General features: G+C 52.4%; 248 protein-coding genes, 2 tRNA genes, 1 other RNA gene, 11 pseudogenes and 1 riboswitch (2 of these 263 only partly in view). Of the genes and pseudogenes, 215 read left to right on the forward strand and 47 right to left on the reverse strand.

Going from position 1 to position 226981, the window contains the following annotated elements:
* Positions 1–95, forward strand: a pseudogene (locus MGLY_RS09595) (SbcC/MukB-like Walker B domain-containing protein); its annotated part reaches 322 nt to the left of the window's first position; the annotation flags it as partial.
* Positions 96–103: 8 nt separating this feature from the next.
* Here the strand turns inward: MGLY_RS09595 and MGLY_RS09600 are convergent.
* Positions 104–451, reverse strand: a complete 348-nt coding sequence (locus tag MGLY_RS09600; RefSeq protein WP_170291006.1) for an NADPH-dependent FMN reductase family protein — start codon at positions 449–451, stop codon at positions 104–106.
* A gap of 171 nt (positions 452–622) precedes the next feature.
* Between MGLY_RS09600 and MGLY_RS09605 the strand changes: the two genes are divergently transcribed.
* The 4 genes from MGLY_RS09605 to garR all read left to right on the forward strand — a co-directional run bounded on the left by MGLY_RS09605 (position 623) and on the right by garR (position 5298).
* Positions 623–1570, forward strand: coding sequence for an RpnC/YadD family protein (locus MGLY_RS09605; protein WP_156273353.1), 948 nt, complete (start codon positions 623–625; stop codon positions 1568–1570).
* A 256-nt stretch (positions 1571–1826) separates the two neighbouring features.
* A complete protein-coding gene (gene ilvB / locus MGLY_RS09610; protein WP_156273355.1) occupies positions 1827–3497 on the forward strand; it encodes a biosynthetic-type acetolactate synthase large subunit in 1671 nt (556 codons plus the stop codon).
* Positions 3498–3587: 90 nt separating this feature from the next.
* Positions 3588–4376, forward strand: a complete 789-nt coding sequence (gene hyi, locus MGLY_RS09615; protein WP_156273357.1) for a hydroxypyruvate isomerase — start codon at positions 3588–3590, stop codon at positions 4374–4376.
* 22 nt (positions 4377–4398) lie between these two features.
* Entirely contained in the window at positions 4399–5298 is a 900-nt protein-coding gene (gene garR / locus MGLY_RS09620) for a 2-hydroxy-3-oxopropionate reductase (RefSeq protein WP_170291214.1), read from the forward strand.
* A gap of 39 nt (positions 5299–5337) precedes the next feature.
* On the opposite strand, the gene MGLY_RS09625 is transcribed toward garR, so the two are convergent.
* Entirely contained in the window at positions 5338–5718 is a 381-nt protein-coding gene (locus MGLY_RS09625; RefSeq protein WP_156273361.1) for a carbonic anhydrase, read from the reverse strand.
* 202 nt (positions 5719–5920) lie between these two features.
* On the opposite strand from MGLY_RS09625, the gene MGLY_RS09630 reads away from it, so the two are divergent.
* Both MGLY_RS09630 and MGLY_RS09635 read left to right on the forward strand, forming a co-directional pair.
* Positions 5921–6628 (forward strand): Hsp20/alpha crystallin family protein, encoded by a 708-nt coding sequence (locus MGLY_RS09630; protein ID WP_156273363.1) that lies wholly within the window; start codon positions 5921–5923, stop codon positions 6626–6628.
* A 61-nt stretch (positions 6629–6689) separates the two neighbouring features.
* The gene (locus MGLY_RS09635) at positions 6690–7154 is read left to right on the forward strand and encodes an Hsp20/alpha crystallin family protein (RefSeq protein ID WP_156273365.1); all 465 of its coding nucleotides are present in this window, start codon (positions 6690–6692) and stop codon (positions 7152–7154) included.
* A gap of 57 nt (positions 7155–7211) precedes the next feature.
* On the opposite strand, the gene MGLY_RS09640 is transcribed toward MGLY_RS09635, so the two are convergent.
* Positions 7212–7406 carry a hypothetical protein gene (locus tag MGLY_RS09640; RefSeq protein ID WP_156273367.1) on the reverse strand — a complete coding sequence of 65 codons (195 nt, stop codon included), beginning with the start codon at positions 7404–7406 and terminating at the stop codon, positions 7212–7214.
* Between the two features lie 56 nt (positions 7407–7462).
* Positions 7463–8467 (reverse strand): SDH family Clp fold serine proteinase, encoded by a 1005-nt coding sequence (locus tag MGLY_RS09645; RefSeq protein ID WP_211662146.1) that lies wholly within the window; start codon positions 8465–8467, stop codon positions 7463–7465.
* A 148-nt stretch (positions 8468–8615) separates the two neighbouring features.
* Between MGLY_RS09645 and MGLY_RS09650 the strand changes: the two genes are divergently transcribed.
* Together MGLY_RS09650 and MGLY_RS09655 are read left to right on the forward strand one after the other, a co-directional pair.
* Positions 8616–8861, forward strand: coding sequence for a hypothetical protein (locus MGLY_RS09650; RefSeq protein WP_246187300.1), 246 nt, complete (start codon positions 8616–8618; stop codon positions 8859–8861).
* Positions 8862–9152: a PIN domain-containing protein gene (locus tag MGLY_RS09655; RefSeq protein WP_156273373.1), complete on the forward strand. Its 291-nt coding sequence runs from the start codon at positions 8862–8864 to the stop codon at positions 9150–9152.
* Positions 9153–9194: 42 nt separating this feature from the next.
* Here the strand turns inward: MGLY_RS09655 and MGLY_RS09660 are convergent, their stop codons facing one another.
* Positions 9195–9686 (reverse strand): 2-thiouracil desulfurase family protein, encoded by a 492-nt coding sequence (locus tag MGLY_RS09660; RefSeq protein ID WP_156273375.1) that lies wholly within the window; start codon positions 9684–9686, stop codon positions 9195–9197.
* Between the two features lie 95 nt (positions 9687–9781).
* Between MGLY_RS09660 and rnhA the strand changes: the two genes are divergently transcribed.
* The 16 genes from rnhA (at position 9782) to MGLY_RS09740 (ending at position 24237) form a co-directional block, all read left to right on the forward strand.
* Complete coding sequence (rnhA, locus tag MGLY_RS09665) at positions 9782–10237, forward strand: ribonuclease HI (RefSeq protein WP_156273377.1); 456 nt, start codon at positions 9782–9784, stop codon at positions 10235–10237.
* Positions 10238–10361: 124 nt separating this feature from the next.
* On the forward strand, positions 10362–10520 hold the full coding sequence (gene rd / locus MGLY_RS09670) for a rubredoxin (protein ID WP_156273379.1): 159 nt from the start codon (positions 10362–10364) through the stop codon (positions 10518–10520).
* A gap of 139 nt (positions 10521–10659) precedes the next feature.
* Positions 10660–11265 (forward strand): flavodoxin family protein, encoded by a 606-nt coding sequence (locus MGLY_RS09675; protein ID WP_156273381.1) that lies wholly within the window; start codon positions 10660–10662, stop codon positions 11263–11265.
* 12 nt (positions 11266–11277) lie between these two features.
* A complete protein-coding gene (locus MGLY_RS09680; RefSeq protein WP_156273383.1) occupies positions 11278–12267 on the forward strand; it encodes a deoxyguanosinetriphosphate triphosphohydrolase in 990 nt (329 codons plus the stop codon).
* A gap of 647 nt (positions 12268–12914) precedes the next feature.
* The gene (gene dnaG / locus MGLY_RS09685; RefSeq protein WP_156273385.1) at positions 12915–14735 is read left to right on the forward strand and encodes a DNA primase; all 1821 of its coding nucleotides are present in this window, start codon (positions 12915–12917) and stop codon (positions 14733–14735) included.
* 2 nt (positions 14736–14737) lie between these two features.
* Entirely contained in the window at positions 14738–15823 is a 1086-nt protein-coding gene (gene rpoD / locus MGLY_RS09690) for an RNA polymerase sigma factor RpoD (protein WP_156273387.1), read from the forward strand.
* Positions 15824–15916: 93 nt separating this feature from the next.
* A tRNA-Asn gene (locus tag MGLY_RS09695) sits at positions 15917–15991 on the forward strand.
* A gap of 4 nt (positions 15992–15995) precedes the next feature.
* A tRNA-Ile gene (locus tag MGLY_RS09700) sits at positions 15996–16070 on the forward strand.
* A 267-nt stretch (positions 16071–16337) separates the two neighbouring features.
* Positions 16338–17039, forward strand: coding sequence for a tRNA (adenine(22)-N(1))-methyltransferase (locus MGLY_RS09705; protein ID WP_170291008.1), 702 nt, complete (start codon positions 16338–16340; stop codon positions 17037–17039).
* Complete coding sequence (locus tag MGLY_RS09710) at positions 17012–18124, forward strand: Nif3-like dinuclear metal center hexameric protein (RefSeq protein WP_156273391.1); 1113 nt, start codon at positions 17012–17014, stop codon at positions 18122–18124. Before MGLY_RS09705 ends, MGLY_RS09710 begins: the two co-directional genes overlap by 28 nt.
* Positions 18125–18143: 19 nt before the next feature.
* Complete coding sequence (locus tag MGLY_RS09715) at positions 18144–18845, forward strand: zinc ribbon domain-containing protein (RefSeq protein WP_211661852.1); 702 nt, start codon at positions 18144–18146, stop codon at positions 18843–18845.
* 321 nt (positions 18846–19166) lie between these two features.
* Positions 19167–19550, forward strand: a complete 384-nt coding sequence (locus tag MGLY_RS09720; protein WP_156273395.1) for a type II toxin-antitoxin system HicB family antitoxin — start codon at positions 19167–19169, stop codon at positions 19548–19550.
* A gap of 85 nt (positions 19551–19635) precedes the next feature.
* Positions 19636–20073, forward strand: an RNA gene (gene rnpB, locus MGLY_RS09725) — RNase P RNA component class A.
* 537 nt (positions 20074–20610) lie between these two features.
* Complete coding sequence (locus MGLY_RS09730) at positions 20611–21165, forward strand: helix-turn-helix domain-containing protein (RefSeq protein WP_156273397.1); 555 nt, start codon at positions 20611–20613, stop codon at positions 21163–21165.
* Positions 21166–21495: 330 nt separating this feature from the next.
* Positions 21496–22848, forward strand: coding sequence for a nucleobase:cation symporter-2 family protein (locus MGLY_RS09735; RefSeq protein ID WP_156273399.1), 1353 nt, complete (start codon positions 21496–21498; stop codon positions 22846–22848).
* A gap of 21 nt (positions 22849–22869) precedes the next feature.
* Positions 22870–24237: an amidohydrolase gene (locus MGLY_RS09740; RefSeq protein ID WP_156273401.1), complete on the forward strand. Its 1368-nt coding sequence runs from the start codon at positions 22870–22872 to the stop codon at positions 24235–24237.
* Between the two features lie 181 nt (positions 24238–24418).
* Here the strand turns inward: MGLY_RS09740 and MGLY_RS18810 are convergent.
* Positions 24419–26112: pseudogene (locus tag MGLY_RS18810) on the reverse strand (IS1634 family transposase).
* A 256-nt stretch (positions 26113–26368) separates the two neighbouring features.
* Positions 26369–27292, reverse strand: coding sequence for a DUF362 domain-containing protein (locus tag MGLY_RS09750; protein ID WP_156273403.1), 924 nt, complete (start codon positions 27290–27292; stop codon positions 26369–26371).
* A 199-nt stretch (positions 27293–27491) separates the two neighbouring features.
* Between MGLY_RS09750 and MGLY_RS09755 the strand changes: the two genes are divergently transcribed.
* The 7 genes from MGLY_RS09755 to MGLY_RS09785 all read left to right on the forward strand — a co-directional run bounded on the left by MGLY_RS09755 (position 27492) and on the right by MGLY_RS09785 (position 34776).
* On the forward strand, positions 27492–28349 hold the full coding sequence (locus tag MGLY_RS09755; protein WP_156273405.1) for a MurR/RpiR family transcriptional regulator: 858 nt from the start codon (positions 27492–27494) through the stop codon (positions 28347–28349).
* Positions 28350–28352: 3 nt separating this feature from the next.
* On the forward strand, positions 28353–29693 hold the full coding sequence (locus MGLY_RS09760) for an amidohydrolase family protein (protein ID WP_156273407.1): 1341 nt from the start codon (positions 28353–28355) through the stop codon (positions 29691–29693).
* 105 nt (positions 29694–29798) lie between these two features.
* Positions 29799–30842, forward strand: a complete 1044-nt coding sequence (locus tag MGLY_RS09765; RefSeq protein ID WP_156273409.1) for a BMP family lipoprotein — start codon at positions 29799–29801, stop codon at positions 30840–30842.
* 58 nt (positions 30843–30900) lie between these two features.
* The gene (locus MGLY_RS09770; protein WP_156273411.1) at positions 30901–32448 is read left to right on the forward strand and encodes an ABC transporter ATP-binding protein; all 1548 of its coding nucleotides are present in this window, start codon (positions 30901–30903) and stop codon (positions 32446–32448) included.
* A complete protein-coding gene (locus MGLY_RS09775) occupies positions 32438–33535 on the forward strand; it encodes an ABC transporter permease (protein ID WP_156273413.1) in 1098 nt (365 codons plus the stop codon). The genes MGLY_RS09770 and MGLY_RS09775 overlap by 11 nt, the downstream gene beginning before the upstream one ends.
* Positions 33528–34463 carry an ABC transporter permease gene (locus tag MGLY_RS09780; RefSeq protein WP_156273415.1) on the forward strand — a complete coding sequence of 312 codons (936 nt, stop codon included), beginning with the start codon at positions 33528–33530 and terminating at the stop codon, positions 34461–34463. Before MGLY_RS09775 ends, MGLY_RS09780 begins: the two co-directional genes overlap by 8 nt.
* 16 nt (positions 34464–34479) lie before the next feature.
* Entirely contained in the window at positions 34480–34776 is a 297-nt protein-coding gene (locus MGLY_RS09785) for a TIGR04076 family protein (RefSeq protein WP_156273417.1), read from the forward strand.
* A 288-nt stretch (positions 34777–35064) separates the two neighbouring features.
* On the opposite strand, the gene MGLY_RS09790 is transcribed toward MGLY_RS09785, so the two are convergent.
* On the reverse strand, positions 35065–35382 hold the full coding sequence (locus MGLY_RS09790; RefSeq protein ID WP_156273419.1) for a hypothetical protein: 318 nt from the start codon (positions 35380–35382) through the stop codon (positions 35065–35067).
* Positions 35383–35768: 386 nt separating this feature from the next.
* On the opposite strand from MGLY_RS09790, the pseudogene MGLY_RS18950 reads away from it, so the two are divergent.
* From MGLY_RS18950 to MGLY_RS09805, 4 genes and pseudogenes are all read left to right on the forward strand, one after another.
* Positions 35769–36164, forward strand: a pseudogene (locus MGLY_RS18950) (transposase); the annotation flags it as partial.
* Positions 36144–37247, forward strand: a complete 1104-nt coding sequence (locus MGLY_RS09795; protein ID WP_428846620.1) for a transposase — start codon at positions 36144–36146, stop codon at positions 37245–37247. The pseudogene MGLY_RS18950 and the gene MGLY_RS09795, both read left to right, overlap by 21 nt.
* Positions 37248–37290: 43 nt before the next feature.
* The gene (locus MGLY_RS09800; protein ID WP_211661853.1) at positions 37291–37809 is read left to right on the forward strand and encodes a ribonuclease J; all 519 of its coding nucleotides are present in this window, start codon (positions 37291–37293) and stop codon (positions 37807–37809) included.
* A 32-nt stretch (positions 37810–37841) separates the two neighbouring features.
* Positions 37842–38276, forward strand: a complete 435-nt coding sequence (locus MGLY_RS09805; protein WP_156273423.1) for a hypothetical protein — start codon at positions 37842–37844, stop codon at positions 38274–38276.
* Positions 38277–38416: 140 nt separating this feature from the next.
* On the opposite strand, the gene MGLY_RS09810 is transcribed toward MGLY_RS09805, so the two are convergent.
* The 4 genes from MGLY_RS09810 to MGLY_RS18815 form a co-directional block, all read right to left on the reverse strand.
* Positions 38417–38719, reverse strand: a complete 303-nt coding sequence (locus MGLY_RS09810) for a hypothetical protein (protein WP_156271580.1) — start codon at positions 38717–38719, stop codon at positions 38417–38419.
* Between the two features lie 11 nt (positions 38720–38730).
* A complete protein-coding gene (locus tag MGLY_RS09815) occupies positions 38731–39531 on the reverse strand; it encodes an ExeA family protein (protein ID WP_156271579.1) in 801 nt (266 codons plus the stop codon).
* Position 39532: 1 nt separating this feature from the next.
* Positions 39533–40789, reverse strand: a complete 1257-nt coding sequence (locus tag MGLY_RS09820; protein WP_156271578.1) for a helix-turn-helix domain-containing protein — start codon at positions 40787–40789, stop codon at positions 39533–39535.
* A 142-nt stretch (positions 40790–40931) separates the two neighbouring features.
* Complete coding sequence (locus MGLY_RS18815; RefSeq protein ID WP_422880092.1) at positions 40932–41462, reverse strand: DUF6431 domain-containing protein; 531 nt, start codon at positions 41460–41462, stop codon at positions 40932–40934.
* Between the two features lie 118 nt (positions 41463–41580).
* Between MGLY_RS18815 and MGLY_RS09830 the strand changes: the two genes are divergently transcribed.
* From MGLY_RS09830 to MGLY_RS09840, 3 genes are all read left to right on the forward strand, one after another.
* Positions 41581–41916, forward strand: coding sequence for a hypothetical protein (locus MGLY_RS09830; protein ID WP_156273425.1), 336 nt, complete (start codon positions 41581–41583; stop codon positions 41914–41916).
* Positions 41917–41996: 80 nt separating this feature from the next.
* Positions 41997–42269: an AbrB/MazE/SpoVT family DNA-binding domain-containing protein gene (locus MGLY_RS09835; protein WP_211661854.1), complete on the forward strand. Its 273-nt coding sequence runs from the start codon at positions 41997–41999 to the stop codon at positions 42267–42269.
* A 5-nt stretch (positions 42270–42274) separates the two neighbouring features.
* Positions 42275–42676, forward strand: coding sequence for a putative toxin-antitoxin system toxin component, PIN family (locus tag MGLY_RS09840; protein ID WP_277997931.1), 402 nt, complete (start codon positions 42275–42277; stop codon positions 42674–42676).
* Between the two features lie 198 nt (positions 42677–42874).
* Here the strand turns inward: MGLY_RS09840 and MGLY_RS09845 are convergent, their stop codons facing one another.
* On the reverse strand, positions 42875–43531 hold the full coding sequence (locus MGLY_RS09845; protein ID WP_170291011.1) for a tyrosine-type recombinase/integrase: 657 nt from the start codon (positions 43529–43531) through the stop codon (positions 42875–42877).
* A 647-nt stretch (positions 43532–44178) separates the two neighbouring features.
* Here MGLY_RS09845 and MGLY_RS18020 point away from each other — a divergent pair.
* The 3 genes from MGLY_RS18020 to MGLY_RS09865 all read left to right on the forward strand — a co-directional run bounded on the left by MGLY_RS18020 (position 44179) and on the right by MGLY_RS09865 (position 45988).
* Positions 44179–45567 carry a DUF6884 domain-containing protein gene (locus MGLY_RS18020; protein ID WP_211661855.1) on the forward strand — a complete coding sequence of 463 codons (1389 nt, stop codon included), beginning with the start codon at positions 44179–44181 and terminating at the stop codon, positions 45565–45567.
* A 67-nt stretch (positions 45568–45634) separates the two neighbouring features.
* Positions 45635–45799 (forward strand): hypothetical protein, encoded by a 165-nt coding sequence (locus MGLY_RS09860; RefSeq protein ID WP_156273431.1) that lies wholly within the window; start codon positions 45635–45637, stop codon positions 45797–45799.
* 3 nt (positions 45800–45802) lie between these two features.
* Positions 45803–45988, forward strand: a complete 186-nt coding sequence (locus MGLY_RS09865; protein WP_170291012.1) for a Fic family protein — start codon at positions 45803–45805, stop codon at positions 45986–45988.
* A gap of 415 nt (positions 45989–46403) precedes the next feature.
* On the opposite strand, the gene MGLY_RS09870 is transcribed toward MGLY_RS09865, so the two are convergent.
* A complete protein-coding gene (locus MGLY_RS09870) occupies positions 46404–46571 on the reverse strand; it encodes a site-specific integrase (RefSeq protein WP_156273435.1) in 168 nt (55 codons plus the stop codon).
* Between the two features lie 353 nt (positions 46572–46924).
* On the reverse strand, positions 46925–47116 hold the full coding sequence (locus MGLY_RS09875; RefSeq protein WP_211661856.1) for a hypothetical protein: 192 nt from the start codon (positions 47114–47116) through the stop codon (positions 46925–46927).
* A 214-nt stretch (positions 47117–47330) separates the two neighbouring features.
* Here MGLY_RS09875 and MGLY_RS09880 point away from each other — a divergent pair, with 214 nt between their 5' ends.
* The 3 genes from MGLY_RS09880 to MGLY_RS09890 are packed head-to-tail and all read left to right on the forward strand — an operon-like array spanning position 47331 to position 50832.
* A complete protein-coding gene (locus MGLY_RS09880) occupies positions 47331–48869 on the forward strand; it encodes an HlyD family secretion protein (RefSeq protein WP_156273440.1) in 1539 nt (512 codons plus the stop codon).
* Positions 48870–48871: 2 nt separating this feature from the next.
* On the forward strand, positions 48872–49621 hold the full coding sequence (locus tag MGLY_RS09885; protein WP_156273442.1) for an ABC transporter ATP-binding protein: 750 nt from the start codon (positions 48872–48874) through the stop codon (positions 49619–49621).
* Positions 49618–50832 carry an ABC transporter permease gene (locus MGLY_RS09890; protein WP_156273444.1) on the forward strand — a complete coding sequence of 405 codons (1215 nt, stop codon included), beginning with the start codon at positions 49618–49620 and terminating at the stop codon, positions 50830–50832. Before MGLY_RS09885 ends, MGLY_RS09890 begins: the two co-directional genes overlap by 4 nt.
* A 232-nt stretch (positions 50833–51064) precedes the next feature.
* Here MGLY_RS09890 and MGLY_RS09895 read toward each other — a convergent pair whose 3' ends face one another.
* Entirely contained in the window at positions 51065–51412 is a 348-nt protein-coding gene (locus tag MGLY_RS09895) for a ribonuclease toxin HepT-like protein (protein WP_156273446.1), read from the reverse strand.
* The gene (locus MGLY_RS09900) at positions 51409–51765 is read right to left on the reverse strand and encodes a nucleotidyltransferase family protein (RefSeq protein ID WP_156273448.1); all 357 of its coding nucleotides are present in this window, start codon (positions 51763–51765) and stop codon (positions 51409–51411) included. The genes MGLY_RS09895 and MGLY_RS09900 overlap by 4 nt, the downstream gene beginning before the upstream one ends.
* A gap of 205 nt (positions 51766–51970) precedes the next feature.
* Between MGLY_RS09900 and MGLY_RS09905 the strand changes: the two genes are divergently transcribed.
* Both MGLY_RS09905 and MGLY_RS18025 read left to right on the forward strand, forming a co-directional pair.
* Positions 51971–52783: a 5'-methylthioadenosine/S-adenosylhomocysteine nucleosidase gene (locus MGLY_RS09905; RefSeq protein ID WP_211661857.1), complete on the forward strand. Its 813-nt coding sequence runs from the start codon at positions 51971–51973 to the stop codon at positions 52781–52783.
* The gene (locus MGLY_RS18025; RefSeq protein WP_211661858.1) at positions 52762–53112 is read left to right on the forward strand and encodes a stalk domain-containing protein; all 351 of its coding nucleotides are present in this window, start codon (positions 52762–52764) and stop codon (positions 53110–53112) included. Before MGLY_RS09905 ends, MGLY_RS18025 begins: the two co-directional genes overlap by 22 nt.
* Before the next feature lie 95 nt (positions 53113–53207).
* On the opposite strand, the gene MGLY_RS09910 is transcribed toward MGLY_RS18025, so the two are convergent.
* On the reverse strand, positions 53208–53402 hold the full coding sequence (locus MGLY_RS09910) for a hypothetical protein (RefSeq protein ID WP_156273450.1): 195 nt from the start codon (positions 53400–53402) through the stop codon (positions 53208–53210).
* A gap of 98 nt (positions 53403–53500) precedes the next feature.
* Here MGLY_RS09910 and MGLY_RS09915 point away from each other — a divergent pair, with 98 nt between their 5' ends.
* The 17 genes from MGLY_RS09915 (at position 53501) to MGLY_RS09995 (ending at position 74921) form a co-directional block, all read left to right on the forward strand.
* The gene (locus MGLY_RS09915; protein ID WP_156273452.1) at positions 53501–53665 is read left to right on the forward strand and encodes a YbaK/EbsC family protein; all 165 of its coding nucleotides are present in this window, start codon (positions 53501–53503) and stop codon (positions 53663–53665) included.
* A gap of 541 nt (positions 53666–54206) precedes the next feature.
* Positions 54207–55487 carry an ROK family transcriptional regulator gene (locus MGLY_RS09920; protein ID WP_170291015.1) on the forward strand — a complete coding sequence of 427 codons (1281 nt, stop codon included), beginning with the start codon at positions 54207–54209 and terminating at the stop codon, positions 55485–55487.
* A 100-nt stretch (positions 55488–55587) separates the two neighbouring features.
* Positions 55588–57705, forward strand: a complete 2118-nt coding sequence (locus tag MGLY_RS09925; protein ID WP_156273456.1) for an oxidoreductase — start codon at positions 55588–55590, stop codon at positions 57703–57705.
* Positions 57706–57785: 80 nt separating this feature from the next.
* Positions 57786–58949, forward strand: a complete 1164-nt coding sequence (locus tag MGLY_RS09930) for a substrate-binding domain-containing protein (protein ID WP_156273458.1) — start codon at positions 57786–57788, stop codon at positions 58947–58949.
* Positions 58950–58960: 11 nt separating this feature from the next.
* Entirely contained in the window at positions 58961–60475 is a 1515-nt protein-coding gene (locus MGLY_RS09935) for a sugar ABC transporter ATP-binding protein (RefSeq protein WP_156273460.1), read from the forward strand.
* Complete coding sequence (locus tag MGLY_RS09940; RefSeq protein ID WP_156273462.1) at positions 60476–61504, forward strand: ABC transporter permease; 1029 nt, start codon at positions 60476–60478, stop codon at positions 61502–61504. It begins immediately after the preceding gene.
* Entirely contained in the window at positions 61497–62456 is a 960-nt protein-coding gene (locus MGLY_RS09945; protein ID WP_156273464.1) for an ABC transporter permease, read from the forward strand. Before MGLY_RS09940 ends, MGLY_RS09945 begins: the two co-directional genes overlap by 8 nt.
* A 23-nt stretch (positions 62457–62479) precedes the next feature.
* The gene (locus MGLY_RS09950) at positions 62480–63514 is read left to right on the forward strand and encodes a Gfo/Idh/MocA family protein (RefSeq protein WP_156273466.1); all 1035 of its coding nucleotides are present in this window, start codon (positions 62480–62482) and stop codon (positions 63512–63514) included.
* A gap of 31 nt (positions 63515–63545) precedes the next feature.
* Positions 63546–64526: a Gfo/Idh/MocA family protein gene (locus MGLY_RS09955; RefSeq protein ID WP_170291016.1), complete on the forward strand. Its 981-nt coding sequence runs from the start codon at positions 63546–63548 to the stop codon at positions 64524–64526.
* Positions 64527–64542: 16 nt separating this feature from the next.
* A complete protein-coding gene (locus MGLY_RS09960; RefSeq protein ID WP_156273470.1) occupies positions 64543–65523 on the forward strand; it encodes a Gfo/Idh/MocA family protein in 981 nt (326 codons plus the stop codon).
* Between the two features lies 1 nt (position 65524).
* On the forward strand, positions 65525–66529 hold the full coding sequence (locus MGLY_RS09965; RefSeq protein ID WP_156273472.1) for an ROK family protein: 1005 nt from the start codon (positions 65525–65527) through the stop codon (positions 66527–66529).
* Positions 66514–67548, forward strand: coding sequence for an SIS domain-containing protein (locus MGLY_RS09970; RefSeq protein WP_156273474.1), 1035 nt, complete (start codon positions 66514–66516; stop codon positions 67546–67548). The genes MGLY_RS09965 and MGLY_RS09970 overlap by 16 nt, the downstream gene beginning before the upstream one ends.
* A gap of 47 nt (positions 67549–67595) precedes the next feature.
* Complete coding sequence (nagA, locus tag MGLY_RS09975) at positions 67596–68993, forward strand: N-acetylglucosamine-6-phosphate deacetylase (protein ID WP_156273476.1); 1398 nt, start codon at positions 67596–67598, stop codon at positions 68991–68993.
* Positions 68994–69213: 220 nt separating this feature from the next.
* The gene (locus tag MGLY_RS09980) at positions 69214–69768 is read left to right on the forward strand and encodes a helix-turn-helix domain-containing protein (protein WP_156273478.1); all 555 of its coding nucleotides are present in this window, start codon (positions 69214–69216) and stop codon (positions 69766–69768) included.
* Between the two features lie 406 nt (positions 69769–70174).
* Positions 70175–71542 (forward strand): amidohydrolase, encoded by a 1368-nt coding sequence (locus tag MGLY_RS09985; RefSeq protein ID WP_156273480.1) that lies wholly within the window; start codon positions 70175–70177, stop codon positions 71540–71542.
* Between the two features lie 144 nt (positions 71543–71686).
* A complete protein-coding gene (locus MGLY_RS09990; protein ID WP_156273482.1) occupies positions 71687–73447 on the forward strand; it encodes an adenine deaminase in 1761 nt (586 codons plus the stop codon).
* A 289-nt stretch (positions 73448–73736) separates the two neighbouring features.
* A complete protein-coding gene (locus MGLY_RS09995; RefSeq protein ID WP_156273484.1) occupies positions 73737–74921 on the forward strand; it encodes a Fic family protein in 1185 nt (394 codons plus the stop codon).
* Positions 74922–74962: 41 nt separating this feature from the next.
* Here MGLY_RS09995 and MGLY_RS10000 read toward each other — a convergent pair whose 3' ends face one another.
* From MGLY_RS10000 to MGLY_RS10020, 6 genes are all read right to left on the reverse strand, one after another.
* Positions 74963–75346: a hypothetical protein gene (locus tag MGLY_RS10000; protein ID WP_156273486.1), complete on the reverse strand. Its 384-nt coding sequence runs from the start codon at positions 75344–75346 to the stop codon at positions 74963–74965.
* Positions 75265–75477, reverse strand: a complete 213-nt coding sequence (locus tag MGLY_RS17800; protein ID WP_170291017.1) for a hypothetical protein — start codon at positions 75475–75477, stop codon at positions 75265–75267. The genes MGLY_RS10000 and MGLY_RS17800 overlap by 82 nt, the downstream gene beginning before the upstream one ends.
* A 35-nt stretch (positions 75478–75512) precedes the next feature.
* On the reverse strand, positions 75513–75656 hold the full coding sequence (locus MGLY_RS10005; RefSeq protein ID WP_064774466.1) for a YvrJ family protein: 144 nt from the start codon (positions 75654–75656) through the stop codon (positions 75513–75515).
* Positions 75657–75687: 31 nt separating this feature from the next.
* A complete protein-coding gene (locus MGLY_RS10010) occupies positions 75688–75888 on the reverse strand; it encodes a hypothetical protein (protein WP_156273488.1) in 201 nt (66 codons plus the stop codon).
* 145 nt (positions 75889–76033) lie between these two features.
* Positions 76034–76255 carry a DUF2922 domain-containing protein gene (locus tag MGLY_RS10015; RefSeq protein ID WP_156273490.1) on the reverse strand — a complete coding sequence of 74 codons (222 nt, stop codon included), beginning with the start codon at positions 76253–76255 and terminating at the stop codon, positions 76034–76036.
* A gap of 25 nt (positions 76256–76280) precedes the next feature.
* Positions 76281–76508: a DUF1659 domain-containing protein gene (locus tag MGLY_RS10020; protein ID WP_156273492.1), complete on the reverse strand. Its 228-nt coding sequence runs from the start codon at positions 76506–76508 to the stop codon at positions 76281–76283.
* A gap of 585 nt (positions 76509–77093) precedes the next feature.
* Here MGLY_RS10020 and MGLY_RS10030 point away from each other — a divergent pair.
* Both MGLY_RS10030 and MGLY_RS18030 read left to right on the forward strand, forming a co-directional pair.
* Complete coding sequence (locus MGLY_RS10030; protein WP_211661859.1) at positions 77094–77306, forward strand: DUF433 domain-containing protein; 213 nt, start codon at positions 77094–77096, stop codon at positions 77304–77306.
* Between the two features lie 235 nt (positions 77307–77541).
* On the forward strand, positions 77542–78303 hold the full coding sequence (locus MGLY_RS18030; protein ID WP_211661860.1) for a hypothetical protein: 762 nt from the start codon (positions 77542–77544) through the stop codon (positions 78301–78303).
* A gap of 346 nt (positions 78304–78649) precedes the next feature.
* Here the strand turns inward: MGLY_RS18030 and MGLY_RS10040 are convergent, their stop codons facing one another.
* Positions 78650–78955, reverse strand: coding sequence for a hypothetical protein (locus MGLY_RS10040; protein WP_156273494.1), 306 nt, complete (start codon positions 78953–78955; stop codon positions 78650–78652).
* A 57-nt stretch (positions 78956–79012) separates the two neighbouring features.
* Here MGLY_RS10040 and MGLY_RS10045 point away from each other — a divergent pair, with 57 nt between their 5' ends.
* The 40 genes and pseudogenes from MGLY_RS10045 to MGLY_RS10240 all read left to right on the forward strand — a co-directional run bounded on the left by MGLY_RS10045 (position 79013) and on the right by MGLY_RS10240 (position 112458).
* Positions 79013–79453, forward strand: a complete 441-nt coding sequence (locus MGLY_RS10045; RefSeq protein WP_156273496.1) for a hypothetical protein — start codon at positions 79013–79015, stop codon at positions 79451–79453.
* A 23-nt stretch (positions 79454–79476) separates the two neighbouring features.
* Positions 79477–80166: a Uma2 family endonuclease gene (locus tag MGLY_RS10050; RefSeq protein WP_211661861.1), complete on the forward strand. Its 690-nt coding sequence runs from the start codon at positions 79477–79479 to the stop codon at positions 80164–80166.
* Between the two features lie 131 nt (positions 80167–80297).
* The gene (locus tag MGLY_RS10055) at positions 80298–80552 is read left to right on the forward strand and encodes an AbrB/MazE/SpoVT family DNA-binding domain-containing protein (RefSeq protein ID WP_156273498.1); all 255 of its coding nucleotides are present in this window, start codon (positions 80298–80300) and stop codon (positions 80550–80552) included.
* Positions 80536–80973 carry a type II toxin-antitoxin system VapC family toxin gene (locus MGLY_RS10060; protein ID WP_156273500.1) on the forward strand — a complete coding sequence of 146 codons (438 nt, stop codon included), beginning with the start codon at positions 80536–80538 and terminating at the stop codon, positions 80971–80973. Before MGLY_RS10055 ends, MGLY_RS10060 begins: the two co-directional genes overlap by 17 nt.
* A 198-nt stretch (positions 80974–81171) precedes the next feature.
* Positions 81172–81540: a hypothetical protein gene (locus MGLY_RS10065; RefSeq protein WP_106007001.1), complete on the forward strand. Its 369-nt coding sequence runs from the start codon at positions 81172–81174 to the stop codon at positions 81538–81540.
* Positions 81518–81886, forward strand: coding sequence for a hypothetical protein (locus MGLY_RS10070; RefSeq protein ID WP_156273502.1), 369 nt, complete (start codon positions 81518–81520; stop codon positions 81884–81886). The genes MGLY_RS10065 and MGLY_RS10070 overlap by 23 nt, the downstream gene beginning before the upstream one ends.
* A 30-nt stretch (positions 81887–81916) precedes the next feature.
* Positions 81917–82141 (forward strand): type II toxin-antitoxin system HicB family antitoxin, encoded by a 225-nt coding sequence (locus MGLY_RS10075; RefSeq protein WP_156273504.1) that lies wholly within the window; start codon positions 81917–81919, stop codon positions 82139–82141.
* Entirely contained in the window at positions 82138–82332 is a 195-nt protein-coding gene (locus tag MGLY_RS10080) for a type II toxin-antitoxin system HicA family toxin (protein ID WP_156273506.1), read from the forward strand. Before MGLY_RS10075 ends, MGLY_RS10080 begins: the two co-directional genes overlap by 4 nt.
* 74 nt (positions 82333–82406) lie before the next feature.
* Positions 82407–82580: pseudogene (locus MGLY_RS18500) on the forward strand (DUF433 domain-containing protein); the annotation flags it as partial.
* Between the two features lie 222 nt (positions 82581–82802).
* Complete coding sequence (locus MGLY_RS18035; RefSeq protein WP_211661862.1) at positions 82803–83564, forward strand: hypothetical protein; 762 nt, start codon at positions 82803–82805, stop codon at positions 83562–83564.
* 43 nt (positions 83565–83607) lie between these two features.
* Positions 83608–83823, forward strand: a complete 216-nt coding sequence (locus MGLY_RS18040; RefSeq protein ID WP_156273510.1) for a hypothetical protein — start codon at positions 83608–83610, stop codon at positions 83821–83823.
* A gap of 366 nt (positions 83824–84189) precedes the next feature.
* Positions 84190–86004, forward strand: a complete 1815-nt coding sequence (locus MGLY_RS10100; RefSeq protein WP_156272643.1) for an IS1634 family transposase — start codon at positions 84190–84192, stop codon at positions 86002–86004.
* 170 nt (positions 86005–86174) lie between these two features.
* On the forward strand, positions 86175–87854 hold the full coding sequence (locus tag MGLY_RS10105; protein ID WP_156273512.1) for an S-layer homology domain-containing protein: 1680 nt from the start codon (positions 86175–86177) through the stop codon (positions 87852–87854).
* A 129-nt stretch (positions 87855–87983) separates the two neighbouring features.
* Positions 87984–90467, forward strand: coding sequence for an O-antigen ligase family protein (locus tag MGLY_RS10110; protein ID WP_156273514.1), 2484 nt, complete (start codon positions 87984–87986; stop codon positions 90465–90467).
* A 93-nt stretch (positions 90468–90560) separates the two neighbouring features.
* Positions 90561–91820, forward strand: a complete 1260-nt coding sequence (locus MGLY_RS10115; RefSeq protein WP_170291020.1) for a GumC family protein — start codon at positions 90561–90563, stop codon at positions 91818–91820.
* Between the two features lie 15 nt (positions 91821–91835).
* On the forward strand, positions 91836–92546 hold the full coding sequence (locus MGLY_RS10120) for a CpsD/CapB family tyrosine-protein kinase (protein WP_156273518.1): 711 nt from the start codon (positions 91836–91838) through the stop codon (positions 92544–92546).
* Entirely contained in the window at positions 92530–93330 is an 801-nt protein-coding gene (locus tag MGLY_RS10125; protein ID WP_156273520.1) for a tyrosine-protein phosphatase, read from the forward strand. The genes MGLY_RS10120 and MGLY_RS10125 overlap by 17 nt, the downstream gene beginning before the upstream one ends.
* Positions 93331–93382: 52 nt before the next feature.
* Positions 93383–93466, forward strand: a riboswitch (cyclic di-GMP riboswitch).
* A 34-nt stretch (positions 93467–93500) separates the two neighbouring features.
* Positions 93501–93701 carry a hypothetical protein gene (locus MGLY_RS10130; RefSeq protein ID WP_156273522.1) on the forward strand — a complete coding sequence of 67 codons (201 nt, stop codon included), beginning with the start codon at positions 93501–93503 and terminating at the stop codon, positions 93699–93701.
* A gap of 368 nt (positions 93702–94069) precedes the next feature.
* Positions 94070–94378 carry a hypothetical protein gene (locus tag MGLY_RS10135; RefSeq protein ID WP_156273524.1) on the forward strand — a complete coding sequence of 103 codons (309 nt, stop codon included), beginning with the start codon at positions 94070–94072 and terminating at the stop codon, positions 94376–94378.
* Positions 94368–94757 carry a toxin-antitoxin system TumE family protein gene (locus MGLY_RS10140; RefSeq protein ID WP_156273526.1) on the forward strand — a complete coding sequence of 130 codons (390 nt, stop codon included), beginning with the start codon at positions 94368–94370 and terminating at the stop codon, positions 94755–94757. The genes MGLY_RS10135 and MGLY_RS10140 overlap by 11 nt, the downstream gene beginning before the upstream one ends.
* A 20-nt stretch (positions 94758–94777) precedes the next feature.
* Positions 94778–94921, forward strand: coding sequence for a DUF433 domain-containing protein (locus MGLY_RS18820; RefSeq protein WP_422880112.1), 144 nt, complete (start codon positions 94778–94780; stop codon positions 94919–94921).
* Positions 94922–95016: 95 nt separating this feature from the next.
* The gene (locus MGLY_RS10150; protein WP_156273528.1) at positions 95017–95229 is read left to right on the forward strand and encodes a winged helix-turn-helix domain-containing protein; all 213 of its coding nucleotides are present in this window, start codon (positions 95017–95019) and stop codon (positions 95227–95229) included.
* A 139-nt stretch (positions 95230–95368) separates the two neighbouring features.
* Entirely contained in the window at positions 95369–95719 is a 351-nt protein-coding gene (locus MGLY_RS10155) for a hypothetical protein (protein WP_156273530.1), read from the forward strand.
* A 172-nt stretch (positions 95720–95891) separates the two neighbouring features.
* Positions 95892–96242: a DUF1515 family protein gene (locus tag MGLY_RS10160; protein WP_156273532.1), complete on the forward strand. Its 351-nt coding sequence runs from the start codon at positions 95892–95894 to the stop codon at positions 96240–96242.
* An 85-nt stretch (positions 96243–96327) separates the two neighbouring features.
* Positions 96328–97213, forward strand: a pseudogene (locus tag MGLY_RS10165) (glucose-1-phosphate thymidylyltransferase); the annotation flags it as partial.
* Positions 97214–97298: 85 nt separating this feature from the next.
* Positions 97299–98180, forward strand: a complete 882-nt coding sequence (locus MGLY_RS10170; protein ID WP_156273534.1) for a hypothetical protein — start codon at positions 97299–97301, stop codon at positions 98178–98180.
* Positions 98181–98184: 4 nt separating this feature from the next.
* Complete coding sequence (locus MGLY_RS10175; RefSeq protein WP_156273536.1) at positions 98185–98664, forward strand: hypothetical protein; 480 nt, start codon at positions 98185–98187, stop codon at positions 98662–98664.
* Between the two features lie 62 nt (positions 98665–98726).
* Entirely contained in the window at positions 98727–100640 is a 1914-nt protein-coding gene (locus tag MGLY_RS10180; RefSeq protein WP_156273538.1) for an SIR2 family NAD-dependent protein deacylase, read from the forward strand.
* 17 nt (positions 100641–100657) lie between these two features.
* Positions 100658–101308, forward strand: a complete 651-nt coding sequence (locus MGLY_RS10185; RefSeq protein WP_156273540.1) for a hypothetical protein — start codon at positions 100658–100660, stop codon at positions 101306–101308.
* Positions 101309–101313: 5 nt separating this feature from the next.
* A complete protein-coding gene (locus MGLY_RS10190; protein WP_156273542.1) occupies positions 101314–103665 on the forward strand; it encodes an ATP-binding protein in 2352 nt (783 codons plus the stop codon).
* A gap of 411 nt (positions 103666–104076) precedes the next feature.
* The gene (locus MGLY_RS10195) at positions 104077–104589 is read left to right on the forward strand and encodes a winged helix-turn-helix transcriptional regulator (RefSeq protein WP_156273544.1); all 513 of its coding nucleotides are present in this window, start codon (positions 104077–104079) and stop codon (positions 104587–104589) included.
* Between the two features lie 148 nt (positions 104590–104737).
* Positions 104738–104995, forward strand: a complete 258-nt coding sequence (locus MGLY_RS10200; protein ID WP_246187304.1) for a hypothetical protein — start codon at positions 104738–104740, stop codon at positions 104993–104995.
* The gene (locus MGLY_RS10205) at positions 104988–105335 is read left to right on the forward strand and encodes a pepsin/retropepsin-like aspartic protease family protein (protein ID WP_156273548.1); all 348 of its coding nucleotides are present in this window, start codon (positions 104988–104990) and stop codon (positions 105333–105335) included. The genes MGLY_RS10200 and MGLY_RS10205 overlap by 8 nt, the downstream gene beginning before the upstream one ends.
* A gap of 20 nt (positions 105336–105355) precedes the next feature.
* Entirely contained in the window at positions 105356–106423 is a 1068-nt protein-coding gene (locus MGLY_RS10210) for a glucose-1-phosphate thymidylyltransferase (protein WP_156273550.1), read from the forward strand.
* A gap of 25 nt (positions 106424–106448) precedes the next feature.
* The gene (locus MGLY_RS10215) at positions 106449–106910 is read left to right on the forward strand and encodes a dTDP-4-dehydrorhamnose 3,5-epimerase family protein (RefSeq protein ID WP_062283315.1); all 462 of its coding nucleotides are present in this window, start codon (positions 106449–106451) and stop codon (positions 106908–106910) included.
* A 17-nt stretch (positions 106911–106927) separates the two neighbouring features.
* Positions 106928–107782 (forward strand): dTDP-4-dehydrorhamnose reductase, encoded by an 855-nt coding sequence (gene rfbD, locus MGLY_RS10220; protein WP_156273552.1) that lies wholly within the window; start codon positions 106928–106930, stop codon positions 107780–107782.
* Positions 107776–108798, forward strand: a complete 1023-nt coding sequence (gene rfbB / locus MGLY_RS10225) for a dTDP-glucose 4,6-dehydratase (RefSeq protein ID WP_156273554.1) — start codon at positions 107776–107778, stop codon at positions 108796–108798. The genes rfbD and rfbB overlap by 7 nt, the downstream gene beginning before the upstream one ends.
* A gap of 213 nt (positions 108799–109011) precedes the next feature.
* On the forward strand, positions 109012–110517 hold the full coding sequence (locus tag MGLY_RS10230) for an oligosaccharide flippase family protein (protein ID WP_156273556.1): 1506 nt from the start codon (positions 109012–109014) through the stop codon (positions 110515–110517).
* Between the two features lie 41 nt (positions 110518–110558).
* Positions 110559–111638, forward strand: a complete 1080-nt coding sequence (locus tag MGLY_RS10235) for a glycosyltransferase family 4 protein (protein WP_156273558.1) — start codon at positions 110559–110561, stop codon at positions 111636–111638.
* 118 nt (positions 111639–111756) lie between these two features.
* Positions 111757–112458 carry a TIGR02391 family protein gene (locus MGLY_RS10240; RefSeq protein WP_156273560.1) on the forward strand — a complete coding sequence of 234 codons (702 nt, stop codon included), beginning with the start codon at positions 111757–111759 and terminating at the stop codon, positions 112456–112458.
* Between the two features lie 136 nt (positions 112459–112594).
* Here MGLY_RS10240 and MGLY_RS10245 read toward each other — a convergent pair.
* A pseudogene (locus MGLY_RS10245) lies at positions 112595–113841 on the reverse strand (IS110 family RNA-guided transposase).
* A gap of 405 nt (positions 113842–114246) precedes the next feature.
* Between MGLY_RS10245 and MGLY_RS10250 the strand changes: the two are divergent.
* The 24 genes from MGLY_RS10250 to MGLY_RS10360 all read left to right on the forward strand — a co-directional run bounded on the left by MGLY_RS10250 (position 114247) and on the right by MGLY_RS10360 (position 139200).
* On the forward strand, positions 114247–114885 hold the full coding sequence (locus MGLY_RS10250; RefSeq protein ID WP_156273562.1) for a hypothetical protein: 639 nt from the start codon (positions 114247–114249) through the stop codon (positions 114883–114885).
* A 29-nt stretch (positions 114886–114914) separates the two neighbouring features.
* On the forward strand, positions 114915–115157 hold the full coding sequence (locus MGLY_RS10255; protein WP_156273564.1) for a hypothetical protein: 243 nt from the start codon (positions 114915–114917) through the stop codon (positions 115155–115157).
* A gap of 172 nt (positions 115158–115329) precedes the next feature.
* On the forward strand, positions 115330–116334 hold the full coding sequence (locus tag MGLY_RS10260; RefSeq protein ID WP_156273566.1) for an MvdC/MvdD family ATP grasp protein: 1005 nt from the start codon (positions 115330–115332) through the stop codon (positions 116332–116334).
* A 135-nt stretch (positions 116335–116469) separates the two neighbouring features.
* Positions 116470–116601 carry a hypothetical protein gene (locus MGLY_RS18505; protein ID WP_277997842.1) on the forward strand — a complete coding sequence of 44 codons (132 nt, stop codon included), beginning with the start codon at positions 116470–116472 and terminating at the stop codon, positions 116599–116601.
* Positions 116602–116640: 39 nt separating this feature from the next.
* Positions 116641–117339, forward strand: coding sequence for a nucleotidyltransferase family protein (locus MGLY_RS10265; protein ID WP_156273568.1), 699 nt, complete (start codon positions 116641–116643; stop codon positions 117337–117339).
* A complete protein-coding gene (locus tag MGLY_RS10270) occupies positions 117339–118385 on the forward strand; it encodes a GHMP family kinase ATP-binding protein (protein ID WP_156273570.1) in 1047 nt (348 codons plus the stop codon). The genes MGLY_RS10265 and MGLY_RS10270 overlap by 1 nt, the downstream gene beginning before the upstream one ends.
* A gap of 81 nt (positions 118386–118466) precedes the next feature.
* Positions 118467–119057: a D-sedoheptulose 7-phosphate isomerase gene (locus MGLY_RS10275; protein WP_211661863.1), complete on the forward strand. Its 591-nt coding sequence runs from the start codon at positions 118467–118469 to the stop codon at positions 119055–119057.
* Between the two features lie 8 nt (positions 119058–119065).
* On the forward strand, positions 119066–119605 hold the full coding sequence (locus tag MGLY_RS10280; RefSeq protein WP_170291022.1) for a D-glycero-alpha-D-manno-heptose-1,7-bisphosphate 7-phosphatase: 540 nt from the start codon (positions 119066–119068) through the stop codon (positions 119603–119605).
* A gap of 338 nt (positions 119606–119943) precedes the next feature.
* Positions 119944–121134 carry an O-antigen ligase family protein gene (locus MGLY_RS10285; RefSeq protein WP_156273574.1) on the forward strand — a complete coding sequence of 397 codons (1191 nt, stop codon included), beginning with the start codon at positions 119944–119946 and terminating at the stop codon, positions 121132–121134.
* Between the two features lie 161 nt (positions 121135–121295).
* Complete coding sequence (locus MGLY_RS10290) at positions 121296–122258, forward strand: glycosyltransferase family 2 protein (protein ID WP_156273576.1); 963 nt, start codon at positions 121296–121298, stop codon at positions 122256–122258.
* A 17-nt stretch (positions 122259–122275) separates the two neighbouring features.
* Positions 122276–123484 (forward strand): glycosyltransferase family 4 protein, encoded by a 1209-nt coding sequence (locus MGLY_RS10295; RefSeq protein ID WP_156273578.1) that lies wholly within the window; start codon positions 122276–122278, stop codon positions 123482–123484.
* Positions 123481–125745 (forward strand): Gfo/Idh/MocA family oxidoreductase, encoded by a 2265-nt coding sequence (locus tag MGLY_RS10300; protein ID WP_156273580.1) that lies wholly within the window; start codon positions 123481–123483, stop codon positions 125743–125745. The genes MGLY_RS10295 and MGLY_RS10300 overlap by 4 nt, the downstream gene beginning before the upstream one ends.
* Positions 125726–127963 carry an alginate lyase family protein gene (locus MGLY_RS10305; RefSeq protein WP_170291023.1) on the forward strand — a complete coding sequence of 746 codons (2238 nt, stop codon included), beginning with the start codon at positions 125726–125728 and terminating at the stop codon, positions 127961–127963. The genes MGLY_RS10300 and MGLY_RS10305 overlap by 20 nt, the downstream gene beginning before the upstream one ends.
* A gap of 23 nt (positions 127964–127986) precedes the next feature.
* Positions 127987–129255 (forward strand): glycosyltransferase family 4 protein, encoded by a 1269-nt coding sequence (locus MGLY_RS10310; protein ID WP_156273584.1) that lies wholly within the window; start codon positions 127987–127989, stop codon positions 129253–129255.
* Between the two features lie 81 nt (positions 129256–129336).
* Positions 129337–130764, forward strand: a complete 1428-nt coding sequence (locus MGLY_RS17810; protein ID WP_170291024.1) for a nucleotide sugar dehydrogenase — start codon at positions 129337–129339, stop codon at positions 130762–130764.
* Entirely contained in the window at positions 130748–131032 is a 285-nt protein-coding gene (locus MGLY_RS18510; protein WP_156273586.1) for a Rossmann-fold NAD(P)-binding domain-containing protein, read from the forward strand. The genes MGLY_RS17810 and MGLY_RS18510 overlap by 17 nt, the downstream gene beginning before the upstream one ends.
* Positions 131033–131114: 82 nt before the next feature.
* Complete coding sequence (locus MGLY_RS10325; RefSeq protein WP_156273588.1) at positions 131115–131675, forward strand: hypothetical protein; 561 nt, start codon at positions 131115–131117, stop codon at positions 131673–131675.
* A 98-nt stretch (positions 131676–131773) separates the two neighbouring features.
* Positions 131774–132400, forward strand: a complete 627-nt coding sequence (locus MGLY_RS10330) for a sugar transferase (RefSeq protein WP_156273590.1) — start codon at positions 131774–131776, stop codon at positions 132398–132400.
* Between the two features lie 48 nt (positions 132401–132448).
* Positions 132449–133447: an ATP-grasp domain-containing protein gene (locus MGLY_RS10335; protein ID WP_156273592.1), complete on the forward strand. Its 999-nt coding sequence runs from the start codon at positions 132449–132451 to the stop codon at positions 133445–133447.
* A 13-nt stretch (positions 133448–133460) separates the two neighbouring features.
* Positions 133461–134189: an HAD family hydrolase gene (locus tag MGLY_RS10340; RefSeq protein WP_156273594.1), complete on the forward strand. Its 729-nt coding sequence runs from the start codon at positions 133461–133463 to the stop codon at positions 134187–134189.
* Between the two features lie 23 nt (positions 134190–134212).
* Complete coding sequence (locus MGLY_RS10345; RefSeq protein WP_156273596.1) at positions 134213–135352, forward strand: DegT/DnrJ/EryC1/StrS family aminotransferase; 1140 nt, start codon at positions 134213–134215, stop codon at positions 135350–135352.
* 20 nt (positions 135353–135372) lie between these two features.
* Positions 135373–137286, forward strand: coding sequence for a polysaccharide biosynthesis protein (locus MGLY_RS10350; RefSeq protein ID WP_156273598.1), 1914 nt, complete (start codon positions 135373–135375; stop codon positions 137284–137286).
* Complete coding sequence (locus MGLY_RS10355; RefSeq protein ID WP_156273600.1) at positions 137252–138340, forward strand: tetratricopeptide repeat protein; 1089 nt, start codon at positions 137252–137254, stop codon at positions 138338–138340. The genes MGLY_RS10350 and MGLY_RS10355 overlap by 35 nt, the downstream gene beginning before the upstream one ends.
* Positions 138340–139200: a protein phosphatase 2C domain-containing protein gene (locus MGLY_RS10360; RefSeq protein ID WP_156273602.1), complete on the forward strand. Its 861-nt coding sequence runs from the start codon at positions 138340–138342 to the stop codon at positions 139198–139200. The genes MGLY_RS10355 and MGLY_RS10360 overlap by 1 nt, the downstream gene beginning before the upstream one ends.
* Before the next feature lie 50 nt (positions 139201–139250).
* Here MGLY_RS10360 and MGLY_RS18275 read toward each other — a convergent pair.
* A pseudogene (locus MGLY_RS18275) lies at positions 139251–139390 on the reverse strand (IS110 family transposase); the annotation flags it as partial.
* A 120-nt stretch (positions 139391–139510) separates the two neighbouring features.
* On the opposite strand from MGLY_RS18275, the gene MGLY_RS10365 reads away from it, so the two are divergent.
* Both MGLY_RS10365 and MGLY_RS10370 read left to right on the forward strand, forming a co-directional pair.
* On the forward strand, positions 139511–140239 hold the full coding sequence (locus MGLY_RS10365; RefSeq protein ID WP_156273604.1) for a thymidylate synthase family protein: 729 nt from the start codon (positions 139511–139513) through the stop codon (positions 140237–140239).
* The gene (locus tag MGLY_RS10370) at positions 140236–141168 is read left to right on the forward strand and encodes a radical SAM protein (protein WP_156273606.1); all 933 of its coding nucleotides are present in this window, start codon (positions 140236–140238) and stop codon (positions 141166–141168) included. The genes MGLY_RS10365 and MGLY_RS10370 overlap by 4 nt, the downstream gene beginning before the upstream one ends.
* Before the next feature lie 140 nt (positions 141169–141308).
* Here MGLY_RS10370 and MGLY_RS10375 read toward each other — a convergent pair whose 3' ends face one another.
* The 9 genes and pseudogenes from MGLY_RS10375 to MGLY_RS18825 form a co-directional block, all read right to left on the reverse strand.
* Positions 141309–141611: a hypothetical protein gene (locus MGLY_RS10375; protein ID WP_156271580.1), complete on the reverse strand. Its 303-nt coding sequence runs from the start codon at positions 141609–141611 to the stop codon at positions 141309–141311.
* Between the two features lie 11 nt (positions 141612–141622).
* Positions 141623–142423 carry an ExeA family protein gene (locus MGLY_RS10380; RefSeq protein WP_156271579.1) on the reverse strand — a complete coding sequence of 267 codons (801 nt, stop codon included), beginning with the start codon at positions 142421–142423 and terminating at the stop codon, positions 141623–141625.
* A gap of 1 nt (position 142424) precedes the next feature.
* Positions 142425–143573, reverse strand: a pseudogene (locus tag MGLY_RS10385) (transposase); the annotation flags it as partial.
* 76 nt (positions 143574–143649) lie between these two features.
* The gene (locus MGLY_RS10390) at positions 143650–145296 is read right to left on the reverse strand and encodes an IS1634 family transposase (protein WP_156271558.1); all 1647 of its coding nucleotides are present in this window, start codon (positions 145294–145296) and stop codon (positions 143650–143652) included.
* A 159-nt stretch (positions 145297–145455) separates the two neighbouring features.
* Positions 145456–145605 carry a hypothetical protein gene (locus tag MGLY_RS10395; RefSeq protein WP_156273610.1) on the reverse strand — a complete coding sequence of 50 codons (150 nt, stop codon included), beginning with the start codon at positions 145603–145605 and terminating at the stop codon, positions 145456–145458.
* Positions 145606–145635: 30 nt separating this feature from the next.
* On the reverse strand, positions 145636–147231 hold the full coding sequence (tnpC, locus tag MGLY_RS10400; protein ID WP_422880093.1) for an IS66 family transposase: 1596 nt from the start codon (positions 147229–147231) through the stop codon (positions 145636–145638).
* An 80-nt stretch (positions 147232–147311) separates the two neighbouring features.
* Positions 147312–147668 carry an IS66 family insertion sequence element accessory protein TnpB gene (gene tnpB, locus MGLY_RS10405; RefSeq protein ID WP_156273611.1) on the reverse strand — a complete coding sequence of 119 codons (357 nt, stop codon included), beginning with the start codon at positions 147666–147668 and terminating at the stop codon, positions 147312–147314.
* Complete coding sequence (gene tnpA / locus MGLY_RS10410) at positions 147662–147988, reverse strand: IS66 family insertion sequence element accessory protein TnpA (RefSeq protein ID WP_156273613.1); 327 nt, start codon at positions 147986–147988, stop codon at positions 147662–147664. The genes tnpB and tnpA overlap by 7 nt, the downstream gene beginning before the upstream one ends.
* Positions 147989–148142: 154 nt before the next feature.
* Positions 148143–148229 (reverse strand): hypothetical protein, encoded by an 87-nt coding sequence (locus MGLY_RS18825; protein ID WP_246187486.1) that lies wholly within the window; start codon positions 148227–148229, stop codon positions 148143–148145.
* 42 nt (positions 148230–148271) lie between these two features.
* On the opposite strand from MGLY_RS18825, the pseudogene MGLY_RS18520 reads away from it, so the two are divergent.
* The 16 genes and pseudogenes from MGLY_RS18520 to MGLY_RS10490 all read left to right on the forward strand — a co-directional run.
* Positions 148272–148697 (forward strand): annotated as a pseudogene (locus tag MGLY_RS18520) (polysaccharide biosynthesis protein); the annotation flags it as partial.
* A gap of 262 nt (positions 148698–148959) precedes the next feature.
* Positions 148960–149403, forward strand: coding sequence for a hypothetical protein (locus tag MGLY_RS10425; protein ID WP_156273617.1), 444 nt, complete (start codon positions 148960–148962; stop codon positions 149401–149403).
* Entirely contained in the window at positions 149378–150001 is a 624-nt protein-coding gene (locus MGLY_RS10430) for an HD domain-containing protein (RefSeq protein WP_156273619.1), read from the forward strand. Before MGLY_RS10425 ends, MGLY_RS10430 begins: the two co-directional genes overlap by 26 nt.
* Positions 150002–150147: 146 nt before the next feature.
* On the forward strand, positions 150148–151830 hold the full coding sequence (locus MGLY_RS10435; RefSeq protein WP_422880108.1) for an IS1634 family transposase: 1683 nt from the start codon (positions 150148–150150) through the stop codon (positions 151828–151830).
* A 104-nt stretch (positions 151831–151934) separates the two neighbouring features.
* Positions 151935–152681 carry an HD domain-containing protein gene (locus MGLY_RS10440; protein ID WP_156273621.1) on the forward strand — a complete coding sequence of 249 codons (747 nt, stop codon included), beginning with the start codon at positions 151935–151937 and terminating at the stop codon, positions 152679–152681.
* Between the two features lie 3 nt (positions 152682–152684).
* On the forward strand, positions 152685–152810 hold the full coding sequence (locus MGLY_RS18525; RefSeq protein WP_277997844.1) for a nucleoside-diphosphate sugar epimerase/dehydratase: 126 nt from the start codon (positions 152685–152687) through the stop codon (positions 152808–152810).
* Positions 152811–152822: 12 nt separating this feature from the next.
* On the forward strand, positions 152823–152999 hold the full coding sequence (locus MGLY_RS10445; RefSeq protein WP_156273623.1) for a nucleoside-diphosphate sugar epimerase/dehydratase: 177 nt from the start codon (positions 152823–152825) through the stop codon (positions 152997–152999).
* A gap of 133 nt (positions 153000–153132) precedes the next feature.
* The gene (locus tag MGLY_RS10450; protein ID WP_156273625.1) at positions 153133–153678 is read left to right on the forward strand and encodes a hypothetical protein; all 546 of its coding nucleotides are present in this window, start codon (positions 153133–153135) and stop codon (positions 153676–153678) included.
* A 99-nt stretch (positions 153679–153777) separates the two neighbouring features.
* Positions 153778–153993 carry a hypothetical protein gene (locus MGLY_RS18830; RefSeq protein ID WP_422880113.1) on the forward strand — a complete coding sequence of 72 codons (216 nt, stop codon included), beginning with the start codon at positions 153778–153780 and terminating at the stop codon, positions 153991–153993.
* Positions 153994–154038: 45 nt separating this feature from the next.
* Positions 154039–154314 carry a hypothetical protein gene (locus MGLY_RS10460; RefSeq protein ID WP_156273627.1) on the forward strand — a complete coding sequence of 92 codons (276 nt, stop codon included), beginning with the start codon at positions 154039–154041 and terminating at the stop codon, positions 154312–154314.
* Positions 154315–154332: 18 nt separating this feature from the next.
* Entirely contained in the window at positions 154333–154782 is a 450-nt protein-coding gene (locus MGLY_RS10465; protein ID WP_156273629.1) for a hypothetical protein, read from the forward strand.
* 3 nt (positions 154783–154785) lie between these two features.
* On the forward strand, positions 154786–155049 hold the full coding sequence (locus MGLY_RS10470; RefSeq protein ID WP_156273630.1) for a type II toxin-antitoxin system RelE family toxin: 264 nt from the start codon (positions 154786–154788) through the stop codon (positions 155047–155049).
* Positions 155033–155551, forward strand: a complete 519-nt coding sequence (locus MGLY_RS10475) for a hypothetical protein (protein WP_211661865.1) — start codon at positions 155033–155035, stop codon at positions 155549–155551. Before MGLY_RS10470 ends, MGLY_RS10475 begins: the two co-directional genes overlap by 17 nt.
* A 62-nt stretch (positions 155552–155613) precedes the next feature.
* Positions 155614–156492, forward strand: coding sequence for a hypothetical protein (locus tag MGLY_RS10480; protein WP_170291025.1), 879 nt, complete (start codon positions 155614–155616; stop codon positions 156490–156492).
* Positions 156493–156643: 151 nt separating this feature from the next.
* Entirely contained in the window at positions 156644–157558 is a 915-nt protein-coding gene (locus MGLY_RS10485) for a Druantia anti-phage system protein DruA (RefSeq protein WP_156273634.1), read from the forward strand.
* Between the two features lie 2 nt (positions 157559–157560).
* The gene (locus MGLY_RS10490) at positions 157561–158979 is read left to right on the forward strand and encodes a transposase family protein (protein ID WP_156273636.1); all 1419 of its coding nucleotides are present in this window, start codon (positions 157561–157563) and stop codon (positions 158977–158979) included.
* Positions 158980–159326: 347 nt separating this feature from the next.
* On the opposite strand, the gene MGLY_RS10495 is transcribed toward MGLY_RS10490, so the two are convergent.
* Positions 159327–159554 (reverse strand): DUF4351 domain-containing protein, encoded by a 228-nt coding sequence (locus MGLY_RS10495; RefSeq protein ID WP_246187305.1) that lies wholly within the window; start codon positions 159552–159554, stop codon positions 159327–159329.
* 21 nt (positions 159555–159575) lie between these two features.
* Between MGLY_RS10495 and MGLY_RS10500 the strand changes: the two genes are divergently transcribed.
* The 6 genes and pseudogenes from MGLY_RS10500 to MGLY_RS10525 all read left to right on the forward strand — a co-directional run.
* On the forward strand, positions 159576–160475 hold the full coding sequence (locus tag MGLY_RS10500; protein ID WP_170291026.1) for an AAA domain-containing protein: 900 nt from the start codon (positions 159576–159578) through the stop codon (positions 160473–160475).
* 16 nt (positions 160476–160491) lie between these two features.
* Complete coding sequence (locus MGLY_RS10505; RefSeq protein WP_156273638.1) at positions 160492–161373, forward strand: HD domain-containing protein; 882 nt, start codon at positions 160492–160494, stop codon at positions 161371–161373.
* 14 nt (positions 161374–161387) lie between these two features.
* A complete protein-coding gene (locus MGLY_RS10510) occupies positions 161388–161930 on the forward strand; it encodes a YwgA family protein (RefSeq protein ID WP_156273640.1) in 543 nt (180 codons plus the stop codon).
* 64 nt (positions 161931–161994) lie between these two features.
* The gene (locus MGLY_RS18835; RefSeq protein WP_422880114.1) at positions 161995–162102 is read left to right on the forward strand and encodes a hypothetical protein; all 108 of its coding nucleotides are present in this window, start codon (positions 161995–161997) and stop codon (positions 162100–162102) included.
* A gap of 983 nt (positions 162103–163085) precedes the next feature.
* The gene (locus tag MGLY_RS10520; RefSeq protein WP_156273642.1) at positions 163086–163430 is read left to right on the forward strand and encodes a hypothetical protein; all 345 of its coding nucleotides are present in this window, start codon (positions 163086–163088) and stop codon (positions 163428–163430) included.
* Between the two features lie 531 nt (positions 163431–163961).
* Positions 163962–164198: pseudogene (locus MGLY_RS10525) on the forward strand (group II intron reverse transcriptase/maturase); the annotation flags it as partial.
* Between the two features lie 93 nt (positions 164199–164291).
* Here the strand turns inward: MGLY_RS10525 and MGLY_RS10530 are convergent.
* On the reverse strand, positions 164292–165302 hold the full coding sequence (locus tag MGLY_RS10530; protein WP_156273644.1) for an Rpn family recombination-promoting nuclease/putative transposase: 1011 nt from the start codon (positions 165300–165302) through the stop codon (positions 164292–164294).
* Between the two features lie 516 nt (positions 165303–165818).
* Between MGLY_RS10530 and MGLY_RS18840 the strand changes: the two are divergent.
* Positions 165819–165968: pseudogene (locus MGLY_RS18840) on the forward strand (polysaccharide biosynthesis protein); the annotation flags it as partial.
* 198 nt (positions 165969–166166) lie between these two features.
* Here the strand turns inward: MGLY_RS18840 and MGLY_RS10540 are convergent.
* Positions 166167–166628, reverse strand: coding sequence for a type II toxin-antitoxin system VapC family toxin (locus MGLY_RS10540; RefSeq protein WP_156273646.1), 462 nt, complete (start codon positions 166626–166628; stop codon positions 166167–166169).
* On the reverse strand, positions 166616–166864 hold the full coding sequence (locus MGLY_RS10545) for an AbrB/MazE/SpoVT family DNA-binding domain-containing protein (RefSeq protein WP_011392209.1): 249 nt from the start codon (positions 166862–166864) through the stop codon (positions 166616–166618). The genes MGLY_RS10540 and MGLY_RS10545 overlap by 13 nt, the downstream gene beginning before the upstream one ends.
* A 492-nt stretch (positions 166865–167356) precedes the next feature.
* On the opposite strand from MGLY_RS10545, the gene MGLY_RS18535 reads away from it, so the two are divergent.
* Positions 167357–167488, forward strand: a complete 132-nt coding sequence (locus MGLY_RS18535) for a hypothetical protein (RefSeq protein ID WP_277997846.1) — start codon at positions 167357–167359, stop codon at positions 167486–167488.
* Positions 167489–167685: 197 nt separating this feature from the next.
* On the forward strand, positions 167686–168255 hold the full coding sequence (locus MGLY_RS10550) for a plasmid pRiA4b ORF-3 family protein (protein WP_156273648.1): 570 nt from the start codon (positions 167686–167688) through the stop codon (positions 168253–168255).
* 234 nt (positions 168256–168489) lie between these two features.
* On the opposite strand, the gene MGLY_RS10555 is transcribed toward MGLY_RS10550, so the two are convergent.
* A complete protein-coding gene (locus tag MGLY_RS10555; protein WP_156271486.1) occupies positions 168490–169836 on the reverse strand; it encodes an IS1380 family transposase in 1347 nt (448 codons plus the stop codon).
* Between the two features lie 348 nt (positions 169837–170184).
* On the opposite strand from MGLY_RS10555, the gene MGLY_RS18540 reads away from it, so the two are divergent.
* The 18 genes from MGLY_RS18540 to MGLY_RS10640 all read left to right on the forward strand — a co-directional run bounded on the left by MGLY_RS18540 (position 170185) and on the right by MGLY_RS10640 (position 185149).
* A complete protein-coding gene (locus MGLY_RS18540) occupies positions 170185–170307 on the forward strand; it encodes a hypothetical protein (RefSeq protein ID WP_277995699.1) in 123 nt (40 codons plus the stop codon).
* A gap of 31 nt (positions 170308–170338) precedes the next feature.
* Positions 170339–170596, forward strand: a complete 258-nt coding sequence (locus MGLY_RS10560; protein ID WP_156273650.1) for an AbrB/MazE/SpoVT family DNA-binding domain-containing protein — start codon at positions 170339–170341, stop codon at positions 170594–170596.
* Positions 170571–170984, forward strand: coding sequence for a type II toxin-antitoxin system VapC family toxin (locus MGLY_RS10565; protein ID WP_156273652.1), 414 nt, complete (start codon positions 170571–170573; stop codon positions 170982–170984). Before MGLY_RS10560 ends, MGLY_RS10565 begins: the two co-directional genes overlap by 26 nt.
* A gap of 383 nt (positions 170985–171367) precedes the next feature.
* Entirely contained in the window at positions 171368–171655 is a 288-nt protein-coding gene (locus MGLY_RS10570) for a hypothetical protein (RefSeq protein WP_156273654.1), read from the forward strand.
* Positions 171656–171829: 174 nt separating this feature from the next.
* Entirely contained in the window at positions 171830–172375 is a 546-nt protein-coding gene (locus MGLY_RS10575; RefSeq protein WP_156273656.1) for a plasmid pRiA4b ORF-3 family protein, read from the forward strand.
* A 49-nt stretch (positions 172376–172424) separates the two neighbouring features.
* A complete protein-coding gene (locus MGLY_RS10580) occupies positions 172425–173363 on the forward strand; it encodes a stalk domain-containing protein (protein ID WP_170291029.1) in 939 nt (312 codons plus the stop codon).
* A 196-nt stretch (positions 173364–173559) separates the two neighbouring features.
* On the forward strand, positions 173560–174345 hold the full coding sequence (locus tag MGLY_RS10585; RefSeq protein WP_246187306.1) for a glucosaminidase domain-containing protein: 786 nt from the start codon (positions 173560–173562) through the stop codon (positions 174343–174345).
* A gap of 431 nt (positions 174346–174776) precedes the next feature.
* Positions 174777–175298: a hypothetical protein gene (locus MGLY_RS10590; protein ID WP_156273662.1), complete on the forward strand. Its 522-nt coding sequence runs from the start codon at positions 174777–174779 to the stop codon at positions 175296–175298.
* A gap of 363 nt (positions 175299–175661) precedes the next feature.
* Positions 175662–176180 (forward strand): hypothetical protein, encoded by a 519-nt coding sequence (locus MGLY_RS10595; protein WP_156273664.1) that lies wholly within the window; start codon positions 175662–175664, stop codon positions 176178–176180.
* 310 nt (positions 176181–176490) lie between these two features.
* On the forward strand, positions 176491–177321 hold the full coding sequence (locus tag MGLY_RS10600) for a Wzz/FepE/Etk N-terminal domain-containing protein (protein ID WP_156273666.1): 831 nt from the start codon (positions 176491–176493) through the stop codon (positions 177319–177321).
* Between the two features lie 53 nt (positions 177322–177374).
* Entirely contained in the window at positions 177375–178322 is a 948-nt protein-coding gene (locus MGLY_RS10605) for a stalk domain-containing protein (protein WP_156273668.1), read from the forward strand.
* A gap of 308 nt (positions 178323–178630) precedes the next feature.
* On the forward strand, positions 178631–179671 hold the full coding sequence (locus MGLY_RS10610; protein ID WP_156273670.1) for a 2-hydroxyacyl-CoA dehydratase subunit D: 1041 nt from the start codon (positions 178631–178633) through the stop codon (positions 179669–179671).
* A 10-nt stretch (positions 179672–179681) separates the two neighbouring features.
* On the forward strand, positions 179682–180953 hold the full coding sequence (locus tag MGLY_RS10615) for a 2-hydroxyacyl-CoA dehydratase subunit D (protein ID WP_156273672.1): 1272 nt from the start codon (positions 179682–179684) through the stop codon (positions 180951–180953).
* 14 nt (positions 180954–180967) lie between these two features.
* The gene (locus MGLY_RS10620) at positions 180968–181744 is read left to right on the forward strand and encodes an acyl-CoA dehydratase activase (RefSeq protein WP_156273674.1); all 777 of its coding nucleotides are present in this window, start codon (positions 180968–180970) and stop codon (positions 181742–181744) included.
* Between the two features lie 22 nt (positions 181745–181766).
* Positions 181767–182810: an S-methyl-5-thioribose-1-phosphate isomerase gene (gene mtnA, locus MGLY_RS10625; protein WP_156273676.1), complete on the forward strand. Its 1044-nt coding sequence runs from the start codon at positions 181767–181769 to the stop codon at positions 182808–182810.
* Between the two features lie 31 nt (positions 182811–182841).
* Complete coding sequence (locus MGLY_RS10630) at positions 182842–183018, forward strand: hypothetical protein (RefSeq protein WP_156273678.1); 177 nt, start codon at positions 182842–182844, stop codon at positions 183016–183018.
* Between the two features lie 53 nt (positions 183019–183071).
* Entirely contained in the window at positions 183072–183854 is a 783-nt protein-coding gene (mtnP, locus tag MGLY_RS10635) for an S-methyl-5'-thioadenosine phosphorylase (protein ID WP_156273682.1), read from the forward strand.
* A gap of 17 nt (positions 183855–183871) precedes the next feature.
* Entirely contained in the window at positions 183872–185149 is a 1278-nt protein-coding gene (locus MGLY_RS10640; RefSeq protein ID WP_156273684.1) for an adenosylhomocysteinase, read from the forward strand.
* Here the strand turns inward: MGLY_RS10640 and MGLY_RS10645 are convergent.
* Both MGLY_RS10645 and MGLY_RS10650 read right to left on the reverse strand, forming a co-directional pair.
* On the reverse strand, positions 185098–186075 hold the full coding sequence (locus MGLY_RS10645) for a S66 peptidase family protein (protein WP_156273686.1): 978 nt from the start codon (positions 186073–186075) through the stop codon (positions 185098–185100). The two genes, MGLY_RS10640 and MGLY_RS10645, sit on opposite strands and share 52 nt — an antisense overlap.
* Before the next feature lie 183 nt (positions 186076–186258).
* Positions 186259–186501, reverse strand: a complete 243-nt coding sequence (locus MGLY_RS10650; RefSeq protein WP_054936558.1) for a DUF1540 domain-containing protein — start codon at positions 186499–186501, stop codon at positions 186259–186261.
* Positions 186502–186744: 243 nt separating this feature from the next.
* Here MGLY_RS10650 and MGLY_RS10655 point away from each other — a divergent pair, with 243 nt between their 5' ends.
* The 6 genes from MGLY_RS10655 (at position 186745) to MGLY_RS10680 (ending at position 191248) form a co-directional block, all read left to right on the forward strand.
* Positions 186745–186981: an SHOCT domain-containing protein gene (locus MGLY_RS10655; RefSeq protein WP_156273688.1), complete on the forward strand. Its 237-nt coding sequence runs from the start codon at positions 186745–186747 to the stop codon at positions 186979–186981.
* 127 nt (positions 186982–187108) lie between these two features.
* Positions 187109–188005 (forward strand): zinc metalloprotease HtpX, encoded by an 897-nt coding sequence (gene htpX / locus MGLY_RS10660; RefSeq protein ID WP_156273690.1) that lies wholly within the window; start codon positions 187109–187111, stop codon positions 188003–188005.
* Positions 188002–188574, forward strand: a complete 573-nt coding sequence (gene pspAB / locus MGLY_RS10665) for a PspA-associated protein PspAB (RefSeq protein ID WP_156273692.1) — start codon at positions 188002–188004, stop codon at positions 188572–188574. The genes htpX and pspAB overlap by 4 nt, the downstream gene beginning before the upstream one ends.
* A gap of 23 nt (positions 188575–188597) precedes the next feature.
* On the forward strand, positions 188598–189299 hold the full coding sequence (locus MGLY_RS10670) for a PspA/IM30 family protein (protein WP_156273694.1): 702 nt from the start codon (positions 188598–188600) through the stop codon (positions 189297–189299).
* Positions 189296–189574 carry a PspA-associated protein PspAA gene (gene pspAA, locus MGLY_RS10675; RefSeq protein WP_156273696.1) on the forward strand — a complete coding sequence of 93 codons (279 nt, stop codon included), beginning with the start codon at positions 189296–189298 and terminating at the stop codon, positions 189572–189574. The genes MGLY_RS10670 and pspAA overlap by 4 nt, the downstream gene beginning before the upstream one ends.
* Positions 189575–189949: 375 nt before the next feature.
* Positions 189950–191248, forward strand: a complete 1299-nt coding sequence (locus MGLY_RS10680) for an S-layer homology domain-containing protein (protein WP_170291030.1) — start codon at positions 189950–189952, stop codon at positions 191246–191248.
* On the opposite strand, the gene MGLY_RS10685 is transcribed toward MGLY_RS10680, so the two are convergent.
* Positions 191210–191812, reverse strand: a complete 603-nt coding sequence (locus MGLY_RS10685; RefSeq protein WP_156276370.1) for a DedA family protein — start codon at positions 191810–191812, stop codon at positions 191210–191212. The genes MGLY_RS10680 and MGLY_RS10685 overlap by 39 nt on opposite strands.
* A gap of 284 nt (positions 191813–192096) precedes the next feature.
* Here MGLY_RS10685 and MGLY_RS10690 point away from each other — a divergent pair, with 284 nt between their 5' ends.
* On the forward strand, positions 192097–193146 hold the full coding sequence (locus MGLY_RS10690) for a BMP family protein (protein WP_156273700.1): 1050 nt from the start codon (positions 192097–192099) through the stop codon (positions 193144–193146).
* Positions 193147–193263: 117 nt separating this feature from the next.
* On the opposite strand, the gene MGLY_RS18545 is transcribed toward MGLY_RS10690, so the two are convergent.
* Positions 193264–193386, reverse strand: a complete 123-nt coding sequence (locus tag MGLY_RS18545) for a hypothetical protein (RefSeq protein WP_277997847.1) — start codon at positions 193384–193386, stop codon at positions 193264–193266.
* 243 nt (positions 193387–193629) lie between these two features.
* Between MGLY_RS18545 and MGLY_RS10700 the strand changes: the two genes are divergently transcribed.
* From MGLY_RS10700 to MGLY_RS10830, 26 genes are all read left to right on the forward strand, one after another.
* Positions 193630–194211: a xanthine phosphoribosyltransferase gene (locus MGLY_RS10700; RefSeq protein ID WP_156273703.1), complete on the forward strand. Its 582-nt coding sequence runs from the start codon at positions 193630–193632 to the stop codon at positions 194209–194211.
* Between the two features lie 357 nt (positions 194212–194568).
* Complete coding sequence (locus MGLY_RS10705) at positions 194569–195048, forward strand: 4Fe-4S dicluster domain-containing protein (RefSeq protein ID WP_156273705.1); 480 nt, start codon at positions 194569–194571, stop codon at positions 195046–195048.
* Between the two features lies 1 nt (position 195049).
* Complete coding sequence (locus MGLY_RS10710; protein WP_156273707.1) at positions 195050–196852, forward strand: aldehyde ferredoxin oxidoreductase family protein; 1803 nt, start codon at positions 195050–195052, stop codon at positions 196850–196852.
* Between the two features lie 78 nt (positions 196853–196930).
* Complete coding sequence (locus tag MGLY_RS10715) at positions 196931–197200, forward strand: MoaD/ThiS family protein (protein WP_156273709.1); 270 nt, start codon at positions 196931–196933, stop codon at positions 197198–197200.
* A gap of 39 nt (positions 197201–197239) precedes the next feature.
* The gene (locus tag MGLY_RS10720) at positions 197240–198535 is read left to right on the forward strand and encodes an NAD(P)/FAD-dependent oxidoreductase (protein ID WP_156273711.1); all 1296 of its coding nucleotides are present in this window, start codon (positions 197240–197242) and stop codon (positions 198533–198535) included.
* Positions 198536–198778: 243 nt separating this feature from the next.
* A complete protein-coding gene (gene mntA, locus MGLY_RS10725) occupies positions 198779–199174 on the forward strand; it encodes a type VII toxin-antitoxin system MntA family adenylyltransferase antitoxin (RefSeq protein WP_156273713.1) in 396 nt (131 codons plus the stop codon).
* 2 nt (positions 199175–199176) lie between these two features.
* Complete coding sequence (gene hepT, locus MGLY_RS10730; protein WP_156273715.1) at positions 199177–199620, forward strand: type VII toxin-antitoxin system HepT family RNase toxin; 444 nt, start codon at positions 199177–199179, stop codon at positions 199618–199620.
* Positions 199621–199640: 20 nt separating this feature from the next.
* On the forward strand, positions 199641–201551 hold the full coding sequence (locus MGLY_RS10735) for a sigma 54-interacting transcriptional regulator (RefSeq protein ID WP_156273717.1): 1911 nt from the start codon (positions 199641–199643) through the stop codon (positions 201549–201551).
* A 228-nt stretch (positions 201552–201779) separates the two neighbouring features.
* Positions 201780–203099 carry a four-carbon acid sugar kinase family protein gene (locus tag MGLY_RS10740; RefSeq protein ID WP_156273719.1) on the forward strand — a complete coding sequence of 440 codons (1320 nt, stop codon included), beginning with the start codon at positions 201780–201782 and terminating at the stop codon, positions 203097–203099.
* Positions 203100–203210: 111 nt separating this feature from the next.
* Positions 203211–204233 (forward strand): 4-hydroxythreonine-4-phosphate dehydrogenase PdxA, encoded by a 1023-nt coding sequence (pdxA, locus tag MGLY_RS10745; protein WP_156273721.1) that lies wholly within the window; start codon positions 203211–203213, stop codon positions 204231–204233.
* 39 nt (positions 204234–204272) lie between these two features.
* Entirely contained in the window at positions 204273–205346 is a 1074-nt protein-coding gene (locus tag MGLY_RS10750; RefSeq protein ID WP_156273723.1) for a uroporphyrinogen decarboxylase family protein, read from the forward strand.
* A gap of 100 nt (positions 205347–205446) precedes the next feature.
* Positions 205447–206490, forward strand: a complete 1044-nt coding sequence (locus MGLY_RS10755; protein WP_170291033.1) for a TRAP transporter substrate-binding protein — start codon at positions 205447–205449, stop codon at positions 206488–206490.
* Between the two features lie 69 nt (positions 206491–206559).
* Positions 206560–207045: a TRAP transporter small permease gene (locus MGLY_RS10760; protein ID WP_156273727.1), complete on the forward strand. Its 486-nt coding sequence runs from the start codon at positions 206560–206562 to the stop codon at positions 207043–207045.
* 3 nt (positions 207046–207048) lie between these two features.
* Positions 207049–208326: a TRAP transporter large permease gene (locus tag MGLY_RS10765; protein ID WP_156273729.1), complete on the forward strand. Its 1278-nt coding sequence runs from the start codon at positions 207049–207051 to the stop codon at positions 208324–208326.
* Positions 208327–208340: 14 nt separating this feature from the next.
* Complete coding sequence (locus MGLY_RS10770; protein WP_156273731.1) at positions 208341–209471, forward strand: uroporphyrinogen decarboxylase family protein; 1131 nt, start codon at positions 208341–208343, stop codon at positions 209469–209471.
* 53 nt (positions 209472–209524) lie between these two features.
* Entirely contained in the window at positions 209525–210718 is a 1194-nt protein-coding gene (locus MGLY_RS10775) for a hydroxyacid-oxoacid transhydrogenase (RefSeq protein WP_156273733.1), read from the forward strand.
* Positions 210719–210742: 24 nt separating this feature from the next.
* The gene (locus MGLY_RS10780; protein ID WP_246187308.1) at positions 210743–211720 is read left to right on the forward strand and encodes a thiamine pyrophosphate-dependent dehydrogenase E1 component subunit alpha; all 978 of its coding nucleotides are present in this window, start codon (positions 210743–210745) and stop codon (positions 211718–211720) included.
* A 25-nt stretch (positions 211721–211745) separates the two neighbouring features.
* The gene (locus MGLY_RS10785; RefSeq protein WP_156273735.1) at positions 211746–212726 is read left to right on the forward strand and encodes an alpha-ketoacid dehydrogenase subunit beta; all 981 of its coding nucleotides are present in this window, start codon (positions 211746–211748) and stop codon (positions 212724–212726) included.
* 23 nt (positions 212727–212749) lie between these two features.
* Complete coding sequence (locus MGLY_RS10790; protein WP_156273737.1) at positions 212750–213904, forward strand: dihydrolipoamide acetyltransferase family protein; 1155 nt, start codon at positions 212750–212752, stop codon at positions 213902–213904.
* Between the two features lie 44 nt (positions 213905–213948).
* Positions 213949–215127: a uroporphyrinogen decarboxylase family protein gene (locus tag MGLY_RS10795; protein WP_156273739.1), complete on the forward strand. Its 1179-nt coding sequence runs from the start codon at positions 213949–213951 to the stop codon at positions 215125–215127.
* A gap of 20 nt (positions 215128–215147) precedes the next feature.
* Positions 215148–215915 (forward strand): SDR family NAD(P)-dependent oxidoreductase, encoded by a 768-nt coding sequence (locus MGLY_RS10800; protein ID WP_156273741.1) that lies wholly within the window; start codon positions 215148–215150, stop codon positions 215913–215915.
* A gap of 68 nt (positions 215916–215983) precedes the next feature.
* Positions 215984–216718 carry a 3-oxoacyl-ACP reductase family protein gene (locus MGLY_RS10805; RefSeq protein WP_156273743.1) on the forward strand — a complete coding sequence of 245 codons (735 nt, stop codon included), beginning with the start codon at positions 215984–215986 and terminating at the stop codon, positions 216716–216718.
* 50 nt (positions 216719–216768) lie between these two features.
* Positions 216769–218046, forward strand: a complete 1278-nt coding sequence (locus MGLY_RS10810) for a nickel-dependent lactate racemase family protein (RefSeq protein ID WP_156273745.1) — start codon at positions 216769–216771, stop codon at positions 218044–218046.
* Positions 218047–218243: 197 nt separating this feature from the next.
* The gene (locus MGLY_RS10820) at positions 218244–218534 is read left to right on the forward strand and encodes a hypothetical protein (RefSeq protein ID WP_156273749.1); all 291 of its coding nucleotides are present in this window, start codon (positions 218244–218246) and stop codon (positions 218532–218534) included.
* A 1-nt stretch (position 218535) separates the two neighbouring features.
* The gene (locus tag MGLY_RS10825) at positions 218536–218979 is read left to right on the forward strand and encodes a type II toxin-antitoxin system VapC family toxin (protein ID WP_170291034.1); all 444 of its coding nucleotides are present in this window, start codon (positions 218536–218538) and stop codon (positions 218977–218979) included.
* Between the two features lie 299 nt (positions 218980–219278).
* Positions 219279–220961: an IS1634 family transposase gene (locus MGLY_RS10830; RefSeq protein ID WP_422880104.1), complete on the forward strand. Its 1683-nt coding sequence runs from the start codon at positions 219279–219281 to the stop codon at positions 220959–220961.
* Between the two features lie 160 nt (positions 220962–221121).
* On the opposite strand, the gene MGLY_RS10835 is transcribed toward MGLY_RS10830, so the two are convergent.
* Positions 221122–222285, reverse strand: a complete 1164-nt coding sequence (locus tag MGLY_RS10835; RefSeq protein WP_211661869.1) for a CapA family protein — start codon at positions 222283–222285, stop codon at positions 221122–221124.
* A gap of 326 nt (positions 222286–222611) precedes the next feature.
* Here MGLY_RS10835 and MGLY_RS10840 point away from each other — a divergent pair, with 326 nt between their 5' ends.
* From MGLY_RS10840 to MGLY_RS10870, 7 genes are all read left to right on the forward strand, one after another.
* On the forward strand, positions 222612–223283 hold the full coding sequence (locus MGLY_RS10840; protein ID WP_156273755.1) for an MBL fold metallo-hydrolase: 672 nt from the start codon (positions 222612–222614) through the stop codon (positions 223281–223283).
* 113 nt (positions 223284–223396) lie between these two features.
* Positions 223397–223657: a ribbon-helix-helix domain-containing protein gene (locus MGLY_RS18295; RefSeq protein ID WP_246187309.1), complete on the forward strand. Its 261-nt coding sequence runs from the start codon at positions 223397–223399 to the stop codon at positions 223655–223657.
* A complete protein-coding gene (locus tag MGLY_RS10850; protein WP_156273757.1) occupies positions 223657–223986 on the forward strand; it encodes a type II toxin-antitoxin system PemK/MazF family toxin in 330 nt (109 codons plus the stop codon). Before MGLY_RS18295 ends, MGLY_RS10850 begins: the two co-directional genes overlap by 1 nt.
* Positions 223983–224627 carry an IMPACT family protein gene (locus tag MGLY_RS10855; protein ID WP_156273759.1) on the forward strand — a complete coding sequence of 215 codons (645 nt, stop codon included), beginning with the start codon at positions 223983–223985 and terminating at the stop codon, positions 224625–224627. Before MGLY_RS10850 ends, MGLY_RS10855 begins: the two co-directional genes overlap by 4 nt.
* Positions 224628–224689: 62 nt before the next feature.
* A complete protein-coding gene (locus MGLY_RS10860; RefSeq protein WP_156273761.1) occupies positions 224690–224896 on the forward strand; it encodes an AbrB/MazE/SpoVT family DNA-binding domain-containing protein in 207 nt (68 codons plus the stop codon).
* Positions 224893–225273 (forward strand): type II toxin-antitoxin system VapC family toxin, encoded by a 381-nt coding sequence (locus MGLY_RS10865; RefSeq protein ID WP_156273763.1) that lies wholly within the window; start codon positions 224893–224895, stop codon positions 225271–225273. The genes MGLY_RS10860 and MGLY_RS10865 overlap by 4 nt, the downstream gene beginning before the upstream one ends.
* A gap of 69 nt (positions 225274–225342) precedes the next feature.
* Entirely contained in the window at positions 225343–226059 is a 717-nt protein-coding gene (locus MGLY_RS10870; protein WP_156273765.1) for a cell wall hydrolase, read from the forward strand.
* Between the two features lie 125 nt (positions 226060–226184).
* Here MGLY_RS10870 and MGLY_RS10875 read toward each other — a convergent pair whose 3' ends face one another.
* A protein-coding gene (locus tag MGLY_RS10875) for a competence/damage-inducible protein A (RefSeq protein WP_156273767.1) crosses the window boundary here: on the reverse strand, positions 226185–226981 show its 3' portion. 451 nt of this gene lie beyond the right edge of the window; 797 of the gene's 1248 nt are visible here — the last part of the coding sequence; the start codon falls outside the window, past its right edge; its stop codon occupies positions 226185–226187.

The raw sequence follows: 226981 nt of genomic DNA on the forward strand, positions 1-226981 counted from the left end.
ACCTGGTCGAAAAGGGGAGCGGCGACGCCACCGGCGCTGACCTTCAGGAAGCCCTCGCCGAGGTGGCCGCCGGGAAAGACAGCGATCCTGGTTGATAACGGCGCTACTCGTGGCGGCTTGCTGCAATTATTTCTTTACTTTTTGCGCCACGGTGGCGATGCGCTTGCCCAGGGCCCGGGCGACGGCCAGGTCTTGCTCCGTGGGTGGCTGGTCGTGGTTGGGTCCCGAGGTGACCGTCCACGTCCAGCAGGTCGTCCAGGGTGGCCAGGGGGATGTCACGCATTTCCGCTTGAGCTTTCTGGTAAGCTGCCGACATGGTCGCGGGTACCCGTTTAAGAATGGCTGCGCAACCGGGGACTTCCTCGACCCCGGCCGCCACGGCCCGGGCCAGTTTAGCCGTATTACCGTAGAGGCTGTAGAAAACGACCAGGATTTTTGCTTCGTCCGCCAAAGGGATCACCTCACACAGCATTGCTTTCCCCCTTAGTGTTAACTGAAACCATAGCGTTTAAACGGTATTTATACGTCCACCGCAGAATTGCGGTAACAGCATTTTTTAGTGAGTTCCAGCCGCCGGTATGTTATAATTCTATTTCAGAGAACACTTTCGAGGAGAAACCCTATGCAGGTAATAGATCGCAGCATCAAGGTCCTGGCCCGGCAATATCCAGAAACTTTTATCAAACTGGTTTTAGGTAAAGACACCGGCTGGGAATATCAGACCCTGGAAAACCCGGAAATCAATATCCCGGAGAAAAGACTCGATTTTGTCTACGAAATAGAGCATAACGATAACAAGTACCTTTTGCACCTGGAATTCCAGTTACGCCACGAAAAAGAAGTACCTGTACGCGTTTTTAAATACAGCGCCTATTTGACTGAGAGTTACCGCCTGCCGGTGATCCCGGTAGTCATTTACCTCGAGAAAAGGAATTATCGCCGGCTACCTGATGCTTACATAGTCGAGGTTAACAATAAAGCAGTCAGCAGCTTTACCTATCAGGTAATCAAACTGTGGGATTATGAGCAGGATATAGCCGGTGGTAAACTTAAAGAACTGGCGCCCTTGCTGGTCTTACTAAAAGATAATAGAGATCTGGCTCTTTTGGAATATACCAGGAAACTGATCCTTGAGGAAAAAGACATCAAACGGCGAGCCGACAGCCTGTCGGTAGCCATATCAGTCGCGGAACGTTATTTTGACAGGGAAATTTTGCTCAATATCTTCCGGGAGGAATTTAAAATGCTGCTTAAAGAATCCAGCTTTGTCCAGGAATGGTATAATGAAGGCTTACAAAAAGGCCTCAGGGATGGGATGGAAAAAGGTTTAGAAGAAGGACTGGAAAAAGGGCTGGAAAAAGGACTGGAAAAAGGACTGGCAAAGGGCAGGATTGAGGCATTAAGGGACAGTATCCTTGAGGTCCTGGAAGAACGTTTTGGCGTCCTGCGATCTGGTATTGGCAAGAAGCTGGAGGAAATAGATGATGCGGCCGCGCTGAAGTCATTATTCAAGATGAGCCTCAAGGTGAATTCCCTGGAGGAATTTGAAAAAATTCTTGGCCAGGTTTAGTACTTTTGTGAAATACGTCAACCCATAATGTGCAAACTTTAACAACTAACCGGTCTGACCGGGGCGATGAAAAGAAGGATTTTGAGGATAAATTGTTGGCCATGCTTCCTCCCGCTCCCTTCCTGCCGCTTAAAGCAAAGCAGGCATGCTTTCAAACGGCCAGGATGACCTTTGGCGGCCAAAGCCTTTATTTTTTATGGTATACCATTTAAAATAAAGGCTCAAGAGGGGAGTATACGGATGGGGGGTAAGTATAATGCTTGTGGCTGAAGTTCTCGTAAAAATATTGGAAAGCGAAGGCGTTGAGGCTGCTTTTGGGATACCGGGTGCCAGCATTACGCCGGTGTATAAGTATTTGGCCCGGTCTGAAAAAATAAGGCATTACACGGCAAGACATGAAGAGGGCGCAGCCCATGCCGCCGACGGCTACACCAGGGCCAGCGGGAAGATCGCCTGCTGTATTGTTACCTCGGGACCCGGGGCGACCAACCTGGTTACCGGGCTGTACAACGCCCAAATAGATTCCATACCTATGGTGGCGATCACCGGCCAGAATACCCGTTCCCAGCTTGGTAAAGAGGCTTTCCAGTGCGTCGATATAGTAAATACGGTACGGCCTTATGTTAAAGGCGCCTGGTGCGTTACCGAACCGGCCAGGGCGCCGGGTATCATCAGGGAGGCCTTCCGCCTGGCCAGGTCGGGCAGGCCGGGTCCTGTTCTTATCGACTTACCCCTGGATGTCCAGACAACTGATATACCTTATGATCCGGAGCTGGACGCTCCTCTGCCATGGGATAAGCCCAAACCGCACCAGAAACAGATAGAGAAAGCTATAGAGATGATTTTAGCCAGCAAATCCCCCATTATCCTTGCCGGCGGCGGGGTGATCATAGCAGGAGCTACCAGAGAGCTTTTAGAGTTAGCCGAGTACCTTTCCCTGCCGGTTGCAACTACCTATATGGGCAAGGGCGGCATGCCTCCCGACCATCCTCTTTACTGCGGCCAGGTAGGGATCCAGTGCAATACACCGTTTGGCAATAAGGCCTTCCTGCAATCGGACCTCGTCATTGGCATCGGCTGCCGGTTTAATGACCGGCATACAGGCAACCTTGACATCTATACCCGGGGGCGGAAGTTTATCCATATCGATATAGAACCAACCCAGATAGGCCGCATCATTAACACCGATCTGGGCATAGTCGCCGATGCCAAACTGGCACTGGCGGCGCTGCTGGAAGTGGCGCGAGCGAAATCCGGGAAAAGGCTGCCCCAGGGCTGGGTAGCCAGGATACCGGAGCTCAGGGCACAAACCGGGCGCCGGCTGGAATACGACAATATTCCCATTAAGCCCCAGAGGGTTTTTCACGAAATAAACGAAATGTTGGGGCAAGACACGATTTTTACGGTCGGTTGCGGCGTTGTCCAGATCTGGTCGGGGCAATTCCAGAAAATATGGCGGCCCAGGTACTACCTCCCTGCGGGAGGAGCGGGGACGCTGGGTTATGAAATCCCGGCGGCCGTAGGTGCCAAAATAGCGAATCCTGCTGCCCGGGTTTGTGCCATCGTAGGTGACGGCGGCTTTACCTTTCAGGGCGAAGCCCTGGCCATGGCCTGCCAGTATGGTGTGCCAATTATCGTCGTAATAGTGAACAACGGCTACCTGGGCCTTATCCGCCAAAACCAGGCCCAGAATTATGGCTATGAATATGCCGTAGAACTGTGGTACGGTGACGGGAAAATAGATTTTATCCAGGTTGCGGAAGGATACGGTGCCAGGGGCGAGAGGGTAACGCGACCGGAGGGAATAAAACCGGCGCTGGAGAGGGCAATGCACTCCGACGTGCCATATGTGCTTGATATAATTGTTGCGAGAACGACATTGTGCTCTATGGGTACCAGTATTGACGCCATCAAGGAATACGAATGAGCAAACAACCGGGAGGTGATCGTCCGGGAAATAATCAGGTACACCGGTCATTACATTTTAATAGCTACTTTGCACAGGAGGAATGTAGTCATGCCGAAGTTCGCCGCCAATTTAACGATGCTGTTTACCGAATTGCCCTTCCTGGAACGCTTTAATGCCGCCCGTAAAGCCGGGTTTAGAGCGGTAGAGTTCCTTTTCCCTTACGAATATGCCATAAACGATATCAAAAGTTTACTTGCAGAAAACAGCCTCCAGGTAGTGCTGTTCAACCTTCCCGCCGGTAACTGGGCAGCCGGTGAGCGCGGCATTGCGGCCGACCCCGGGCGGAAAGAAGAGTTCCGCGACGGCGTCAGGCAGGCAATTAACTGGGCCGGGCAACTCAATGTCTCGCGCTTGAACTGCCTGGCGGGCAAAGTGAATCCAGCGTTCTCTCAGGAAGAGCACTGGCAGGCACTGGTAGATAATGTCCACTATGCAGCGCAAGTCCTGGCTGAATACGATTTAAAACTGATGGTAGAACCCATTAATCATTATGACGTTCCGGGCTTTTTCCTTAACACCACGCGCCAGGCCCTGCAACTGATCAACGATGTAAACATGCCCAATGTCTACCTGCAATATGACCTTTACCATGCCCAGAAAGAAGAAGGCAATTTAACGGTTACCTTGCGTGAAAACATTCAAAAGATAGGACACATCCAGATTGCCGACAACCCCGGCCGGCATCAGCCGGGCACGGGCGAGATAAATTATCCTTTCTTGCTGCGGGAGATCGATAGCCTGGGGTATGAAGGCTACGTATCCCTGGAATATATTCCCGAGCCGGATACGCTAAGTTCTTTAGGCTGGCTTACAGCTTATGGTTACACCTTGAGGTAAATTTTTGAAAAAGGGGTAGAGAATAATGAGTAAAATCGGGTTTATCGGTCTCGGCATCATGGGCAAGCCCATGAGCAAAAACCTCATCAGGGCAGGCTACCAGCTGGTTGTTTATGACATCGTTGAAGAGGCTGTCACGGAAGTAGTTGCAGCCGGGGCGGAACCCGCCGGTTCTCCCCGGGAGGTGGCCGAGCGGTGCGACAAATTTATTACCATGCTCCCCAATTCGCCCCAGGTAAAGGAAGTAGTCCTGGGAGACAACGGGATAATCGAAAGTGCGCGGCCGGGTTCCATCCTTATCGATATGAGCTCGATAGACCCCATGGTTACCAGGGAAATTGCCGCCAGGTTAAAAGAAAAAGGCATAAGGATGCTGGATGCACCGGTCAGCGGGGGCGAGCCGAAAGCCATAGACGGCACTTTGTCGATTATGGTGGGAGGACGGCAGGAAGACTTTGATGAATGCTATGATATTTTAAAGGCCATGGGGGCCTCGGTGGTAAGGGTCGGCGACATCGGCGCCGGTAATGTCACCAAACTGGCCAACCAGATCATTGTCGCCCTGAACATTGCCGCCATATCCGAGGCCCTGGTCCTGGCCACCAAAGCAGGGGTGGACCCGGACCTCGTCTACCAGGCTATCCGCGGCGGGCTGGCGGGGAGTACAGTCCTTGATGCCAAAGCCCCCCTGGTAATGGCAAGAAAATTTAATCCCGGTTTCCGGATCAACCTGCACATCAAAGACCTGGCCAACGCGCTGTCTGCCGGGCATGAGGTGGGAGTACCCCTGCCCCTGACCGCGACAGTCATGGAAATTCTCCAGGCCCTCAAGGTTGACGGCCTGGGCGATGCCGACCATGGTGCCATCATCCGCTTCTATGAGAAGCTGGCCCAGGTAGAAGTGAAAAAGCCGGCAAACTAAATTTTCTGAATAATGCTCGGGCAAGTTATGTCGTCCAGGTTATGCTAATTCTACCATGCGGCCATCTAGGTAGAGAAAAGCAAGGCATACTTTCAGTTCCGGATGGCGTTCTTTTAATATCCTGGCAGCTGTTTCCATATCCTGGCGCTGGCGGGCCAGCTGCTCTTCCACGGGCAGGTGGCCCAAGTTGTAAGCGCCGCAGTCTTCGTGGTGAATTAAATATACTTCCATTATGTGATGGAGCCGGTAAGAATCCTCGACCAGGTTTATTTTACCCTCACTGAGGAAATTGCGGCTGGCGCCGGGAAGGGAGAGATAATCGTACTTCCCGGCCAACCCCTTCTGTTGCAACCAATTTGCAACTCCTGCCTGGATGCGGAAATCCATGCAGGTTAAGACACAAGCCCGGCAGCTAGGCATCTATTAATCACCTCAAACTTAATTTATAAATCATGATTGCGTGAGTGCAAAGCCTAAAACGAATTTATACCTCCTCCTCCTCAAATTATAAATCATCACAGCGCAGCAGAAAATCTCTTTATGACCGCCTCCTTACATATTTCCCGGCCGGGAGGGTCATAATATTCCCGGATGGAAGCAGGACCAAACGGGAGGTAATCAGATGTACATCAACAACATGAATCCCGGCCTGGGAATGGGGATGCAGAGCGGAATCGCCGGTTTCTCCGGCTTCCCCGGCAGTGCGGTGATCAATTATAGCTTCGTGCCGACGGCAACTGGCTGGCGGGCCGGCGCCGGGACCGGTTTTCCGGCCATGAGCCTAAGCTACAACCCGGCCCTCGGCTGGCATACGGATATCCAGGCGGGGCCATATTCCGCGATGGGGTACTGGGGCGGCCTCGGGCAATCTATGATTAGCGCCTTCAACCCGGCTATGATTTCCGGGCAGTTCCCCGGTATGATGGGCGGTTTTGCTCCTGTCTCCCTGGGCATGGCCCAGCCTTTGGCCAGCGGGTTTCCGGGCATGGCGGGAGGTCTGGGTATGACCAGCGCCATTGCCCCTTCCAGCGGGATGATGCAGCCCCGCATCGAACTGGCTGAAACAAACAGCGACGTCGTGGTTACTGCCGAATTACCCAATATCAATCCCAACAACCTGCAGTTGACCGTCACCGATGACTCTTTAAGCATTTCCGCCCTGGCCATTTCCGGCGGCATGACCACCAGCCTGCACCGGACCGTGGCCCTGCCGTGCTCGGTGCGGGCGGAGCATGTCGACGCCACCTACAGCAACGGTATCCTGGAAGCCCGACTGCCAAAATCCGACCTCACCGCCCGGCGGCGGGTCAAGGTCAACGTGACCGGGTAGGATACCTTAAGTAAAATCCAGGCCTGCTTCCATCCCAATTTTACCTTCGAGGTGAATTAAAATGCTCCAGCCGCAGAACTGGTCTGTACCGGCAATGACGCCGCGCGGGTGGACGGCCGCCCCGGCTGATGTGCTGGTACCGCCAGTTGATGTCCTGGAAAGCAATAATGACCTGATCTACATATTTGCCATCCCCGGAGCCCGGCCGGAAGATGTCCGGGTAGAGGTCCGCCAGCAGGCCCTGGAGATTGAAGGCCACGCTTCCCTGCCTGATGGCGGCCAGTACGTCTACCGTTACCAGGAGTGGCCGGCAGGCAGGTTCTACCGCTTCCTGCCCCTGCCACCGGAAATAGACGCTGAGCAGGCGGCAGCCAGTTTCAACCAGGGCCTTCTGACGGTGCGTTTTCCCAAAACAGCCCGCGGCCGGCAGATAGTCATTAACGTGCAGGCGCCGGTAGAGCAGCAGGGGCAGGAGAAAACAGCAGTCAGTCAACCCGGTTCGCCGGGGCGTACCCCTTTAATTTAAGGTGCGCGGGGATGCGACTGTAAGAAGAACGGAGGCGGCAATGCGGCAGCAGCTGGTCTAAAAAGGCCAGCTGCTGCTGTTTTCCTGGTCGTCCCGGATGACCAGGTAGCTCCCGGAGACAGGAGCACCGAAAGCGGCCGGGTAACCCGAGGATGTCGTCAGGGCGCGGTAGGGGTTGCGGGCCGGGATGACCCGGATATTGGGGCGGCTCCGGCCGGGCTCCGGTTTTTGAAAAATATCCTGCCTGTTCATAAGCTTCCTGCTACCTCCTTTATAGTTTTTTGCGGCCCTGAAGGCAGCGTCCCGCCTCAAATCAACTGGCGCCAGCCCTGGCGGGTAAAGGTGACGTTAACCGGCGGGGCGCCTTCCCGGGGCTGGCTTTCCCTGGTTATAGTGCCGTTAAAGACGAAGGCGTCCAGGCAGGGGATACTTTCAATGATGCCGCCGGTAGCCTCAAATTCCACCGAGTATTCCTGGGGTTTTAAGAGGGCGGCCGGGTTAAAGGGTTCCAGGAGCTTTAAATCAGCTTCATAGTCGAGGTAGAGCTGCCACATGAGGTCTTCCAGCCTGGCTGAGGGTGCGGTAACATGGAGCTTGATGTCCTGCACGGCCTCCCGCCGGGAAATCATGTGGTTGTGGGCATAGAGCCTTTGCGTCAGGTTCTTGATGATATCTTCAACGCGATCCCGCTCCTCACCCGGCATGTGCAGCTCCAGCAACTTCCTGGCCAGGGAACGGATCAGGGCGTAGTTGCGGTGCACATTGCCCAGGGCCAGGGGGTGAACTTTGTCCACCAGGCGGTTAAACACCCCGGCCAGGCTCCCTTCACTTTCCAGGCCGGCAATCTCCCGGGCCAGGGAAAGGTAGGCCATGACATCTTCCACGCTGACCGGCAGGCGGGCCACCGGGTTATGGGGATCCTCCGGGTTAAAGGCATTGGCCACACTGGGATCGATGGGCCCCAGCTCACCCAGGGAACCCATGACGATCTCATTGGCCCCCAGGCAAAGGAGAGTACCGGCGCTGGCAGCGCGAAAGGGCACCAGGACACTCAGGTATTGGGTAAATTCCCGCAGCAGGTTCACCAGGCGCCAGGGGGTCAGGACATCGCCGCCGCGGGTATAAAGGAAGAGATCGAGCCTGGGCCGCGGCCCTAAAGCCAGGAGGTGGCGGTAAAAAACCCGGATAACGTCGGGAGCTATGCGGGTACCCAGGTTTTCCCGGTCGCCGGTAAAATAGCAGATAACGGCCGCCTGGCGTTCAGCTTCGATCTGTTCTAAAAGCGGCAGGCGCTCGGCCCTTCCGATGGGTATCGCCCTCCTATAGCGGGGTTAAAGATAGTATTTCCCGCCTGGAGATGAAAAACACCTCGTTGCTCCTTAACCCTTTAGTTGTTATACTATAAGTAATACAAGAAGGGATTGATATGTCATGGATAGTATTTCCGGCAGGGTTTCCAGAATGACAGCAGTAAGATTGCCTTTAAAGGTTATTCGTGAAATTGATACCATGGTTGGTAAGGGGAACCGGTCAAAGTTTATTGCCATGGCTATTGAAAAAGAACTCAAGCGGCAAAAACGCCTGGCCTATGTACAAAAGTCCGAAGGCCTCTTCAAAGAGGACCTGGTACCGGATAAAAAGCCTGGGGAAGATGACACTCTGGCTTTTGTCAATCGCTTGAGGGAGTTAGATGAGAGGGAAGAGTAAATGGTCCTGGAGGTAGAAGCTGGCGGGGCTTTGGTCGACACGGACTTCTTGATTGATTTAAACCGTGGCAAGCGCAACAAATGGCGCCAGAAGGCAGAAGAATTGCTGTTTGAGATTAATTCCGAGAATCTTTTTGTATCCAATATTACCGTGACAGAATTTATAACTGGCATCCCGCGAGATAAGCAGGAAGAAGTTCAACTTATGCTGCGCCAGTTATATTATTATATTGCCCCAACCTGTGAAGAGGCCTTTCTAGCTGGCACCTTGCGGCAAGAATGCTCCCTTTGAACAACTCCTGATTAAGAGCTGGTAAATGAAATAGGGTAGCTGTCATGGAGCGATGTCCTCGCTACCGAATTTGCTGTCTTTAAAAGCAAACTCCCCCTCACTTATTACCTTGAAACCGTGCTGCTGCAAAAGGGCCGCTGTTACGCCGGTGCCGGGGCGGGCAGTGCCGCTAAAGGTACCGTCATAGATTAATTTACTGCCGCAGGAGGGGCTTTTTTCTTTCAAAACTACCAGCTCGGCAGCGATCTCCCGGGCCTTAGCCAGGGTGGCCGCCGCACCGCGGAGGAAGGCAGCCGTTACATCCTGGCCTTCTTTATCCAGCACCCGGGCTCTGCCGGCCAGGACATCATACCCGTCGCCGCCCCGGATTTCCGCCGGCGGGCGGGGGATGGTTAAGCCCCCCAGGGCTTCCGGGCAGACAGGCACGGCCTTACCCCGGCGCACCAGTTCGGCAATGGGCGGCACCAGGTTGTGACCGCCGCTGTATTTACACTTTTCGCCCGCCAGGCAGGCGCTGACCAGGATTTTAGCCATCAATATCACCCCGTTTTTAAATAAAGTATAGCGCTAACCGGTCATGCCTGGAAGGCACAGCTAAACATGAAAATCTTGAAAGGTACAGCTGTGAGATGAAAGAAGTAACCATCTACACCGACGGCGCCTGTTCCGGTAACCCCGGTCCCGGGGGCTGGGGCGTCGTGCTGATCTACGGTGGTAAACGTAAAGAGATTTCCGGGGCTGAGGCCCGGACCACCAACCAGCGCATGGAGATCACCGCGGCCATCGCCGCCCTGAAGGCCCTGAAGGAGCCCTGCCGCGTCCGCCTCTACAGCGACAGCGCCTATCTCGTCAACGCCTTTCGCCAGGGGTGGCTGGACCGCTGGCAGAGGAACGGCTGGCAGACGGTCAAAAAAGAACCGGTGGAAAACCAGGACCTGTGGCGGGAACTGCTGCGGCTTACCGCCCGCCACCGGGTGGAATGGTTGAAGGTCAAGGGCCACAGCGATAATGCCGAAAATAACCGCTGCGACGAGCTGGCTCGGGCTGCAATTGCCCGGCTGCTAAAGCAGGAATTTCCATCTTGATGGCGAATACTAATAGCTATACTTAGCCGGAAGACCATCAGAGGGTCCCACGCTTCTCGCCGGCGCACCTGGCCGCGCCAGTTCCTGGCGGGCGTGATGATTTCTTATGAAAGGAGGGCTCTAAATGGGCAAATGGTCCTGTACAGCCTGCGGCTATGTCTATGACCCGGCAGAAGGCGACACAGCCGGCGGTATTGCCCCGGGGACGCCCTTTGAAGACCTGCCCGAGGACTGGGTCTGCCCTAACTGCGGCCTGGGCAAAGAAAACTTTGAACCCCTGTAGCCAGTTACGGGCGGCGCTGCCAGCGCCGCCTTTAATATATCCTGGCCAGGCTTCTCCAAAATATAAACTGCCCGGGGCAGTGGGGCAGGGCGAGCAGTTCGTTGGAGCGAGGAATATCACGCAAAGGGGAAATTGGTTTATGTTAATAGTTGGCATCAACGGCAGCCCCAAAAAAGAAGGCAACACCGCCTTCCTGGTGCGGGAAGGGCTGGCGGCGGCCGCTGCCGCCGGGGCGGCGACGGCCCTGATCCATATAGCCGAGGCCCTGGCGGACCAGAAGATCCCTTACTGCACCCAATGCAGCAGTCCCTGCCAGGGGGCCTGTTCCCGCAACAACCGCCTGGGGGAAGCCTATGACCTCCTGCGGCGGGCCGACGGGATCCTCATAGGCAGCCCGGTTTATTTCGGCAGCGTCTCGGCCCAGCTCAAGGCCTTCTGGGATAAAAGCCGTATCTTACGCAAAGAAAAGGCCCTGTATAACGTCGTCGGTGCCGGGGTTACCGTGGGCGGCAGCCGTTTTGGCGGCCAGGAAACGACCCTGAAGGCCCTTTTTGACATGATGCTCATCCAGGGCATGATGATTGTCGGCGACGGCTTTAGTGAGGCCGACTGTGGCCACCAGGGCAGCTGCGGCCAGGCCCCGGCCCACAGCGACGATTTTGCCGTTGCCAGGGTACGCCTTACGGGTAAGCGCCTGGCCGAGGTAGCGGCGGCCACCACAACCTTACGCCAGCACCGCGGCTAGGGGGGTGAGGGTATGCTCCTGCGGGTAGAAGCTGAAAAGCGGGAAGAAGCCATCTTGAGCCCCCTAGCGAGTTTAAGCAGCCGTACCAGGGGCCGTCAAGTACCGGAGGAGCCCTGCCCCATTCGTACCGAATACCAGCGTGACCGCGACCGGATTATCCACTGCAAAGCCTTCCGGCGCCTGAAGCATAAAACCCAGGTTTTTATCGCCCCGGAGGGGGACCATTACCGCACCCGCCTGACCCACACCCTGGAGGTAGCCCAGATCAGCCGCACCATTGCCCGCGCCCTGCGCCTCAATGAAGACCTGGCCGAGGCCATTGCCCTGGGCCACGACCTGGGCCATACCCCCTTCGGCCACTCCGGCGAAGAAGCCTTAAACGAAGTGGTGCCGGGGGGGTTTAAGCACAACCTGCAGAGCCTGCGGGTGGTAGAAGTCCTGGAAGGCGGCCGCGGCCTTAACCTCACCTGGGAAGTCCGGGACGGCATTGCCCACCATACCGGCCCGGTCAAACCCCAGACCCTGGAAGGCCAGATTATCTGCTATGCCGACCGCATTGCCTACATCAACCATGATATTGACGACGCCCTGCGGGCCGGCATCATCACCCAGGAGCAGCTCCCGGCTGATTGTTTAAAAATCCTGGGCCGTACCCACCGCCAGCGCATCGATACCATGGTGACGGATATAATCCGTTACAGCTGGGAGCAGGGCCGCATTGCCATGAGCCCGGCGGTCCAACAAGCTACGGATAACTTACGCGACTTTCTTTTTAAAAATGTCTATATCGGCTCCCCGGCCAAAGTGGAGGAAGGCAAGGCCAAGAATCTCTTAAAACAACTCTACTTTTACTACCTGGAGCACCCGGAAGCACTGCCCGCACCCGTCCATCCAGGTGATGACCTGGCCCGGCGGGCCTGCGACTATATTGCCGGCATGACTGACCGTTATGCCATCCTGCAGTATATCCGGCTCTTTGTCCCTGCGGGTTTTCCTTCCTGAATATGGATAACCATAATAAAAATGGGAAGGTGCCGGGAATCTCTTCGCTCGTCAGGCTATCCGCGCGGTGACGAAGCGGCGGCAGGATTCCCTTCACCTTCCGGGATGTATTTTAACCCTTACCCTATGGGTTTTATACACGGCAGGGAACCGGACATCCGGCCCCGGCCGGCGACACTTTCGAGACACCCGGCCCGCGCCCGGCGTAATAAAGCCGGTATGCCGGCCGGCAGTTGGCTGCCATGAACCGCCCCAGCACGCGCCGCTGCCGGCTGCTTACTGCCGGGTTTTAAAAAAAGGTTGGAAGACAGCCAGGATCACCCCCCGGTAAAAGGCATAGAGGGCGCTGCCGCCAATGAGGGCGATTAAAATTAAGGCCACGGTCTTACCCATTTTCCCACCTCCCGCCAATCGCATATTGCCGCCGGCCCTTAAATTTATGCCGGCTGGCGTGGCGTTCCCGCCGCCGGTGCTGCTGCAAGTCTCAGTTTACCGCCTGCCGCCCGGCACTATGCAGCGCGGCGGAGGTATAATCTGGTAAAGCAGGACAAATAATAGGATAAAGCGAAAATAAGGCCCAAAAAAGAGGATATTTCATTCTGATAGCGAATTGTTATTAGCACACCGGGTCCCGGGGGGTGGTGTCCATGACAACCGCCTTCAGCCAGGAAGTGATCGATGAGGTAAAGGACAGGGTAGATATCGTCGAAATCATCGGCAGCTATGTCCGGCTAAAAAAGAGCGGCCGCAATTACGTCGGTCTTTGCCCTTTTCATAAAGAAAAGACGCCCTCCTTCACCGTCAGTCCCGATAAGCAGATGTTTTACTGTTTTGGCTGCGGTGCGGGCGGCGATGTCTTTGCTTTCTTGATGAAGCAAGATGGCCTCAGCTTTCCCGAAGCAGTAAGAACCCTGGCCGCCAGGGTGGGGATCGACCTGGCCGGTACCGGCGAATCGCCGGCTGCCAGGCGCGAGCGGGAATGGAAAGAACGCCTGTACCAGCTGGGGGCAATAGCTGCCAGCTTTTATTATCGCCTTCTCATGCGCCACCCGGTGGCAGCCCCGGCCCGCTTATATCTCCAGCGGCGGGGGGTGAAGGGAGAAACGGCGCGGCTCTTTGAACTGGGTTATGCCCCGGATACGGGAACGGCTCTGGTAGATTACCTGCGGCGCCAGGGTTTCACACCCCAGGAGATTGACCAGGCGGGCCTGAGCGCCTCCCGGCCGCCCGGTGGGACGGCCGACCGTTTCCGGGGGCGGCTCATGTTTCCCATCAAAGACAGCCGCGGCCGGGTCATAGGCTTTGGCGGCCGAATCTTAAGTGAGGGGCAGCCCAAGTATTTAAATTCCCCCGAGACAGCTTTATTTCACAAGGGCCGGCACCTCTACGGCCTGCACCTGGCCCTGCCGGGTATTCGCCGGAAAGGCCAGGCCATCCTCGTCGAAGGCTATATGGATATGATCGCCGCCTGGCAGCATGGTATTGATAATGTGGTCGCCTCCCTGGGGACGGCCTTAACCGCGGAGCAGGCGCGGGAGTTGAAAAAATACGCCCGGGAAGTAATCATCGCCTACGACGCTGATACTGCGGGGGAAGCCGCCACCTTGAGGGGCCTGGACATCCTGGCCGCGGCCGGCCTCCAGGTGCGCGTCCTGCAGCTCCCGGCAGGCAAGGACCCCGATGAATTTTTAGCCGCCCGGGGAACAGCAGCCTTCCAGGAGCTGGTAAAAGAAAGCCAGGGCCTGATGGAATTTCGCATCAATAAAGCCGTAGCCGAACACGACCCCACCCGGCCCCTGGGCCGGAAAGCCATTATGGCCGCCGTTCTCCCTTACCTCCAGCAGGTAAAGGACGCCGTCGAGCAGGAAGCCTATGTCCGGCTTTTGAGCCGCCGTACGGGGATATCCGAGGCAGCCATCCTGAGAGCGCTGCACCAGGCGCCGGCCGGGCCGGGGAGGACAGGGAGAGCCATAGAAAAGGCGGGAAAGAAGGAAGGCCCGTCGCCGGGAGAACGGGCCAGGAACCAGGGGGAGCTGTTTTTACTCCAGGCTTACTTAACCAGCCCCCGGCTGGCCGCCAGCATTGACGGCGAACTGGGAGAAGACTGGGGTGAGAGCCCGGCGACGCGGAGCCTGGCTGCCTTTATCCGGGAAAAGCGCCGGGAAGCCCCGGAACTGGCCGGCCCGGACTTGGCCCGGGTTTTAACTGGCCGGGGGGTGCCGGAATGGGACGCCCTTATTGCCCGGCTCACCCTGGCCGGCGGCCTGGGGCCCGTCCAGGAGCGGGCCGTCAAGAAAGCAATCATCCTTTACAGGCTCCTGCAGCTGCAAAAACAGGAAAGGGAAATAAGACTCGCCCTGGCCCGGGCGGAAAGCAGCGGCGCCACCGGCCGGGTCCAGGAACTCCAGGAGCAAATCTTTCACCTGCAGCAGACGATCAAAGCGATAAAATCCGGAAGGGGGGAGTAGCGGTGAAAGAAGAACAGCAAAAGCAAATAGTCAAGGAGCTGATTGAAAAGGGCAAGAGCCAGGGCTCCTTAACTTATCGCGAGATTATGGATGCCCTTCAGGGAATCGAACTCTCCCCCGAACAGATTGACGATATCTACGAGCGGCTCAACCACATGGGGATTGAGGTAGTGCCCGAACCGGTGGAACTGGAAGCCCTGGAAAAGGAAGAGGGCGAAGCCGTCGACAGCGACCTCGATCTTTCGATTCCTGACAACGTGGCCATCGACGACCCGGTGCGCATGTACCTGAAAGAAATCGGCCGGGTGCCCTTGCTGACCCCGGAAGAAGAAATCGAGCTGGCCAAGAGGATGGAACAGGGCGATGAAGAGGCCAAACGCCGCCTGGCCGAAGCAAATTTACGCCTCGTGGTCAGCATCGCCAAGCGCTATGTCGGCCGGGGCATGTTGTTTCTGGACTTGATCCAGGAAGGCAACCTGGGCTTAATCAAGGCGGTAGAGAAATTCGATTACCGTAAAGGCTACAAGTTCAGCACCTATGCCACCTGGTGGATCCGCCAGGCCATTACCAGGGCCATTGCCGACCAGGCGCGGACCATCAGGATCCCGGTGCACATGGTGGAGACCATTAATAAATTAATCCGGGTGCAGCGCCAGCTGCTCCAGGAACTGGGCCGGGATCCGACGCCCGAAGAGATCGCCAGGGAAATGGATGTCCCCGTGGAGCGGGTAAGGGAGATCATGAAGATCGCCCAGGAACCGGTATCCCTGGAGACGCCCATCGGGGAAGAAGAAGACAGCCACCTGGGGGATTTCATCGAAGACGAAGACGCCCAGGCGCCGGCCGATGCTGCTTCCTTTATGCTCCTCCGGGAGCAGCTGGAAGAAGTCCTGGATTCCCTGACACCCAGGGAAAAGCGGGTTTTGCGCCTGCGCTTCGGCCTGGACGACGGGCGGGCGCGCACCCTGGAAGAAGTGGGCCAGGAGTTTGGCGTCACCAGGGAACGCATCCGCCAGATTGAGGCCAAGGCCCTGCGCAAGCTCCGCCACCCCAGCCGCAGCAAGAAGCTGAAGGACTACCTGGAGTAATAGAAGCAGGAGGCCGGCGGGTAATATCACGGGCGTGCAGCAACTGGTTGTTGACCGGGGCGGCATTCCGGGGTATAATATAAAAGGTGGCTTTCCTCGGTAGCTCAATGGTAGAGCGCCCGGCTGTTAACCGGGTGGTTGCAGGTTCGAGCCCTGCCCGGGGAGCCAGAAAGGGCCCATAGCTCAACGGTAGAGCTGCCGGCTCATAACCGGTTGGTTCCTGGTTCGAATCCGGGTGGGCCCACCAAAAAAGGAAATAAGGCCAGCAGCGGAGGTCAGGAGGTGGCCGTAGGCTGCTGGCTTTTTAATTACAGCGGCGACCAACCGCTTGCTCCGCAGCAGCAAGTCCAAACCAGCGATAACCCCAAACCGGAGCCTTACCGGCCAGGGCTATATCCAGCCCTACAAACGTACCCGGGCGCAAAGCACCCCTGGCTGGCCGTAGCCACCCGGCCGCGGTGCAGCGGCCCCGCCTGAAGCAGCGATGAACATTCATAACCGTGGATTTTTTCCTTTGCCGGCCCGCCTGCGGGCCGTAGCCGGCATGGTGCCGCCGGGCAGCCGTGTTGCCGATATCGGCACCGACCACGCCTATCTCCCCCTGTACCTGGCCGGCAGCGACCGCTGCCCGCTGGTGATTGCTGTGGAAGCGGCGCCGGGTCCTTACCAGCGCGCCCTGGCCGCGGTAGCGGCTGCCGGTCTTAAGGGGCGGGTGGAAGTGCGCCTGGGGGACGGCCTCGCGCCCCTGCAGCCGGGGGAAGTAGACACGGTAACCATGGCCGGCCTGGGCGCCCTGACCCAGCAGAGGATCCTTGCCGCCCGGCCGGGAGTGCGGCAGGGGTTAAAGCGCCTGGTCCTCCAGCCCCAGGGGGAGGCCGGGCCGTTGCGCCGGTATCTCGCCGCCACTGGCTGGTACTTATATAACGAAGAACTTGTTTACGAGTCCGGCCGCTATTATATCATCCTGGCCGCCTGCCAGGGCGCAAGCCCATCCTACAGCGACCTGGAGTGGAGGATAGGGCCCCTCCTGCTGCAGCGCCGCCATCCCCTGCTGCGGGATTATCTCTTGCATAAGATGGAAACACTAACAGCAGCCGTCCAGCAGCTGGCTGCCGGCCGGGGGATGCGGGCCCGGGAGCGGCGGGAGGATTTAAGCCGGCAGCTGGCAGAGATAAGGGAGGTACTGGCATGGCTGCCAAATGCAGCGAAATTATAGCCGTTATGGAAGCCCTGGCCCCGCCGGAACTGGCGGCGGAATGGGATAACGCCGGCCTGATGCTGGGCTCGCCGGAGGTGGAAGTCCGCCGGGTCCTGGTCTGCCTGGACGTCACCATGGCGGTAGCCGCCGAAGCTGCCGCCCGGGGGGCCAATCTCATTATCAGCCATCACCCCCTCTTTTTCCGCCCCATCAAATCCTTACGCTTTGACGAAGCCCGGGGCGAGCTGGTCCGGCGTCTCATCCAGGACAACATCATGGTCTACTCGGCCCACACCAATTTAGACAGCGCCGCCCTCGGCGTCAGCTACCACCTGGCGGTAAAGCTGGAACTGGAAGATATCCAGGTTCTCCTGCCCACCCGCCGGGAGAAGTATTGTAAGCTGGTAACCTTTGTGCCGGAGGACCATGAAAAGTTCGTGCGGGAAGCCCTTACCCGCGCCGGGGCCGGCTGGATCGGCAATTATTCTGACTGTACTTTCCGGGTGGCCGGCACCGGCACCTTTCGGCCCCTGGCCGGCACCCGGCCCTATATAGGCCAGGAAGGAAAGGTCACGGAGGTCAAAGAATACCGGCTGGAAACCATTATCCCCACCGGCAGGCTAAAGGAAGTTCTCCAGGCCCTGCTGCAGGCCCACCCTTACGAAGAGGTAGCCTACGACCTCTACCCCCTGGCCAATGAAGGCCCGGCCCGGGGTATCGGCCGCCTAGGAGTCTTACCCCAGGCCGTGTCCCTGGAGGAATTTGCCCGGCAGGTCAAGGAACGCCTGGGGGCAGCCCGGGTCAACGTGGTGGGGGACAGGGAACGCAAGGTGAAGAAGGTGGCCGCCTGCGGCGGCGCCGGTAGCGACGTCATGACCACCGCCCGGGCTGCCGGGGCCGACGTCCTGGTCACCGGGGATTTAAAATTCCACGAAGCCCAGGCCGCCGCCGGTATAGACCTGGCGGTAATCGACGCCGGCCACTTCGCCACCGAGAGGATCATCGTGCCGGCCCTGGTGACCTACCTGCAGGAACAATTACAGGAGCGCGAAGTCATGGTCCTGGCCTCCCAGAAAGAGCAGGAACCCTGGTACGTACTCTAAATACGGGGTGATGATTTGCATGGGTCTCAGCAAGCTGTGGGAGTTACAGGAAATGCAGCTCCGCCTCCAGGAACTGCAGCGCCAGCTGCAGGCATCCGGCCTGGCCCGGGAGCTGAAAAGGGAAAAGCAGCGCCTGGAAACCTGCCAGGAAACAGTGCGGGCGCGAATGCAGGAACGGGAAGAATTAAGGCGGCAGATAGCTAGCCTGGAAAGGGCCTGCCAGGACCTGGCGGCCAGGAAGAAGCAGCTGGAAGGCAAACTCTACAGCGGCGAGACCAGCAACCCCAAAGAATTAAACAACATTCAACATAAAATAGATACCACCGCCGGCGAGCTGGCCCGGGAAGAAGAAAGGGCCATGGAGCTGGCCCTGCAGCAGGAGCAGCTTGAAGAATGGCTAAAGGAAAATGTTAGTAAGCTCCAGGCCGGGAAGGCCGCCTACAGGGAGAAATTGGACCAGTACCGCACCTGGCGCGAAGGCCTGCAGCAGGAGATGGACGTCCTGGCGGTCAACGCCGCCCGGCTGGAAGGGGAGATCGACTCCAAACTGCTTGCCCTCTACAGCGACCTGCAGCGCCGCCTGGGGACAAAGGTCCTGGCCCGGGTAGTCAAGGGGACCTGCAGCGGCTGCCACCTGGTCGTCCCGCCCGTCCTCCTGCGGGAAGCCCGTGCCGGTAAATTTATTTACTGCGAAAGCTGCGGCCGGTTATTGCTGCCGTGAACACGCCACCGGATTAGACTTCATTGACATCATATGCAATATCGTATATAATGCAAATAGAGGCGATAACTGGTGACGAAAAGAGAAAAAATCTTAGAGAAAATTAAACAGAATCCTCGGAATGTTAGTTTCAATGATCTTGATAGAATACTGCGGCAGCACGGTTTCAAATGCAGACAACTCGGTAGCGGAAGTAGTCATTATACGTATTTAAAAGATGATATAAGAATAACCCTTCCCAAACAAAATCCTATGAGGCCAGTCTATGTGAAGATAACACTAAAAGCGATAGAAGAAATAGAAGAGTAAAGGGTGTTCATAATGAAAGATTTATCTTATTATCTTAACCTTGATTATCCCTTTATAGTCAAGCCCCTTCCTCAAGAAGAAGGGGGCGGTTATGTTGTAGAATATCCTGATCTACCGAATTGTATAGGAACTGGGGATACTATACAAGAAGCTATTAGTATGGCTATGGATGCAAGAAAGTGCTGGATCGAGGCCAGTTTAGAAGAAGGGTTACCCGTTCCAGAACCTAGCATCCAAAGGGATCCCCTGGCTGAATATAGTGGGCGCTTTCCCCTGCGTATGCCTAAAAGCCTTCACAAGATGATATTAGAAAACGCAAAAAAGGAAGGCGTAAGCGCCAACCAGTATTTAATTCATTTGATAAGTTTAAGTATCGGCAAGACGGCAAAAGGCTAAACTTCTAACTCTTGGCAATGCCTTGACAGATCACTATAAAGGGTGTTATATTTAAATCCGCTAAAGAAAAGTGGATAATTGCTTTTGAGTAAACCGGATGGTCGCGGGCGATAAGCGCGCCGGGCGAGCTTATCGCCTGAGGAAAGTCCGAGCTCCACAGGGCAGGGTGCTGGATAACGTCCAGTGGGGGCGACCCCAAGGATAGTGCCACAGAAACAGACCGCCCGGCACTCAACCAGGCTGCAACGGTTCCCCATGGAGCCATCCTGTTTCATGGCCAGTCGTGGCGAAACGGAAACTGTCAAGTTGAGTGCCGGGTAAGGGTGGAAAGGTGAGGTAAGAGCTCACCAGCGGTTAGGCGACTAACCGGCTCGGTAAACCCCACCTGGAGCAAGACCGAATAGGGGGACAAGAGGGGTGGCCCGCCCCGTCCCCGGGTAAGGTCGCTGGAGGCGCCAGGCAACTGGCATCCCAGATAGATGACCATCCAAGACAGAACTCGGCTTACAGGTTTACTCAAAAGACCTTTTGCTGGACTTATGGGTTATCACCTCTTCTTATGGGTCAATTTTTAGGACCTGGAAGAGGTGATAATTTTTTATTTAACGGCACCTCTGAAAAACCCCCTTAGATGTCTATAATAGCAAAAGCGTACCTGACTGCCAAATTTACTCAGAGAGTTAAGCCCTTTATTCGCCTGTAACCACCACCAGTGGGACATATTTAAGCATTTTTTCGGCTAAAATTATAATGACTCTATGAAGGGTTTATGCTCGAGGTGGCTGTTTGTACTCTTATCGGTGTCAATAATAAAAACATAAAACAGATAGTGTTTAAGTTGTTCTGCTTTGAAGCGGAGGGATGATAATTACTCTATCCCCTTTGGGTAGCTATTCTATGAGAATGCACAAAAATGTTGTTAAAATATAATACTAAGATAGGTGATAAAATCCTATCGCGGCTTGGCAATATCGGGTGGAAGAAATCTTTACAAGGCCTGGTGTTGGTACTATACTAATCAATGTAAATTACTTTTAACTATATGGAGTGCAAGTGACCATTGGAAATCGGAGCAACTATAAGAGCGCAACGCCTGGCAAAGGGGCTGTCGGTTCGGGAGCTGGCACGGTTGACGGGATTATCGCCCAGCGCCATCAGCCAGATTGAGACTGGAAAATCCGTTCCCAACGTATTGACCCTGAAGGCTATTGCCGAAGCCCTTGATATATCCGTTATTTCTTTTTTATTTGATGAACTGGACAGCAGGATCAGTTTGGTAAAACCTGATGAACGCCGGCGGTTGATACGCAACTCAACGCCGACAGGAGATCTAATCGAAGAATTTCTCACCCAGGGACGTAACTTTCAGATGGAGCCAGCTATTATTATTGTTCCTCCCGGGGCCAATTCCGGTAAACCCATTTCCCATCCAGGTGAAGAGTTTATCTATGTTTTAGAAGGACAATTGAAATACACCCTGGAGGGGATAAAAGAATATGAGTTGGAGGAAGGGGACAGTCTCTATTACCCATGTACCATCCCACATAGCTGGTTTAATCCTGCAGAAGAAAGAGAGGCCAAGTTTATAATAGTAGCTACCCCTTCCTTGTTTTAGATACATTTTAGAAGGGGGTATGAAGGCAGCCATGAAAGGTAAGAGATGCCTGAAGGAGCATAATTTTGCTACCTACAGGCGTTTTTTTGTTTGGGTACAACTTGATAGGATCTTATAACTCAGGTACGATAGAAAAAATATTTTTACTTAGCAGGAAAAAACAAAAACGTGGCGAAATAACTTTATGTATGCTAAAAAGTACAATGTAAGTTAAAACAAACGGATTAAAGTTTGGGAGGGAGGATTATGAAAGAGTAAGCGGGAATGACCTGGATAGGCAGCACTGGCGGAAAAGATGAGGATAAAACTGCAGGTCCAAGGAGGGAGAAAATGAGTAAAAACAAGGAAGTAGATCTACTAGTTGGTATAGATGACAAGTTGAATATTATCCAGGCATTTGTACTGGGACTGCAACATGTTCTGGCTATGGACCTGTATATTGTACCTATTATCCTGGCAGGCCTTTTATCATTGGACACCGCTCATACTGCCCTTTTTATTGATATGACTTTTATTGCAGCCGGTATTGCTACCTTAATTCAAGCCGGCCTGGGAATGCGCTTGCCGGTTATGCAGGGACCATCTTACGTACCTATTGGTGCCCTGGCGGCTATTGGTAAAAGCCTGGGTTTAAGCGTAATGATAGGTAGTCTAATGCCAGGCGCTTTGATTATCGCCGTTCTCGGTTATCCTTTGCGTTTATTAGGCCGTATAATTAAAACGTTAATTCCGCCAATAGTTGCTGGAACTGTAATTATTGTGGTTGGCATCGCCCTTATGCCTATTGCTCTGGAAAGTATTTATACAGCCCCAGGTAATGTCGGCATAAATGGCCTGGTCGCCTTTATATCAGCAGTTTTGCTAATTTTCTTTGTGATCTTGGGAACCCGGTTACAGGGTGCAGGTCGTTTTATACGCTTAGCATCTGTAATCCTGGCGTTAGCAGGGGGTACTCTCTTTGCCTCCTTATTTGGCAGTGTCGACTTTAGTCCCGTAGCTAAAGCCCCCTGGATAGCTTTACCCAGGTTATTACCTTTCGGAGTGCCGGTATTTGATTTCAATGCTGTTTTAACCCTGATATTTATTTATTTTGTAGTGCTGGTAGAAACAACGGGAACCTGGTTTGCTGTAGGGGCGGTCACCGGTGCTGAAATAAATGATACCCGTCTTAACGGAGGCGCAGTTGGCGAAGGCCTTGGTTGCCTTGTTGGGTCCTTCTTTGGGGGTACCCCGGTAACCGGCTATTCCACCAATGCAGGCATTATTGCTATCACCGGAGTGGGAAGCCGCTGGGCTATTATGGCCGGAGGAGTTATCCTTATAATCTTAGGGATGCTTCCCAAACTCATGAATATAATCGCCTGCATACCCGGCACAGTGATTAACGGCGTTTTCGGGGTAGTATGCGTTGTCATTGCCATGAATGGTTTCCGGGTAGTACGCCAGGTAGAACTTGATGAACGTAATATGCTGGTAGTCGGCCTGCCTATTCTTTTAACCCTTGCGGCCACCCTGATGCCCAAAGACTTGTTATATAGCTTGCCAAGCCTTGTTAACTACCTGGTTTCTTCAGGAATTGCTGTCGGCGCCTTATCGGCAGTCGTGCTTAATTTGATTATTCCACCGGCGCCAAAGACTACCGCTCAAGGAAAAAGCAGCTCAAACAATTTTGATAGCCTTTAAATCATAAGAGGAGGCTCTCCAATGGGGCAGGTTCTCATCAAAAACGGCTATGTGGTTTCCATGAACCAACTGAAGCAGGTTTTTGTCGGCGGTGATCTCCTGGTAGAGGGAGATAAAATCATTGCTGTGGGACAGGTGCCGGCGGAACTAATCCGGCCGGAAGCGGAAATAGTTGACGCTACCGGCAAAATCGTCCTGCCGGGTCTGGTCAATACCCATGTTCATCTGTCCCAGCAGCTGGGACGAGGCCTGGGCGACGACGTCGACTTGCTGACCTGGCTCCACGAGCGCATCTGGCCGTATGAAAGCAGCATGGACGTGGAAGATTCCTATATCTCCTCCCTGGCCTGTTGCCTGGAACTGATCCGCTCCGGGGTGACGGCCTTCGCCGAGGCCGGTGGGCAGGAAGTAGACGGTATGGGTCGGGCCGTGGAGGAAATAGGCCTGCGCGGTATCCTGGCCCGTTCCACCGTGGACTGCGGCGAGGGGCTACCGCAGAAATGGCGGGAGAGTACCGACTACGCCCTCCGGAAACAGGAAGAACTTATTCAACGCTGGCATGGCCAGGCAAACGGCCGCCTCAAGGTATGGTTCGGCTTGCGGACTATTTTTAACAATTCAGATAAACTAATTAAACGCACCAAGGTCCTTGCCGACAAATACGGTGTTGGCATCCATATGCACGTCGCCGAGATTGAGGAAGAGGTACGCTACGCTAAAGAGAAACGCGGCCACACCACCGTGGAACACCTGGCCAATTTAGGAGTCCTGGATGCCAATTTCCTGGCCGTCCATACCGTCTGGTTGACGGAAAAGGAGATCGATCTTTTCCTCCTGTATGACGTCAAAGTGTCCCATAATCCGGCCGCGGCCATGCGCGTCCTGGGCTTTGCCCGGGTGCCGGAAATGATCGCTAAGGGGATTACCGTTTCCATCGGCACCGATGGTGCGCCTTCCAACAACCGCATGGACATGATGGATGAGATGTATTTGGCAACTCTAATCCATAAAGGCCGCAACTTGAATCCCAAGGTCTTACCGGCAGAAAAAGTGCTGGAGATGGCTACCATTGACGGTGCCCGTTGTCTCCTTTGGGAAGAGGAGATCGGTTCCCTGGAGCCTGGCAAAAAAGCCGATTTGATAATTATCAATCCCCGGAGCGCCGGCAGTTTGCCCCTCCACGATCCTATCGCCAGCCTGGTCTACGCTATGCACGCCAGCAATGTTGAATCTTCCATGTGTGATGGCCGCTGGTTAATGCGCGACAAAAAGATCTTGACTGTTAACGAAGAAGAAGTGCTGGAACGGGCCCAGGTCCGGGCAGCGGCCCTGGCAAAGAAAGCGGGTATTGTTTTACCGGACCGCTTCCCCCTCGTGAAGATCCGTTAGGTAAGCTAATGGGTAATTAATTGGATAGAAAAACGCAGCTAATGTTGAAGTACTAAGTATAGTAAGAAGGATGAATGTTATTACCGAAAACCCGAGTTCGACAGTTCGAGGGCACATAAAAGTGCCTCAAATGTAGGCGCCAGAAGGCTTTTCGGTTCGATCTGTGAAACATACCGTGTAACTACATCGCCTGGCGTGGGTCCAGCTTGAAGAAGCGCGGGGGCTCTGCCACGCCCAGGGCGGAAAGGATCTGCCGCTGGAAGGTGGTGGTTTCGGTACGCTGCCAGACGGTGCCGGCAGGGCCGGCGAAGATGCCAAGGTGCATTCTATTCAGCTCATCCCTCAGCCGGGGCCAGGTGTAACGCTGGCCCAGCCTTCCTTCCACCCGCGTCTCGGCTACGCGGATGAGCAGGAGGGCCAGCCAGCATAAGAGGACGTGCGCCTCGATGCGCCGCGAGAGGCGGTGGTAGATAGGCCGCAATTCCAAGGCTTGCTTGAGGGTACGGAAGGCGGCTTCCACTTCCAGGAGTTGCTTGTAGCCCAGGGCGACGTCCGCGGGGCTCAAGGTGTCATCGGAGGTGCGCAGCAGGTACTTGCCATCCAGGCGCTCATCCGCCTTGACCTTGGCCCGGTCAATCTGTGGCCAGCCTCTCTTGTCGAGCTTTAAGTAGCGGCCGTAGGTGGGGTGGGAGACCAGGCGGCAGACGGCCTTGCCGTGTTCCTTTTTATCCAGGCGGGCGAACCCTTGCAGTTCCTGTTCCAGTTCTTTGAGCATCCGTTCCCGCTGTTCCCGGTCCCGGGCTTCTTCGTAAGGGTTGCGGACCAGGATATAACGCTCTCTGGCTTCCCCGTCGCCGACGATAATCTCTTTAACTTCCACGTTATCCTTAACCTTCTGGTAGCGGCCGGGACGGGAAAGAGCTTCTTCCACAGACGGTTTGCCAGATTGCATGCGTTCCCCGGCGATGTAATGGCCACTGCCCGCTGCAGGGTGCGCAGGTTGTCCTCGGAGACGAAGCCCCGGTCCAGGACAGTGATTACCCGTCCCAGTTTCCAGCCCACCAGGTCCTTTTTCACCTGGTCGATGCGGGTGACGTCCGCCGTGTTGTCGGGCCAGACCCAGCAGCGGATGGGGATGCCTTCCTGGGTGACGGCCAGGCCAATCACTATCTGGGCAAGATCCGGCCGGTGGTCCTTGGAGTGCCCCCGCCGGCGGAGGAAGTACGCGGCGTCTCCTTCCTCCGGGTCCTCCCCCTCGACTTCGAAATAGGTACTGGTGGTGTCAAAGAACAACAGGTCAACCTCCAGGTTCAAGAGATGGGCCACGGAGAAGAAGACCTCTTCCTGCAAGGCGTCGCCGGCTTCCATGAGGACGTCCATGGCCCGGTAGAGCTGCTGCACTGCGATGCTTTCCAGACCAGGGATGGCGACGTCTCGTTCCACCCAGGTCTCCACCGCCAGCTTGCTCTGCGGGTCCAGCGCCTAGTTGGCCGCCATGGCGAAGATGGCCCGCTCTACGGGGGTACGGAAGGCGCGGTCCTTGATCACCTTCCCGATGGCCCGGTCAATCCCGAGTTCGCACCAGAGAGCATCTAAAACCAAGGCGCCGCCCAGGGGACGACTCTCCTTGAAAAGGAGTGGAGCATCACCCACCTTGGCCTGCTGCTGCAGCACGTCCTCCGGCCCCAGGAAGCGGTTGATGCTTTCCACCAGCCGGCGCAAGGAATCCTTGTCTACCTCCTCTTCCCGGCCGAAGGACCAGAGGACCTGCGCCTGGGGCTTACGGGTTTCGGAGTCGCGGAAGTTGTGGGCCAACTGCACATAGCGGACGACAGACCCGTCCTTGTTCTTGCGCTGCACGATTCGGATGTACATGCTTACGTTATTCGACGTATATTAGTTAATTCCTGCTATAACATCCAAAATCGTGTACCTACGGATTTTCGCATTTTCTCTACTTTTAAGCCCGGAAAGCCTTGATATTGCTAGATCTGGGTCCTGGCATGTGCCTCAAAACTGTCGAACTCCGGGAAAAGAGAGAGCCATAATATATAAGCTCTCTCTTTCTTAATTTTATATAATCCTAGTGAAGCTAGTCTCAAAGTACGGATAAATGGGTGTTATAATCGAGTTAAATTTTACTTGTGTCAAATAAGAGGGGGGCTTTAGTAAGAATTTGATTATCTATAGTACCTAAGTATTGTTGGCCAAGATTAATTAGAGTACGGGATAAAAGATTTTGTCCCAAAAGGCGACCACAAAAAACATCAGCTAATACTAGGTTGTCTGCAATAATTAACAAACCTAGCTCTTTCAAAACATCAAAAGGACTCCAGGGAGTATGGTATTGACCGCCTTCCCAAAAAACGACTGCTTCTTTTATACCCTCAATGACAGCAACGATATTAAATAAAGCAGAATAAAGTTTATCGATATCAATAATTGCCTGGGGGAGGTTAGTATGATATTTTAATCTAGAAGGATATGGAATTAAACCAAATAAATTTTTCATAGATAAGCTAAAATCCCTGGCTGTAGAACTACACATCTTAATTTTAGCCAGGTCAATTAATGTATGACCGCGTAGAGCATAAAGTTTTTCCGGAATAAATGAATAAAATTCCGGGTAAGTCAAAGGCCCCAATTTTTTTTCCACATGTTGCTGGATGATTTTAGCGGGTACGACCCTTCCTGCCCAGAATTCTTCAGTAATATTTACATACTCAACATTATGCCTGGCCAGAACTTCGTCAATACCGGTCCTGGCCAGGTATAATTTTTCCTGGGTTCGAATCCAATCTCGTTGATCATCCATGTTCTCTGGAGTGATTTTTTGGGAGAGGTCATTCCGGGAGTGGGAGTGACCCTCAATAATTATTTTTTTACCTGATAATGCATTACATACGAGGTCTAATACTGCTGCGCTGGTATAACTGCCGGGGCGAGGATCAAACCAGTTAGGCTTAATAAGATAGAGCTCATCAACGGGTAAGTTGTTTTCTAAAAATGATCGTAGCTCATCGAACTTGGTCGTTTGGACCCACTTTAAGGCCATGAAAAATCCTCCTCAAGTACAATTATTAATTTTATAATAACAAAGGGTTACCATACAAAGCAAAGCCGGTTTATTATTATTAGCAAGAAAAATAGCCAATAAAGCAGAAAGCAACATTTTATGCTTTCATTTTTAGATAATAGCAGGATTTCTTGTAAAAGTGTCGAATATAATTTTAAGAAGATGGAGGTTGGATAATGTGTTAGATGTTAACGCTCGCATTCAGGAGTTATTCCCAAAGTTGAGCCGGGGCAAAAAGAAAATTGCTGAGTATATTCTTAATAACATTGAAGAAGCTGCTTTTGCACCAGCAGCAACCATTGCGCAGAAAGTTGAGATGAGCGAATCGGTAGTAGTGCGTTTAGCCAGAGATCTGGGCTTTTCGGGTTATAAAGATATGCAGGAAAATATTCAGCAATCTATCAGAAAGCGTTTATGGATGGCTGATCAATTCCGACAGTGGATGGCCAGTGACGCTGAAAATGCCGATGGGTACTTGCGGGTAGTAGAAAGGGATATTCAAAACATCAAAGATACCTTTAAAAATATTCCAACGGATACCTTGTCTATGGCGGTAGATATGATTATTAAAGCTAGGCGGATTGGTATTGTCGGCCTCAGGGGTCCGTTGGGTCCTAATATCATTTTCTACGTTTTTTTAAATGAGTTACTCGGCAATGTTACTTTACTAACTCCCGGAATTGGGCTTTCTTATGATATTTTAAGGTCCTGGAATGAACAAGATCTTGTTATCGGGAGCAGCTTTTTAATGAGCAAAAATTTTACGTTAGATATTTTGCGCTTTGCTAAGCAAAGAGGTTGTAAATCGATTGCTATAACCGATAAATTGGTTTCTCCTCTGGCCCAGAAAGCTGACTTGACTTTACCGGTTTGTGTTGATGGCTCTTTTACTTCATACACTGCCGTAGTGACCCTATTTAATGTCCTTTTATACTTAATAGGCAAAAAGTTACAAGATAATGCCCTGCTTTCCTTGGAGGAGATAGATAAATTACTAGATGAGGATTTTAAAACTCAATACCGCGAGGATGATTAATAAATGCTCGAAATTGATCTCTTACTTACAGCAGGTAATATCTATACTTTGGACGCCAATGACACCAGGTATGAAACAGGAAGCATTGCTATTAATAACGGTAGAATCGTAGCTATTGGTTGTAGCAACGAGCTTGAGGAACAATATATTGCCAAAGAAAAAATCAATGCTAACGGCAAATACATCTTTCCGGGCCTGATTAACACACACACCCATCTTTTTCAAACGATACTCAAGGGTTTTGCCCGGGATATGAATTTGAATGACTGGCTGAATACAGTGATTAGGCCTTATGTACCACATATTAATGCTGAAATTTGTTATTTATCAGCCCTGGTTGGATGTATAGAAGCTCTGCATTCAGGTACAACGACAATTCTAGATTATATGTATGCTCATCCCCGACCTTATCTCAGCGACGCTGTCCTGCAAGCCTTTGAGGATGTAGGTATCCGGGGTCTCCTGGCCCGGGGTTTTTCGGAAAGATTATATGGTTCCAACACGACTGGAGGTATGGCAGAAAAAAGCGAGGAATTTTTGGCCGATGCTTTACGCTTGCGATCAAAGTATGGCGATAGGATTTGGTTAGCCCCGACAGCGATCTGGAATATGACCGATGCAGGTTTGCGAATGGTGCGAGACTTTGCCCAGGACTATCAGATACCAATTACTATGCATATAAACGAAACTGAACTTGATGATGTTTTTTGCCTAGAACATTATGGCCAGCCAGCCCTGGTTTACTTAGAAGAAATGGGGTTCTTGAAAGAACATTTACTGGCGGTACACTGTGTTCATATTGACGCTGCCGGGGCTACAATCCTCAAAAAATATGGGGTTAAAATCTCCTATAATCCGGTTAGTAACATGATTTTAGGGTCCGGGGCGCTACCATTGTCTCTTTTAAAAAAATATCAATTGAATGTTAGCCTGGGTACAGATGGTGCTGCTAGCAACGATTCTCTCAATATGCTGGAAACTATGAAAGTGGCTGCATTATTACCAAAGGTTATTTATCACGACCCTGCGGTAATCAGTGCCCAGGATATTGTCCGAATGGCTACTATCGATGGAGCCAAAGCTTTAGGGTTAGGGGAAGAAATTGGCTCTCTGGAACCGGGGAAAAAGGCAGATCTAATTATTTATAATCCGTTACAACCCCAGTCTTTCCCCATGCATGATCCCCTGGCAACTCTGGTGTATACTTCAAACCCCACTAATATCGATACGGTAATTATTAATGGAAAATTAGTAATGGCTAATAATCGTATTGTTACCCTGGATGAGGAAAAGGTTCTCAAAGAAGCCTTGATTGCTGTAGGGCAGCTGATTGAAAGGGTGTGATAGAAGCTAAGGATAGCACAAATACACAAAGGGAGGTGAAACGGCAGAAGATAAAAGAAAAGGAGAGAAACAACTAAAATATAAAAATTTAAGGAGGGATAGTAAATGAAGCGATTTAGGGAAGTGTGGTTAGCGCTCGTTTTATGTACAGCTATAATCATGCTGTCTGTAAGCGGATGTGGGGGGAATTCTTCCAATGCAACTGGTGATAAGGGGAAGACTTCAGCCAGCCAGGTAAATACTACATTTAAAGTAGGTTTGTTGGTACCAAATACAATTAATGACGGCGGATGGAGCACATCTGGATACGAAGGCCTTAAGCAGTTGGAAAAGGATATGGGAGCAGAGATAAGTTACATGGAAGTTAAATCGCCATCAGATGTGGTGGAAGGTTTCACCGATTATGGTAACAAAGGTTATAATATTGTTTTTGGCCATAGCTACGATTATCAGGATGCAGCTAAAAGGGTAGCCCCCCAATTCCCTAAGACTATTTACATTACAAGTGGCGGGACCACTGTAATGGATAACGTCTCACCAATTTACTTTCAAATGGAACAGGCGGTTTATCTGATGGGCGTGGTAGCCGCCACCTGGACCAAAACAGGTAAAGTTGGAGCCATTGGCAGTGTTAATATGCCAGCGATTACAAAAACTTTAAAGGCCTTTGCTCAAGGAGCTAAGGACACCAATCCCAGTGTTGAAGTGGTAACTACCTACTTGGGAACTCAAACCGATGTAGGTAAAGCGCGCGAAGCAGCCCTGGCAATGATTAACTCCGGAGTTGACTTTTTCTGGGTAAGTGCTAACGCTGCTGGCCAGGGAGTATATGAAGCGGTAGAACAAAGTAAAGCCAAAGGTATAAAAACCTTTGGGGCTTACAGCCGCTTTTCACAAAAATACCCGGATACTGTGGTAGCCGATGCCTTGCTTGATATGGGCAATGCCTTTGAACTGGTAGCCAAACAAGTCAAGGATGGTACCTGGAAGCCGGGAACTCTTAATGTAGGTGTCAAAGAAGGGGTTGTTAAGTTTTTCTGGAACGAAAAAATGTATTCCAATATCCCCCAAAATGTAAAAGATGCCTATGAAAAGGCGAAAAAGGATCTTATGGACGGTAAGATCAAAATTGATATTGGCGCTTATTAAGATATAAACAGGGGGCGGTGCGCCGAGGGCGCACCGCTCGTTTGGAAAGGTGAAGGATATGGAAGCGCTGGCGGCAAGGGGAATAACGAAAACTTTTGGGCGCGTAGTTGCTAATAATGATGTTTCTTTTACGGTTAATGAAGGAGAGGTTTTAGCCCTCCTGGGGGAAAATGGTGCCGGCAAGACAACTTTAATGAAAATTATCTATGGTATGGAAAAACCAGACCGGGGTGAAATCAGCATCCAGGGTCGTCTAGTAGATATCAGATCACCGCGCCAGGCCATCGATTTGGGCATAGGCATGGTTCATCAGCATTTTATGTTGGTGGCTAATTTTACAGTAGCAGAAAACTTGGTTTTGGGTATGCGCCAAAAGACCGGCATGTTTATTTCTAAGAATGAAATTAATAAGCTGGTTAAGGATTTCTTTCAACAATATAATTTTGATTTAGATCCCCACGCCAGGGTCGGGGATTTGCCGGTGGGTTTACAGCAGCGCGTAGAGATTCTAAAAGCCCTTTTCCGTGGTGCCCGGATTTTAATTCTCGATGAACCTACGGCGGTTTTAACTCCCCAGGAAACCCGAGAGCTTTTTACGATTATTAGGCAATTGCAAGGAGAAAATAAAGCCATTATTTTTATTAGTCACAAGCTCGATGAAGTCCTGGCCGTTAGCCAGAGGGTAGTTGTATTACGCCAGGGTCGAGTTGTGGGAACAGTCGCAACCAGAGACACCAGTGAAGAACAATTGGCCAAGATGATGATTGGACGGAAATTGGTTCGGCCCCAAAAAAAGAGTGCAAGTGTTTGCGCAAAACAACCCCTATTAGAAATTAAGGACCTGATAGTTAAAGAGAAGGGGCATGAAGTTTGCCAAAAAATTTCTCTGGCTGTTTGGTCTGGGGAAATAGTCGGGATTGCCGGAGTAGATGGCAACGGCCAGAAGGAGTTGGTGGAGGCTGTCACAGGTTTAATAAAACCCTATAGCGGTCGAATATTCCTCGCAGGTGAAGATATAACGGGAAAAAGCCCCCGACAAATACGTGAAAAGGGTCTGGCTCATATTCCTGAAGATCGCCAGGCCAGGGGTTTAATTATGAGTTTTAATCTGGCCGAAAACATGATTCTGGTGGACCATTATAAATCCCCTTTCTCACATCATGGTTTTTTAAAATCAACAATAATTAGTTCTCATGCTGATAAACTTATAAAGCAATATCGAATTAAAGCAGATGGTCGCCAGGCTTTAGCTTCTTCGTTATCAGGTGGGAATCAGCAAAAAGTAGTGGTGGCAAGGGAGATTGGCAGTGATCCTAAGGTATTAATCGCCGTAAAGCCAACCCGCGGTTTAGATGTCGGTGCAGTAGAATATATTCATAACTGCCTTCTAGAAGAAAGAGCAAAGGGCAAGGCAATTTTATTGGTATCTTCGGAACTCGAAGAAATAATGTCTTTAAGCGATAGAATTGCTGTAATGCATGGTGGTCGGCTGACAGGGTTAGTATGGCCCGGCATCAGTGAAGAAGAACTCGGCCAAATGATGGCCGGGGTTAAAGAAATATTTATAGCTTTACAGCCGAAAGAGGGTGCTTGCCTTGAAGTCTAATGTTGGTACAATTATTGATCATATATGGGAAAGAACTAAAGCTAATCTTTATTTACCTTTTTTAGCAGTTATATCTGCCTTGCTGATAGGGTCTATTGTAATGGTAATTGTAGGATATAACCCTCTGGTAGCGTACCAAGCTATGTTTCTTGGTGCCTGCGGTAGTAAAGGTAGCCTGTCAGAAACCTTATTGAAAACTATTCCCCTTTTATTTACTGGTATAGGTGTTGCTATTGCTTTTAAAGGGCGCTCCTTTAATATCGGTGCTGAGGGCCAGTTTTATATGGGAGCCCTGGTAGTTAGCTGGCTGGGCGTTGTTGGTAAGGGCATTCCGGCTTTTCTTTTCATCCCAATGTTGTTGATAGTGGCTTTTATTACTGGTGCTCTTTATGGAGCTTTGCCAGGTTATCTTAAAGCACGTGTGGGTGCTTCAGAAATTGTAACAACTGTAATGTTGAATTCTATTGCCATTCAGCTTGTGTCTTATATGGTTCAAGGGCCGCTCCAGGAACCCAGACATTTTTACCCTGAAACGGCTGAAATCCTAAATACAGCTAAACTGGGAATTATTTTACCTGGTACAAGGTTACATGCTGGCTTATTGCTGGCTTTGTTGGCAGCCGTTTTATGCTATTTGTTGTTATACAAAACTGTATTGGGCTATCAAATCAGGGCTGTAGGGGCCAATGCCGAAGCGGCCGAATATGCCGGAATAAATGTTAAAAGAAATATTGTAACTACCATGGCATTAAGTGGCGGTTTAGCAGGTCTGGCAGGGGCTGTAGAAGTAATGGGAGTAACTTGGAAGCTATACCAGAATATTTCACCGGGATACGGCTATACAGCCATTGCAGTGGCTTTATTAGCACGGGAAAACCCGCTGGCGGTGATCCTATCAGCTTTGCTTTTTGGAGCCCTGAATACCGGCTCGAATATGATGGCGCGGAGTGTTAATGTACCTTCGGTTTTATCCTCGCTGGTGCAGTCCCTAGTAATATTCTTTGTTGTTGGTTATTCGGTTTTTGAATATAAATTTGCACCAAACCATAAGCGCAGTATTGCTCGGGAGGAGGGTTTGAGTGTCTGAGACTTATCTTAATTTCGCTTTCATTATAACTGTCCTTCAGGCGGCGATCCGAATGTCTACCCCTTTAATCTGGGCTACTATGGGAGGCATTTTCTCGGAAAAAGCCGGGGTTCTAAGCATTGGTATGGAGGGCATCCTTTTGGTGGGAGCCTTTGGAGGTTTCATAGGGGCTTTCTATACTGGGAATTTATTGTTGGGTGTCCTTATAGCAATGCTAGCCGGAGGGATAACTGCTGCTATCTATGGTTATCTAACAGTTAAAATAGGTGGTAGCCAGGCAGTAGTGGGAACAGCGCTTGTACTTTTTGCTGCTGGCATTACTGGTTTCTTATATCGGGCGATCTTTGGTGTCAGTAGTAATTTAACAAATGTAGGTATGTTTTCTGACTTAAAAATACCAGTATTAAGTCGCATTCCTTATATTGGGTCTATTTTATTTGAACAAAACGTCCTTGTTTATTTAGGCTTTATGGTTGTTCTAATAACCTGGTTTACCCTTTATCGTACAGCTTGGGGCCTGGAGATCCGTTCCATTGGCGAGCATCCAGAAGCAGCTGATACAGTGGGGCTTAATGTCAATCTCTACCGAAATATTTGCGTTTTAATTAGCGGTTTACTGGGGGGGATTGGTGGAGCCTATTTATCTCTGGCCAATGCTAATACATTTGTTGAGATGATGTCGGCAGAAAAAGGTTACATGGCTTTTGCGATTATTATCCTGGGCAAATATAACCCTTTAGGAGCATTGCTTGGTTGCTTATTATTTGGCTTTGCTGATGCTTTGCAGTTACGTTTACAAGCGTCAGGTATTAATATTCCTTTTCAGTTTCTATTAATGTTACCGTACGTTTTAACTCTAGGAGTAACGGCTAGCGCAGGGAGGGCAGAAAAGCCGGCGGCCCTGGCTAGACCTTATAAAAAGAATTAATACTGGGGGGAATAATATGGCTACTCATCAATGGATTAAACCTAAACCTATCAAAATTGTAGTCGAACGAGTAACAGAGCATCCTGAACGAGGTGTTTGTCACTGTCATCAGGTAGGACAGGAGTATACCTTTGACTTTGAACGTTGCCCGGTAGATTTTTGTGCTGCTGCTTTTCATACTTTATGGCCTCATTTGCGGGTATTGGAATTAGGAGGCCGCCATCCTTGGGATGCTGAAGAGGGGGTTACTTACGTGGCCTGCCCCGATCCTAATAAGCCAGTTATTTTTAAGATTGTTGCCGGGAAAAAATAGAACTTTTAAACGTCAAATGTTGATACTAAAAGCCCTTTTAAAGGGCTTTTATTGTAGTGCGCCCGGTATGGGCGCTGACTTGGTGGTGAAAGTCCACTGCAGGCGAGGCAGCACCAGCCTGTTAGCCAAAGGCAAGGGTGCCCGCCGCGAGGTGGGATCCGAAGGAAGCCGGAGGCAAAACCACGGCCCGATGAATAAAAACCCCATACGAGGCTAAACCGCCCGGATGAGCTGGCAACACACAGCGAAATCCCAGGCTGCCAAGGAGCGGTGGAGTATTGTTACACGTCAAATTATTAGCTTTTTTGATGTACGCTTTACTGGTTGCGGATGGTAGTTTCTGGCCCGCATTTCGGCCACGATTTCTGCCACCAGGTGGGCCTGTTGACTTTCCGTTTCATAATGCCGCCGGCTATAGCCATCAATGCCGGCTGTCCGGCTACCCTTATTTTGCAAGACATGCTTCAGGGCAATAGCTATCCAGTAGGGAGTTTCCAGCAGTTGAAATAAGTTATCAAACACTCGGCCTTCCTGGCTGAACTGGTTGAGCTTCATTTGTTTTCGACTAACAAAATCACCGCTGGGGCGGTTCGTTTGTGTGCTCATACTCCGAGCTTCCTTTCGGTCTACTTCCAAATGGCTCCTTGTAACTGTCCTCCTTCGCCGTGCAGGTGGCTTTCCCACCTTCGGACTACTACGAGGACTCCGCCGGTTTCCTGCCACTTCAGACGCAGCTATCCCAGGCCCGTTAAGGCCCGGCAGGAAACCTTCTCCGGTGTCCATCCCGGTACTCTCGATATGTAACCTTTAGGTTCCCACTCTATGCCGGGGGTGCTGTTCCAAAAGCTTAGACCTCTATAGCTACTGGACTTCCTAAAGAGGCACAAACATAGACTCTTTAGAAGCGTTGTGAAAAACTCAATCTAAATGGCAGGTATTAGACAACCAACAACGAATCCTTAACAGTAATGACATCTAATTTTCAGGAGAGGATTCCGTTGTTGGGAAGCAAGGAAAACCTGCGGCGGCAAATAGCTATCCAGGTTGTCGATATTGAAAGCCTGATCCCAGAGGATTACTACCTCCGCCGTATTGATGCAGCAGTTGATTTTTCATTCATCCGCGCCAGGGTAGCCCATTTGTACTCCCATACCGGGCGGCCATCGATAGACCCGGAAATGGCTTTTCGCCTCATTACCCTGTCATACCTGCTGGATATTTCCGAAAACCGCCTGTTCACGGAATTACCCCTGCATGCCGGCTATCTGTGGTTCTGTGGTCTGGACTTTAACAGTCCTCTACCCGATCGAACCACCCTGGTCAAGGCCAGAAAGCTCTGGCGTAACCACGGTTTATTTGAGGTGATCATGCGCGAGATAGTGCGACAATGCGTTGCAGCCGGCTTGGTGAAAGGCGACGTGTTGGCCGCCGATGGCACCATTGTTAAAGCGCGGGCAGCGATAAAAAGCCTGGAAGCGTTCACCCCCCAACCGCTGGATAAATACCTTGAAGAACTCAAAAAACAAGATGAGAAAGAACTGGAAGCTATCACAAAATCAGAGGACGAAAGCGAACCCCCAAGTGGTGGTGAACCCCCGGTAAGGGGCCAGGGGCAAAGTGATAACAAGCCAGAAGGCCAAGTTTTACAAGACGCCAATCCTTCCCGGGATCTTTCCGCGAGGAAAGCAGGCGACCCGGATTTTCATGGGGAGAAGTTCAGCAACGCCACTCATCGTTCCACTACTGACCCCGAGGCCCGGCTCTTCCGCAAAGGTCCTGGTAAGGAAGCGAAACTCAGCTATTTAGCCCATAACCTGCTCGATGTTCGCTCGTGTGTTGTCGTCGACGCCATGGCCACACTGGCCAATGGAGCATTGGAACGGGCAGCCGCCCTGGAAATGCTGAAAAAAGCCAGTCCCCTTTTATCACCTTTATCCCCGGAAGAAGAAAAACGCTTCTTCCTGGGTGACGGCAATTACACCGCGGGAGATTTCCTGGCGGAAGTGATCGCATTAGGCTATCAGCCCCTGGTACCCATGGGAAACGTCCAGCTGGAGCCTTTGCCGACCTGGAAACGCCGGACCTATCACCTATCAACATATAGCAAGCGCAAAGAACGTATCCGGATAGCCAGGGCCAGGAACCTGGCCCGAACGTTGAAGCAAAGCAGGGAATACCGCCGTACCTATCGTTATCGTGTCCGTATCGAACACACCTTTGCAGAAGCCAAAGAACATCATGGCCTGGACCGGGCCAGGAGCTATGGCTTGGCTGCGGTAGATGAACATGTAAAGATGACTGCAGTGGTACAGAATATAAAACGTCTGGCCACCTGGATTTGGCGTCGGAAAAAACGGGCGGCAAAGGTCATGGAAATGACCCGAACTGCGGTAGCCATGCTGCAAGAAAGAGTGGCTACGCTCCAACACCTTTTTCTATCATGTTTTCGACTGCGGTTAGCTTTGATTTGAAGGGTTTCTCACAGCACTTCTAGGGGCGGCGGGAGAGCCGGAGGTGCCCGAACCCTGTAAAGACGAAAGATTATTGCTTTACGCCCGCCCCAAGGCCGTGCGCCAGAAGTGGGAAGAGGCGTTGCTGGAACGCTTCAAAGCCCGGGCGCCGGAAAGGATGGTTGATGCTAAGAAGGTACGTTCCGACCAGGGAAGCTACATACTCTGCTTCTCTTACTATGACTTCCACGCCCTGCTGGACATAGAACCCCGCGGGGGAACCTACATCTATTCCTCCAGCGAGGCCTTTGACGAGGAGATGCTGATCGACCACCGGCGTGTGCGTAACTGGATAGACTTCTTTAGCTTCCAGCTCTACGGTACGCTGGGCCGTGACAGGGAAAAATCCGGCTTCCACGCAAGCGGTCATATCCACGGTCCCGGCTTGGAAGAACTGGTGGAGACAATCAGACCGGGGTTACTGGTACCCGTGCATACGGAAAACCGTGCCTTTTTCCGCCGCTTCGAGGGAAGATGTCCTGTGGTATTCCCGCAGAAAGGGCAAAGCGTAGCAGTGGGTTAGAGCAGGTTAAGGACTAACAAGGAGGAAGGGATATGGCCAATGGGGACGTGCCTGGCGACTTAATTGCCATGAACATTGAGGTATGCAGGGAACTATGGCGAATGGTGGACTCCCAGGGAGGTATGGTAGGGGCACTTACACCAAAATTAATTTTACCACCTCGTAGTAACGACAATGAGGACGTCCGGATAAGCGAACAGGAAGCGCGATTTATCTATGCCTCCGTGTTAACACGGGCCAGCCGCTACTTCTTTTCTGTCGAAACGCCCACGGGGGAAAAATACTCTTTTACTGATGGTGCCGTTAACCAGCGAAGTGCCCTGTCCGACCTGAGCCTTTACACCTTTGGCAATGGATTTCATAAACAGGCAAATGTAGAATTTAAAGCCGGCAACCCGCCAGTAGATCATATTAAGAAGGACATTGAAAAACTTGTGAGGGAAAGAAAGTGTCATTTAGCACATTAAATTAACCACCGTTTTTCAAATTAAAGTAACTCACGCCGCCGGCACAAACTGCAAGATTATCAAATTACAGCACCCCAAATTCTCAGGAATTGCACATTAGCACAATAAAATCCCCAAAGAAAAAAGCCGCTCAACGCGGCCTAAAAAGAAGGGGCCTTGAACCGTTCCGCCAATTTTTTATCAAGGGCAGCCAGGCGTTTTCTCTGGAAATCAAATCCTTGTTCCAGTTGCAACTGGCAAATAAAGCTGTAATAATGGGGTTCCTCGCGGGCGGTATAGAAAGACTCCAGGTATTTTAGCAATTCAGCGTAAAGGTCGCGGGCGAAATCCAATACCGGGCGTTCCAATTCCTCACCGTAGGAACCAGAAGTATTCGCCCAGAGGACGAAAGCCAGGATCTCCAGGAGACTTTCCACGTCTCTGGGGGAAGCAAGCTTAAGCATAGCCACCACCCTTAGAGGCCAATTTCGGCAGCTGCCTGGCGGACCACATCAGCACTAATCAGCTGGGCTTTAAGCTGGGCGCCCCAGAGGAGGGAAGTCAGGGCCAGGTTGTTCACCAGGCGCGGCCAGCCGCGGGAGCGAGAAGCGATGGCCTCGACGGCAGGCGGCTCAAATAAAGGCCTGGTAGCCCCCACCAGGGATAAATGGTGCTCCAGGTAGGCGCCCACCTCCTCACGGTTTAAAGGTTCCACCTGGAAGCGAACCACCAGGCGTTGGGCCAGAGACTGGGTCTGGTTCAACTCCAAGCGGCTCAACAAAAAAGGCAAGCCGGCCAGGACCAGGATAAAAGGATTAAAGGCGTCCATGGCGAAATTAAAGAGCAGGGCCAGGTCCAGCAGGAATTTGGGGTTAGCCAGGTGCATCTCATCCAGGATGAAGACGGGCGTAATCTTTTTATCCCGGAAGAACACCTGGACCGCCTGCTGGATCTGGTGAAAAAGGTCAATCTTGCGGAAAGACGGTTCTTCCCCCAGGCCCCGGGCCAAACCGCGGTAAAAATCCATGACCGTCCCTGTGGCCAGGGGCAAATAAATAACCTTAAAGAGGGCCGGGTTTAAATTAGCACAAAAGACCCGCAAGGCAAAGGTCTTACCGGCTCCCGGTTCTCCCACCAGGACCCCCATGCCCCGGACGCGGGATAAATACTCCAGCCGGGCCCTCGTTTCTTTTAAACTGCAGGAAAGGAAGGCATCCTGGGGTTTTAGCTCCTTGCCAAAAGGAGCCCCTTTTAAGCCATAAAAAGCCTGGTACATTCTAGTTTTGGCCCCCTCCCTGTAAGCTGGCAAAAGAAAGTTTGCTCTCCCGCTTTGCCCGGGCGTTAACACTGAGCGCCACCGGCTGTGCCACCGCCACCTCTTTACCGGCCACAAAAATCAAGACCCGCTCCAGTTTTTCCGGGTCAAAGCGCACCTCCACCCGGTTGCCGATAAATTGAGGCGGCACCTCAAAAAGGCGCTTGTTAATGGAGATAGTAGCATCATGATGTACCCGCCGTTCCTCCCGCTTGAAAAAAAGCGGCTCCAGAACAGCCGGGTCGCTCACCATCTTAACCTGGCTGAACTGGGACATAAACTTATCCAGGGGGCTCATACCCAAAGCACTGTGGACCTGGCGGTGATAATCTTCCTCCAGCCACTGCCAGAAAGAGCGGTTCAAGTTATCCAGAGATTTAAGGTGTTCATCTTTAACCAGGGGCAAGAAACGCTGCCTGACGGTCAAGAAGAACCTTTCGATCTTACCCTTGCTCTGCGGGTCATAGGGTTTAGTATTGATCAAGGCTATCCCCAGGGCCGCGCAGGCCAGCTGCAGCTGCTCCGAACGATAGATTTTACCATTATCCACGTAGACCATCTGCGGAATGCCCCGGCGTAAGATAGCCTCCTTGAAGACCACCTTCAAAGACTCAAACTTCTCGGAAGTAAAAAACTGGGCAAAAGTCACCAGGCGGGAACAATCATCGATAAAAGCAAAGAGGAAAGTAGCCACCTTTTTGTTGCCAACGCGAAGGTAAGGCCCGGCCGCCACATCCCCCTGCCAGAGGGTATTCACCGTATCATAGGCAAAGCGTTTCCGTTCCGGCTCCCGCCGCATCTCCCGGCCTAAAAGCCCCCTGGATTTCAGGAAACGGTAAATGGTAGCGTAAGAAACGGCGTCCGGTAAAATAACACCTTTAGCCACCAGTTGTTCATAAAAGACAGAAGCCGGACAGGAACGCTCCTCCTGGCGCAGGGCCAGGAGTTGCTCCTGTAACTCCGGGGATAAGGCCCGCGGCCTTCCCCGGTCAGAACGCCTTTTCGGTTTTAACCCCTCAAACCCCTCGCGGCGGTAATCCCTGAGCCAGCTGGCAATGGTCTGGGGGCTATAGTCGCAGAGGCCATAATACGGTACTTCATGGGGTCTGGCCGTAATACTCTCCAGGTAGGCCTTCCTGCTGGCTACCTGACCCTGCAACAACGGCGCAATCAAGCTAAAGCGAAAAAGAGCGATATTTTCCCGGTCCTTCTCGTCCATCACAACCCCTCCCCAGGATTTAAGGTTAACCGGTCCGGTCATTTACCAGTTTAACCTTAACCTGTCCCCCAGGACAGGCAAAAGGTGTGTGGTGGCTAATGTAGCAGGGAGGCTTTACGGAACCGGGGAAAGCATGGTAAAATTAATTAGCCATAAAATTGCGCCGGAAATGATTATGGAACCTTTGGGAAAAGGTTTCGGCGTTGGGGAACGCGGCAATCATTTCCAGCAATTTTATGGCCCTTTGTTTAAATTCCGGCGGGATTATTTCCTGGTAACCCTGCTCCCGGAAGAAGGCCTGGATGCAATTCATGTTCTTCGCCCAACGGCGGCGGTAGAACTGGAGCAGCTGGTAGTAAATAAGGAGGCGGGCCTTGGAGAAGAAATATATGAGACAGTCCAGAATGAACTTAAGGGAATACTGGTAATACGGCAGGAGAAAGGAAGGCAAAAGAGAGAAGGTGTGCCGGCAGGAGCGGCACCAAAAGCGGCAGATGGGCAGCTGTAGCCACTTTTCCGAGTCACTACCGGCATTACGCCAGTAAAAACCATGCCGCTTTAGAGCCTTCCGGGCCATACAGATAGGGCAAGACTCTATGACGGGAAACTCATTTTTCTTACCCCGGGCAGCATAATCCTCCAGGGAAATACCGAAATTGTATACCAGTTGCATAAACAGCCCCCCAGAATAATTTGCTAAAATTATATCACTTTGGGGGAACTGTTACATGTTATCTCGATATTTTAAATTGATAAAGTTAGGACTAGTTTTAAGGATGATAGTGTGCTAAATGACAAGAAAGGTGGGAAACTGGTTTCACCTCCTCAAAAACGTTGATAGCGGGACTTTACCCAGTCTCTTTTATAAGTTCCAACAGGCTTTTCGGGCACCTGAAGTTTACGCTCAAGTTAACAGCATGGAACCGGTAGTGTTTTGCTTCTGCGTTCTTGACAAAAAATGGGCAATACTAAAGACATTTATACCGCCAGAAAACAAACTGGAAGATTACTGCCGGGGCTTCTTTAATATTGATTACGAGGTGAGCGGGGGAAAAGTTCGGGTAGCGGATTCTTGCGGGTGGGTTGAGTTAAAAGAAGAACGGTTTTTAGCTTCTGGTACCCAATGAGCATCATGCTAGATTTGTTTACGCATTATTGCTTACGGTAAGTATTCCTGGTATCATACTATAAAAAGGGAGGTATTACGGTGAAAGAACAATTCGTCAAACCTACTGAACGCGGCCAGGTTACCATACCTAAAGAAATGCGGGAAAAACTCCAGATCAACCAGAATACCAGGCTGCGTATTTATGTGGATGGTAATAAAGTCGTCCTGGAGCCGGTTTCTCCGCTGGACCTTGTTTTTAAGGAGCTTGAGGTTGAGGCCCGGGCAAAAGGGTTTACCAGGCAGGAACTGGATGAAGAAATAACTGCGGTACGCGAGCGCCTCATGAAAGAGCTTTACGGTGAAGGTCAATGAGGATAATGCTCGATACCAACATCCTTATATCCGGGATGGTCTTCCGCGGGCCTGAACGCCGTTTGCTTGAAACTATTCACCAACGCCGCTTAATCCTGGTAATAAACAGCTATATTGTTGAAGAAACTAAAGAAGTTTTGCAGCGTAAGTTTCCCGCCCATATCGCGGCCTTCGATAAACTCTTATCCCTTCTTAATGTAGAATATACACCTATGCCTTCTCCTGCATCTCTAGCTATAGCTCGCCCTATTATAAGGGACCCTAAAGATGCTGCAATTCTTGCGTCTGCCATTGAGGCCCGGCCCGATATTTTTGTCAGCGGTGATCTGGACCTGCATACACCGGAAGTAGGTTTTTTAATAAAAGTCATGACGACCGCTGAGGCTTTAAAACGTCTTAATCAATAAGGAATTTCATTGCAGCTAGGTGATAAAATACCCATAGAAACTCTGGTAGATGAATTAGTCTCCGGGAGAATTAAAGCTGGTACTTTATATGCTCGAAAAACGCCTGCGGGAACAAGGGCAGGTAGAACTGGCGGAAGAGATAATACAAAAATACAGGCCAGCCGTGGAAGGACTGGCCCGCTAAACTTCAAGGACGGATTACAAGGATTTATTACGCCAGAAACTGGCTACAATTTCAGCCAGCGGGCCTTCATCGATCATTTTGCGCTGGTTAGATCTAGGCAATAAATGAACGTAGTTCATTGTAGTATTAATCGAGGCGTGGTTTAGAAGCTCTTTGATCTCAACAAGATTGGCGCCATTTTTCCACAGATTGGTAGCAAAACTATGCCGCATGCAGTGAGCGGTAATATTTTTCTGTATACCTGCCTCAATACATAAAGACTTTAAAAGCTTGTTTATCCACGATTTGCTGAGTTTTTTACCCTTAGGGGTCAGGAACAGGAAAGAAGCTGCATCAGGGTCTGCCGGAATCCTGCTTCTTTCGCCCTTTATATATTCAGTAATGCTATTTACTACCCAGGGTAGCAAGGGTAATAGATACTCTTTCTTCGTCTTAATGGACGGGATCAGCAATGCTTCCAGGTTGTTAGGATTCTCTATATACGGAAGGTTGATAAGTTCGCTTACCCTGATTCCGGTGCCGTACAGAGTGGTCACAATTACCTGTGCGAGCTGTGGAAATCCGCAATCACTTGTAGAAGCTATAATTTTTTTAAATTTTTCCTGGGTTAGAGTATCTCTTTTAGCGGGTCCGGGCGCTGACATTTTTATTTCTTCAAGAGGATTGCTCATACCCTCCATAGGGCCCCCGGTACTGCAAAGAACGCGAAAAAAGTTACGCAGGTGGCTTATTATATGACATTTGTTGCTTGTTTGATTTTCTGGTATAGTGTACAGGAAATCTCTAATAAACTGGGAATCAATCGGGGCCAGCCGTTTCCTGATCGAATACGCGGCTGCATAGCCGCCTTCGGGGCTTCGCCCGGTGAGCCTGAGCGTGTATGACAGGCTCCTGGCTCTTGCGATTCTAATAATTGACTTAGGCTACCTGAGCGACCTCCTCCACTATGGAATCGCTGATTTGAAGCTCTCCTTTCTCCCGTCCGGCCGGCTGGGCGTAAGCCGCGGGAACTGGGGAAAGGCCCGCCAGGCCCACCTCTCCGCGTTTGCCGCCGGCGAGGTCCACCGCGCACCGTCATAGAGAGAATAGCCTGTGGCCGTGTTCTGGCGTAATTTGGTCTGAGTGTAAAGGAAACTCTATCCGTTAATCTCTAAAAGGTCTCTGAACCGTACACCAGGATAGTTAAAAGGAGCGGGGGAGGTGCTGCTACCGCCGTTGGTATGAACTATCACCACCAGCAGGGCAGGGTTGCGCTCCAACCACTCCTGGAGGATACAGATTAGTTGAATTTTATAAATAGGAGTAAGAGGGATGGTTTATGTCAAAAGTTGCTTTGATTTCATGTACCAGTAGGAAAAAAGCATATAAATGTCAAGCAAGAGAATTGTATTGGGAAAGCCCGCGGTTTCGACTGGCATATGCTTTTGCAAAGCTTGTTGCAGACAAGATATTTATTCTCTCAGCAAAGTATGGTTTAGTACCGGAAGATAGGGTTATTGAACCTTATAACGAAACATTAAAGGAGAAAAGTGCCCAAGAGCGTCGTGCATGGGGATACAAAGCGGTAAATGAATTGTGCAAGGTTACTGATGTGGAGCACGATGAGTTTATTGTTTTGGCAGGTGAAGTTTATCATGAAAACTTACTACCCCATCTGAGCCATTTCTGGCTTCCGCTTAAAGGTAGAAGTCAAGGCGAATGGATTCCGGAGTTGGAGAGGCTCGTTAAGCTTGAAAAAGAAACAGATAAAGTATTAGTTCTTCACATGCTCTTTAATGGTCTGCCACGATTGGATTGGACAATGATAGACCAGCTTCCCTATCAAAATGGCATATATATCATGTTTGAAAAGGGCGAAAGCTATCATAGCATGGATAGGATAGTTCGCGTAGGTACCCATCAGGGTCAAGACCGTTTGAAGAAAAGGTTAAGAGACCACTTTGTGAAGGAGGACGCTGATGGCAGTATTTTCCGCAAAAACATCGGCCGTGCTTTTTTGAATATGACTTCGGATCCATATTTACAAGTGTGGGAAATTGATATGCACAAATCTGGGGAAAAAAGAGACTACGGGCACTTAATTGATGAAAGGCTGGAAGCTGGACTTGAGGCAAAGATTAGCCAGTATTTAAGAAGTAGCATCACTTTTGTTTGTTTTCCAGTTGATGAAGAAGAGGAACGGCTGCGATTGGAGGAAGGTATTATTGCAACGCTTAACAGACATCCGTCATTTGGCCCGAGTAACAATTGGCTAGGCCTGAATAGCCCTGTACCGGAAATAGCCGGCAGTGGCCTTTGGAATAAACAGGGCCTGGATGGTCAACCGTTATCAGATAATGAAGTAGAGCGGATTAAATGGCTTGCCAGATTTGGTAATGATAGCTACAGGAACAATGCGGTTCATAGGGCACGAGTACAAAGAGCGGTGAATCTAGTTATAACGACTGGAAAACCTTATGATTCGGAACGGAAAACAGCTGATGATGTAAGAAATTACATAGATAAATTATTGCGGGAAGCAAAGAGGCGAGGCGAAGACTATATTGATTTGGTTTCAGGGGATATTCATAAGCAGTTGGGTATGAAAAACAGGATGCCCCAGGTGTGCAGAATTATGTATGAGAAAATGCAGGCAGGAGATAAGGTTATACATACTACCCCCAGTGGTAAGAGTTCGACGATAAAAATCAGGTATTATCTAAAATAGAGGTTGAGTGTTTAAGGAGTTTAATGGCTAGCCAAATATGCTATAATTTAAATCAGAGGTGGTAAATATGTCCGTAGAAACCCTGGTAAATGAATTAGCCAGCCTGCCGCCGGGAGAATTAAAACTGGTACTTGAGATGCTGGAAAAACGTCTGCTGGCCCAAAGACAGGTAGCACTGGCGGAAGAGATTATAGAAAGATACAGGCCGGCCCTGGAGGAACTGGCTCGATGAAATATGGAGCTGGATACTATAATGGAGATCCACCGCCGGGTTATTGCAGCCACCGGTGGGGAATACAGTATCCGGGATAAAAATTTACTGGAAAGTGCCTTCATGGCGCCGCTGGCCACCTTCGGCGGGAAGGATTTATATCCGGACATTCTCACCAAGGTGGCCGCTTTATTATATTATATGGTATAACCAATAACCATCCCTTCATTGATGGCATTTGCAAATGTAAATTTGGGTTATTCTCATTCATTGCCTGGTCGCGTACGCCATTCCGGGTCCGGCCGGCGCATTCAATAAGCCTTATCGCCATCCGGGGAGTCAGAGCAACGGGGAGAAGTTGTCTTGGAATACTGGTCTTGACTTCATGGGCAACTGAAATGCCGATCAGGCCTTTCAACCGTAAAAAGCGGTGGGTAACCATGGCTGCATAAAATTGCTGCAGGGTGATGCTGTAAGATTCCTTTGTGGTGTCTGGGTGATGACCCCCTAGGGTGTATTTTTCCTGGAACTCGCGCCGGTCTTCCCACCGCTTTTGCGGGGAGAGGTCTGGCAATCATCTTCAGTCTCTCCTTCCTGTTTTTCATGGTTCCCCAATTTACCCCAACTATTCGAGGAAGGTATTAAAATCAACATCTTCCCAGTTCAGCCGGATGATTTCCGAGCGACGCAGGCCGGCCAGGAGAAAATCAGAGCGGTAGGTTTCGATTGTTTGCGCCGATTTGGCGGTACTTTGTAATTCCAGCTCAAACTCGTCGTAGACATCCTGCAGCAATAAAAAACCCCCTCGCAATCTATTTGAGGGAGTTTTTCATTTAGCCCGCTGCCGGGGAATTATGTTGGACTTATGGGTTTATAGGTGATACATATAAGTTTTTACTTACAACCCATAAGAAACCAGAAGGGCCAATTTCTGTAACACCTAAGTCGGCTTACAGGTTTGCTCAAAAGCATTTTTTACTGTCTTATAGCTTGCTGGCTCCAGTTATAGCTCACTGAGTGAATTCATTATTAACGCTTCGCTGGATAATCTCGTACATCTGCTTGAGAAAACCGTCAACCTCGTTCTTCAAACGCTCGTCCACTTCAGGCAACCTGTTGAGCAGCGGTTCCAGCGATGGCGCAATTTCATACCAGTCTTACCCCCCTGGCCGCAACTTTTCGCCGTAAAGATTCCGGCACCTCTTCCTCGCAGAGCAGGTTCAACCAATTAGCCACGGCCCGGGCCCTGGCCTGGGCTTCCGCCTGCCGCTGACCGGCCAATACCTGATCCTCGGCCATAACCTTCCGGCGCATAGCCATAAAATCCATGGACTCCATGTTGCCATCACCACCCTGGATTATATCCCATACTCCTCAGCTCTAACTATACCCGGAATCCGCGATAACAACAAGACATTCCCCTGGACCGATGATGACGGCTAGGGAAAAATAGGGCTGCGTTCATTAAACGGAGATCGCTATCGCTCCCTAACAATTCTTAGAAATTTTTAAGGTTTAACCACCGGCTTCCTGTTATAATTAAAAAATAGATATGCCGGCAGCGCGGCAACAGGAGAGGGAGATTGACATGACAGCAGGTGCAGTGCCTGTAGCGCCCCCCCGGCCCAAAAGGCTTATGTGGCTGCTTGGGGTGGGTTTATTACTGCTTTTAGGCGGCGCCTTCCTGTGGTGGTGGCAGGGGCGCCGGGTGCAGGTGACGTACATAACATTGCCCGCCAGCCAGGGCAGCATCGTCAACACCGTCAACGCCGCCGGCACCATCGAGCCGGTCAAGAGCGTGAACCTGGGCTTCAAGAACAGCGGCATCATCAAAGCCATATACGTCAAGCCCGGGGATGTGGTAAAAGCGGGCCAGGTCCTGGCCAGCCAGGACACCGCCGACCTGGAGGCGCAGCTGGCCCAGGCCCGGGCCAATCTCAACAACGCCCTGGCCAAGCTGCAGCTCCTCGAGGCCGGTCCCCTGGCCACGGACGTCGCCCAGGCGGAAGCCAACGTCGAATCCGCCCGGGCGGCTTACAACAACGCCCAGGCAACGGTAGAACGCGACCAGGCCCTCTACCAGGCCGGGGCGCTGTCCAGGGCCGAGCTGGACAACGCCATCACCAACCGCGATTCGGCCGCCGCCAAGCTGCGCCAGGCCCAGGCGGCCCTGGAAGCCCTAAAAAACGGCAGCCGGCCGGAGGATATAGCCGCTGCTCGGGCGCAGGTGGAGGCCGCCCGGGTGCAGGTTACCCTGGCCCAGAGCAACCTTGACAGCGCCCAGCTCCGCGCTCCCTGGGACGGCATCATCAGTGCCGTCAACGGCGAGGTAGGATACCGCGTGGGCAGCGGCACGAACAACGAGAGCTTCCTCACCTTGATCACCCCGGCCCTGCAGCTGCGGGCCCAGGTGAACGAGGCCGACATCAACAAGGTAAAGATCGGCCAGAAGGCTACCTTCACCGTCAACGCCCTGCCCGGCCGGGAGATGTCGGGACAGGTGGCGTGGATCGCTCCCCAGGCCACCACCGTATCCAATGTCCAGCTCTACGACGTGGTGATTTCTTTAGACCCGAACCTGCCCCTCAAGGCCGGCATGACGGCCAACGTCAACATCATCACCGCCCGGAAGGACAACGTCCTCACCGTGTCCAGGACGGCCATTGCCTTTGCCTCCAGCTACCAAAGCAACAGTAATAAAAGCAGCAGCCAGGCCGCCGGGACGGCGGCGCCGGGCAGCGGCTCCGGCAACTCCGGCAACAGGGAAATGCTGCGCGGCGGGCAGGGGAGTGCCTCCCCCGCCACAGGAACGGGAGCAGGGGAAAGCGAGGCGGGCACTGCCGAACCCGGGACCGGCCGCGCGGTAGTGCTGGTCCTGGAGAATGGCCGCCCGGTAGCCCGGCAGATCATCACCGGCTTGAGCGATGAGCGCAACGTGGAAGTCGTGCGCGGGCTAAAGGCCGGCGAAGCGGTAATCATCGGCACCAGCACCCCCGGCAAGCCGGCCACCGGCACCACGGCAAGGTCGCCCTTAAGCCCCACCCCCATCCAGAACCGGCAGCCCAACAGGCCGGCCCAGGGGAGGCAGTAAGCGTGGGCACGCCCTTAATCCAGCTGCAGGGGGTAACCAGGGTCTACGCGGCCGGCGAAAACCGCGTGCAGGCCCTGCGGGGTATCGACCTGGAAGTCGCCGCCGGGGAAATGGTGGCCATCATGGGCGCCTCCGGGTCGGGCAAATCCACCCTGATGCACATCCTGGGCTGCCTGGACAGCCCCACCGGCGGCCAGTACCTGCTGCAAGGCCAGGACGTTACCAGGCTGGCACCGGACCAGCTGGCCTACATCCGCAACCGGCAGATCGGCTTTGTCTTCCAGAGCTTCAACCTCATCGGTAACATGACGGCCTGGGAAAACGTCGCCCTGCCGCTAATCTACGCCGGCGTGCCCCGGCGGGAAATGCAGGCCAGATCACTTACCGCCCTGCAGCAGGTGGGGCTGGAGGGCCGGGAACACCACCTGCCGACCCAGCTCTCCGGCGGCCAGCAGCAGCGGGTGGCCATCGCCCGCGCCCTGGTAAACGAGCCGGCCATCATCCTGGCCGACGAACCCACCGGCGCCCTCGATACCCGGACGAGCGTCGAGGTGATGGCCATTTTCCAGCGCCTGCACCGCGAGCGGGGCCTGACGGTCGTCATCGTTACCCATGAACCCGATATCGCCGCCTACTGCCAGCGGCTGGTACGCCTGCGCGACGGCCTGGTCGTCGCCGACCAGGTCATAGAACAGCCGCGGCAGGCAGAAAAAGAGCTGGCAGCACTGCCGGCGGGGGAGGGAAAAATATGAGTCTCAGGGCAGCCCTGGCGGTAGCCTGGCGCGGGCTGCTGGCCAACAAGATGCGCTCGTTATTGACCATGCTGGGCATCATCATCGGCGTGGCGGCGGTAATCGTCATGATCAGCGTCGGCCAGGGCGCGACGGCCCAGGTGACGGAACGGATAGCCCGCATGGGGTCCAATCTCCTGCTGGTCCGGCCGGGGACGGGATTCGGCGCCGTCCGGGGCGCTGCCGGCTCGGTCGACAGCCTTACCCTGGACGACGCCACGGCTATCTCCGCTTTGCCCCTGGTGCAGAACGTCGCTCCGGAGATCAACCGGCAGGTGACGGCAGCCGCCGGCAGCCAGACCTGGACCACGACCGTCAAAGGCACCAGCGCCTCTTACCTGGAGATTAGAAACCTGGCTGTGGCGGCGGGTTCCTTTTTCTCCCCGGAAGACGCCGGCCAGGCCGCTATGGTGGCCGTGCTGGGGCCGACGGTAGAAGCCAACCTCTTTCCTTCCGGCACCAGCGCCGTCGGCCAGACCATCACCCTCAACAACCTCCGGTTTACCGTGATCGGCGTCCTGGCGCCCCAGGGCAGCGGCATGGGGGGCGTTGACCAGGATGATATGGTCTATATCCCCATCGCCACCGCCCAGCGGCGCTTTACCGGCAGGCAGAACGTCCAGGTCATCAACGTCCAGGCCCGGGACGCCCGGAGCCTGGACACGGTGCAGGAGGAAGTAGCCACCCTGCTGCGGCAGCGGCATCACCTCAGCCCGCAGCAGGCCGACGACTTCAACATCCAGAACATGACGGCCATCATGGAAACCGTAGCCGACACCACGAAGACCATGACCCTGCTGCTGGCCAGCGTGGCGGCGGTGTCCCTGCTGGTGGGCGGCATCGGTATCATGAACATCATGCTGGTGTCCGTCACCGAGCGCACCCGGGAGATCGGCATCCGCATGGCCGTGGGCGCCACCAGCGGGGCCATCCTGACCCAGTTTCTCATCGAAGCCCTGGTCCTGAGCCTGGCCGGCGGCGTGATCGGGATGCTCGCCGGCCTTACCGGCAGCTACCTGGTTTCCCGCCTGGCCAGCTGGCCGGCAGTCATCGCCCCGGCCTCCATCCTGCTGGCCATCGGTTTTTCGGCCCTGGTGGGGATATTCTTCGGCTACTACCCGGCCCGCAAGGCCGCCACCGCCAACCCCATCGAAGCCCTGCGGTATGAGTAGGCCCGGCCCTCATAATGAAAAGGAGCCCTCTGCAGGCCTACAGGGAGCTCCTCTTTAACTTAATCACCATGTACACCCCCGCCGGATGATCTCGTACATCTCCTTGATAAAACCGTCAACCTCGTTTGCCAGGCACCGATCGACTTCAAGGCAATTTTGTTAAAAGCGGCTCCAGCCTTTCCGGCAGGAGGTTAAAGCCGTAAATATTGTGTACCAGGTGACGGAACTTGCGTCACTCGTCAAGATAAGTAAAAGTTTCGCGCGCAATTACGGCTGGCCGGATACCGTTTATGTCCAGCTTCATCTGCCGGAGCAAATCCTTATGCCATTCCTGACCGGAGGGCAGGCTGCCGTCTACTGCCTTGGCGATTTCCTCAAACATATTGTCAATACCGGTATAGTAGTCAAGTAGAACCGAAGCCAGGGCGCGCAAAGTAAACTCGTCCGCCTGCCGTAGGCTTATCTCCTGCTGTGGTGTGGCCCAGAATCCCCTGGCCTGTAAGGTTTTCTTTAGCCGCTCCAGGTTTTCTTTTTCTTCATTTAACCTTGCCTCCAGGATGAGCAGGTCCCACAATTTCATGCCAATTTCACCCCCTTTTCAGCAACTTTCCGGCGCAGGGATTCTGGTACCTCTTCCTCACAAAGCAGGTTCAAATCAAAGGGTTCGGCTATGTTTTCCGCCTCAACCTGCATTTGCCAGTAGCGATTCTTATCTTTAAAACCCTTTACCAGCAGATCGATGTCGGAATGGCTGTTAAAGCCGCCCCAGGCCAGGGAACCGAATAAATATACCCCATCAACGTCATATTTTTCTTTCAGCCATGCAGCCACCTTCCGGGCCCTGGCCAGGGCCTCCGCCCGCCGCCGCTCGGCCAGGGCCCGGTCTTCAGCCAAAATTTCCCGGCGCACAATCATAAAATCCATGGACTCCATATTGTATCGTCACCGACCTGGCATATCCCATGCTTCTCAACTCTAACTATACCCTGAATCCGCCAAAACAACAAGACATTCCGGCCAGGCCGTCGCTTGGCTCGAACCCTGGCGGCACTGAAGGGCAAAAATCGGAATTTTAACAGAAGGATTTTCCATATGAGAAAAGAATATTTTAAATAAATCTCTTATAGGAGGTTTTTTTATGACCAAAAAGTATTTTTTCCTCGTGTTTGCGTTGTTCTTCTTTATAGCCCTGGGTGGGGCAAATGCGGGAGCGACAGACATCGATGCCCGACCGCTTGTAGTCCAGGGAGCGATGGATTTGGAGATACAAGAACTGGTGAAAGCATTGGATAAACCCAAAGAAATAACCTTTGGTAGCTGGACTTTTTGGCAAGGAACGATTGACAACCTTCCAGTTGTTGTCTCCCGTACAGAAGTAGGTATTACCAACGCCGCCGCTGCTACACTCTTGGCTATTGAGAAGTTTCAGCCCTGGGCGATAATCAACCAGGGAACCTCAGGGGGCCATGACCCTTCTTTACACCGTTTTGATATTGTCTTAGGAGAGAAGGCCATTAATTACGGAAAGTTCAAGTCCAACCACCGGGATTATGGTCAGGGCACTAATCCTCTGGAGTGGATACCAGAAGATGTAAAGTTGAATTTGGATGGCAAGAGAATAAGTTTTCACGGCTTTGAGGGCGACCCGGAATTATTGAAGATAGCCGAAAGTGTAGCCAGTAGCTATCAATATGGTCGGGTTGTCAAGGGAATAATTGGCACGGCAGATGAATGGAACCGGGAATTAGACCGGATAAAATGGGCGCATGAACGACTTGGTACTTCCGTAGAAGAAATGGAAACAGCTTCGGCGGCTCAAGTGGCCCGGGCATACAATATACCTTTTCTTGGTATTCGCATCTTATCCAATAGCGACCCCAAAATGAAAACTGGGATCCTAAGGCAGGGGCCTATTGCCAGGAATATGTCTTGCAAGTCATTAAAGCCATAGCAAAAGCAAAGAAGTTGCAGGATTTAACTCCTTACTTCAAAGTTTTCATTGACGGTTCCGAGGTTGATTTAAAACATACTCCCTTTGCCATCAATGACGTTGTATACCTGCCTGTCAGAGAAGTTTTCACCAGAATGGGCGGAACAGTTGCTTGGGATAATGAACAACGCTTAGCTCGGATTAAATTAGGAGATAAAGATATAGTTATTAAAGCAACGAGTGAGGGCTTGTTGCGAGATAGCATCCTATATATGCCGGTTCCCATGATAGCTCAGTCAACTGATTACCATCTGATACTTAATGACTATGAAGTACGCCTTTACCGATAAAAAAGAAGCACCACGGTAACTCACGTTCTGGGATGTAAAAGCCCGGCAGAGTGGCCTCCGCAAAAAGGGTGCATAAAAAAAGCAGCCCCCTGCAGTCACAGGGGGCTGAATTTATCTTCCCGGCGGAGGATTATGACGTCGCCCTTGCGGTCGATGAGTTGTACGGCGACAGTACTGCCGCCGGGATCTACCAGCATGTAGCAGCTATTTTTTTCCCAGCAGGCGGTACCGCGGGCAGTTAGTTTACAAAAGGTTTCCCGGCGGCGCTGGAGGGCCCTTTCCCCTTTCAACAGGCATAGAGCCACCTGCTACATCTTGACACGTACTGCAGCATATATTCAGGTTGATATAAGCCGGGCTTTATTACTATAATTTCGTAAAGTGGAAAATGATGTATGGAATAGCCAAGTCCATCCTCTTTCTCGTCGGCGAAGAGCCGGTGATGGTAGTCACCTGCGGGGACGTGAAGGTGAGCCAGAGCCGGCTGAAACAGCACCTGGGTGCCGGGTACTTATCGACTCCAGCCTCAGGCGTTTCCCGGTGGTTTATATAGCCGCCGGCAGCCCCCGTTCGGCAGCGCCGGTAAACGCTTTACAAACAGCTATTGAAGACCAGGGGTCTCCAGCCGGTGGGTCGGATGGTATAACCCTTTAATATGTCCAGGGTGGCGCTTGTCTGCATCGGGCGGGTGTGGCGATGGTAATCGATGCCGACAGCTATTCAGGTAGCTTTTTATCTGCAGGGTGGATATCAGGGCGCGGGTGGCTGCCAAAACTTAATAATAGGCATAAGAAAAAGTGGCCTACAGAAGCGGGAAGATACTTAATTATTAAAAAGAAACCTGGCGTATAAAGCCCGATAATAACAGCAGGAAGGGCCTATTTTCGACAACTTATTCCATTAATATAAAAAAGTATTTTCCCCTGATTTTTTCACTATCGAGGCAGGAATCCTAAATTTCATGGAGAATAATATATCTTAATTAAATATATCGTGAAGGAAGCGGGCATCATCCGTCCGGTGGGACATAGCCCTCGAAAAACCTGTTTTGCCCGCTACTTAATAAAGTCGATGCAAAAAGTATGGGGAATGATATGAAGACAAGACGGGGACCGGCAGACCTGAAGTTGTTGCAGGAAATGAACCGGGCGCAGGTGCTGGAAACCATCCGCGCCTATGGCCCCATTGCGCGGGTGGACATCGCCCGCAAAACGCACCTCAGCCCGACCACCGTCGCTTCCCTGGTGGGCGATCTTATCGCCGATGGCTGGGTCAGGAGCGTGGGTGAGGGCCAGTCCCGGGGTGGACGCAAACCGACCCTGCTGGAGTTCAACGCCAGGGCCGGCTATATCGTGGCGATCGATGTCACCGATTCTTTTCTTACCATCGCCCTCACAGATTTGAACGCGCGGGAACTGGAGCAGGAGCAGTACATTCCTCACAGGCTTACCGGCGATGCCCTGGCGGAACTAATCAGCGAAGCGGCAGGCAATCTCCTCAATGCCGGGGCAGCGCGGGAATTGCCGGTGGTTGGCATCGGCGTATCGACCCCCGGCCTGGTGGACGCCGGCGCCGGGGTGGTACGCTACTCCCTGAAGCTCAACTGGATCGACCTGCCCCTTGGGCCGATGCTGGCCGAGCGGTTTCATTTCCCGGTATATGTGGAGAACGATACCAATGCCGCGGCCATGGGCGAGAAGTGGTTCGGGGCCGGGCGCCCCTTTGAGAATATGGTTTATGTGACGGTGGGCAGCGGCGTGGGCGCCGGGCTAATCCTCAATGGCCGGATTTTTCGCGGTTTTACCGGCAGCGCCGGCGAACTTGGTCATATGAGCATCGATAAAGGCGGGGAAAGGTGTGAGTGCGGCAATATCGGCTGCCTGGAGAACCTGGTGGCCTGGCCGGCCATCTGGGCGCGGGTGACCAAGGCGGTGAAGCGGGGCGTCCCGACGGTGATTACCGAGATAGTCGACAATATCGACCAGGTGACGCCAGAAATCCTGAATAAAGCCGCCCGGGCCGGCGATCAGCTGGCGGTCAACGCCCTGGCGGAAGCCGGGGTGAGCCTGGGTATCGGCCTGGCCAACCTGGTCAACCTCTTAAACCCCGAAGCCATTATCCTGGGTGGGGAATTAATCGGAAAGGACAGCTTCATGTTCCAGCACGTCCAGAAAACCATGGCCACCCATGGCCTGCGGGTGCCCGGTGCCGCCGTCCGTCTCATCCCCCACCAGCTGGGCGAGAAAGCCCGCTTGTTCGGCGTCGCCGGCATCGTACTCCATAACCTCCTGGCGACCAGGTTCTGGTCATCGAGCACCGGACCCAGCGCGGATCCCCATTTTTCCGGGCGACAACCGGTTATCCGGAGGAGGTGAGGGCGGTGTAGGCCACAGTCACTGGCAGGGAAAGGGTTAAAGCGATCGTATCATTTTTAATTTATTTGGCGCTAATGCCACTATAGGGAGAGATGTATAAATGGCCAATTTTCCCAACCTGTTCAAACCCATTCGCATCGGTGACCTGGAGCTAGCCAACCGCATTGTCCATGTGCCCACCGACATCAGTTCCTCCCACGCCGACGGTTCGGTGAGCGAGCGGGATATCCTCCATCACGCTGAAATCGCCAAAGGCGGCACCGGCTTTATCATCGTCGGCGCCACCAGCCCGGACGGTAAAACCGGCCGGCCGACGGTGACCTCCCTGGTCGCTGACGGCGACAACTACATCCCCGGCCTGGCCCGCCTGGCGGAATCCATGCACCGCTATGGGGCCAAATGCGCCGTCCAGCTGCAACACCCCGGCCGCCAGGCCGCCATCCCGCGTTACAACACCATGTCCACCAATGATATGGTCATCAAGGTTCCCTGGTCGGCAGGCCACGAGGTAATTTACGCCAATGCCGAGGAAAAGGGCAAAGAGGCGCGGGCCATGACGGTAGAAGAGGTCCTGGATATGATCGAACTCTTCTCCGAGGCCGCCTGGCGGGTGCAGCAAGCCGGCTTTGACGCCGTGGAACTCCATGCCGCCCACGGTTACCTGCTGGCCCAGTTCATGAGCCCTTACACCAACCGCCGCAACGACCGCTTCGGCGGCTCCCTGGAGAACCGGATGCGCTTTCCCCTGGCCATCATCGACCAGATACATAAAAAATGCGGCCGCGACTTCCCTGTCCTCGTCCGTTACTCGGTGGACGAGTGGATCCCCGGTGGCCGCGACCTGGAAGAGAGCAAAGTGGTGGCCCGCATGTTCGAGGAAGCCGGGGTGGCCGCCCTGGACTTGAGCCAGTGCATCACCGAAACCCCGGGCGCCGGCTTCGACCCCATGTACTATCAGCAGGGTTGGACCATTTACGCCTCCGAGGCCATTAAAAAAGTCGTTCGCATCCCGGTTATCAACAGCCACACCCTGCGCGATCCCGAATACTGCGAGCAGATCCTGGCCGAAGGCAAAACCGACCTGGTCGGCCTTTCCCGCCAGCTCCTCGCCGATCCCTACTGGCCGGTTAAAGCCCGCCAGGGCAAGGTGCAGGAGATCCGCAAATGCATCTCCTGCCTGGTAGGTTGCTGGCAGGAATCCATGCTGGCCAAGAAGGAGATCCGCTGCGCCATCAACCCGGCGGTGGGCGACGCCCGCTACGCCCGCATGCAAAAAGCGAAACAGAGCCTGAACATCGCCGTCGTGGGCGGTGGCCCGGCCGGTATGGAAGCCGCGCGGGTAGCCACCATTCGCGGCCACAAGGTGACCATTTTCGAAAAGACCGGCGAGCTAGGTGGGGCTATTCTGGGTTGCTGCCTGGTGCCGGGCAAAGAAAAGATGAAGTGGTACGCCGACTGGATTCGCTACCAGATTAAATCCCTGGGGGTGGAGGTCCGCTACCGCACCCAGCCGGCGGTGGACGACCTGCGCGCTTACGATGTCGTCGTCAACGCCACCGGCGCCAGTTCCTATATCCCCGACCTGCCCGGAGCAGACGGCAACAATGTCGTCCGGTTTGAAGAAGTCATGGCCTGCCCGAAACGGACCTGCGAGAACTACCCGGGTGACCGGCAGATGGCCCGCGTCGGCGAGCAGGTAATCCTGTGGGGCGACCACTTCCAGGCCGTCGACACGGCGCAGTTCCTGGCTTCCATCGGCAAGCAGGTGACGATCGTAACACCGAACCGGGAGCTGGGGGCCACCATTGAGCCGGTACACATGTACGTGGTACGCAAGCGCTTTAACCAGACCGATGCCGAAGCATTAACCTCCAAGCCGTACCGGTACCCGGTCCGGGTGATCACCAATGCCACGCTCCTGGAAATTCGCGCAGATGCAGCCATCATCATGGACCGGGAATTCAACCGCATCACCCTGCCCGCCGATACGGTCGTCCTGTGCCAGGTAAAACCGAACACCGAACTGTTCAACGAACTGCTGGCGGCTGGCCTTAAAGTGGTCAACGTCGGCGACGCTGTCAAGGCGCGTAACCTGAAGGCGGCCGTAAGCGAGGGCGCCAATTTCGGGCTCCTCATCGACGGCGACACCCCCTTCAACACCAACGGCGCTATCATGGACGCTATCCCCCTGGACGTCCAGGTGGAACTCAACCGGTAACTAAAGGAGGTGAAGGAACTGCAGTAGTGGGGAGCTAGAACCATTTACCATAATTTAATTATCAGGAGGGAGGATTATTAATGTTTGGCAAGCGCAGCAATAAAGCCAGGCTAACCAGGGGTTTGTTCCTCATCCTGGCGCTGATCCTGGCAGTATCTTTATCCCTGGCCGGGTGCGGCGGCAGCAAAGGTACGGCCCCGGATGCCAGTAAAACCGGTCAGGCCGGTCAGGCGGAAAAAACAGCCAAGAAATCCGGCTTCAACATCGCCCTGCTCGACGGCACCAACGGCAACGCCTGGCGCATCCAGATGGAGCAGAACATGCAGCAGGTGGCCGACAAACTGAAGTCCCAGGGGATAATCAGCAACTACTCCGTTTATGTAGCCAACAACGACGCTACCACCCAGGCCCAGCAGATGGACCAGCTGATTAATTCCGGCGTGGACGCCATCCTGATCAACCCGGTGTCGGCCACGGCCCTGGCCCCGGTCATCGACAAAGCGGTGAGCAAAGGCATCCTCGTCATGGCCATTGACCAGCACATCAGCCATCCCAAGGTCATCAGCGTAACTACCGACCAGTACGAATGGGCCCGCATCCAGGCCGAATGGCTGGCCAAGCAGTTGAACGGCAAAGGCGACATCCTGCAGTTCGACGCCATTGCCGGCGCGCCGGCCAACGAAGTCCGGCACCAGGCCTTCGCCGATGTCCTGGCCAAATACCCCGGCATCAAGGTCTTGAAGCAGGTCAACATGGACTGGGACGAGGGTAAGGCCAAGCAGCTGATGACCAGCCTGCTTTCTACCTACCCGAATTTCGACGCCATCTTATGCCAGGACGGCGCCGCGGTGGGGATCATTAACGCCCTCCAGGAAGCCAACCACCCGCTGCCCAAAGCTATCACCAGCGACGAATGGATCGCGTACCTGCGCCTGTGGTATGACATCAACCAGAAGAACCCCAACAATCCCCTGAACGCCATAATCGTGGAGAATCCTCCCGGTATCGGCGCCGATGGCCTGATGATCGCCGTCAACCTGCTCCAGGGCAAGAAACTGAAGGATGGCGTCCTGACCTCCGATCCCATGGACAAGGCCAACAAGAACGCCATTATGATCAAACCCACCCTGATCATAACCAACGAGAACCTCAAGGAATGGTACGAGAAGACCAAAGATAAGCCTGACACCTATTATATTGACAGCGTCCTGTCGCCAGAGGAGATCGATAAATTGTTCCAGTAGGGGTTGAGCCCTTGTTACAAGCGCAGCATATCAGCAAGCATTTCGGCGGTGTGACCGCCCTGAAGGATGCGTCCCTGAGCCTGGCGCCCGGAGAAATCCGGGCGCTGCTCGGGGCCAATGGTTCGGGGAAAAGCACCCTGGTCAAGGTCCTGGGCGGCCTGGTGGCACCGGACAGTGGTACTATCTTCCTGGACGGCAAGCCCCTGGCCATCAATTCCCCCAGTGACGCCCGCAGCCACGGCATTGCCGTCGCCTACCAGGACCTGAGTCTGGTGCCCCGCCTTTCCGTGGCGGAAAACATCCTCCTCGGCCGGGAGCCCTGCCGGCGTCCGGGCTTCGTGGACACCAGGAAGGTCCGGTCGCGGGCGGCGGAATTACTGGCCCGCCTGCAGGTTGACGCCAGCCCCGACGACCTGGCCGGCGACCTGGAACCGGCGGCCCAGAGCCTGGTGGAAGTCGCCAAAGCCCTGGCCTGGGAACCCCGCATCCTCATCCTGGATGAAGTGACGGCCTCCCTGCATCATGATCAGGTGCAGCATCTATTTGCCCTCCTCCGGGCGATGAGCCAGAAAGGGCTGGCCATTCTCTTCGTCTCCCACCGCTTTGATGAAGTGTTCTCCCTGTGCCAGACGGCCGTGGTCCTGCGCGGCGGGGAAAGCGTGGCTTCCGTGCAGCTGGACCAGGTGGACGAGGCGGACGTAGTCTACCACATGACCGGTACCAGGCCAGAAAAATACCAGGCCGTAACCGCCGGGGCGCAAAGCGAGGCTGAGCGGGAGGTAGTCCTTGCTGTTACCAACCTCCAGGTCCCGCCGCGGGTGCGGGGCGTCACCTTGACGGCCCGGGCCGGCGAGATCATCGGCCTGGCCGGCCTGCAGGGCCAGGGCCAGGCGGAATTCCTGCGCGCCATTTACGGCCAGATCCCCTTTGGCGGCGGCCGGGTGGAATACGGCGGCGCCGCTGTGGCCTTTGCCTCACCGCGGGAGGCGGTGCGCCGGGGTATCGGCTTTATCTCCGGTGACCGGGAACGGGAAGGTATCCTGCCGGTGCGTTCCGTCACCGAGAACCTGTTCCTGGCGCGGCTGGCTAAGAAACGCCTGGTTACTATCCTCAACCCGCGCTTGTTACAGGATGAAGCCCGCCGGCAGATCAAGCAGCTGCGCATTGTCGCCGGCAGCGCCGGCCACCCGGCCAGCAGCCTCAGCGGCGGCAACCAGCAGAAGCTGATCATTGGCCGCTGGCTGGCCGTACAGCCGCGGCTCCTTTTACTCGACGATCCTACCAAAGGCGTCGATGTCAGCGCCCGCCGGGAGATCCACGACCTGCTGCGCCAGATGGCCGCGGCCGGGACGGCGGTGCTCATCTCCTCCAGCGATAACGAAGAACTCCTGGCCATCGCCGAGCGGATTTACGTCTTTTACGAGGGCGAAATAATTGCCATCCTCCAGGGAAGCGAAAAAACGGAAGAAGCTCTGGTAGCGGCTATGCTCGGCATGAAACAAACCCGGCCAAAGGAGGGGGCATAAATGATGCGGTTGTGGCGCCGGCTGCGCTCATCCCCGGCGGCGTCGGGCTACCTGCTTTTGCTCCTGGGTATCATAGTTAATATCCTGGTACAGGGGCCCGATTTTTTCACCAGTTACAATTTCAATTCTCTCCTGGCGGTGAATGCCCCCCTGGTGCTGGCGGCCATTGCCCAGACAGTGGTGGTATTAACCGGGGGTATTGACCTTTCTATTGGCAGCAATATGACCCTGGTTAATACTGTGGCCATCGCCCTGGCCAACCAGGGACACTGGCCGGTAGGGGCGAGCTGGGCCGTCGCCCTGGTGGCCGCTACCCTGGTAGGGGTGGGTAACGGCCTGATGGTGGCCTATCTCCGCATACCGCCCCTCCTGGCCACCTTTGCCTCCATGTCCGTTGTCGGCGGCATCGCCCTGTGGGTATGGCCCAAACCAGGCGGGATGGTTCCCCCGGAAATTTATACCGCCTACGGCGCCCCCTTCCTGGGGGTCCCTGTGGCCGGCTGGATTATCATCGCCGTAGCGCTGCTGTGGCTGGTGGTCTCCCGCCTGCGGGTGGGTACCTACCTCCGCGCCGTTGGCGGCCGTGAGCGTAGCGCCTATGCCTCGGGTATCAACACGGCCGCAGTAAAGTTCTTCGCCTACACCTTCTGCGGGTTCATTACCGGTGTGGCCGGCCTGTGCCTGACGGCCCTGACCGCCTCCGGCGACCCCAAGATCGGCCTTCTCTTCGGCCTCAACTCCATTGCCGCCGTAATCCTGGGTGGCAGCAGCCTGGCCGGGGGTTGGGGCAGCGTCGGCGGTTCCATAGCCGGGGCGCTGTTCCTGGGACTCATTAACAATATCGTCTTCTTCCTGTTCCGCAACTTTGTCAGCCAGATCCAGAGCCTGACGAGCGTGGCCTCTTTCTACCAGCAACTCCTGGCCAACTTGATTGTGATCTTCGGCCTGGCCAGCGCCGCGCTGACGCAGCGGGGCGAGGCCGGTAGCGGCCCGGGCCGGCGCCGCCGGGGAGGGACGCAGCATGTCTAAAATCAACCTCAATTGGCGGCACAACCAGATTTTCATGGCCGGCCTCATCGCCGTCGCCCTCTTTATCGTCGGCGGCCTGGTCAACGCCAGTTTCTTATCGCCGACCAATATCGGCAGCATCCTCTCCATGGCCGTCCTGCTAGGGTTCGCCGCCGCCGGCCAGACCCTGGTGGTCATCGCCGGCGGGGAAGGGATCGACCTCTCCGTGGGGGCGGTCATGTCCCTGGGAGCAGTGCTGGCCGCCCAGACCATGGCCGGCCAGAACAGCAATATTGTCCCGGCCCTGCTGCTGGTGATCCTTTCCGGGGCGACCATCGGCCTGTTCAACGCCGCCGGTATCCTCTACGCCCGGGTACCACCCCTGGTAATGACCATGGCCATGGCCAACGTCGTGACCACCATCCAGCTCATCTACACCCACGGCTCGCCGGTGGGCATGCCGGCGCCCATCATCGCTTTCATCGGCTCGCGCCGGTTGTTTCCCTTCCTGCCCTGGCTGGTGGTGCTGGGCTTCATCATATTATTCCTGATGCAGTTTATCCTGCGCCGGACCGTCTACGGGCAGCAGCTCTATGCCATCGGCAGCAACTACAACGCCGCTTACCTGGCCGGGGTGCGGGCCGGTACGGTCAAGGGTATTGCCTATATCCTGAGCGGGATTTTGAGCAGCCTGGCCGGCTTCTGGCTCATTGCCTACAACAACTTCGTCTTCGTCAACATGGGCGCCGCCTACGTGTTGCCCTCGGTAGCGGCAGTGGTCATCGGCGGCACCTCCCTGGCCGGGGGTGAAGGCTCCTACACCGGCACTCTGATCGGTTCGGTCATCCTTACCGCCCTGGCCAGCCTCCTGGTGGTACTGCACACCGATGAAGCCGGGCGGCAGATCATCAACGGCCTGGTCCTGATCCTGCTCCTCGCCCTGTATACCCGGCAACCGGCCATCCGGCAGTAGGCCGGCAAAGGAGGCAAGGAAAAGTGAGCAAAGGTGAAGTTATCCGTATCGGCATCGCCGGCGCCGGGTTTATCGGCGCCATCCACGCCGCCGGCTATGCCCATAATCCCCGCGCGCGGTTAACGGCAGTGGCGGATATCCGGCCGGAAAAAGCCGGCGCCCTGGCAGCGCAATACGGTCTCAAATCTTACCCCACCCTGGATGCGATGCTGGCCGCGGAAAAGCTGGACGCCATCGATATCTGCCTGCCGTCCTCCTGCCACCGCGAAGCTGTGGTTAAAGCTGCCGCCGCCGGGTTGCACATCCTGGTGGAAAAACCTTTTGCCATTACCCTGGAAGATATCGACGCCATGATCGCGGCGGTCGAGGCCGGTGGCGTGCGCTTGATGGTAGCCCACGTATGCCGGTTCATGCCCGAATACATGGTGGCCAAGTCCCTCCTGGCGGAAGGAAAACTGGGGCGGCCCCTTTTCTTTGGCGCCTGGCGGGAATCCGCCACCCCCGGCTGGAGCTGGAACAACTGGCTCCTGGACCGCCGGCAGAGCGGGGGCACCATTATGGACCTGCAGATCCACGACATTGACCTCAGCAACTGGCTGCTGGGAGAGCCGGTATCTTTTTACATGCAGGAAGTCATGGCCCCCGGGCGGCCGGGACCGGCCCATGTAGTTTCTAACCTCATTTATACTAATGGCGCTATGGCCAGCCTGGAAGCCGGTCACCTGATGCCGCCCTCCTACCCCTTTACCACCGGCTACCGCCTGGTAGGTGAGGAGGGCGCCGTAGAGTTCATGAGCCCCCGCGCGGGCGAAAAGCAGGTCCTGGTTTACAGGGGTGATGAAGTGACGACCATAGACGGCAACCGCCTGCCGGCTGTCCTGGCCGGCGACCCTTACGCCGAGGAGCTGGCCCATTTCGTCGACTGCCTCCTTACCGGGGCTCCCTTCCGGGTCACCCCGATGGAGGCGCGCCTGGCGGTGGCAACCGTCCTGAAACTGGTCGCGTCATTTACCCGGGGCAACCTGGACGCCCCGGCTACCGTCACCGGCGAACGGTAATCTAACTTCCGCTGCAGGAAGGAGAATAATTGTGACCCTACGTATAGGCCTTATCGGCTGCGGGGCCGCCGGCCAGGCCCACGCCGCCGCCTACCGGGACCTCGAGGGAGTAGAACTCCGGGCCGTGGCCGATGCGGACGCTGCTGCCGCCGCCCGCCTGGCGGCTGCAGCCGGCGGCGCAGCCCTGTCCCTGGAAGAACTCCTTGACACTGATCTAGACATAATCGATATCGCCACCCCGACCCCTACCCATGCTGCCCTGGTGCAGGAGGCTGCCCGCCGGGGCAGGGATATACTTTGCGAAACGCCCCTGGCCCGCACCATGGACCAGGCGCAGGCGGCCGTGACCGCCTGCCGGGAGGCGGGAGTCCGCCTCATCCCCTTACACCTCAACGCCTTTATGCCTCCCCTGCGCCGCGCCGCGGCCATCCTGACCGGCGGTAGCCTCGGCCGGGCCGGGGTAATACGGATCACCAGGCGCCGGCCCGGCGTACCAGCCAGCACCGGCGACTGGCGCCGCAGCTTGAAGGAGAGTGGTGGCGTCATCCTGGACCTCCTCGCCCAGGACATCGCCTTCCTGATCGGCTGCTGCGGCCGGGTGCAGCGGGTTTACGCCGCCTCCACCGCCTACCGGGAGATCCTGGCCGGGGAATACGCCCTGGTTTCACTACGAATGCAAAACGGGGTTATTGCCCACCTGGACGGGAACTGGCTGCCCGGCGACCAGGGCGGTGACGAACTGGAGATCGCCGCCAGTAACGGCCTGATAGCTTATTCCGAAGAAAACACAGCACCCCTGAGGTTCACCACCGCTGGCGGCGACCCGGGGCGCCGCGTCCTGGTAAGCCCGGTGGACGAGGACATGTACGCTGCCGGCTTGAGGGAAGCCCTGCGTTCCCTGGCGGGCGAACCCACCTCCCTGGCCGGCACGGAGGTTGCCCTCCACACCCTGGAAGTCGCCCTGGCAGCCCTGGAGTCGGCAGCCACCGGCCAGGTTTTTACTTTAGCGTAGTCAAGGAGATGAGGGGATGAAGATAGGGATCTTAAGTTTCGCCCATATGCACGCCTACAGCTACGCCGGCGCCCTTACCCGCTTGCCCGGGGTGGAGTTTGCTGGCCTGGCGGACGACGACGCCGGCCGGGGCCGCGCTGCCGCCGGGCAGTTTGGCACCCGTTACTTCCCTACGGTTGACGCCCTCCTGGAAACAGATATCGACGGGGTTATCATCTGCTCCGCCAATGCCGATCACGCCCGCCTGGCCCTGGCCGCAGCAGCCCATGGCAAGCATATCCTATGCGAAAAACCCATTGCCACCACCGTCGAAGATGCCGCCCGCATGATCGCTGCCTGCCGGGAAAACAACGTCCAGCTGGGCATTGCCTTTCCCTGCCGCTTTCACCCGGCGGCGCGCCGGCTGCGCCAGGAAATCCAGGCCGGCAAGCTGGGCCGTGTGGTAGCCATTCGCGCTACCAATCACGGCTCGCTGCCGCCCGGCTGGTTTTTAGACCGGGAAAAGGCCGGCGGCGGCGCTATCATGGACCACACCGTCCACGTCGTCGACCTCATCCGTTGGTTTTTAGGGCAGGAAGTGACCCGCGTCTATGCCGAGGCCGGGACCCTGCTTTACGATATCGCCGTTGATGACTGCGGCCTGCTCTCCCTGGAACTGAGCGGCGGCGCCTTCGCCACCCTGGATACCAGCTGGTCACGGCCACCGGGCTTCCCCACCTGGGGCGACGTGACCATGGAAATCATCGGTACCGGCGGTACCGCTTACCTGGACCTGTTCGCCCAGAACCTGGCGGTCTACGGGCCGGGCGAGTTGACCACCCGTTACGAAAACTGGGGCAGCGACGCCGATTACCTCCTGGTGCGGGAATTTGTGGCTAGCATTGCCGGCAACCGCCAGTTCCCGGTTTCTGGCGAGGACGGTCTGAAAGCCCTGGAGGTGGCCCTGGCTGCCTACCGCGCCGCGGAAACCCATGCGCCGGTAGCGGTGGGAAACTAACATGGGGAAAGAACGTAGCTACGTCCTGGGAGTAGATCTGGGTGGCACCAAAATCGCCTTCGGCCTGGTAGACCAGGTAGGGCAGGTTGTCAGCGACCTGATCGTACCCACCCATCCTGACGATGGCGCCGCGGGCGTCATCGAGCGCATCGTTGCCGGGCTGCGCCAGGTGGCGGCGGCAGCCGGGGACCGGCAGGAAATCAAGGGGGTAGGCATGGCTCTCCCGGGCGTTTTCGACGGTGACAGCGGCAGGGTGCTCCTCTCCGCCAATTTGAACTGGCGCAATGTCCCGGTTAGCGAAATCCTGGCCAAAGAACTGGACCTTCCTCTTTTCCTGGAGAACGACGCCCGCGCCGCGGCCTGGGGCGAAAAGTGCTTCGGCCATGGGCGCCAGGTCGAAAACCTGCTCTATATTGCCATTGGCACCGGCATCGGCGGCGGTCTCATCCTGGGCGGGCGGATCTACCGTGGCCACCACGGCAACGCCGGCGAGATCGGCCATATGGTAGTTGCCCCGGCAGGGCCCCGCTGCGGATGCGGCAATCACGGTTGCTGGGAAGCGCTGGCCTCGGGCAAGGCCATCGCCAGCCGGGCCGCCGCCCTCCTCGCTGCCGGCCGGCCATCGAGCCTGAGGGAGATTATAGACCGTAATGAAGAACTCACCGCTTTTCACGTCGCCACCGCCGCCGCAGCCGGCGATCAGCTGGCGCAGGAGGTTATGGAAGAGGCGGCCGGTTATATCGGTTTGGGCATCGCCTCTCTAGTGACTATCTTCGACCCGGAGCTGGTGGTCCTGGGCGGCGGTGTCAGCCGGACCGGCAGCTTGCTGTTACCCACGGTAATCCAGGTGGTGCGCCAGCGCGCCCTGCCGCCGGCTGCCGGTGACGTGCAGATAGTCCTTTCCAGCTGGCCGGAAATGGCAGGGGTCGTCGGGGCCGCCGCCGTAGCCTTTGCCCGCCTCGGCTTGCTTGACGAAGGGGGCCGGGAATTATGTCGCGCATGTTAACGGAGATCCTGGAGCAGCCGGGCGTGTTGCGCCGGCTGCTCCAGGAAGAAAAAGAAAACATCCGCTCCATAGCCAACCTCATCCAGGAGCGGCAGTGCCGCTATGCGGTTATCGCTGCCCGCGGTACCTCTGACCATGCCGCCACCTTCGCCAAATACGCCCTGGAGGTTTACACCGGCCTGCCGGTAGCCCTGGCCGCTCCCTCGGTAATCACCCTTTACCGGGGCCGCCTGCAGCTGCAGGACGCCCTGATAATCGGCATCTCCCAGTCGGGCGAGGCGGCCGACGTAGGGGAGATCCTGCGCCAGGGCCGGGCGAGCGGCGCGGTGGTAGTCACCATCACCAACGAAGCGGAATCCACCCTGGCCCGGCAGGCCGACCACCTGCTCCTCTGCCGCGCCGGTAAAGAGACAGCACTGGCGGCGACCAAGACGTATACCAGCGAACTGGCCCTGCTGGGCATGCTGGTGGCGGCCCTGGCCGGGCGTGACGACTTGAACGCCGCCCTGGCAGGGGTGCCGGAGGCCATGGAGGCCTGCCTGGCCCTGGCGCCACGCATCAACCAGGTCGTAGAGCGGTACGCTTATATGGACGAATGTGTGGTCCTGGGCCGGGGGCTGAACTACCCCACCGCCCTGGAGGTGGCCCTGAAGCTGCAGGAAACCTGCTACGTTCAGGCCCAGGGCTTCTCCGCCGCCGACTTTTTACACGGCCCCATTGCCATTGTTGATCGGGGCTTCCCGGCTATCATCGTAGCGCCTTCTGGCAAGAGCTATATGCAGATGCAGGAAATGGCCGGCCAGCTCCTGGCCCGCGGGGCGGAACTCATCGTCATCTCCGACCGGCAGGAGATCCTGGGCCAGGCCCGGACCGGCCTGGAACTGCCAACCGTGGACGAATTCGTCTCGCCCCTTACCAGCATCGTGGTCATGCAGCTTTTCGCCTGTTTCCTGGCCGGGGCGAAGGGCCTGGACCCCGATCAACCGCGGGGATTGCGTAAGGTAACCGTGACCCGTTAGAAAAGAATACTTGGGGGGCACATTGTTCGCAGTAACGATCCCGCGGGATGAACCGTATCGATTGCCGGACAGGAAAGAGGGGAGACAGCGCTTTGCCGACCAGCATACTAGCGACCAGAGATATATCCTTGCAGGGCGGTACCATTGTCCTGCCGGACCGGGTAATTGCCGGCGGTACTTTAACGATTAGGGGCGGAAAAATCACCGCCCTTGCCGGGCCCGGCGCTGCCGGGGAAGGTGCAGCCGTTGCCACGGCCGGCGTTGAGGGTGGCTATGGTGGCCTAGGCGTAGCTGGTTGCGGCAACGGTGGCCCGGCTGTAGACGTGGCGGGTTCTGCCAGCCTCACTGCTCCCGGTGCCGGCCAGGTGCACCGGGTCATAACCGTAGACGTTTCCGGCCGCTATGTCTGCCCTGGGTTCATTGACCTGCACGTCCACGGTGGCGGCGGCCACGGCTTTGACTGGCAGCAACCGTGGACTGAATGGGAGCAGGTGGCCCGCGTCCACGCCCGCCACGGAGTAACCGGCCTCCTGGCCACAGTCCCGGCCCCCCACGGTGCATGGCACCTGCTGCATGAGTTCCGCCAGGAGGTGGCCGGGAAAAGATGGGACGGGAGTACCATTCTCGGCCTGCATCTGGAGGGGCCGTACTTAAGCCCGGCGCGCCGCGGCTGCTGGCCTGAGTCTTCCCTGCGGCTGCCCCGGCCTGACGATTGCCGCGCCCTCCTGGAAGCCGCCGGTCCCGTCCTGAAAATCATTACCCTGGCCCCGGAACTGCCCGGTGCTATGGAATGTATCTCTCTCCTGGCCGCCGCCGGGGTGGCGGTCGCCATGGGCCACACGGACGCCACCTATGACCAGGCGGTCCGGGCGGCCCGCGCCGGCGCCCGGAAGGTCACCCACCTCTACAACGCCATGCGGGTGCTGCACCACCGGGAGCCCGGCGCCGCAGGGGCAGCCCTGGATCTGGCCGGGGTGACGGCGGAAATAATCTGCGATGGCGTCCACGTCCACCCGGCCGCCATGCGCCTGGCCCTGCGGGCCAGAGGGGTGGACGGCCTCAACCTGGTCACCGACGCCAGCCCCCTGGCCGGGGCTCCGGATCCGGGAATAGAAGTGCCCTTCGGCCAGTTCCCCGTAAGGATCGTTGACGGCGCCTGCCGCACGCCTGACGGTTCCCTGGCCGGCAGCCTCCTGACCATAGACCAGGCGGTAGCCAATGCCGTCCGGTTGCTGGATATCCCCATCTGGGAAGCGGTGCGCATGGCCAGCCTTGTCCCCGCCCGGTCCATCGGCATAGCACAACGCAAGGGCTCCCTGGAACAGGGAAAAGACGCGGATATCGCCATCCTGGACAGCGACTTTAAAGTGGAAGCCACCTTCATCGGCGGCTGCCTGGTCTATGTCGCCCCAGAAGCCGCCGGGAGATATAAAATTAGGTATTGACAGCCAGTTAAGTGGGGCGCCCATGCAGGACGCCCCTATTCGTTAACTGGGCATCAATCCGGGTTACAACCCGGCTTTATTATTGGTTTAGACTGCTACCGCACGGCCTCAACACTGGGCAAATTGCCATCCTATCCGCCAAATCATAATGAATTGCAAATAGAATAATGTATGCTATACTTAGGTTTAGTACATTCTCAGCTTTACCGGAGGCAGTGCTTTGGATATTGGCGCCACCATCAGGTTACAAAGAATGGCGAAAGGGATCTCTATCCGGGAATTGGCCCGCCTAACCGGTCTCTCTCCCAGTGCCATCAGTCAGATCGAAACAGGTAAATCTGTTCCCAATATACTAACCATGAAAGCAATTGCTGAAGCCCTGGGGATCTCAGTTATATCCTTTTTAATGGAAAACCTGGATACCAAGATTAGCCTGGTGAAACCGGAGGAACGGCCACGCCTTATCCGTAATTCTACACCTACGGGTGACCTTATTGAAGAATTCCTTACCCGGGGACGAAATTTCCAGATGGAGCCGGCGGTAATTACCGTACCGCCAGAAGCCGATTCCGGTAGGGCGATATCTCATCCCGGCGAAGAACTTATTTTTATTTTAGAGGGTGAGCTTAAATACATCCTGGAGGGAGTAAATGATTATAATCTAAAAAAAGGGGATTGTCTTTATTACCCCTGCACTATCCCCCACCGCTGGCGTAACCCCTCCAGACAAATTGAGGCCCAATTTTTAATTGTTGCTACCCCGTCGCTGTTCTAATTTAGCCATTGACATCAATGGAGCCGAAGCATATAATTAATTAAAATAAAATAAGAAACAATGTAGCTTTAAACCGGCATTGAAGCCACCCCAACTATATTACAGCAAGGGGTGGCTTTTCATATATCCTCAAGGATTGATTTATTGCAAATTAAATTTAAAAAATTATTACCCGCACAGAAGGAAAAAACATAAAGAGGTTGAATCTATCCTTAGTGTACGCTTTGGATGACAATGTTCAATATAACAGCCAGAACTTGATTTTGCAATCGCCCTCTCGGAAGTGGTACTCAATTTGATTATCCCTGAAACAACAAAACCCGGAATGTAGCCGGGGGACGGGTTATATCCAGGCAGTAGAGCTGCCGGATGCTGTAGTATCTTTAATTCCGGGGAGGTTTTTGCCATGCCACAGATACTCATTAAAAATGGCTATGTAGTCTCCATGAATCCCCTCCGCCAGGTCTTCGCCGGCGGCGATGTCTTGGTGGAAGGGGATAAGATCGTCGCTGCCGGGACGGTGCCGGCGGAGCTAATCAAACATGATGCCGAAGTCGTCGATGCCAGCGGCAAAATCGTCATGCCGGGGCTGGTCAATACCCACGTCCACCTGTCCCAGCAACTGGGGCGCGGCTTGGGCGACGACGTCGACCTGCTAACCTGGCTCCACGAGCGCATCTGGCCCTACGAGAGCAGTATGGACCTGGAGGATTCCTATATCTCCTCCCTGGCTTGCTGCCTGGAGCTGATCCACTCCGGGGTGACGACCTTTGCCGAGCCCGGCGGCCAGGAGGTCGATGGGATGGGCCGCGCCGTAGAAGAGATTGGCCTGCGCGGTATCCTGGCCCGTTCCACCATGGACTGCGGCGAAGGGCTGCCGGCCAAGTGGCGGGAGAGTACCGACTACGCCCTCCGGAAACAGGAAGAACATATCCGGCGCTGGCACGGCCAGGCCAACGGCCGCATCAAAGTATGGTTCGGCCTGCGGACTATCTTCAACAATTCCGATGAGCTAATCAAACGCACCAAGGACCTGGCCGATAAATACGGGGTAGGCATCCACATGCACGTGGCCGAGATTGATGAAGAGGTACGCTTTGCTAAAGCCACCCGCGGCCATACTACAGTTGAGCACCTGGCTCAACTGGGAGTCTTGGATGCCAATTTCCTGGCCGTCCATACCGTCTGGCTGACGGAAAAGGAGATCGATCTTTTCCTCCTGCATGATGTCAAGGTATCTCACAACCCGGCGGCGGCCATGCGCGTCTTGGGTTTTGCCCGGGTGCCGGAGATGATCGCCAAAGGTATCACCGTCTCCATCGGCACCGACGGCGCGCCCTCCAACAACCGCATGGACATGATGGACGAGATGTACCTGGCCACCCTGATCCATAAAGGCCGCAACCTGAATCCCAAGATTTTGCCGGCGGAAAAAGTCCTGGAGATGGCCACCATCGACGGCGCCCGCTGCCTGTTATGGGATGACGCGATCGGCTCCCTAGAACCCGGAAAAAAAGCCGATCTGATAATCATCAACCCCCGGAGCGCCGGGAGCCTGCCCCTCCATGACCCCATTGCCAACCTAGTCTACGCCATGCACGCCAGCAATGTCGAGGCCTCCATGTGCGACGGCCGGTGGCTAATGAGGGATAAAAAGATCCTCACCGTCAACGAAGAAGAAATCCTCGATCGGGTCCAGGCCAGAGCGGCGGCCCTGGTAAAGAAGGCCGGCATTGTCCTGCCGGACCGTTTCCCGGTAGTAAAGGTAAGGTAGATCAGAAACTACAGCAACCGTGGTCGGCTTGGGCGACGACGACGACCTGTTTACCTGGCTCTACGAGTGCATCATGCCTGTGCCCCTGTATCTATATTAAAAACTGGAGGTGAAAGGCAACACTGTACAGGTGTTGCCGGAGAAATGAACACACGTTTGATGGCGGTAGCCCTGGGTCAGGAAAAGGCCGACCTGGCCCTTATAAACGGGCAAATCGTCAATGTTTATACACGGGAGATTTACCCCGGTGGAGTGGCTGTCTGCGGCGATAAAATCGCTGCCACCGGTGCAATCGACCACTGTATCGGCCCGGAAACACGTGTCATAGATGCCGGCGGCAGGTATTTATTGCCCGGCTTTATTGACGGTCATATCCACCCCGAAAGCACCAACCTCAGTATCCGCCAGTTCGCCGAAGTTGTTTTAACCCACGGGACTACCTGCATCATGGCTGATATGCACGAAGTAGGCGTTGTAGGGGGAATGGAGGCCATCGAGGCCGTCCTGGCCGAGGCGGCCGGTACCCCGCTGAAAATCTACTTTATCGTCCCTTCCCACATCCCCTTTGCCCCGGGTTTGGAAACCAGCGGTGGCCATATGGACAGCGAAGTTATCGCTAGGGCCCTGCAGAGCCCTGACGCTGTGGGGCTTTCGGAAATCGTAGCCCCTTACCTTCTCCAGCAGTTCCCGGACCTGTTGCATTCCATGGATTTGACCCTGGCAGCCGGCAAGTCCTTACAGGGTCACCTGCCAGAAACTAAAGGCCCGGCCCTTCAAGCTTGCCTGGCAGCAGGGGTAATGACCGATCACGAATCTTTGAGCACCGAAGATGCCCTGGAAAGGGTGCGTACCGGTTGCCACCTGATGATGCGTGAAGGTTCCGTGGCCCATAACCTGGCTGATTGCCTCAAGGTAATTACTGAACACCATGTTGACCCCACCATGTGCAGCATTATTACCGACGACCTTCACACCATCGATGCCGTAGAAAAGGGCCACCTGGATGCGAGCCTGCGCGTAGCCCTGGCCAGCGGCATTGATTTCCCCACTGCCGTGCAAATGGTAACGCTAAATGCCGCCCGCGCCTTTAACCTCGACCGGGAAATCGGTTCCCTGGCACCCGGCCGGCGGGCCGATATCAATATCACCACCGGACCGGAAGACTTCGAGGTACAAACCGTTATAGCCGGGGGCAAATTGGTAGTAGAAAAGGGGAAACTGTTAACCAGATTCCCGGTGGCAGAGCATAATCCCATCTTACTTAACACCGTCAAGCTGCCGCGGCCGCTGACGGCTACCGACCTGGCCATCAAAGTTAACGGTACAGCCAGGATCGCCAGGGTGAAGGTCATGCGCACCCTGGACTGGATCCCCATCACCGTAGGGCAGGAGGCCACCCTGCCGGTTGCCGGGGGAATTATCCAGGCCGCGCCGGACCAGGATGTCATTTATATCGCCCAGGTGGAGCGCCACGGTAAAGGCGGCCGGATAGGCAAAGCCTTTATGGCGGGGTTCAACCTGAAGAGCGGCGCCCTTGCCTCGACCATCGCCCATGATAACCATAATATTATCGTGCTGGGAGTTAACCATGCCGATATGGCCCTGGCCGTAAACCGCCTGGCGGAAATCGGTGGCGGCCAGATTGTGGTTAATAATGGCCAAGTGCTTTATGAAGTGCCCTTCCCGGTCCTGGGCCTGTTAAGCGACCTGGATGCCTGGGCCCTGGCGGAAGAAAAAAGGCGCCTCAACGCTTCCGCGCAAAAACTGGGCTGCACTATCAGCATGCCCTTTATGTTCCTTTCTTTTATCAGCCTGGCTGCCATTCCCGAGTACGCCATCACCGACCATGGTTTTATCGATGTCCTGCAGCAAAAGGTCATCGACCCGGTGCTTTCAGTAGAGTAAAAGTAAGGGTTCAAATCACCCCGCCAGGCATAGCCCGGTGCAATGCGGATAATCCCCGTAGTGACCGGGCTTCATTTTTGGCCATGAACATGCAGTTGTGCCATAGATTGCTCTCCTGGGCTCCCTTGGCATTTGGCAAAGAGTTGGAAAAACAGGCCGGCAGCCCCTGGCATGATAAGCCGCATTTTTATTGACATTACAAGGCAAAAAATGGTTATTATACTTTTGAGGTGTTATAGTATAATAACCTAAGCGATATTATACTTTAGTTTAACAAGAGGTGGTCGGGATGAAACCGGAAAATTTTACTAAATTGGCTCCCGGGCGTACCATATGGATGCCGGAAGGTTTTTGGGCCTTCGTTCCCGATCCATTGCCTCCAAACATAGACTGGAATTCAAACCTGGTGACGGCGCTCTCGGCCGCCGATCGTGCTGTAGGCGAACTTGCCGGTTTAGGACGCAACCTACCAAACCCGCATTTACTTATCAATCCCTTTATTCGCCGGGAAGCAGTTCTATCCTCACGGATAGAAGGAACACGGGCCTCGTTATCAGATATATACGCTTATGAAGTAGGACAGCTACGTTTTTGGGAATATATGGATACAGAAGATGTGCGCGAAGTGGTTAATTATATCCGGGCATTAGAATATGGGTTGCAACGGATGAATGATTTACCCTTGAGCCTGCGATTAATACGGGAACTTCACGGTATTCTCATGGAAGGGGTACGTGGTAGCAGCCGGGCACCGGGCGAATTCCGGCGAGTACAGAACTGGATTGGTCCACCTGGATGCAGCGCGGCTGAGGCCCATTTCGTACCGCCACCGGTTTCCGAGATGCATCAAGCCCTTGATAAATTAGAAAGATTTTTGCATGACGAGCAAGGATTGCCACCTCTTATCAAAGCAGCCCTGGCACATTACCAGTTTGAGGCCATCCATCCATTTTTAGACGGAAATGGACGTATGGGCCGCATGCTAATTATATTATTATTGTGCAACTGGGGTATTTTACCCCAACCATTACTGTATTTAAGCGCCTATTTTGCCATGTACAGGGATACTTATTATGAGTGCCTTCAAAGTGTAAGCACCCGGGGAGATTGGAATAAATGGCTGCTCTTTTTTTTACAGGGAGTTGAGTCCCAGGCCCGTGACGCTATTCTACGTGCCAAACGTTTACAGGACCTGCAGAGAAATTATCACCAACGTTTGGCTCGAACCCGTGTTCCGGCTACAACCCTGCGATTGGTTGATTTCTTGTTTGAATACCCGGTGGTTTCTGTCCCGCAACTGGCGCGTTACCTGGATATTACCTTTACCGCCACCAGTAAACACGTCAAAGCACTGGAAGAAGAAGGCATTTTGCGAAGAGCTGGCGAACGCAAACGCAATCAACTATATGTAGCCGTAGAAGTACTAGCGGCGATCGAGAATCCTCTTACCAGCGACTCTTCCTCCACCAGATAGAAGTAACCGGTGTGTAAACTTAAAATGCAGCCCCCTGCAGGTCACAGGGGGCTCAATTTATCTTCCCGGCGGAGGATTATGACGTCGCCCTTGCGGTCGATGAGCTGCGCGGCGACAGTACTGCCGCCGGGATCTACCAGCAGGTAGCAGCTGTTTTTTTCACGGCAGGCGGTACCGCGGGCGGATAGTTTACAAAAGGTTTCCCGGCGGCGCTGGAGGGTCCTTTCCCCTTCCAGCAGGCGCAGGGCCAGGGTATCCATATTTAAAAGGCAGGGCAGGACCTGGTTGCCGGCCAGGATCAGCCGGGTGCGAAAGAAGCCCTCGACATAAGGCTCAAAACTTTTTACCTTGCCGCCGACCACATAGCCTGTGCCGCCTTCATCGCGGCAGCGGGGCCGGCGCAGGCGTAAAGGTACCAGGACCATCTCCGGCCCCAGGACATCAAGACATTCTTCGTCCGGCGCCGGTCAAGGAGTATCTGGCCGTCATCCAGCCAGACCTCGGTATAGTTGCCGGCATCATCGCCGCTGCCGTAGACCGGCACCAGGATGATCAAGAGGGGAATTTATCACGGTTCGGGATAGCGGCGATTCAGCCGGGGGGTTTCAGGGTTCGGGCCAGCTCGTTTATAGCTACCGTCAGGTCATCGAGTTTTTTCTCCACCCTGACTAAGAGGTAAAAGGCAATGACCATAGGGAAGCCATAGTTGCCGATCTGGACCCAGAGGTTTTCCATGTCAGGCTCCCTCCTTTTCCTCGCTAAAGTTCTACTGCTGGATTACCTTTTCCCGGGCCTGGCCCAGGAGTTCCCCCCAGGCGGCGGCGCATTCGGCGCAGAGAATAAGGTCGCCGATGAGGGCAGTATCTTCCAGGAGCAGTATTTTACCTTCCAGGGTCTGCTGGCGGTCGCAGCAGTCACAACGTCCCCGCCGGGGCCGGGCAAAATAACTGAACCTGACTTGAAACATTATAAAGACCTCCATGTAATTTCATCTAATTGCACTTTAGGGAAACCGGCCGCCAGGGAAGTAAGGCCGTTAGAAAGTTTCACCCCAATTTAGGCCGGGAGGAAGGGGCGAGTCCCTTCCCCACCTCCTCCCGGGCCGGTAAAGGTTAAGCAGCGATGATGTCGGTGACGTCCCTGGTGACGATACGGGCCCCGACAATAGCCGTCAAGTCGCCGCCGGGCGAGGTAAAGATGTTCCTGGCCAGGATGAGTTCCATAACGCTCCGGACTTCAGCCTCGGTCAGGTTATCCCGCGGGTCCTGGACGGCCAGGGTGGTCCGGCGGCCGGCAGCATTCTGGAAGATCAATTCCAGGCGTTTGGTAAGCATAACTGTTCACCTCCTATAGATTTACTTAGGTGCCGGCACTGAGGTCGTTCTCGTTAACGCGGCTGACGGCGTTAACGGGATGTACCTGCAGGCTGCCAATGGCCTGGGCGACGTCGTAGACATCCTGGTCACTGGCAGAAGGTTTGACGCGGCTGTAGGAGCGCACCCGGTAAACGGGTTGCCCAGTAGCGTCAGTCCCGGTCTGCACCTGCAGGCGTAAGGTGGTGGCCAGCGGGGTGCTGATAACGGCCATTTTTTTCACCTCCCTTCGGACAGCCATAGCATAGCATGGTTACCTGTAAAAACGAACTAATGTTTGCACGCGATTACGAGCTAAAACCTGTCGTTAACCGCTAATACCGGCTGCTAAGGAAAGCCAATAAAGCATAAAAACGAAAGCAGGAATATCGTACCAGGCGGATTACCTTAATAATTGGCAAAGAGTTGGAAAACCAGGCCGGCAGGCCCCTGGCAGGATACCGGAGCGTTTATCTAGATAACAGGTCGCTGCGGATTATATGGAAGGTTACGGAACTGCAGGTAATAGAGGTCGCCATCATAGCCGGCATAGCCGAACGCGAAGGAATGCTGGCCTATAAACTGGTTTCCAGGCGCAGGAAGAATTGGAGAAGTATATCGAGGAACTGGTTAAGTAATAACAGGTCTTAATAAAAGGCTAAGTAGTATCCAGTATGAACTACTCATCCAGGACGGCGTTACCGGCCTGGTAGAGCTTCCAGGGAGCCCTTAAGCATTATTTGGCTGAAAATAAAATTGAAGATAGTGTACTTATCAAATAATATTGTTGTGGTAGAATAGTTAACGGGAGGTGGCAAAGATGCAGGAAGTAATGCCAGGCATCATTGTTGACCCATTAATTAAAGGGGGTAAGCCGGTAATAAAGGGTACGCGCGTACCGGTTGAACTTATCGTAGGTAAATTAGCCGGGGGCCTTACTTATAAAGAAATTATGGCAGAATACGACCTAAAAAAGAAGATATCCTGGCGGCACTGCGCTACGCAGCTAATATACTGGCGGAAGAACAAATAAGGGCGGTGCCATAAATAGCTTTTTTGCTTGCCAGAGACAAGCGCTATAATTACTGCAGACGTAGGTTTTGCAGGACTTTCATATACAACTTCGATGGGCGGCCGCCGTCAAAGCAGCGCCGGCGGCGCCCATCCCGGGCCTGCGGTTATATGCGCTGCCTAGGAGCCGGCGCTGAGGTCATTCTCGTTGACGCGGCTAACGGCAGTAAAGTAAAAAGCAAACGGGGGTATTTCCTTTGCGGCGAGCAGCAGCAATTTCCCTCATCGCTGTTATCATAATCGCCGGCGCCCTTGCGGCGGCCCGTTCCCGGACGGGGAGCCCGCCACAGCAGCAAAACGTCCAGCAGCAGGAACCCGGAGTGCAACAGCCCAACGTCCAGCAGCAAGAGTTGGGGGTACCGCAGCAACCCGGCCCCGGCACGAATGAGCCGGGAGTCCAGCAGCCCGGGCCGGGTACCGGCGCTCAAGCCCTGCCGGCGGTCGTAAAGCCCGGTGACTTTTTCCCATTATACCCAGGCAGCAGGTGGCAGTACCTGGGCGAGGGGAACGAATACGCCACCTTTAAACGCGAGGTCCTGTACGCCAGGGGCGACAGAGCCCAGATCAGGGAGGACAACGGCGGCACCGTGAGCGCGGCCGTGTTCAAGATCACGGAAGACGCGGTGACGCGCGTCTTTTTTCAGGGAGAAGCCTACGAAGGGACAAACTTCCTGGACCATGAGCCCGGAGAAAACGTGGTAATTTTAAAGGCGCCTCTGGCAGCAGGCACCAGGTGGGAAACCCCCAACGGCCCCAGGGAGATCGTCGACGTCAACGCCACCGTAGACACGCCGGCGGGTAAATTTGAGAACTGCCTCAAGGTGAAGCTGGAAGGCATCGGTTCCACTATATTCGAGTACTACAATGAAGGGGTAGGGATGGTGAAGAGGGAATTTATTTCCGGAAGCACCCGGGTCACCTCCACCCTTGAAAGCTATGAAATAACCCCGGCCGGATAGAGTTGCAGCCAGGTAAACCACAACCGCTACCGCCAGCGATAGGATAGTGTTAGGAAGCACGTCCCCGCCGCCACCCGGGAAAGGCTGCCGGCGATAGCCGCTACCAGCGCAGGCCATTTTATTGCCGGCATGTTTCCATATCGAAGGTCTGACTGGGGGAGAAAGATCCGGACGGCCGGTAGGCAAGGAGAGCCGGCCAGTTATACGTGCTGCGGCTATGGTCGAGCGGTGGCTGGCAGCCCTGGGGGCAGGCAGGTAGTTTCCCGGACAGGAAGTCTTCTAGAGGCTAATGCTGGTAGTATTTGGACCGGGGTGCTTGGTAGCATGATCGGCTGCCGGGCGCTGCCTAACCCGTGCCCTGGCCTTCATTTACTGGGCCGGTGTCGCCGTCGCCGCCGTCAGCCTGGGCGCCGCTACCGGATATATCCATTTTCCCGGAGCCGTCGTCAACAATGCCCTGTATTCTACTTTCCAGTATAAAAATACCGGCGCGGCCTACCTGCTGGCTACCGGTGTTATCGGTCTTATTCTCCAGGGCAAACGCTGGCGATTGGCCGACCTGGCTATTTATGGTCCGGGTTATTACCTGGGCGCGGTGGTCATCCTGGGCAGCCAGTCGCGGGGCGGGTGGGTTCTCTTCCCCCTGATCCACCTGGCACTGCTCCTTCTCCTACCCCGGGCCTGCCGCAACCGCTGCCTTTACGCCTTGATGGTCAACCTGGGGGCGGCCCTGGTCATCAGCCGCCGCTTCTTACCGGCCGTCCTGGCCGGGCAGCAGGCCTACGCCGTAAAGCTGCTCCTGGCCGGTGCCCTGGCCGTAATTGTCGTCCATGCAATTGTTTACAGCATGTCAAATTACCTGGCCGGGCGGGCCGAAGCAAGGGTGCGCCGCTTCCTGGCCCTGGGCGCCATGATCTACCTTGGGCTGGCTGTAGCCGCTTATGCTTATTACGCTGCCCAGGCCTTCCCGCAGGCGGCCCAGGGTTTTGTCCCTGGGCAGGTAGCGGCGCGGGCCGGTACCATCAGCGGTTATGAACCCAGCTTCCAGCGTTGTCTTTGGAAGACCAGGAGAAAATTAAAGCCCGCCTGGTCGAACAGATCAACTTTGCCCGCAAATGCATGCAGGTACGACGTTGAGCATTTTGCCTAAATATGGTTTTAACTTGAAGAGGGGTGGCCCTGGTGAACCAGTTTGACGATGACGATTGCGAACTCAAGGAAACCGCCTCCCGGTATATACCGGAAGGTGGCCTCCCAGTGCCACCAGCCAAGATGAGCTTTACGGAGTTCCTGGCCTGGTGCAATGAGGACACCTGGGCCGAGTGGGTGGACGGGGAGGTAGTATTATTGACGCCGGCGGCCGTCAAACACCAGCGCGTAAGCCTGTTCCTGAGCAGTTTTCTCGCGAATTACGTGTTGTTAGAGCAGCAAGGGCAGGTTTTTACCGCCCCTTTCCTCGTCCACTTGCCAGAACCGGTCCGGCGGGGGAGAGAACCGGATATTATTTTTATCAAACAGGAGAACCTGGGACGGTTGCAAGCCAACTACCTGGACGGGGCGCCGGACCTGGTGGTGGAGATCACATCACCGGAGAGCCTCGCCCGGGACCGCGGTGAGAAGTTCAGGGAATATGAAGCAGCTGGTGTACCGGAGTACTGGCTGGTCGACCCTGACCGCCGGCAGGCCGAATTCTACCATTTGGAGGCGAACGGTCGCTATCATCTAAGCACCGCCGGTGCAGCGGGAGTCTACTATTCGCGCGTCATTCCCGGCCTGGGGCTGAAAATCGAGTGGCTATGGCAGGACCCGCCTCTATCCGCCCTGGAAGCCCTGCAGCAAATGGGTTACAAAGGGCGGCCATAACTGGGCCGGCAGGCCGGGGAAGACTTTATGCTGCCGCACGGCGTGGAAGTAAATGGCTTTGGTGCATAACCGAATTATTGCTTTCTTACTTATAATGTCTTACACTAGGCGTAAGAAAGGAGGCTTTTGTTATGGAAATAGCCAGTTTATCTTCCAAAGGGCAACTGGTACTACCGAAAAATATTAGAGAAGAGCTCGCCTTGAAACGTGGAGGAGAACTAAAGGTGGAGTTGGTAGGGGGTAAGATAATCCTTGAACCTGTTTACCAGAAAACCAGGACGGCTGGCTGGCGTCGCTGGCGTGGTGCCCTGCGCGGGAAGCGGGTATTGGAAGAACATCTGGAGGAACACAGGCAAGAGGTAGACCGTGATGGTGAAGATATTTGATGCCTATGCCGTCTTATGCTGGATGCAAGAAGAACCCGGTTCATCTTACATTGAGCATCTGTTGGACCAGGCCGAAAAAGAAGTAATTAAGATCCAGATATCAGCCATTAATATTGGGGAAATCTTTTACCGCCTTGTTAAGAGTGGGCATAGCAAAGAGGCGGCCTCCTTTTTAATGGACGTTAAAAAGAAAATCTTTCCCTGGCGGGTAATGCCGGCATCTAATACACGTATCTGGGAAGCAGCGAAACTAAAAGGCGAATACAGGATCTCTTACGCCGATGCTTTTGCCCTGGCACTGGCCCGGAAAACAGGGGGTGCAATAGTTACAAGGGACCCCGAAATAATTGAAGTTTGTAATAGCGGGCGTTTTCTATTGGATCAAATACCCTCAGAATGGCCACTTCAGGCAAAAAAATGAGGCTTTGTTAAGACCCGCCCCTATCCGCCCCGGAAGCCCTGCAAATGCCAAAACGAAAGCAGGGATATCGTACCAGGCGGATTACCTTAATATTTATTGTTCTTGACTTTCACGTCCAAATACGCGATAATTTAAACGAAAACAACAACGTATTTATTTACGCGTAAATGCATATCATTTAGAAAGGAGGATTTTTCAGTGGGAGGCTTCGTACCGGTTATGAAAGGTAAGCCGCTTTTCTCTAGCGACCAGATTGTTAACATCAGCGATTTACAGCGCAAATGGCGCAGTGTCGTAGAACCAAAATTGCATGAGATGCCCTTTTTAATGATGTTTTCCGGTTCCGAACCCAGGGCAACTATTTTAAGCTATGACAAATTTAAAGAACTCTGGGAAAAGGTTGCTGAAGCCGCGGAACTGGAAATAAAATTGGAACTGCTGTGCCGTATACTCGAAAATGAAAAGGGCGGCCAGGCTTTGGTGCCCCTTGCTGAGGTAATTAAAAAGGCCGGTATAACCGCCGAGGATCTGGAGGCTGCTCCTGATGTCGACCTCGAAAATGATTGATCTTGTACCGGCCAATGTAAAATTTTTTCCCGCGGCTGAAGCAGATTTCCTGGGACTGGATAAAAGCAGGCAGATAAAAGTAATTAAAGCCTTGCAAAAAATATCCCGGGCTCCCTCTGCATTTGGCAAAGAGTTGGAAAACCAGGCCGGCAGGCCCCTGGCAGGATACCGGAGCGTTTATGTAGATAACAGGTCGCTCCGGATTATATGGAAGGTTACGGAACTGCAGGTAATCGAGGTCGCCATCATAGCCGGCATAGCCGAACGCGAAGGAATGCTGGCCTATAAACTGGTTTCCAGGCGCAGGGAAGAATTGGAGAAGTTTATCGAGGAACTGGTTAAGTAAACCTACATGACTTAAAAGGGGTTGATATTAATGCGCTTAACTGCTGTTATGCAAAAACGTGGTGACTGGTATATAGGCTTTATTAAAGAAATCCCCGGCATAAATAGCCAGGGGAAAACCCTTGAAGAACTACGAAACAACCTTAAGGAAGCCACTCAGTTAATATTGCAGGCAAACGCAGAATTAGCAGGCAAGTTTCAAGGACCAGATACTATTATTGAACCCCTGGAAATTGCGGTGGAGGCCGTAAATTGAAGCGTAAGGAATTACTGCGCCATTTGCGCCAACATGGATGCCGGCAACTGCGAGAGGGTGGAAATCATACCGTTTTCTTTAACCCCTCTAACTTTAAGACATCTACAGTTCCGCGCCACAATGAAATCGAAGACTTCCTGGCCAACAAAATATGCAAAGACCTGGGCATCCCTTTAGTTAAGAAACGATAAATCTACCCTAACTCGGTCCACCCTGGACCCGCCTCCATGCGCCCCGGAATCCTTGCAGAAAGCAAGGGGGTAAGCCGGTAATAAAGGGTACGCGCGTACCGGTTGAACTTATCGTAGGCAAATTAGCCGGGGGCCTTACTTATGAAGAAATTATGGCAGAATACGACCTCAAAAAAGAAGATATCCTGGCGGCACTGCGCTACGCAGCTAATATACTGGTGGAAGAACAAATAAGGGCGGTGCCATAAATAGCTTTTTTGCTTGCCAGAGACAAGCGACTATAATTACTGCAGACGTAGGTTTTACAGGACTTTCATATACAACTTCGATGGGCGGCCGCCGTCAAAGCAGCGCCGGCGGCACCCATCCCGGGCCTGCGGTTATATGCGCTGCCTAGGAGCCGGCGCTGAGGTCGTTCTCGTTGACGCGGCTAACGGCAGTAAAGTAAAAAGCAAACGGGGGTATTTCCTTTGCGGCGAGCAGCAGCAATTTCCCTCATCGCTGTTATCATAATCGCCGGCGCCCTTGCGGCGGCCCGTTCCCGGACGGGGAGCCCGCCACAGCAGCAAAACGTCCAGCAGCAGGAACCCGGAGTGCAACAGCCCAACGTCCAGCAGCAAGAGTTGGGGGTACCGCAGCAACCCGGCCCCGGCACGAATGAGCCGGGAGTCCAGCAGCCCGGGCCGGGTACCGGCGCTCAAGCCCTGCCGGCGGTCGTAAAGCCCGGTGACTTTTTCCCATTATACCCAGGCAGCAGGTGGCAGTACCTGGGCGAGGGGAACGAATACGCCACCTTTAAACGCGAGGTCCTGTACGCCAGGGGCGACAGAGCCCAGATCAGGGAGGACAACGGCGGCACCGTGAGCGCGGCCGTGTTCAAGATCACGGAAGACGCGGTGACGCGCGTCTTTTTTCAGGGAGAAGCCTACGAAGGGACAAACTTCCTGGACCATGAGCCCGGAGAAAACGTGGTAATTTTAAAGGCGCCTCTGGCAGCAGGCACCAGGTGGGAAACCCCCAACGGCCCCAGGGAGATCGTCGACGTCAACGCCACCGTAGACACGCCGGCGGGTAAATTTGAGAACTGCCTCAAGGTGAAGCTGGAAGGCACCGGTTCCACCATATTCGAGTACTACAATGAAGGGGTAGGGATGGTGAAGAGGGAATTTATTTCCGGAAGCACCCGGGTCACCTCCACCCTGGAAAGCTATGAAATAACCCCGGCCGGATAGAGTTGCAGCCAGGTAAACCACAACCGCTACCGCCAGCGATAGGATGGTGTTAGGAAGCAGCGTCCCCGCCACTAACGGGGGAAGGCAACCGGCAACTACCGCTACCAGCGCAGGCCAGTTTATGCCGCCATGTTTCCATATCAAAGGCTTGACTGAGGGAGAAAGATCCGGCCGGCCGGTAGGTAAGGAGAGCCGGCCAGTTATACGTGCTGCGGCTATGGTCGAGCGGTGGCTGGCAGCCCTGGGGGCAGGCAGGTAGTTTCCCGGACAGGAAGTCTCCTAGAGGCTAATGCTGGTAGTATTTGGACCGGGGTGCCCGGGTAGCATGTTCGGCCCGGTACCCCGGGCCTTTCTGCCATGTAGGCGCTTTCTCGTTCGGGCGCGAAGAAGGCGGCTCCGGTGACGATGTTGCCGGCGCGCTTATACAAATTAATACTTGTTTTAACCCAACTTTGACACTAAAACTTCTATTTCAAGGGCTTAAAGACCACCAAGACTAGTAATATCAACGATCTTTCTCTACCGAAGTCGGCAAAACGTAGTGAAAACAAATCTGCCTTAGAGTATTTTCACGCCGGGCATCTCTTGGTATAATAGTAATGACGATAACCGAGGTGATGCCCCTTTGTTCCCCCGTATTATCACTACCAGGCGCGGCGGCCATACCTACCATTATCTGGTCCTGGTAGAATCCTACCGGGAAAAAGGCAAGGTAAAACAGCGCCAGGTTGGGCATTTAGGCAACATCGACCAGTATTCCCAGGAAGAGATACAGCGGCTTATTAATAAACTGCGGGAATTCCTTAAGGAAGATGAGCTGGGCACTGTTAAGGACCTCCAGACCTTCGGCACCAAGCATTATGGTATCCCCTATGTGGTGAATTTTTTCTGGGAGCGACTGGACCTGGACGCCTTCTTTAAAAACTATCTCCAAAATCGTCAAGTAGAGATGGATGTGGCCTTATGCACCAAGATTATGATTTTAAACCGCCTCATCGCTCCTAAAAGCAAGCTTGGAGTATCCCAATGGTTAAGGCAAATTTACCTGCCGGAACTGGAAGAGAAACAGCCTGAGTTGCATCATTTTTACCGTACTCTTGACGTCCTGGAAGAAATGAAGGATTATCTGGAACGCCACTTGTACAACCGGCTTACGGATCTCTTGAGTTATCAGCTTAACCTGGTGTTTTACGACTTGACCAGCAGCTACTTTGAAGGTACCCATTGCCCCCTGGCCAGGTTCGGTTATTCCCGCGACCACCGGCCGGACTGCCGGCAAATTAATATTGGCCTCCTGGTGACTCCGGAAGGCATGCCTATTGCCCACCAGGTATTTGAAGGTAATATACCTGATAAAGTAACCGTGGCTGGCGCCATCGAACAACTTAAGCAAAAGTTTGCCATCAAGAGCTGTATTTTCGTGGGCGACCGGGGTATGCTGACCAGTCATAATTTAGAAGAACTCAAGGAGGCTAACTTCCGTTATATCCTGGGCTTTCATAAACGCGGCCGGGAAGTGAGCGATGAACTACTGGCCAGGTACCAAAACCTCGAAGAATACCAGCTAATAGACGGCGATAACCCCCTCTTTTATGTGGAAGTACCACCAGAGCAGGTACAGGCTCCCCCTAAAGAAAACTTGGTAGAGGGAGAAGAGGAAGAAAAGGAAAACTTCGAGCCTCCGGTTCGCTATATCCTTTGCCACAATCCTCTCAAAGCCCAAGAGGATTATGAATTTCGGGTCAAAGCGATAGAAGAAGCCAGGATAAAATTGCAAGAGCTGAAAGACAGGCTGGCCCGGGAAACCCCGCGGCGGGGGCGCAAGCCTACCACAAAAGGAGTCATGCTTAAAGCAGCTGCTATCCTTAACAAGAAGGGCCTTGCTCCAATTTTTGATATTACTTATGACGGCAAGTCTTTCAACTTTGAAATTAATGAGCCGGCTCTGGCTAAAGAGGCTTTGCGGGACGGCAAATTTTTAATCCAGACTAATGCTGACCTGCCAGCTGAGGAGGTAATTGCCGCCTATAAAAACCTGCTCCAGGTAGAAACCGCCTTTCGCCATATCAAGGACTTCATTCGCTTGAGGCCTATCTACCACTACAACGAAAGTCGGGTTAAGGGACACATCTTTATATGTGTGCTGGCTTATCTCTTTGAAAAATGGCTGGAGGTGATACATCGCCGATATATTGAAGATGAGATTTTTAAGGCGAAACAAATCCCTGATCCTGAAAGTCAAGAAAGAGAGTTACGCCGCTGGAAGGTTGCCCATAAAAGCGGCCGCCGTATCCTGGAATTATTAGAAGAGATAAAGGCTGTTGACCAGCAGTTTCTTGATAAGCGGATTTATAGTATCACCCAGCCCGGACAAAGCCAGAGTGAATTGTTAAAAATTTTGGGCCTTCCACTTCCACCTAAAATTTTAACCTTCAGGTAGCCACTAAGAGCCCCAGAAAGGGGTTGTAGTGACAATTGTCCCTATGGACCCCTTGATTTTTAAGGGGCGGTGTCAAAGTTGGGTTTTAATACTTGTTCACTTCTCCCTCATGTGGTAGAATTAACCTGTGGGCGTTTTTTTATCCTGCCCGGGGAAGGGGGTGAGAAAGGATGTTTAAGCTCTGGCGTAACAGGTATGTGGCCGGTAACACCTGCTTCATCCTGTTCCTGGTGTTCCTCTTCTCACTTACCTTCGCAGCATTTCCCAACGCAGCCAGTGCGGCTATAAACAGTATTGACTTTACTGGGACAGCTCCCCAAGGTGCTATTACGATCCAGTTAAACCCAACAACTACGACCGACTTTAATAATGTTGTAACTACGTTGTTGAATTACCTTAATAATAATAGCACTACGGTTACCAGCGGCGTATATACTTCTGTTTATAGAGTATATGACGCTGTTTATGGTGCTGTTTATAGTTATACTGTTTACTTGGTATACAATGCCGCCAATACTGACCATCTCAATACGATAACCTTACCTTCTGTTGTTTATAAGTATTGGGATGGCAAGCAATGGGTTCCAAATGCTTATGTGGAGGTGCCTGTACCTGTCCCGAAGACCACCAGTGGCGGTGGTGGCGGTGGCGGCGGCGGAGCCCCGGCTCCAGCTCCTACAACCACGCCCACTGACTACGGCCAGGTCCAGGTGAACACCAGTACGGGTACCATTACGGTAACCATTGACGCCGCCAAAGTGGCGAGCCTGCTCAACCAGGCAGCGCCAACCGTTGTCCTACCGGTCGAGGTGCCGGCCGGTACCACTGTGAAGCAGGTAGAAGTTCCAATCCCGGCCCAGACCCTGCAGCAGGCAGCCGAGAAAGGAAAAGCCATTGAGCTGGCCCTGCCCGGCATGCAAGTGGTCTTGCCGCCCGGGGTAATCCCGAGCGGGCAACTTACCGGGGGCAATGTCACCTTCAAGGCCGAGATGCTGGCCGGAGAAGCCGCCAAACCGTATACCAGCAACCTGGCGAGCGGGATGACGGCGGCCAGCAGTGTAGTGGAACTGAACCTCAGCACTGCTGGTGGCAGTGCCAGCCTAGCCAGGCCGGTAACCCTCGCCCTGAGCTACCAGACCACCGCCGACCCCAACCTGCTTGGTATCTACCGTTATAATGAGGCAGGCAAGCAGTGGGAGTATGTTGGCGGCCGCGTGGATAAGGCAGCACAGCGAGTACAGGTCCAGCTGAGCCACTTCAGCAAGTACGCCGTCCTGGCCTATGAGAAGAACTTTACCGATACCACCGGTCACTGGGCGCAAGCCGACATCAAGCTGATGGCGGCCCGCCATATCGCCGCGGGCAAGACGGATACCCTCTTTGCCCCGGACGATAACGTGACGCGAGCGGAATTCGCCGCTTTGCTGCTCCGCTCCTTGGGCATCGCCGAGGTACAGCCGGCGGCGGCCCGCTTTAAAGACGTTCAGCCGGGTGCCTGGTACTATGGCGCCGTAGAGGCGGCCAGCCGGGCCGGCCTGGTCGGCGGCTATGAAGACGGCACCTTCCGGCCGGATGCCCTGATCACCCGCGAGGAAATGGCGGCCATGATTACCCGCGCCCTGGCCTATGCCGGTAAACCGGTAACCGTGGACGATGCTGCAGCGCTGCTGGCGCGCTTCACTGATGCGGCGGCGGTCAGCGGCTGGGCGCAGCAGGCTGTGGCGGCGGCTGTCAAGTCCGGCATCGTGGCCGGCCGCACGGCGAATACCATCGTCCCGCAGGCCAGCGCCACCCGGGCGGAAGCCATCGTCATGCTGAAGCGCCTCCTGGTGAACACCGGTGCTATTTGAAAAGAGCTACTACCAATTTGGGACTCCGCGCGGGCGGGGTCCCAAATTTTTTTGGGCCAGGATAATGTTGGCAGGAAATAAGCAGCATATGGCGAATAATGTTATTTATGGGAGGAAATTTATCAATTCATGCCGGGTATTGTAACTAAAACAGCTAAAACCGCAAAACGGGTAGAAAGCCGCCCTTTGCTCTACTTAAACCTGCGGGTTTTTATCTGGCCGGGCCTGGCCTTGATCCTGATGATCTCGCCGCTCCTGCGCGGTCTTTTCTTCCGCCCGGAGCGTTTGCTGATGGAAATGGTGGTAGCGGTAGTATTTGCCCTGTGGGTGGCCGACAGGGTGATTACCCGCAGCCGGGCTCTAAATTGGGAAGCAATGGACACGGCGGCCCTGGTATTCCTGGTGACATATATTCTCTCTTTATCCGGCGCCGTGAGCCGGCCCGATGCTGTAGGCGGCCTCCTGGAAGTATTGATGTATTTCCTGCTCTACCTCATGCTCTCCCGCCTGGCTGCCGGGCGCTGCCTTACCCGTGCCCTGGCCTTCATTTACTGGGCCGGTGTCGCCGTCGCCGCCGTCAGCCTGGGCGCCGCTACCGGATATATCCATTTTCCCGGGGCCGTCGTCAACAATGCCCTGTATTCTACTTTCCAGTATAAAAATACCGGCGCGGCCTACCTGCTGGCCACGGGCGTTATCGGCCTTATTCTCCAGGGCAGGCGCTGGCGTTTGGCCGACCTGGTTATTTATGGTCTAGGTTATTACCTGGGCGCGGTGGTCATCCTGGGCAGCCAGTCGCGGGGCGGGTGGGTTCTCTTCCCCCTGATCCACCTGGCACTGCTCCTTCTCCTACCCCGGGCCTACCGCAACCGCTGCCTTTACGCCTTGATGGTGAACCTGGGGGCGGCCCTGGTCATCAGCCGCCGCTTCTTACCGGCCGTCCTGGCCGGGCAGCAGGTCTACGCCATGAAGCTGCTCCTGGCCGGTGTCCTGGCCGTAATTGTCGTCCATGCAATTGTTTACAGCGCGTCAAATTACCTGGCCGGGCGGGCCGAAGCAAGGGTGCGCCGCTTCCTGGCCCTGGGTGCCATGATCTACCTTGGCCTGGCTGTAGCCGCTTATACATATTACGCTGCCCAGGCCTTCCCGCAGGCGGCCCAGGGTTTTGTCCCCGGGCAGGTGGCGGCGCGGGCCGGTACCATCAGCGGTTATGAACCCAGCTTCCAGCAGCGATTACAGTATTACCGCGACGCTTTAAAAATCATCAAAGACCATCCCCTGACAGGTACGGGCGGCGGTGGCTGGAACGCCCTTTACCACCGCTACCAGCCCTACCAGTACTTTACTACCGAAGTACATAACCATTTTCTCCAGGTCGGCGTGGAAGCGGGCCTCCCGGGCCTGGGCGCCTTCCTGGCCCTGTTTGTGACCATGTTTGGCCGCCTTTATCGCCTCTACCGGGAGCGGGATGAGGACGCCGGGGAAGAGGCCGGCGACCCCTGGCCCGCTACCTGGGGCGCCGGTACGGCGGCCCTGGCCCTGGCCGCCCACGGCTTTTTTGACTTCGACCTCTCCCTGCCGGCGGTAGCCCTGACCCTGTGGGCTACCCTGGCCCTGGTGCGGGCGTCCACCCCGGCTGCCGGGGCAGGGGTTAACGGATGGGAAGGGGGCCGCGGGACAGAGCCGCCCGGGGAGCGGGGTCCTGGCTGGAAGGAAAGACACGGCTCCTGGCGGCGGCATCCGGGAGAGTACCTGTCGACCCTGAACAGGCGCTTGGATAAATTGCTGGCGCGGCCGGTAGTTTCTTCCCTGGCCGGTATAATCATAGCAGCAGCCCTCTTTATACCGGCAAATGCCTTTTACCGCGCCGGGGTTACCGGCGCTGACGCCGCCCGCGCCATGCAGGCCGGCGATCTCGACCGGGCCAGAGTCCTCTACGAGCAGGCCCACAGGCTGGATCCTTTCCTGGCCTCTTATCTGGCCGACCTGGCCCAGGTAAATACAGCCCTGGGGCTCAGCCGCAATGACGAGGCGCTGCAGGCCGCGGCGCGCAGCCAGGCTGCTTTAGCGGCCCGCCGCGAGCCTTATAACCCCCGCATTCGCGCCACCCTGGCCCAGGTTTACTTTCTCCAGGGTTATATAAATGAGGCCGTGGCGGAGGCGGAAGCCGTTATCGCGGCTAATCCCTGGGATATCGGGGCTTACGAAGGCCTGGGGCAAATGTACCTGGGAGCGGCCGGCTACCTGGAACGCTTTGGCTTGCAAAAAGAAGCCCTGCCGTACCTGGCAAAGGCGCGGGAACTACCGGCCAGGGTTGCTGCCAGGGAGCAAAAAATCGTATCCGGCCCTTACCCGTGGCAAGGCCCCAGATTCACTGTGACCCCGGCCTTGCATTTTATCAGTGGGCAAGCGTTATACCTCCTGGGCGATTGGGAGGGGGCGGTAACAGCCCTCCGGTCAGCCTGGCAGGATGGGGGCTTGAGGGAAAAGGCGGCGCCCTGGCTGGCGGCCGCCCTGGCCAGGAGCGGCGCCCCCAACCAGGCAGAAAAAATTATGCAAGATTACCCTGCCGCCAGGGAGGAATACCAGAAGCTGCAGGAAAGGAAGGGATAGCCCCATGGCGAAAATTCCGGCACCGGCCGGGGAAGACATGCTTGCCGAAATCGACCTGCGCCAGTACCTGAAAGTTTTGCATAAATGGGGTCCTTGATTACCGGCTTGACCATCGTGGCGATATTGACCAGCGCTGTGTTGAGCTACTTTGTCATCCCGCCCCTATACGAGACTAAAGCCGTCCTCATGGTAACCCAGCAGCGGGATGAAAAAGCCCCGGCCGGGAACCGCGAGCAGGATATCCAGGACGTCATCAACACGGTATCCCGCCTGCCGCTGATGACCGTGAATACTTACGTGGCCCAGCTTACCACGCCGGCCCTGCTGCAGCGGGTGATCAACAAGCTGGGGCTGGACCCCCAGTCTTACACGCCTGCCGGCCTGGCCAACTTGATCACCGTCAAAGCCATTAAAGACACCAATCTAATCGAGATCTACGTCCGCAACACCGACCCGCAGTTGGCGGCGCGCATTGCCAATACCCTGCGCGATGAATTCCTGCAGTTCATTACCGAGAACAACCAGCAGCAGATGGCCAAAGCGGTGGAATTCCTGCAGCAGCAGAAGCAAAAGGTCGACGCCGATCTGGCCAAAGCCGCCGCGGCATTAAAGGAATTCAACGCCAAACCCAACGGCGTCGAGCTCCTGGAGAAACAAAACGCTAAACGCATGGAAGACCTGGCCCTGTACCAGTCGCAGCTCCAGCTGGCCGGGGTGGAGACAGAGCAGTTACGCGCCGCCAAAGCCAGCCTGGAAGCGCGCCTGGCCCAGACGCCGCCCAAAGTGACGGTCAAGCAGCCCCTTCTGACCGCCGGTAAAGAAGAAGTGGCAGCCGGGCCGGTGGGGGAAGTTGAAACGGTCAACCCCGTTTACACCCGGCTCCAGGAGGATATTGCCGCCAAAGATGCCGCCCTGGCTGACAAAGAGGCCCAGATCAGCGGCCTCAAGCAGGTTATCGCCCAACTGCAAAAAGACCTGGAAGGCCTGCAGGCCGACCTCACGGCCAAGAAGACCGAGCAGGACCGCCTGCAGCGCCAGGTGAAGCAGCTGGAAGAAGCCAGCAGCCTGCTCGCCCAGAAGATTACCGAGACCAGCATTGCCAGCTCCATCAATTTAGGCGGCACGGCCCTGGTCCCGGTAGGGGCCGCCATGGTCCCTACCGCACCGGTAAAACCCAACAAGCGCCTGAATATGGCCGTGGCCGGTGTCCTGGGACTAATGATTGCCGTTTTCCTGGCCTTCCTGCTGGAGTACCTGGACAATACGGTCAAAGACCCGGAGCAGCTGGAAAGCCTGCTGGGGCTGCCCGTCCTGGGCACCGTGCCCCAGATGACCCGCAAGCGCCGCCGTTAAAGAGGAAGGGAAATTATGGCTAAAATCTCCAAACCCATGCTGGTAGCCGGCAAGCATCCCAAATCGCCCATGGCTGAAGCTTACCGCACCTTGCGGACCAATCTTTCTTTTGCAGCCGTCGACCAGCCCGTCCGCACCCTGCTGGTCACCAGCGCCGGCCCCGGTGAAGGCAAATCCACAACCATATCCAACCTGGCGGTAGTCCTGGCCCAGGGGGGCAGCCAGGTACTGCTGGTGGACTGCGACCTGCGCCGGCCGTCCCAGCATAAAGCCTTTGAGCTGGACAACAGCCGCGGCCTGACCAACGCCCTGGTCGAGGAGATAAATCCTGAGGAATTAATCCAGGCCACTTCCGTCGAAGGCCTGGGCGTGCTGACGACCGGCCCGCTGCCGCCCAACCCGGCCGAACTCCTGGGTTCGGAAAGGATGAAGGGCCTGCTGTCCGGGCTGGCGGCCGGCTTTGATTACGTCCTCCTCGACACCCCGCCGGCCCTGGCCGTTACCGACGCCGCCGTCCTGGCGCAGCAGGTGGATGGAGCCCTGCTAGTCGCCCGGGCCGGGGTTACCCGGACCGACATGCTCCTGGAAGCCAGGGAACTCCTGGCCCGGACCGGTGTGCGGCTGCTGGGAGCCATCTTAAACGGCATCCAGCCCAACGGCAACAGCTACTACTATTACTACTATTATTATTCCGACAGCGCCGGGCAGGATGAGACCCTTGATTGACAGCCACTGCCATCTCCTGCCGGGCCTGGACGACGGCGCCGCCACCTGGGAGGAAGCACTGGCCCTGGCCGCAGCAGCTTACCGGGAGGGTACCAGGGCCCTGGTGGTGACGCCCCATTACCTGCCCGGGGCTTTTACACCCGAACCGTCCCGCATCCGGGAACTGGCTGCCGAATTCCGCAGCCGCCTGGCAGCGGATAGTATAGGGATAGATGTTTACCCTGGCTGTGAAGCCTACCTGGTGCCGGAGCTGCCGCAACTGGCCCGCCAGAGCAAGGTTATTACCTGGGGCGACAGCGGCCGCTATTTGCTGGTGGAGCTGCCCCTGCAGGAGCTGCCGCCCTGGGCGGATCAAGTCCTTTTTGAGCTGCGCCTGGCCGGCCTCACGCCCATCATCGCCCACCCGGAGCGCTGCGCTGGCGTCCAGCGCCGCCCGGAATGGGTGGCAGAGGCGGTTAACCGCGGTATGCTGGTCCAGGTCAATGGGCCCAGCCTCACCGGCAGGTACGGCGGCAGTGCCCGGAAAACAGCCGGGAAGCTGCTGGCCGGGGGGCTGGTCCACCTGCTGGGTTCCGACGCCCACTCCCACCGCCGCCCGGCCGGCCTGGAGGAGGCGGCCCGGGTGGTTGAGCGCCGCGCCAGCCGGGAAGCGGCCGCGGCGATATTGACCGGCAACCCGCTGGCTCTCCTCAAGGGGACGGCCCTGCCCGAAGCAGCCGCAGCCCGCGAGTTGCCCCGGCGCCGCTGGCAGTGGCCCTGGAGTAGCAGAAAAAGCCAGAGATGAAAAAATCACCCTTAGGGGTGAAGGAAAATGGCGTTACGTAGAGTATAACTAATATATGGTAGGAGGCGAGGAAGCTCCCCGTGTACCTGGTCACTTGCGGGGAGCGGAGCCAGTAGTGAACCCGGCCTACTGCCAGGCTTCATCTTGTTCCAAACAAGGGGGCAGGCACAATGGCCGGGGAAGAGATCCGGGCTTTATGTAACGAACTCCGCCGCCTGGGTTATTATGAATTCCAGATCAAAGAAATCATTGCCGGCATTGCCGGCAACAAAAAGATTAACCAGTTGTCTTTGGAAGACCAGGAGAAAATTAAAGCCCGCCTGGTCGAACAGATCAACTTTGCCCGCAAATGCATGCAGGTACGACGATAAGCAGAAAAATTTTCCATCGTGTCGAATAGCAACGAATGATGAAAAAAGAAGGAAAATCCCTGGGAAACATAAAAGACTCTCAAACTGGCAGTGACTTGATGGCTAACCTCTCCGGCAGCAAGGGCACCCGCATGCGCCCACTGACTAACAAGAGGTGATAAATTTTTTGCTCCTTTCGTTAACTCATTGGTCGGATTCAAATATAGAGTGCAGGTGGCAAAGATGGTATAATGACTTAAAAGGGGTTGATATTAATGCGCGGTAAATATAATGAACAGGTTGTAAGGATTGGGCAATAAGAAGAAATTATCAGGCACTCAGAATAACATATAGTGGTATTAGCATTTGAGGAGGCGTGCTCAAAGAAGATGTCTACCCTGGAAAGATTGAAGCGTTTAGAGGGACTGGTTCAGGTCTTCGGTAGCGATAGATTACTCGATACAACCATTAATAAACTTATGAAGACCAAGAAACAGGAATTAGTCAAAAGGCTAAGTAGTATCCAGTATGAACTAAAGAGATTAGAACAGACTTACCAAATAAATTCTAATGAATTTAAGGATAAATATCACGCAGGCCTTCTAGGTGATGATGTTGATTATATAAAATGGGCCAGTCTTATCGATATGGAGCAGCGTATAAGAAAGCAAATGAGGTATCTTGACGATGACTCCTGAACAATATTTTTTGCAATTACGTTTAATAATAGTTACGCTGGATATTATCCAGGAATTTCAAGTTCGTGATGAATTTATTAGTGAAGATTTTGGTTACATGCGTCTACGTCTAAATCTTATAAATGGTGATATAGCGGAGATGTTTGAATATGTTGTCAGGGAGAACAATCGAATAAAAACTATTAACTATAGTTTTCATTTACAAAATGCAGAAGGCACTTTGTTAAAGCGCTGGGATAATGCCCCCCATCATCGTTCACTTAAGAATTTTCCACATCACTGCCATGATGGCAGTTCAGGAAAGATTATTTCTTCCAGGGAAATTACAGGTAGAGCATTTTTAAAGGAGCTTAAAAAGCTATACTTGTCAACCCGTTAATCAAAGGGGGCAAGCCGGTAATAAAGGGCACGCGCGTACCGGTTGAACTTATCGTAGGCAAAATAGCCGGCGGCCTTACTTATGAAGAAATTATGGCAGAATACGACCTCAAAAAAGAAGACATTCTGGCGGCACTGCGCTACGCAGCCATTATACAAAATTAACCTTGTAATCCACTGACGTTCCTAACATATGCTGGTATTATTGTTCATAAAGTAAGCATAAGATATGTCGAAATAAATATAATGGAGCAGCCGGTATGGATAGCCATTACGCAGTCCTGGACTGCCTGCAAAGAAACGACAAGCTCACCCAGCGCGACATCGCCCGTTACACCGGCCTTTCCGCTTCCTGCGCTGCAGACCTGGCCGGTATAGACGGCCGCAGCATCCTGGTAATCACCTGGCAGGCCGGGGAAGAATACCAGCCGCCGCCGGGGATAGAAGTGGTGAATATAATCCCCCGATTGTAGGGATTAGGGAGTAGGAAAAAAATAATAGACACTCATAGTTACATAAAATGGTATTAATTACTGGCGGTAGTAGAACTATTTAAGCAGAGGGCTTTTTAGTATGCTCTTTTAGATTCTTTGTTGAGGGGAGGGTTAGCGGGTGGAAGAACAAAAAGACGCCAACCTGGCAATGTATGCGGACGAGCACGCCATGCGATTAGAGTTTGCCGATATTATAAGAGTTGACGCTAACGCGGAAAGAGTTATTCTGACCTTTATTCAACGATATCCAGAAGCCGAGGCAGCAAACCGAACAGAAACTAAGCCCCCTATTCCTGGCGTCCAGTATATGCCGAATGGGCGTATCGTTAGCCGCGTGGTTGTGTCTTGGCCACATCTGATACGTATACGGGATATGCTTAATAAACTTATCTCCGAACGGGCCTCTGATGTAATAGCTGCCACCCAAACTATAATAGGGGGGAAAAAAGCTATTGATTCAGAAAAATAACATAATCCAATTCCCCGGCGGAGATCAGACTACTTTTGAACAAACGCCCCGTGACATTACCGTCAGTGATGCTGGACTGCCCATTGGGAATATCATAAAAGAGGCATTCCTCGATAAGATTGTATTCGTACCAAGAGTTTCTGAGACACAGGAGAATCTAAGAAACGAACTAATGCAAAGAATTGTCCAAACGGCGCAGTCAATTAATGAAACAGCCGTTACCCGGGAAGGGGAGACGCAGGTGGACTGGCAGGAGAAATATCTCGATAAGCTGGACCGTGATATCGGCGAAATCAAGCAATCGCTGCAGGCTACCGAGGAGCGTATTGCCGCTATGGTGAGCCAGACCCTTGGTGAAATACGCGACCGCGATAATCAGCGGCACGCAGAGGTTCAGACCATCAGGGCCGACATGCAGGCTATACGTTCGGATAACGAGGAGACCCGCCGCTGGATAATAGGGATGGCTATAGCTACGATCCTGGGTATAGCTGCAATGGTTGTTACTGTTCTGCTAAAGTGAAGGTCGGGTTTATGCAAGGCGTTCAAGAAACCGTTTTAATGACACGCAATACTGGATAATAAAGGCGATATCGGGAGACTAAACCATGAAAGGCCTCATCCTCTCCGGGGGCAAGGGCACCCGCCTGCGCCCACTTACATATACCACTACCAAGCAGCTCATTCCCGTGGCAACCGGCCCATTTTGTTTTTCGTCATCGAGCAGGTCGTCCAGGCCGGGATAAGGGATATCGGCATCATTATCTCCCTGGAGACAGGGGAGAGCGTGCGCCAGGCGGTGGGCGACGGCAGCCGCTTCGGCGCGCAGGTAACGTACATACTCCAGGAAAAGCCGCTGGGGCTGGCCCACGCGGTACTTACGGCCCGCGATTTTCTTATGGACGACCCTTCCTCATGTTCTTGGGGGACAACCTCATCCAGGACGGCGTTACCAGCCTGGTAGAGGCCTTCCAGAAAGAAACCGCCGACGCCGCCATCCTGCTGAAGGAAGTTCCCGATCCCAGGGCCTTCGGCGTCGCCGTCCTGGACGGGGAAGGCCGGGTGACCCGCCTCATTGAAAAGCCCAAAGACCCGCCCAGCAACCTGGCCCTGGTAGGCATTTACCTCTTCACCCCGGCCATCCACCGCGCCATAGCCAGCATCCGCCCCTCCTGGCGGGGCGAACTGGAGATCACCGATGCCATCCAGGAGCTCCTCCAGTCCGGCGGCCGGGTTCTGGCCCGGCGGGTAGAAGGCTGGTGGCTGGATACCGGTAAGAAAGACGACATCCTGGAAGCCAACCGGGCCGTCCTGGACGCCTACGACCGCACCTCCATCGAAGGAGAAGTCGACGCCGGGAGCCATATCGCCGGCAGAGTCGCCATCGGCCCCGGCAGCAAGGTAAAGAACACCACCATCCGCGGGCCAGCTGTCATCGGCAAAGGCGTGACCCTGGAAGACTGCTTCATCGGCCCCTTCACGGCCATAAGTAATGTATTATCATAATATATCCATAATAAGGCGTGAGGAATAGTTGAATAAATCTAGCTATTATTTTTTTCGCTATTTCGTACATCCAATGCAGCAGCTAAAATTAAATTTTGGTAGTTCGAATGGAGAAGGGGTTACCGATGTCAAATCTTTACTTTCTCAACAATTTTTCAGTAAGTTGGAGAAAGATGGTAAGATTGAGTATATGGTCAGAGAAACAAATTTCTTGCTTTACTTAACCCGTGTACTCGATACAGGTACTTTTCTTTGTAAGTTTGCTAGAGGGCTTAACCTTAAAAGGCATACGCCAGGGGAAAAGGATATCGAGAGTATTATTGAAACCAACTATCCATACATTTACATAGTGATTGATAAACACCATCAAATAATAATGTTACAGAAAAAGACTACCGTCTTCCGGAATATTGATCAAGCAAAAAACTCGTTTCATAGTTTTCTCGTCGGAGTTATAGGTGCTGCGCCTTTTGAGATTTCTATAAACGATATTACCTCCATCCAACAATTTTGGAAGTGTATTAAGGAGGCGGAAGCGGTATTCTATGTAAGGTTTCACCTTAAGACGCCCAATCTTTGGGGTTTCTCTGAAGAAGCAAGCAATCTCTTAAGAAAAGTTAAGGAGAGTATAAATAACACATCTCTAGAGCTCAAATTTGAAAATGAGAATGGGCAATTGCATATTGAAAAAGATTCGCTAAACATAGGAAGCCTTGCTGATTATGCCTCTGGTGGTGGTGGTTCCTGGGACGCAAAGATAAGGCGAAGTGGTGAAACCTCGCCAGTTACCGTTAGTAGTAGGGAGTATAAGAGAAGTATCCAATTATTTTCAGACTTGGAACTTGAAGAGCCTGAAAGGATTGTTCAAGCTGTTAGAGAAGCGGATAGAGCGGAGTACGACGAAGAGCCGGACAATGAGGGCCAGAGCCAGGCTATTCCTGGCGATAGGCGGTAGTAGTTTGTTGGCCGTTGTTATACTACATAATGTGCCTGCTAATAGCAATTTTTTATTAACAAACACTGAATTTATATTAACATATTTTGGCATATTGCTTGGATTGGTCATTGCTGTAGTTTCCTTAATCACGCCGGTAATTGAACGCATCTTGGAAAAGTTAAACCAAGTAACGCCGCGGATTATAAAAGGAAAGGCTAGGAATTTATACGACTTGACATCATTAATCAATGAACTAAAAGAGGATACATTATTTGTTTTTTATTTTTTTGTAATTACTCTCGGCACATCAATACTGGCGCAAGTACGCTGGTCCAAGATTAGTGAGCTGTCACTTCTATCAGTTAATGTTTACGAATTAGTACAGGTTACTATCATTATACTTAGCCTATTCACAATTCATGACATTCTTCATGGTATGTTCAAAATCTTGGAAGTAATGACTTTCCTTGCCTCAAGATTGCATAATGAAAAAAAGAGATGAAGGTAAACCTTACGTTTTTTTTCTTAGCTTATTTAATTTTTGAAGTAAGGGGCGGTTTTTAGATGCTTGCTACCAGCAATAGAACTAAAGAAAAATTTGAACGATTGCTGAGCAGGTTTCTAGATAACAAAGTCGTCCCCTTCCTTGGGGCTGGTGTTTCAAATGACGCCGAATGTGAGGATGGTTATAGTGATGTGGCAAAGGTCAAAACATGGAAGAATAAACTGATTGAAGCAATTTGCTCAAAAATAAAGGAGCTTGAGAATGGGAAACAGTGGTACGCCTGGTGCTGTAATTACGAAAATTGTTCTAAAGTGACCAGCAAGTCTTGCGTTAATGGTGCCGAATCTAAGAAATATAAACCACCAAAGTGTGAAACCCTTTCATTAGGACAACTATGTGAAACATATATCTGGTTGCACGGAGATTATGGCCAGCGTGCTTTAGTACGGGAAGTTCTGGAAATCGAGAAACTGGTCAAAATGATCCCGTGCCCGGCTCACTATTATATAGCATTTCTGGCTCGCGAAGGGCTTATTGATGAGGTTATTACTACAAATTATGATACCTGTATGGAGCGGGCTTACGCCGATACTTTTCCCGTTCCTTACGATGATAAAAACAAGAGCCCGGCTGTTGTTATAGCCAACCTTGAGGATTATAGAGAAAAAGCCACAAAGTCTTTTATAGAGAACCGGATGTCATGCTTGAAAATTTATAAAATCAATGGCTGTGCCAGGAATTTGTTGAATTTATCAGGGAAAGAGGAGAATATACTTTTAACCGAACGCCAGCTTCAGGATTGGCGTGAACGACATTGGGCGCGTGATTTTTTCCGCGACCGCCTGCGTTCACGTACAATTATATTTTCCGGTTTTGGGAGCGATGAACCCCAGGTAAGGCATACAGCCCTCCAGGTTGTGGAAGAGTTTCAAATGATTAATCCACCGACGGAAGCCGGAGGTAACGGGAACCTATATTGGTGGGAACGCCCCAACGCGCCCTATATTGCTGCATATGATGATCATCTTTCTTTTAACCAGCTTCAAATTCTTTATGCTTATATTCAAGCTCATTCTAATTCCCCAACCATCGAGGAAGTTTATTTTAAAAACGCATTTACCGCTGTCGATTTATCCTTTTTTGTGGGAGAAAATAATGAACTAGATACAAAACTACGTGCGGATCTCTTCTGGGAGCGTATATTCCAGGGAATTTTCAAAAAACTATTAATACGTTATTGCAGTCGTGATTCGATAGCAGTTGCTTACCTATCCGGGATTTTCCCTGCTGCCGAAATAATTTTTCAGCAGATGTTAGAATGGTTTGTTCCCGGAGATAAACCTTTCGGCGCTTTCCCTGCAATACTAAGTCTTAAAAAAGAAAATAATAATGTTATGACACTTGCGCGTCTGGTTTGGTATGCAAAGTATAAAGGTAAACCGCCTGCAGGATGGTATGCCTCACTTAAAGACGAACCATTCCTTATCCCTTTTTTACTGCTTCTTATTTTTCTGGCTGTAGGGGAGAACGGAGGAGAGCAGGAGATTGCAGCAAAAGTATCTACGGAAAAAGAATTGTTGAGCATAACCTTTTTTAGCAATAATCACAAGGTAAAAGCACTCATTGCCCATCCCGAAAGGGCCTTTCAGAATCAGGAATTGGTAGATTTACCAGATGACTTTAAACAAAGAAATATCGTTCAAATAATTATATCTGAGGGCCTGCGAGAGAAACCACGGCGCCAGCGAATTAAAATTTCCAGTACAGATAATAGATGTAAAAGATGCAAGCAAATGTATATTTCTTCGGTATATCAGATACCTTTAAGGGAATTATTTCGCAATGCCTATGTTGCGTCCGCCAATATCAACAAATTGCGGAGTATTTTTTGTGAGAATTTAAAGAAAGTAGTCTTGTTGTATGATGAAGCCCGTCCACATTTGTCCCGGCGCGATCGGGTGAAACCTATCTAAAATAGGGGGTTTAATTAGTGCAAAACAAACTTGGAAATTGGCTTGTTCCCCTGGATGAAGAAGGTAAAAAGGCTTTGCTCAGGGAAGCCGCTACCGAACGCGATTTAATAAATTTTCATGACTTCCCTGGCCTTAAAGATATTTATGCTACTGATGTAGCTATCGCCGTACACCTGTATTGGGATACAGCAAGTTCCCTCGAAGCGGATGCATTAAAGTTGATAATTGGTCGCTTGTTGCGGTTGATAGGAGCCTATGCCGAGAAATTTGGGTTTGCTCTGCCAGTAATAGGTATTGTTGAAACTGCCAGTGAAAGAATAGATATCATTAATCGCTGGGCCGCCGATCAAGATTGGCACCGGGGCGATTTTTCCCTTCTCCCCGTTTCTATTGAAGGTCCCGAAACCGCAGAAGGTATGATTTTCCGGTTTCTATCCAGTGCTGCGATGGTATGGGCGGATATCAAAAGGCTTCGCCCATTAACCCTGGAAGAGTACCTTGCCAGACTAGAAGAAGAACGACGGAACAGATCTTTTACCTCAGAGCATGGGAGCTTGCTGGATGCTATTATTATGGCCTGGAAAGGAAAAAAGCCGACGGGAGCCGCAATTATTCAATGGCTTGAAAACCGCTTGCAAGACGTCAGCGAGCAAATGAAGGGGAGTTGAAAACGATGAAATTAGTAAACGAAAATTTATTTTCTGGAGATAACGATTGGGTACTTGAGGAAACTGACGATGTAAAGGAACGAATTATAAGGATCAAGTCCTTGTCGATTGATAATTTCCGCGGTATAAGGCAATTAAACAACCTGAATGTAGACGCGGATATAATTCTTCTTACCGGTCCAAACGGTTTCGGCAAAACGAGCTTCATTGAGGCTCTTTGCTTATTATTAACAGGCCATTATTACCGGGGCTCAGACACACTTCTTTTTTTAAAAAATGGAGAACCGGTAGGAAGTTCTATTATTAATGCCCAGATGCTTGTCTCCCACGGAAATGGGAAGCAGGAAGAAAGGCCTATCAACCTAACAATACCTAAAAACTACCCTAAAAATCCCATCCAAATTACTGGCTTCACATGGCCGGTCGATATTAAACCTGAAATTGTTGCCCGGGCAAGCTTTTTTTACCAGGATCTTCTAGGGTGTCTTTTTGATGAAGAAGATGCAAAAGTTACTCTTCGGGAATTTATAGCCCCTGTCCCGCGTGAACTTGATGAAGTGCAAAAGCAAATAAAAAATGCTTTAAAAAGGCTTGAGGAGGAAGAAAAGAAACTTTTTAGCTTCCCAGGTATCCCGGGTGAAGATGAAATCAGCCGGCAACGAAGGGAAACGGCAGCAATTTTTACAGACGCTTGGACAAAGTTGTCTTCAATTACAAACCTGATGCAAATACCTCTGCCGAAACGCTCGGCTGACTGGCTTCTTCTCATCTCCGGGAAAAATCTTCGGCACGGATGGGAAGGGGAATTGCGCAATCTAGCCAATGAGTGTTTAGCTTTATTACCTACACCAGGGCTTGAACCTTTGCCGGAGAACGCTGAACCAGAAGAATCCCTTCGCCGTATTGATCTGCTGCTGCGTGATATCGAAAGAAATATCGCTTCACGATTCCAGGACAGGTATCAAATAAGAATGCTATTAGCCTCTCTTCCCGAGGCAGGCTCCATTTTGGAGCAGGAAATGCTTGCGGAAGAAGAAAAGAAGCTAGAGGAACTACAAAAAGAGATCAAGGTACTGCAAGAAAAAGAGAAATCTTTGAATATGCTGGTCCAGTATTACCGGAATCCGGACGGGCCGGGATTAGCGGAAATCTTGGCAGCATTTCGAAGATACGGGGAAAACTGGGCCAGTACCCCCCTGGTGAATAATGAATTTGCCCCCCCGAAATGTGTTATAGAATGGCTTAGAACTATATTAAAAACTTTTTACTACGAAGAGGAGGGGCTAGATGAAATTTTTGCTGCCTGGCAAACACGGATACAGGAGGAAATCACCAGACTACGCCAATTCATTGCGGGAAGAGAGCAGGAGTATCAATTAAAGCATGAAATTATTGCAGCCTCAAAAAGAATTTGGGAATTAACAGCCAAATCAGTCGAAGTAGCAAATATTATTGCTAAGGCTAGGCAATCTAGCCAGGGGAAGCTGTCAAAAGAAACGCTACTTTCTTTTTTGAGCGACACCCCCGAGGGAGTAACTACTTCACCACCCAGCCCTGGGCAGGTAATAGCTTCAGTACATCAAGCTATTCAACATTGGCTTCAGGTGGAAGACTTAAATAAGAAGCGGGAAGAAAGGCTTAAGGGTACCGAGGGATATAATACGGCAGTGAAACTTTTTGAAGCTGTACGGACGGCCTTGCAGGCCGAGAGTTCCAAACGCGAATCTTTAATGGAGAAGGTCCTTGAATTACCGGAAAAAGAAGTAGAAAGATTAGCTGATCTCGTTAACCAGGTATTTTCCAGGTTCCGCACCGTCAAAGGGCTGTATCCCGTCAGTTTTGAAAGGGGGCAAAAAAATAGTGGGAGTGGCAGAAACAGGGTAGCAACTTGGAATATAGTGACAAATGATCGCAGGCCGCTTGGTGCATTATCTACGGGACAAAAAGCCCAGTTGGCGCTGGCTCTCCTTTTAAGTTTAAACATTGCCCTTGATAAGCTTATTCCCCATAATATTATCGGTCTGGATGACACCACCACGGCTTTAGATATGGCTCAATTACCGCGCGAGGCCACCCTGCTGCGGCAGATTGCTTATGGTGCCGGAGAATGCGACTTTAACCCGGCCTTTCCACGCCGACAGATTTTTATTGTGAGTCATCATGAAGACTTAACCCACCGTTTGATTGATTTTCTAATCCCCCCTGAAGGAAGGAAAATGCATATCTTAAATTTTAGTGAGTGGGAACCGGAATCAGGACCGAAAATTGATTCATACAGTGTAGATCCTGCTCTGGCGGCCTCAAAAGAGGCACGCGAGTATTTTGGGCGACTACTAAAGCAATTATTGATAGAATGAGGGAAATAACGAAATACATGTAGTCCAATTCACCGGGACTAAATCTATCTTTACAAGTTTACTTTGTTTTTTCATCGCTCATGTTAATAGTTGCTGTTATCATTGTTCATGATAAACTTATATGTAGCGGGCATGAAGCACTACAGCCTGTAAAAGAATTATTTCTCCCAGGGCAATGATAGATAAAGCATTTTTATAAGGAACTCAAAAGTTCTTCATATCAATGGAACGGTAGAGATGCGAGAGCGTGAGCCAGGCGTTGGGCGACGGCAGCTCTTTCTCATCTTCCTGGAGGGGTAACCTTATCCGGGGCGGCGTTGCCACTATTGACGTAACTGGCTGGTACTGGTATTATTTGTTCATAGGATAAGCATAAGTTTTGTCGAAATAACGACCAACGGAGCAGCCGGCATGGACAGCCAGTACGCAGTCCTGGACTGCTTGCAGAAAAGCGACAACCTCACCCAGCGCGACATCGCCCACCGTACCGGCCTTTCCGTCGGCGGGGTCAACTTGGTCCTGAAGAAAATGGTGCGTAAAGGCCTGGTTAAGCTGGAGAAGGTCAACGGCCGCAGCCTGCGCTACATCCTCACGCCCCAGGGCATGGCGGAGAAAACCCGGCTCGCCTACCAGTACATGCAAAGCACCTACCGGCAGATCGTCAAAACCGGCCGGGTGCTGGAAGAAGTAGTGGCGGAGAGGCCGGAGCCGGTGGAACAAATAATCTTCTACGGCCCCCACGACGAAGTGCTGGAGATCCTTAAAATAGCCGCCGGGAATTTGCATATAAAGCACACCACCGCTTCTTGCGCTGCCGACCTGGCAGGCCTGGACGGCAACACCCTGGTAATCACTTGGCAGGCCGGGGAAGAATACCAGCCGCCGCAGGGGGTAGAAGGGGTAAATATAATCGACCGGTTGTAGGGAATTGGGTAGCAAGAAGAAATTATTAGGCACTCAGAATAACATATAATGGCATCCGAATATCCCGCGTTCCTAATGAACAGTTATCCGGGGACGCCAGGGATCTGAAAAGAGAACTACCAGCCTTGTTCAGGGAGGAATGTCCCTTATGCCTCGAAACACGATAAAGCCGGCTCTACAAGATCTAGCAAAACGGAACGCAGAACTTTACGAAAAATATGGGCGACCTTTAGAAAAAGAACACAAAGGGAAGTTCGTTGCTATTTCCGAAGAAGGCAAAGTCATAATTGATCCTAATGATGTCCAGGTAGCCCAGAAAGCAATAGAAGAATTCGGTCCCGGCCGTTTTGCCTTCTATAAGATAGGCTTCAAGGCAACTGGCAAGTGGAGGATTACCAGTGCATAGCTATGAATATCCATATATAGATTTATCAATTTCTGTCGGCAAATATAAAGAAAATGTCCATGCATATATAGATACCGGCTTTGAAGGTTATATCGTGTTACCAGAAAATTATGTTGAAAAGATTGGTTCCCCGGCTTTTATCAGCAATTGGGAAGTGGCCGATGGAGCCCTGGTTGCAGCAGCAGAATACATTGGCACCATTGTGATCCCGGATATAGGATTTACTCTTATGGCGCGTATTACCTGTTTGGGTAATGAAATTCTCATTGGAAGAGCAGTAATCGATCATTTGCGCCTGATATTTGACCGTGGCCGGCAAGTTATTATTTATAACGACTGAAAGTTCAGGTGAAATCGACCATGAAAGGCCTCATCCTTTCCGGCGGCAAGGGCACCCGCCTGCGCCCCCTCACTTATACGACAACTAAACAGCTCATCCCCGTGGCCAACCGGCCCATTCTTTTTTTCGTCATCGAGCAGGTCGTCCAGGCTGGGATAAGGGACATCGGCATCATCATCTCCCCGGAGACAGGGGAGAGCGTGCGCCAGGCCGTGGGCGACGGCAGCCGCTTCGGCGCGCAGGTAACGTACATACTCCAGGAAAAACCGCTGGGGCTGGCCCATGCGGTACTTACGGCCCGCGATTTTCTCAAGGACGAGCCCTTCCTCATGTTCCTGGGGGACAACCTCATCCAGGACGGCGTGACCGGCCTGGTAGAGGCCTTCCAAAAAGAAACCGCCGACGCTGCCATCCTACTGAAGGAAGTTCCCGATCCCAGGGCCTTCGGCGTCGCTGTCCTGGACGGGGAAGGCCGGGTGACCCGCCTCATTGAAAAGCCCAAAGACCCGCCCAGCAACCTGGCCCTGGTAGGCATTTACCTCTTCACCCCGGCCATCCACCGCGCCATAGCCAATATCCGCCCCTCCTGGCGGGGCGAGCTGGAGATCACCGACGCCATCCAGGAGCTCCTCCAGTCCGGCGGCCGGGTCCTGGCCCGCCGGGTAGAAGGCTGGTGGCTGGACACCGGTAAGAAAGACGACATCCTGGAAGCCAACCGGGCCGTCCTGGACGCCTACGCCCGCACCGCCATCGAAGGAGAAGTCGACGCCGGGAGCCATATCGCCGGCAGGGTCGCCATCGGCCCCGGCAGCAAGGTAAAGAACACCACCATCCGCGGGCCGGCGGTCATCGGCAAAGGCGTGACCCTGGAAGACTGCTTCATCGGCCCCTTCACGGCCATCGGCGACGGCAGCACCTTAACCAGGGTAGGCCTGGAGCACTCCGTGGTCCTGGAAGGGTGTATTTTAAGCGACATTCCCCGCATTGAGGACAGCCTCATCGGCCGCAACACCCGCGTCCGTCGCGCCGGCGACGGCCGCCAGGCCCTGCGCCTCTTCCTGGGGGACGACGCGGAGGTCGCTGTTTAAACCGGAAAGAAAGAAGGATAGAATTATGGAACTTATCGACGGCGTAAAATTGCGGCAACTGCGGCTCATCCCCGACAGCCGGGGTTACCTCATGGAGATGCTGCGCCGCGACTGGGAAGAATTCATGCAGTTCGGCCAGGCCTATATCACCGCCTGCTACCCCGGCGTCATCAAAGCCTGGCACTACCATAAACTGCAGTGGGACCATTTTGTCTGCGTCAGCGGCATGGCCCGGGTGGTCCTCTACGATGATCGGGAAGGCAGCCCCACCAGGGGGCTGGTCAATGAGTTTCACATCGGCTACTTAAATCCGGTGCTCTTAAAAATCCCGCCCCTGGTCTACCACGGCTTCACCGCCGAAGGGCCGGAGACGGCTTTAATCGTCAATTTCCCCACCGAGCTCTACAACTACCAGCAGCCGGACGAGTACCGCCGGCCCTACAACGACCCGGCCATCCCCTACTCCTGGGAGGTAAAGCACGGGTAAAAGGAGCGACAGGCCGGATGCATATCCTGGTAACCGGAGCCGGGGGCATGCTGGGCCAGGCCGTGACCCGGGAATTCCAGGGCCGTAACCACACGGTTACGGCTCTAAGTCATGCCCGGCTGGACATAACCGACCTGGCAGCAGTCAAGCAGGCCCTGGCAGAATACACCCCGGAAGTCATAATAAACTGCGCCGCCTACACCAAAGTCGACCAGGCCGAGACCGATTACGAGGCGGCCGTACGGGTCAACGCCCTAGGCGTGAGAAATCTGGCCCTGGCCTGTAAAGAGACAGGTGCCGTGCTGGTCCAAATCAGCACCGATTACGTCTTCGACGGGCAAAAAAATGAGCCCCGGGGCATTTATGACGAGAGGCATCCCATTAACGCCTACGGCCGCAGCAAGTACCTGGGAGAGCGTTTTCTAGAAACCATCGCCCCCCGCTACTATCTCGTTCGCACTTCCTGGCTCTTCGGCCCCGGCGGCCCGAACTTTGTCGAAACCATCCTGAAACTGGCCCGGGAAAAGGAAACACTCACCGTAGTCGACGACCAGTGGGGCTGTCCCACTTATACAACAGACCTGGCCCGCGCACTTGTATGCCTGGTGGCAAGCGGCTGCTACGGCGTGTACCATATCACCAACCAGGGAGCCACCACCTGGTATCATTTTGCGCGGGAAATCCTGGCCGCGGCAGGTGTTAAGACAAACATTAAACCCGTTACTACCGCCGCATTCCCGCGCCCGGCCCGGCGCCCGGCTTATTCGGTGCTGGATCCTTTTCCGTTAAAAGAAACCATAGGCTACCTCCTGCCGACCTGGCAGGACGCATTGATGCGCTACTTTGCTGAGAGGAGAAACACGGATTGGTAAAGCTGTTAGTCACCGGCGGCGCCGGCTTTATCGGCTCCAACTTTATCCGGCACATATTAAAAGAGCATCCCGACTGGTACATAGTCAACCTGGACAAGCTGACCTACGCCGGCAACTTGGAAAACCTGAAGGACGTAGAGGATAACCCCCGCTGCCGCTTTGTCCGCGGCGACATAGCCGACCGGGAGCTGGTCGACCGTCTTTTCCGGGAGGAAAAATTCGATCTCGTCGCCAACCTGGCCGCCGAGTCCCATGTGGACCGCAGCATCCTGGACCCGGCGCCCTTTATCGAGACCAACGTCAAGGGCACCCAGGTGCTGCTGGAGGCCGCCCGGCAGCGCGGCATCGCGAAGTTCCTCCAGGTATCCACCGATGAGGTCTACGGCTCGCTTCAGCCGGACGACCCGCCCTTTACCGAAGAAAGCCCCATCCGGCCCAACAGCCCCTACTCGGCCAGCAAAGCCGCCGCCGACCTCATGTGCCGGGCCTACTTCGTCACCTACGGCCTGCCGGTGGTCATCACCCGCTGCAGCAACAACTACGGCCCCTACCAGCACCCGGAGAAGTTCATCCCGACCATCATCCTGAACGCCCTGGCGGATAAACCCATCCCCGTCTACGGCGACGGCCAGAACGTGCGGGACTGGATCCACGTCGAGGACCACTGCCGCGCCCTGGACCTGGTTTTGCAAAAAGGGCAGGCGGGGGAGGTTTATAACATCGGCGCCAATAACGAACACACCAACCTGGATATCGTAAAAACTATTCTCCGGCTCATGAATAAACCCGCGAGCCTCATCACCTTCGTTAAAGACCGGCCGGGGCATGATCGCAGGTATGCTATAGAGCCGTCAAAAATAGAGGCCGCCTTATCCTGGCAGCCCCAGGTGGACTTCACCTCCGGCCTGAAGGATCTCATTACATGGTACATAGAGCACCGGCCATGGTGGGAACGGGTGAAAAGCGGCGAGTACCGGGAGTATGCGGAGAAATGGTATAGATCCCTGACTAGTTAATAATGGATAAGCAAGGCACGTATAACGGTGCGAGAAGATTAGCTATAGTTTATCTTGCCTGTAAGAGGGGTAAGAACTTGCTTTTTGTTGAAAAGGTCTTTGCGGATTGCAAAAAGAGGAAATATGATAACCCAAGACTATATTGTTACTAGACAATTCTAACTGAATGTTCATCAGATATACAGAGTTAAAACTAAGGGTGAACTGAACTAAATGGTAGAGCAAACAGTATCAAATTCTCATAACACCAATGTGAGTTTAACAAATCCAATGCGACGTTTTGCTAAAGACAGTGTTTTTTATTCAATAGCCAAAAGCGTTCCCGCATTAACAGCTTTTGCAAGTGCTTTCATTTTTACAAGAGTATTCACGACTAGCGACTACGGACTCTACAGTTTAGTTTTGGCGATTATAAATCCGATTACCATCGCTTTGACAGAGTGGGCGGGACAACCTATAGGTAGATTTTACAGTGAGTATTATGTAGGTGGACGTGGCAGTGAGTATTCTAATATCGTTCGGACTCTCGCCTTGTTAGTGCTTAGCCTGAGTATACTGGCCGGCTTATTAATTGCAACGCTGGGGGCTCGATCTTGGGGTTGGAGTTTAGCATTGGCGGTCATTTTTCTTATACCTGCTCAGGCTATGACCAACGTACTTTCCCCAATTCTGCCTGCTAGCCTCGATACAGGTTACTACAGGTTTCTAGAGATCTCAAGAGCTATTCTGAATCTTGGTTTTTCAGCAACCTTGGTTTTTTTCCTATTTCGTTCACCAGCAGGCTTGATTTGGGGTATGCTGCTGGGTACATTATGCATGCTGCCATTTCTATTAAGAAGAGTCAAAAGAAGGCTACAGGAGATAACGCATGATAGTAAGATAGCGTTGCACGAAGATTCAAGATTGAAAGAGGGACTAGGACGCTTCATCAGATATGGTAGCCCAATGTTATTTTGGTTTTTTGCTGCTCAGCTTCTAGCTATTGGGGATCGATACCTGCTTCAATTCTTTAGGGGAAGTACAGAAGTCGGTATTTATTCAGCAAATTATAATCTTATCAGTGGTATCAGCGGTCTGTTGAGTGGGCCTGTTACCATGGCTGCCTTTCCAATAATAATGAGGCTTTGGGCTAATGGTGACCACGATGGCTTGGTCCGTACCCTATCGAAAATGACAGGTTTTTATTTGGTGTTAGGAATCGGCATGGTAGGTGGGACTGCGGCTGTTGGCTTCGATTTTGTATCTATCGCACTAGGTGAGCAGTTTAGAGTAGGGTATACGATTCTTGTACCAGTTTTGGCCGGGCAAGTACTTTGGCAGGCTTCTATATTGGGGCACAAAGGTTTGGAACTAGCGGAAAAAACATATGTCATGTTAAGATGGGCAGGTTTGGCGGCGTCTCTTAACTTTATACTTAATCTAATATTTATACCTCATAATGGTTATCTTGCCGCTGCGTATACAACATTGGTTAGTTACGGAGTGTACACAGTTCTTATTTTGTTTTCTTCGAGAGGTACCCTTCCTTGGCGTATACCTTTTTGGTTAGTATTTAAGTCGGGGATAGCCTGTATAATTGCTCTATTTACTGTCTGGTTCTCTTATCCGCCAGGCAATGGCTGGCTTTCATTTTTGTTACGAGGCTTCTTGTTCACCGGGGTTTATCTGGCTACCATCCTTCTGGCCGAACTACCACGAATAAAAGTGCTTATTCGATGAGGTATTTTAGCGTTTAATAAAACGAGAAGGGAGACCAATTAGTGCGGATCACCTTCATTTTGCCAGGTTATCCTTGGAGACCGGTGGGTGGATACAGGGTAGTTTACGAATATGCCAACCATCTTGTGGCCAAAGGCCATGATGTAACAGTAGTTCATCCACGTAAGATGCGGCAGACTCCACGCCCGGTTGGTTTATATCAGGTATTTCGTACTGCAGCCAAGCGAGGCCGGGACTTCTTGTTGCGGCCGAAGCTGGAATGGCAATGGTTAGACCCCAGGGTTAAAATGGTTTACGTTCGCGAGCCAATAGCCCAATATGTTCCAGATGGCGATGTGGTTTTTGCGACCGCCTGGCAAACTGCAGAATATGTGGCGAAGTATCCCTTATCAAAGGGTCGTAAATTCTATTTAATACAAGCCTATGAGATCTGGGGAGGGCCGAAAGCACAGGTAGATGCTACATGGCGGTTCCCTATGAAAAAGGTAGTTATAGCCAAATGGCTTTTTGAGAAGGGCCTGGAACTCGGTGTACCTGCAGAGGAGATGCGACATATCCCTAACGGGATCGATCTCAAAAAATTCCATATTACTACAGACATCACTAACCGCCCTCGACGCGTCAGTATGTTGTATTCGAATACAGAATGGAAAGGTTCAGTAGACGGCATCCGGGCACTGGAGGTCGTAAAGAAGGAGTTTCCCGAGTTAAGAACAGTTTTCTTCGGCACTCCATCACGGCCGGCTTCCCTGCCAGACTGGATTGAATATTACAAAAATCCACCCCAGGAAACGTTAGTAGAAGAGATTTACAATGGTAGTTCGATTTTCTTATGCCCCAGCTGGACAGAAGGATGGGGTTTACCGGGAGCAGAAGCTATGGCTTGTGGATGCGCCTTGGTTTCTACTGATACGGGGGGAGTACACGACTATGCCATCCACAATGAAACCGCTTTATTATCGCCTCCTCGAGATCCGCAAGCTCTGGCAGAGAACCTTTGTCGGCTTCTGAATGACGACATACTACGGGTGCGTCTAGCTGAAGCTGGCTGTGCCAATATTCAATACTTTACTTGGGATCGAGCCACCGAAGCACTCCTTGAATTTATAACGAGTGGGTAGCTAATACGGTACCATATCATAGCTTTCGTAGGATCTCGCTGATAAGATATTGGTTGTCTAACTAACAACAGCAAAGGTAACCTAAACGGTATATTAACAGTTACAAGGAGTTCCAACAATGTTTTTATACTTCGCATCACTTATAGAAATTCTTGAACAAATCGACAAAGAGTGCCGCCTCGTTATAGAAGATATAGAAAGTGAAAGCCCAGAATATCCATCCGCTAAATATTTTGCAGATAGAATAAGATATATCGAAAGTTTAGTGAAAGAAAATCTTGCTAAGACACCATTGGTAAATGCACCACGTTTCAAAGATTTGTCCCGTCATATAAGTTTTGGTATGTATTATTCAACAAAACAACCAGGGATTCAAGGTATTCAAGGCAATTTGCAAGATATTATTTTATATGACATTCCGGCCATTCGCCAATGGATATTGGAATTCATGGAGGGCCATATAGATGGCGAATTGTTGGAGGTAACAAAAAAGCGCCTTCAAAATAATGATTATATTGGAGCTGTACGTGCCGCGTTCCCGTTGTTTTCTCAAAGAATGCGTTTATCATTTGGAATAGATGCTAGCGTTAAAGACGGAGCAAAGCTGATTGATAAAGTTTTTGGGGAAACAACTACTATTCATTTAAGGAATGGAGCAATATTAACTGGCAAGGAGAAAGAGTCTTTTAATTCTCTTTTAAAGGGTTTATATCAGTTGGTTAGGAATAATGCTATTCATGAACACGATTCAATTACTCTCGAGCAAGCAGATGCTGCTTTGGCTACTCTTAATTATGTACTTCGTACTATAAAGATGTAATTTAACACGAAAATAACCTAACAAATGATCTTCATCAAGTAAATAACCCTACCAGGCAGGGCGTAAAAAGGCAATAATAAGCTAGCAGATGCATGAACTTGCATCAGCCAGGTTAATCCTTTTTGAGGGTATAGTGTTAAACGACCTGGGCGACTTCCCTTACCTCGAGTCCCAGCTTCCGGGCCTCAGCAATAATTTTCTTGATCCGAAACCTTTCTTGCTTTTGTTTGGCTTTCTCAAATGCAGTCTCGTCGTAGTCTGTACCGTTTTTTAGTAAGTTGTAAATGATTACCAGGAGCTTTCTGGCTAAAGCGATAAGGGCTTTCTTGGCCCCGCGGCGTTGCTTGACCTTCCAGTACCAGGACGATAAATAGCTGTCGCGTACCCGGGTGATGGACCAGGCAACTTCGCAAAGAATTCGCTTTAGATAGGTGTTACCGTGGGTGGTGCGAGTGGACTTTTTTTTCCTGCACTTTCATTATTGCCGGGGCTTAAGCCCGCCCAGGAACAGATATGTTCCGCAGTTTTAAAGCGGCTCATATCGATGCCAATTTCCGCCAGAATAGCGGCGGCAGCGGTTTTGTCAATCCCCGGGATGCCGTCCAGTTGTTCCAGTTGTCTTTGGTATTGATTAAGTTTTTCCTCCAGCTTTTGCTCTACCAATCGAAGATGCTCGTAGTGCTGATCCAGCCAGCCCAGCAAAAGCTTGAGGAACTCCCTTTGGTGAACATCCATTTTGCCATTGACAGCCTGCTTGATTTCCTGAAGCTTACTCTTGGCACGACCCTTTACCAAAGTCTCTACTTCCCGGGCGGATATCTTCCCGTGACGGCAAAGGTGATCCATAATCGCCCGGCCCGATACCCCGAAGATATCGGTGAGGAAGGTGGAGAGCTTGAAACCGCAGCTTTGTAAGTGCTTTTCGATGCGGTTCTTTTGCGACGCAATCTCTTCGATAATACTTTTGCGGTACCGGGTTAGATTACGGAGTTCCCGGATAGGTTTGGAGGGGATAAAACTTCCTTCCAACAATCCGGCGCGTAAAAGGGTAGCTATCCATTCAGCGTCCTTCATGTCAGTCTTTTTACCGGGAACGTTTTTCATGTGCCGGGCGTTGGCAACAATCAAAACCATACTGCCGTCAAAGGCTTCTTCCAGGACGTTATATACAGGCTGCCAATAAACCCCGGTGCTTTCCATGGCCACATGGCGGCAGTTCTCTGCTTCCAGCCAGGCTTTCAGTTCATCAAGCCCGGGCAGAAGGGTGGAAAAGGTGCGGATGGTTTTTGTCGGTTCCTCGCCAATATTGCCTTTTAATAGGCAGGCAACCACGGTATCTTTATGGACGTCCAAACCACAGCAGGTTTCCAAGATGTCTTGCATAAGAACTCCTCCTGCTTCATTGGATTTCAGGGATGATTGCCCGAGAAAGTAAGAAGTTTAACACCCGTGCTGTTCCCAAGTCCTTAAGAACAAGGGGCGACAATTGGCTGTGCTCAAAGGCAATCAGGTTAGGTTAGTACTCGAGGTTATACCATCAAAATATACTCAACCTTTGTCCCTGATAAGTCCAATGTAGCAGAAAATCAGATGTTTGTAATCACTTCTTTCTATTTTCATGATTGTTTGTGCCTTCCAGGCATGGCCGGTTAGTAAGATAATCAAAAGAAAAAGGGTATGGGGAGAGCTTTGATGTGACATAGCCCAAGGTAAACTATGCAGCACTTGGGGATGGGGATTTGTTTTTACGATAAACACTCTCGAAGGAGACTTTAACGAGATTGTATTATGGCAAAGCTAAAAGAATGCTTTAAAAATATAGCCCAGATATTTTGGCCATTTCTCGAGGGTGAGCGAAAAGAAGATAATTCTCTGTTTACTCAACCCAAGGAGATGCTTAACAAACTTGAAACAATTAACGACATTAATCTGTTAACGCAATTTTTGACTATGGCAGAAAAATTATACCTAGAGGAAAAAGATAGACTGCGCACAGTCGAAGCGAAGGGAACTACTTTTTTAGGAACTTCTGGATTTGCAGCAGCACTGCTGATTTGGCTAGCACAAACAATTAAGAGCGAAGGTTTTATAGATCATTATTGGCTTTCTATTATAGTTACCGTACTTTATACTTTCACTCAAATATATTTTATCATGACTATCTACTATTCTGCCTGTACATTGTCTCGCCGGAGATATTCAACAATAGACAGAGCCAAGATATTTCCACGTGAAGAAACAGAATACGCTACATATCTCAAGCGGATAGCAGTAATTTATATAACCAATTATTCGCGTAATCTTAGAATTACTAACGAAAAAACTGACTTAGTAGCTTTGGCTCAGGAAAACTTTTTAAGAGCCCTAATCTGTATTGGAGTTATTGGGGTTTTGTTTGCTATTGATAAGCTTTTGTCGCTAGTTTAATTTACTACACTATTGAAAGGAGAATTGCCATGCGTCCATTTATAGGTAATTTTGCCGAGCCAACTAAAGAAAAAGTATTTCCATTTCATTTTGATGCGAAAAAAGATGTTTTGGTTACGAATCATCTTGAACCTGTGGTAAAATCCGATTTAAAAGTTGCTGAACTCACAACCAAAACTGAAGTTAGAAGGGAAGATGACGATGACCTCCCGAGTTTTCTTACAAAAACCAAGATCGATCGTGAGGATGATGACGATGATATTTATTTTTGAGAGGGGGCTATTGGAGATGACTTTTATTAGACAATTTGCAGAAAAAGTGAGACAAAGGGGCTCCCCATTATCTATTATAAGGAAAAAGAAGTTAATATACTTCCTGGTGCTAGACAAACGCCTATTGTCTCGAACGGTAGCAATCTGGCAGAGCTTATGACTAAGACATTTGTTGATCGAGAAGAAGATAATGATAGCGAGTGGGGCAATGAATAAAGAACTTATCTTGTTGCTGACTAACAAAGAGGACTTAACAGCTGATTTTGTAGTTTTAGAACTACAGAAACGAGGCATACCGTACTATAGATTCAATACGGAAGACTTTCCAACAAAGGTTAAGGCCAGTATTTTCTTTGATGTTGATACGCTTCACGGTTATATAGAAGATGAAAGACATTATATTGATATGCAAAAAGTTAAGAGCATCTGGTATCGCAGGCCTAAAAGGGCGATTTTACCAGAAAAATTTGGAGATTTTAAGACCTTTTGTATTAACGAATCCTGGTTTTTTATACGTGGGTTTTGGGAAAGTATCGACTGCTTCTGGGTTAGTCACCCGTACTCTCTGGAAAATGCGAGAAGTAAAATTAAACAACTTCAAGTAGCAAAAGAACTTGGCTTTGATATTCCAAAAACCCTAATTACTAACCAACCGGAGGAAGTAAGAAAGTTTTTCGATTACTTGAAAGGAAAGATGGTAGTAAAACCGGTCAAGTCAGGTATTGTTAGGGGTGAAAATAACGAATTTGTAATTCATACAAGCAAGGTGAACGAAGAACACTTATTGAATTTAGAGGATTTAAGATTTGCTCCATCGATATTTCAAGAACTGCTTCCGAAAAAATACGACATCAGGGTAACTGTCATTGGGCAGAACGTATTTCCAGTGGAGATTCATTCCCAGGATAACCCGGATGCAATGATTGACTGGCGCAAGCCTCAGGATGTTGATCTGGTGCATAAGTCGCATCACTTACCGCCTTTACTGGCTGACAAATGTCTGAAACTTACTAGGTACTATGGTTTGCAGTTTGCTGCAATAGACCTTGTGCTGACACCCGATAATCAATACTACTTTCTCGAAATCAACCCCAACGGCCAATGGGCCTGGATACAGCAGAAGACAGGGCTACCTTTGACTGAAAGACTTGTTGATTTGCTGACTGGAGTTCAGTAAATCTCTTAATAAACCGCTGGAACTTTACAAGCTAAAATCCAACCGTGAGTGGGATCGCCTACATGAAGCAATAAGAAGATAATTTCGGACCTGTGCCTGACGGTAACAGGTCGGCTATGAGCGAGGCATGTAATTATGCCTGTCGTCATTGCTGGTATCGTTACCTGGCAACTTGGTATGTATGCGTATAAGCCTCTGGAGTTTGCCGAAAGGACAACACTCATAGTTGTTTTCAGTCTTGTGGCGGCTTTGTTACCAGACTTTTGACACTGGAAGTTGTGAGATTCAAAAATGAGGTGCTGAACGGTGCAAGCTGTTATTCTCGCCGGAGGCTTTGGTACCCGGCTCCGTCCTGTGGTCCCAGATCTACCTAAAGCCCTCGCCAAGATAGGAAGCAGGCCGTTTTTGAAATACCAGTTAGCGTGGTTGGCTTCATATGGAACGAGAGAAGTAATTCTTTGCCTGGGCTACCGCTCTCAAGCGGTCCTATCCTATTTAAGTGAAGTAAACACAGAAGGTATTCAGGTGATATCGTCAATAGAACAGGAGCCATTGGGAACCGCGGGCGCCCTCAAGCACGCAGAACACCTTTTAGCGGAGAGATTTTTGGTTGTAAATGGCGATACATTTGTAGATGTTAACCTGACTGCCCTTGTAGAGTACCATTACAGAAAGGTTAGCTTCTTGACCATGGTGCTTGCTAACGTAGAAGATGCCACTGCCTATGGCCAGGTTAAGATTAACAATGAAGGCAGAGTTGTCTCCTTTCAAGAAAAAGTTCCTGGGAGGGGACAGGTTAATGCCGGGGTGTACTTTATGGAGAAGTCGGTGTTAAGGTATATTCCCCCAGATCAGCCTTACTCAATGGAAAGGGAGTTATTGCCCAAATTGCTTACTCGCGGCGAATTAGTTTATGGCTTTGTTCATGAGGGTTACTTTATTGATATCGGCACGCCATTAAATTATAGGCGAGCCCAAGAAGAATTGCCGGGGAGGTTTATGTGATGATTATTCGTGCCAAGGCTCCCTTACGGGTTAGTTTCGCTGGTGGGGGGACTGATATACCACCATATCCACAGGAGCATGGTGGTGCGGTGCTGTGTTCTACAATTAACAAATATGCTTATGCCAACATTATTCCCGGTGGCAGAGAGATTGAAGTTCATTCCCTTGATTATGATATGACAATTAAGTATACGAATAGCGATACCGCTCTGTATGATGGCAAGTTGGACCTAGTTAAGGCAGCGTTGCGGGTTATGGAAGTCAGTGATAGTTATGCAACAGTCTACCTGCATAGCGATGCTCCCCCGGGTTCAGGCCTTGGTTCATCTTCATCCATGGTAGTAGCCTTAATTGGTGCCATCAAACACTGGTTGCAGCGGCCCATGACCAGCTATGATATTGCGGCTTTAGCTTATCGTGTAGAGAGAATAGAACTTGCCATTGCGGGTGGTATGCAAGACCAATATGCGGCAGCATTCGGCGGGTTTAACTTTATCGAATTTCAAGGGGATACAGTGGTAGTAAACCCGTTGCGGGTACGGTCTGATACCATAAACGAGTTGGAGTACAATCTTCTCCTCTGTTACACCGGCGGTATCCGCCTTTCAGCCCATATTATTGACGACCAAGTACAAAACTATCGCACAGGCCATGTGGATAGCCTGGAGGGGCTACACCAGCTCAAGATGATTGCCTATGAAATGAAAAAAGCTCTGCTACTAGGACGGCTTGACGACTTTGGGGCACTTCTCCATGAGGGTTGGCAGAATAAGAAGCGACTTAGCAATCGCATATCCAATTCTCATATAGACGGGATATATGAAGAAGCCCTGCGGTATGGTGCCTTGGGAGGGAAGCTCCTCGGTGCAGGCGGCGGTGGTTATCTTTTGCTATATTGCCCCTATAATAAGAAGCACAGGGTGGCCGCTGCTATAGAACGCATGGGAGGACAGATAACACCCTGGAACTTTGAAAACCGGGGGCTACAAACCTGGGAGAGTGATAGGGGCGTTATGAGTGGTACCATTCATTCTATGGCGGTTTAAGACCTAAGGATATATGTGGTGTATGCCTACTAATGGCAAAGGTATTTCTTAACGAGATTTTAAGTAGACAGGTGAACACAAGTGAACGATACTCAAAAAATTATTGAAACTGCCTTGGCCGATTCAGCCAACCTTTACAGAATCATTGCCGAACCGTCATTCATAAGCCATATTCTAGAGGTTGGGTTGGTCTGCGCTAGGGCTCTAAGCGCTGGTGGTAAGCTACTGCTATTTGGTAACGGAGGTAGTGCGGCTGATGCCCAACATCTAGCGGCCGAGATGGTGGGCCGATTCAAAAAGGAACGCGACGCCTTACCGGCACTGGCACTTACTACTAATACGTCTATCCTGACCGCTATTGGGAACGACTATGAGTTCGAGTCTATTTTTGAACGCCAGATAGCGGCCTTATGCCGCATAGGAGACGTGGCCATAGGTATTAGTACCAGTGGTAATTCCTCTAACGTCCTTCGTGGACTTAAGAAGGCGAAGGAGGTTGGCGCAACGGCGGTTGGCTTGTTAGGATCGGGTGGCGGCAAGATACTCCCCTTGTGCGATATCGCTATTGTTGTCCCCTCAAGCAATACTCCCCGTATACAAGAAGCCCATATCTTTATTGGCCACATTCTATGCGAACTTATTGAAGAACTACTTTTTGGAGGTCAGCAGTGAGACGTGCGGTGTTCCTGGACCGTGATGGCACTATTAACGTGGATAAGGGTTACGTCTACCGCCCTGAGGACCTTGAACTCTTGCCGGGAAGCGCCGAAGGCATACGGATACTTAACGAAGCAGGCTTTTTGGTCATAGTGATTACCAATCAGGCTGGCATAGCGAGGGGCTATTACACGGAAAAGGATGTGCAGGTGTTCCACGAACACCTGCAGAATGTGTTAAATGCTGAGGGTGCCCATATAGATGCCTTCTATTATTGCCCCCATCATCCGGAGGGTCTACCACCATACAATGTAGAATGCGAGTGTCGTAAGCCAAAACCGGGACTGATCCTTCGAGCTCAGGCTGATTGGGATATAGACTTACATAGCTCCTGGTTTGTAGGTGATAAGTCAACTGACCTTGCAGCCGCCAAAGCGGCAGGGTGCATGGCTATACTGATAGGATCTGATCAGTATTGCTTTAGGGCAATTAAGTCAGTAGAAGGACCAGTTATGGTATCTACGGTTTTAAACGCTGCGAATCTAATTATTAATTCAAAATGAATTACCTAAGAAGCTTTATGTCTTTGATTGCGAGAAACACGCTGGTTACCTTTTGGGAAACATAATAAACCATGCTGGTGGACGTTTTCAACCTTGGCTGGGGCGTATCGAACATATAGGTTATGGGGAGCCAGATAACGGTCAGTATGACAAAGTTACCAAGGTTAATTACGTCACCGGGTGCAGCCTAAATCGCAAAGAAGGCCATGCTCGAAGTTCGAACCGTAAAATATATTCGTAAAGGGCAAGATACTACCTCGCCAAGTAGCGCGGGCAAGGACCTGGGGTATCAACCTAATATATCGAAAAAGCTATTGCCCTCTAATGGATGGTGAGCGATGTCAAAGATACCTTTAACAATAATATTGCTTGTGTCTCTTCTATTTGGTAAACTTTATGAGCTGCCGATAGCTGGAAAAACCTTTGTTCTATTCTATACGGATATTGCCATCTTAGGGGCATTGGCTATTACTGCGATTAGAGGGCGGTGGGTTGTACCAGTATCAACAAGCTTAATGTTGTGGCTCAGTTTTATTTTATGGGCCTCCCTATCAATCTTCTGGGCAGCGGACCCCTTGCGAGCTGCGATGAACGCAGCATACTTATTTAGGGCAATATTAACGCTGTTGCTTTCTTTCAATGATTTACGATGGCAATTGGACTCATGGAGGAGCCTTACATGGACTCTAAGATTGTTTTCGGGTATACTCTGCCTTCAAATAATCACTTCATTCATTCAAGGAGCTAATGAACTTAATTGGCAGCTATCATTTTACGGATTAAAGCCCTTTATAGTTACACCATTGGGGGGGAGTAATTACCTAGCCATATTCTTGGAGTTCGCAATAGTATACGAGCTTATAGTAAAGCCCCGATTATGGTTCATCCTGTTTTTCCTATATTGCTTCTCTTTAGTAATTACATTGTCGCGAGGTGCCTTTGCCGCCCTAGTTATCGGCATATTATTTGTTTTTCTATTTCTTTTAGTGAAGGGTGGTCCTAATAGAATTAAGTCTATTTTAAATATGATTTTCCTTATGTTTACTGTTGTATTTATTATAAGCCGTACTACTATTGGTAACATCATTTTCCAAAGCTTTAAGATAGTCGGTCATACAGAAGAAGTGCGTTTAAATTTATGGGGAGCGGGTTTAGAAGTGTGGAGTAAGACGCCAATTATTGGTGTGGGGTTTGGAAACTATATAAATTATGTAGGAATGCGTGATGCTCACAACACGATTATTGAAGTCTTGGTTGAAACCGGCTTGATTGGAATAATATTATTTTTGCTTTTCTTTTTAAGCCTATTTTACTATATTATTAACTTAATTAAGAAAACAACACAAGAAGAACAAAAACGTTTACTAAGAGCAATTCTCATAGGGCTAATAACAACAACAGTTCATTCATTTGTTGAGCCGTTTTTCTTAAGTGGTAGTAGCCTCACATGGTTATCAATTATAATGTCTTATGTTTATGTTGTCTCGACTACCTGTAATAGGAAACCTAACCAGAAAGGCATTCCTTAAACAGATTGCCAGAATGGAACCAGAAACCGGGAGAGGTATACTCTTTCTTCTAATAAACCAAACTGGCTCTAGTGCTCCTAGTTTCCTGATTACACCTCTTCGGCACTTTTGAATATACATTTAATGTTAAATTTAGAGAGTATAGGAAGGTTGGGTTATAATTGGATTATAACTTAAATACAACTACAGATTTAGATGGTATATCAATAATAATTGTTAATTATAATACAAAGCATCTCTTAAAAGATATTATAACATCGATTTATGATTCTTGTATTTATATAAAACATGAAATTATCATTGTTGATAACGCTTCCTCTGATGGAAGTAACCAACTTATTAAACAAAGCTTTCCTGGTATAAAGTTAATTGAAAATCAAGTTAACATGGGATACGCAGCCGCAGTTAATATAGGTGTTCTAAATGCACAGTATGAGGCAATATTAGTCGCGAATTCTGATATTAAATTTAGGTTGAATACCATAGATAAAATGTTCGAATACCTCAAGGCAAATCCATGCGCTGGAATTATTGGGGCTCAACTCACAAATCCAGATGGGACCTGGCAGCGAAGCTATAGTTTTTTCCCTACTTGCTTTAATGCCCTCAGGGAGCTGTTTTATATTATTAATATCCTTTTAAGAATAGAAAAGGTAATGTGGACGTTGGGACTACGGCGCCCCCGTAGAGTGGATTATCTCGATGGAGCATGTTTTATGATGAGAAAACATCAGTTTTTGGATATAGGCGGATTCGATGAAATTTTTTTCTTTTATGCAGAAGACGCAGACTTATGTCTTCGATTAAAGAAAGAGGGGTATGAAAGGATTCTTTTAAGGGATGCCATTGCCGTTCATTATAGAGGAGCAAGTTCTTCAATATGTAAACCTGAACACTATTCAGGAATGCAAGCGAAAAGTAATTGTAAATTCGTGGAGAAGCATTTTGGTATTAGGAAAGCTCAGCTTTATGCATTACTGAAGAGTACTCATTTCTTTATCACCTATAGTATGATATCAGCTCTTAATATGTTTATACCGTTATCAAAGAAGAAGGACATTTACAGAACTTTATGGCAATCATATGCATCGAAGATTTTTGGACATAGACATATTGGCGCTTGAGGAGGATTATATCGAAAATGAACATCCTTTTTTTGACCAGTACATATCCATATCCCCCTCATAGTGGATATCAACTTCGTTGCTATCATTTTATCAGGCAATTAGCAGAGCGGCATGAAATTTATCTAATTAGCTTCACACGGAAAATGCCAAAACAGAGCGATCTTCAAGCTATGCAGCGTTTAGTGACGGACCAGTGGATAGTCGAAGGTGCGTATTCCTCTGTGTCCAAAGCACTTATAGGGTTGTTCAAACCAGTACCTTTTCATGTTTTTAGTCACCAAAGCCGAGAATTCGCTCGAGCCCTATCCAACATTTGTGCTAAAACCAGATTTGATGTTATCTATTCTAATTTTATCTACTTTACCCCATATGTTAGGCAATTCGCGAGTCCTATGACACTTAAGGTTCTAGATCAACATAATGTAGATCGCGACGTGTGGCAAAAAATGGCCAGATACGAGGCCTCCTTTCCTAGAAGGATGTATTCTTTACTTAACCTTTTGAAAACCAAGCGATTTGAAAAACAGTCTTATCCGTTATATGATTTGGTGATCTCGGTCTCTGCTGATGATGCCCGTATCACACGAGAGATTAGCCCGGGTAGCCATGTTGTAGAAGTAGCTAGCGGTGTAGATTGCGCGGAATATAAACCACCCTCTCGAGTACTACGCGACCCATATACTATACTATTCACCGGTTCGGGAGCCAGTAGAAATCTAGAAGCTATTAGGAATTTTGCTAGGAATATTTTTCCGAATGTAAGACGAGCTTACCCAGCGGCTAAGTTTCAAGTCGTTGGTAACATAAATCCGGCGGAACTTAAAGTGGAACGAACACTTCCTGGTTTCGAGTTTGTTGGAAAGGTCGAAAACATTAAGCCTTATTTTTGGAATGCTAGTATTTTCGTGGCGCCGTTTAAACTAGGGGGTGGCGCAAAACTAAAAATATTTGAAGCAATGGCGGCAGGACTACCAGTGGTGGGTACGCCTACAGGGTGTCAGGGGATTGATGGTGCAGAAGATGGTAAGCATTTCTTGATTGCACAAAGTGATGATGATTTCACGGCGAAGGTAATCGGTCTCCTTAGAGACATAGAGCTAAGAAAGAGCATTGCCCGAAACGGGATGAGGCTCGTGCAAGAACGATATGATTGGAGGTATCTTGTAAGCAAACTTGATGGCGAACTTGAAGAAGCCTACCTTAAGAAGGTGCATATAAAGTGAAGCAGCTCTTGCAGAGCTACCGTAATGGAGCCCTGAGTGTTATGGATGTTCCCGTTCCCCGGTTGGGAACAAACCAGGTACTGGTGGCCACCAGGGCGTCGGTGATCAGCGCCGGAACGGAACGTGCAGTTGCTGAGTTTTCTGAAAAAAGTTTGGTGGGAAAAGCCCGCTCGCGACCGGACCTGGTTCGGCAAGTGATCAAAAAAGTACAGACCGACGGGCTGGTAGCTGCGGCCCAAGCTGCCTTTGCGCGCCTGGATGTGCCCCTGGCCCTGGGGTACAGTTCTGCCGGCGAGGTGGTAGAGGTTGGCCCCGGAGTGCAAGGATTTAAGGTAGGCGATCGTGTGGCCTGTGCGGGTGGGGGCTATGCTTCCCACGCCGAGGTGGTGGCCGTTCCCCGGAACCTCTTAGTACCTATCCCTGATGGCGTAAGCTACGAGCAAGCGGCCTTTACTACAGTGGGGGCAGTGGCCCTCCAAGGCGTGCGCTTGGCCGAATTGAAGTTGGGGGAGCGGGTGGTGGTGCTTGGCCTGGGGCTCATTGGGCTGCTTACCGTTCAGCTGGTGAAAGCGGCTGGATGCCTGGTGCTGGGTAGCGACCCGGATCCGGAGCGGGTAAGGCTGTCTCTAGAGCTGGGGGCCGACCTGGCAGTGGTTACTGGCCAGGATCTGATAGAGGCGGTGGCTGAGTTCACCCGCGGCCGAGGGGCCGACGCCGTTCTAATAACTGCGGCTACCAGCAGCAACGAACCCACAGAGCTGGCAGGGGAGATTTCCCGCCTTAAAGGACGGGTGGTGGCCGTAGGAGATGTGGGTATGAACATTCCGCGACGGATCTATTACCCCAAGGAACTGGAATACAAAATATCTATGTCTTACGGGCCGGGGCGCTACGACCCTAACTATGAGGAGAAGGGGATAGATTACCCTTATGCCTACGTACCCTTCACCGAGCAGCGCAACATGGAAACCATCCTGCAACTGGTCAAGGAAGGCAAAGTGACTCCCGAAAGGCTCATTACTCACAGATTTACCTTGGCAGAGGCTGAGCGAGCCTACCGCTTGATTAAGGGGGAAACCGCGGAGAAGTACCTGGGAGTAATCTTTACTTACACCGGTGCGGTGGAGCTGAACCGCACAGTCATTCTGCGGGAGGGGACCGCAGCACCGGGGAGCAGGGGGGCTGGGGAGGTGCGCCTGGGTATGCTGGGCGCCGGCAATTTCGCCCGGCTCATGCTATTGCCGCGGTTGAAAAAGATGCCCGGGGTGAACCTTATTGGTCTGGCCACGGCTACCGGTCTGAGTGGGCGGTACACAGGTGAAAAGTATGGCTTTGGCTACTGCACCACCGATACTGAAAAGGTGCTGTCTGATACGGAGATAAACGCCGTGGTGATCGCCACCAGGCACAACACCCATGCCGGGCTGGCGGTGCGGGCATTGAGGGCCGGGAAACATGTCTTCGTGGAAAAACCCCTGGCTACGACAGAAGAAGAGTTGGATATGGTTCTGAAGGCCGCCGGAGAGTCGAGTGGTACTCTAATGGTAGGCTTTAATCGTCGCTTTGCCCCCCTGGGGCGGCTGGCGCGGGAAGTCTTTGGAAGTCACAGCCAGCCGCTGTGTATGCTCTACCGTGTAAACGCGGGCTACATCCCCCCTGAGCACTGGACCCAGGCTCAAGAAGAGGGCGGCGGCCGGGTAATTGGTGAGGTATGCCATTTTGTTGACTTTTTACAGTTTGTTTGCGGGTCACCACCGGTGGCGGTGAGCGCCTGTGGAGTGAAGTCAGGTAGCCTTTCGCCGGAGGATCACCTGACAGTCAGCCTTCGCTTCGCGGATGGCTCCATAGGCACCGTACTTTACTTCGCCAACGGCGATAAGGCTGTGCCCAAGGAGTATGTGGAGATCTACGGTGGGGGTAAAACATTGATTATAGACGACTTCCGTGGGGGACGGCTGGCCCAGGGAGGCCGGGTGCGCAAGGTGGGTAGCCGCAGGCAGGACAAGGGTCATACCCAGGAATTAATATCCTGGCTGAAGGTGGTGAAGGAGGGAGGATCGTCACCGGTACCACTGGCAGAAAGCGCCGCCACCACCATGGCTACATTTGCCATCATAGAGTCTTTGCGGCAGGGAGGCGCTGTAGTGCCCGTAACCCGGATATTAGGTGCGAAAGCTACTGAGCAAAATGGGGATATGGCCAACGTTACGGCGGACAGGTCAACCCTCCATTATGGGGAGGATGTTCAAACTGGGCCTTAAGTGGCATATTCAAGAGCTGGACGACCTGGGGCTTAAGCGTGGTGTTTACCGCCTTATCTATGAGGGGCTTAACCGTAGCGGCGCTCGCAGGCTGTTGCATCCAATACGCCGATACACAACAATAAAAGTGTCTCACTACCTTGGTCCGGAAATGATGGACCGGGAGAGGTTTCGCCAAAACCGCTTGGCGTTTTTTGTTCGTGATGGGCGGGGCTTAAAGGATGGTATAGCCGCAATAATCGGCCCCGAGGGCGTCGAGAAGCTGCTTGCCATGGGGGATGCTGCCATAAAGGGCCGGATCAGGTGTTTCTCCGCGTGGGAAGGCGACTATGGCCAGCCGGTGGACTGGCACCTTAACCCGCGCCGGCATGTAAGCTGGCCTCGTGAAGTGCACTGGTCAAAGGCCTCTGCTTTTGAACCCATAGGTGGCGACTGCAAGCTGGTCTGGGAGTTGAACCGCTTTCCCCATCTCTACACCTGGGTGCGGGCCTATGCGTTGACAGGTGATAGTAAATGGGTGCGGGCTTTTTGTGACCAGCTTAAATCTTGGGAGGAGGCTAACCCCTACCGGGGGGGAATCAACTGGAACAGCGGCCAGGAGCTGGCCATCAGGGCTATGGCCTGGGTGCTGGCCCTTTATGTCTTTGTAGACGATGCGGCCTTTGAGGATGAAGATTTTGCGCGCCTGATGCGCCTGCTGTACCTGCATGGCGAGCACCTTCTGGCCAACATTAACTTCGCGCGGCTGGCGGTATATAACAATCACCTCATTGGCGAAGCCCTGGGCCTTTACCTTTTGGGCAGCTATTTTCCCTGGATGAAGGGCGCGCACCGTTGGAAGGGACTGGGAAGGAGACTTTTAGAAGGGGAATGCCTGGGCCAGTTTTACGCTGACGGCGGCTACTGCCAGTCCTCCCACAATTACCACCGCCTGGCCCTCCATTATTATCTTTGGGCCCTGCGCATCGGGGAATGCCTGGGGGAGCCATTCCCCCGCCAGATTTATGATATGTTGGCTAAATCGGCGTTATATCTGGCCTCTTTTATGAACGAGGCCGACGGGCGCTTGCCCAACTGGGGGGCCAACGACGGCGCCCTGCTGTGCCCATGGACGAACTGTGACTACAGTGACTTCCGCCCCATTCTGAATTCGATCCGCTACCTGACGACGGGAAAACGCGCCTTTGAACCGGGACCCTGGGATGAGGAACTGCTGTGGCTGTGGGGGCCGGGTGCCCTTGAGGCAGAGATTGACCCCTATCCCCGACCGCAGGAGGCGGCCTACAAGGAATCCGGCCTGTACCTCTACCGCGAGGGGCCGGGGGACTTTGCGGTTTTCCGCTGCGGCTCCCTGCGTGACCGCTTCGGCCAGGCCGACCAGTTGCACGTGGACATTTGGTGGCGCGGCCTGAACATAGCCCAGGATGGGGGTTCATATCTCTATAACGATGAGCTGAGCTATCACTACTACTTCATGGGAACCTCATCCCATAATACGGTGGCTGTGGACGGGCAGGATCAGATGCAACTAATTCGCCGCTTCAAGTGGTTGAACCTTGTCCAAGCGGGGAGAATCGAGACCGGTATCCCCCCTGGACCAGGTAAGTGGTATGTAGCCGGGGAGCACTACGGCTACCGCCGCTTGAAAGGGGGGCTGGTCCACCGGCGGCGGGTAATGGCTTTGGGCGCGGGTGCATACCTTGTTTTGGACAACCTTTATCCCTGCGCACGCGGAAAGCCTGGTCAGGACAAATCTGTTCACCAGCAAGTATACAGGCATAAATTTCAGCTGCACTGGCTACTCGGCGATTGGCCATGGGAAGAATGTGGGGCGGGTTGCTTACCATGCGGAGTCAAACTAAGTACACCTCAGGGCCCTTTTGTGATAATGGTAGGTGCCTTTAACAAAGCTCCTTCTTATGCAAATGAGGGCTCACCAACCTGGCAACCACTCCCCGGAAGGTTTGCCGTTTATAGGGGCCTGGAGGCCGGGACAGCGGATGCGAATGGACCCAGGGGGTGGGTGTCACGTTACTACGGGCTTCGGGTACCTGCCTTATCCCTATCTCTCTCGGTAGAAGCGGAGGCATCCATTGTCTTTATTTCATTGCTTGCGCCAGCCCAGGCCGCTCCCGAGGTAACCCTGCACGGGCCACAGATTTGCTTGGCGACAACGGCGGGAGTAACTGCCTTTTCGCTTTGGGAAGATAGCCATTAAAAAGGATAGGGAGAATCGGACCTTTGGCACACGTATGGATCGTCAACCAGTACGCCATCACGCCGGACCTGCCGGGAGGAAGCCGCCATATTGATTTGGGACGTGAACTTGTCAAGAAAGGGCATCAGGTAAGCATCTTCGCTTCGGATGTTAACTTGAGTTTACGAAAACACACAAGACTAAATCCAGGTGAAGAATACCAGCTAGTAGAAGTGGATGGTGTTCATTTTTACTGGTTGCGCGCGGCGGTTTACCAGAAGAACGATTGGCGGCGGGCCTGGAATATGTTGAGCTTTGCCTGGAGCTTTCTACAAAAGGCAGCACGGGTAGCGGCACCACCCGACGTGATAATAGGTTCTTCGCCTCACCCCTTTGCCGCCCTGGCTGCGTGGTGGGTGGCAAAAAGGGCAAGCGTTCCCTTTTGGTTGGAATTGCGGGACTTATGGCCACAGGCACTGGTTGATATGGGTGGTTTCCCGGAATGGCATCCTGGCATTCATCTCATGCGCGTATTGGAGCGGTTCCTATATGCTCGCGCCAGTAGAATTATTATTCTCGCTCAAGGCTCGCTGAAATACCTGACGGCAAAAGGCGTACCTGCGGAGAAGGTTATTTTCCTACCCAATGGTGTACGGCTGGCGGATTTCCCTGATGCCATAACAAAAATGGCTAATCAAAAAGCACGGGAAGAAGCCCGGAAACAGTTTGACATGAAAGGATTTACGATAGTTTATACCGGAGCTCACGGTCCGGCCAATGCCCTTGATACCATCCTGGATACGGCCAGGGTTTTACGGGAAAACAGGCCGTCGAGTACTACCGGCCAGGATGTAAAATTTCTTCTGGTAGGGGATGGGCCGGCGAAGGTGGGGCTTATAGAAAAAGCCCGGGCCCTGGAACTCGAAAATGTGCGGTTTTTAGCGCCCGTTCCTAAAACCCAAATACCTGCGCTACTCATGGCTGCCGATGCAACAGTTATTACTCTGAAGGACGTGGCCGCCTTCCAATATGCGGTCAGTCCGAATAAACTTTTTGACTACCTGGCCGCCGGGAAACCAGTGCTTGCGGCTGTGCCGGGGGACATGGCCGCGATGGTGGCCGATGCTGGAGCGGGCATAGCCGTACCGCCGGAAAATCCTGAGGCCCTGGCCAAGGCGGTATTGAAGCTCGCGGCTCTCCCGGAAAAGGAGCTGATAGCCATGGGGCAGCGCGGCCGCAGGTTGGTAGAGGAGCATTTCTGCCGGGAAAAGCTGGCTATGGAGCTGGCCGCTATACTTGAAGAAACCCTATGAGATGGCTCTATAAATGGCGGCTTTTTTGGGATGCGGCTGTGAACAAGAGTTTTATGTTTTCATTAGGGGGAACTAACATCCATGAAAACTATCTGCGTTATAGGGCTGGGTTATATTGGCCTTCCTACGGCCAGCATACTCGCCACCCATGGCTTTAACGTTGTGGGTGTAGATGTAAACCCCAAAGTTGTTGATACCATAAATAAAGGTAGTGTCCATATTCAGGAGCCGGGGCTGAAGACGCTGGTCAAGGCAGCAGTGCAGTCCGGCAACCTTCATGCCGTAGAACGGCCCCAGGCGGCGGATGTCTACATTATCGCCGTTCCTACTCCGATCACGGAGGATAAGAAGGCCGACCTCAGTTTTGTTCGCACCGCTGCGGAGAGCATAACTCCGCTCTTGCGCAAGGGGAACCTGGTGATTCTTGAGTCTACATCTCCACCGGGGACCTGCGTGGAGCTACTCAAGCCCATTCTTGAATCGACAGGACTGCGGGCAGGGGAAGATTTCTACCTGGCTCATTGTCCTGAGCGGGTGCTACCTGGCCGTACGGTAAAAGAGCTTATCGAAAATGAGCGCATTATAGGAGGAATCAACCGGGCCTCTGCTGAAAAGGCAGCCCAGATTTACCGCGTCTTCGTTGAGGGAGGCATTCATCTCACCGACTGCACCACCGCTGAAACAGTTAAGTTGATGGAGAATACGTATAGGGACGTCAATATCGCCCTGGCCAACGAGTTGGCAATAGTTTGCGAGAAACTGGGCATCGACGCCTGGGAGGTTATCCGCCTAAGCAACCTGCACCCGCGAGTAAATATTCATCTGCCGGGGCCTGGTGTCGGGGGGCATTGCCTGGCGGTGGATCCATGGTTTATAGTCGAAAGATTTCCCGCGGAGGCCAGGCTTATTGCCCTTGGTCGCCGTACGAATGATAGTATGCCCGACCATGTGGTACGAAGATTAAAGGAAATCCTGGCATCTACCAAAACAAACCCATTTCACCCCTCCCGGGCAGGTTTAGCAGATCCAAGTAGACCAGCCGGTGAGGTTGAAGTAGCCTGTGGAAACAGCAGGACGGCGGCGGAGATAGCGGTAACGGCAGATGCAGACGGCTTTAAGGGTGACACTCCCACTCACTCAGATCAGGGTCCGTGGAAAATCGCCGTTCTCGGGGTGAGCTATAAAGGGAATATCGATGATGCACGAGAGACGCCAGCCTTACGAGTACTCCAGCTGCTGGAGAAGGAGGGTATTAGCTTCAGCGTTTATGACCCGCACGTCCGGGATTTTCCATACGAACTTTCCACGTTGAAGGAAACCGTTGCCGGGGCCGATTGTCTGCTGTTACTGGCAGACCATGACGAGTTTAAGTTTCTCCACCCTTTGGAAATTGGTAAACTTATGCGCCGCCCCGTCGTGTTCGATACACGGAATATGATCAATACCGACCTGTGGCGCGAATACGGTTTTGCAGTGTACTGCCTCGGCCGCGGTGTGGGTAAAGGATAATGTGGGCACGGGCCTGGGTACGGACGTAAACCAACTGGAGAGGAGCCTGCGGCAGGCCCTGGCGGAGGTACTGCGCGGGCAGGGCCGGGTTGCAGAGCTGCCGGCGGCCACCTACGGCCCGCCGCGGCCGGGGGACCTGCGTTCCAGCCTTTTAGATGCCGGGAAGATAGCCCGAGAACTGGGCTGGCGCCCGCAGGTGACCCTGGCGGAGGGCCTCAGGCGCACTGCTGCCTGGTTGTTTGCCGGCCGTATCGAGGACAAGGTATGAGAATGAAAAAGGTGGTATCAATGAAGTATTATGAGATACAAGATCCCATATTCGGCTTTATAACATCAATGAGGTGTATAAAGTGAAATTAAATATCCCCTGGCATCAATATGCTTTGATAGTGCTCCTGACGGAAAAAATGCAGGAAAACAGACAGCGGTTCGGCAAAACCGCTTTGCAAAAGTTAATTTACCTGCTGCAAACAGTATTTAAAGTGCCAGTTGGATATCAGTATAGCCTGTATATCCACGGTCCTTTTTGTAGCGAACTAATGGATGACCTGGACTATGTAAGCTGCATAGGGGGCGTGGCGGTAACAATGGATCAGGGCTCCAACGGTTACAGCATTTCACCGTCTCATAATGCCGCGCTGATTAAAAACAAGGCTCAGGACTTCCTGACTACTTATCAGCCGCAGATAAAAAAACTATTGGCTGAATTCGGTTCTAGGCGAGTCAGGGATCTGGAGCTGCGCTCTACCATTATTTTTGTTGACCGCGATGCCGTAACTAGCGACAGGGAAATAAAAAGGAAAGATTTTATCCAGGAGATAAAGAGCATCAAGCCGCACTTTTCCTATGAAGAAATTAAGGAAGCCATGGTAGAGCTTGAAAGCCGCGGCTACATTGAGCGGCGTAAGTAGGTGGATCCCTATGGCGAGGCCGGGGTGGTGGCCATCTTTTTGCAGATTAACGGCGATGGTATAGGATTTGAAAATACAGGAGAACCGGGGACCAAAATATGCGTTCATTATTGATTAAACGCCTCATTGATTTTATAGGGGCTTTCATGGGGCTGGTAGTTTTGTCGCCCCTTATTATACTTATTGCCCTGCTGGTGCGGATGAATATGGGCGCCCCGGTGTTGTTCCGCCAGGTGCGGCCCGGCCTGCACGGCCGGCCCTTTATTCTCTATAAGTTTCGGACTATGCGGGACCTACGGGACGCTGAGGGCCGTTTACTTCCCGATGAAATGCGGCTGACCAGATTAGGCCGTATCTTGCGCTCCACCAGCCTTGATGAACTGCCGGAGCTATTTAATGTTCTAAAAGGGGAAATGAGCCTGGTAGGGCCGCGGCCGTTATTAATGGAATACCTGGACCGCTATACCCCGGAACAGGCGCGGCGGCACGAAGCGAAGCCGGGGATTACCGGCTGGGCTCAGGTGAACGGTAGAAATGCCATTACCTGGGAGGAGAAGTTCAAACTGGATGTCTGGTACGTGGATAACTGGAGCCTGGGATTGGACCTCAAGATCTTGGGGTTAACTCTTATAAAAGTGTTGAAGCGTGAAGGCATCAGCGCCGGCGGTCACGCCACCATGCCTGAGTTCCGAGGTTCGCAGGGGCCAGGGCAGATGTGGGGCTGAAAAGGCTGTTTTTGAAGCTATTCATGCGGGCTGGAGGAATACCTTGACATGAACATACTTTTGACCTCTGCTGGTAGGCGTGTTTCCCTTCTCAGGGCTTTTCGGCGTGCTGTAGAAAATTTAAAAGGCAGTAAAATAATGGCGGCAGATTGTGATCCCACAGCTCCTACCTTAATTGAAGCTGACGAATCATTTATTTTGCCCCGCGTCTCATCTGACAGGTATATAGAAGAATTAATTAATATCTGCGAACAAAAAAAGATCGATTTAGTTATACCTTTAATTGATCCGGAGTTGCCTTTGCTGGCCGGCAGTAAAGATATTTTTTATAAAATTGGGTGCACTGTAGCCATTTCTGCTCCAGAAACAGTTAATATTGGAAATGATAAATTGGCCACATGGAACTTTTTTGCTTCTAATAATATTCCTGCTGCCCAAACTTTTACAAAGGACGAAGCGCAAGAAAAGTTAATAAGACATGATCTTAGCTTTCCGGTTATTATAAAACCTCGTTGTGGCTCGAGCAGTCAGGGAATAATAAAATGTGATACTAGAGATCAATTATTTTTCTATATTTCAAAGGAAAAGGATATTATCATTCAAGAATTGCTTCTTGGCCCGGAAGTAACTCTTGATATTATGGGTGACGGACAGGGAGGACTCTTATCATTAGTTCCACGAAAACGTTTAAAAATACGGGGCGGAGAAGTGGAAAGGGGTATTACGGTTGATGACGGGCTATTTTATAATTATGTGGTAAAAATAGTTCAGATATTGAAGCCATTTGGGGCAATAAACATTCAATGCTTTATTACCGGAAGAGGTCCTGTCTTTACGGAAATAAACCCGCGTTTTGGTGGCGGTTATCCTCTGGCTGATGCAGCAGGAGCCCGGTTTCCTGAAATGCTTATAGCTTTGGCAAGGGGTGAAAAAGTAAAGCCCAGGATTGGACAGTATCAGAGAGGTTTATTAATGAGTCGTTTTGACGAAGCCTTTTTTATTTCTCTAGAAAATGATCCTTTGGGATATTCTTTAATGAAGCTATAGACGGGTGTAAAAAATGAGTGAGTTAAAAGTTTTTATCTTTGATTTGGACGATACTTTATATCCGGAGATAGAATATTTATGGAGCGGTTTTAGAGCAGTAAGCCGGATGCTTGCGGATACCGAAGAGATGCAGGACAGGCTTTTTAATGATATGCAGGAGCTTTTTAAAGATGATAGAAAAAAGGTTTTTGATCGGTTTATTGAAGGATTATTATTACACCCGGAAAAATATACAGAGGATCTTATCCAAAAGATTTCGCGAATGGCACCAAGGGATATGATAAATGAAATGATATTATGTTATCGCCTGCATGACCCTCAAATTTCTTTATACGACGAAGTACCTTGTATTTTAGAACTATTAAAAGCTATGAGCATGCGTTTAGGCCTTATAACTGATGGCTTCTGGGAAGCACAGGAACGGAAGGTAAAAAGCCTGGGGTTAGAAAAATGGATGGAGTTAATTTTATATACTGATAAGCTAGGACCTGATCGTAAATATTGGAAACCTTCACCATGTGCTTTTAGTAAAGCATTGGATTATTTTGGAGTAGAAGCCGGTAGTGTATGCTATATTGGTGACAACCCGGCAAAGGATTTTATTGGACCTTCCAGCCTGGGTATTAAAACTGCCTGGATCAGGCGTCCTGAAGGTCTTTATAAAGAAATGATACCTGAGGAAGGTTTAATTAATGTTAATTATAAAATAGATACTTTATATGATTTGCTTTCGCTTGTTTAGACTATAGCTGGAGGGGCAGTAAAATGCAAATCCCCCTTTCCCGCCCGGATATCACCGAAAAGGAGATAAATCTGGTCAACGAGGTTCTCCGCTCGCCCTTCCTGGCCCTGGGGCCAAAGATGGTGGAGTTTGAAGAGGCTGTGGCAAACTATGTGGGACGCAGGTATGGTATCGCGGTAAACAGCGGCACCAGCGGGTTGCACCTGCTGATCAAGGCCTATGGCATCGGTGAGGGCGATGAGGTTATTACCACGCCCTTCAGTTTTATCGCCTCCAGCAACTGTATCCTTTATGAGCAGGCCAGGCCGGTCTTTGTCGATATTGAGCCGGAAACCGGAAATATAGATCCGAATCTTATTGAAGAGGCCATTACTTCCCGGACAAAAGCCATTTTACCGGTTGACGCCTTCGGCCAGCCGGCCCGGCTGGATGTCATCCGGGACATTGCCCGTCGCCACGGCCTGGTGGTCATCGAAGACGCCTGCGAAGCCCTGGGCTCAGAGTATAAGGGCGTAAAAACGGGGAGCGGCAGCTTTGCCGACGGTGCTGTTTTTGCTTTCTACCCCAATAAGCAGATTACCACCGGCGAGGGCGGTATGATTGTCACCGATGATGAGCGGGTGGCCGGACTGTGCCGCAGCCTGCGCAACCAGGGGCGGGGTGAAGGGGGCGTCTGGTTAAACCACGAGCGCCTGGGCTACAACTACCGCCTGGACGAGCTTTCGGCGGCCTTAGGATTAGCGCAGATGGGCAGGATTGAGGAGATTATCACGAAAAGGCAGCAGGTGGCGGAGCTTTATAACCAGAGGCTGGTGCAAATTCCCGGCATCCGTTTGCCTTACATAGCGCCGGAAGTAACCCGCATGAGCTGGTTCGTCTATGTAATCCGGGTCGGCATGGATGAGGCGGCGCCGGCCAAACAGGCGGCGGTGCGCGACCATGTTATGCAACGCCTGCAGGCAGCAGGCATCGGCTGCCGTCCCTATTTTACTCCCATCCACCTGCAACCTTTCTACCGCGCCTTCGGGTATAAGGAAGGAGATTTCCCGGTTACCGAAGCGGCCGGGCGGACGAGTATTGCCATTCCTTTTTACAATAATTTGACGGCGGCAGAAATTGATTATGTCGTGGAGACCCTGGAGAAGGCACTGGAGGAATATTAGAAAACCGGAGGAAAGAGGCCATGAATAGAATTACCCGCACCCTGGCCTTGATAACCGTTGACGCTGTAGCAGTCAATGCGGCTTTGTTTTTAGCTTTATGGCTGCGTTTTGACGGTGTTATTAAACCTGTGTACATAAACGGCGCCTTGCGGCTGGTGCCCCTGGCCACCTTATTTTATATAGCTTCCTTTTACTCCTTCCGCCTCTATAACCGCCTCTGGCAGTATGCCAGCATTAACGAGCTGCTGGCCATCGTTACAGCCACCCTGGTGGGAACTATGGCCAGCGTCTCCCTGGCTTATTTCCGCATGGTCGGCGGTACTTTTCCCCTGCCGCGCAGCATTTTTGCATTATGGACCATCCTGATTATTGCCCTGGTGGGCCTTTCCCGCCTTTCCTGGCGCCTTTTCCGCGAATACCGCTTCCCAATGGTGCGTAATGGTGGGCGGGCCGTCCTGATCGTCGGCGCCGGGGATGCCGGGGCTATGGTGGCCCGTGAATTCCGCAGTCGCAGTAACGGTTACGGCAGTGAGGCGCACCCCGTCGGCTTTGTCGATGACGATCCCAATAAGCAGGGCCGCACCCTGTACGGCCTGCCGGTCCTGGGCACCAGGGATGATATACCCCGGCTGGTGGAGGACTTTGGTATTGAAGAAATCGTTATCGCCATGCCTTCGGTGCGGGGCAAGATTATTCGTGAGATTGTTGAAATCTGTCATGGTACCGGTGCTGAATTGCGCATTTTACCTGGTATTTATGATTTGTTGGACGGCTCAGTTAAGGTTGACCCTATACGCGAGATAAGGATTGAAGACATCCTGGGCCGGGAGCCGGTCCAGGTCGACCTGGCGGCCATGGCCGGTTACCTGGCAGGGGAAGTGGTCCTGGTGACCGGCGCCGGCGGTTCCATCGGGTCGGAGCTCTGCCGCCAGGTGGCCGGCTTCGGCCCCGGACTGTTAATTTTGCTGGGCCACGGCGAGAACAGTATTTATGAAATCCACCAGGAATTAAGCCGCAGTTTCCCGGATATTGAGCTCGTCCAGGCTGTAGTGGATGTGAAGGACGAGGCCGCCGTTGACCAGCTTTTCCGGAAGTATAAGCCGGCGGTGGTTTTCCATGCTGCCGCCCACAAGCACGTGCCGCTGATGGAAATGAACCCCGCCGAGGCTATTAAGAATAACGTCCTGGGAACGCGGGTGGTGGCCCGGGCGGCCGATAAGCATCGCAGCAAGGTTTTCGTCCTGATTTCCACGGATAAAGCCGTCAATCCTACCAGCATCATGGGGGCGTCCAAGCGGGTGGCGGAGATGGTGGTCCAGGAAATGGCCCGGCGGAGCAAGACCCGTTTCGCGGCCGTGCGTTTCGGTAACGTCCTGGGCAGCCGGGGCAGCGTGGTACCTTTATTCCAGCGCCAGATTGCCGCTGGCGGCCCGGTGACGGTGACCCACCCTGAAATGACCCGCTACTTTATGACCATCCCCGAGGCAGTGCAGCTGGTCATCCAGGCCGGCGCCCTGGTCCGGGGCGGGGAGATCTTTGTCCTCGACATGGGCGAGCCGGTGAAAATATTAGACCTGGCGCGGAGCATGATTATCCTGTCTGGTTACGAACCGGGAAGGGATATTGAAATCGTCTTTACCGGCGTCCGGCCGGGGGAGAAGCTCTATGAAGAGATCCTGACGGCCGGGGAGGGAGTTAATGCTACTTCCCATGAGCGGATCTTTATTGCCCGGCCGGAGGAATTCGACGTCGCCAGGCTGGAGCGTTTCCTGTGGCTGGTTTCCCAGCCCAGCTGGCGGGCCGACATGGCCGGGGTGGAAGAACTGCTGCGCCTGGTCCTGCCTGGCTTCCGGGTAGATAAGGGGCAGGAACTGGTGCAGCTGGGGGAGGTGGTTAGCTTTGGCAAAGAAGTTATACGAGGACATGCTCTTTAAAATGATTACAGAGAAAAGCAGGGAACGTTTGCTTGAGTTCCTGGCAGCCCTGCCTCCAGAAACAGACAGGAACTTTGAACTATATCTCACCAAAATGGCCCAGAAAATACCTGATATTAATGGCCTGCTAACGGAAGTCCTCGAAAAGCCTCCGGTAACGGGAGAGGAAAAAGCAGACCTGATAGCCTTCGCCTGCTTCTTTGCTTTGAATATCTATTACCGTCATAAGAGAGATATAACAAAAGTCCATGATATTATAGAGAAATATAGGCACCGCTTCAGTCATCATCCCATGTTTCCCCACGTTTTATCCCTTTATTATAGAAGCACTGGCAGTAGCAAAGACCTAAAAACAGCGTTAGACTATGCTCAGCAGGCTGCTCAACTGATGCCCGGAAATCCAGGTGTCCAGCACAGCTTGGCCGAAGCCTTAATTAATTTGATGGATGAAGGGGAAATCGAAAAATCGGAAGCCAATTTAAACAGGGCCGAGGAAGCCATTAACAAAGCCATTATGCTGGAGGCAACCTATCCTAAATTTTATAGTACCAGGGGGAGATTGTTGGCTCTTAAAGGGATGTTCAAGGAAGCCCGGGAAGCAGTAGAGCAGGCGATAGATATGGAAGACTCCACAGCCCATGATTACCCCATTCGCTACAGCGGGTATCAAGATATTTTAGGGAAAATAAGGCAAATGGAGTTTTCCCGGCAGGTTGACAAGAAGCTGGCTGAAGCGGAAGGAAAAATTAATAAAGCAAGGCAGGAAACAGAGGAGCAGCTTAAACAATTCCGGGTGCAGAATTTGGAGTTTTTGGGCTTGTTTGCAGCCATTATTTCCTTTACAGTGGGCAGTATTCAATTTGTTTCCAGGTTGACCTTTGAGCAAGGAGTGATTTTGCTATTAATTTTTACCGGCAGTTTATTATACATTTATAGTGGGTTAAGCATAGTATTACACGGCAGAGCATATCTGTCTAGGACTATAATAGTACTGGCCCTGGCCCTCATTTTGTTTTTTGTTTCTTTGGCCTTCAAAGGAGTTCTGGTTAAATAATGAAAGTCATACGTTTAGAAGCGATTTCTTTAGCCGGGAGCGACATAAATGAAGACCTGTACGGTTATGACGCTCAAGCTTTCTGGGTAATGGATGGCGCCACAGCTTTAGTTACACCGTATACCGGAGATGCTGCCGCGGAAGTTTGCTGGTTGATAAATAAGGTGGAGGGAGTTATAAGGAGCGGGATTAAGGAACGAAACGCCGCTTTGCCAGAAATAATGAGGATGGCTGCCTTGGCGGTAAGGCGGGAGTTGGCTGGCAATGAAAATCGGCAGCCCTGGGAATTTCCTAGTTGCAGTATAGCGCTGGTAAGGGTAAACAAGGATTTTCTTGAATATTTCTTGCTCGGCGATGTGACCCTGGCTTTTAAATCCGGTGAAGAATTGAGGGTCATCAGCGATGATGCCATAAGAAGACTTGATGCAAAGGCGATAAAAGAAAAATTGCGTTTCCAGGCGGAAGGATTGACTTCTGCCGCCGCCAGGCAGGCCATACTCCCGATTTTGCGCCGGCACCGGTCCTTGATGAACACACCTGGCGGGTACTGGATTTTCAATGGCAGCCCCGAAGCGATTAAGAATGCCCTGACAGGAACGGTTAATTTGGAAAACAGCAGTGAGTTTATTTTAGCAACAGACGGTTTCTCCAGGCTGGTTGACACTTTTCATGTTTATCCCACCTGGGGCTTTTTGTTTCAGGACCTGAAAAAAAGCTCCCTCACTGAATTAGCCGAACGGCTCCGGCAGCTAGAACAAGACGACCTGGAATGCCTGCAGTACCCCCGCTTTAGCCCCCACGATGATGCTACGGCTTTATATGTAGAGTTGGGGGATGAAGCCGATAGGCGTACCTTATAATGGACCCAGAAAATAAAATACACATGCCGGCAGCTTTTCGCTTCTAACTAGTTTTTCAGTTCATCAAGCCCGAAAAGGAAGGGGGAAAACGTCGAACAGTTGCTTCCGGTTTCCCGTCAACATCGCCTTTTAGCAAGCAGTCGACGACAGTTTCCTCGTGGGCATTCAGTCCACAACAGATTTCCAGAATGGCTTATATTTAATTCACCCCGCTACTTTAAATTTCAGAATGATTGCCCACTTGATCTTTTTCATTATGGGTTGTGTCAAGCAGACATGAGTGGTTAGGAAGAAAAGGGGGGTAAGGGTGTTGTTAAATCCTGTTTTAGTTAATGCGGAAAGTTTCCAAGAAGCATGGCTTAAAGGTTCCAGGCTAATCGTTCAGAATAAATGGGAGTTATGGAATCTGATAGTACATATTACAAATCCCAACAACTTCGATACTATTTTTCACAGATCTGTTTCAAGATTTGCCTTTACCCATAACCTTTTAGATCCCAAAGCAGTGGCCTATACAATTTTTCCTTACAAACTCTACAGGCGGTATAGAACGGCAAGTAATTTATTTCATGTTTATAATAAACCCCATGGTTTTTATGAACGCAAATATGGTAGTAGTAAATATTGGGGCAATTACTTTAGACGAATGACATATTATGAAGGTACTAATGGGGTTATAAATCAACTTGAGAATATAATAAATGCTATTAACAATTCACGTAGAATCCATAAAGCAGCATATACAATCGTAATTCAAAAACCGGGTGGGGAAACTGTTAAACCTTTAGGTGGACCATGCCTTAATTATATTGCGATACAACAAGAACCTTCAACACCAAAAAGATTAAGTTTACTATGTGTTTATCGAAACCATGATTTTCTTGAACGAACTTATGGAAATTATTGGGGTTTATGCGAACTTCTCAAATTCCTAGCAGCAGAAATAGAAGCAATTCCTACAGGAATAACATGTATATCATCTCACGCTTTTATTGCTTCTCATAAGCGAGACTTTAAAAGATTGGTGGACAGTTTATGATGGCTTTACCTAATCTCCTCAAGGAAATAAAAATCGAGGTAACTCATAAATGTCCGTTAGCTTGTATTCATTGTTCAAGCGACTCTAGCCCATCATGTAATCGTGAAATGGATTTAAATTCATGCCTCAATATAGTACAAGAAGCAAATGATATGGGAGTAAAAAAAATAGTGTTTTCCGGTGGCGAACCATTAATTTGGGAGGGGTTGGAAAAAGTAGTACAAAAAGCATCTCAACATACAAACAAGATAATAGTTTATACATCAGGTAATATCAAAGATAGTTCTACAAAGCTTTATACTCTTAAATTATGTGGTGTTAGTAAGGTTGTGTTTAGTGTTTTTGGTGCAAATTCATATACACATGAAGGAATTACTCGTATAAATGGAAGTTTTAATGCAACGATGAAAGCAGTTTCAGCCGCAGTTAATTTAGGGTATCAGACAGAATTCCATTTTGTTCCGTTAAAGATTAATTACAAAAATCTTTCTGAAATAGCTAGGCTAGCGAGGCAAATGGGTGTTTCCCGTATAAGCCTCCTTAGGTTTGTCCCGCAAGGGCGAGGTTATATTTTAAGAAAATATGCCTTGAATCGTATACAGAACATCGAACTTAAGCAGATGATAGTTAATCTTAGAAAAATGGGATTTGACATTAGGACAGGATCACCCTTTAATTTCCTTTTAATTAATGACCAGCCTTCATGTATGGCGGCAAAGGATAGGTTAATAGTAGGGCCTGATTTGCGTATATACCCGTGTGATGCTTTTAAACAGATTAAAGCAGAAGAACTAGTTGGTACTTTACATTTTTCAACGTTAACTAGATACTCTTTAAAAGAGTGTTGGGAGAACTCCCCATTTCTTAAGGCTGTTAGAGATTACTTAAACAAAGGTTTTGCTGAGCCTTGCTGTCATTTAGCACATTAAATTAACCACCGTTTTTCAAATTAAAGTAACTCACGCCGCCGGCACAAACTGCAAGATTATCAAATTACAGCACCCCAAATTCTCAGGAATTGCACATTAGCACAATAAAATCCCCAAAGAAAAAAGCCGCTCAACGCGGCCTAAAAAGAAGGGGCCTTGAACCGTTCCGCCAATTTTTTATCAAGGGCAGCCAGGCGTTTTCTCTGGAAATCAAATCCTTGTTCCAGTTGCAACTGGCAAATAAAGCTGTAATAATGGGGTTCCTCGCGGGCGGTATAGAAAGACTCCAGGTATTTTAGCAATTCAGCGTAAAGGTCGCGGGCGAAATCCAATACCGGGCGTTCCAATTCCTCACCGTAGGAACCAGAAGTATTCGCCCAGAGGACGAAAGCCAGGATCTCCAGGAGACTTTCCACGTCTCTGGGGGAAGCAAGCTTAAGCATAGCCACCACCCTTAGAGGCCAATTTCGGCAGCTGCCTGGCGGACCACATCAGCACTAATCAGCTGGGCTTTAAGCTGGGCGCCCCAGAGGAGGGAAGTCAGGGCCAGGTTGTTCACCAGGCGCGGCCAGCCGCGGGAGCGAGAAGCGATGGCCTCGACGGCAGGCGGCTCAAATAAAGGCCTGGTAGCCCCCACCAGGGATAAATGGTGCTCCAGGTAGGCGCCCACCTCCTCACGGTTTAAAGGTTCCACCTGGAAGCGAACCACCAGGCGTTGGGCCAGAGACTGGGTCTGGTTCAACTCCAAGCGGCTCAACAAAAAAGGCAAGCCGGCCAGGACCAGGATAAAAGGATTAAAGGCGTCCATGGCGAAATTAAAGAGCAGGGCCAGGTCCAGCAGGAATTTGGGGTTAGCCAGGTGCATCTCATCCAGGATGAAGACGGGCGTAATCTTTTTATCCCGGAAGAACACCTGGACCGCCTGCTGGATCTGGTGAAAAAGGTCAATCTTGCGGAAAGACGGTTCTTCCCCCAGGCCCCGGGCCAAACCGCGGTAAAAATCCATGACCGTCCCTGTGGCCAGGGGCAAATAAATAACCTTAAAGAGGGCCGGGTTTAAATTAGCACAAAAGACCCGCAAGGCAAAGGTCTTACCGGCTCCCGGTTCCCCCACCAGGACCCCCATGCCCCGGACGCGGGATAAATACTCCAGCCGGGCCCTCGTTTCTTTTAAACTGCAGGAAAGGAAGGCATCCTGGGGTTTTAGCTCCTTGCCAAAAGGAGCCCCTTTTAAGCCATAAAAAGCCTGGTACATTCTAGTTTTGGCCCCCTCCCTGTAAGCTGGCAAAAGAAAGTTTGCTCTCCCGCTTTGCCCGGGCGTTAACACTGAGCGCCACCGGCTGTGCCACCGCCACCTCTTTACCGGCCACAAAAATCAAGACCCGCTCCAGTTTTTCCGGGTCAAAGCGCACCTCCACCCGGTTGCCGATAAATTGAGGCGGCACCTCAAAAAGGCGCTTGTTAATGGAGATAGTAGCATCATGATGTACCCGCCGTTCCTCCCGCTTGAAAAAAAGCGGCTCCAGAACAGCCGGGTCGCTCACCATCTTAACCTGGCTGAACTGGGACATAAACTTATCCAGGGGGCTCATACCCAAAGCACTGTGGACCTGGCGGTGATAATCTTCCTCCAGCCACTGCCAGAAAGAGCGGTTCAAGTTATCCAGAGATTTAAGGTGTTCATCTTTAACCAGGGGCAAGAAACGCTGCCTGACGGTCAAGAAGAACCTTTCGATCTTACCCTTGCTCTGCGGGTCATAGGGTTTAGTATTGATCAAGGCTATCCCCAGGGCCGCGCAGGCCAGCTGCAGCTGCTCCGAACGATAGATTTTACCATTATCCACGTAGACCATCTGCGGAATGCCCCGGCGTAAGATAGCCTCCTTGAAGACCACCTTCAAAGACTCAAACTTCTCGGAAGTAAAAAACTGGGCAAAAGTCACCAGGCGGGAACAATCATCGATAAAAGCAAAGAGGAAAGTAGCCACCTTTTTGTTGCCAACGCGAAGGTAAGGCCCGGCCGCCACATCCCCCTGCCAGAGGGTATTCACCGTATCATAGGCAAAGCGTTTCCGTTCCGGCTCCCGCCGCATCTCCCGGCCTAAAAGCCCCCTGGATTTCAGGAAACGGTAAATGGTAGCGTAAGAAACGGCGTCCGGTAAAATAACACCTTTAGCCACCAGTTGTTCATAAAAGACAGAAGCCGGACAGGAACGCTCCTCCTGGCGCAGGGCCAGGAGTTGCTCCTGTAACTCCGGGGATAAGGCCCGCGGCCTTCCCCGGTCAGAACGCCTTTTCGGTTTTAACCCCTCAAACCCCTCGCGGCGGTAATCCCTGAGCCAGCTGGCAATGGTCTGGGGGCTATAGTCGCAGAGGCCATAATACGGTACTTCATGGGGTCTGGCCCCTGACTTTATCAGTTGAATCCCTAGAACCCGCATAAAACCTAGAAAAATAGAAAACAAGACGCGCATTTTGCCACTACAACCGGTCCTGCCAGCGGGCAGCAAACTCCTCTACACGGGTAATGTTTCCCGGCGGTGCAATCCGCATTAGGCGCAGGATCTTTTTGCTCAACTCTGTACTCTGGGTCTTGATAAAGAACACCTCTCCTTTGATCTCTACCTCGGCAAAGTTGAGGGAGTTTAACGCTTCCCGGATTTCTGCCGGCGAGGCATTTTCCACCGCTTGCCGGAGCTTGAATTCCAGAGTGCGTTCGAGAAGAAAGGCGAGGAAGCAAATTACAAAGTGTCCTTTAATCCGCCTTTCGGTCCAGTGAAAAACCGGCCGGACTTTCAGGGTGCTTTTCATGACGCGAAAAGATTCTTCAATCCGCCACAGGTTATGGTAAGCATCCAGGATGTCTTTGGCACTCATTTCTTTCTCGCTGGTCTGGATGCCGTAGTAGCCGTCAAATTGTTTGTCCCGGGCAATGGCTTCTTCGTCCAGTATCCACGTGCCCGTACAGTCTATTTCTTTGAGGTATTTCTTGCCGCCACGTTTGTTGCTGGCCTGGATTTTGGCCTTGCTTTCTAAAAGGGTTTGGGCTTTCTCGATTAACCTTTCCCGGTCGGCCCGGTCTTTTTCCGCCCGCCGGCTGGAGTAGGTGACGATCAGTTTTTCGGGTAATTTGTATTTTTTCCCTTCAGCGGTGAATTCGTTTATGTACTCGATAACCTTGTAGCGAAGGACTTCTCCTTCATCGTCCTTTATCTCCTGGTAGCCATTTTCGTCCAATATCATATCGGTAATCTCTTTTTTCATGCTCTTGATGCGGGCGGCAAAGATGTAGCTGTAGCCCCGTTCCACTATGCGTTTTAAGTTAAGCTTGCTGTTGATCCCCCGGTCGGCGACGATGATCACCCGGCGCAGGCCAAAACGTTTTTCCAGCTTTTCTAAGGCCGTCTCCAGGGTCTTGCCGTCAAAGGTATTGCCGGGGAAAAGCTCATAGCCAATGGGCCGCCCCTCGCAATCAATAAGCAGGCCCAATACCACCTGGACTTCGTTGAACTTACCGTCTTTACTGAAGCCGAAATCGCGTAAAGTGTCGGCTTCGACGCTGGCAAAGGAAAAGGTCGTTACATCATAAAAAACCACATCCACCTGCATGTTAAAAAGGTGGCGGTTCTTTTGGAACATCTCCTCCTCCAACAACTCTTTATACTCGCAGAGTAAATCCAAGGAGCGGTAGAGGTGGTTTAAGGCTACGTCGGGTAAACTGGCATAACGGTGCTGGTAGTTGTAGGTACCTAATTTACTCCTGGGTTCAAGGAGGTGCTGGATAGCCATAAGAAAACTGGCGTCGCTTAATTCGAATTGTACCTTACGTTTGGCACTGATCTTCTTTAAAAGTTTGGGTAGCTCAAATTGGTTCCAGATCTTCTGGTAGACCACATAGCCCCAGTTCTTGATCTGCGCCTCGGAAAAGCTGGCTAAACTGGTCACCTCCCTGGCCTTGGACAATTCTAAGAGGCGCTTACCAAGTCTTTGAAAGCTGGGGTTGTTTTCAATCTCGTCCAGGCGACCGAGATTGAGGAGGACCTTGTGTTTAACAGCTCCATTTTCCCGGTAAGATTGGACTAGCTGGACGTACTGGTGGTTTTTGGTTTTAGTTATTTTGATGAACATGCTTAAATGATACCACTAACATTGCCTATTGTCTAGATAATATTTGGTATTTCACAATATTAGTTGCCACTACGTTTTTCGCTTTTTGGGCTATTTTTAACGCCCAAAGCTAGATTTTATCTGGGTTCTTGAATCAGTAAAATGTCGCAACTGATAAACTCAGGTATAGTCGCAGAGGCCATAATACGGTACTTCATGGGGTCTGGCCGTAATACTCTCCAGGTAGGCCTTCCTGCTGGCTACCTGACCCTGCAACAACGGCGCAATCAAGCTAAAGCGAAAAAGAGGTAAGCGTAAAATAGCCCCCACGTATCACCTGAGGTGGGGGCAAAAACAAGCTTAATTATTCGCTAGGCAAACAGGAGGCAGAGTTTCCGACCACGGCAGAAGCTGATCCAGGGCATCTTTGTCCTGGAGGTCCAGGTTGGGAAGGTTTTCAAAGAGGTAAATGAGATAGTGGAAGGGATTTAACCCGTTTTCTTTGGCTGTTTCTATAATACTGTAGGTAATGGCGCTGGCTTTAGCACCCCGCGGGGTATTGGCAAATAGCCAGTTCTTACGGCCGATGACGAAGGGCTTGATGGAGCGCTCGCTGCGGTTGTTGTCGAGTTCCAAACGCCCGTCTTGCAAGAAGGCTACGAGTTTATCCCACTGGCCCAGGCAATAGTAAATCGCCTGGCCAAAGGAACTTTTAGGCAGTACCCGGGCTTTTTGGTTTTTGAGCCACGCCAAAAAGGCGTCCAGCACGGGCCGGCTGTGCACCTGGCGGATTTGATATCGTTCCTCTGGTGTTGCCTCTTTCAACTCGCGCTCTATGGCAAAGAGCCGGTTGCAGTACTCCAGCCCCTCCCGGGCGGCTACGGGTGCATTGCGTTTATCTTCCGGCAGGGCCTTTAATGCTTCGTCGAACTTGCGCCGGGCATGGGCCCAGCAGCCGACCAGGGTGACATCCGGAAGCTCATTGTAGCCAGCATAGCCGTCAACGTGTAAATAACCCTTAAAACCCGCCAGGAAGCGGCGGGGGTGTTTGCCGGCCCGGGTGGTTTGGTAGTCGTAAAGGATTATAGGAGGTCCGTCCCGCCCGGTACGGTAAAGCCAAAGATAAGACTTAGTGGTAGCTTCCCTTCCAGGTTCCTGAAGCACTTGTAAGGTGGTTTCGTCGGCATGGAGGATATCTCTTGTAAGCAGGTATTCATGGAGGCGGTCGTAAATAAGGGCTAACCAGGTGTTGGCTCCATGGAGCACCCAGTTGGCCATTGTCTGCCGGGACAGTTCAATCCCCAAACCTTTAAACTGCTGCTCCTGGCGGTAGAGGGGTAGGCCTACCCCGTATTTCTGGGTCATAATGTAGGCCATGAGGGAGGGTGATACCGGGCTGCCGGGAAGTACGGGGGCCGGAATAGGTGCCGTGATAACGGGAGTGGTTATCTCTTCCCGCTCGCAGCGGCGGCAGGAATAGACGTAGCGCACATGTTTAACCACTTTCACCTGGGCCGGGATGACCTTAAGTTCCTGCCGCACCTCGGTGCTCATTTCATGCAAAGGGCCGCCGCAGCACGGGCAGACCCGTTCTTCTTCCGGCAGGCGGTGCTCTACTACTTCTACCGGCAGATCTTCCAGGTTCATCTCCCGGCGGCCGCGCCCTTTGCGGCGCTGGTAGGTGATGGTTTCCCAATCCGGCTCAGGTGCATCCGGCCGGGCTTCCGCTTCCGCTTCGTTAAAAAGTAAAAGCTGCTCTTTCAAAGGTTCAGTCCGTTCGCTGGAAACACCGAATTGCCGCTTCTTGCTTAAACGGAACTGCTCCATAAACCAGTTTAGCTTGGCGGTCAGTTCGGCGTTTTGTTGTTCCAGCTGCATACATTGCTCTTCCAGCTGCAGGCAGCGGCTTTGCAGCTCTTCTATGGTCATGGCGGCGATAGATTGCGAAGTGTTCATGCTTTAATGATTCGACGAATCGCGTCGAATTCCTCTAGAATCAACCATAAACAGCAAATATTTCTTTCTGGTGCTTTATATTACAAGATGGTGCGCGCTTTTACCTCGGGATGGGCCTGGGGCTGTTTGATGGGGAGGCCGTCAAGCAGCCAGCGCAGCTCCCGGCGGTTGATGGTGATGGTTGCAGAAGTGGTATCTTGAGGCCAGGGGAATTTGCCCTTCTCCAGCCGGCGGTAATAAAGCCAGAAACCGTTATGCTCCCAGTGGAGGATCTTTAGTTTATCCCGCTGGCGGTTGCAGAAAACGAAAAGGCAGGAAGAGAAGGGGTCCAGCTCGAACCCTTCCTTGACCAGCACCGCCAGGCCGTCAATGGACTTGCGCAGATCCGTTGCGCCGCAGGCGAGATAAACCCGGTCGATGCCAGCTTCGTTTAGCATATCGCTACCAGCACCCGGACTACCTGAGAGAGCAAGGCGGGATCAAAACCGGGTCTTACCTCGATGCCAGCCGGCCCTATTTTGACAAGTAAAGTATGGCCCTGATCTATAGATGCCTTTTCACTTATTTCTACCGGTAACCATCGGTTGGATTTCCCAGAGGAAACTACGTTTTGGTTTTTATACTTCCGCAGCCAGTACCATAACTGCCTGGGGCTAACGCCCTCTTGGGAGGCGCACCACTCTCTGACGCTTTGCCCGCTGGCCTGGTATTCGGCTATCCGGGTTGCCCATAGTGCTTGCAGTTCGGCTTTGGTCATAATAAAAAATCCTCCTCAGCTTGTTTTCTGAGGAAGATTATCCCTTAAACTTGGGTATTGCGCCAAGGTGGGTTGTATTTGACGCTTACTGATGCCAGGGCGACCTTAAGCCCAGAGTGGAGGTTAAGTATCAATGTTTATATCAATGTTTATATCAATGTTTAAGGGCAAGAACCCTTAGCAGTTCAGCCTCGCTGGTGATGTCAAGTATCTTTTCAGCCAGGTCATCTAGCTGCTCCACTGATAAAGTCTTTATCTTCGCTTCAACTTCAGGAGAAGTGGTACCCAGGCGTTTTTCGCGGCCGTGCTTTTCGGGAATGTTTTATGCAGCCGGGGCAGCGTGGTGCCCCTTTTCCAGCGCCAGATTGCCGCCGGCGGGCCGGTGACGGTGACCCACCCGGAAATGACCCGCTACTTTATGACCATCTCCGAGGCGGTGCAGCTCGTCATCCAGGCCGGCGCCCTGGTCCGGGGCGGGGAGATTTTTGTCCTTGACATGGGCGAGCCGGTGAAAATAGTAGACCTGGCGCGGAGCATGATTATCCTGTCCGGTTACGAACCGGGAAGGGATATTGAAATCGTCTTTACCGGCGTCCGGCCCGGGGAGAAGCTCTATGAAGAGCTCCTGACGGCCGGGGAAGGGGTCAATGCTACTTCCCATGAGCGGATCTTCATTACCCGGCCGGAGGAATTCGATGCCGCCGGGCTGGAGCGTTTCCTGTGGCTGGTCTCCCAGCCCGGCTGGCGACCGATATGGCCGGGGTGGAAGAACTGCTGCGCCTGGTCCTGCCTGGCTTCCGGGTAGAGAAGGGGCAGGAAATGGTGCAGGTGGGGTAGGCAGCGTTTCCAAATGGCCTGTCACGGATCCGGGATATTTTCTCCTGGTGGCTAAGGGAAATGTAGGGACTGGTCTTTTTGTGCTAAGTGGAATAAAATAGTTTTAGAATAAAAACCTTCACGGAGGGATAATTGTGGAGAGCGAAGTATCTGCAAAGAAAGGAGTAGTAATTGGTCCTACACCCATTGTTCTGGCATATTTTGCTGAGAAGAAAAGAGGTACCAGGAAAGAAGTAACGAGGGTTGTTTTCCAGGTCGCTAAGCGGTTGGAAGAGACGACGATTCATATAAATGCTGTATTTAGGGGAAATATATCCGGGACTGGTGATGCCATTTTTAGTGAAACAGTAGATGAGGAAATATGGTATTGGCTTTCTAATCACTTTTTACGTGAATGCCAGGACCCAGGCGAAAATGATATATGCTTTGAAGCAAGCAAACCCTTTGAGGAATATCGTTTGGATAGGATATCGCAAAATTTAAGGGAGATAGGATGGCCTTCTGAAAAAGAAAGGCAGATTTTTTTAAGAGTATTAAGGGAGGTTATTTCTCTTGAACCATGGCGGGAAAACCTCTAAAATAATCCGCGATGTAGTGCATGGGTATATATCTTTATGCGAAAATGATCTACATATAATTGATACACCACTTTTTCAACGTCTAAAGCGTATCCGGCAAACAGGTGCCTATTCTGTTTATCCTTCAGCTAATCATACCCGCTTTGAGCATTCGCTAGGCGTTATGCATTTAGGCATGAAAGTTTTGGAATCATTGGGTATTGATGCGGATGAAAGGATATCCAACACAGTACGATATGCCTGTCTATTACATGATATCGGGCATGCCCCTTTTTCTCATCTCGGGGAGGCTTTTTATTCAAAAGAAGAGCTTATTAACTGGCTTAACATTGGTCTTAATAATGTAGGGCTAACAAATACTATAATGGGTTCAATAGGATCTCCACATGAATTATGTAGTTGCGCAATAGTCTTGAATAAATTTGCCGACAGGTTATTAAGCTATGGCGTTGACCTGGATTTACTTTGTCGAATGATAACGGGGCAAAAGTATAATACATCGGATAAATTTACAGAAGATTGTCTCATAGATATTCTTAATTCTGATATTGATGTAGATAAGCTTGATTACGTTTTACCCGAGTTCGACAGTTGCTAGGCAAAAATGACTGCTTTTCAGATGAAGAACCCTTATAAATCAACGTTTCCCGATCTTGGGAGAGCTCAAAAATCAAAAATCACATAGGCACACGATTTCGGGATTAAAACTTGATGGTAATGTAGTACATGCGCTATAATATAGACATGTACATAAGAACTATTTCCCGCAAAAACAAGGACGGCTCTGTTGTCCGTTATATCCAGCTTGCCCACAACGTCTGGGACCCCAAGGCCGGCTACCCGAAAGCCAAAGTACTCTTCAACTTCGGCCGCGAAGAGGATGTAGACCGGGAAGCCCTGGTCCGCCTGGTAAAGAGTATTACGCGTTTTTTGGGACCGGAAGAGGCTTTACGCACCCAGGCAGAGTTAAACGGCAGCGCTCCCCTAACTTTTGTCTCCAGCCGGCCTATAGGTGGCGCCTGGGTGTTAAACGAGCTCTGGAACCAGCTGGGTATCAACCGCGTTTTAGCCGGGCTGCTGGCCAAACGTAAGTTCCAGGCGCCGGTAGAACGAGCCATCTTCGCTATGGTAGCCAACCGGGCTTTGAACCCGGCCAGTAAACTTAAGACCGAGGATTGGGTCAGCCACGATGTTTTCATTCCCGGCCTCCCGGACGTGCCGGTGCAAAACCTTTACCGAGCCATGGACTTCTTACTGGAGGCTGCTGAAGAACTGCAAAAGGATATCTTCTTCTCCGTGGCCCACCTCTTCAACCTGGAAGTCGATCTCCTGTACTTCGATACCACCTCCACCTACTTTGAAGTGGAAGAGGAGGATAATCCGGAGGACCATAAGCAGCACCTTCGGCGTAAAGGCAACTCCAAGGACCACCGGCCGGATTTACCCCAGGTGGTAATCGGCCTGGCTGTCACCAGGGAGGGCCTGCCGGTACGCTGCTGGGTCTGGCCGGGTAACACCGCCGACATGGCGGTAATCGAGCAAGTCAAAAAGGACCTGGTGGGCTGGCAACTGGGCCGGGTCATTACTGTTGTCGACCGCGGTTTTGCTTCGGAAGACAACCTTCGTTACCTCCAGCGCGCCGGCGGCCACTACATTGCCGGCGAAAAGATGCGCAGCGGCAAGGATACGGTGGCAGAGGCCCTTGCCCGGCCGGGCCGTTACAAAACTGTCAAGGATAACCTTGAAGTTAAAGAAGTTATCGTCGGCGACGGCGAAAAAAGGGTACGATATATCCTGGTACGTAACCCTAAAGAAGCAGAAAAAGACAGACTGGAGCGGGAGAAAATCCTGGCCCGCCTCAAGGAAGAATTAGCGGCCATTGGGGACCTCAAAGGCGAACCCCATACTAAAGCCTGCTGCCAGCTCATTGCCCATCCCACTTATGGCCGCTATCTCAAGACCGACAAGAAGGGACAACCCTATATCGATGCGGCCAGGGTGAAAGCTGAAGAGAAGCTGGACGGCAAATACCTTTTAAGAACCTCGGACGATACCATAAGTGCTGAAGACGTGGCCCTCGGCTACAAGCAACTGCTTGAGGTAGAGGATGCCTTCCGCACCATGAAGCAGTCCTTAGAGCTGCGGCCGGTCTATCATCGCCTGAGCGACCGCATCCATGCTCACGTCCTCCTGTGCTGGCTGGGACTGCTCCTAATCCGGGTAGCTGAAACGAAAGTGCAGGATAGCTGGCGGAACATCCGCCAGACCCTGGAACGCATGCACCTGGGCGAATTTGTTGGTCCTGAGGGCAGGGTACTCCAAAGGACGGAAACAACCCCGCCACAGCAGCATATCTTCAAGACCCTTGGGATAAAGGAACCGCCGCAAATAATCGCGGTCGAAACAAAGGCCAGAAAGGGTCCCTAGTAACACGCGCCCAAAAAGCCGATCCCTGAAACCCTTGCGCAACAAGCTGTTGCGCTTATTATTCACCTAGCAACTGTCGAACTCGGGTTTTACGGGATGCTTTTATGTCCGGCGCTGAGCTAATAGCTATAGACGCTGAACGGCTTATTTCGGCATATACAATTCATAACGGAACATTGGCGTTCTCTGGTAAAGCCCTCAGTACTATAGGCAACCTTATATATGGAAGGAATGCACTTTATTTTTGGGTGTATAACCATCATATCACTGTTTATACTGATTTTCTTTTCCGGCGTCTTATTAAATACTTGATTAATACAGTACCTGAAGGGCGGGAAGAGTTATTTACCTATGAATCAATAGCGGAAAAGTTGGCAGATGACTATGATTTGATTACCTTTGTTCGTAAATATATGAGTATTGATGATTACGCCCGGGAACTATATAATCAACTATTTAACCGGGCTTTTTATAAATCGCTCTGGAAAACACCTTTTGAGTTCGAAGCAATAATAAAGGACCCTGCTCACCAGGATGCGTTCATCAGACTTGTTGGCCAGTTTCGCAAAGAAGAAGACGGGTTAGAAGAACTTGAGCGAAGGATTATAGAAGCAAATAATGGCCTTACTAAGGGAGATTTCTATATTGCCGTTGCTGATTTTAAACCCTTTGTTCCTGTTGCCGGCAAGGCGGTTTATATTATGCTTGGTGATAAACGTAAGAGGTTCCAGGAGATCTTTCAGGAAAGTATCTATCAAAATCCTTTTCGTGAGATCCCTTACATTTTTGTAAAGAATGATCAGGTAAGAAATATTTTAATAAACAGGTTGAATGAGGGGCGGTTGTTGTAAAAAATGTGTCACCCCCTAGTTGACACTGGTTTTCACCAGCTTTTCTTTGGTACTTCAAACCGGGAGGGAAGGAAGGTAGCCATCTATGGCGCCGGCGACGCCGGGGAGATGGTCCTACGGGAGCTTTAAAATAACCGCCAGATGGGTTATGTGGTAGTTGGCTTTATTGACGACGATCCTGCCAAACACGGATTCGGCATCCATGGTGTGCCCATCCTGGGCCTGGCCACCGCCATGGAACAGATTGCCGCCAGCGGGGTGGAAGAAGTTATTATCGCTATGCCTTCCGCCCCAGCTACCCGGCGGGAAGCCGTATAGCAGCGTGTAAATCCCTGGGGCTAGGATGCAGGGTAGTGGAGCGGATAGTGTGAATTATGGTTTAAATTATGAGGTGAAGAAATGGATAAAATTGAATATACCTTACTTGAAAACGGCCTGGACTTTTTATTAAATGGTATCATTCCTCTCTATTGATGAAGAATTAGGACTCACTAAGCAAGACCGTACATCTGAAGGTATGATCTTGAATAAAATATGGCAAAATGTATGCGATATTGAGGTGCTCATTACTGAGAGGCTTAATTCGCTTGAAGGAGAATTTGAAAAGGCCCAAAAAAATGGCAATGTATTAATGCCCTGCCCATCCTGTAGACAACTAGCACTTATTATTCCGGAAAATAAATGTTTGTTTTGTTATTATAGTGGTCCGGCAGAAAAGATTGCGGATAAATATATTAGCGAAGTTTTAGGTATTAGCCATTACGAAAAGATAAAAGAAGGTATTCAATGGCCTCAACATGATTGCCCTTCATGCGAGATAGAAAGTTTAGTTGATATGGGGAAGCATAATAAAGACTTTAGATATTTTTGTTTTTCATGTGGTGGTAAATGGCGTGACGACGAACTGAAATTCTGTATAGAGTGCGGCAGATTATTTGAGGATAATAAATTATGTATTTGCAATTCATGTTACGATTATAAGGTAAACAGTGATTAGGTATACGCTGCTATTTGATATAGAAATGCTTAAAAAAGTTTTTAGCACATAAATATCGCCTTTACCGGTATCCGGCCCGGGGAAAAGCTCTACGAAGAAATCCTCACGGCCGGGGAGGGGGTCAACGCCACTTCCCATGAGCGGATCTTCATTGCCCGGCCGGAGGAATTCGAAGCCGCCGGGCTGGAGCGCTTCCTGGGGCTGGTTTCCCAGCCCGGCTGGCGGGCCGATATGGCCGGGGTGGAAGAAGTATTGCGCCTGGTCCTGCCTGGCTTCCGGGTAGAGAAGGGGCAGGAACTGGTGCAGGTGGGGTAGTGATCATACCGAAAGGAATAAATAATTTTTAGGGAGGCTAAGAGTATGCAGGATAATATGGCCGTGGTTCCATTAATCGCTGATCAGCAAGCTATGCATATTGAATTTATTGATTTAGTACAAAGCTCATCAAACCCGGAGATAGTGATTCTTAGTTTTATCCAGCGGTTTCCGGAATTTACTCTCCAACCCGGGCAGAACTCCCCTGAGGGAGCAGGAGGGAGGTTAGTAGCTCGTTTTGCATTTACCTGGGATCATATTGAACGTATGCGCGATCTCTTCAACAGGCTCCTTGTCCAAAAAAACAAGATATTGTTTTAGAGGAAGGGGAAGAATATAATGAGTAAAGGAAGACGCAAAAGCTTATTAGCCGAAATTGATCCACCAATGATAAATGATGGCACGGAAAAAGAGTTGCCACCTAAAGTCATATACCAGGTAATTAACCAGGAAGTAAAAATTAACTTTGTACCTTCTAATTCTACATTAAAAGGGGGCCTTGTGATGGTACCCGGAATTAAACAGGAACCTGATGAACGCTTCCCGGATCTTGCCATCAAAGTTTTCAATGAAAATGAAAAGGAAGAGCTTCTTAGGGAACTTTTATCTGTTGCCATTCAGAGCGTAAGGAATGGTGATTTAGAAGCTCTGCGACGCGTTCTCCTTGCCTGGGAGTATACTGCTTTATGGAAAAAAGAACCTCATATGCTAAAAGAGCTGGAAAGCGGGGCAGGGGATTCGCGAAACGGTGTGGACTGGCGGGATTTCTTGGCTTCCGAGGGGTTGTAAAAGATGTATACTATTTTGCCTTTGAGCAGTAAAGTGCAGAAACAGATTGACCAGTTTAGGCCTGCTGAAAAGAAAAAACTCAGGCAGGCCTTTATTGATATCGAAAATAATCCATATTCTGCTCCGGGAGGTAAGATAGAAAAGTTTAAGGGAGATTTGTCTTATCTCGGATGGCACTATGCGCTCGCATATAGCTATCGAATCCACTATAAAATTACATACATCGGGCCCTTTCACGGAGGACAATATGGTGCGCAAATTACCTAAATACCTGAAGGCGGATATTGAACGCGGTTTTATCCTGGCCTATTATGAAATGGTAAAAGGCTGTACGGTGAGCCTGGATATTCCCGGGGAAAATATTGTCCCGGTAGTGGCTTTTGCCCATAAACCTGGAGAAATTTACGGCATGGATTTTTCCAGTACATACCATTTTGCAGCAAAAGAGAAACTGCAAACAAGGTTACGCCGGGTACAGAAAAAAGTTGCCGCTCTCCAGCGCTATGCAGAGTTTGCAGCATTGCAAAGGGAAATGAAATACCAGGTGGTCTATGAGATCTGGTGTTTCCTGCCACCCAACAAATTAGTGCTTGAAACAGTGAGTAAAGCCAGAGAAGAGGGAATGCCGGTAAAACTGGTATCCGTACAGGAGGTACATGAGCGCATAAAGCAGGTAGCCCTTCTCGAACCCCTGGACAAGGACATTATTTACGAGAATGCTTTCCTGTGGGCGGCGAGTCTTTTCCGTGATGCCGGCGCCTGGAAATAGCCGGATAGCCTATTAGGAAAAGAAGCAACTATAATAACCGCAGGGATAGGGTGGGTATGATTATGCCGGATTTAATAGAACTAATCGTTTTGGCGGCAGGAATGACAAATCTGCGCTGCCTCCGGTTACCGGAACGAAAGATTATTACCTTACGGCCGGTCGGAGGCGTCAGGGATGAAACGGAGGGAGAAATCCTCAGGGTCATCCCCAATAAAGAATGGGAATACAAGAAGCATACTTATCTTTCGGGTAAAGTCATTTATTCTTACATAGACGGTTCTGTATTAACACCTGTTCCCCTGAGACTGTACTCGCATGGCACCTGGGATTCTTTTTATTACTTTGCCGAGCTGTGGGAAATTGATCCGGACCGGGAATTGCCTTCGTCTTTACCTGAGTGGGTAATTGCTGTTCTGAAAGCAGGTCCCCGTGAGGTATTTGAAATGGAGCAAATTATCCCAGGGGCGAACCCTGAGGAAATGGAGGACCCAATATCCCTGGCGGTTGAATATGCTCATCAGGGCAATATTGATAAAACGTGGGAAATTTTGCAGGGGTGCCTGACCAAAGATCTGCGCTGCATTGATGCCTTTGTCCACCTGGGCACATATACATTTGGAGATGGGCGCAGCGCCTGGCATGCAAAAAGAGCGATGCAACGTTACCTCGCAGGGGTTAAAGTTGGCGAGCAGGCCCTGCCGCCAGGCTTTAACGGACTGCTTCCGTGGAGCTGGATAAATAATCGCCCTTTTCTACGCGCCCTGCACGGGCTAGGCCTCTGCCAGTGGCGCCTGGGCCAGTTTGATGCCGCCCGCAATACATTCTGGCGCATTTTAATGTTTGATCCCATGGATGCCCTGGGATGCCGGTTTATTCTCCCGGATGTAGAAAAGGGTCACGATTACCTTGCAACTGTAGCGGATGAAAATGGGCCTTGTTAGAGGCGATTCAGTGCTGACGCATTAACAAAAAGGAGCTTGCGACGCCTGGATTAATTACGAGTTACAAAAAAACTTTATTGCAAATAGGACTGGACAGGCACGAGCCAATCTGAGATAATAGCCTTGGAAAAATAGAGAGGTGAAATTTCAGATGGACGTGCCTTTTTGGATTGGGGATCGAGAGTTTACCGAGGCGGATATCAACTTAATACGTATTACGGTAGAGCAATTTTCACGATTAAGCCGTGAAGAAATCGCGGCGACTATATGCGAGAATTTGCCCTGGAAGGCGCCGAATGGCCGGTTAAAGATGGAAGCCTGCCGGAAGCTTTTACGGGAGCTAGAGCAAAGAGGGGTTATCACCTTACCACCACTACAACAGAACCGGGTCCGCCAGGTTAGGAGGGAGCGAGTAGGGAGAGCCGTCCAAACAGAACTACAGGCTTGCCTAAAGGAAGTATCGCCGGTGACGGTAGAGCCTGTTAGAACTGAAGAAAGGGCGGACTGGAATGCCACCATGGCGGCTTACCATCCTTTAGGGTATCTTCGTGCCATCGGGGCGCAACAACGGTATTGGATTCGGGTCCAAGGAGCCAAGGGCCGGGAGATAGTAGGAGCGATGTTGTTCGGCCCCGCCGCCAAGGCCTTAGCGGCGCGGGACAAGTGGATCGGTTGGACAGCTGAGGAACGCCGGCGTTACCGCCCCCGTATCGTCAACAACAATCGGTTTTTGATTCTACCGGGTGTACGAATTCCCCATCTGGCGAGTCGAGCCCTGGCCTTGAGTTCCCGCCGCATCCGGGCGGATTGGCGGGAACGCTATGGCTATGAACCTGTTCTTTTAGAAACCTTTGTAGAACCTGAATACCAGGGCACCTGTTACCGGGCGGCCAACTGGATCAAAATTGGCGAGACCGCAGGTCGAGGCCGCCAGGACACTTTTAAGCAATATGCCGTCTCAGTTAAATCAATCTGGGTATACCCCCTGGTACGAAACTGGCGCCGGCGGCTGGTGGAACCCTTCCCGGAGCCTGTGGAAGAAACACTGGACGAGGGAGAGGAATAAGTATGGCCTTACGGCATCCCGAGTCCCTCCACCCGGCGACCCTACCCAATTGTAAATGCGCCTATGCCGGCAGTGCAGGAGAGGAAACCGAACGGCAAGCGGCCCTGGCAGCGCAACTACCAGTATGGCGGGCCAATTTACCAATATTGCTCGAGAAATTCTCACGTATACCGGACCCGCGTCGCCCCGGAAGTATGCGGCATAAACTGACTGTCCTACTTACCTTCGCGCTGTTTCTATTCATCTTCGCCTATAGCTCAAGGAGGGAAGCCAACCGGGAACTGACTCGGCCCACCTTTTGGGAGCTATTGCGGGAGGTATTTCCGGAGATTGAAAGTATCCCCCATATGGACACCGTCAATCGCCTGCTGGAAAAGATTGATCCGGACCAACTGGAAGAAGTGATGGTTCAAACAATCAAACGACTGCTGCGCAACCGGCAACTCCAGGCATTACTGGTAGAGAAGCATTATATAGTAGCCATCGATGGGACCCAGAAGATAGCGCGCCGGTGGCCCTGGGCTAAAGAAGCCCTCCACCGTCAACGTGGGGAAGAGGTATCATATGCCGCTTATGCTTTAGAAGCAGTCCTGGTCGGCCCCCAGGGGGTAACCATCCCCTTGCTCACGGAGTTTTGTGAGAACCCCGCCGGCGAGCAGGCCTTATTCGCCAAGCAGGATTGCGAACTAAAGGGCTGCAAACGGCTGCTGGTACGCCTGCGTAAAGCCTTTCCCAAGTTACGCTTGATGGTAGTAGCTGACGGCCTGTATGCCAATGGACCAATGATGACCCTGTGTCGCCAATTACATATGGACTTTATGATTATCCTGCCTCGGGACCGCCTGCCCGGTGTCTGGGAAGAGGCACAGGCCATTAGAAAATTGGAAAAGGACCAGACCCTAAAGTACCATTGGGGCAACCGGGAGCAAAACTTTTGGTGGGCCAACCATATCGACTATGAGTTCCGGGAAGCTCCCGGGTCCCGGCGGCGGTTAAAAATTCATGTGGCGGGATGCACAGAGACGTGGGAAGAGAATGGAGAAAAGAAGGAGGCCCACTGGGCCTGGGTATCCTCGCGGCCATTAACGAAACAAAATATCGTGGCCCGTTGCAATCGTGCGGCCCGCCACCGCTGGGACATTGAAGAAAATATCCTGACGGAAAAGCATCAGGGCTATCAGTATGAACACGCTTTCTCCCTTAACTGGACAGCGATGAAAAATTGGCATTTAATCATGCACCTGGGGCATCTGTTAAATATCTTGACCTTACACACGGAAGCCCTAATGGGAAAAGTACGGGAATTGGGCCTGCGGGGAACCCTAAAGTTTCTCCGGGAGACTTGGATGCACCGCTGGATTAATCGCGACCAACTGTTGGCCCTCTGTATCAAAGCCCCTAGAATACGAATGGCCTTTTAATCTTTAATACTTACGCCAGCTGCAACTTAATCCCTTGCTTTCAAGCCCCCCTTAAAAGGTGGGGTACTTTGCCGTACCCTTTTTACCCCGCATTTCTTCATTCGCAACCCTATCAGGATTTTTAAGAGGTCTTTTTCCGTCCTGGATTTTTGCCTTTACTGCTCGTTAACCTTATTTGTGTACCTGAACCCCATTTTGAAATTAGTTCATGCGTCAGCACTGGAGGCGATTACGCTGGCTTGACCATCCAGTGTTATATCCATTGGTTACTGATATAATCCACGGGGATTTAAAGAATAACTTAAAGACCGGCCCGGTTAAAGCCGGCCGGTCTTGGGAAGCGAGGGTCAATGTTTAATGGTAAGAACTTTGAGCAGTTCATCCTTGCTGGTAATGTCAAATATCTTTTCCGCCAGGTCATCCAGTTGCTCTACTGATAAAGTCTTTATCTTCGCTTCCACTTCAGGAGAAATGGTACCCAGGCGTTTCCTTAGCTGTCTTAAAAGTATTTCCTGCCGGCCTTCCTGCCGGCCCTGCTGCCAGCCTTTTAAATGCCAGGATGTGGTTAATTCCATAACCCTTTGCACCTCCTCGGGTTGGAGTTCTTCCGGCAAGAAACTGTAATCACAAAGCTTGAGGCAGCTTATCAGGTTGCCCAGCAGGAGAGAAGGGCTGCCAGCGTCGCGTTATCAGAAGCTGAACACCGACAGGCCAAAGACCGGCAGGCTCTGGAAAATCTGGGGCCGTTGCCTCCTCTCCCGGAACTCCGGCAGCAGCTGAGTGAGGTCGAGAAAAACCTCAAGCAATTAGATGAGCAATTGGCCGCCATTGAAGCCCGGCTGCGTGAAATGGCGGCGACCGTGATTCGCGACGCCAGAATCGTTGGAGCGACTTTATCTCGACTGGTGCTTTTGGAAGAACTGTACCGGGGCACCTTTGATACAGTAATCATCGACGAGGCCAGTATGGTTCCCCTGCCCAATCTATGGTTTGCCGGTAGCCGGGCGCACAAGCGCGTGGTGGTCACAGGTGATTTCCGGCAGCTGCCCCCAATTGCAACCGCCCGGGACGCTGAAAAGTATCCCCTGGCTGCCAGATGGTTACAAACCGATATTTTTGTTAAGGCCGGTATCGTGGAAGGCCGGGCAAGGCTGGACGATCCCCGGTTATGTGCGCTGAAGGTGCAGTATCGCATGCATGAGGCCATTGGCGAAGTGGCCAATATGCTGGTCTATGAGCATGACGGGAACCCGCTCGAGCACAGGGCGGACCCCCAGAATTATGCTCACGCGACTGCGGCTCTTCCGGAATCCGGGGAGCCCCTGGTCCTGTGTACCACATCGGGTGCCAATCCCTGGTGCGGCCGGCTGGACCCCGGGTTCTCCCGCTACAATATTTACAGTGCTATAGTCTGTATCCGGCTTGCCGCCCGGGCCCTGGCCAGCGGCGCCCAAAATGTAGGAGACAGAAGTTCACCAAATCCTTACAAATTATAATAGTGCTTTGCCTGGTATGGTTAAGGAAGTTATTGGAAGGATATTTAAGCCTACGTGGGTAGTTAAACTTATTTCCAGCCAGCTCGATGCAGATCGCTTAGATTACTTATTTAGAGACAGCTTAATGACAGGTACAGGGTATGGCAAATTTGATCTTGACTGGTTGTTAAATGTTCTACGGATTGGCATGGTAAATGGCGACTATGAAATTGGCCTCGATTATGAAAAAGGTGTTAAGGTTGCAGAAACCTTTATTATGGCCAGATATTCTATGTACTTACAAGTTTACTACCATAAGACTACACGTGGCGCTGAGGTGCTTTTAGATAGAATTTTAAATAGAGCTGCAGAAGTGGTTGATAAATGTCAAATAGAGAGCGGGGATGCACTGCTTAAACTTATTAAAGGGGAGAATATTTCAGTTAGCGAGTACCTGGACCTTGATGACAATGTATTAGTAGCGCTTATCAAAGATTGGGCTAAATCAGAAGACGGCATTTTGAGTGATCTTTGTACGCGTTTTCTACACAGGAGGTTATTTAAGTCAATTGACATTTCCTCGGTTTCTGGACACGCAATTGCGTTTGCTGAAAAATATAACCGCGCAAAATCTATATGCAGAAAACAATTCCCTCCGGAATACTATCTGGCATCAGATAGCGCCGAAAATAGTCCTTATAAGGATTACTATATTTTTCCTCCTGGAGGTGAGGGAGAGAAGGATGAAAAAGCGCGAGAAGCAACTGAACAGATTTACCTTTTTCCTAAAGACCTTAATCCCGAAGAGTTATCAAATGCCTCAGACGTAGTAAAAGCTTTACGTAACCGAAAATATATAAAAGAACGACTGTATTTCCCGGCTGAGATGCGCGAGAAGATAAACGAAATTTTTGCTTAGGAGGTATTATAGCCGTGATCCAAAGCTGGCACAGGTTACTTACCCTTATCAAATTAGCAGGAAAGATTCATGGGAGAAAAAGATTGCAAAAGCTGGTATACATACTTCAGTCCTTGGGTTACGCTTTTCCTGAGGAGTTTAGTTACTACCTGTATGGCCCCTACTCACCGGAACTTCAATTTGAAGTTAAGGCTATGGTAGATAAGGGGCTCATTCAGGAAAACAGAGATGGCGATATTTATTCATATTCGCTAACTGAAAACGGAGAAGAGGTACTGAACCTATTAAACAGCCAGCAACAGCCCTATTCATGGGAGAATCTTCCGGAGGCATTGGTAAAAGAAGTAGTAGAGCAGGATTCCCAGTTTCTTGAGTTGGTCAGTACGATCATGTATTTACAGAATATGGGGTATGAGAATACGGAAGTTATCGATAAAGCAAAGGCTCTAAAACCCCATTTGTGCCGCTATATGGATGAAGCTCTAGCCTGGGTAACTGCTTTACGACAGAGAAATTATTACACTTTGCCGCCCATATCGTCGCCCCCGAGTCCGTAGACCAACCACTGAAGTGAAGTATTACATATACATTGTGCAGGGCACCCTGAACATTCTGGCCTGTATGCAGGAGTGCGGGGTCGACAAGCTGATTTTATCTTCCAGCGCCGCCGTCTACGGCATACTCCAGAGTACTTCCCGATGCCGGAAGAAGCCCCCTGCACCCCATTAACCCTTACGGTCACAGGAAGGTCGTGGTGAAGAGGATACTGCAGGACCTGGCCGCAGCCGGTGGGATAACCTAAGTATCCCTCCGGTATTTTAATGCCGGAGCCGACCGGGACGGGCGCATTGGCGAGGGGAAAGAAGACGCCATCCACCTCATCACCCTAGCTACCAGGGCGGCGGGCAGGTGGCCCTATTTAAGCGTTTACGGTACGGACTATCCCACTCATGACGGCACCTGCGTGACTACACCCATGTCGATACCTGGCGGAAGCCCACGTGCTCACCCTGGAGCACCTGCTGCCGGCGGCCGGAGCGAGGTATTCACCTACGGTTACGGCCGGGGCCACTCCGTCCTGGAAGTGATCGCGGCGGCCAAAAAGGTGACAGGCGTGGACTTTCCGGTAAGGTACGAAGGCCGGCAGCCGGGGACCCTCCGGTCCTGGTGGCTGGCGCCAGGAAAATCCGCGAGCGTCTCGGCTGGGTCCCGGCTTACGACGACCTGGAGGGCATTATTTATTCCGCCTGGCAGTGGGAGCAAAAGAGGCCGAAGTTACCTATTGACCGTCAGGTTAGGCAAGAAAAAATTTCCTTGAACGGCAAGCAGGCCATGTCTCCTCCACCGTGCGAGGCGACTGGGGAAAACAGGGCGGGGAGTTAAATATAGCTTTATTGTCTCTGCGTTCATTAAACGGAGTGGGTACGGCGATGGTACGGTGATGTTCGTCCTGGCCGGTTAAGTGCAATTTAACGAGGGGATAAGTCCTACTGTACCAGCAGCGGCCGTGCTTGCCGCAGCCATACCGCTGTAACAACTTTAATACTTTCTCGCGATACGGCAAACTTTTTCCGGGCAGGAAACTTAAACTGGTAGGAAATCCTTTGCATCCTGACGATAACGTTTACCGGTAGCTGTATTCCTGGCAGCTTACGAAAATAGCCACTTCCTTTAGCCCCTGGTAGAATGAGGGGCGAAAGGAGGTGAGCACCATGGCTAAAGTAACGGCACCCCTGATGTCCCTGGATGCCAGCGGCGCCCTGGGGAAGGCCCTGGTCTTTGCCAAATGGAAGGGGATCAATTATGCCCGGCGCTATTTTGTGCCCATGAACCCCAATACGGAGAACCAGGAGAGGGTCCGCAGCTACTTCACCCGGGCGGTGACGAGCTGGCAGGGGGAGAGCCCTGAGACCAGGGCCATGTGGAACGCGGCCGTGCGCGGCCGGCCGCTGACGGGGCTTAATTACTACCTGGCCCAGTATATCAAGTATCTATCCAGTCACAACGGCGAAGCCCCAGCCACGCCCTTCCTGCCCCCGGGCCAGCAGCAATCCTAAAAGCATCAGCCGGGAAGCGGCAGGGTATGAAGCCCTGCCGCTTTTCCGTGCGCCCGGCATGGGCGTTAACTTAGTGGTGAAAGTCCACTGCAGGCGAGGCAGCACCAGTCTGCTAGCCAAAGGCAAGGGTGTCCATCGCGAGGTGGGATCCGAAGGAAGCCGGAGGCAAAGCCACGGCCCGATGAACAAGAACCCCATACGAGGCTAGACCGTTCGGATAAGCTGGCGGAACACAGCGAAATCCCAGGCTGCCAAGGGACGGTAGAGTATATGGGGCGGGCGCGGGGCGAAGGTTAACGCTCTTACCCGGGGAGGCCTGCCGGATAAGCCAGGGAGAGCTGGTAAACCGTATCGGAAGGTACGGCTGAACCGGCAGGAGTCAGCAGAGGGCATAGTACCCTGGGGGTCATGAACTCCAGGGGAAGGCCCGAACATCAAGTCAGAGGTGAAAAGGGATACCCACCGTAATGGACCGCCTAATCCAGCAGGCCCTCCTGCAAGTATTGACGCCCATCTTCGAACCGCAGTTCTCAGAGGCCAGTGCGCATGTGTCTCTGGAAGCAGTGGAAGCGAGTACGGACCAGGTACCGCGAACTACGCGCATTGGGATTGCCGGAATGGGTAGTGCATGAATTCGCCAATGCCCGCAAAGGGCTGTGGCGGATGGCCCATGGGCCAATGAATAGAGCCCTGGGCAATGCCTACTGGCAATCCCAGGGCCTGATGAGCTTAACCGAGCGCTATTCTTATCTTCGTCAAGCTTGGTGAACCGCCGGATGCGGACCCGCATGTCCGGTGGTGTGAGAGGACGGGGGCTAGCCGCCCCCTCCTACTCGATTGAATTTACGGCCAGCAAAAAAATCATTGCTCCAATTGTTTCTTCAGGGCGTTTATCTCTTCCGGGTCAAGCCCTGTGGCTTTAATAATAGTATCAATGTCAACGTTGAGCAAAAGCAGGTTCCGGGCCACCTCCCGTTTGCCTTTCAGTTCACCTTCAAGTTCGCCTTCCAGTTTTCCTTCCAGTTTTCCTTCCATCTTGCCTTTCAACAAAGCCTGCCGCTGCATCTCTTCCAGGGTCAATTCCAGGTTGTAAATCATTCGTTCCACCTCCCAGGGATTGCTTGCGTCCAGGATGCGGTCAACCTTTTCCCTAAAACCTTCAGGCATTCTGGGCTTGACAACGTTCCTCAACCAGCTAGTGATATGGCGGAACTCATCAGGCGTGAGGCGCTTTAATATCCCCGCCAGTTTCTGCAGCCGTCCAACAAGCTCTTCGGGCCGCATCTTTTGGTCCAGGAGAAAGACACCGGCGATCAGATTTGCCGCCCTCATAAGCTCTTCTTCTTTGTAGCGGTTGATATCAAACAGCAGGTAGCGGAAGTCCAGCAGATGCCCGCTGAAATCCTGGTAACTGTCCAGCATTTCTCTGAAGGAAAGGGCCGCCGTCCAGGATCCGACCCCGTTGTAAAGCACCGCCGGGATGATGGGCGGCAGGCGGAAATGCTTGCTCTCCCGCTCGTACTGCGGGGTGTTGTTGTAGATCTCCCGCAAGATTTCAACCATATAAAGCAGCAGCCGGAAAGGTATCAGGTAGTCTACCGTTGACTGCAGCTCCAGCAGGACGTAAAAGATGACGTTTTTATCCCAGGTCTTAAGCCTGTAGACGATATCGGCTTCTTTCTCGCTGAAATCCTGGAGGACGTAGGACTTGTTCACCAGGATGAGGTCGTCTGCGTCAATGGCCTCCACCCATTTTTCCCGGACAAAGGTCTTCAGCAGCTCCAGGAATACCCTTTTGTCGGCCAGGAGCTGCCTGTAACCCTTGTCGTGGGGGTGGTGGGGAGGCCGGGGCTGCCCTTCGTTTCCCGTCAAGGGATCACCTTCTTCTGGATTTTATTATAGCATATTTCTGGAACATGGGGATACTTTTCTGAAAGCCTGCGCTTCCCGCTTACTGAATTTACAAAGAATGTTACGATTCATAGGCCGCAGCAGCAGCGATAAATGGTTTTAATACTTTCCCTGCTTCCCCTGGCAGTTAAATGTAAAAAGCAGAAACTTTTTTGCGAAGATCGGATAATTTTGGAGGAAACTGGTAGTTTGTGTCGAATTTTTAGCTTGATTAGCTTGAATGGAAACATAGCAAAATGATAGCTTTGAGACGATGAAGCCGGGGCACATATTTCGGTCCGGCCTTTGTCCCTGGTGATACAAAGGGAGAAAACCCCTTGCTAAATTCAGAATAGATTCCGGGAGTAGAGCGCCCGAAGTTGTTATGGAAGTTCGCCAGGCGAAGGGGAATAAATTTACTAACCAGCAAATTGAGAACGCTTATTTACGAATGCAAGAGTGGGGTATGCTACCGCCGGATGGAGAGGCATAAAGCGCAACGTCCTGGACAGTTGGGGCACCGTCGTGCCCCTTTTCCAGCGCCAGATTGCCGCCGGCGGGCCGGTGACGGTGACCCACCCGGAGATGACCCGCTTCTTTATGACCATCCCCGAGGCGGTGCAGCTGGTCATCCAGGCCGGCGCCCTGGTCCTAATGCTACTTCCCATGAGCGGATCTTTATTGCCCGGCCGGAGGAATTCGAAGCCGCCGGGCTGGAGCGTTTCCTGTGGCTGGTCTCCCAGCCCGGTTGGCGGGCCGACATGGCCGGGGTGGAAGAACTGCTGCGCCTGGTCCTGCCTGGCTTCCGGGTAGAGAAGGGGCGGGAAATGGTGCAGGTGGGGTAAACTACGCCCTGGGAGGAAAAACATCTTTTAAAAATACTGTTCTCATATTCCCTACCGCCTGGGGAAGGGAAAGATCATTTGTGAAAAATAGCGTGGCATCTGATGCTAAAGCAGATGCCAGTTGAATGGCGTCAGGAGTTCGCACCCGGTATTTAGCGCGGATTTCTGCCCCCAGAACGGCCATTTCCAGGTTAAAATCGATCAGCTGCAAATTGGGGTAAGATTTTAGTGTGGTAATATACTGCTCGCAGACTTCTTCCAGACCCAGGGATTTGGGTTTGACTAACAGTTCGAGAAGCGTCAAAGTCGAAGTAACGGCCTGAAACGCACCTTTTTCCAGCGGATTAAACAGCTCTTCTTTTAATACCAGGGCCCAGGGGTCTGCCTGAAGCATATAAATGAAACAGTTTGTATCCAGGGCGATAACTTGATGCCCGGTTGTTATTTCTTTTATTTTTCCCATTGGTCTCTTTCCTCTTTTACATATTTGTCGGGATCAGTGCCGGCCCATACTTCTTTATGCAGCCCCCAAAGATGCTCGGCATAGCTTTTAGGTTTGGGTTCGATTATCGCTTTTTTCCCTCTTATTTTAATGATTATTTCGTCGCCTTTTTTAATGCCCAGTTGTTTTCTTATTTCAGCAGGCAGCACCATCTGACATCTCGCGCCCAGTTTAACAGTTTTTATAATGTCCAACATTTTTCCCTCCTTGCATGAACAAAAAATTTTGATCTGATCATATCAAATTTATTATGATAAAACAAGACGGGTTCGGCTGCATTTTTGCCGGCAGTCGCAGGAACTCGCTTTTTACAGATATGCGGGCCTGGGCCGGAGAAGATTTCGATCCTGAAGAATTTGATTTGGAGTCCGTAAACCGGGAGCTAAAAGCAGTCAGGTAATAGGGAGGAAAATAGGGCATGCAAATTGCCTAAATACCTGAAGGCGGATATTGAACGCGGTTTTATCCTGGCCTACTATGAATTAGTGAAAGGCTGTAGGGTAAGCCTTGATTTTCCCGGGGAAAATACTCGGTGCTGGAAGTGTTCGAGGCGGCTAAAAAAGGCGACGGGTGTGGACTTACCGGTACGGTACGAGGGCCTGAGCAAGGGTTATTTATTTTTAATATATTGCTAAAGGCTTGGCCTCGGAGCTGTAGTCCCGTCCAATTCCCCCGGCGAGCCTGCAGATGTGATTATTGTCCTCTCGGGTGAACAGGGCGAGCGGGTGACAGCGCCCCTGATATCCCTGGATGCCAGCGGTGCCCTGGGGAAGGCCCTGGTTTCAAATGTTAGGGGATCAATTATGCCCGCCCTGATGTAGAAATTAACGCTATTCCTGTAGAATCAGAGGGAGAATCGCCTGTGGCCGTGTTCTGGTGTAATTTGGTCTGAGTGTAAAGGAAACTCTATCCGTTATTCTCTAAATGGTCTCTGAACCGTACATTGTAAAAGTATCCCGAAGGAATCTTCTATAATTTGTCGAATTTCCCCTTATAGTTCTGGCAGGGGGTATCAGGAATGGTTAACGGTAGTGCACTTACTAATGAAAATATTTATCAACTTAAGGTTACCTTGCAAAGGATTAAACCGCCCATCTGGCGCCGGCTACAGGTGCCCGGCGGCATTACCCTCTACAAGCTGCATAAAATCCTGCAGGTAGTTATGGGCTGGTACAATCGTCACCTCTACCAGTTTATAATCAATGGAAACTATTATGGTGAACCGGATGATGAGTTTTTAGTGGAAGTGAAAAATGCCCGGCGGCAAAAGCTGAGAGACGTGGTCAGCCGGGAGAAGCAAAGATTTATTTACGAGTATGATTTCGGTGACGGCTGGGAGCATGAAATCGTCGTGGAAAAGATTCTTCCGCCGGAGCCAGGGAAGCGCTACCCTGTATGCCTGAAAGGTAAACGCGCCTGCCCGCCTGAAGATTGCGGCGGTCCCTGGGGCTATGCCAGTTTGTTAGACATTCTCCAGGACCCCGGCCATCCCGATTATGAAGATATGCGCATTTTGGCGGGAGAAGATTTCGACCCCGAAGACTTCGATGTGGAGTTCGTAAACCAGGAGTTAAAAACCATCAAGTAATACCCTGAATCCGTGATAATAACAACTGGGTAGAACTCGCACTAACAGTAAATGGTATTAACAGTTATATTTAACATCTGCTGATACATTGAATTGGGTCTAAAGTTGATTATGTGGACGAAGGCTATTTACTCTTACCTTGGGTCCCCTGGATAAGGGAATAACAAAGTAGACCTCTCGTCCTAAGAGGCTTGGAGCCTGCTTATACAGCTAACTGGAGCTAGAAGTTCTGTATTAAGCCAACGCTTTATATAGGTACCGGAAAGCTGGATACCACGGGCTGTGCTGCCCAAATCGTAATTTGACCTGCCGGGCGTGGTGAACCAGCCGGGACGCTATGGTAATCAGGTTTTGTATAACGGTACGCAGCCGCCGGCGTTGAGCTTTCTTATTGCGCAGCGGTACCTCCTTTAGCGGGAGGCTAAACTGCCCCAGAAGCCTTAGAATGTTGTAGGCGAAAACACCCAGGTGTAGCACCAGGTCATTGGTGGCAAACTTGCCGCTGGGCAGCCGTTCCAGGTCTAAATCGTTTTTGATTTCACTGTGGAATTGCTCACTGGTGCCGTGGTCGTGGTAGAGGGTAATGATATCCTCCACCGGGTCGGGTAAAGTGGTCCAGTAGGTTTCGACCTCAATTTCCGGGACCAGGAGAAGCTGGCCGTTTCGTAATATCGTCCGCTCGGTGACCTTATACACCAGACGGACAGGGGTGTCAGCACCCTCGATTTTCACCATCTGGTGCCCCCGATAGACGGTTTTTCCCTCCCGTTCTAGGGTGGCGGTACCATTTTCCTTGGCAATGGCCAGCCAGGCCTCCGGCGTTTCCTTGCGCAGGTTACGCTTAATGATAAAATCGGCTTTGATTTCCGGGTCCAAACAGACCTGGAGATTATCCTGGCTGTCATTACCGCCATCCATCCGTACTAAAAGTGGCAGCGAAGTGATAGCGCGAGCAAAGGTTAGAGCTTGTCGCAGGAACTCCGGCGTCCCTTTTTGGCAATGCTGTTTCCCGGCCCGCAGTTCGGTATGGACGCAGTAGCCTTCCCTACCGAGGTAGGCGAAGATAGGCGCATAACCGTCGTAGCCCTTATAGGTCCTGGAAACACCCTCTTTCTTGGAATTTGAATTATCAAAGGGAGTAACATCAATATCCAAAGGGACATATTGGCGCTTTAGTTCCCTGGAACCCAGGGTAACAGGAGTTACCGGTGCCTTAAGTTTCTTAAGGAACCTGGCCGTTTCCTCGAGGATAATCTCCTGGTAGGGTACACTATGAGCTATCATATCCAGGCGCTGGCGCAGGGTAGGGCTTGAAGGCACATCCTGAATACCCAGCGCCGCAGCGAAGAAGGGGTCATCCCGAAAAAGCTCAATATGGTCAAAATCACTGCGACCCTGGCAAAGCAGGCCCACGTAAGAGGTGATAACATCCCCGTGAGAAATATCCGGAGAAGAAACACCAGGTATCCGGGTCTTATTTAGCCTGAGTTTCAGAGCAGTATGATCAATGATTTCCCCCACCAGAGCCAGTCCGGCAACGGGGGTAAGGTGTTCATCAGACTGTTCAATGATGAATTTCATGGCCGCACCTCGCAGGTGAACATGGATTCGTTTGCCATCCAGCCTATTATACCTTATTTTTCGCGAGGTTTTGAGCCATATCCAGATATTTTGTTATTGGGTTGTCACGGATTCAGGTAATACTTTAACCCGGAAACCCACCTCATCCCCCTGGTGTTGAGGGCCATTATATCAAAGAATTTAGTCCCTTTTTGCTTTATCTGGACAAAATGAAAAACCGCGCTTGAGTGAAGAAGCCGCCCTGGCTTTTGCCGCGCAAGCAATCAGGGCTCTACAGCGTGAACTTCTGCTGACGACATACGGGCAAAGGCAGTGAGCATACCGAAAAAGGGAGTTATTATGCTTATTATGGACGAGGAAGACATGAAAACCGGTTTAACAGAGGCAGATATCCGCCAGTTGGCAGGCGAGCAAAGTTTTAAGTGGGGAATTTTAGGTGCTTTACATCCAAGATCGCTTCCTTTACAATAGAATAAAAGTAAAGGATAATGAGGTGAGAACTGTGCCTATTGCTAAGATATCAGCTAAAGGCCAGGTAACTATCCCGGCAGAAATACGCAAATTTTTAGGTGTCACACCGGGTACGCATCTTCGCTTTGTGATCCGGGGCAATACTGTACAGATTGAAAAGGGTGGCCAGGGGATAGCCGCTCTAAAAGGTAGTGTGCCGGTTGCTGGGGAACAAGATTTTTTGGCAGTACGTCAGCATGCTATGGGGGAGGTTGCCAGCGAAATTGCCGGGGAAGGCAAAGACGATTGACGCCAACATCATACTTCGTTTTCTCTTAAATGATAACCCGCAGAAGGCTGGGCGATGTTCAGCCCTTTTACAAAGGGTTGAAAGCGGGGCAGAGCAAGTATTTTTACCCGACCTGGTCATTGCCGACGTAGTATGGACATTGGAAAAGTTTTATCGCCAACCTAAAGCGAGGATAAAAGAATTATTACTTCCTCTTTTATCCCTCCGAGGTATGCGGCTTTCCAGCAAGTCGGTGGCCAGGAAAGCGTTGGAGTGGTATGTAGAAAAAAATGTGGATTGGACGGATGCCTTTATTGCCGCCGGAATGGCAGCTGGAAACCGGATGGAGATATATTCTTACGATCGTCATTTTGATAAGTTTCCGGAAATTAAGAGGATTGAGCCCTAATACCTTGTTATATTTATTGCCTTGAGTTGGATATAACCGGCACCTTTCATGGAGCAAACAAGCTGTAAAAACGTGGGATCAGTTTGTAGTAGCTATCTTTGTACGACCGCTTTTGGCCAGTGTGGCACCCGTTTTTTGATATTCCCGAGGGGGGGTACTGATGGGCATCTATCTGGGGCTGAGGGTTTTGCCAGATGCAATCGGTTGGCCATGATGGCCAAAGCAGGCATTATGCTTCCCGAAGAAGCGTGGGCGGCATTGGATTCTGAAACTGATCCGGACATCCTGGGCTTCTTGCCATTTCTCCTCCATGGTTATCAGGGTTCGGCAGTGGAGAGGGAAATGTTATGCCATCTTATTGCCAATCTGGGCGAGATCAAGCAGTGCTGGAAGAGTGGACGACCAAGGGGATCAATTATGCCCGGCGCTATTTTGTGCCCATGAACCCCAATACCATTAACCAGGAAAGGGTCCGCGGCTACTTCACCCGGGCGGTGACGAGCTGGCGGGGGGAGAGCCCTGAGACCAGGGCCATGTGGAACGCAGCCGTGCGCGGCCGGCCGCTGACGGGGCTGAATTACTACCTGGCCCAGTATATCAAGTATCTGTCCAGCCATAACGGCCAGGACCCGGCCACGCCCTTCCTGCCCCCGGGGCAGCAGCAATCCTAAAAGCCTCAGCCGGGAAGCGGCAGGGCCGGCGGCTTTGCCGCTTCTCCCCATGCCGGCCCTGCCTTGCTATCATAGGCAAAGACGGCAATGGCCAACACCGTAAAAATATCACGAAGGAACCTTCTATAATTTGTCGAATATCCCTTTATAGTCCTGGCAGGGGAGGTATGAGGAATGGTCAACGGTAGTACTCTTGCTAATGAAAATATTTACCAACTTAAGGTTACCTTGAAAAGGATTAAACCACCCATCTGGCGCCGGATACAGGTGCCCAGCGGCATTACCCTTTACAAGCTGCATAAAATCCTGCAGGTAGTTATGGGCTGGCATAATCGTCACCTATACCAGTTTATAATCAACGGCAGCTATTACGGTGAATCGGATGGTGAGTTTTTAGAAGTGAAAAATGCCCGGCGGCAAAAACTAAAAGACGTGGTCAGCCGGGAGAAGCAAAGATTTATTTACAAGTATGATTTCGGTGACGGCTGGGAGCATGAAATTGTCGTTGAAAAGATTCTTCCACAAGAGCCAGGGAAGCGCTACCCTGTATGTCTGAAAGGCAAAGGCGCCTGCCCGCCTGAAGATTGCGGGGGGCCCTGGGGCTATGCTAGTTTGTTAAATATTCTCCAGAATCCCGGGCACCCGGAATATGAAGATATGCAGGCCTGGGTAGGAGAAGATTTCGTAACTGGCTGGCAGGACCCCCCGAAAAATGAATAACTGGTCGAACTATATGGTGAAACTTACAAAAAAACTGGGAGGGATTAACATGTTAAAAGCCAGGGGCCTTTTAGCCCGGGTAGCTGTGCTGGTTCTGGCGTTTTTCCTTGTGTTGCCTGCCTGGGCAAAGGCTCAAGAAAATCAATTGAGCTCGCAGAGCCAGGTGCAGCTCGAAGCCGCTGAGCAAAACCAGGATCAGGTTGCTGACCAGAACCAGGAGAGGGAACGCGAGCGGGAACACCTGAAAGGCCAGCGCGGTAAAAGCGTGGCGGAGCATGTTTATAAAGGCGTGGCCAATGCCCTGTTGCATGTGAAAAATCCCGTAGCGCGAGCTGCCCTGACGGCGATCCTGGAGGGGAAGAGCGTAGCGGAAGCAGTTTATGAAGCTAAGGCGCAGCTGCTCTCCTTGAAGGACGCGGACGAGGTTGCTAGCGTGACGGAGCAACTGGAAAGTGCCGTGGAAGCAGACAAGGCCCTTGATGCTAGCACGCGGGCTCAATTAAAGAAGCAACTGGGCGTGATGTACTTGAAAGGCGGCAAATTTAAAAAGGCGCGGGAATTACTGGAGGCCGTGCTGGAGCAGGAGCCTAACGATGAAGAGGCTTACAAGCAATTAGATCAGGCTTTTGCAGCGAGCGGGGAGTTGCAGGTAAAGGTTTTTGTCAAAGGGAAGGGTCTGCAATTTGATGTTCCTCCCCGGATTGAAAACGACCGGGTGTTGATACCGGTACGGTTCCTGGCTGAGGGACTGGGTGCAACTGTAAACTATGATAATGGTGAAGTAATTATTAAAAACAGGGGCTCTACCATTCGCCTGGTAATAGGGAGCAATAAAGCCCTGGTAGATGGCGTAACAGTTAACCTGGATGTGCCGGCCCAGGTGGTTGATGGGCGGACCCTCGTACCCTTAAGATTTGTCAGCGAGAAATTTAAGGCTAAAGTAGACTATTTTGGCGGCAGCAACCTGGTGGCCGTGCAGCCCTTGTAAGGCATAGGGAAAGTAATTGATGGGGAGCCTCGCCTGGCAGCGGGGCTTTTTTTTATTCACCCCCCTCACTGGAGCCATTAGTGAAATTCACCTTATCCCTCTTACAGGCGCGCTTACAATGTCAGGGCCATATCCTTACGTTATTGCAACGTCCCCGGGGCGTCGCACAGTAGATATAAAATCGGTTAAATATAAATTGCTGGAGGATCTGGCCGGTTACCGTACCAACCTGCGTTTGCTGGACGGCAGGGTCGTTAATTCTGCCGAACTGCCGGGGATGGGAGAAGCGGCTTTCAGCTCCGAACAATGGCAAAAGTTCCAGGAGTTCAAGGAACAACTTGCCAGATATGAAACGCAAATCAGACTGCCTGACGGTACCCTGCTGCCTACCGCCGATTTAACTATAAAAGGAAAGGCAATATTAACGGCCGACCAGCTCAAGGCATGGATGGCCAGGGAGACGCCGCGTATAGCCGAGAAAATGAAACAGGAATACGGCCGGGAAATGTTACCTGTTCCCGATGTGGCCGAGCTGTATCTAAAGATCGGCACCGAGTACGGTATCCGGGGTGATGTGGCTTTTGCCCAGGCTGTGAAAGAAACTAATTATTTCCAGTTTACCGGCAGCGTCAAACCTTTTCAAAACAACTACTGCGGTTTATGGGCTACCAGCCAGCCTTTAACCGGCCAGGAGTCTTTAAACGCTGCCGATCCAGCCGGGGTGCGTCTTGTACCCGGATTTTACGGCGCTTTCTTCGCTTCGCCCGAAATAGGGGTTGAAGCCCATATCCAGCACCTGTATGCCTATGCTACCACTGACCCGCTGCCGCGCGGGAAAAAACTGTATGATCCTCGTTTTAACCTGGTGCAGCGGGGTTCCGCCCGGACCTGGGTGGAGCTTAATGCCCGCTGGGCGGTTCCGGGAACAACTTACGGGCAAAGCATCATTCAAGACTACTGGCTGAAAGCCGTCTCTAAGTAGGGACATGGACAGGAATATGGGGTTTGCAAAATGGTCGAAATGGTACGCTTACAACCCTGCTTAAAATCCGGCAACCCTGCTTAAAACCCTGCTTAAAACCCGGCCGTTTCTCCCCGGCAAAACATTCAACATTAAGGCACATCGTCACTGCGGATAAGGCTGAGATTCCCCTGGTGCATCCTCACCAAAATTGTTCAAGGTTAAGGGGCGCGTTTGGGCGCCCTTTTCTTATCGTTTCAGCTTTATGATACACAGTGTATATCGACGTGAGATGCGTGTACATGCACGGGAGTTTTGATGGACAGGTTTGTGTTGACAGGCAAAAAACGCCATGATATACTGGCTTAGATAAAGAAAAATCGAAAATTGCAAAAGGGGCGATAACAATGGAGTTGTACCTAAAGATTATAACGCGTCGCTGCAAAGTAGTATTGAAAGGAGACGGCGAGCTTATAAAAGAAATCCTGGAACGCAGGCTCTATGAAGGCGTGCTGGCGGAAAGCGATGCCGGAACCTTGGTTGAGGAAGGAAACGCCGGTTTTGAAGCGTTGGAAGCCATCGACAGGAACGACGACGTTCCCGTTGCGGAAGCAGCGGAAAAACAGGCGGAAGAAAACAAAAGCAGCGATACCTCGGCAACAGATAAGATGGAGGCTAAAGGGGAAAAACAGATCACGCTGCCAGAACTGCGTAGCCGCGCCAGTGTGACTAATAATAAAGAGCTGGTTACCCTGGTGGTATATTACGGCGATTATTACCGCGGGCAGGCACCGAACACCGAAGAGGTGCGCCGCATGCTCAGGGAGGAACTGCGCGAGAAATCAAAGACCGTGAATGCGGTCAGCACGTACCTGCAGCGGGCCAGAAAAGAGGGCTGGATAGATCAGGAGGGGAAAAAATGGCGGATGACCTCGACCGGGATCCAAAGAGTTAAAACTTGGCTGGCGGAGTGACTGCTCCGGCGGGGCCTAAACAGCTAAACCTGTTTCACCAACGGGGCGTGCCTGCAAGGCAAGGGGCGTAGCGGGTGGATTTTTTCGATGGTGGCTGCGGCAAGGGACAACCCGTCGAACAGGGGCGGCTAGGGGTCGGTCAGGTTTTGATTTAACGCAAGCAATACAGAAAACAAATATTGCAACTTGTATTATATAACCTGCCTAACATTTTCGTTAGGTACTCAAAAGCAAAAGAAATTGGCCGTTAGCGACTGGAATAGGGCGGCGAGTTCGCGTTATTGGGCGGAAACAGCATTTGACCAGGATATTTCCGCGTGGGATAATGGTTTTAACAAAATTGGGAAGAGGAGGAACGGGAAAATGCATGGCTTACTGCCGTGGCTGCGCGACTGTGAACTCGCCAAGCTGGTATGTGCGATCCCTGTTTACGGCACTGACGGCGGTAATTATACGGAGCTGTGGTTTGAAGACGGCCGCAGGGTGGTGGTAAACAACCGTTTGAGAACGGTCATCGGCTGGATGGCGCGCTTTTTCGGCGTCGATGTCGACCAGGAAGATGCGGTGTGGCACCGCGAAGCAAAAAAGAGCCATTCAAATTACAGCCACAGGAACCGTCCCCTGGCGTTAATTCCCAGCATCATTCTGGTCCCGGTAGCGGTCCGAAAACCCCAGTATCGCGATCATGGCGGCGTCGGCTACGTGGTTCGGCAAAAAATCCTCGGCTGGGAAAAATATGAAGGCGGAGAATACCGCAGCCGGCTTTTCCTTGCCGGCGGGCAGATCCTTTTCTGCCTGCATAACGATAGAACGTTGACATACAGAATAACCCTTGCGGATAGAATTGGCAGGCGTTATCAAGAAATCGTGACGGCGTTGTAAACTTCTACACACCAATCCACATTGAAAACAAAGAGCGTATTACACATAATGATCTTGAGTGGAATAAATATTTATTTGTATAGATTATGTAATAGTAGTTAAACAACTAATTAACTAGTATTTTAACGCAACGTAAACAAAAAGGCAACATAATAAGTCGATTAGATATAAGCGAGGTATTGTGCAAAAAATAGATTGCAATGTTGGTTAGAAAACATAACATGGTACCGGCCCTGCCAGTACCCTGCTCATGCTAACCGTCCTCGAACGTTTCTAAAAATATACCGAGAGGAGACTCTGCCGGCGAATTATGAATGGATCATTATCTCCTGAACCTACGCTGCCGTATCAAGACGAAATTGATTTAAGGGAAATACTGCTGGTCCTGTGGCGCCAGCGGTGGTTGATTATTCTCATTACCCTCGCCGCCGTTCTGATTTCTGTCCTTGCCGGTATAATTTTGCCTCCCGCTTATCGAGTAGAAGCACTGATAGAATTGGAAAGGGTAGATACCAGAACGTCGCAGCAAAATGAAGCTAAAGCTATACTTGAGAGCCAGACCCTATTAACTTCGGCCCTGGAGCAGATGGCCATACCTGCTGACCCCAGGAGCTTTAAAGCCCGGGGAGAAGTGATTAAAGATACTGAATACCTCAGGTTTTCCTTGGAGGGGCAGGACGCCCGGCAGGTCACCAACGTTGCTGCTAAAATGTTGACTCTTTTTATTGAGCAGCGGAATAAAGTTTATGAGGAACACCGGGCGCCGCTGGAAAAAGAGCTACATAAAATCAGCCGCGACCTGGAACAATCCAGTACCGACAGGGAAAAAATTAATGAGCTTATTGCCGTCCTGGAAAAGGCGCCTTTAAACGAGGTTGAGCAGAAGCTTTATGCCCTGCAACTGGCCCAGTTGCAGGGGATCCAGGCCCAGGAAAAGGTTGGACTGACAGGACAGTACCTTTCCCTCCAGGACAAACTGGCCGCCATGCACCCGGCAAAAATCGTTGATGATCTCAGCGAGCCGGAAAAGGTCAGGCCCCGCCTGCTGCTCAACGCTGCCGTGGCCCTGGTCCTGGGTCTAATGGCAGGTATTTTCCTTGCATTGGGCCGCAACTGGCTGGCAGGACCCTCCCAAAAATAAACACCAGGACGAAACATATGGTGAAACCTTAAAAGAAACTGGGAGGGGTCAATATGCAGGAAGGCAAACGGTTGGTAGCGCTGGTAGCTGGATTGGTTCTGGTGTTTTCCTTTATCTTGCCCGCCTGGGCCAGGGCCGGTGAAGAAAAGCGCTGGACCCGGGAGCACGAGGTGGCACTGGAAGCCGGATTGCCAGGCGCCGGGCAGGTTCCTGTACAGGACCAGGAAAGGGAAAGGGAGCGCGAGAGGGAACAGCTGAAACTCCAGGACGGTAAAAGTGTTGCGGAGCATGTTTATAAAGGCGTCGAGAATGCCCTCATGCATGTGAAAAATCCCGTAGCGCGGGCTGCCTTGACGGCGATCCTGGAGGGGAAGAGTGTAGCGGAAGCAGTTTATGAAGCCAGGGCGCAGTTGTCCTCCTGGCAGGATGCGGACGAGATTGCCAGCGTGACGGAGCAGCTGGAAAGTGCCGTGGAAGCAGACACGACCCTTGATGCCGGTACCAGGACGCAATTAAAGAAACACCTGGGTGTGATGTACTTAAAGGCCGGCAAGTTTAAAAATGCCCGGGAATTACTGGAGACCGTCCTGGAGCAGGAGCCTGGTGACGAAGAGGCTTACCGGCAGTTAGACCAGGCTTATGCGGCCAGCGGGGACTTGCAGGTAAAGGTTTTTGTCAAAGGGAAGGCCCTGCAATTTGATGTTCCTCCCCGGATGGAAAACGACCGGGTGTTGATACCTGTGCGGTTCCTGGCCGAGAACCTTGGCGCGACTGTTAATTATGACAACGGCGAAGTAATAATAAAAAACCAGGGCTCCACCATTCGCCTGGTTATAGGAAGCAATAAAGCCCTGGTAGATGGCGTAACGGTTGACCTGGATGTCCCGGCCCAGGTGGTTGATGGGCGGACCCTCGTACCCTTAAGATTTGTGAGCGAGAAATTTAAGGCTAAAGTAGACTATTTTGGCGGCAGCAACCTGGTGGCCGTGCAGCCTTTATAAACATTACTGCCGGCGCGGCACTGGTAGAAGGATAAAAATGGTAATTGTTGCGCTATTTTCATAGCAGGGGAGCCTCGCCTGGCAGCGGGGCTCTTTTTATTTAACCCCTTAACTTCTCTCGCCGTATATGCTATATTGTCTGTATCAAAAGAAAACCATGGGATTCTCCCCACCGGCAGGTACCCCGAGTTTGAGAATCCGGAAGACACCATGGCCTGGGTAGAAGATGGAAACCTGTTCCTTGCTCTGGCCGGGGGCGGTTTTGTTTTAAGGTGCTGCTGCGAAAAGTGTTATATCGGGTGAAATAAATGGGTGCTTTGATCGGCTGGTTCTGCCATTATACGCCGGTAGAAATTATTACGGCCCTGGGATTTACACCTTACCGCCTTTTGGGCAGGGAGGGCAATACCCCGCGGGCTGATACATACCTGGTGGGCAACCTCTGCCCTTACGTCAAAAGCTGCCTGGAAACAGCCATCAGGCAGGAATTGCCGCCCCTGGCCGGCACAGTTATAGCCCGCTCCTGCAATGCCATGATCCACCTGGCCAGCACCTGGCCCCGTTATGGTGGCCGGGGAGCAACGTTGGTTCTGGACGTCCCCAGGCGGCTGGACGAAGAGGCGGTCCTCTACTACAGCCAGGATTTACGCCGGCTGGCAGGAGAACTGGCCCGGCTGGGTGAGCGGCAGTTAGAGGACAGCCTCTTGTGGCAGGCGATCGATGCCTGGGAAGAGCAGCGGTCTTGCTGGCGTGGGCTCCTGGCTGCCCGGGCGCGGGGAGAAATTTGCTTAAGCGGGAGTGACGTCATGGCCTGGCTGGACGGGTGGCAGACCGGCATGACGGCGGCCGGCCGGGATAAAGGGCAGGCCGGGAGCGCTACCATAGAGCAGCGGTCCCGGCCGGATTTCCGGGGGCGGCCGCGCCTGATGCTGGCAGGCAGCATTCTCCCGGCTGAACTACCTGCCTTGGTTGAAGAATGGGGGGGCTGGCCTGTTTGCGAAGACGCCTGCAACGGGCGGCGTTTCTTGCTGGCGGAGGTGGCGCGGGAAACGGGGGACCCTTACCTGCACCTGGCCCGGCTCTACCTGGGAGGACCGCCCTGCCCCCGCATGGTTGCCGATCAAACCCGGCGGCAGCAGTACTGGGCCGGTGTGGTTAATGATTACCAGATCGATGGGGTAATTTATCACGTTATGAAATTTTGCGACGCGGCCATCTACGACTTCCGCGCCATGAAGGATTTTTGCGACCGGAGGGGCCTGCCGCTGTTACGGCTCGACGGGGACTATACCGGCGGTGGTCGTGGCCAGTGGCAAACGCGGGTGGAAGCTTTCTTAGAAATGTTTTGAGGTACGGCTTATGGATATTTACCAGTTGATACGTTCTCACCTGGCCGGTCCCCTGCGCCGGCGGGCTTTTAAATCACCCTGGGCCTACAGGCTGTTGAAACAGCTGGTGGCGGCCCAGAAAAAACGCTACTCCTGGCAGGCGGCCTACGAACTGCTATTGAATACCATCGACCAGGTAGCGGCGGCATACCTGCAGCAGGGTCCGGTGGTCTGGCACAATGTTTTTTTCCCCACGGAAATCCTGTACGGCCTGGGTCTGGTCCCCTTTGCCCCTGAGGCGGCCGCCGCTGTGGCCGTAGGCCTGGGGGTGGCGGAAGAAGCTTTCCGGGTGGCTGAAGGCGACTGGGTGAGCGGCGAAAGCTGTTCTTTCCACCGCCTGGCCTACGGCTGCGACCGGGCCGGCTATTTGCCGCCGCCGGGGGCCGTCGTCTGCAGTTCCCACCTTTGTGATGCCGCCCCCCAGTCCCTGGCAGCTGCTGCCGGCTATCACAATGTACCTTTCTACCTGCTGGATGTCCCTCACCGGCAGGATGCCGCTGCCTTTAACTATGTGGCACGCCAGCTTAAAAGCATAACCTTCTCCCTGGCGGACGCTTTAGGGGTCCCGTGGGACCAGGAACGCTTCCAGGAGGCCTTGCTTGCCTCGAACACGGCCCGGGAGCACTTGCTGGCCGTCAACCGGCTGCGCGGGCAGCGGCCTGCCTGCATTCGCGGTGATGAAGCCCACGGGTTTATTTACCTGATGCTGGCCGGTTTCGGGTCGGGGGCTGCGGCCGCGGTGTACAGGCAGCTGGCCGCGGAGCTGGAACAGCGGTGGCGGGAACAACGCCGGGCCGTGCCGGAGGAAAGGGCCCGCCTTTTGTGGCTCCACCTGCGGCCCTATTATCCCACGGAGATTTTTAACCTCCTTGAACAGAAGGCCGGCGCGGTGGTTGTTTTCGAAGAAATGCACCACGTCTACTGGGAACCCCTGGACCCGGCCAGGCCGTTTTACAGCCTGGCGGGCAAGGTCTTAAGCCACCACGGCCTGGGTTGTATAAGCAGGAGGATAGAAGCCATCCTGGCCATGGTTGACGCCTACCAGGTGGATGGCGTCATTCACTTTGCCCACTGGGGCTGCCGCCAGAGCACGGCCGGCCTGCGCTTGCTGCAGGATGCTTTGCGGGACAGGGAGATCCCCTTCCTGAACCTGGAAGGGGACTGCGTGGATAAAAGCAAGTACGCTCCCGGCGCCACCAGGACGCGCCTGGAAGGTTTTCTGGAAATGCTACGAGCAGTTTAAAGGAGGTTGTCCTTTTGACTGTAACTGCGGGACTGGATCTGGGTTCGCTGACGACCAAAGCTGTCGTTATCCGCGATGGAGCGATTGCCGGGTCGGTTGTTATGAAAAGCGGGGTCCGGAGTGAAGATATTGCCTGGCGAGCCTTAAAGGCAGCCCTGGATCAGGCGGGTATAGGGGAAGAGCAGGTAGACGGTATTGTGGCCACCGGCTATGGGCGCGTCAGGGTACCTTTTGCCCACCGCAAAGTGACAGAAATAACCTGCCATGCCCGGGGGATATATCACCTCTGGCCGGAGGTGGCGACAGTAATTGATATCGGCGGCCAGGACAGCAAGGTAATCCTCCTTGATCGTGGGGGGAAGGTGCGCGACTTTGTCATGAATGAAAAGTGCGCCGCCGGGACCGGGCGTTTCCTGGAAGTCATGGCCCGGTCCCTGGAGGTTAACGTTGAAGAAATGGGGGAGCTCTCCCTGGCAGCACCGCGGGGCGCCAGCATCAGCAGCATGTGCACGGTTTTTGCGGAATCAGAAGTGGTCTCCCTGGTAGCCGAAGGCCGGCCGGTAGCCGAAATAATCCGCGGCCTGCATGAAGCTGTTGCCCAGCGGGTAGCGGCCATGGCCAGCCGCGTGGGCTGGGAAGAGCCGGTAGCCATGACGGGCGGGGTGGCGAAAAACAGGGGTGTCGTCAAGAGCCTGGAAGATAACCTGGGGACCGCTATTCGCGTACCCCCGGACCCGCAGATCATTGGCGCCCTGGGCGCGGCCCTGCTGGCAGCTGACAGCAAGAAATAAACAGAAAACGAGGTGCCCTTGTTTGCCATACGAACCCATTGCCCCTATCACCTGGAAGGACGGCCAGGTGGAGATGATCGACCAGACGAGGCTGCCCGGGGAACTGGTTATTATCCACCCCCGCACGGTAGAGGAGATGTGGGACGCTATAAAAAAGCTCAAGGTCCGGGGGGCACCGGCCATCGGTATAGCTGCGGCCCTGGGCCTTTACCTGGCTATCAAGAATTCCCGGGCCGGGGACAGGGCGGAATTTGAGGCCGAGCTAAAACAGGCCGCCGCTTACCTGGCCTCATCCCGGCCTACGGCGGTGAACCTTTTCTGGGCCTTAAAACGGGTGCAGCAGGCAGTGGCAGCTGCCACGACGGATGATGTTTCTTCCTTGAAGGAACTGGTGTTAAAGGAAGCCCTGGCCATCCGCGACGAAGATGAAGCCATGTGCCGGGCCATCGGGGAAAATGGCGCTTCCCTCCTCCAGGATGCTGAAGCCGTCCTCACCCACTGCAATGCCGGTACCCTGGCTACCGCCCGCTACGGCACGGCCCTGGCGCCCATCTATTACCTGGCTTCCCGGGGTAAAGTCCTCAAGGTCTTTGCCGATGAGACCCGGCCCCTGCTCCAGGGAGCCAGGCTTACGGCCTGGGAGCTGCACCAGGCGGGCATCCCGGTTACCCTGATTACCGATAATATGGCTGCCACCGTCATGGCCCGGGGCTGGGTCCAGGCGGTCATCGTCGGCGCCGACCGCATTACGGCCAACGGCGATGTGGCCAATAAAATCGGCACCTACGGGGTGGCCATCCTGGCCAGGGAACACGGCATCCCCTTTTATGTGGCGGCACCGGCTTCCACCTTTGACTTGAGCCTCTCCAGCGGCGACCAGATACCCATTGAAGAAAGAGACCCGGCTGAAGTCAGCCACTTTGGCCTGCGGCCTACGGCGCCGGAAGGCATCAACATTTTTAACCCGGCCTTTGACGTGACTCCTCACCGTTATGTAACGGCCATTATTACGGAAAGAGGGATCATCCGCCCGCCATATAAACAAAATATCGCGCGCATAATATAAAAAACCACCCCTAAGGAGGCCGGGTACGAAAATGAATAAGGAAAGGGAAATTGACGAGCAGCGGCGGTTGGCTGAAGCCCTGGAGGAAGAGCAAGAGCAAAAGAGGGAGCAGTTCGCCCGTAATATCATGCGGGAAAGGGAAGGCGTTGCTGCTGAAAGGGAGAAATTCCTCCAGGACCTGAAGACCGGGTCCATTAAGAAGTTGTAGCTAAGAAAAGAGGCCATTTGCAAGCAAAATATATAGAAGGGAGCGTTATCCGGGTGCGGATTGCGATTATCGGCGGTTCCGGGGTTTACGATCCGGGTATTTTAAGCAATATCCGGGAAGAAAGGGTTGATACGCCCTACGGTACGGCCGTCGTTAAGGTCGGTACTTACCAGGGCGAGGAGATAGGCTTCATGCCCCGCCATGGGGAGAAGCACACCGTGCCTCCCCACAGGGTGAATTACCGGGCCAACATCTGGGCCCTGAAGATGCTTAAAGTGGAACGGGTGCTGGCCACGGCCGCTGTCGGTTCCACCAACCCCGGTTACAGGCCCGGGGATTTCGTCATTGTCAATGATTTCCTGGACTTTACCAAAACCCGCACTTATACCTTTTTTGAAGGCGGCGAGATGGGGGTAGTCCATACGGATTTTACCACGCCTTACTGCCCCGAACTGCGGCGGCTGCTGGTGGAGACGGCCGCCGGGCTGGGGATCAAGGCCCACGACGGCGGGGTCTACGCCTGTACCGAAGGACCACGCTTTGAAACCCCGGCCGAGATCCGCATGATCCGGCAGCTGGGCGGGGACCTGGTGGGGATGACCAATGTGCCCGAAGTGATCCTGGCCCACGAGGGGGGCCTGTGCTACGGCCTCATTGCCATGGTGACCAATATGGCGGCCGGCATTTCCGCCACTCCTTTAAGCCACGCCGAGGTCCTGGAGATCATGGACCAGAACGGCAAGAACCTGCGCGATCTCATCATGCAAACTATCCCCAGGATTCCCCGGAAAAGAAACTGCCGCTGCAGCCTTACCGGTGGGAAGATTGAGGTCTGAAAAGGGAGGAGTAGGAAATGGTTGCGTCTATTATTCGCGATCCCGGCTTGGCCCCCGGGGGGCTGCTGAAAATCGAGTGGGTGCAAAAGCATATGCCCATATTAAATGAAATTCGCCGGGACTTTGAGGAGCGGCGGCCCTTTGCCGGCAAAAGGGTGGCCATCTGCCTGCACTTGGAAGCCAAGACGGCCTACCTGGCCCTGGTCCTCCAGGCCGGGGGGGCGGAAGTGGCCATCTGTGGTTCCAACCCCCTGTCCACCCAGGATGACGTCTGCGCCGGCCTGGCAAGCCTTGGGGTGTCTGTCTACGCCCACCATGGTTGCACGGCGGGAGAATATAATTTTTATTTGAATAAAGTGCTGGATACCAGGCCCCAGTTGTTGATTGATGACGGCGGCGACCTGGTCCATTTACTCCATACCGGCCGGCGGGAGCTCCTGCCGGGGATTACCGGCGGTGCCGAAGAGACCACCACCGGCATTTTACGCCTGCAGGCCATGGAAGCCGAGGGGGTCCTGGCCTTTCCCATGGTGGCCGTCAACAACGGTGACTGCAAGCACCTTTTTGACAACCGTTACGGTACCGGCCAGTCTACCTGGGATGGTATCATGCGCAATACCAACCTGACGGTCTGCGGCAAGACTGTGGTCGTTGCCGGTTACGGCTGGTGTGGCAAGGGGGTGGCCATGCGGGCTAAAGGCCTGGGTGCCCGGGTAATAGTTACCGAGGTTAACCCGGTCAGGGCCAATGAAGCCTTGATGGACGGCTTCCAGGTCATGCCTATGCGGGAAGCGGCTAAAGCCGGGGACTTCTTTGTGACGGTTACCGGCTGTGCCAATGTCATCCGCGGTGAACATTACGCCGTCATGAAGGACGGCGCCATACTCGCCAACGCCGGCCATTTTGACGTGGAAATCAACAAGCAGGATTTAAAGGCTATGGCCAAAAGCCACCGGGTGGCGCGCCGCAATATTGAGGAGTTTGTCCTGGAGGACGGCCGGCGCATCTATCTCCTGGCCGAGGGGCGCCTGGTAAACATAGCTGCCGCCGACGGCCACCCGGCCGAGATCATGGACCTCACCTTTGCCCTCCAGGCCCTTTCCCTGGACTACCTGGTAAAGAATGCCGGCAAGCTGCCGCCCCGGGTCCTCCCTGTGACCAGGGAAATCGACCGCCAGGTGGCCTCATTGCGCTTAAGGGCCCTGGGGGTGGAGATAGATACCCTGACGGAAGAACAGGAACGTTACCTGGCCGGCTGGCGGCATGAGGAGGGCGCTACGGCCGCCTCCAGGTAAGTCAGGGTACACGCCGCCGCATCCAGGCGGGCGCTGATACCCAGGGGCAGGGTGGCCTGGGTAGCCAGGTGGCCGGCCGGCAGGCCGTAGAAACAGGGAATGCCCAGGGGGGCCAGGTGCCCGGTTATGACTTCCAGGGGGCCGGGTTTAAGAGAGGAATCCCCGCACCCGGTACAGATACCAAAAACAATCCCGGCTGCCGCCTCCAGCTTGCCTGCCAGCTTGAGCTGGGTGAGCAGCCGGTCGAGGCGGTAGGGCGCCTCATCCACTTCTTCGAGGAAAAGGATTTTCCCCCGGGTGTCAATTTCAAAGGGTGTGCCCAGGCTGGCCACTACCAGGGAGAGGTTACCCCCAGTGACTATACCTTCGGCCTGTCCGGGGGTAATGGTTACCGGTGGGGGTAACCCCGGCGCTGGCGGGATGCTGCCCAGGGGTGAAGTAACCGTCAGGGCCCGGCAGAGGTTTTCCCGGGTATAGGGGTGCAAGTCCTCGCTGCCCAGTTCGGGATAGAGCATGGGGCCGTGGAAGGTTACCAGGCCGGTCATTTTGTTGAGGGCCAGGTGCAGGGCGGTAATGTCGCTGTAGCCCACTAAAATTTTTGGATGGCAACGGATAAGGTTGTAGTCGAGATCAGCCAGGAGCCGCAGGGTGCCATAACCGCCCCGGAGGCAGGTTATGGCCTTTACTTCCGGGTCCCGGAACATCTGGTGCAGGTCGGCCAGGCGTCCGGCATCGCTGCCGGCCAGGTAACCGGCGGCCTTGCTTATATGGGCCCCGGTACGGACCCGGTAACCCAGGCTGCGCCAGAAGCGGATCCCCCTGGCCAGGTAAGCCGGGTCCGCCAGGGGACTGGCCGGGGCAATGATCCCGATGGTATCGCCCTCCAGAAGGGCCGGAGGTTTTAAAATGGTGGTTGGTCCGGACATGGCACTTCCCTCTACCTGGAGTATCAATTCCTGCGATCCTGGTTCACTTACATTACATCCAGGTCGGCCTCTAGTTGGCTCTGGTTAACTGGCACCAGGCCCCCTGATCCATATTATATGCTGCTGCTAAAATAAAAACGGCAGGGTTTACCTGCCGTTTGCCCATTATTGAACCGGGCAGTGTTATTTGCGGGTGATGCCGTCGGCATTTTTTTCAGCAGAACCCTTGGCAATGAAAGTCTTGCAGCAGGTTTCTGCCGAAGACTTAACAGGGGTGGCTGAAATAGTACCGGCCATGGGGGCATCGACATTCTGGGGTTGAGAGTTACTCATGGCATCGGAAGTAACCAGGATCTGTGAGGCATCACAGACATTACCACTGGACCAGTAATGGCAGTTATTAACGCTGCAGGTAATGCGCGGCATAAAAGGCACCTCCAATAATTAATTGGCCTTCTAAAGAAAATATCCCCCGGCAGCAGCCTTTTTATGCGCCTGAGTTCCATTAGATAATTTATATCCCACCGGTAAATACTAATTTTGAAGTTTTAGTGAAGTTCCTTGACAAAGGTGAAGTCGGTAAATAAGATGGACTTAAACAACTACAGGCAGGGGGTATGTCAAACTTAACCCTGAACTTGCTGAAAATAGTTAAGGAGGTTATAATATATGATGTGGGGATATTTCGGCAACTGGGGGATGGGCCTCTGGATGCTGGTCTGGTGGGTGTTACTAATCGGTATCCTGGTCCTGGCGGTCTATGGCCTGGTAAGCCTCTTTAACCGCCGCACCGGCCAGCAGCCCGTGCTGCGTCCCGACCCCCTGGGAATTTTGAAGGAACGTTATGCAAGGGGTGAAATTACCACCGACGAGTACCACCGCATGCGTGAGGAACTGAAGGAATAAAACCCCATTTGCAGGGAAAACGTCATAAACGTTTAAGCACCATCACCAGCGAAGCAACGTATAGGTCTTCTAAAGATCCCACCTCTCACTTCTCACATTTCATATCTTATTAAGGGGGAGGGTGGCTATGCGACGCCAACTTGGTAGCGATGCCGGCTTAACGGCGCGGATGTTTTTAACCATGTTTTTGCTGGCAGCCCTGTATCTCTTTTTCCTGGCCGTCCTGTGGCAGGCCGGGGTCAGTTATACAGGTATGATCATTTTTGTCGGGATCATGCTGGCCGTCCAGTATTACTTTTCCGACCGCATGGTGCTCTGGTCCATGGGTGCCCGGGAGGTATCGCCCCGGGAAGCGCCGGAACTCCATGCCCTGGTGGAAAGGCTGGCCGCCCTGGCCGACTTACCCAAACCCAGGGTGGCTATTGTTGATACTCCCATGCCCAATGCCTTCGCCACCGGCCGTAATCCGGCCAATGCCGTCGTGGCAGTGACAACCGGCATCCTGGAACGCCTGGACCCGCCGGAACTGGAGGCCGTCCTGGGCCATGAATTGAGCCATATCAAAAACCGGGATATGACGGTGCTGACGCTGGCCAGCTTTTTTGCTACCGTTGCTTCCTTTATTGTGCAAAACTTTTTCTACTGGGGCGGCGCCTTTAGCGGCCGCGACCGGGACGAGCGCAACAATACCATGCTGGTTTACCTGGTGTCCCTGGTGGTCTGGCTGGTTAGTTACTTCCTCATTCGTGCCCTGTCCCGTTACCGGGAGTTTGCCGCCGACCGGGGTGCGGCCATCCTTACCGGTTCGCCGGGCCAGCTGGCCTCCGCCCTGGTAAAGATCAGCAGCAGCATGGCGCGCATCCCTGACCGGGATTTACGCCAGGCCGAGGCCTTTAACGCCTTCTTCATTATCCCGGCCTTAAACGGCAACAGCATCATGGAACTTTTCTCTACCCACCCGTCCCTGGAGCGCCGCCTGGCCTACCTGCGTAAACTGGAGCGGGAAATGGAGGAGTGGCGGTGAGCTTATGGGACGCCCTCCTGGGGCGGACCCGGGTACCGCCGGCGCGGACGGAGCCTCTTTTTGCCCTGAGCACGGCCATTATCACCCTGGAAAGCGAGCTGGGCTGGCACCCCGGCGGCCGGGGCGGGGTGGTGCTGCGGCCTGGGGAAGATAGTTTTTTTGCCGGCGCCCGCGAAGAGACGGAGGAACTGGTAGCCCTGGCCGCCCGGGAAATGGAGGGCCGCCTGGAGAGTAAAAAGGATGAATACGGCTACCAGTGGCTCATCTTCGCCGACCGCGACTGGGAGGATCTGGTGGCCCTGGTCCATATGGCCGGCCAGAATTTTAAGGACAGGGGCGCCGGCGACCGCCTGCTGGCGGCGGTTTTTAAGCTGCAGAAAAAGGACCAGGTCCTCTATCTCATTTTTAGCTATAAGCGGGGAGCCTTTTACCCCTTTATCCCCGTTGATGAGCAGAATAAGAAGCGGGATAATGCCGGGGAAATGCGCCTGGCGGCTTTAATGGAGAAGGAACTTCCCTGGGAAAAGGATATCACCCGCTGGTACCCCCTCTGGGGTTGCCCGGTATAACCCACGAAAGGAGCTTTTGTACTATGGGCATCCTGTCGCGTATGTCGACAATTTTCAAATCTAAGATGAATAAGATCCTCGATCAGGTAGAAAACCCCCAGGAAACCCTGGAATATTCCTACAACCGCCAGCTGGAAATGCTCCAGAACGTCAAACGTAACCTGGCTGATGTCGTTGCTTCCAAAAAACGCCTGGAACTCCAGGCCATCAAGCTAAAGGACAGCCAGAAAAAGCTGGAAGAACAGGCCCGCCAGGCCCTGCAGTTGGGGCGGGAGGACCTGGCCACCACCGCCCTGGAGCGGAAAGCAGCCATCCAGCAACAACTGGATGGCCTGGAAGAGCAGATTAAAGGGCTGGAGGCCGAACAGGCAAAGCTGGCTGCCGTGGAGGCCAAACTCCAGGCCAAGGTAGAGGCCTTCCGGACCAAGAAAGAAATAATCAAAGCCCAGTATTCGGCGGCCCAGGCCCAGGTCAAGATCGGGGAAGCGGCTACCGGCCTGTCGGAAGAGCTGGCCGACGTCTCCCTGGCCATCCAGCGGGCTGAAGAAAAAACTGAGCAAATGCGGGCCCGGGCGGCAGCCATTGACGAACTGGTAAACTCCGGGGTGCTGGAAGACGCCCTGGAAACGGCCGATCCCCTGGAGAGGGAGCTGAAGCAGGCCAGCGCTGCCAGCCAGGTCCAGGCGGAACTGGAACGCTTGAAGAAAGAGGTGGGCAAAGCTTGATTATCCGTATTTTAACGGAAGGGCAGTACCGGCTGGAAGGGGAGGCTCTGAGCGAGCTCGACCGTCTGGATGACAGGTTGCTGGATGCCCTGGCGGCAGGTAACCGCGAGGAATATGATGCTAATTTCGGCGAGGTCCTGTCCTTGATCCGGGGCAGGGGTAGCCGCATTCCCGATACCGAACTGGTAGAATCGGATCTCATCCTGCCGGCACCGGACACCAGCTTTGAAGAGGCCCGCAATCTCTTTGCCGGTTACCCGCGGCAGCTGAGTTAAGCTGAAAGTAGAGACGCTATAAAAGACAGGTATCTTGAAAGATGCCTGTTTTTTTGCTGGCGCCATATGGTAGGATATAGTATAATAGGAATTAAATGGAGCCGCAACCATCGAAAGCATGAAAATTGCGGGCTGGCATTTGTCTGAAGCGAGCGAGCTTCTACCGAGCGGCGAAGCGGTCCTGGCGAAGCCGAGGGATGATAAGCGGGGCCGAGGACAGAGAGGCCTGCGGCCGGATTCTAAAGGCAAGGACGCCGAATAGGCCGGGAACCCCGCCCGAGCCCGAGGCTGAGCCATAAGCCGCTCCGCGAGGACTTTGGTGCGAGCTAGACAATGCCAGCCTGTGACAAAGTTATTTTTGCGGGAGGGGAGAAAATGCGGAAAGCCAGTTTAGCCGGGCTAATCATGTTTTTCCTGCTGCTGCCGTGGGGAACGGCCTGGGCCGGGCCGGCGGCGAGTTCACTTCTGGCCCTGTTACCACCGGAACAGGCCAGGGCAGCAGCATTAACCCGGGGAGGCTTTGCCGTCATGCTGGCGGCAGCGGCCCGGCTTAAAAGTGAGGCTGCTGGCGACAACCTGCCCGGAGACGTCCCGGCCGGTAGCTGGTATGCCCCGGCTTTAAAAGCCCTCTGGCAGGAGGGGATGATCCATGGCTATCCCAACGGCACCCTGCGTCCCGACCAGGAGATAACCACCCTGGAGGCTGTTATTCTCACCGCCCGGGTCCTGGGATTACCCAATGAGATCAGCTCGCCTCCTACCGGACTGCAAGCCGGAGATATACCCTACGGCTTCAACCAGTATGCCTTTTTCCAGCGCCAGGGGTTACTGCCGCCGGGGGGACCAATGGCCGTCCTGGCACCGGCAGCCGCAGCCGGCTGGCTGGCAGAAGTCTTTAGCTCAGACCCCAGGGCGAAAGATCTTGTGGATAAATGCCGCCAGGCCCTGGCCCGCCAGCAGGGTATTGCTACCCGGGGGGAGGCCAGCATTAAATTTCACAGCCGGCCGGGTTTGCCGGCTACGACGGAACTGGACCGGCTGGCAATTAAGGGAGAGGTTCGCAATGAACTTCTCCTGCCGGGGCAAATGCACCAGGTTGCTGCCCTGGAACTGGAAGGCCGTAAGACGCTGCGCGTAGAACAGGTTGTTAGCAATGGCAGCCTGTACCGCCGGGTTACAGAGGCTCCGGGCCAGCCCGGTGACTGGCAACAGTTAAACCTGGCTCCCGATGTTACCATCTTAATGCGCCAGCAGCAAAACCTGGGACTGCCGGCAGGAATTTTCCCCTACTTGCACTATCGCTACCTGGGAGCAAGCAAAGTTGCCGGCCAGGAGGTCCTGGGGATCAGTTTTTATACCCGCCTCAATACACCCGGGAGTGTTACCGGCCTTTTACCGCCGGCAGCCCTGGGCGAGGGCCTGGAAGCCTACCTGAACCCGCCTGGCAAACTTGTCCGCTCCTTTTCTTATTGGGGTTTAGTTTACGTCAATCCCCACACCTTTTTACCCGTCAGGAGCGTTATTAACCTTATCCTGGCCTTTGCCCCAGCTTACCGGGGGCAGCCGGCACCTGTGGCAGCCATGGAGATGCGCTACCAGGTAGACAGTTATACCTATCAGGCCATCAAGATTAACCTACCGGTTCCGGTGCCGCCGCCAGTAAAGGAACACTAGCAGGATGATGCCCGCGACGATAACCACATCAAAGCGGTGGAAAAGGGGACCCAGGGCTTCCCAGTTGGCCCCCAGCTGGCGGCCGATATAGACCAGGAGGATGGACCAGGGCAGGGAGCCCAGGAAGGTGTAAATGACAAAGCGGCCGAAGGGCATGGCGGCAATGCCGGCCGGCAGGGAAATAAAGGTCCGGATGACGGGCATCAGCCTGGTAAAGAAGACGGTTGCTTCGCCGTAGCGCTGAAACCACTTTTCCGCTGCGGCGAATTCTTTTTCGGAGAAAAAGACATAGCGGCCATACTTTTTTAAGAAAGGGCGTCCCCCCCGGAGACCCACAAGGTAGGCGATAATAGAGCCAATGGTACCGCCAAAGGTACCGGCCAGGACGGTACCCCAGAAACTGAGCTGGCCGGTGCTTACCAGGTAACCACCAAAGGGCAGGATAATTTCGCTGGGGAGAGGTATACAGGCGCTTTCAATGGCCATACCTATGGCTATACCTGTATAGCCGAGGCTGGCAATGGCTGTGGTAATGGCCAGGAAAATTGGTGCCAAAAAGTTCATCACCGCTGGCTTCTCCTTCCGTGGATGGCAGTAGGGGGAACTGAAAGGCTGCGCATGGGTGTAGTATCTGGCGTCCGGGATAATTATACCAGGCCTGGCGGTAGCCAACAAGGCTTTAAGCCTGCGCCGGGCAGGCAGGAAAACCTGTCTTAAGGTCGAATTATTTTCAAGTGCAGTCATTTAAATTTTGTTTAATTTTTTAAAGTATGACTGAAGGAATTGGGGGGATTAATGGCGAATACATATTAAAGCCTTCCCTATAACTTCAGCAAAGGGGGATCTGCATGATGATAAAGAAAGGGAAAAAGATAGTTGCCGTGCTGTTAGCTGTAGTCCTGGCGGCCAGTATGCTGGCAGGCTGTGGCGGCAATAAGGCCCAACCGTCCGGCAATGCCGGCAACACTGCCCAGAGCGAGGGCCAGAAAGCGGCTGCCAAATTTAAGGTAGCGGCCCTTTTGCCGGGACCCATTAACGACGGTGGTTGGAACGCTTCTGCCTATGACGGCATCAAGAAGGCCGAAAAAGAACTGGGGGCTGAGATAGCCTACCGGGAAAGCGTGCCCCAGTCGGACTTTGAAGAAGCCTTCCGGGCCTACGCTTCCCAGGGTTACAACGTCATCATTGGCCATGGCTTCCAGTTTGGCGATGCTGCCAAGAAAGTAGCCAAAGAGTTTCCCAAGACTACCTTTTTAATTACCGACAGCAGGGTTTCCCAGGAGCCCAACGTTGGCTCCTACAGCGTCCTGGCCAAACAGGCCGGTTTCCTGGGCGGTGCCCTGGCGGCCTTGATGACCAGGTCGGGCAAGGTGGCCTGTGTCGGCGGCCTTTCCATCCCGCCGGTTACCGATACCATTGAAGGATTCAAAAAAGGTGTTAAATATGTCAACCCCAAGGTTGAGGCCATGACGGCCATTACCGGCAGCTTTGAGGATGTGGCCAAGGCCAAGGAAACTGCCCGGGCCTTTATTGAAAACGGTGCCGATATCATTATGCACAACGCCGACCAGGCCGGCCTGGGAGTTATCCAGTCGGCCCAGGAAAAGAAAATCCTGGCCATCGGTGTCATCAAGGACCAGAGCGGTATCGCCCCTGACACCGTCTTCGTCAGTGCCTACCGTAATATTGCCGACGGTATCGTGTACATGCTGAAGCAGGTCAAAGACGGCCAGTTTAAGGCCCAGTTCTATCCCCTGGGCGTGAAGCAAAATGTCGTCGGCCTCTACTGGAACTCCCAATTGCAGAGCAAAGTGCCACCCGAGGTTAAGACTAAGATTGAACAAATTATCAACGACCTGAAGGAAGGCAAAATCGATATCGACAGTCTCCCCCAGTAAGACTTGAGCGACCGGGCCGGTTCCCATGGGTACCGGCCCTTGCGTTTGTACCTGGTCGTGCCAGCTCTGGTAGCCACGCCCTGACAGTACCCGCTGCTTGCCGGGCGAAACTCCGCCTTACACCAGGGCCGGCCTGGCAGCCCCCAACCTTACGACCAGCTTATTGCCCGGGCGAAACCCTGCTTTATGTCCGGCGGCCAGCCGCCTGGCGACCTTTACCTGGCAAACCTGCGCTCCCATCCCCTCGCTAGTCGCTCTTCCTGCCACACCCGGCGCTCCGGCTGCTACCTGCCGGGTGAGGCCCCTCTTATCCCCTTTGCTATCGCCCTTCTCCGGACCGGCGCTTCCTGTTACAATTCCATCGGTAATCCCTGCTTTTACCCCCGCTTTCCTGCCCGGACAACCTTCTCTTTTGGCCCGGCTTACGCTATAATAGCCTTATCGTATTAACGTTTAAATAGCAGGGGGAGGAGCAAGGCAGCTTTGTCAGTGGTAGAACTGCTAAAAGAAAAAATCTGCCAGGAAGGGCGGGTCATTTCCGATGATATTCTTAAAGTGGATTCCTTCTTAAACCACCAGATTGACCCGGTGTTGATGTTAGAGGTGGGGCAGGAGTTTGCCCGCCGCTTTGCTGGTACCGGTATTACCAAGGTCCTGACGGTGGAAGCCTCCGGGATAGCCGTAGCCCTCATGACGGGTTTGAGCCTCCAGGTACCGGTGGTTTTTGCCAAGAAAAAGCAACCTTCCACCATGGAAGGCGATACTTACTGCGGCCGGGTACGTTCTTTTACCAAAGAGGAGGTCATAGACATAGTAGTGGCCGGCAGTTACCTGGGACCGGAGGACCGGGTGCTGATTATCGATGATTTCCTGGCCTCCGGGGAGGCGGCCAGGGGACTGTTAAAGATTATCGACCAGGCCGGGGCCACCCTGGTGGGTATCGGCACTGTCATTGAAAAGGTCTTCCAGAGCGGCGGCGAGACTTTGCGGGAGCAGGGCATCCGGGTGGAGTCCCTGGTGCAGATCGGCAGCCTGGCCGGGGGGCAAATTGAATTTTTAAATTAATTTTACACTGGCCAGCAGGATTTTTTTACCGGGCGGCGAAGATCTAAACTAAACAACTGAATTAGATTACTTCCGAGTTGTCGCTTCCCTCCGGGAAGGGCAAACGTCAGGGCCGGGGAGCAATCCCTTGACCTGCTATTGGGCAAAGGAAGGTACTCTTGGGAAGAGGGAGTACCTTTTTGTTATTCAGGCCGGGATGCAGCGCGGCCGTCCAACCGCGGTTTAAGTATCCCCATCCGCTGTTAGCGGCCGGGTGACCTGACCAGCCTTTCATCCTGCTCCCCGAGGAGGTGAGAGCCGCAGAAGAGAAGTAAAAATGTCGCATTTATACAGCAAATCTCGAAGGGAGGAATTATTTTGGCTAAACTACTGGTCGTAGATCAGGACAAGTGCACTGCCTGCCGCCGCTGTGAACTGAGCTGTTCCTTTAAACATACCGGTGAATTCAACCCGGCGGCGGCCCGGCTGTCGGTGGCAGCCTTCCTTGATGATGATTATTACCTGCCGGTAGTCTGCCAGCACTGCGATGAGCCCGCCTGCCAGGCCGTCTGCCCGGCCGGGGCCATCAGCCGTGATGAGAAAACCAATGCCGTGGTGATTAACGAGGACCGCTGCATCGGCTGCCGCATGTGTATCATGGCCTGCCCCTTTGGTGCGGTTGATTATTCGGTAGCGGAGCAGAAGGTAGTCAAATGCGACCTCTGCCAGGGCGAGCCGGAGTGCGTCCTGAACTGCCCCTGGGGCGCCCTGGAGTATAAAGAACCGGCCGGCCAGGCCCTGGGCAAACGGCTGCAAATGGCCCGCAGGGTCCAGGCTGCTCTACGGGAGGTGGTCTAAAATGTACGGCTGGGTTGGTCAACTGCTGAGGGTTAATTTAAGCAGCGGCGAGTGCCGGGTTGAAAAGTTAGATCCTGCCCTGGCCCGGGATTATGTTGGCGCCCGGGGCCTGGCCAGCAAGATCCTTTATGATGAAGTTGACCCGCAGGTTGATCCTCTAGCACCGGAAAACAAACTGATCTTCATGACCGGGCCCCTGACCGGGACCATGGCCATTTCCGCCAGCCGCTATAACGTCGTCACCAGGTCGCCCCTGACGGGGGCCATTGCCGCTTCCAGCTCCGGCGGCTACTTTGGCGGCGAGCTTAAGTATGCCGGCTTTGACGGGATTATTTTTGAGGGCAAGGCAACCGAACCTGTTTACCTCTGGATTGAAGATGGCGCTTACGAGCTGCGCCCAGCCGGGGAGCTGTGGGGGAAAAATACTCACGAGACAGAAGAGGCTATCAAAGCAGCCACCTGCCCCAATGCCAGGGTGGCCTGCATCGGCCCGGCGGGGGAAAAGCTGGTGCGCTTTGCCTGCGTTATTAATGATAAGCATCGGGCTGCCGGCCGTTCGGGTGTCGGCGCCGTCATGGGCTCGAAAAACCTGAAGGCCGTCGCTGTCCGTGGCCATGGCGGCATTAAGGTTGCTGACGGGCCGGCTTTCCGGGAAGCGGTCCTGGCGGCCCTGGCCAAAATCAAAGCCAACGACGTTACTCACGGTGGCCTGCCGGCCTACGGTACCGGTGTGCTGGTCAATGTCATCAACGCCCACGGCGGCCTGCCGACTCGTAACTTCCAGACTGGCATTTTTGCCGGGGCGAGCAAGATCAGCGGTGAGGCCCTGGCCGAGAACTACCTGGTTCGCAAGAAGGGCTGCCTGGCCTGCCCCATCGCCTGCGGCCGCGCCACCCTGGTGCCCCGGGGCCCCTATGCCGGCCACGGCGAAGGGCCGGAGTACGAAGCTCTCTGGTCCCTGGGTGCTGACTGCGGTGTAGACGACCTGGCGGCGGTGACCAAAGCTAATTACCTGGCCAATGAGCTGGGGTACGATCCTATTTCCTTCGGCGCTACCCTGGCCTGTGCCATGGAGCTTTATGAGAAGGGCTACCTGCCGGCGAAGGATACAGAGCTGCCTCTGGAATTTGGTAACGCCGCTGTGCTGGTAGAAACGGCCCGCAAGGTGGGTTACCGCGAAGGCATCGGTGACCTCCTGGCCGAGGGCTCCTACCGCCTGGCCGAACGTTACGGCCATCCGGAGCTCTCCATGAGCAGCAAGAAGCAGGAATACCCGGCCTATGACCCGCGGGCCTTCCAGGGTATCGGCCTGAATTACGCCACCGCCAATCGTGGCGGTTGCCACGTACGGGGCTACACCATTGCCTCGGAGGTCCTGGGCATCCCGGTGCAGACTGACCCTCATTCGCCTGAGGGCAAGGCGGCCCTGGATAAGGCCTTCCAGGACCTGACCGCCCTGGTAGATGCCAGCGGTATGTGCCTCTTTACCACTTTCGCCCTGGGAGCGCCTGATATCGTCAGCATGCTGGCGCCGGCCACCGGTGTACCCTACACGGAGGAAACCGCCCTCCTTGCGGGTGAAAGGATTTATAACCTGGAGCGCCTCTTTAATTTTAGTGCCGGCCTGACTAAAGAGGACGATACCCTGGCACCGCGCCTGCTGGCAGAGCCCATGCCCGAAGGGCCGGCCAGAGGCAAGACTTCCGCCTTGGCGCAGATGCTGGCGGAATACTATCAAGTGCGCGGCTGGGACGAGGAAGGCCGGGTCACGGCAGCCACCATGGAAAGGTTAGGATTGGCTTAAATTAGCTTATGAAAACATGGACGCCGGCCAGGGCGCTTCCTTGATCAAACAACCCTGTTTCTTAGGGGAGCGTAGGAGATGGAAGTAGAACTTTTGAGTTTCTTGCAGCGGGCGGCCGGGGAAAGCCGGGTAGAGGTGGAAGCAGCTACCGTCGACGAACTCCTGGCTGCCCTTATCTCCCGTTACGGGGAAACTTTCCGCCGGGAACTCATGACCCCGGGGGGAAAGCTGAAGCCCGGCATAGCCATCCTGGTGAACGGCCGCAATATCAACTTCTTGCAGGGGCCGGCCACTCCTTTAAGCCCGCGGGACAAAGTAACCATCATACCGCCGGCGGCAGGTGGATAAGGGCTAATATTTACCAGAGAAAGTTGGTGGCTGACGCCAGTGTATTACCTCATTATCGGCAACAGTGCTGCCGGGGTGGCCGCGGCCCGGGCCATCCGCCGCACCGATCCTGGTGGGAATATAACGATAGTAGGCGATGAGCCTTATACCTACTACGCCCGTGTCCTTACGTCGTATTACCTCGGCGGCCTTATACCCAGGGAAAAACTCTGGCTGGCAGGCGAAGAATGGTACAGGGAGCAGGGGATCCGGCTCATCCCTGGCCGGCGGGCGGTGGCAGTCGATCCGGGAGGCAGCAGGGTGATGCTGGCTGACGGTAGTGAGCTTCCCTATGACCGCCTGCTGGTAGCCACCGGCGCGGCACCCCAGCAAATTGACGTTCCCGGTAGCAACCTGGCCGGTGTTTTTACCCTGCGGACCCTGGACGACGCTGCCGCCATCCGCAAATTCGCCCGGCCCGGGGGGCAGGCGGTGGTCGTCGGCGGCGGCCTAGTGGGCATCAAGGCCGCCGAAGGCCTCCACGCTAGGGGGCTCAAAGTGCGCCTGGTGGTATCCTCGGGCCGGCTCCTTTCCCAGGCCCTCGATGATACCGGCGCGGAACTGGTGCGCCGGGCTATGGGTGCCGCTGGATTTACCGTTCACCTGCGGGAAGATGTCATCGCCCTGGAAGGCCGGGAAAAAGTAACGGCCGCCGTCCTGCGCTCCGGGGCTGTGGTACCGGCGGATGTCGTGGTCGTAGGTAAAGGGGTGCGGCCTAATGTAGACTTCTTACAGGGCAGCGGGATAGAGGTGGACCGCGGTATCCTGGTGGATGATTACCTGGCTACAAGCATTCCCGGCATCTACGCCGCCGGTGACGTCGTCCAGGCCTACGACCGCGCCTGGCAATACCGGCGCCTCAACGCCGTCTGGGGCAACGCCGTGGAGCAGGGCCGCCTGGCCGGGTTTAACATGGCCGGCCACCACACGTCCTACCGCGGTGGTATCGGCCAGAATTCCCTGGTGGTCAGCGGCCTGGGGGTCATCAGCGGCGGCATTGTCAACCCGCCCGGTGAAAAGGAAAGCCGGCCGGCAGGGGGCAGGATGGAACAGGCCGGCAACGGTAGTGCGGCCTACCCTCCGGGCGAGGGCTACCAGGTGCTGACCCGCCTGGACGAAAAACACTCTTATTACCGCAAAGCCGTTCTCCAGGGCCGGCGGCTGGTTGGCATGGTCGCCGTAGGGCCGCCGGAAGGTGCCGGCAGCTTCCAGTCCCTCATCGGCCGGGAAGTAAAAGAAAAATATATCGCTAGTTTCCTGGACGGCAGCTTCACCTGGGCCATGGTGGGGCGGTGACTTACGAGAGCGGGGTAGAACCCGCTCTTAGTTTGTTAAGGGAGGTTTTATTCAGCCAGAAATTATGCTAAACTAAAACAAAGGAGCGTGATAAAGCCAGAATTGCGGCCATGGAAACACGGCTTACGTGGAGGCTATTTGCCTTCTGGATAGGCCTGGCAGCTTTTTTCTAATGGAGTGGTAAAAGTATTTCTGGCCAAGTAGGGGATCACAGGGTCCCCTTTATCACAAGGTGAGATCAGTATGGATAAAAGAATCTATGAGCAATTAAAAGACTACTTTAGCGAGCAACAAAGTATACGTATGGCTTTTTTATTTGGTTCCCGGGCCAAGGGGCGGGCAGGAGCCGAGTCAGATGTAGACCTTGGGGTATACCTTGAGCCTGGTTATACCAGGCAGGATATTTATCAGATGTGGAACGAACTCGAGGATATGCTGGGAACAAAGGTAGATTTACTTGTCTTAAATGAGGCGACACCCTCTATGGCCTGGGCAGCACTAAAGGGCAAGCGTCTTTATATCAGGGATCAAAGTTTTTATATCCAATATCTGCTGGATATTTCCCGGGAAGCTGAAGATTTCCAGCAATATGTACTCGATTGGTGGCGCTGGCGGATGAAAATCAGGGGGGCGGTGTAAAGATGGCACCGATTACTGATGAACAGGTAATTTCTATTGTTCGCCGCCTCAGGTTTATTGCAACTGAATTAGAAGACATTAAGGCCTATGCTCAGATGGATTATTTTCAATACCAGAGCGATCGGAAAAGCCGCCGCGATGTGGAGCGGATTATCGAAAACCTGATCAACGCCGCCCTGGATATCGCTAAAATTCTTATAGCCGGTGAAGACCTGGAAGTGCCGGAAACCTACCGCCAGGCCTTTATCCAGCTCGGTGAAGCGGGGATTATCGACAAAGAACTGGCCCTGGCCCTTGCTGAAAAGGCCAGGACAAGGAATATTTTAGCCCATCAATACCTGGATATAAAATGGGAACTTATCAAAGATTTTTTAGCTACTGGTATTGCTAATATGGAGCAGTTCAAGCAACAGGTAGAGCAGAGGTTAATCACTTTGCGGGATTAGGTGTCTTTGGGAGTGATATTATGTCCTACCTGGGCCTGGTAGCTCCCTATGCGGGCCTGGCCGAACTGGCAGGACAGGTGTGCGCGGAGCTGGAAGAGGACGTAACTATTACCGTCGGCGACCTGGCGGAAGGGGTCAAGGTGGCCCGGGAACTGGCGGCCAGAGGGGCGGAAGTCATTATCAGCCGCGGCGGTACCGCCACGGCTATCAGCCGCTATGTTGAGGTGCCGGTGGTGGAGATTGCCGTCAGCGCCTTTGACCTGGTCCGGGCCCTGGCCGAGGCCCGGGAACTTGGCCAGTACATCGGCGTTGCCGGTTTCCGCAATGTCATTTACGGCACCAAAAGCCTGGAACCGGTCCTGGGGGTCCATATTGAAGAGTTAATTATCGAAGCGGAAGAGGACGCGGCCGGGATTATTGCGGAAGGCAAAGCCAGGGGGCTGGAGGTCATCGCCGGCGATGCCGTATCCGTCCGGTCAGCCCGGGAACTGGGGCTCCAGGCGGTACTCGTCACCTCCGGCAAAGAGGCCATCAGCCAGGCCATCCGCGAAGCCAGGGAGGTAGCCCTGGTGCGCCGGCGGGAACGGGCCCGGGCCGAGCAATTGAAAGTGATCCTCGATTTTGCTTATGAGGGCATTGTGGCCGTCGACCAGGAAGGCTGCATTACCCTGGTCAACCCGGCAGCCGAAAAGATCCTGGGCCTGGCGGCCCACCGGGTAGTGGGACGGCCGGCGCGGGAAGTCTTGCCGGGCGTTCCCCTGGACCAGGTACGGCAGTCCGGGCAAAAGCGCCTGGGGGAACTGCACCGGGCCGGTAATACCCTGGTAGCCGAGAACGTGGTCCCGGTCATTGCCGGGCGGGAAATTGTCGGTGCTGTAGCTACCTTCCAGGATGTCAGCTACCTCCAGACCGTGGAAACCAGGGTCCGCCAGGAACTCTATCTTAAAGGTCATGTGGCCCAGTTCACCTTTGGTGATATTGTCACTCAAAGCCCGGCTATGGCCCGGGTTATCGAGCGGGCACGCCAGTTTGCCGCTGCTGAAGCAACAATCTTAATCACCGGTGAAACCGGCTCCGGCAAAGAAATGGTGGCCCAAAGCATTCACAACGCCAGCCGGCGACGGGAGGGCCCCTTTGTGGCGGTTAACTGCGCCGCCGTGCCGGAAAATTTGCTGGAAAGCGAGCTCTTCGGCTACGAGGAAGGGGCTTTCACCGGGGCCCGCAAAGGGGGCAAAAAGGGCCTCTTTGAACTGGCCCACCGGGGCACCCTTTTCCTGGACGAGATCGGCGAGCTATCTTTAAACCTGCAGGCGCGGCTGCTAAGGGTACTGCAGCAAAAGGCCATCATGCGCGTCGGCGGTGACCGGGTGCTACCGGTGGACGTGCGCATCATCGCCGCTACTCACCGCAACCTGGAAGAGGCCGTGAGCCGGGAAACCTTTCGCCGTGACCTCTATTACCGTTTGAATGTGCTGCATATTAAACTGCCTCCTTTGCGGGAACGTTTAGAAGATTTACCGTTGCTCATTAAGACCCTGGCGGAAAAAATCAGCCGGCGAACCGGGCGCCTGCCGCCGTTATTCAGCGAGGAAATTATCGCCCGTTTACAGGCTTACTCCTGGCCGGGCAACGTCCGCGAACTGGAAAACATCATCGAGCGCCTGGTAGTCCTGCGCAGCGGCCAGGAGGTGCAGCCTGCCGACCTGGAGGAGATTTTAGGGCCGGCAGAAAGCCGGCCGCAGGCCGGCCTGCAGCTCACCCTCCACGGCACCCTGGAAGAAATGGAGGCGGAAATCATCCGCCAGACCCTGACCCTGACCAATAACGATAAAGACGAAACCTGCCGCCGCCTGGGCCTCAGTAAAACCACCCTCTGGCGACGGCTGAAGAGCTGGCAGGTGGGAGGCCAGGGGCGGGTCAGCGGTATATGAAATTGCAGAATGAAATATACTATTTCATAATGAAATATACCCCGAACTATGGCCAGAGAAGCGATTCGTCTGGCCATAGGTTTTTACTATTCCTTTCAAAATGAAATATTGCGCCTTGCCATAAAGACCGGTATAATAACCGCGCTTCAAAATTATACGCCAATATTGCCCTGGCACGCTTCTTGCAATATAAAATGAGTGACTGCCGCACCGGAGCGAGGGTAATAAATGGAACGCATAGCCATTATCGCCGACGACTTAACCGGGGCCAACGACACCGGCGTCCAGTTTTGCCAGCACGGTTTCCGCACCCTGGTTATTATCGATGCCGATACCATCGGCCAGGTGGGCGGGGAGAAAGAAGTGCTGGCCATCAATACTGACACCCGCCACCTGACAGCAAAGGAAGCCTACCAGCGCGTTTATGATATAGCTTTAAAACTGAAAGCAACTGGCATCAGCCGGATCTATAAAAAAATTGATTCCACCCTGCGCGGCCATCCCGGCGCCGAACTGGAGGCCGTCATGGACGCCTGGCCGGCAGACCTGGCCCTGCTGGTACCGGCTTTTCCGGCCAATCGCCGGGTAGTGCAGCAAGGCTATTTGATAATTAACGAAAACACGGGAGCGGCAGTAACTTCGGAAGATAATGGCATAACTGTTGGGGAGTCTGCCAGCTGCCATGTTCCTACTATCCTGCAGCAGGAGATGCAGCGCCGGGTAGGGCAGGTCGACCTGGCCACAGTACGCCGGGGAGCGGCCGCCCTGATCACCGCCCTGGAAGCGGCGCAAAAGACCAGCCAGGTCCTGGTCCTGGATGCCGCCAGCGAAGATGACCTGCAAATAATTGCCCGGGCTATCGGGCAATTACCCCGGAGTGTAGTGGTGGCCGGGGCTGCCGGCCTGGCCGCCCATTTAAACCTGGCCTGGGACCTTAAACCTGCACCCCCATTTTCCCTGCGGCAAGAAGGGGTTGTGCTCCTGGTCGCCGGGTCGCGCAACCCCGTCACGGCCCGGCAGGTGCAGCGGCTGGCCACCTTCAGTTCCTGCCAGCCGGTCCTGGTAAATACGGCCGCCATCCTGGCCGGTGCCGCCAGGGAAGAAGTAGAAAGGGTGCTGCAGGAGGCTGGGAAACTGGCAGCAGGTAAAGGGCCGCTGATGATCACGGTGGCCAGCATGTTCCAGGGGAAACCGGCTTGCCGGGAATCCGTACCGGCGGCAACGGGGAATGAAAATAGCAATCATGGTAATGGCGGCAAGGCTATTGCCGCAGCCCTGGGCACCATTACCGCCCGTCTCCTGGCCATGTATAAAGTAAAGGGCCTGGTGGTTACCGGTGGCGACACCGCCGTCCACGTCTGTCGCAGTTTAAGCGCCAGGGGGATCAGTCTGGCCACCGAACTCCTGCCCGGCATCCCCCTGGGCTACCTGGAAGGCGGCCCGGCCGCTGGCCTGCCCATTGTCACCAAGGCCGGCGGTTTCGGTCCCCCGGAGGCCTTTATTAAAGTATTTCAGTATTTGAGTCGGACGGAAAACCAAAATCCATAGAAAAAATAGGCAGCCAAAATGACGAAAAAAGGAAACGAGAGATCATCTGTCCCATATAAACCCTGGGAAAGACCAAACATAAAAGACTTTAAACGGAGTGAAATAACAATAATGCCCAGACCTTTAATCGCCATCAGCGTTGGTGACCCCTGCGGCATTGGCCCTGAGATCACGGCCAAAGCCCTGGCCTTACCGGAAATCTACGAACAATGCCGGCCCCTGGCCATAGCCGATGCCGGCCTGATGTGCGAAGCTGTCAAGATTGCCGGGGTAAACCTGGCCGTGAGGGCCGTAACCAGTCCCGGTGATGGGCGTTATGAATACGGCACCATTGATGTCCTGGACCTGCAGAATGTAGACTTAAACCAGCTTGAATACGGCAAAGTAACTCGGATGGGGGGTGAAGCTAGCTTCCAATATATAGCGAAAGCTATCGAACTCGCCCTGGCTGGGGAAGTCGACGCCGTCACCACCGGCCCTATTAATAAAGAAGCCATCAACCTGGCCGGGCACCATTACGCCGGCCATACGGAGATTTTCGCCGAACTGACTAGGACGCGGGATTATTGCATGATGCTCATTGATAAAAATTTTCGGGTTTCCCACGTGACTACCCATGTAGCTTTTAGCCAGGTACCACTGCTAGTGAAAAAAGAGCGGGTGCTGAAGGTAATTGAATTAACCCATAACGCCTTGCTAAAAATGGGCATCGCCAGCCCTCGTATCGCTGTAGCGGGCCTCAACCCCCACGCCGGCGAGGACGGCCTCTTCGGCCGCGAAGAGATCGATGAGATCAGCCCGGCCATCGCCGCCGCCCGTAGCCGGGGTATGCAGGTAGATGGCCCGGTTTCCCCGGACACCATCTTCGTCAAGCTCCGCGGCGGCCAGTACGACGCCGTGGTGGCCATGTACCACGACCAGGGCCATATCCCTACTAAAGTTATTGGCTTCCAGTACGACAACGCCACCGGAAAGTGGGGCTCTGTTGCCGGCATCAACATCACCCTGGGCCTGCCTATCATCCGTACCTCCGTGGACCATGGTACCGCCTTTGGCAAAGCGGGTAAGGGCACGGCCAACCCGGAGAGTATGGTGGATGCGTTGAAGATGGCGGTTATGTTGGCGAGATATTAAAGGAAATTAATTTTAGCATAGAAAATTAAATAGGGTGATATGATGAACGCTTATGAAACAGCGTTACGAGCGCTAAGATTTGAAGAAGTTGACTATGTTCCCGTAGTATTACCTCTGGTAGGAGCCATTTATGCTCGTTTAGCAGGTATTCCGGATGAAGAGTATTATGCAGATCCTGTAACGATGTTAGATGCTCAAATATGGTTTTATGAGCAATTACCTGACGTTTTTACTTTTCCTGGTATCTGGCCGGATTTTGGTGCTGTAGCAGAATTAGGAGGAATGGGTGCAAAGATAGTTTTTTCCAAAGATGCACCGCCATATTTACATGATCCAATTTTGAATGACGTAAAGGATATAGCTAGTTTTCAACCCCCGGACCCCCAAAAGGCCGAATTTACAGCCAGGAACTTAGAGTATCTTAAATATTTTTGCCAGAATCTTCCTGATAAGCTACGTAAAAAGTACGGCTTTTTAGATGGTCATCTTTTCTGCGGGGGCCCCGGCGAAATAGCCGCTCTCATTTTAGGTTACGAAAAATTTTTTTATGGGATATATGATTTTCCGGAATTAATCCATGAGTTATTACGTAAAGTAACAGACTTTATTAAAGCTTATCTCCAAGCTCAAATGGAAATTGTAGGCTCGCCCAAACGCATCTATGTATGGGATCACTTACCCGGTATGCTTAATTATCAAATTTATGCCGAATTTGTCCATCCTTATCTTTATGAGGTCTTTGAATTCGTGAAGGAAGCAGAAATCAGGTTATACCATAATGAAAATAATTACCCGCATTTACTTGATTTAATCTCTGAAATACCTTGCAATGTTTGTCATATTGGACCCAAACATAATCTTTTACAAACCAAAACTAGATTAAAAAAATGTGTAATGGGAAATTTGCACCCCATAGTTGACCTGCTCCAGGCATCTGAAGAAGAATTACGCCATCGTTGTAAAACCATGATTAAAACTGCTGGTCAGGGGGGAGGGTTATGGCTTTCTACCGCCGGGGGTATGGCACCGGAAACTACTATTGAAAAGATAAAAATAATCATTGATGTGGCCAATGAAACTTATGTAAGGGGGATAACAGGTTATAGGAGGTGATAAAGTTCCGGGCAAATATATTGAAAATACAAGAATAGAGTAAACGACGGTTGCTAAAGGGTTGAGATTTTTAACAATGCGAGATAGGAGGTTGAAAGTTATGACAAAAAAGTTTTGGGCCGGGTTATTAATGGCAAGCTTGATATTTTTAGTGGCTGGGTGCGGTACAGGTGGCAAAACACCAGAGAAACAAACAACGGAAAACAAAACCCAACAAAGTACTTCCGGTGCAACAGAAAAGAAGGTATTGCGTCTGGGTACGCATCTACCTGATGAACATTCCGTAACGAAGACAGGCCATAAATTAGCGGAATTAGTAGCCCAGAAATCTAACGGCAAAATAGAGATCAAAGTTTTTCCCAATGGCACTATTGGCGACCAGCGGGCCTTAGTAGAGGGCATGCAATTGGGTACTATTGATATGAGCATCAATGATGCTGGGTTGTTGTCTAATTTTGACCCTAAATGGGGAATTTGTGACTTGCCCTACTTATGGAAAAGCTATGATCATGTCCGCAAAGTTGAAGATGGTGAAGTCGGTAAAACGCTACAGGAGGGTCTGTTAAGCAAAGGTATTCGTTCCCTGGGCTGGATGGATTCAGGCTTCCGGAACCTTTTTGTGAACAAGGAAATCCGTAATTTACAAGATTTAAAGGGCATGAAAATTAGGGTACCCGAAGCCCCGGTTTACGTGAAGACTTTCCAGCTTCTGGGCGCTAATCCGACGGTAATACCGTGGGGAGAGGTATATACTTCTTTACAGACTAAAGTAGTAGAAGGTTTTGAACAACCTAATGAAGCAACTTTCACTAATAAGATGTACGAAGTAACGAAGTATATGGTTAAAACGGGACACCTGTATACTGTTCTTTCAATAAACATTAGTGAAAAGACATGGCAAAAGTTATCCCCTGAGGAACAAAAAATTATTGCCGACGCAGCTAAAGAAGCAAGCGCTTATGGCCGCAAATTGGCCGAGGAACTTGATAGCCAATATGGTCAAAAATTAGTAGAAAAGGGCATGAAAGTTATTGAAGTAAATAAAGATGAATTTCAAAAGGCCGTCCAACCCCTGTGGAAAGAATATGGCGATAAAGTGGGAGCCAATGATCTTATCCAAAAGATCGTTGCAGCAGGGAAATAGAACTATTTTGAGGATTGATTGAATGGGAAGGGGAGCCGTAGCTCCCCTTCCAGCGAGAGGGGAAATTTAATGATAAAAAAAATCACCTCTATCATCGATACTATTCAGTTTCTTTTATTTGTATCTTTTGTTTCAATCTCGTTCCTGCAGGTGTTCTTTCGCTACGTTCTCAATAACTCCTTAACCTGGGCCGAAGAAATAAACCGGTATATGTTTATCTGGTTGGTCTTTTTGGGTTCAGCTCTATGTATACAACGGCGGACCCATATTGGTGTTGATCTTTTAATTAGTAATTTTAAAGGCCTTCCTAAAAAAGTTATCTTAACTATAAATGATGTTTTAATTATAGGTTTAATGCTAATCCTTTTCCGGGAAGGCCTAGCTATTTTACCGACTTTATGGATGCAATATTCTTCAGCTTTAGGTATACCTATGGCTTATATATACGCTTCAGTGCCCGTAGGTGCAGCTCTTATGGGTATCTATAGTCTATTAGATATCTGGCGTATCTGGTATGAAAATGAAACCGCCAGTACTGAAGGGCAGGTTGATTAATATATGTTAACTGCCTTATTTATAAGTTTTCTTGTCTTATTAATTCTAGGGGTTCCTATTGCTTTTAGCATGGCAATTTCCTCGGTAATAGCTTTAATGTTTTCTTCAGTTCCCCTCTCGATTACAGTACAACGAATGATTACTTCGATAGATTCCTTCTCCTTAATGGCTATCCCCTTCTTTATGCTGGCTGGTGAATTAATGGATAGCGGTGGTATCTCACGCCGGTTGGTTCGTTTTGCTCAGGCTTTAGTAGGTTTTATACGCGGTGGCCTTGGCATGTCATGTGTTGTGGCCAGCACAATATTTGCCGGGATTTCAGGATCGGCTTCGGCTGATACTGCGGCTATTGGCTCCATTCTTATTCCGTCCATGGTGAAGGCAGGTTATCCTAAGGGTTATGTTGCCAGTCTACAGGCCTGTGCTGGCTCTTTAGGACCAATTATTCCTCCGAGTTTAATTATGATCATTTATGGCTCAATTACGGGACTATCAATTGGCAAGCTTTTTCTGGCGGGGGCTATTCCTGGTATATTAATTGCTTTAGGCTTAATGCTGGTTAATTACTGGCAGGCCAAAAAATTAGGTATCACTGCAACTGGTAAATTTGATTGGAGAGAACTGGGTCAAAGCTTTATTGAGGCCATTTGGGCCCTTATTGCTCCAATTATCGTCGTTGGCGGTATTTTAGGGGGCGTATTTACGGCCACCGAAGCCGGAGTTATTGTGGCAGTATATTCGTTTGTAGTAGGTTACTTTATTTACCGCGAGTATTCTTTAAAAGATATACCCCGCATTTTTATGAAAGCAGCCATGACTACCAGTATGGTAATGATTATTGTGGCCGGTGCAGCTATCTTCGGCTGGATTTTGGCCAACGAACAGTTTCCGGAAATAGCTACTAGCTGGCTCCTCTCTTTATCAAATAATCCTGACATTGTGATGTTATTAATTATTGCCTTCTTGTTTGTAGTCGGATGTTTTGTGGAAACAATCGCTGCAGCCATTATTTTGATACCTGTTCTTTTTTCCATAGGGAATCAATTTGCTTATGATCCCATTCATTTTGCCACCGTAATTGCTATGTGCCTGGTCTTAGGGGGTATTACACCACCTGTGGGTGTACAACTTTTTATCACTTCAGCCATTGCCAGAACTACTATGAAAGAAACACTTAGATATTTATTGCCCTTCGCCCTGGTGCCCTGGGGAGTAGTCTTATTAACAGCATATTTTCCAGCTCTGGCAAAATGGTTGCCCGGTCTGGCTTTTGTTAAATAAAAAGGAGGCATAAAATGCAAACCTTCCTTGATAAGTTTATTAGCTTAAAAAATTCTTCACGTAATGAACGGTTACGAAGTGATCAATCACCTGTTACTTTTCATGTTGGCCTGGGGCGCAGCGTCTGGGGGCGCTTGCTGGGGTTTAATCTTCTAGATTACTTCAACGATCCGGAAGTTGCTTTGGAAAGCCAGATAAAATGGAAACTTTTCTGGCATGACGAAATACCTGATGATACCATCATTGAACCAATTATCGGTATAGATTATGGCGTAGCATTAGAACCTTCGCTGTTTGGCATGGAGCCCGTATTTATGGCCGAATCCGATCCCTGGTACGGGGATCCTGTGCTTGCAAATCGCTCTGATTTAAGCCGCTTGAAAATACCTGATTTCTATCACAGCGGTTTAATGCCCCGGATCCACAGGGATTACGAGGAGATGCAAAGATTGACCGGGGGCCAGGTGGAAATCAGATTTCCGGGCTGGGCCCGGGGCCCCTGGAGTGTGGCCTGCATGCTCCGCGGCTTTACCAATCTTTATTTAGATTTAATGGATGATCCGGCCTTTGTTCAAGACCTGCTGGCTTTTATAACCCAAAGCCGTAAAGAATGGGAGCAAGAGCGTTGCCGTTTTTTAGGCATTGATATAAAAGATAGGGCTTATGAATGGCAATATGTTGTTTATCGCCATGTGGCCAACTCTGAACTTTTTAACGATGAAGTTGATGGGAATCTATTTTCCCTGGATATATATGCAAAGTTTATCTACCCTTATGAAAAGGACCTTAATAATTTTTATGGAGGTACAAGGTATTATCACAGTTGTGGCAACTTGACTCCCTTTCTCAGGCTGTTGAAGGAGCTAAAGCCCCAACTAATGCATATTAGCAGTGCCACTAATCTGGCTGAAGCCCATAAGACTTTTGATTCTGACACAAAGTTCCAGTGTTGCATGCAGCCGGTGAACGATGTTCTAATAGCTACCCAAGAAGTTATGGCTGACAGAATAAAAGCTATATTACACGCTGCACCCGGGAGGAAACTGGAAATTTGGGCTGATGCCCTCTATGAGGGCGACCATGATACCCTGGCGAAGGTTCGCTTGTGGTTGGAAACAGCCAGGAAAGTTTATCAACTAATTTAGCTTTTATCGCCTGCGGCGATAAATATAAAAATTACTTTGGAGGTTGCAGTATCATGCGGAACGTGTGGAAGTATGCTATTGCCGGGCAGGTTATTTTTGGGCCCGATACTTTGACCGAGTTGCCATCGTGTTTAAAGAAATTAAATGTCAACAAGCCTTTTATAGTTACGGACAAAAATATCGGCGGTTCAAGAATAGGGTTGAGGATAAAAGAGGTACTGGCAGGATTTGATTATGTTTTCTGGGATAACGGTATACCGGAACCAACGACGAGGACAGCTATAGCCGCGGCTGCCGTTTTGCAAGAGCAAGGATGCGACGCAACCATCGGCCTGGGCGGCGGCAGCTCCATAGACGTTGCCAAAGCCGCGGCTATCCTGGCTACCTTTGGCGGCAACCCGGCTGATTACTTTGACGAAAACAAGGTGCCGGGCCGGACCATTCCTATTATCGCCATTCCAACTACCGCCGGGACAGGTTCAGAGGTTACCCCGGTGTCGGTCCTGGAAGACGAAGAAAGGGGCTTGAAAGGTGGTATAACTGACAATAATATCCGCCCCTGGGTGGCCATAGTTGATCCCTTATTGACTTTAAGCATGCCCCCGCGGGTAACAGCGGAAACCGGCATTGATGCCCTTGGCCATGCCGTGGAGTCTTATATAGCTGTATCTAGTAAATACTTGCCCCCGGACAAAGATTATATTTTCGGCGGTTCGACCGAATTAACCGAGGTCCTGGCAGAAAAAGCAATCGGCCTGGTGGCTAGAAACCTGCGCCTGGCAGTATTCCAGGGTCAAAATGAAGAAGCCAGGTACAACATGTCTTTAGCAAGTTTAATCGCCGGGATGGCCTTTGGCAATTCCGGTCTCGGCCTGGTTCACGCATTTAGTTTCCCCCTGGCAAAACGCACTCACGCTTCCCATGGTTGTTTGATTGGCTTGATGTTGCCATATGTGGTGGACTTTAATTTAACGGCCTGTATGCCTAAACTGAAGCGCATTGCTGAACTCTTCGGGGAAAGCGTAGCCGGCCTCTCTGCAATAGAAGCGGCCGGCAGGGGTGTGGCAGCTATTAAGAAGTTACAGGAAGATATCGGCATCGCCACCCGCCTGCGGGAAATAGGTATAAAAGAGGAAGAGCTACCTGCTATTGCCGCGGAAACCATAAAGATCGAGCGGTTGGTCAGGGGTAACCCGCGGCGAGTGACCGAAGCGGATCTGATTGAAATACTGAAGGCAGCGTTTTAATTCATTTTTTGAGGGGGCATAAAAGTGGACGTGACAACATCTTTGTCAAAAGAGCAACTAACAAAAATGTATTATGACATGTGGATTATCCGTAATTTTGAGGAGAATTTGCTTGATTTATACCAGAAAAACCTGGCCTACGGCGGCATGCATGTCAGCGTTGGTGAAGAAGCAATTGCCGTCGGTGCCTGCGCTAATTTAAAGCGGGAGGATACCATTGTCACCAGCCACCGCGGTCACGGTCATTGTATTGCCAAAGGGGCCGACTTGAAAGGCATGATGGCCGAGCTCCTGGCTCGCAAAGATGGCCTCTGCAAGGGTAAAGGCGGTTCCCAGCATATCGTCGATATGTCTGTGGGCGTCCTGGGGGCGCAGGGTATAGTCGGCGCAGGCTGCGGCATTGCCGTAGGTTCGGCCCTCTCGTTTAAGATCCGGGGACAGAAAAACGTATGCGTAAATTTCTTCGGTGATGGTGCCGCCAATACCGGGAGTTTTCATGAATCCTTGAATATGGCTGCCTTGTACAGCCTGCCGGTAGTTTTTATCTGCGAAAATAATGGTTATGCGGTCAGTACCTCATTCGCTCGTTCGACTAAAATTGACAAGATATCCGTTAGAGCCGGCAGTTATGGCATGCCCGGCGTGACAATTGATGGTAACAATATCTTCGAAGTCTACAAGACTGTAGGGGAAGCAGTCGAACGTGCCCGCCAGGGTGATGGCCCGACCCTGATTGAAGCAGTTACCTACCGCTGGTATGGCCATTATGTAGGCGACCCCTGCACTTACCGGCCGCCGGGAGAACTGGAAAGGTGGAAGGAAAAGGACCCGATTTTATTCCTGGAAAAATACCTGCTGGCAAATAAACTTTGCCGCCAGGAGGAGATCGATGGGTTAAAGGCTGCTGCCGGGAAAGCCATTGCTGAAGCCCTGGATTATGCCCTGGCCAGCCCGGAGCCGGAACCTGCCGATCTATTCACAGACGTTTACTTTGAAAAATAAATGGGGGAAGGGGTCGTAGACAATAATGCGACAGATTACCATGGCCGAAGCCATTAATGAAGCTTTGCGGGAAGAGATGCGCAAAGATCCAAATATGTTCATCCTGGGGGAAGAGATAGGATTGCGCGGCGGTGCCTTTACGTGCACCAAGGGGTTAATGGAGGAATTTCCCGGCCGGGTCCTGGATACCCCTATTTCTGAGTCCGCCATAGCAGGAGCAGCCTATGGAGCCGCCCTTACCGGGACCAAGGCCGTAGCCGAATTCATGTTTTCTGATTTCAGCTTTATCGCTATGGACCAGATAATCAATTCCGCCGCCAAGAGCCGCTACATGTTTGGCGGCCAGGCAACTATACCGGTAGTCTTCCGCATGTCCAGCGGTTCCGGGCGCCAGCAGGCGGCCCAGCACTCCCAGAGCCTGGAGGTACTCTATGCCCATATCCCGGGTTTAAAGGTGATTATGCCTTCTACTCCTTATGATGCCAAAGGCTTGCTTAAAGCGGCTATCAATGATTATAATCCTGTGGTCTTCCTGGAACCCCGCGTCCTGTATTTTAAAAAAGGCGAAGTGCCGGAGCAAGAGTATACTATCCCTATCGGCAAAGGCGATATCAAGCGTAGTGGTGAAGATGTTACGGTAGTGGCTACCGGGGTGATGGTAGAAAGGTCCCTGGCCGTAGCCGAAAAGTTAGGCCGGGAGGGCATAAGCGTCGAAGTAATCGACCCGCGGACTATAAGACCCCTGGATACGGAGTTAATTGTGGCATCCGTTAAAAAAACGGGCCGCCTGATAGTAGTCCACGAAGCACCGCGAACTTACGGGATGGCCGGCGAGATTATCGCCCTGGTCATGGAACAGGCTTTTGACTACTTGAACGCGCCCCCGCAGCGGGTGGCGGGTCATGACGTGCCCATCCCCTATAACCGCAACCTGGAAAGGCTGGCCATTCCTTTGGAAGAAGATATTGAAGCTGCGGTACGGAAATCCCTGAAGTATGCATTTTAGAAGCATAAGGAGGCATAACAACTTTGGCTACCCTGGTTCTTTTACCCAAGCTCGGTGTTACCATGGAAGAAGGAAAAATCGTTAACTGGTGCAAGCAGGAGGGGGAAGAAGTAAATGAAGGCGACATTCTCTTTGAAATTGAAACCGATAAAGTAACCATGGAAGTAGAAGCCAGGGAGGCAGGTATTCTGCGGAAGATTCTCATTGCCGAAGGTGAAACGGTGCCGGTAACTACCCCCGTGGCCATTATCGGCTCGGCCGATGAAGATATCAGCGAGTTATTAGGTAGCGGCGACCATGTACAAACAAACGCCGGCCAGGCAAGGGGGGCAGCAATGCCGGGGATTGAAGAAGAAAGACCGGGAGCAGCACCAAAAGATAAACCCATCCTGGCCACACCCCGGGCGAAGAAATTGGCCCGGGAGAAAGGTGTTGACCTCAGCAAAATTGAGGGCTCCGGAGAAAATGGACGGATTATTGAGGAAGATGTAATCAAATACCTGGAGTCGACCTCCGCACAAAAGGATTCTATCCCCCTGGAAGGCATCAGGAAGATCATAGCCGAGCGGTTATCCCGGAGCGCCCAGGAACGTCCCCATGTTTACTTTACCAGAGAAATAGATATGGCAACCTGCCTCAAGCTCAAGGATGAGCTTAATTATAAAGTAACCCTGACCGATTTCTTTGTCTATGCCGTGTCCCGGGCCTTACGCGAGTACCCGGCGATCAATGTTACCCTGGTGGGAGATGAAATCCTCCGGCATGCTGAAGTGAATGTTGGTATTGCCGTGGATGCCGGTAGAGGTTTAATCGTGCCGGTAATTAAAAACGCCGATAAGAAATCCCTCCAGGAAATTGCCGCTGAACGCACCAGCCTGGTGCAGCTGGCCCGGGAAGGCAAATTAGCAGCCGACCAGGTAGAGGGAGGAACATTTACCGTTAGCAACCTGGGCATGTACGGCGTAGATGAGTTTACGGCCATTATTAATCCCCCCGAGAGCGCCATCCTGGCTGTCGGCGCTACCAGAAAGCGCCTGGTAGTAAGCGGGGAAGGGGATATCAGGATCAGGCCGGTAGCTAAAGTCACCCTGGCGGTAGATCACCGGGTCATTGACGGCGCCCTGGCGGCCAGGTTCTTGCAGGCAGTGACAGGGCTTTTAGAAAGCATTTCCCTGTGACCGGCTTCCCAACTGCTATCAATTTTGAAAAAGAGGTAAAAGGAATGAGTAACGCCGAACTAGAGCGCCTGGTAGAGGAAATGGTCGAGGTTGTCCATAGTGATCGCAATGCATACAACGCCCGGTTCTGGCGGCCCCAGCCACCCTGGGCTAGGGGTAACTGGCGCGGCCTGCCGGCCCTGCGGGCTGGCGGCCCGGTACCCTTTGTAGTAGAACCTGATATTTCCCTGTGGGCCGTCATCCTCGGCCTGGATATACCGCGTTTCTGGAGCGAGCCCGAGGCTTACCTCGCCGGCCAGCTAAAGATGAACCTGCATAAATTCAGGGTTTTTCAGGATAATACTCATTTTACCGGCGAGGTAACCCCCTGGCCGGGGGTTGTTTTTGAATTAAGTTTATTTGGCATTCCCGTTGTCTGGCATGAAGATCGCGGTCCCTGGATTGCCAGTGAACCGGTGTTAAAGGAATATGATGACCTGGACAGGTTGGAGATGCCCGATTTTTATAAGAGCGGGCTGATGCCCCGGGTCCATGAATTCTATGAACGCTTTAATGAAATAGTTAAAGGCAGGTTACCGGTGATTTTCCCGGACTGGGTGTTTGGCCCCTTTGGCGTGGCCATGCACCTGCGGGGCATGCAAAACTTACTGATGGATACCATCCTCAATCCTGAATGGGTACAACGCTTATTACGCTTTATTGTTGACGCCCATAAAGAATGGAGCAAGGCCAGGGCTAAATTTATCGGCCAGCCCATTACCAAGGCTAAATTATATAACGATGAAATAGACGGCAATGTCATCAGCCCGGCCCTCTATCAAGACGCTATTTTACCTTACGAACGGGAATTAAGCGATTTTCATGGGGGTATTGTCTACTTTCATAGCTGTGGCAATTTGACTAAACTACTACCCGTAATCAGGAAGCTCCCGGACCTGGAAATGCTCCATATCTCGCCGTGGACAGATCCGGGAGAGGCGTTAAAGTTATTTGCCCCGGAAGTGGCCTTTGATGTTTGCCTGGACCCGGTGGACGATGTAATTGAAGCCAGCGAGGAGCAGATGCAAAGCAAGCTGGAATACCTGGTCAATTCCCTGCGGGGTAAAGCAGCCTTCAGTATCCGGGCCGATGCCTTCCAGGTGATGAATGACCATCCGGAAGATGATTACAAGAAAATTTTACGCTGGTGTGAAATTGCCAGGCTGGTAACCGGGCAAAGTTAACAAGGCGAAGGAGAGGAAAAATGTTTAATGGCCTTTTAGATCTAGGTATAGAGGGAAAGGTTGCCGTTATCACCGGTGCCGGACGCGGTGTGGGCCGCGCCACAGCCAGGGTTTTTGCTGCCGCAGGGGCAAAGGTAGTTGCTGTAGATATAGATGCTGATGAACTTAACAATACTATGTCGCAATTACCTAACAATCCAGATCTTCATTTGCGTTTGGTCAAAGATCTATCGCAAGTAGAAGAATGTGAAGACGTGGTAAAGGTAACGGAAAGTACTTATGGCCGGCTGGATATCCTGGTAAATATTGCCGCTATTATCCTGCGTATCCCCCTGGACCAGGTAGATGAAGCCTCCTGGCAACGAACCCATGATGTAAATCTGAAGAGCCAATTTTTCCTTGCCCGGGCTGCTGCTGAGGTAATGAAAAAGGCTAAATACGGACGGATCATCAATTTTTCCTCTCAGGGTGCCCATACCGGCGGTTTCGATAATTCAATTGTTTATAACACCTTTAAAGGTGCCGTGTTAACCCTTACGCGCGGCCTGGCCCGCCAGTATGCCGCCGATGGCATATGTGTTAACACCATTGCCCCCGGTCCGATAAATACCCGAATGATGGCCAACCTTCCTCCCGAAAGATTACAGGAGTTTTTAAACCTCGTCCCGTTAAAGCGCATGGCCGAACCGGAAGAAATAGCTTTATGCGCTTTGTTCCTTGCCAGTAAATGGGCGAGCTATATTACAGGAGCTGTCCTTGATGTGAACGGTGGCCTTTATATGAGGTAGTTATCTTGAGAAAGAAGAGGCGTTTTTTTCGAGAGGCATGAAAAACCTGTTTATGAGGTGGAACAGTTATGCTTGCAGGAAGAGTTGCTATTATTACCGGTTCGGGACGGGGTATTGGCAGGGAAATGGCTGCCAGGTTCGTTAACCGGGGGGCGAAAGTAGTCGTAGCTGATTTATATAATGCTCCAGAAACCGCCAGGGAAATAGGCGATGCAGGGCAGGCTATAGGTATTACTGTAGACGTTTCAAAGGTTAAAAGCATTCAAGAAATGGTAGAGATTACTCTAAAAACTTACGGCAGGATTGATATCCTGGTGAATAATGCCGGCATATGCCCGACGACACCCCTGGATAAAATTACCGAAGAAGAGTGGGATCAAGTTTTAGCCGTCAATCTCAAAAGCTGTTTTTTCTGTTCGCAGGCAGTGGCAGAGATTATGAAGGGCCAGCAATACGGGAGAATAATTAACATCTCTTCCTTTGCCGGCCGGGCCGGGGGTATAGCACCGGGTTGTCATTATTCGGCTTCGAAAGCCGGCATTATCGGGTTAACTAAAGCTTTAGCCCGGCTGTTAGCTCCCTATAATATTACGGTCAATGCCATAGCGCCCGGTACTATGGTTAGCGAAATGACCCGAGCCTTTTCTGAAGAAAAAATGGAAGAGATCCTAGCGGCCATACCTCTGGGCAAGCTGGGGCAGCCCTGGCATGTGGCCGAGATGGCCGTCTACCTGGCTTCAGATGCAGCTGAGTGGATCACCGGCGCCACCATTGATATTAATGGCGGCATGTATATGGCCTAGGCATTTTGGGAGCGGGATTATTTATTGCCGGGCCGGGAGGGAAGTCTTAAGTGAATTGCCAGATCAATCTGCCTTACGGAACCGACAAACTTACCTTTCATATTCCCGAAGAAAAAATAGCAGCAGTTTTGTCACCTGGTGGCGTGGAAGAGATACCTCCTACGCAAGAAGAGATCCTGAGGGCGTTAGCAAATCCTATCGGTTGCCAGGCACTGAGCAAGATAGGGTCACCGACGACCAAGGTAGTGATTCTTTGCGACGACAACACCCGGCTGACGCCGGCCAATCTTATTGTCCCCGCTATGCTTCAAGAATTAGCCGGCGCCGGCGTCCGCAAGGAAAACATGAAAATCATTATGGCCCTGGGCACCCACCGGCCTATGACACCGGAAGAGCTGAAACACAAATTAGGTGCCGGAGTTGTTGCTGAGGTTGAAGTAATAAACCATGATTTCCGCAATCCGGCTGCACTTCATGATTTCGGCCTGACGGAAAACGGCACGCCGGTGAAGGTAAACCGCCTGGTGCTGGCAGCAGATGTCGTTATCGGTATTGGGAGCATCGTTCCCCATCATATTCCTGGATACAGCGGCGGGGCCAAAATTGTCCAGCCCGGCATATGTGGGGAGGATACCACGGCGGCCACCCATCTCTTGAGTGTGCGTACCCGGCGCAACATGCTGGGCATAGTAGAAAATAGGGTACGGGAAGAGATGGAGGCCATAGCCGACAAAGCGGGAGTAAAATACGTCTTTAATACGGTCCTGGACCCCCAGGGGCGGGTGGTTAAAGCCTTCTTTGGTGATATACGCCAGGCTTTCCGCGCCGGGGTGGAGACCAGCCGTCGGGTTTATGGCATTCCTGCCCCGGGGCGGACGCCCATTGTCCTGGCCAGCTCTCATCCCTGCGACCTGGAGTTCTGGCAGGCCCACAAGACATTATACCCGTGCGATATGCTCGTGGAAGAGGGCGGCAGCATAATTATTGTCACTCCCTGCCCGGAAGGAGTGGCGGTCACCCACCCGGAGATGCTGGAATTTGCCGGCCAGAGCCCGGAGGATATTGACGCCCAAATTGAGGAGGGGATTATAAAGGATAAGGTGGCGGGAGCGCTGGCCCTGGCCTGGGCCAAGGTGCGCCGGCATGCCGAGGTTTGCCTGGTTTCCCATGGTATCGGCCCCGAGATGGCGGCCAAACTGGGCTTTAAACACGCTGCTACAGTGGAAGAAGCTCTGGACCAGGCCTGGGAGCGGCTGGGGAAAGGAGCCAAGGTGACGGTGTTAACCCATGGTGCCGACACTCTGCCGTTGCTACCGGAAGATGTCTAAAGCAGGGGCCAACTCCAAAAAGGTGAATTTTGCTCTGCTGCGCTCCTTAAATCGTCCAGTGGCCTCGGAGCCCGGCCCCGTTTATGTGGTGGAAAACCTGGATGTCTTCAGTGTCCTACTGGCAGTTAACGCGGCGGATCTGATCTGCCGGCTGGCCAGCCAAATATGCCGTCTGGATCCTTGACATTTATACTGTCATGCTGTATGCTGTAATTGGCGAGGTGATTAGTGTGGAGTATAAATATCGTACCCAGCTTTACCTTGATGCAGAACAGTATCAATTTTTAAAGGAGCGTGCCGCCAGTTATAATATCAGCATGGCTGAGGTAGTGCGGCAATTGATAGCTAAGGAACAAAACAAACAGGAAGAGATCGACCCTGAGGACCCTATCTTTCACCTGGGGCAGAAAAGTATTTCTACCGGGCGTAGCGATGGCTCGGTAAATCATGATCGTTATATCTACCGGCAACATTATGGGGACAAGTGATATGCAGCAACAGCAGGGTGGGAAGAAAGAGCTTCTCTTCATCGCTACTTCGGCCTGGATTGCCCTTTATGATCAGGACGATGCTTTCCATAAAGATGCGGTCAGTTTTTTTACCCCTGATAATCTTAGGGCAAGAAAGCTTATCCCTGTAACTACCAATTTTATTTTTGACGAAGTGTATACTTACTTTTGCCGGAACCATAGTGCGGCTGTCACAATAGGGCAGTCATTAAAAGCAAGCAAAATCCTTAAACTCTTGCGCATAGAGGAAGCTGATGAAGCCAAAGCCTGGGAAATAGCGCAAAAGTATGCTGATAAGGATTTTAGCTATACGGATTGTACCAGTTTCGCTGTTATGCAGAGATTGAACTGCCATAAAGCTTTCGCCTTTGACAATCATTTCCGCCAGATGGGGTTTGAGGTTTTTCCTGCAGCACACGGGTAACGTGCATTGAGCATGGCGTATCACCAGCGCCGGCAGTCGATTCTTGACTTGCGAGGGTGGGTTTGTGGGGACAATTATGGCCAGCCCGGAGTTAAAGGGCTGGCCATAATTATTATGGCTTTCTTCGTGAGGCCCGAGTTCGACAGTTGCTAGGCAAAAATGGCTGCTTTTCAGATGAAGAAACCTTATAAATCAACGTTTCCCGCTCTTGGGAGAGCTCAAAAATCAAAAATCACATAGGCACACGATTCCGGAATTAGAGCTTGATGGCTATGTAGTACATGCGCTATAATATAGACATGTACATAAGAACTATTTCCCGCAAAAACAAGGACGGCTCTGTTGTCCGTTATATCCAGCTTGCCCACAACGTCTGGGACCCCCAAGCCGGCTATCCGAAAGCCAAAGTACTATTCAACTTCGGCCGCGAAGAGGATGTAGACCGGGAAGCCCTGGTCCGCCTGGTAAAGAGTATTACGCGTTTTTTGGGACCGGAAGAGGTTTTGCGCACCCAAGGAGAGTTAAACGGCAGCACTCCCCTGAAATTTGTCTCCAGCCGGCCTATGGGCGGCGCCTGGGTATTAAACGAACTGTGGAACCGGCTGGGTATTAGCGACGTTTTAGTCAGGTTGCTGGCCAAACGTAAGTTCCAGAATCCGGTCGAACGGGCCATCTTCGCCATGGTAGCCAACCGGGCTTTGCACCCGGCCAGTAAACTTAAGACCGAGGATTGGGTCAGCCACGACGTTTTCATTCCCGGCCTCCCGGAGGTACCGGTGCAACACCTTTACCGGGCCATGGACTTCTTACTGGAGGCTGCGGAAGAGATACAAAAGGATATCTTCTTCGCCGTGGCCCACCTCTTTAACCTGGAAGTAGATCTCCTGTACTTCGATACCACCTCCACCTACTTTGAAGTGGAAGAGGAGGATAATCCGGAGGACCATAAGCAGCACCTTCGGCGTAAAGGCAACTCCAAGGACCACCGGCCGGATTTACCGCAGGCTGTAATCGGCCTGGCGGTCACCAGGGAAGGCCTCCCAGTACGCTGCTGGGTCTGGCCCGGGAACACCGCCGATATGGCGGTAATCGAGCAAGTCAAAAAGGACCTGGTGGGCTGGCAACTGGGCCGGGTCATCACCGTTGTCGACCGCGGCTTTGCTTCGGAAGATAACCTTCGCTACCTCCAGCGTGCCGGTGGCCACTATATTGCCGGCGAAAAGATGCGCAGCGGCAAAGAAACCGTAGAAGAAGCCCTGACCAGACCGGGCCGCTACAAAACCGTCAAAGATAACCTTGAAGTCAAAGAAGTTATCGTCGGCGACGGTGAAAAAAGGGTACGCTATATCCTGGTCCGCAACCCCAAAGAAGCAGAAAAAGACAGACTTGAGCGGGAGAAAATATTGACCCGCCTCAAGGAAGAACTAAAAGCCATCGGCGACCTTAAAGGCGAACCCCATACCAAAGCCTGCTGCCAGCTTATCGCCCATCCCACCTATGGCCGCTATCTCAAGACCGACAAGAAAGGGCAACCGTATATCGATATGGCCAAGGTGAAAGCCGAAGAAAAGCTGGACGGCAAATACCTGTTACGGACCTCGGACGATACTTTAAGCCCGGAAGACGTGGCCCTCGGCTACAAGCAGCTTCTCGAAGTAGAAGACGCCTTCCGTACCATGAAACAGTCCTTAGAGCTGCGGCCTATTTATCATCGCCTGAGCGACCGCATCCATGCCCATGTCCTCCTGTGCTGGCTGGGACTGCTCCTAATCCGGGTAGCTGAAACGAAAGTGCAGGATAGCTGGCGGAACATCCGCCAGACCCTGGAACGCATGCACCTGGGCGAATTTGTTGGTCCTGAGGGCAGGATACTCCAAAGGACGGAAACAACCCCGCCACAGCAGCATATCTTCAAGACCCTTGGGATAAAGGAACCGCCGCAAATAATCGCGGTCGAAACAAAGGCCAGAAAGGGTCCCTAGTAACACGCGCCCCAAAAGCCGAACCCTGAAACCCTTGCGCGACAAGCTGTTGCGCTTATTATTCACCTAGCAACTGTCGAACTTGGGTGAGGAGAATCACTACAAATTTTTTCGTCCTACAAAATGCCTTGCAAGGGACGAGTAAAGAACTCTTTTAATCCTACCTATTCAGCATAGCCTTTCCTTCTTTTACCTCCACTCCCGTACCCAGCTTCTGGCTTAAATCGCGCACTTCGCTAAGGATTGTGGCCGCATCTTTCCCTTCCGCCTGGCGCGGTTGTTCTTCCACGATCTGCACCGGCAATATTTCCGCCTGCTGCCAGCCTTCCTTTGCCACCTTTATTTTTAGCAGCAATCCCTGGCATGTCTCCCGCGACCAGTTTTGATCCATGATAAAATTGCCCAGGCTGTAGGCGATGAGGCTGTCTTCGTATATTTCCAGTCCCTGGAAGACGTGGGGGTGGTGGCCCAGGATGATGCCGGCGCCGGCTTCCACCAGGCGGTGGGCTATTTGCCGCTGTTCAGCCGCCGGGGTGCGCTGGTACTCGGTACCCCAGTGCAGGGAGACGATGACCAGGTCCACCCGGGGTTTAAGTTTTTGAATGTCTTGGCAGATATCATCCACTAGGTAGGCATTGTTAACTACCAGGGGGGCGACCCCGGCCTGTGTGGCCGTGGCCCGGAAACGGCGCGGGTATTTGTGGCTCCAGTAGATATCGGCCATGTCGCTGTAGCCCAGGAAGCCCAGGCGGACACCATTAACCTCCACCATGGCCGGCTCCCGGGCCTGGTCCAGGTCCCGGCCGCCGCCGAAATAGCGGATGCCTGCTTCTTTTAGCAGGTCCATGGTCTGCAGGAAGGCGGGCGTGTCATAGTCCAGGATATGGTTGTTGGCGATATTCATAACGTCGAAGCCGCCGTCCTTTAACACCTGAATGGCTTCCGGCCGGGCGCGGAACCATATGCCCTTGCCGGGAATTTGTTTGCCGGTGGTGGCCAGGGGGGCTTCCAGGTTACTAAAGGTCAGGTCGGCATTCCTGAGGGTCGGACCCAGTTTGGCCAGGGGATAGGCCAGCCCCTGGGCTTGCATGAGCCGGTCAACTTTACGGGCCAGCATGACATCGCCTACTGCCGCCAGGGTGAGAGGCCCGGGCGGTGGCGGCGGAGGCGGTTGGGAAGCGGTGGTAGGGGTTTCTTCCGTGGCCCGGCCCGGCTGCCGGGGTTGCAATCCTGGAGAAAGGCCGAAATGTAGTCCAAAATAAAATGGTACTATCGTCATTAAAATGAAAAAAATAGTCGCCAGCACCCATTTTTTCGATCCCACCGGCAAATCTCCTCTATTATCGTTTTGGACCGGGACGAAACACTTTTAATTTTAGCATAAAACCCGGCACCAATATAGAACTTTTCGCTGGTAGCGGGATTAAATGGGATTAGTTTTTACCGGGGCGAATTGCATCCCGGAGGTCAAGTGAGCATTAAATTTTAAAACGGCCGATGGACAGGTGGGTGGAGACTTGCTAAAATAAGGATAAAGTTATTAGCAGTGGTAGAGTTGGCAATAATGAAGGATAAAATTAACACTTTTGAAGGGCTAGTACAACCGATCGCTGAACTCTTAAAAAATTATGTAACAGGGAGGTAATATAAATGCGCTGGTTAGGACATGCGAGTTTTTACCTGGAAACCCCGGCGGGGGTGCGGCTGGTGACCGACCCTTATGGACCGCAGGTTTCGCCGGCAGCGCCAGTGGTCACGGCTGACGTGGTGACTATATCCCATGAGCATTTTGACCACAATTACCTGGATAATATCAAGGGCAACCCGGAAGTCTGGGGGGGTTTGACGCCTGATGGAGACTGGGCAATAGTTGATCATACCTTCAAAGATGTCCGTGCCTATACGGTACCTACATACCACGACGATGCCGCCGGCGCCAAACGCGGTAAAAACGCTGTTTTCGTCCTGGAAGTGGGGGATTTACGCCTGGCCCACCTGGGTGACCTGGGACATGCTCTCAATGATGAACAGGTGCAGAGAATTGGCTGGGTGGATGTATTGATGATCCCTGTGGGCGGGTACTTTACCATCGATGCCCCTCAGGCCTGGCAGGTAGTGGCGGCACTGAAACCGCGGGTAGTCCTGCCCATGCATTACCTGGTCCCGGGTATGCAGGGTTTCCCCATTGCCGGGGTTGATGAATTTACGGCCGGCCGGGCCAATGTGCGCCGTTTAGGGGAGGGGAAAATCGACCTACGGCCGGAGATTTTACCACAGGAAACGGAAGTCTGGGTCTTGGCGGCCAGCCAGCCGCGGGTTTAACCTGGTAGAGGAGATGACTCCAGATCCCCGCCATTGGACTTTGATATACCCCTTGATCTTTATGGGGGAAATGTTAGAATGAAAGTAACGGCAGACAAGAGGGAGGCGATAACATGGAACAATTACGTACGACAGTTAGGATGCCGACAGAGCTGCTCAAAGCTATTGAAGCAGTACGGGACCCGGAAGAGTTTCCGACCTTAAGCGATTTTGTGCGCAGGGCAGTTGAGAAGTATGTACGGGAATTAAGGCGCGCAAAAATCGCAGCCGAGTGCAAGCGGCTGGCAGAAGGAGAAAACCTGGTTACCCTTGCCGAAGCCGATTTAGCCGATTATGCAGAGCGAATGGCGCAGGCTGAAAGGGGTGAAATTTGATGCCTGGCGAAGTGCCACGGCCGGGGGACATTTTCAGGGTAAGCCTGGAAGGAACCGGTCACATCTTGCGAGGACCGCATTACGGGGTGGTGGTTTCCGATGAACCCTTCAACTACCTTTCGACGATAGTTATCGTACCACTTTCTACCGGCGCTAAACCTGCTACCTTCCGGCCGGAAATATCGTTTCACGGTAAGGTAACCAGGGCCCTGCCGGACCAACTCCGGGTTGTTGATAAAAGCCGGCTCAAAGAATACCAGGGCAGTGTGGCAGGCACTTCCTTTTTTTATGCCCTGCAAGAGGCGCTTAGGGAGCTATTTGCCTTATGAAGAGTAAAGAAAAAGAAAGGCAGCCTGACGGCTTATCTGGAAAAAGTAGTGCTTCCATGGAGAATGGCGCTTCCTACCTTACCGTTGCCCGGGAAGCCACGGCCGAAATTAAAATCGAGCGTTCCCGTTTCATTGGCCACGCCCGCGAAGTAGATAATGAGGTGGCAGCCAGGGAGTTCATTGCCAGCATCCAGGCCGAGCACCGCCAGGCGACCCACAACTGCTTTGCCTACCGGCTGGGTACGGGTAAGCAGGAAATAACCTATTACAGTGACGCCGGCGAGCCCGGCGGTACGGCCGGGCGGCCGATTCTTGGCGCCATAACCAGCCTGGGCCTGACCAACGTGGCGGTAGTGGTGACCCGTTACTTCGGTGGCAAAAAGCTGGGGGTGCGGGGACTGATTGAGGCCTACGGCCAGGCAGCCCGCCGCGTCCTGGAAGAGGCGGGGAGTATCCGGCGGGTCGTGACCCGGGAACTCAAGCTCACCTGCAACTATGCCGAACTGGACCGGTTGCTCTACCAGGTTCACAGCCACGGCGGGAAAGTGATAGAAACGGACTACGGCAGCGAGGTCCGGTTAAAGGTTGCCGTGCCCCTGTCGGCATGGGAGAAAATGCAAGGACTGATCGACAAAAGGTAATTGACTTCAAGGGTGAAATGTAATACGATTAAAGCATCGATCATATTATTGGAGGTATCGATATGGAGGTAAAAGTATCCAGCAAATATCAGATAGTAATTCCCAAAGATGTCCGCGAACTCCTTAACATTAAAAAGGGGCAAGGCCTGGAAATGATAATCAAAGGTAATTCAATCAGCCTGGTGCCGGAAAAGCCGCTATCGGAATTAAAGGGCTTTTTAAAGGGGATGAAACTAGATGGAATCCGTGATGAGGAGGAACGGTATTGATTACTATTGACTCCTGCGGGTGGCTTGAGTATTATACAGCAGGCCCGTTGGCGGAAGAATATGGTAAATATCTAAAGGATTTAAAGCAAATCATTACTCCTACTATAATAATTTACGAGGTCTATAAGAAAATTAAAAGGGAATACTCTGAAGCGGAAGCTCTGACGGCCATAGGCCCTATCCATAAAACCAGGTTAATTAGTCTGGATGCCCAGTACCTTATCCAGGCTGCCGACATTAGTTTGCAATACGGTTTGCCTATGGCTGATGCTATGGTTTACACTGTGACCAGCATGTATGGGAGTCAAATAGTGACAAGCGATAAGCACTTTAAAGGCCTGGAGATGGTAATTTACCTGGAAAGATCCAAAGGATAGCCCCCTGTGCAAGTTCGCAGCCCTTTCCTGCCAAACTATATTTAAGTCCTTGTGAGGAAGGGTGGCGAAATGGCCTGGCAATCCTGGTGGCGCAGGCTGGTAACTGGCGGGCAGTTAATTAAGGACAGCGCGCGATTTGCGAATAAGATCATGTTGACCCGGCTGCAGGATGCCGGAGATACTATTAAGAGAAAGGCACTGGCGGCTAATGTGGCGGCCGCTGCCTGGCTCCGGGCAGCCTGGCAGGCCACCCGGGGCGAAATGCTGCGCACCTGGCAAGAACTCAAGCCGCTGCGCCTGCCGGCGGGCTGGCAGGCCCGGGTTTTACTGGGGGTGTTCATACTTACTATTTTAATTCCCGGTATCAATTACTACCTGGGCCGGCCGGCCCTGCCGCCGCCGGCGACCAAACCTTTGCCCGTAGCCGTCCGGGCTGAGGAAACCAACCTCCTGGCCCGGCTGGTGGCGGCCGAGGCCGGGGAAGAGCCCTATCCCGGCCAGGTGGCCGTAGTGGCCGTAGTTTTAAACCGCCTGCGGGACCCGGCCTTTCCCAAGACCATCCCCGGTATCATCTTTGAACCCTGGGCCTTTGAAAGCGTGGCCAACGGCCATTACTGGGAGGTACAGGTCCGGCCGCGGGATTATGCGGCTACCCGCGACGCTTTAAATGACTGGGACCCCAGCAACGGCGCCCTTTATTTCTTTAACCCGGCCACAGCCACCAGCGCCTGGATCTGGACGCGGCCCCAGGTTACTCAGATTGGCAACCATATTTTCACCCGCTAAGGATTTTAAAAGGCCGTTTCGCTTTTCCACTTAATGTCCTGGCGGTCTGCCCCCCCAGTATACCGCCTTTTATTCCCTTTTGCGGCGCCAATCAGGCCGCCTGAGCGGTGCAGGAAAACGGGCTTTTAATGGCACGGGTTATTTCTCAAGCCCCGCCACAGGAGATAAAGGGCGCTCTGGGAAGACTGCCACTTGATGCTTTCCCGGTCGCCTATAAAAAGTTCACGCCGCACTTCAACCTTCCCCTGGATGTCCAGCCCCACATAGACCAGCCCCACCGGCTTGGCCGGGGTGCCGCCGCCGGGGCCGGCAATGCCCGTAATGCCAACGCCGATACCGGCGGCAAAAGCCCGGCGCACGCCCTGGGCCATGGCGGCGGCCACCTCCGGGCTGACGGCGCCGTGGGCGGCCAGGGTTTCCTCCTCTACCCCAAGGAATTTTATTTTAGCTTCGTTGCTATAAGCAACCATGCCGCCCAGGAAGTAATCGGAACTGCCGGGGATATTGGTCACCCGGTGCGCCAGCAGGCCGCCGGTACAGGATTCAGCTATGGCCAGGGTCAGGCGTCGCCCGGCCAGGATGGCACCGACGACCCCTTCCAGGGTATCAGCGTCGCTGCCAAAGATATGCTCACCCAGGCGTTCCCGGATGGCTGCCTCCAGGGGCCTGATTAATTCCCGTGCCTGTTCCGGGCTGCCGGCCCGGGCCGTCAGGCGTAAGGTTACCTCGCCGGGCGCGGCCAGGGGCGCTAGGGTGGGGTTGTCGCCGTGGAGCAGGTCTTTCAGGGCTTCTTCCACAGCAGATTCCCCCATGCCGGCAATTTTCAGCACCCGGGAAAAGATAACCTCCCGCCGGGCACCGTAGGGTTCCAGCAGGGGCAGGAGCCGGTCAACAACCATGGGTTCAAACTCCCGCGGCGGTC

This window comes from Moorella glycerini, assembly GCF_009735625.1.
GTDB lineage: Bacteria > Bacillota > DSM-521 > Neomoorellales > Neomoorellaceae > Neomoorella > Neomoorella glycerini.

Excerpts from the sequence above, each read along its gene's own strand:
- MGLY_RS09605 (WP_156273353.1), top strand. The coding sequence starts at position 623 with ATGCAGGTAATAGATCGCAGCATCAAGGTCCTGGCCCGGCAATATCCA.
- ilvB (WP_156273355.1), top strand. The coding sequence starts at position 1,827 with ATGCTTGTGGCTGAAGTTCTCGTAAAAATATTGGAAAGCGAAGGCGTT.
- hyi (WP_156273357.1), top strand. The coding sequence starts at position 3,588 with ATGCCGAAGTTCGCCGCCAATTTAACGATGCTGTTTACCGAATTGCCC.
- MGLY_RS09625 (WP_156273361.1), bottom strand. The coding sequence starts at position 5,718 with ATGCCTAGCTGCCGGGCTTGTGTCTTAACCTGCATGGATTTCCGCATC.
- MGLY_RS09630 (WP_156273363.1), top strand. The coding sequence starts at position 5,921 with ATGTACATCAACAACATGAATCCCGGCCTGGGAATGGGGATGCAGAGC.
- MGLY_RS09635 (WP_156273365.1), top strand. The coding sequence starts at position 6,690 with ATGCTCCAGCCGCAGAACTGGTCTGTACCGGCAATGACGCCGCGCGGG.
- MGLY_RS09640 (WP_156273367.1), bottom strand. The coding sequence starts at position 7,406 with ATGAACAGGCAGGATATTTTTCAAAAACCGGAGCCCGGCCGGAGCCGC.
- MGLY_RS09650 (WP_246187300.1), top strand. The coding sequence starts at position 8,616 with ATGACAGCAGTAAGATTGCCTTTAAAGGTTATTCGTGAAATTGATACC.
- MGLY_RS09655 (WP_156273373.1), top strand. The coding sequence starts at position 8,862 with ATGGTCCTGGAGGTAGAAGCTGGCGGGGCTTTGGTCGACACGGACTTC.
- MGLY_RS09660 (WP_156273375.1), bottom strand. The coding sequence starts at position 9,686 with ATGGCTAAAATCCTGGTCAGCGCCTGCCTGGCGGGCGAAAAGTGTAAA.
- rnhA (WP_156273377.1), top strand. The coding sequence starts at position 9,782 with ATGAAAGAAGTAACCATCTACACCGACGGCGCCTGTTCCGGTAACCCC.
- rd (WP_156273379.1), top strand. The coding sequence starts at position 10,362 with ATGGGCAAATGGTCCTGTACAGCCTGCGGCTATGTCTATGACCCGGCA.
- MGLY_RS09675 (WP_156273381.1), top strand. The coding sequence starts at position 10,660 with ATGTTAATAGTTGGCATCAACGGCAGCCCCAAAAAAGAAGGCAACACC.
- MGLY_RS09680 (WP_156273383.1), top strand. The coding sequence starts at position 11,278 with ATGCTCCTGCGGGTAGAAGCTGAAAAGCGGGAAGAAGCCATCTTGAGC.
- dnaG (WP_156273385.1), top strand. The coding sequence starts at position 12,915 with ATGACAACCGCCTTCAGCCAGGAAGTGATCGATGAGGTAAAGGACAGG.
- MGLY_RS09710 (WP_156273391.1), top strand. The coding sequence starts at position 17,012 with ATGGCTGCCAAATGCAGCGAAATTATAGCCGTTATGGAAGCCCTGGCC.
- MGLY_RS09715 (WP_211661852.1), top strand. The coding sequence starts at position 18,144 with ATGGGTCTCAGCAAGCTGTGGGAGTTACAGGAAATGCAGCTCCGCCTC.
- MGLY_RS09720 (WP_156273395.1), top strand. The coding sequence starts at position 19,167 with ATGAAAGATTTATCTTATTATCTTAACCTTGATTATCCCTTTATAGTC.
- MGLY_RS09735 (WP_156273399.1), top strand. The coding sequence starts at position 21,496 with ATGAGTAAAAACAAGGAAGTAGATCTACTAGTTGGTATAGATGACAAG.
- MGLY_RS09740 (WP_156273401.1), top strand. The coding sequence starts at position 22,870 with ATGGGGCAGGTTCTCATCAAAAACGGCTATGTGGTTTCCATGAACCAA.
- MGLY_RS09750 (WP_156273403.1), bottom strand. The coding sequence starts at position 27,292 with ATGGCCTTAAAGTGGGTCCAAACGACCAAGTTCGATGAGCTACGATCA.
- MGLY_RS09760 (WP_156273407.1), top strand. The coding sequence starts at position 28,353 with ATGCTCGAAATTGATCTCTTACTTACAGCAGGTAATATCTATACTTTG.
- MGLY_RS09765 (WP_156273409.1), top strand. The coding sequence starts at position 29,799 with ATGAAGCGATTTAGGGAAGTGTGGTTAGCGCTCGTTTTATGTACAGCT.
- MGLY_RS09770 (WP_156273411.1), top strand. The coding sequence starts at position 30,901 with ATGGAAGCGCTGGCGGCAAGGGGAATAACGAAAACTTTTGGGCGCGTA.
- MGLY_RS09785 (WP_156273417.1), top strand. The coding sequence starts at position 34,480 with ATGGCTACTCATCAATGGATTAAACCTAAACCTATCAAAATTGTAGTC.
- MGLY_RS09790 (WP_156273419.1), bottom strand. The coding sequence starts at position 35,382 with ATGAGCACACAAACGAACCGCCCCAGCGGTGATTTTGTTAGTCGAAAA.
- MGLY_RS09795 (WP_428846620.1), top strand. The coding sequence starts at position 36,144 with ATGCGCGAGATAGTGCGACAATGCGTTGCAGCCGGCTTGGTGAAAGGC.
- MGLY_RS09805 (WP_156273423.1), top strand. The coding sequence starts at position 37,842 with ATGGCCAATGGGGACGTGCCTGGCGACTTAATTGCCATGAACATTGAG.
- MGLY_RS09810 (WP_156271580.1), bottom strand. The coding sequence starts at position 38,719 with ATGCTTAAGCTTGCTTCCCCCAGAGACGTGGAAAGTCTCCTGGAGATC.
- MGLY_RS09815 (WP_156271579.1), bottom strand. The coding sequence starts at position 39,531 with ATGTACCAGGCTTTTTATGGCTTAAAAGGGGCTCCTTTTGGCAAGGAG.
- MGLY_RS09820 (WP_156271578.1), bottom strand. The coding sequence starts at position 40,789 with ATGGACGAGAAGGACCGGGAAAATATCGCTCTTTTTCGCTTTAGCTTG.
- MGLY_RS18815 (WP_422880092.1), bottom strand. The coding sequence starts at position 41,462 with ATGCAACTGGTATACAATTTCGGTATTTCCCTGGAGGATTATGCTGCC.
- MGLY_RS09830 (WP_156273425.1), top strand. The coding sequence starts at position 41,581 with ATGACAAGAAAGGTGGGAAACTGGTTTCACCTCCTCAAAAACGTTGAT.
- MGLY_RS09840 (WP_277997931.1), top strand. The coding sequence starts at position 42,275 with ATGCTCGATACCAACATCCTTATATCCGGGATGGTCTTCCGCGGGCCT.
- MGLY_RS09845 (WP_170291011.1), bottom strand. The coding sequence starts at position 43,531 with ATGAGCAATCCTCTTGAAGAAATAAAAATGTCAGCGCCCGGACCCGCT.
- MGLY_RS18020 (WP_211661855.1), top strand. The coding sequence starts at position 44,179 with ATGTCAAAAGTTGCTTTGATTTCATGTACCAGTAGGAAAAAAGCATAT.
- MGLY_RS09860 (WP_156273431.1), top strand. The coding sequence starts at position 45,635 with ATGTCCGTAGAAACCCTGGTAAATGAATTAGCCAGCCTGCCGCCGGGA.
- MGLY_RS09865 (WP_170291012.1), top strand. The coding sequence starts at position 45,803 with ATGGAGCTGGATACTATAATGGAGATCCACCGCCGGGTTATTGCAGCC.
- MGLY_RS09875 (WP_211661856.1), bottom strand. The coding sequence starts at position 47,116 with ATGGAGTCCATGGATTTTATGGCTATGCGCCGGAAGGTTATGGCCGAG.
- MGLY_RS09880 (WP_156273440.1), top strand. The coding sequence starts at position 47,331 with ATGCCGGCAGCGCGGCAACAGGAGAGGGAGATTGACATGACAGCAGGT.
- MGLY_RS09890 (WP_156273444.1), top strand. The coding sequence starts at position 49,618 with ATGAGTCTCAGGGCAGCCCTGGCGGTAGCCTGGCGCGGGCTGCTGGCC.
- MGLY_RS09895 (WP_156273446.1), bottom strand. The coding sequence starts at position 51,412 with ATGAAATTGTGGGACCTGCTCATCCTGGAGGCAAGGTTAAATGAAGAA.
- MGLY_RS09900 (WP_156273448.1), bottom strand. The coding sequence starts at position 51,765 with ATGGAGTCCATGGATTTTATGATTGTGCGCCGGGAAATTTTGGCTGAA.
- MGLY_RS09905 (WP_211661857.1), top strand. The coding sequence starts at position 51,971 with ATGACCAAAAAGTATTTTTTCCTCGTGTTTGCGTTGTTCTTCTTTATA.
- MGLY_RS09915 (WP_156273452.1), top strand. The coding sequence starts at position 53,501 with ATGATGTATGGAATAGCCAAGTCCATCCTCTTTCTCGTCGGCGAAGAG.
- MGLY_RS09920 (WP_170291015.1), top strand. The coding sequence starts at position 54,207 with ATGAAGACAAGACGGGGACCGGCAGACCTGAAGTTGTTGCAGGAAATG.
- MGLY_RS09925 (WP_156273456.1), top strand. The coding sequence starts at position 55,588 with ATGGCCAATTTTCCCAACCTGTTCAAACCCATTCGCATCGGTGACCTG.
- MGLY_RS09930 (WP_156273458.1), top strand. The coding sequence starts at position 57,786 with ATGTTTGGCAAGCGCAGCAATAAAGCCAGGCTAACCAGGGGTTTGTTC.
- MGLY_RS09940 (WP_156273462.1), top strand. The coding sequence starts at position 60,476 with ATGATGCGGTTGTGGCGCCGGCTGCGCTCATCCCCGGCGGCGTCGGGC.
- MGLY_RS09945 (WP_156273464.1), top strand. The coding sequence starts at position 61,497 with ATGTCTAAAATCAACCTCAATTGGCGGCACAACCAGATTTTCATGGCC.
- MGLY_RS09960 (WP_156273470.1), top strand. The coding sequence starts at position 64,543 with ATGAAGATAGGGATCTTAAGTTTCGCCCATATGCACGCCTACAGCTAC.
- MGLY_RS09965 (WP_156273472.1), top strand. The coding sequence starts at position 65,525 with ATGGGGAAAGAACGTAGCTACGTCCTGGGAGTAGATCTGGGTGGCACC.
- MGLY_RS09970 (WP_156273474.1), top strand. The coding sequence starts at position 66,514 with ATGTCGCGCATGTTAACGGAGATCCTGGAGCAGCCGGGCGTGTTGCGC.
- nagA (WP_156273476.1), top strand. The coding sequence starts at position 67,596 with ATGAACCGTATCGATTGCCGGACAGGAAAGAGGGGAGACAGCGCTTTG.
- MGLY_RS09985 (WP_156273480.1), top strand. The coding sequence starts at position 70,175 with ATGCCACAGATACTCATTAAAAATGGCTATGTAGTCTCCATGAATCCC.
- MGLY_RS09990 (WP_156273482.1), top strand. The coding sequence starts at position 71,687 with ATGAACACACGTTTGATGGCGGTAGCCCTGGGTCAGGAAAAGGCCGAC.
- MGLY_RS09995 (WP_156273484.1), top strand. The coding sequence starts at position 73,737 with ATGAAACCGGAAAATTTTACTAAATTGGCTCCCGGGCGTACCATATGG.
- MGLY_RS10000 (WP_156273486.1), bottom strand. The coding sequence starts at position 75,346 with ATGGTCCTGGTACCTTTACGCCTGCGCCGGCCCCGCTGCCGCGATGAA.
- MGLY_RS10005 (WP_064774466.1), bottom strand. The coding sequence starts at position 75,656 with ATGGAAAACCTCTGGGTCCAGATCGGCAACTATGGCTTCCCTATGGTC.
- MGLY_RS10010 (WP_156273488.1), bottom strand. The coding sequence starts at position 75,888 with ATGTTTCAAGTCAGGTTCAGTTATTTTGCCCGGCCCCGGCGGGGACGT.
- MGLY_RS10015 (WP_156273490.1), bottom strand. The coding sequence starts at position 76,255 with ATGCTTACCAAACGCCTGGAATTGATCTTCCAGAATGCTGCCGGCCGC.
- MGLY_RS10020 (WP_156273492.1), bottom strand. The coding sequence starts at position 76,508 with ATGGCCGTTATCAGCACCCCGCTGGCCACCACCTTACGCCTGCAGGTG.
- MGLY_RS10030 (WP_211661859.1), top strand. The coding sequence starts at position 77,094 with ATGCAGGAAGTAATGCCAGGCATCATTGTTGACCCATTAATTAAAGGG.
- MGLY_RS10045 (WP_156273496.1), top strand. The coding sequence starts at position 79,013 with ATGGTCAACCTGGGGGCGGCCCTGGTCATCAGCCGCCGCTTCTTACCG.
- MGLY_RS10055 (WP_156273498.1), top strand. The coding sequence starts at position 80,298 with ATGGAAATAGCCAGTTTATCTTCCAAAGGGCAACTGGTACTACCGAAA.
- MGLY_RS10060 (WP_156273500.1), top strand. The coding sequence starts at position 80,536 with ATGGTGAAGATATTTGATGCCTATGCCGTCTTATGCTGGATGCAAGAA.
- MGLY_RS10070 (WP_156273502.1), top strand. The coding sequence starts at position 81,518 with ATGTCGACCTCGAAAATGATTGATCTTGTACCGGCCAATGTAAAATTT.
- MGLY_RS10075 (WP_156273504.1), top strand. The coding sequence starts at position 81,917 with ATGCGCTTAACTGCTGTTATGCAAAAACGTGGTGACTGGTATATAGGC.
- MGLY_RS18040 (WP_156273510.1), top strand. The coding sequence starts at position 83,608 with ATGGTGTTAGGAAGCAGCGTCCCCGCCACTAACGGGGGAAGGCAACCG.
- MGLY_RS10105 (WP_156273512.1), top strand. The coding sequence starts at position 86,175 with ATGTTTAAGCTCTGGCGTAACAGGTATGTGGCCGGTAACACCTGCTTC.
- MGLY_RS10110 (WP_156273514.1), top strand. The coding sequence starts at position 87,984 with ATGCCGGGTATTGTAACTAAAACAGCTAAAACCGCAAAACGGGTAGAA.
- MGLY_RS10120 (WP_156273518.1), top strand. The coding sequence starts at position 91,836 with ATGGCTAAAATCTCCAAACCCATGCTGGTAGCCGGCAAGCATCCCAAA.
- MGLY_RS10125 (WP_156273520.1), top strand. The coding sequence starts at position 92,530 with ATGAGACCCTTGATTGACAGCCACTGCCATCTCCTGCCGGGCCTGGAC.
- MGLY_RS10130 (WP_156273522.1), top strand. The coding sequence starts at position 93,501 with ATGGCCGGGGAAGAGATCCGGGCTTTATGTAACGAACTCCGCCGCCTG.
- MGLY_RS10135 (WP_156273524.1), top strand. The coding sequence starts at position 94,070 with ATGTCTACCCTGGAAAGATTGAAGCGTTTAGAGGGACTGGTTCAGGTC.
- MGLY_RS10140 (WP_156273526.1), top strand. The coding sequence starts at position 94,368 with ATGACTCCTGAACAATATTTTTTGCAATTACGTTTAATAATAGTTACG.
- MGLY_RS10150 (WP_156273528.1), top strand. The coding sequence starts at position 95,017 with ATGGATAGCCATTACGCAGTCCTGGACTGCCTGCAAAGAAACGACAAG.
- MGLY_RS10160 (WP_156273532.1), top strand. The coding sequence starts at position 95,892 with ATGCAAAGAATTGTCCAAACGGCGCAGTCAATTAATGAAACAGCCGTT.
- MGLY_RS10170 (WP_156273534.1), top strand. The coding sequence starts at position 97,299 with ATGCAGCAGCTAAAATTAAATTTTGGTAGTTCGAATGGAGAAGGGGTT.
- MGLY_RS10180 (WP_156273538.1), top strand. The coding sequence starts at position 98,727 with ATGCTTGCTACCAGCAATAGAACTAAAGAAAAATTTGAACGATTGCTG.
- MGLY_RS10190 (WP_156273542.1), top strand. The coding sequence starts at position 101,314 with ATGAAATTAGTAAACGAAAATTTATTTTCTGGAGATAACGATTGGGTA.
- MGLY_RS10195 (WP_156273544.1), top strand. The coding sequence starts at position 104,077 with ATGGACAGCCAGTACGCAGTCCTGGACTGCTTGCAGAAAAGCGACAAC.
- MGLY_RS10200 (WP_246187304.1), top strand. The coding sequence starts at position 104,738 with ATGCCTCGAAACACGATAAAGCCGGCTCTACAAGATCTAGCAAAACGG.
- MGLY_RS10210 (WP_156273550.1), top strand. The coding sequence starts at position 105,356 with ATGAAAGGCCTCATCCTTTCCGGCGGCAAGGGCACCCGCCTGCGCCCC.
- MGLY_RS10215 (WP_062283315.1), top strand. The coding sequence starts at position 106,449 with ATGGAACTTATCGACGGCGTAAAATTGCGGCAACTGCGGCTCATCCCC.
- rfbD (WP_156273552.1), top strand. The coding sequence starts at position 106,928 with ATGCATATCCTGGTAACCGGAGCCGGGGGCATGCTGGGCCAGGCCGTG.
- MGLY_RS10230 (WP_156273556.1), top strand. The coding sequence starts at position 109,012 with ATGGTAGAGCAAACAGTATCAAATTCTCATAACACCAATGTGAGTTTA.
- MGLY_RS10240 (WP_156273560.1), top strand. The coding sequence starts at position 111,757 with ATGTTTTTATACTTCGCATCACTTATAGAAATTCTTGAACAAATCGAC.
- MGLY_RS10250 (WP_156273562.1), top strand. The coding sequence starts at position 114,247 with ATGGCAAAGCTAAAAGAATGCTTTAAAAATATAGCCCAGATATTTTGG.
- MGLY_RS10255 (WP_156273564.1), top strand. The coding sequence starts at position 114,915 with ATGCGTCCATTTATAGGTAATTTTGCCGAGCCAACTAAAGAAAAAGTA.
- MGLY_RS18505 (WP_277997842.1), top strand. The coding sequence starts at position 116,470 with ATGCCTGTCGTCATTGCTGGTATCGTTACCTGGCAACTTGGTATGTAT.
- MGLY_RS10270 (WP_156273570.1), top strand. The coding sequence starts at position 117,339 with ATGATTATTCGTGCCAAGGCTCCCTTACGGGTTAGTTTCGCTGGTGGG.
- MGLY_RS10285 (WP_156273574.1), top strand. The coding sequence starts at position 119,944 with ATGTCAAAGATACCTTTAACAATAATATTGCTTGTGTCTCTTCTATTT.
- MGLY_RS10295 (WP_156273578.1), top strand. The coding sequence starts at position 122,276 with ATGAACATCCTTTTTTTGACCAGTACATATCCATATCCCCCTCATAGT.
- MGLY_RS10305 (WP_170291023.1), top strand. The coding sequence starts at position 125,726 with ATGTTCAAACTGGGCCTTAAGTGGCATATTCAAGAGCTGGACGACCTG.
- MGLY_RS17810 (WP_170291024.1), top strand. The coding sequence starts at position 129,337 with ATGAAAACTATCTGCGTTATAGGGCTGGGTTATATTGGCCTTCCTACG.
- MGLY_RS10330 (WP_156273590.1), top strand. The coding sequence starts at position 131,774 with ATGCGTTCATTATTGATTAAACGCCTCATTGATTTTATAGGGGCTTTC.
- MGLY_RS10335 (WP_156273592.1), top strand. The coding sequence starts at position 132,449 with ATGAACATACTTTTGACCTCTGCTGGTAGGCGTGTTTCCCTTCTCAGG.
- MGLY_RS10340 (WP_156273594.1), top strand. The coding sequence starts at position 133,461 with ATGAGTGAGTTAAAAGTTTTTATCTTTGATTTGGACGATACTTTATAT.
- MGLY_RS10345 (WP_156273596.1), top strand. The coding sequence starts at position 134,213 with ATGCAAATCCCCCTTTCCCGCCCGGATATCACCGAAAAGGAGATAAAT.
- MGLY_RS10350 (WP_156273598.1), top strand. The coding sequence starts at position 135,373 with ATGAATAGAATTACCCGCACCCTGGCCTTGATAACCGTTGACGCTGTA.
- MGLY_RS10360 (WP_156273602.1), top strand. The coding sequence starts at position 138,340 with ATGAAAGTCATACGTTTAGAAGCGATTTCTTTAGCCGGGAGCGACATA.
- MGLY_RS10370 (WP_156273606.1), top strand. The coding sequence starts at position 140,236 with ATGATGGCTTTACCTAATCTCCTCAAGGAAATAAAAATCGAGGTAACT.
- MGLY_RS10375 (WP_156271580.1), bottom strand. The coding sequence starts at position 141,611 with ATGCTTAAGCTTGCTTCCCCCAGAGACGTGGAAAGTCTCCTGGAGATC.
- MGLY_RS10380 (WP_156271579.1), bottom strand. The coding sequence starts at position 142,423 with ATGTACCAGGCTTTTTATGGCTTAAAAGGGGCTCCTTTTGGCAAGGAG.
- MGLY_RS10390 (WP_156271558.1), bottom strand. The coding sequence starts at position 145,296 with ATGTTCATCAAAATAACTAAAACCAAAAACCACCAGTACGTCCAGCTA.
- tnpC (WP_422880093.1), bottom strand. The coding sequence starts at position 147,231 with ATGAACACTTCGCAATCTATCGCCGCCATGACCATAGAAGAGCTGCAA.
- tnpB (WP_156273611.1), bottom strand. The coding sequence starts at position 147,668 with ATGCTAAACGAAGCTGGCATCGACCGGGTTTATCTCGCCTGCGGCGCA.
- tnpA (WP_156273613.1), bottom strand. The coding sequence starts at position 147,988 with ATGACCAAAGCCGAACTGCAAGCACTATGGGCAACCCGGATAGCCGAA.
- MGLY_RS10435 (WP_422880108.1), top strand. The coding sequence starts at position 150,148 with ATGTACATAAGAACTATTTCCCGCAAAAACAAGGACGGCTCTGTTGTC.
- MGLY_RS10440 (WP_156273621.1), top strand. The coding sequence starts at position 151,935 with ATGTCCGGCGCTGAGCTAATAGCTATAGACGCTGAACGGCTTATTTCG.
- MGLY_RS18525 (WP_277997844.1), top strand. The coding sequence starts at position 152,685 with ATGTGTCACCCCCTAGTTGACACTGGTTTTCACCAGCTTTTCTTTGGT.
- MGLY_RS10445 (WP_156273623.1), top strand. The coding sequence starts at position 152,823 with ATGGGTTATGTGGTAGTTGGCTTTATTGACGACGATCCTGCCAAACAC.
- MGLY_RS10450 (WP_156273625.1), top strand. The coding sequence starts at position 153,133 with ATGGTATCATTCCTCTCTATTGATGAAGAATTAGGACTCACTAAGCAA.
- MGLY_RS10460 (WP_156273627.1), top strand. The coding sequence starts at position 154,039 with ATGCAGGATAATATGGCCGTGGTTCCATTAATCGCTGATCAGCAAGCT.
- MGLY_RS10465 (WP_156273629.1), top strand. The coding sequence starts at position 154,333 with ATGAGTAAAGGAAGACGCAAAAGCTTATTAGCCGAAATTGATCCACCA.
- MGLY_RS10470 (WP_156273630.1), top strand. The coding sequence starts at position 154,786 with ATGTATACTATTTTGCCTTTGAGCAGTAAAGTGCAGAAACAGATTGAC.
- MGLY_RS10480 (WP_170291025.1), top strand. The coding sequence starts at position 155,614 with ATGCCGGATTTAATAGAACTAATCGTTTTGGCGGCAGGAATGACAAAT.
- MGLY_RS10485 (WP_156273634.1), top strand. The coding sequence starts at position 156,644 with ATGGACGTGCCTTTTTGGATTGGGGATCGAGAGTTTACCGAGGCGGAT.
- MGLY_RS10490 (WP_156273636.1), top strand. The coding sequence starts at position 157,561 with ATGGCCTTACGGCATCCCGAGTCCCTCCACCCGGCGACCCTACCCAAT.
- MGLY_RS10495 (WP_246187305.1), bottom strand. The coding sequence starts at position 159,554 with ATGGAATTAACCACATCCTGGCATTTAAAAGGCTGGCAGCAGGGCCGG.
- MGLY_RS10505 (WP_156273638.1), top strand. The coding sequence starts at position 160,492 with ATGGTTAAGGAAGTTATTGGAAGGATATTTAAGCCTACGTGGGTAGTT.
- MGLY_RS18835 (WP_422880114.1), top strand. The coding sequence starts at position 161,995 with ATGCAGGAGTGCGGGGTCGACAAGCTGATTTTATCTTCCAGCGCCGCC.
- MGLY_RS10520 (WP_156273642.1), top strand. The coding sequence starts at position 163,086 with ATGGCTAAAGTAACGGCACCCCTGATGTCCCTGGATGCCAGCGGCGCC.
- MGLY_RS10540 (WP_156273646.1), bottom strand. The coding sequence starts at position 166,628 with ATGGGAAAAATAAAAGAAATAACAACCGGGCATCAAGTTATCGCCCTG.
- MGLY_RS10545 (WP_011392209.1), bottom strand. The coding sequence starts at position 166,864 with ATGTTGGACATTATAAAAACTGTTAAACTGGGCGCGAGATGTCAGATG.
- MGLY_RS10550 (WP_156273648.1), top strand. The coding sequence starts at position 167,686 with ATGGTTAACGGTAGTGCACTTACTAATGAAAATATTTATCAACTTAAG.
- MGLY_RS10555 (WP_156271486.1), bottom strand. The coding sequence starts at position 169,836 with ATGAAATTCATCATTGAACAGTCTGATGAACACCTTACCCCCGTTGCC.
- MGLY_RS18540 (WP_277995699.1), top strand. The coding sequence starts at position 170,185 with ATGGACGAGGAAGACATGAAAACCGGTTTAACAGAGGCAGATATCCGC.
- MGLY_RS10575 (WP_156273656.1), top strand. The coding sequence starts at position 171,830 with ATGGTCAACGGTAGTACTCTTGCTAATGAAAATATTTACCAACTTAAG.
- MGLY_RS10580 (WP_170291029.1), top strand. The coding sequence starts at position 172,425 with ATGTTAAAAGCCAGGGGCCTTTTAGCCCGGGTAGCTGTGCTGGTTCTG.
- MGLY_RS10595 (WP_156273664.1), top strand. The coding sequence starts at position 175,662 with ATGCATGGCTTACTGCCGTGGCTGCGCGACTGTGAACTCGCCAAGCTG.
- MGLY_RS10600 (WP_156273666.1), top strand. The coding sequence starts at position 176,491 with ATGAATGGATCATTATCTCCTGAACCTACGCTGCCGTATCAAGACGAA.
- MGLY_RS10605 (WP_156273668.1), top strand. The coding sequence starts at position 177,375 with ATGCAGGAAGGCAAACGGTTGGTAGCGCTGGTAGCTGGATTGGTTCTG.
- MGLY_RS10610 (WP_156273670.1), top strand. The coding sequence starts at position 178,631 with ATGGGTGCTTTGATCGGCTGGTTCTGCCATTATACGCCGGTAGAAATT.
- MGLY_RS10615 (WP_156273672.1), top strand. The coding sequence starts at position 179,682 with ATGGATATTTACCAGTTGATACGTTCTCACCTGGCCGGTCCCCTGCGC.
- MGLY_RS10630 (WP_156273678.1), top strand. The coding sequence starts at position 182,842 with ATGAATAAGGAAAGGGAAATTGACGAGCAGCGGCGGTTGGCTGAAGCC.
- MGLY_RS10640 (WP_156273684.1), top strand. The coding sequence starts at position 183,872 with ATGGTTGCGTCTATTATTCGCGATCCCGGCTTGGCCCCCGGGGGGCTG.
- MGLY_RS10645 (WP_156273686.1), bottom strand. The coding sequence starts at position 186,075 with ATGTCCGGACCAACCACCATTTTAAAACCTCCGGCCCTTCTGGAGGGC.
- MGLY_RS10650 (WP_054936558.1), bottom strand. The coding sequence starts at position 186,501 with ATGCCGCGCATTACCTGCAGCGTTAATAACTGCCATTACTGGTCCAGT.
- MGLY_RS10655 (WP_156273688.1), top strand. The coding sequence starts at position 186,745 with ATGATGTGGGGATATTTCGGCAACTGGGGGATGGGCCTCTGGATGCTG.
- htpX (WP_156273690.1), top strand. The coding sequence starts at position 187,109 with ATGCGACGCCAACTTGGTAGCGATGCCGGCTTAACGGCGCGGATGTTT.
- MGLY_RS10670 (WP_156273694.1), top strand. The coding sequence starts at position 188,598 with ATGGGCATCCTGTCGCGTATGTCGACAATTTTCAAATCTAAGATGAAT.
- MGLY_RS10680 (WP_170291030.1), top strand. The coding sequence starts at position 189,950 with ATGCGGAAAGCCAGTTTAGCCGGGCTAATCATGTTTTTCCTGCTGCTG.
- MGLY_RS10685 (WP_156276370.1), bottom strand. The coding sequence starts at position 191,812 with ATGAACTTTTTGGCACCAATTTTCCTGGCCATTACCACAGCCATTGCC.
- MGLY_RS10690 (WP_156273700.1), top strand. The coding sequence starts at position 192,097 with ATGATGATAAAGAAAGGGAAAAAGATAGTTGCCGTGCTGTTAGCTGTA.
- MGLY_RS18545 (WP_277997847.1), bottom strand. The coding sequence starts at position 193,386 with ATGGGAGCGCAGGTTTGCCAGGTAAAGGTCGCCAGGCGGCTGGCCGCC.
- MGLY_RS10710 (WP_156273707.1), top strand. The coding sequence starts at position 195,050 with ATGTACGGCTGGGTTGGTCAACTGCTGAGGGTTAATTTAAGCAGCGGC.
- MGLY_RS10715 (WP_156273709.1), top strand. The coding sequence starts at position 196,931 with ATGGAAGTAGAACTTTTGAGTTTCTTGCAGCGGGCGGCCGGGGAAAGC.
- mntA (WP_156273713.1), top strand. The coding sequence starts at position 198,779 with ATGGATAAAAGAATCTATGAGCAATTAAAAGACTACTTTAGCGAGCAA.
- hepT (WP_156273715.1), top strand. The coding sequence starts at position 199,177 with ATGGCACCGATTACTGATGAACAGGTAATTTCTATTGTTCGCCGCCTC.
- MGLY_RS10735 (WP_156273717.1), top strand. The coding sequence starts at position 199,641 with ATGTCCTACCTGGGCCTGGTAGCTCCCTATGCGGGCCTGGCCGAACTG.
- MGLY_RS10740 (WP_156273719.1), top strand. The coding sequence starts at position 201,780 with ATGGAACGCATAGCCATTATCGCCGACGACTTAACCGGGGCCAACGAC.
- pdxA (WP_156273721.1), top strand. The coding sequence starts at position 203,211 with ATGCCCAGACCTTTAATCGCCATCAGCGTTGGTGACCCCTGCGGCATT.
- MGLY_RS10750 (WP_156273723.1), top strand. The coding sequence starts at position 204,273 with ATGATGAACGCTTATGAAACAGCGTTACGAGCGCTAAGATTTGAAGAA.
- MGLY_RS10755 (WP_170291033.1), top strand. The coding sequence starts at position 205,447 with ATGACAAAAAAGTTTTGGGCCGGGTTATTAATGGCAAGCTTGATATTT.
- MGLY_RS10760 (WP_156273727.1), top strand. The coding sequence starts at position 206,560 with ATGATAAAAAAAATCACCTCTATCATCGATACTATTCAGTTTCTTTTA.
- MGLY_RS10765 (WP_156273729.1), top strand. The coding sequence starts at position 207,049 with ATGTTAACTGCCTTATTTATAAGTTTTCTTGTCTTATTAATTCTAGGG.
- MGLY_RS10770 (WP_156273731.1), top strand. The coding sequence starts at position 208,341 with ATGCAAACCTTCCTTGATAAGTTTATTAGCTTAAAAAATTCTTCACGT.
- MGLY_RS10775 (WP_156273733.1), top strand. The coding sequence starts at position 209,525 with ATGCGGAACGTGTGGAAGTATGCTATTGCCGGGCAGGTTATTTTTGGG.
- MGLY_RS10785 (WP_156273735.1), top strand. The coding sequence starts at position 211,746 with ATGCGACAGATTACCATGGCCGAAGCCATTAATGAAGCTTTGCGGGAA.
- MGLY_RS10795 (WP_156273739.1), top strand. The coding sequence starts at position 213,949 with ATGAGTAACGCCGAACTAGAGCGCCTGGTAGAGGAAATGGTCGAGGTT.
- MGLY_RS10800 (WP_156273741.1), top strand. The coding sequence starts at position 215,148 with ATGTTTAATGGCCTTTTAGATCTAGGTATAGAGGGAAAGGTTGCCGTT.
- MGLY_RS10805 (WP_156273743.1), top strand. The coding sequence starts at position 215,984 with ATGCTTGCAGGAAGAGTTGCTATTATTACCGGTTCGGGACGGGGTATT.
- MGLY_RS10820 (WP_156273749.1), top strand. The coding sequence starts at position 218,244 with ATGCTGTATGCTGTAATTGGCGAGGTGATTAGTGTGGAGTATAAATAT.
- MGLY_RS10825 (WP_170291034.1), top strand. The coding sequence starts at position 218,536 with ATGCAGCAACAGCAGGGTGGGAAGAAAGAGCTTCTCTTCATCGCTACT.
- MGLY_RS10830 (WP_422880104.1), top strand. The coding sequence starts at position 219,279 with ATGTACATAAGAACTATTTCCCGCAAAAACAAGGACGGCTCTGTTGTC.
- MGLY_RS10840 (WP_156273755.1), top strand. The coding sequence starts at position 222,612 with ATGCGCTGGTTAGGACATGCGAGTTTTTACCTGGAAACCCCGGCGGGG.
- MGLY_RS18295 (WP_246187309.1), top strand. The coding sequence starts at position 223,397 with ATGGAACAATTACGTACGACAGTTAGGATGCCGACAGAGCTGCTCAAA.
- MGLY_RS10850 (WP_156273757.1), top strand. The coding sequence starts at position 223,657 with ATGCCTGGCGAAGTGCCACGGCCGGGGGACATTTTCAGGGTAAGCCTG.
- MGLY_RS10855 (WP_156273759.1), top strand. The coding sequence starts at position 223,983 with ATGAAGAGTAAAGAAAAAGAAAGGCAGCCTGACGGCTTATCTGGAAAA.
- MGLY_RS10860 (WP_156273761.1), top strand. The coding sequence starts at position 224,690 with ATGGAGGTAAAAGTATCCAGCAAATATCAGATAGTAATTCCCAAAGAT.
- MGLY_RS10870 (WP_156273765.1), top strand. The coding sequence starts at position 225,343 with ATGGCCTGGCAATCCTGGTGGCGCAGGCTGGTAACTGGCGGGCAGTTA.